Raw genomic sequence first — 180208 nt, 5'->3', positions numbered from 1 at the left:
CCGCACTGAACCATCGTCCCAGACGTATTCTGAACTATCTTCGCCCATGCGATTACTACCGATGCATGGCGTAACAGCCTAGACCACTATCAAGAATTCGTTATCATCGTTGCACTTGACTTGAAAATTGAGGCGATATTTTTTGTCTGACTGGCCTAGCTCGCATCATTAACAACCAAGGCACCAAGGTTGATCCCAATACCGGTACTGCGTCAACTGCTGCCAATGCCGTTGATCCTTATGCTTTTGGCAATAATCGCCTGATTGCCGGAGCCGAGCAATTTTACCGCTACAATTCGGGTGAAACGATTCCTTGGGTTCAAGTATCGCAAAAAGGTGATGCTACTCATCCTGCTATCGAAGCCGATGGCGTGCAGAACCTCATCGACTTCGGTGGCGCCGTCAGCATCGATGGTCGGGGCCGCTTGAATAAACCTTACGTCTCAAGTGAAATCTATGATTACTATCGCTTCCAGGAAGGCATGACCCCGGCAGAGATTGCCAAGCTATACCCGGCCATCACCACCCAGGCCACGCACCTGGATGGCACCACGTTCTACGAAGGGACAACGGCCTTGAATTACTGGGGCGCGTACAGCGACAGCAAGATTACCGAAATCGGCACCGACTACTGGCTTTCGATGCCGGCTGCCAAAGCTACCGCGACTGAAACTTTCCCAGGCACCATCAGCAAAACCAGTGATGTCAGCTTCAGTCAATTGGGGACGCCGTTAGACACAACTTTGGCGACTCGCGATAAGGATGGCATCACGGTCACCGCTGCTAAAGACCAAAGCAGCATCAAAGAAACTGCCTATGATGCGCTTTATCCTAAGGACACGACCACTAGCCGCGGTGGTTCCCAAGTTGCCTTAACTGGTTTAGTTAAACCAGCAGATGGCTATTTTGCCCTGAAGCTCAAGACCAATGGCCAGGCTAAACTCTTAATCAGCAGCAACAATAAACCAAATCTGGTTTATCAAACCATTGCCCTCCCTGATACGCATAACGAATGGATCACGATCGCCTACCCAACCAAAGGCGGTCAAGCCAATCTCGACTTCTTTGCGGTCATTAGTAAGCAAAACACCAAAGTCACGTTCAATGCTGGCTGCTACACTGACGCTACCGCTTTGCCGGTTTTCAGCGACAATGCCCAGGACGTGGCGATGTTTACTGGCAAAACGCTAACGCAAAAATTGACCGCAACCAACGCGACCAAGCTTTCATTGATTGATGCACCGAAAGGATTGACGCTCGCTGCGGATGGCACGATGACTTACCACGCAACAACGGCGGGCACTTATCCCGTGATTCTTCAAGCCACTAATCAGCAACGGACCATAACCAAAACCTTCACGATTACGGTTGAAGACAATCGCACCCAGGCCTACAACAACACCACAAAGACGTTAACCAGTGGCGTGTACACCACCGCCTCACTTACTAAGCTTAATGAAGCGGCCGATCATGTCAAAGCGTTGCTTAAGAGTGGCGATGACGCGGCGTTCCAAACCGCCTTACAAGCCTATGCCGACGCCATCAAACAAGCTGAATTACTCAATCCAACCCTGAAGGATGGCAGTCTCAACTATGCGGCTTACACCGACTTGGCCCAGGCCAATTTGTTAGATAAAACTGGCGCCATTGACAGCAAGCAGACCTTCTCCACCAGCAATTTAGTCGATGATGACCCAGCCAGTTACGGTGGCGATTGGATGACCCCTGCCGTCTTAGACTTCGGCGCCGACTATCGAGTGACCATCACTGGTGCCAGCTTCTTGGCGCGGACTGGTTTCCCTAATCGCACCCAAGGCGCCAATCTCTATGGTTCCAACGATGGCAAGACTTGGACCAAGCTAACTACCGCCACCACCAAGTTAGACAATCAGATGCAAAACGTGCCGATTGCTGAAACGCAGCAAAAAGCGGCCTATCGTTACATCAAGATTCAAGTCGACGAACCTGGTCCAGCCACTGACCCCGCCTGGCCTGGGATTGCCAGCTTCGCCGACATTCACTTGTTTGGTACGCGTAGCGAAGTCAACCAAGGCGCTGCTGGACTGACCGTACCAGCCCTTCTTGATGAGCCAGAAGCCCCTGCGACTACCGATAACAAACCGCAAACCGGCACCACCACACCAACCACCGATGACAAAACCACGACCAGCGTCGACAGTCGTTTTGATCATGGCAAGGCTACAACCACCACGACAAACAAAGGCCATGCCACCGGAGCAACCAAACCTACAGCGCAGAGCGACAAAAATACTACCTCCGCAGCCGCTAAGAGCAAGCGGAGCACCAACACGCTACCTAAAACCGGTAACCACAAAGCCGCACTATTGACTGGAGTAGGAATGCTGGTAGTAGTGCTAATGGCGGCTGGATTCAGCCTTTACCGCAAGTACGCTTAATCCGAACCTTTCTGGCCGATATTTTTAGCTTGGAGCTGATAGGCAAACGCCTACCAGCTCTTTTTGTGTCGTTTCATCGGCAGCTAGTTAAGCAGAATGAAGGGCTATCAACAAGTGGTGGCAAGGCCGTGGTTGCCGTTGTGACTGGTCGTTGTAGCTCCTGGAGTCTTTATTGACCAAGCCGATATCACTAGTCCCCTTCAACTCCGCTGTATTCGAGGCACGCGCCTCAGCCGGTCAAAGCACGCGACACGCAGGAGTTTAGTGCCAGCTCATCATATCTGTCACTGCGCGATCAAGTCAGCGCAGAGTCGCCTCGTTTGCTGGTTGACGTAGCCCCGTCCTCAAGCTCTCTCGTCAGCAGTCGAAACGCTGACGATCAGCATCCAACCGTCCTATCGAACCCAACCAGCCAAGGTTGCTTCCTGATGAAAAGACCGTATTCACTGATAGGATGGGTCTCAAACCAGCGAGCTACTCCCCTCTTAAACCGCTATTAAACGCATACGTCAGCGGATGAGGCGCAACTGGAGTTCTGCACCGAGCCACAAAAAAAACACCCAGATGACGCCATCTGGATGTCTTCATGTCTCGTTAAAAATTTGTTGCTTTGAATTGTATCACCGTGTTTAGTGCCAAAGATGGGCAATGAAATCGGTCAATGCCGGCCGCCATAGCGAGAAATCATGGAAGCCGTGTTGCCGCTGATAAGCTAGCGGTGCTGGCGCCATCGCGTCAACTGCTTGCTTAAACGCTCTAGTATGTTCGTCCAGTGGATCGGCATCCCCACAATACAAGCGAATCTGAGGAAGTGGCTGACTTGCTTCGAGCCGCTTTTGGTAGAGATAAACCGCATCGTTTTCGCTGCCTTCGAGGCCTTTGGCGAAAACATGTTTGAACACCGGATCGCCCCGATGGCGTTTGTAGAAGATGAACGCTGGGGAGAAGGCGCCAAGCGCGCTGTAGTAAGGAAACTGCAAGCCAAGTTTAACCGCGCCATACCCGCCCATGGAGTAGCCGGCCAGCGCGACGTTGAGGTAAGAGAAGTCTAGCCGAAACGTTGCTGCCATCGCGTCATAGAATTCTTGACCAATCGCGGTACCATAATCTTCACCGTCTTGATGGTCGGTGTAGAAACTATTTTCACCATTGGGACAGAAGAAAGCAATGTTGTTTTCATTAGCGAGATCTGGTAAAGGGGTATTGACCAGCCAAGCCTTTTCATTGGCGTTGACCCCATGAAGGAGGAACAAAACATGGGTATTCGGCGTCAGCGTTTTCGGCAACACTGCCACATAACTGACATGGCGAGAGAGCGATTTAGAAAAATAGGTACCTTCGATAATCATATGCCTAACCTCAGATGATAATGCCCAGGCCACCAAGAACGGCAGAAACAACAATGACACTAATCAAAACCGCCGTCGTGGAGACTTTCTTCTTCCGCAGCAACCAAATCAGGAACCAGATAACGGCCAGTGGCACAATGCCTTTCAAGATGCCGTCAAGCGTATCTTGGAGCTTGAATGGCACCCCGCCGAATTTGGTGTTAACGGTAAATTTCAGGGGCACGTTGAGGAAGCTCATCGCGCCGATCATGATCAGCCCAAGCATTGAGCAACCCTTAGTGATCGATTTGAGTAACCCACTCGATTGTGCTTCGGCGATGTAGTTCGCGCCGACTTTATAGCCCAAAACCCCGCCATAGTAACGGACTAGGTAATATGGAATATGGAAAAGCAACAGGAACAGGATTGGGCCAAGGATATTCCCCTTAGCGGCCAGCCCCAAGGCCACCCCAGTCGTGATGACCCGCCAAGTCCCAGTGAAGAAGGAGTCGCCTAACCCGGCCAAAGGACCCATCAGGCCAACTTTTAAGCCTTGGACACTTTCCTCAATATTCTCAACGGGCTTCTCGGCATTTTCCTTTTCCATTTGATACACAATGCCCTGAAGGAAAGGCAGGAAGACTGGGTTGGTATTAAAGTACTGCATGTGGCGCTTTACCGCGGCGTAATACTGATCATCATCCTTGTAGAGCTTACGCATCAGTGGCATCATCGTCCAACCGAAACCAGGGCCTTGCATCCGCACATAAGTCATTTCACCCATGACGGTGAAGCCGCGCCAGAAAATGCTATGAATATTTTTCTTATCCTCTGCGGTCAGATTTTTAGTTTGATTACTCACGATAGGAAGTCCTCCATTTCTTCGGAATTAGCGTTGCCAGACTTGCCAGCAGCTGGACCATCAGGATTCTGGTGGTTCTTGCGCTTGCTGAAATCGGTCAGAATGTAGTAAACCGCAAAGGCAGCGCCTAAAACGGCAATTGGCATGGTGCCCAGGTTCAGGTAAGCCGCCAGTACGAACCCAACGAAGAAGAATGGAATCAGCTGTTTGTCCCACATGGAGTTAACCAGGATAGCCATCCCAACGGCAGGCAAAGCTGCAGACATCGCAGTCAACGCATTGTTAACGAACGCTGGCATGTTATCCATCAGGTTCTTAACGGGTTCAACCCCAACCATCATGATGATGAAAGCGGCAATCCCGAACACCAGCGGATAAAAGATGATGGCAAAATAATGGGCCGCAGTGAAAAGCTTGTCATTGTGGTTGTTAATTGCCCGATCTTCAAAGTCAACGACGAAGTTAAAGATCACACCGGCGATTAAGTTAAACAGCAAAACGGCGAGTAAGCCGATTGGAATTGACAGGGCCACGGCTGCAGAAGTGCCTTTGTTCAGCAAGATCCCGAATGCTGTGCCAAAAACTGCGGCGGAAGAAATGTCAGAGGGAACAGAACCCCCAACACTAAAGGTGCCAAGAAAGACGGCTTCAATGGCCGCCCCCATTAAGATGCCTTCGCGCAAGTCCCCAAGTGCTAACCCAACTAATGGGCCAATCCAGATTGGGCGAATGTTAATGTTGAAAAAGCCCCAGTCAAGGAATTTAGTGAGGAACATGATAATGGCAATAAGTAAGGCTTGAATAACCATGTTTAAGCTCCTTTACGAATAAGTTTGTCAAACGGAATTAGTGGTTGGTCAGGAACAATCTGGTAATTAACGGTAATTCCACTATCTTCGATTGCTTGTAGATCCGCGACATCTTGATCGCTGAGGCGAAGATTGTCGGTATACTGCTTCTTGTCTGCCGTCCCAACTCGACCAAAGTTACCGATATTCACCCTAGGAATACCCGCCAAATGCTCAGTCACAAAGCGGGCATCTTGGGGATTATTCACCACAATCAAGACATCTAAGGCTTGGACCCGGGGATCGGCAAACATTTGCTTAGCTTTTTCCCGGGTTAACACGATGGCTTTCATCGTATCCGGCGTTGCCATTTTTAGCGATGCCGTCTGAATCGGGTCATTGGCTGCTTTGTCGTTGACCACAATAATGCGGTTAACCCCTAGATTGCGACTCCAAATCAGTGCCACTTGCCCATGAACCAACCGCTCGTCGATTCTCAACATTTTGATCAATAAACTCACCTCTTGATAATTTCTGCAGAAAAATAATTTAGGCCTTCACTAAGGCTTAAGCAAGTACGGTGCCAACTTTTGGCGAAAACGCGCTAAGCCGCACGGGACCGGCTAAAATTAATTTCTGTGATGCAGCGCTTACAAATGGTGCTTGTGAATATCTGAATAGATGCTATGATGTTTTCGACAGAATGTTAAGTAATAAAAGATGTGTCGAAGGAGGACGTCATGGGTATTTCGCAAGTCCAAGCTGAAGTGCGGCAAGCCACCCAAGCCGCATCAAGCTTGCAAGACCTCACCCAAATCACCACCGAGATGATTGCCCAAGCGGTATCACTGAGCCGCAATACCACTAGCCAATATCTCAACGAACTGTTAAAACAGCGGCAAGTCGTGCAAATCAAATCACGCCCGACTTATTTTGCTGATCGCGAAGCTTTTTCCGCGCAATTTTTTGCGCCTAAGCTCGATGTCTATGCCTCGCTTGAGGAACTGGAGCATGAGCAAGTCAGACATAACAATGTCTTCAAAGCCTTCATTGGCAGTGACCAAAGTATGAAAGAAGACATTGAGCGCATCATCACCGCGCTCGCTTATCCGCCCAACGGCTTGCCGTTCATCTTGTCAGGCAATACCGGCGTTGGGAAAAGTCATTTAGCCCGGTTATCTTATGAGTATTGCCGGCAAGAAGGCATCCTCGGCAAGAACGCGCCGTTTTTGACGTTGAATTGTGCCCAGTATTATCACAATCCAGAATTGTTATCGAGCAATTTATTCGGCTATGCCAAGGGTAGTTTTACCGGTGCCGTTACCGACATGAAAGGTCTGCTGGAAGAGGCCAATGGCGGCGTTTTGTTCCTGGATGAGTGTCACCGGCTCGACCCGGAGAGTCAAGAAAAGTTGTTCTCGTTTATGGACACCGGTACGTTCCAGCGCATGGGTGACACCGGGGTGCTACGGCACAGCAATGTGCGCCTGATTTTCGCCACTACGGAGGACCTCCAGGGTACGTTCTTACAAACCTTCATGCGGCGCATCCCCATTGCCGTTAAGATTCCTAATCTGAATGACCGCTCAAAAATCGAACTGCGCTCGCATATTTATGCTTCATTTATCGAGGAGGCCAACCGCCTCAACATGACCGTCACCGTCAGCCCGTGGATTATTAACCGCCTCTATAACCATACTTATAAGGCCAATATTGGTGAGTTGAAAACCGATATTCGCATCCTGTGCGCCCGCGTTTTCTCCAAAACTGACGACAAGCAGCACATGGTGATGACCACCGAAAATATCGGCAATGGGCTACTCACTGATCTGTTGGCCGTTAATGAGCAAGAAACCATCGTTCAAGAACCGGTGACTTTCACCCCGCAAAGTGTTTTATCTGATTACATCAAGGCTTGGCACGACGATAACGCCTTGGTAAATCTCTTAATTCAGAAATTCTTGCAAGTCGATAGCGACTTGCAGGCCCATAAGCTCACTGCGGCGATGGTGCGTAAGCAGGTTGCCCGTGAATCCGCGGCCTTAATGGATCAGATGGTGCATCAAGACAAGCGCTTTGAAAATGAATCGCTGAAATACATGACGGCTTTAATTCAGAAGCTCTTCGACTATTTGAACTCGAGTTTCTTTGTGAAAATCAAAGGCAACGCCGTCGTCGCCATTGCCAATTTCATGTACCGGAAGCACGATTTCGAAATGGCGCTGCCCCCAGCCAATGAAGCCAAGATTGAGCATCTACTCGCCGTTTTGGCCGAAAATGCCACCGTGGAAAATCAGGTGTTAAAGGCCTTCTTGGATCTGGTGCGCACCCAGTTGGATTTTCGTCTTGATGCATTCAATCGTCTGTTATTGCTAGGTTACTTGCTGTCTTTGGAACTGAACGCTGTCGAAACCGGTCAGCACGCGTTAATTCTGGCGCATGGCTTCTCCACCGCCAGCTCAATAGCGGATGTCGTTAATCAATTCCTTAACCACAAGGTGTTCGACGCCTATGACATGCCACTCACCGTTTCGGTGGACCAGGTCAAACGTTTCTTAGTGGAATACGTCAAAAAGTATGATTGCCACAAAGGCTTAATTGTCCTGGTCGACATGGGGTCTCTGATGGTTCTGCCAGAACGGCTGGGCGACTTGGTGAACGGTCCCTTGCTCTTGATTAACAACGTGTCAACGCAAGAAGCGCTACTGGTCGGAGAAATGATTCAGCAAGGTGCTGTCATTGATGAAATTGGGCGCCGCGCTCAAGATAAACTGCTCCCGCAATATAAGCTGACCTACCCCGTCATTGAGAAAACCCCAATGATTGTCACCACCTGCCACACTGGCGTCGGCTCTGCACGCCAGATTCAAACCCTCCTTGAGAACAGTATCCCGACAGATGTCGACTACAAGGTGGAAGCCGTGGATTATGCCTTCCTGCGTAAATACCGCGAAACTGCCCCAATGTTCAAGCAATATGACGTGGTGGCGATCGTTGGCACCAACAATCCACAGCTAGATTCCGTGCCATTCATCTCGCTAGAAACGCTGGTCTCGACCAAAGATTCCAAAGTCTTGCATCAGCTGTTCCCTACTATCGAAGATAAAGACGTGTTAACAAGTATTAACGAAAAACTGATCCAAAATGTCTCGATTGAACGTCTGTTGTCAGCGGTCACGATTTTGGATGTGCACAAGGTGATTGCCTCTGTCGGTGCCATGATTGAGCGCTTGGAAGAGGGGGCTAAAATCCATCTCTCAAACAACCAACGGGCAACCTTATACGTGCATATCTCGGCGTTGATTGAGCGCTTGATTCGCAATGACAAACCTTTGGATTATTCGCCTCAAAACCCGGACGAGCGGGTTCAAGGTTTGACTCAGCTACGGCGGGCCCTAGCAGATATCGAATCAACTTATGCGGTGAAGGTGCCTGATAGTGAACTGAATTATTTGTACGATATCGTGTTTGAAGCCTAACCCACCAGCTGTCAGCGCAATCCCCTGCGGGCTCGACATAAATTGGCACGTCTTTTGCTTATAGGGATTCGAACAACCAGGAGGGTAACGGTACAATGACAAGAATAATTTTGGTTTCACATAATCAACTAGCGCCAGGCATGAAGGCGGCAGTTGAGATGATTGCTGGTCCACAGGCGAATCTGGAGGCTTATGGCCTGATGCCAGGTGACCAGCCCGAGACCATCATCCATGCCATCAAGACCACCATCACCGCAGACCAAGACGTCCTAGTTTTGGCGGATATCGTTGGCGGGTCGATGTGTAACGCCGCCATGAAGTTGCTCAATCTGCCGAATGTCAGGCTGGTTGGTGGCATGAATCTGGCTTTAGTCCTTCAGATTGTTCTCGCGCCGCCAACCGATGCCGCTGCCCTGGCACATGTCATTGACCAAGCCCAGGCTAGCCTGCACCCCGTGATCATCCAACAGACCTCAGACGACGATTTCTTTCTTAGTCGCTAAGCCATCAAAAATGGCGGCCAGCCCTGCGCAGTGCGCATGTAGCTGGTCGCCATTTTAGTCTTATTAGCCTGATTGTTTCACGTGAAACCGCTTAGTTAGCTTGTAAAATCTTTTCCGTTTGTTTCTGCAACGCATCAAAGGCGGTTTTCCCTGCTGTCCCCTTCGTCACGGTGACATCCACCGTGTCCATCAGGTCATTGCGATAATCGCCGTAACCGGCAAACACGGTTGAGGCAAAGGCATCATCTGCCGCGTCCCCTGCAGCCTTGAAGGTCGGATTAGCCTTCAGATACTTTTGGTAAGTCGCAGACGCCAGCCCGCTCTTAGTGACCGGCACATAACCGGACTTAATGGCCCACTGGGCGGTGTTAGCTTTCTTCAGCAAGAACTTCTGGAAGGCCCAGGCGCCGGCTTGCTGCTGCTTGGTTGCCCCTTTGAACAGCACATTGTCATTACCGTTCAGCGGCGCGGCGGTGGAGCCGTTGGCGAAGCTTGGGATGATGGCAGTACCCCAGTGCATGGTTTTCGGGGCTTCGCTTTGCACCGATCCGATGGAACTAGAGCTGCCAATCCCAAACACGGTTTTGCCCTGAGTGAAGGCCACGTCGAAGTAGTAATCGTTGCCGGCAGTCACGAGGTAGCCCTCTTTGCGCATGTTCAAAATCGTATCCACCGCCTGCAGCGTCGTTGGCGCATTTAAGTTGGCCTTCTTCGCGGGTGTAATCAGCTGATGGCCGGCTTGCTTCGCCATCCCTTCCAGCTGCACATCGTAGGACTGATCCGTGGCGATCACGCCCAGGCCAGCCGCTTTGAGCTTCGGACCCATTGCCTGCAGATCCGCCCAGGTTTTCGGCAAGGTGAGGTTGTATTTGGTCATGAGGTCCTGATTGTAGAACAGCACCTGGGTGGAAACCGAGTATGGCAAGCCATAGTATTTGCCTTCATACTTGCCAGCGGCTAAGAAACTCGGAAAAATGTCAGCCTTGGCGCTCGCCGAAAGTTTGTTAGCCCCGTCTAACATCTGACTATCCCACGGAATCAGAAAGTCATTTTTCACATAGTCGCCGATGTTGGTGTATGGCGCTTGCGCCATCACAGGCAGCGTTTTGGACTTCGCTGCTGCCATCAGCTTTTGCTGCAAGGCGTCATAGCTGCCTTGCGAGGTGGCCACGACCTTGTAGTCTTTTTGCGATTGATTGAATTCATCAATCAGCTTTTGCTGGGCCTTGTCCCAAGAGCCGGTCATGCGATGCCAGTACGTAATTTTCACTGGTGTGTCGGCTTTCGCCTGCTGCTTACCCCCGCAGCCGGCAAGCCCCACTGTCAACAATAACCCCAAAGTGAACGCCAGCCAGCGGCTTGTGCGTTTTTTCATTCTGTTTTCCTCCCATGCTGTCTATGATGTCTTGACACCCCATCATTATGCCAACTTTTGCAGGGAAAGGAAAGTGCTAAGCCCTATTTTCTGTAATCCAGAGCTTGGGGCGAGCCAACCGAAAGCGATTTCTTTACCGGCTGGTCGGTCTTGTGCCGCCCTAACGGCTAGTGTATTCTGAAAGCGAAAGGATGGTGCTTTATGCCAGAAACTTACGGCTACATCAAGCGTATTCGCGGGCTAGTCGGGCACATGCCCTTGATTTTGAACTGCTCTGGCGGGGTGCTACTGAACGACAAGCGGGAGATTTTGCTTAATCATCGCACCGATAACGGCACCTGGAGCTTGCCCGGCGGCTACATGGAATACGGCGAAACTTTTGCCCAGACACTGATTCGCGAGTACAAAGAAGACAGCGGCCTGGACGTCAAAATCGTCAAGCCGCTGTCGGTATTCGATCAAGGGGAAACGGTGTATCCCAATGGCGACGTGTGCCAAACCATTGCGATGCTCTATCAAGTTGAACAAATCGGCGGTAGTTTTGCCGAAGCCGATGCCAATGAAACCACAGAAGTGAAATTCTGGCCACTGGACGCCTTGCCGCCGCTGCTTAATCAGCAAAATGCGGACATGATTGCTTACGCCGCCGCGCACTGCGATTAAGCAACCGCTAGCGACCAGCCCCGCATGAGCAAAACTCACGAATCAAACAAGCCGCATCAATGCAGATGCGGCTTTTGCTTGCATAAAAATTACATCAGCTGACCGATGGCGTAGTGAATGATCATGGTGATGATGCCGACAATGATATTGCGGATCATCGCGGTTTTCACCAGCCCATCTCCGAATTTGGCGGCCAGATACCCGGTTAATGACACCGACAGTAGCACGGCCACAATCGTTCCTGGCCACTGCCAGCCCACCGGGAGCACCGTCATCGCAAACAGCGGAAAAATCCCGCCACTGGCTGCCGACACCAGCGAGGAAAATGCCGCATACCACGGGTTCATGTAGTGGCCTTTTTTCAAAGCGTACTTGACCCGAATCACCGTGCCTAGCGCATCTTCTTGCAGCAGTTGATCGGCAATTTGACCCGCCGTCGCTGCCGTTACGCCCCGCGCGACATAATAGTCGATCACGGCTTGGCGCTCGCCGGCCCAGTCGGTTTTGAGCAGCTTCGATTCCTGCGCCACCACAGCCTGCTCGGTGTCTTTTTGGGAGCTCACGCTGGCATACTCGCCGCTCGCCATGGAAAACGCGCACGCCAGCAAATCCGACAAGCCCGCGATAAAAATCGTGAACTGATTGGTGGTGGCGGCCGCGACCGAGAACAGCACCCCGACCACCGTCAAAATGCCGTCGTTGGCCCCGAGCACCCCGGCGCGCAAAGTGTTGGCGCGCTCGGCCATCGTCTGCTGGGCTTTGGTTTTTGGTTTCACGATTGCTTTCATGCTCAACGCCGCCTTCTGCTAAAAAATTCCGACCAACCGCTAGCGCTTAATGCGCAAATAACGTCCCAATGCCGTAAGTCACTGCCATGGTCAACACGCCAGAGACGACATTGCGGAGCATCGCCTTCCCGCGGTTGGCATGGCCCAAAGCCGCCGCGGTGTAGCCGGTCAAGGACAAGGCAATGATGACGGCAATGACTGTCGCGATGACTTTGATCGCCGGTGGAAATACCGAGATGGCGACCAGCGGCAAAATCGAGCCGGTCGGAAAAGAAATCATGGAAGCTAGGGCCGCCGCGATGGCGCTGGCTTTTTCGTTGAGATCAAAGCCGTAGCGTTCCCGTACGGCAATGTTCAGCGCATCGCGAGTGAGCATTTCATGGGTGGCTTGCTTGGCGAGGTCGGGCGAAATCCCGGTTTGCTCATACTTGTGCTGAATAAAATCAAACTCGCCTTGGTAATCGTTATCCAGCGCGCGACTCTCCCGGGCAATCGCTTGGCGCTGGCCGTCCCGCTCACTGTTGACCGAGACATATTCCCCCATCGCCATCGACACCGTGCCGGCGAGCATGCCTGACAGCCCAGACAGCAAAATCGCATAACTGTTGCTCGTAGCGCCGGCTACCCCAATCACAATCCCGGCCACCGACAAAATGCCGTCATTGGCCCCCATCACGCTTGCCCGCATGACGTTCACTTTTTCTGCAAGTTTCATGCTTTTCCCTCGCTTTTTGGAACCACTCCAATGTAACAAAATCGATTGTAGTCCGCGTTTAGCGTCATGTAAACCACCAAGAAAAATTATTTCGCTACTCCTAACTTTTTGTGAGTTTACAAATGAACGGCATCGCCGTCAAGTAAACAACCTCGGCGCCTCGCTTTGGTCATTTTCAGCCGCCTTCACCATCCGGATTGGTATCACGGCTGAAAGTGCCTTGATGCAGGCTTTCATTTATCATTTTACCCAGCTTGCCAGCCTTTAATTTCGGGCTTTAATCACTTTTGGCGCTTTCATCATCTACCCTGGTCGCCAGCAAGGCCTCGTTATTTTTGTTAGGCACCACTAAATAAAATATTTACATCGCTTTTCAGGGGCGTATACTAAAGGTGATTTCAGAAAGGATTGATTGAGTTGAAGGAGACAAACAGCGCGCCTAAATCGCGCAAGTTGATTGCTTACGCCAACGGCCCCTCACTGGAGGAAATCAACGGGACAGTGGAGGTGCCCAAGGGCAAAGGGTTTTGGCGCACGCTACTGGCTTATTCAGGTCCCGGGGCTTTGGTCGCCGTCGGTTACATGGATCCAGGTAACTGGTCAACCAGTATCACCGGCGGACAAAACTTCGGGTACCTCCTCATTTCCATCATTTTGATTTCAAGTTTAATTGCCATGCTCCTGCAAAACATGGCGGCTAAACTTGGCATCGTAAGTCGCATGGATTTAGCGCAGGCCATTCGCGCTCGCACCAGCAAAAGCTTGGGTATCGTTCTTTGGATTATGACTGAGTTGGCCATTATGGCCACCGATATTGCCGAAGTCATCGGCGCCGCCATTGCCTTGTACTTATTATTTGGCATTCCGCTGGTGATCGACGTGTTCATCACCGTTTTTGACGTCTTGCTATTATTGCTCCTCACCCGCATCGGTTTTCGGAAAATCGAAGCGATTGTGGTGACCCTGATCATGGTGATTCTGCTGGTCTTTGTTTATCAGGTGGCCTTGAGCCGGCCTGACTGGCTCAGCGTCATCAAAGGCTTAGTGCCATCGGCTGGCGCCATTGCTTCCCATCCGGTGGTCAATGGTATGTCGCCGTTGAACGGGGCGCTAGGTATTATTGGCGCCACGGTCATGCCGCATAACCTTTATCTGCACTCGGCGATTTCCCAAACGCGGAAAATCAACCACGATGATGAGGATGAAGTCGCCACTGCGGTTCGCTTCAGCCAGTGGGATTCCAATATTCAACTGTCTGTCGCCTTTGTCGTCAACTCCCTGCTACTGATCATGGGGGTCGCGGTGTTCAAAAGCGGCGCCGTGAAGGATCCGTCCTTCTTCGGCTTGTACCAAGCCCTTTCCGATAGTTCCGTGCTCAGCAACGGCATTTTGATTGCTGTGGCTAAATCCGGCGCCTTATCGGCCTTGTTCGCTGTTGCGCTGTTGGCTTCCGGGCAAAATTCCACCATCACCGGGACCTTAACCGGTCAGGTGATCATGGAAGGCTTCATTCACATGAAGATGCCGCTGTGGGCGCGGCGTCTGGTCACCCGGCTGATTTCAGTCATTCCGGTGCTGGTCTGCGTGTGGATGACGCGCAATCTGTCAGCCGTGGATGAACACGAGGCGCTGAACACCTTGATGAATAACTCACAGGTGTTCCTAGCCTTCGCCTTGCCATTTTCCATGTTGCCACTGCTGATGATGACCGATAGTGCCGCTGAAATGGGCAGCCGCTTCAAGAACTCGCTGTGGGTCAAAATCTGCGGCTGGATTTCCGTGCTTGGCCTCACCTTCTTGAATATGCTGAACCTGCCTGACTCTTACGCCGGCTTCCTCGGCGCGCATGCCTCAGCCAGCGAAATCACCACGGCACATGTCTTAGCCTACATTTCGATTGGCTTGATCGTGCTGCTGCTCGGCTGGTGTGTCACCGACCTGTACCGCGGCAACAAGAAGCTGCTGGCCGCCGGCATGGGCCGCGATCAGCTCTTAGCCGCTGGTAAATCAGCTGACACCATGATCAACGCCGAACGGGCCAAAGAAACCGCCGAAGACAAACACACTGAAGCCTAAGGAGGAGACAGCAGATGGCACAAGATGATTTCAAGCACATTCTCGTTGGGGTGGATGATTCCCCTGACGCCTTAGCCGCCTTCCAATATGCGATTCACCGCGCCAAGGCAGATCAAGCTGAACTGATCATTGCTTCCATTCTTGAAAGCGATGAAATGAACGTTTATCAGGCCTTGTCGAAAGATTATGTGCATGGTGAGCGCGCCGATCTGGAGCAGCACCTCAGCGAATACGTCAAGCTCGCCGAAAAGGCGGGCATCGCCAAGGTCCGTGCCGTCATCGGCGAAGGCGACCCTGGAGAAACGATTGTGAAGACGCTCATTCCCAAATATCAGCCTGACCTCTTGGTGATTGGCGCTTCGGCCAAAACCGGCTTAGCCAAGCACTTTGGCAGCCAAGCCGCTTACATGGCGAAGCACGCCCCGATTTCCGTGCTGGTCGTCCGCGAGTAGCGATATTTCCCGGAAAATACTGAGCAGACAAAGAATCCCTGCAGCCGCGTGGCTACAGGGATTCTTTGCGTTCACCATCTATGTTCACTGACTCAAACTTAATGCTTAGGCCCCGGTAATGCCCAAGAAGGTCAAGGCAAAGCCCAGAACAACGACGCCGAGCAGAACCTTAACTGGGCTGACGTTCTTGCGCAGGAGCACGAAGCAGCCTACCGCCAACAGCAAAGGCAGCATGTTCGGCAAGATCTGGTCGAGGACTTTTTGCAGTTCGAACACGGTGCCATTGATCTTCGTCTTGAAGATGACCGGCACTTTGACCAAGGTGGCGATCATGCCCCCAACAACGGTGACCCCGACAATGGAAGCGGCCTTGGTGAACATTGCCATCACGCCATTTTCCACGGCCTTTTGAATGTACTTGGTCCCCAGTTTGTAGCCGAACTTCTGGCCGTAGTACCGGACCAGCAAGTTAGGAATTAGGGCAATCAGCGGCAAGGCCGCGACAATCAGGTTCCCTTGCTTGGCAAAGGAAATCGCAATCCCCATGATGATCAAAGCCCAAACACCGGAGAAGAAAGTATCACCGATCCCGGCCATTGGACCCATGAGCCCGATCTTCATCCCGGAAATCCCGGCGGTATCAAAGGTGCCTTTAGGAGCCTTCGCATTTTCTTCTTCCATGGAAAGGGCTAACCCTGACACCATGCCGTTCATGTTAGGCGTGATGTTGTAGAATTCCATGTTCCGCTTCATGGCTTCCCAGAATTGGTCGTCATCTTTGTAAATTTCGCGATAGATTGGCGCGTGAACCCAGTCCCAAGCCACCCCTTGTTGCCGGGTGTAGGACATGTTGAAGCCCAGGAACATATTGCGCCAGAACATGCGCTTCGTTAACTTTTTATCTTGCGCAGTCATTTCAATTTTAGTCATTGAAGAAGTCCTCCTCATCATTACCTGTCGATGCGGTTCCTTTCGCTTGCTTGACCTCGTTAATATGCCGGTCAATGAAGAACATCATCAGCCCAAAGACGACACCGAAAATGGAGACCGCCATGATTGGCAACTGCAGGTAGGCAGCCATGGCAAACCCAGCGATAAAGAAGGGCAAGAATTCAATGTTCCAAACGAACTTGAGCAGCATCCCCATCCCAACGGCTGGCAACATGCCAGCGGCCACTGTTAAACCAGTCAGGAATGGCTTTGGAATGGCGTTAACAAAGGCGTTAATGCCTTTGGTCCCGAGCAAAATGGCAATGAAGGCCAAGGCGAAGTATGCAAGTAGGTAAACCGCAATCTGCAACCACCAGAGGCGATTGAACTTCTTCAGGTTGCGTTGATCGATGTAGCGGTCAAAAACTTCAACGTTAGCGGTGAACCAGAACTTCAGCAGGTTCCAAACAATAACCGCCAGCATGGAGATTGGCACTGCCAGCGCGACAGCAACGGCAGGCTTTTGGTTCAAAATCAAGGCGAAGGCCACCCCGAGCACGCCCCCAACGGCGGTATCTTGTGGCAGCACCGCACCGATTTGCATGACCCCATAAAAGGCTAATTCAACGGCGGCACCTAAGATCAAGGCTTGCGAAGGGCTCTTGCCCAGCACCAGAGCCAAAACGATATAAGAGAAAAATGGCATTAACTGTAAGAATGAACCATAAGCGTTGAGCCATTTGCTGAAGGCCAGCACCAGCCCAACCACAACTGCTTGATAAAGTAACATAACTATTCTCCTTTCAGAAGACTCAAGAATGGTACTGGCGTGTCACTTGGGAGCGGCTGATATACGAAATTATTGCGTTTCTTCCCAATCGCCTTGACCGCCTCGACCTCATCATCGGTGAGATAAACCGTTTCTGAGATCTTATGTTTATCATTCAAGTTGCCGCCGCCAATCCGGCCAACATTGGCAATGTCCACCTTGGTTTCGACATCGACGTTATCCACCAGGGTCTTCAAGTTAGCCACCGTGTTGGTGAGCAAAAGCATCTTTAGCTTTGCTCCGCGCGGATCATTGGCAAGCTCAATGGCTTTGGCCACTGGGACCACCGCCACCTTGATGCCCGCTGGCGCTGCCAGGAGCAGCGCGTTTTTTTGGATATCGCTTTTGGCCGCTTGATCACTGGCCACGATAATCCGGCTCAGCTGTAGTTCCTTTGACCAGAGCAGGGCGACTTGGCCGTGAATCAAGCGATCATCACAACGCATCATACTAATCATCAAAACACCTCCATCTGCGGATGATTGCTCACCCGATTTGCTTACACCTACGTATAAGCAAATACGGTGCCAATCTTGTTAAACCACAGCTGGAGGCGTTATTTGGTGAAGCGTTTACATGAATTGATTAGTGTGCAAAACCGTTTAGGCCGGCGCCACAATCGCTTTGAACAATTCCGACAACAACGACAGCTCATAGCCATCAATCGTGATGCCGTATTTCAACTCAATCGGCTTGAAAATGCCTTGCGCCACCGTGAAGAATTCCTCTTCCCTGGCGTCTTTCGGCTGCAACGAAGCGCTGCGGCTGCCTGACACACCGGTCATGAGCCGTTCAACCATCAGCGAAATGTGCATGTACAGGTTGAGTTTCGTTTTCCCATCGATTTTGACATGGTAATAATTCTCGAATTTGAAGATGACGGTTTCCACTTCTTGAATAATGATGCTGGGGTTCAAAAAGGCCAGCCGTTCCGACACGCCTTCAATGGATAAGAAGCGCACCAGCCGGTTATAAAGGTCATCGAAAGTCTTTTGATCCACATACTGCTTGAGGATATCGTGAATCATCACCTGGCCGCTGGTATCCAGCAAATCGTAAATGTTGATATGCGGAATTTCGAAAGTCTCCGGCAGATTCGTGGTGGTGATGACCAGCAAGGTGGATTCAAAAGCCTCAATGTCATTGGCCGCCACGCTTTGCCGCAGACGGTCAAAGTCCATGGTCACCAAACTGATGCGCCGGCCCAGCACTTCTTGAAAAATATCGCGCAGTTTTTCGGAAATACCCAAGCCGGACATGCAGGAAATCACAATGTTCTGATTCTTGGCGAAGCCTTCGAAGTACTGGGCCGCAATTGTGTAGTCGGTGCTAGCATGTTCGGCAATCGCCTCAAAGGGCAGCTTTTGTTGGATTTTCAGCCCGATATCCAGCGCCGTCGCCGTAGTGAGATTGTTCACCACCAGCAAATCGCCCTGTAATTGGCTTTTGATTTGGGTGTAAAGCTGGTTCAACGAGCCCATATCAACTAGCAAGATGAAGCCGTTAGAGGTATCAAAATCCGCCACCGTTTGCTTGGCGCGTTTGGCGATTTGATTAATGGTGGTATCGATGGGCATATCCAAGGCGTCTACCAAGTAGGTGCCGCACAGGCGATTGACCACCGATTGAATACTGGTGGCCATGTGACTGCCATGCGCCACCATTAAGCAGCGCAGCGGAATCGTTTCATCCACCGTTTCGCTTAAACAACAGGTCAAAATCGCTGTCAGTACTTCATGGCTGGCCGGCGCAATCACCGGTAGCTGGGCATAAAAGGCCTGGGCCACATGCTGCGAGCGGGCAAAATGACTGGCTAACCGCTTAATGGCGGCCAAACTATCAGCGCTAAGGGTGAAGTTCTGGACGTAAAGCTGGAACAACACCGGTTCATAGTCCAAAGCCGCTTTCAGACCGAATTGATCCACCACCACCTGGCGGAATCGCTGGGCGTGCATCGCATGGAGCACGGAATCTTCGCCGGTATCGGCGCCGTTGAGCTGGTAAAGGTTCTGCAACTGGGTGCGCACCGCCCGCGCCGTCAGCTCATCGTGCGCCGCCAAGTATGCCTCAAAATGCTGGGCCGGGCTGGCAGTATTCAGTTCAAACACCGTATCGCTGGCCTGCTCCCCGACAATCAGCGGCTGAGTGATATTCAAGTTGTCGGCAGTGACCCGAGAGGCTTCACGATCAAAATCGGTGATCGCCACCACCAACTGGGGCCCGGTCTTTCTGGTACTGGCCTTGGCGCAGGCGACTTTGATCATGTTTTTCAGTCGACCGACATTCCCATCCGGTTTCAAGTTCAACAGGTAAGTTAACGCCTCGGGGGCCACCTGAATCGGGCACTTGAAATTCTTCGCTTCAGTACCGAATAACACTTTAATGAAGGCCAGGCGCTCATTGATCGGCCGATGGGCATAGGCAGTGAGGTGCACATTGACTGGCACCCGCCGGTTAAAGGTTTCCAGCATCGCCGTGTGGGGATCTTCCGTTGTGGCAAAGATGAAACGGACCGAAGCCGTGCTGTCGTGCTGGTTTTCACCAATCGGCCGAAAGCGGCCGGTATCCATAAACGTGAACAGTTTCTCCTGGTTTTCACCAGACAAGCGGTGCACTTCATCCAAAAACAGGTAACCGCCATCAGCTTCTTGCAGCAGGCCTGGCTTGTTGGCATTGGCCCCGGTAAAGGCGCCTTTGACATAGCCGAACAGGATTGAGGAGAAGAGTTCCGGGTTATTCGCATAATCTGCACAGTTGAGCACTTTGTACGGCGCCGTTTTCGCCAGCGCCCCGGTATCTTTGGCATAGCGGTAGATTTGCTGGGCCAAAAAGGTCTTACCGACCCCAGAGTGGCCAGTAATGACAATGTTCAAGCCGCCTGGGTAAGCCACCGCCGCAATACACTTGCGGATGCTTTCCCGCTGGCTGCCATTGGCGCCAATCACCGCCGCCAAGCTGTGCAGATCATCTGCATCGCTGGCCACTGGCGCCACCGTGCTCGTTAACTGCCAATAAACCGGCCGCCCGGTGCCTTTTTTGACCAAGCCCGCCTGCAACAAGTCACTGAGGTAATGACTCGTCACCGAGCGACTCACGCCCATACGCGCTGCAATATCCGCCGTTGCCACCTGCGTTTGCTCAGTCAGCAGCTGCTGCAGCGTTGCCAGGACTCGTTCTGTCGCTTTACTCATTTCAAGACCTCCCGTGAAAGCACTTTCGCCCTCAATTTAGCAGACGTTCTGTGCAAAAGCAAGGGCACTTCAACCACTAAATAGCAGGATTAGTGTGTACCAAAGTTAAACACTAATTACGTCATTGTGGCCCGCAACTTGCTTATACAATGGTGGTAATCAAGTAGTGTGCAAAAGCAAGGCAGCGAAGGGCGGCGAGTTTAGCCGAATGGGTAGCCTAGCTTAAGGCATTGCCGTTGCTCTGTGACAGCGAGGCCTTAAGCGTAGCTGGCCACTTCGGCGTTGCCGACCGTAGCGCAACTATAGGCAGCGAAGGTCGACCGCCCTTAGCCGAATGAGTAGCCTTTCTACCGCATGTCAGTCTTTCTGTGCTGTGCGCTACAGACTGATCAAATCACTTCTGCGTTGCCGACCGTTACGCAACTATAGGTAGCGAAGGACGGCCTCACTTCGCAGCCTGTTTTTGCTCAGAACCAAGGAGGAGGTTTCGAACTGCAGTCAATAATGTCGAATTAAGTGTCACAGTAAGGTACAACGAGGATGTAATAATTTAGTGGAAGGCGTCCTCATGCTTAACCAACCAGATCCCTAAACACACCAATGTCGTCACCTTTCCTTCGCTTTGCGTAATTTAAAAGCGAGGGGAACGAAATAGAGCATTTGCTCGCGGTTTGCACTCTGTATTTTATTCCTAGCTTCAGCTTGGTTGGTTAGAGTCAGTAGCCAGTAATAATATTTCTAGCTCTACCCCTTCGAAAGAACAGGAATTTCAGACGTAATCAGTGGATTCACGTTTTCCGCGGTCATCGCTACGTTGCGGCAAGCACAAACCGAGTGGGTAACGAGAAGGAAACCGAAATGGTCTTATCTCGCTACGAATGGGGGTGAAGCGAATGATTAAAACACACAAAATAAAAATCTATCCCAATGCGACGATGCGCAAAGTCTTGACTAGTCTGTTCAATTACCGGCGCTATTGCTACAACCTGGCGTTAGAAACTTGGAACGAAATGTACGATGCATCGGTCATTCTAGATGATCAGTCGTTTCGGCCGAGCGAGCGCAAGGTGCGTGATGAGTTGGTGGCGAACAAGCAAGATTGGCAATATCGCCAATCTGCTCGCGTCCTACAACTAGCAGTTAGCGATTTAGCCAAGGCTTGGCAGAACCATTTCAATCCTAAGATGCCAAACCATGCTAAGCCGCGATACAAAGCCAAGAAGCGTTCAAAGAATGTCTTTAAGACGGATAGCGCCCAAGTGGTCAACGCCCGTTTGCGGCTTGATCGGCCGTGCGGTGTTCAGGCTTGGTATGACATCAGGTTGGCTGAAAAGCCGCGTTGGCAAGGTCAACTCAAGCTGGTCACGGTGGTTGAAGAAGCGAACGGGTATTATGCCTGTTTGGCGATTGATGTTCCAACTGCTGTTGTCGAAAAACGAGGTCAACGGGTGACAGGTGTTGATGCCAATATCGCTCGGTTTGACTACAAAGCCGCCGATGGGTATCAGGTAGTCAACACCCTACCTCAAAGACTGCTGGACTTATACCAGCGCATCACCGCCTATCAAAAGCAACTAGCACGTAAGCGAATAGCGAATCCAAAGCATTTTCGGTCCAATAATTACCGTACAACGAGAACCAAGTTGAAGCGGGATTATCAGAAAGTAACGCGAATTCAAGCGGATTTGCTCAATAAGTTTACAACTAAGCTAGTTTCTGAGAATGACGTGATTGCCATCGAAGACCTGGATAATCTGCACATGAAGATGAACAAGCATCTAGCGAAGAACCTTCAGCGCTCGTTGTTTGGTCAATTCAAACAGATGATGACGTACAAGTGCGAGTGGACAGCAACAAAGCTGGTCTTGGTTGACCGCTTCTATCCCAGCACGCAGCGCTGTTCCAGGTGCGGATACATCAAGACCGGCGATGAAAAGATTGGCCTCAATGGCAATAGAAAGCATCATACCGGTCACGATGATTATGTGTGTTATCAATGCGGCGCAGTGATGCGTCGCGATGAAAATGCGATTGAGAATTTGATTCAATACGCAAGCTAATCATTCAGGGTATGGCTAGTACCTTACAGTTCAAGAGTTGGTCAATGTCGCAAAGGTTGAATCCTGAGTGGGAACACCAATGTTGACGGGACTAAGTGAAATGTCGGATGTTAATCAAGAAAGGAAATATATAAACCTTTATTGATGTCAAATAGACATTCTTCCACATTTTATATAGCAGGAAGAAAAATGTCTCATCATGGATTTTGGCGCTTCGGCGTGATCTTGGGGGCGGCGGCTGCATTGCTTATTCCCGGTCACCTCACCCATGCCGCCGATGCTGATAGCATCGATACCACCAGTGTGCAGTTGCAAATCACCAAAACGGATGGCTTCACGCACCCAGGGATCAGCATTGATCCAGCGGCTTTGACCAATACCCGAGAGCAACTGGCAAAGCATGCCGAGCCTTGGGAAAGCTACTATCAAGGGATGCTGGCCAGTCCCTATGCCAGCTTAGATTTTCAAGCGGCAAATCTGAAGGAAGGGACTCGGGACGTGCCGCTGGATAAAACCTTCACCTCGAATAAACAAGAACCGCGGCTCTCCCAAGATGGCTTTCGGGCCTACACCCAGTCCGTGCTTTACTATCTGACTGGGAACGTGAAGTACCGCTACAATGCTATTCGCCTGATTCGCATCTGGGAGAATATGTCTAAAGATGGCTACAAGTACTATGCCGACGCTCATATTCACGCCCCAGTGCCGTTTTACTACATGGTGGCGGCCGCGGAGCTGACCAAGTACACCAATCCGACGCAAGGGAGCTACAAGGATACTGAAGGCAACACCATCAACCTGCGCTGGACTGATACCGACAACCAGAAACTGATTGATAACTTTATTGATCCCCTCACCACGAACTTGCTAATCAATGTCAAAAATCAATACTTCAATCAGCACCTGTACGCCTTAACTGGCGTCATGGCAGCCAGCATTTTCAAAGACGACACCACCGCCTATCAGGATGCCGTGGAGCAGTATTTCGTCAATGCCCAATCTGAACGCCCGAATATCAACGGCGCGCTAGGCAACTTGATGCATGTGATGACAGCTGATGACCCTCGCAACCCAACCGGCCAGGATTTTGTCCAACTGCTGGAAATGGGCCGCGACGCCAACCACGCCAAGGATGATGCTTTGGATCTCGCTGGCCTGGCGCGGATGATCAATAACCAGGGCACCAAAGTCGACCCCACCACCGGCACCGTTTCCACGGCAGCCAATGCCGTTGACCCTTACAATTTTGGCAATAATCGCTTACTGGCAGGAACGCAGCAGTTTTATGCCTACAATACCGGTCGCACGATTCCTTGGATCCAAGTGTCACAACCGGGTGACGCTGCGCACCCAGCAATTGAATCCGATGGGGTCACCAATATTATCGACTTCGGCGGGCCAGTGTCACCTGACGGTCGCGGGCGTTTGAACAAGTTCTACAGCCTCAGCGAAGTCTATGATTACTATCGTTATCAAGAAGGCTTATCCGCGGCCGAAATCGCTAAAATTGCGCCAGCGGTAGCGAATGAAGCCACCCATTTAAGTAGCACGACTTATTATGAAGGCACCAAGCAAATGAACTACTGGGGGGCCTATTCCGACAACAAGATTACCGAAATCGGAGCGGAATACTGGCTCTCGATGCCGCAGGCTAAGGCGGCTGACACCACCACCTTCCCTAGCCAAACTGCGGGCACAGAAGATGTCACCTTCAGTCAATTCGGCACCGTGCTGAATAGCAAGCTCGCCAAGACCACCAAAGATGGCATTGAAGTCACCGCCGCCACCACCCAAAAGGACATTTCCGAAACCGCCTACGACGCCACTTACCCTAAGGACACCACCACCAACCGCGGCGGCGCCCAAGTAGCTTTGGCCGGTTTGGTGAAGCCTACCACTGGCACCTTCGCCGTTCGGCTGAAGACCAATGGTACCGCTCAATTGCTGGTATCTGCCAGCAACACCCCGGACGCCGCTTACCAGACCCTAACTTTGCCGGATACGAAAAATCAGTGGCAAACCGTCGCCTATCCAGTGGCTGGTGGTAATGCCAACATCGACTTCTTCACGGTTTTAGGTCAGTCCAACGTTAAAGTCACTTTTGCCGCTGGTGTCTACACTGATGATGCCGCCTTGCCAGTGATTGGCGACACTGCCCGCGATACCGCCATGTTTTTAGGCAAGACGTTGGACCTGAAGCTGACGGCAACCAATGCCACCAGCTTGACCCTAGTGAACGGACCGCAAGGCTTGACCTTGGCCGCAGATGGCACCTTGACCTTTAAGCCAACCGCAGCCGGGACTTATCCAGTGACCGTTACTGCCACCAATGGCCAACGCACCGTCACCAAGACCTTCACCATTACGGTTGAAAATGACCGCGTGGCGGCTTACAACACTGCCACTAAGCAACTCAGTGATGGCACTTACACCACAGCGTCCCTCGCGAAAGTCAACGCCGCGGCCAAAGCGGTGCAAGCGCTGATTAAAACCGGCACCGACGAAGACTTCCAAAACGCCTTGAACGCCTACACCAAGGCCATCAAAGCTGCTGAATTGATGAACCCAACCTTGGCCGATGGTAGTTTAGCCTACGCGGGAATCACCACCGCCAACTTACTGCAAAAAGATTCGCAAGCCATCGATGAAACCAAAACGGCCAACACCGCCCTGCTCACCGATGACAATCAAGCCACCCAAGGCGGGGACTGGCACACGCCGGCCGTGATCGACTTCGGCGAAAATGCCGCCGTCTCCTTAACGAAAGTGATGTTTTTGGCCCGCACCGGGTTCCCGAACCGCAGCCAAGGCACCAACCTTTATGGCTCCAATGATGGCATCAACTGGACCAAACTCACCGATGCCATGACCACCTTGAGCAACCAGCCGCAAACGATCACCGTTTCCAATCACACCCAATATCGCTACTTCAAGGTTCAAGTTGATGCGGCTGGTGAACCGACTGACCCGGCTTACCCTGGCATCGCTGATTATGGCGAGATTCACCTCTTCGGCACCCGCTACGAACTCGCGCCAACCGCAGACGGCATGACTAAGCCGCAGCTCCTGGCTGAAACAACGCCAAGCGTCACCGATAACAGCAAGCCGCAAACCGAAGTTACCACCCCTGGTCACAGTGGGCACCAAGGCCAAACTGGCAACGCCGCCAGTCAAGGCAGTAACGTTAACGCTGGGACCCAAGCCAGCAACCATGGCCAAGCCACCAGTCATCAGACCCCTAGCGCCACCAAGACCGGTCAAAAGACCAGTACCAAGGCCACGACTGGCAAACACGGCCAGCTACCAGCCACTGGTGAAGCGGCTCAGCCTTGGCTGATTGGTGCCGGCGTCCTCCTGTTAGCCGGCGCGCTCTACGGCCTGAAACGCCGCGCTTAACCGTATCAACTCGTTCTCCTCTCTGCCCCAACACCAGCTTGCTTGGTGCTGGGGCTTTTTGTCGGCACTATTTGGCATGAAACTTGCTTGTATTGAGGTGACACTGCAAAGGGAGGATTCACATGACCAAGCTGTACACTAATCCAATTCTCAGAGGCTTTAACCCTGACGCCAGCATTCTGCGGGTCGGGGATGACTATTACATTGCCACCTCGACGTTCGAATGGTGGCCAGGGGTTGAGATTTATCATTCCACTGATCTCATCAACTGGACGGTGGTGGCAGAGCCGGTCGACCGCCCCAGCCAGGCTAATTTGCTGGGGAATTACAATTCCGGTAGCTTGTGGGCGCCTGCTTTATCGTATGACCACGGTCGGTTCTATTTGATTTACACCGATGTCAAAACCACCGGGATTTTCAAAGATACCTTGAACTACCTGATTGAAGCCCCAGCCATCACTGGGCCCTGGAGCGAGCCGGTTTTTTTGAACGCCAGCGGCTTCGATCCGGCGCTATTTCACGATGACGATGGCCGCCACTACCTGATGAACATGCTGTACGATCACCGGCTTGACCACGATGGCTTTGCCGGCGTCGTGATGCAGGAATATGACCTCGCCCATCACCAACTCGTCGGCGCGCGCCAAAAGATTTTCCAAGGCACTCAGTTGGGCAATGCGGAAGGGCCGCAAATGCTCAAACGTAACGGCTGGTACTACCTGATTTGTGCCGCTGGTGGCACCGGTTACTCGCATGCCGCCACCATTGCCCGAGCGCGCAACATCTGGGGGCCCTATACCGTGGCGCCGAACACGCCGCTGATGACCACCAAGCCGCACCCTGACAGCCCCTTGCAAAAATGCGGCCATGTCAGTCTCGTGGAAATCACGCCGGATGAGTGGTATGCCACCTTCATCACTGCCCGGCCTCTGAAGCTGCAGCGCGGCAACTGCACCCTGGGCCGGGAAACCGGTCTGACGCCGATTCGCTGGCAAGATGATTGGCCCTACCTGCTCGATGGCGGCGAAGTGCCGCCGCTGCAATCGCCGCTGCCGTCGATTGCGCAGGATGTCGAGCAGCGCACCGACTTTTCTGAAACCATCGATTTCACCACCGCCAAAGCGCTGCCCATTAGCCTCAAGTCGCTACGCGGCCCGTTGGGTGACCACGCCCAGCTCACGCCTGCTGGCTTGGTCCTGCGCGGCCAGCAAAGTATCACCAGCCTGCACCGTCAAAGTTTGCTGGCGCGGCGCTGGCAGGCCTTCCATTTCACGGCAACCACCACGGTGGACTTTGCGCCGACCAATTTCCAAACACTGGCCGGACTGGTGCTGTTCTATGACACCGATAACTGGCAGTATTTAAGCATCAACTACGATGAAACCAAGCACACCCGCTACCTGCAGGTAATGGTGGATGCGGCCGGTCAGGCCCACTATGCCTCTCCGCGCATCCCCTTGCCAGCCGGGCTAGTGACGCTGCGGGCCGAAGTGGATCACGCCACCAGCCAGTTCAGCTATCAATTACCTGATAACGATTGGCAGCTGATTGGCGACGGGTTGCCGGCGGACCAGTTGTCTGATGACTACGTGAAGGCGCAAGGCAAACTGGCCTTCACCGGCGCCATGGTCGGCATCTGCGCCCAGGACCTCAATGATCACACCAGCTTTGCCACCTTCAAAACCTTCGACTATCAAGAACGCCGTTGAACGTCATATCACGCCCAGAGCAGTCCATCGTCAATTAGAGCAACCTTAAGCCGTTCCTTCACCAACTTTTCCTGTCATCTATGTCAATCTTGCCTGATCAAGATGCTTCCAGCATCGGTTGGGCTTTGATTTGATTTTCATCAGTTGACTCGTCACGCTGAAAGAATCGGCTTATTTTTTACTACCATACGGCCATGCATCACCAGTGACTTCAGTTTCAATGAACACTTCTGCTTGTCAGACGCGGCTTTTTTGTCCGCGCGTGGCGACTTTGCGTGGTCATCTTAGGCGGTGGTATGATTTGAAGGAGGGGGGGAAGACGGTGGCGTTCGTACAAATCCGGCATCTAACCAAGCGTTACGGGCAGCATCGGGCAGCGCTAGATGATTTCAGTTTAGACATCGCTGCCAACGAATTCGTCGGTATCATGGGGCCAAGTGGGGTAGGCAAGTCAACCTTGCTTAACATCATCGCAACCTTGAAAAAACCAACCTCAGGCACCGTCTTCGTCGCCGGTCAGCCAGTGACAAAGTGGCGTGACGCCAAAGCGGCCAACTTTCGCCGCACCCAATTGGGCTTGATGATTCAGGATTTCCGCTTGTTACCAAACTTGACCATTGGCGATAACATCGCGCTACCTTTGACCCTCTTGCCACCACGGCCCAAAGACTTGGCTGAACGGGTGGCTCAAGTTGCGACGCAATTTTCGTTAGATCCGCTTTTGACGCGCTACCCCCATCAACTAAGCATCGGCCAGCAGCAGCGCGTGGCCGCCGCACGTGCCATCATCACCAAACCAAGTCTAATTTTAGCTGATGAACCGACGGCGAGCCTCGATTCCCATGCCGCCACTACTTTCCTCCAGCACCTAGCCAAGTTGCATCACGAGGCCCATACAACCACTATCTTGGTCACTCACGACGCCTTCACCGCGAGTTTTTGCGACCGTATTGTATTTATCAAAGATGGGCGATTCTTCGCCGCGGTAACATCAAAAGGCAATCAACAACAATTTTTTGAGCAAATCGTTGAAACAGCGGCAATTAGCGGTGGAAGGTGGCGCGATGAGACGATTAATTAAACCCTTGAGGTCCCATGCCGCTTTAGGCCGCGTCTTGATGTTCGCTGGCGGGGCACTAGCGACAGTTTTATACGCTTTATTGTCAATTCTGGCCACCTCGGCGGTGATGCGCGGGATCACGCCCGCAATCGCAACGCTACTTAAACAGTGCTTATGGACTTTGGTTGGGGTACTCAGCGGGCTTGAAGTGCTCGTGATGGGGTATCTCTATCAACAGATGCTTTCACACTATCGCACTGAGTTTCAGCTATATCGGACGCTAGGCATGCCGCTATGGTACCTCGCTTTGCGCTTGATCGGCGAAAACGGCCTCTGGGCTATCCTGACCAGCGGAATCGGTATCGCCGCTGGTTTTATCGGTTCTAAGTTTTTTGCGATGTGGTTGTTTCGCATGATGTCACTGCCGCTGAACACTGGCCTCCTGTGGTCTGGCCGGGCGGCAAGCCAACTGCTGATTGGTTATACGATTGGCTATAGCCTATTAGCGGTGACTGGATGGTTACGTTTTTGCCGCCCTTTAGGCAGTCACAATCGCCACAACCCGACCAGCCATCATCACATTAACGACCGGTGGCAAGGGCTGATCGCGTTACTGGCACCATTGGGTTTATTTGCCGGCGACTATGGCCTAGCTCACTGGTCAACCACGCCGCCAACCATTAGCGCTTGGTTGAGCTTAAGCATGATTGGTGGCTTTGCCGTGTGTGCTTTTACCCTACCGGCAGGATTGGCGATCATTGCCCGGACGCCAAGCATCCGGCAACATGCAACGCGATTACTGAGTGTGGCAACCTGTCGCCAATTATTACAGCGCTACTGGCTGACGATCGGTTTGGCAGCAAGCTTGCTAAGTGGCGGCATTGCATTATTGTTAGGTGGCTTGATGCAATATCAAGCCCTCCATACGGCCAAAACGCCACTCATCTTTTTGGCCAACTTGGTGACCGTTGACGGCGTTGGCGTTGATGCCGCCGCCGGGATGACTTTGTTTACAACCACCATGCTTAGTTTTTCCGTGATGGTCGCCGCAGCCATTATCCTGGGGTTAGTGCAGCGCTTAAACGCATGGGTTCAAAATGACGCAACAACGTTATATCAATTGGGTATGCCCCGCGCGTTGCTTATGCGGATCAAACAGCGACAAGCTGGGTTAGTTGCCGGTTTGCCTTTATTCTTGGGAGTCCTCAATACAATGATCATCTTAGCTAGCAGAATGACCTTATTGAAGCATGAGCGCAACATCAGTTGGTTCGTGCTCGTATCGGTGCTTCTGTATCTCACTGTCGTGCAAACCGTCAGCCGCAGCAGCGCTAACGCCAGTTGAGGTGGCTTACTACGCAAAGTAATTGAGATAACCTGGGTACAGTAGCTAAAAATCGCGCCAGCAGCAGTCACCTCGACTGCCCCTGACGCGATTTTTCTCTCCTTACTTGACGCGCTTGAACACCCAGCGCTGGCTAACAAAATCCCCTTGCGGCTTGGCAATGGCGACACCCACCGCCATGAGATACTCGGCTGGATAAATTTTCCCGTCTGCCGCCTGCCACAGGCTATCCTCCGGTAAAGCCAAGGCTTTTAGCCGCTTCATCGCGGTATTCGGCTGCGCTAGGACGTTCACATGATCGATGATCAACGTTGTCGCATCCAGCTTCTGCCAGGCGTATTCATTGCGGTCATCATACACGGCTAGCCAGTCCAGCTGCCCCATTTGCAGTGTCTTCCGCAGTGGTTTATAGGCACTCACCTCAGCTTTGATCTGCGCCAAGGTCGTCTCATCGCAGGCCAATAAGTTAAGCTCGTAGCCGCAAGCGCCAAACTCTGCCACTGCCGCCCGCGTGGCCAGTGGCGTGGTGCGGCCAGTTTGCTGATTGGGCACCATCGACACATGGCAGGACAAGGCTTGCGGTGGATAAATAAAGCTCGTGCCGCGTTGAATGCCGAGCCGCGCAATCGCGTCGGTGTCATCTGAAGTCCAGATTTGCGGTGCATAAGCGAGCATCCCGGCATCAAAGCGGCCGCCACCACCGGCACAACCTTCAAACATCACCTGTGGATGCGCGCTGGTGACCGCCTGCAGCACCCGGTACAACCCCAAGAGATACCGATGCCGCAACTCCCCTTGGCGCTCGGCAGGCAAAGCCGGGGTGTAAAGATCGGTGAGATTGCGATTCATGTCCCACTTCACATAATCAATGTCGTGCTCATCCAGCAAGGCATTCAGCACTTTAATTAGGTGATCCTGCACCTCAACGCGGCCCAGATCCAGAGCATAAGTGTGCCGCGCCAGGCTCGGCGTGTGGTGCGGATCGCGAATGATCCAATCGGGATGGTCATGATACAGGTGCGAGTTGGGGGAGACCATTTCCGGCTCCACCCAAATGCCGAAATCCAAGCCCAGCTTTTTAATCTGACCAATCAAATGATCAAGGCCGCCGAGCTTGGCTTCATTCGGCCACCAATCGCCCAGTGCCGTGGTTTCATCGTCGCGCCCATCGCCAAACCAGCCGTCATCCAAGACGAAGCGTTCAAGACCCACCGCCGCCGCTTTTTTCGCTAGCGCCACTAACGTCTTTTCGTCAAAATCAAAGAACGTGGCCTCCCAGTTATTGATGACCAGCGGCCGCTCCTGCTTGGCAAAAACGGCAGGCAACAGCCGGTCGGTGTAGAGCTGCTGGAAGTGGTGGCTGACCGTGCGCAAGCCGCTGGTGCCAAGGGCAATCACGGCCTGCGGGGTGGTGAAACTGGCCTCAGGCGTTAAGGTCCAATCGAACTGCCAATCATTCAAGCCCAGCTGAACGCGGGCATTTTGGTGCATATCGACTTGCACCTGCGCGAGAAAGTCACCGCTATAAATCAAGTTGGCCGCCAGCGCTGCTCCTTGCTGCCAATCGGCATGCGGCTGGGCCAGCACCAAAGTTGGCTGCTGCCCATGACCACTGGCGCCGCGCATCGAATCCACCCCTTGCAGCCCTGGCTCTAGCGCCCGTCGCACCGGCTGGGCTTCGCGGCCCCAAGCGCCGGAAAAGGTGATGAGATCCGCCTGGTCAGACAAAAAGTCCCAGGACCAGGATAAGGCCCGCGTCACGTGCAATGAGGCGTGACCGGTGTTTTTGATCACGACATGCTGAGCAAAGGTGTCATGCGTTGCATCGGCTTCAATGAACAAGGTCACGGTCACACCCACCGCTTCATCGGCTAGGGTTAAGGCGAGTCCACTGGCTTCGGCTACCGGCATGGGGCGCAGCGCTGGCAAGGCAGCCGGCGTCGGCACTTGATCGAGCCACTGCGCACTTTGAAAGCGTAAATCCAAGACTTCTGAACCATTTTCCTGCCGGACCATCAACGCGGGCCGCCGCATGTCAGAACTGCCAAAGGTGGGATATAAAAGCGGCAATTGCTCAAGGCGAAAATCATGAATGCCTTCGGTGTCCGCCAGATAGCTGGCGCGGCCCATTTCAGTGATGATGCCACCTAGTTTGGTGCCCACCGGCAGGCGCTGGCCTAAGTACAAAGCCACGACATGCCCCGTCGCCAACACCCCGATACTCATTTGGTTGTGCTTGGTGCGTAAGTCGAATTGATGAATTAGTTGTTTGGCTTCTTGGGCCTCCATAATAATTTTCCTTTCCTTATGGCTGTTTCCGGGCATGAGCCGGCGCGATGCCAGCTTTTTGCCGATATTTGGCGACGGTACGCCGGGCGACGGCAAAATGAGCCGCGGCAAGCTGCTTGGCTAAGGCTTCATCGCTCAACGGATGCTTGGGATCTTCTGCCGCCACCAGTTGTTTGAGCGCCTTAATCAGCTGATCCGTGGAATGCGCAGCCGCGGTTGCCACCGCTGGCGCGTACCGGGAGAAGAACATTTTCAGGGGAAACACGCCAAAATCAGTTTGCAAATACTTGCCATTAATCGCCCGCGACACGGTGGATTCGGCAATCTGTAAAGTCTGGGCAATATCCCGTAGTAAAAGCGGTGCTAAAGGTTGCTGGGGATTTTCAAAATAGGCGAATTGCCGCCGCACAATTTCCCGGCCTATCGTCGTCAGCGTGTTTTCGCGCCGCTGCAAGGCGTACTCGAGTGCGCGGAACTGCTCTTTTTTGGCCTGTAAGTACTCCCGGGCCTCGGCATCCGCTGTGGCTTTCAGCTCATCATAAGTGGCCTGGGCAAAAATCAGCTCGGCCTGGCCCCGCCGATTGAGCTTCAGGCTAGCTTTGCCGTCGTGCACGGTGACCGTCAGCTCCGGCACCACAAACTCAACCGGCGTGTGGTTATACGCCAGGCCGGGGTCGGCCGATAAGGTCTGCACGTAATGCAGGCAGGCGGCAAGCCCAGCGTCATCCAGGCCTAATGCCTGTTTGATGGACTGATACCGGTGAGCCACTAAATCCTCAAAATGCTCCTGCAAAAGCGCCAGCACGCCATCTGGAATCGGATCCGGGTCTTGCTCCGCCTGCAGATACAAGCATTCCTGCAAGTTGTGGGCGCCAACGCCTGGTGGATCCAGCCGCTGCAACAAGGTTTTGGCATCGGCCAGCGTAATGGCATCGATGCCGAGTTCCTTTTGAATCTCAGCATCGCTCAGCGGCAGATACCCGCGCGGATCGAGCTGCTGCACGAGGTAAATCACCAACGTCCGCAGCGGCGTATCGCGCATCGTCAGCTGCACTTGGGTCAATAGATACTCGAACAAGGATTGATGCGTATCCGCTAACGGCTGTTCGGCGGCTGGGGCCCCTGGAGCTACAGGCGGCGCCAGGTGCGTGCGGACCTCTAGCAGCGGATTTTCCAGGCTGACGTTTTTGAGGTAGTCGATCAGATCCAAGGCGTCGAGTTGCAGCATCAAAATCGACTGCCGCATCCCTTGCGTCAACGTGAACTTCTGGACTTGAGTTTGATTTTGCACAAAATCGAACTGTTGCGTTGGTTTCACGCGAATCCTCTCCTTTCGTTAAAGTAGCGTCCTCACCACTTGGGCGACCCCATCAAACGCGCGGTTATCCACCACCTGATTCGCCGCGGCTTGGACCATCGGCAAGGCGTTGCTCATTGCCACCCCGAGTCCCGCCCCGTGCAGTAGCGCGGCGTCATTTTCATAATCACCAAACGCCACTGTGGCCGTCATGGCAATGCCGCGCAAGGCGCATAAATGTTGCAAGCCGGTTAGCTTATTGACTCCTGGCGCGGTCATTTCGAGAAAATGGGTATCGGTCCAGCTGCAAGTCACCGCAGTTTGGGCGCGCACAGCCGCCGCTGCGGCTTCCAGGGCAGGGCGTTCACCACTGAAACTTAGCTTATAAATGGTGGTGGTTTGAACGGCGGTGGTCAAAGCGGTCAAATCATGCGGGAGCACGTTCAAATACCCTGGCACCCAGGTGGCGGTCGGCGGGACATATTCAAACCCGGCCTCAAGCGCTGACAGCGACAAATTCAGCCCAAACTGTTGGCCAATCGCCATCAGCGTTGTCAGTTGCGCCGGCGTCAAGGCAGTGCCGGCAATCACCTGATTGTCGGCATCGGCAATGCAGGCACCATTGAAGAAAATCTTATCGCCGCGCACCCCCAGCGCTTGATACAGCGCCGCAATCGAGGCCAAGCGCCGCCCGGAAGCCACCACAAACGCATACCCAGCCGCTACAGCCTGGCGAATGGCGTTGGCGTTTTGAGGCGAAGGCTGGCCCTGTGCATTCAGAAACGTCCGGTCAAGGTCCGTGCAAATCAGCTTAAAAGAAGGGGTCATCTTCGGTCACTTTTTGCAGTTTGACTTCTTGAATACCTTGCTGGGCTTGCTGCATGATGTGCTGCAAGCTGTCTTGGTCGAACTGCTGGGCCAGCACCAGCTGCAGAACCAGCGCCAAGTTCATGCCACCAATCAGCTGTACATTGGCATGGACTAACAGGGCCATGCAGGCGTTACACATGGAACCTCCCACCAGGTCCGCCAAAATCAGCACCGGCTCTTCTGCCGGCAGGGTTTTGGCGATTTGAGCCACGACATCATCCGGTTTTTGCCCCGGCATCAGCCCGTAAGCACTCAGTTGTGGCTGGGTGCCGGCAATCATTTCTACGGCATGTTTCATGCCTGCTGCAAGCTGATTATGTGAAACCAGAATAATTTTAACCACGTTGACCATCTCCATGTTGACTTCTTCGTTCAAGTTTAGTGTGCAATTCGCTGCACACTAGCCATTGGCGGCAGTGTTGCGCTGCAATGGCTGATCCACCCACGGCACCACCAAATCGCGGCCGTGAATTTCAATCGGTAAAATACTGTAGCCAGAATGCTGCAAATCCTCGCGTTGCCAATGATCCAGTAGCAGATACCACTGGCCTTGGTACTTAAAGCCAAAGGTCGGCTGCCCGTCATAAGTCGTCGCCTTTTTGGGCCCCTGGCAAGGATTATCAATCAGCTTCTGATTTGCCACTAGAAAATGTGACCGGGAAAACAGCGCCGGATTGGGCCGCCAGCCGGTGGTGCCACTGGTGATGGTGAAATACCACTCACCTTCATGGAAAATCACCGGTGCCTCGCGTTCTTGATCAATGAACAGCTTGCGCACTTCGCCGGTCAACCCCAGGTAATCCGGCGTCAAATTGGCCACGTACAACGTTTTGTTCATGTTGGCGCTGTGAACCAGATAAGCCTGGCCGTTTTCTTCAAACAGCGTCATATCGCGACTATCAAAATTGTTCGGCCGCAAAATCTGCTGGACCGTGAACGGCCCAGTGGGCTGCGTGGCTGTGGCGACGAGGCAGCCGGCGAAGCCGTAATCCGGCGTGTCAAAATGACACCACATGACGAATTGCTTGGTCAAGGCATTGAACAACACCTTGGGTCGCTCCACAATCGATTCTGCCTGCACCTGCTGGCTGGGGTCATTGGCTGCCGTCAGCACGTCCCCAATCCGCTGCCAGGTCAGCAAATCCGTGGAACGATAGCAACTAATCCCCACAAACGGGACGCGACTGGTGCCTTCAACGTTCGCCACGCCTTTGTCTTCCCCGTACCAGTAATAATCGCCTGCATAATGTAAAATGCTGCCACCATGGGCCTGAATGAGGTTCCCTTGGTCATCGCGCCAAGGCTGGCCGTTCACATTAGCGCCTACCATAGCAAGAAGTCCTTTCCCAGCAAGCGCAAAATGCCTTCAACAAAATAGTAATCGCCGTAAATCAGTGGCCGTTCCAGCTCGCTTTGGGCATCATGGTACGCCGGCGTGGCGTCTTGCACAATCCCATCAGTCGTCAGATCCCAATCCGCATGGTGGTCGGCAATCGCCTTCAGCATGCGGGTGGCGGCATTCACATACAGCGGCCGCTCCAATGCCGGCACATGCTTGGCAATTTCCAACATCCCACAAGCCGCACAGGCACTGGCTGAAGTATCCAGCAACACTGGCTCGGCTGGGGCCCGGAAGTCCACCAGCGGCACATCCCCGGTGGTGGCAACGTTAGCGATAAAGTAGTTGGCGACTTTTTTGGCCGTGTTAAGATACTCAGCTTCATGAGTATGGGCATAGGCCAGTGCAAACCCGCTAATTGCCCAGGCCTGCCCGCGCGACCAACTAGACCCCACGCCGTAGCCTTGCCCGCCTAAGGTTTCGACCAGCGCGCCGGTGTTGGGGTCAAAGACCGCAATGTGAGCCACGGAACCATCTGGGCGCACGATATTTTCCATCACGGTGTGGGCATGGTCGTCAGCAATGAACTTAAACCGCGGATCCTTCAATGCGTCCGTTGCCCAGTACAGCAGCTGAATGTTGAACATCGAATCGATGATCACCCAGCCAGCGCGGTCGCGATTCCACGAACGAATGAACTTGCCGCGCGGGTTGTAGCGCCCCGCCAGCAGCTCGGCGGCATGCAAGCCGCGCTGGAGTGAACGCTCCGAGCCGGTTAAGCGATAATCCGCCACCGCGGTCGGCAGCCACATAAAGCCGACGTCATGATGCAAGCCCTTGAATTCCAGAAATGCTTGATCAAGCTTCGTCTCCAGCCCCCGCGCCGTTTCAGCCGCTGCTTCATCGCCGGTGGCGTGATTCAGCTGCCACAGCAACCCGCCCCAAAAGCCGTTGGTCCACCAGGTAATATCATTAGATTTATCGTCGTAGCGGCCATCCTTAGAGATATACGGAATGCCGGCGCCAATGCGCTCCCTTTCCGCCGCGACTTTGGCGATAATTTTTTGGTAAGTGGCTTCCAGCCACGCTTGATTAGCTGTCATGTGATCCTCCTACTGTGATTGTCTCACTGTTCACCCTGCTATAAGCAAAAAGCGTGCCAAAATGTGTGGACCAACATCAAAGTTCCACCACTGGTGGTTTTCGTCTCCAAACCAGGCTGGATTCTTGGCGCCACTAAGATTTCTTGCTACCTCGGCAAGCGAGGGCGCCTTTTGCCCGTCTTACCCCCTTTACCGGGATTTTACTTGTATAAAGTAACGGTTTTCGATACAATAGATTCGAAAGAAGTTTAGCCACGCCTAAAAATTGGAGGGGTTCCATGTTAACCATCAAGAACCTCACCGTTGCTTACGATGCCACACCAGTGTTTGCTGATGCGACCGTGAACTTTAACGCCGGCAAAATCACTGGGATCATCGGTCCCAATGGTGCAGGAAAATCAACGCTCATCAAGGCCACGTTAGGCCTGATTAAAAGCCAAAGCGGCACTGCCACATTCAACGGCCAACCGCTCAGTCAACAAAAAAAGGTCATTGCCTATGTCGAACAGCGCAAAGACCTTGATCTCAGTTTCCCCATTAATGTCTTAGATGTCGTGCTCACTGGCACCTATGCCGAGCTGGGCTTGCTCCGCAGCCCAGGCAAGACGCAGCGGCAAGCCGCCCTCGCCGCGTTAGAGCAGGTCGGCATGACCGCTTTTGCCCAACGTCAAATCGGCAACCTGTCAGGCGGCCAGCTGCAGCGGGTCTTCGTAGCGCGCGCGATTGTGCAACAGGCCGAGCTGATCATCCTCGATGAACCGTTTGTCGGCATTGATTTGCAAAGCGAAAATGCCATCATGGCAATTCTGCAGCAGTGGCGCGACGCCGGTAAAACCATCATTGTCGTTCACCATGACTTGAACAAAGTCACCCGTTACTTCGATGACCTAGTGGTGATGAACCACGGCATCGTCGACTATGGCCCGGTCAATGAGGTGTACACGGCCCGCAACATTGAACAAACCTTCTCGGCGGATCTTTCCGCGGTTTTATTTGATCAGGAGGTGCAGGCATGACCACCATTACCGAATTCTTCGCGGCCCTGAGCCGCTACGACTTTCTGCAAAGCGCCCTCTTAACTGCCATCATGGTCGGCATCATGTCCGGCATTATCGGTAGCTTCATTATCCTGCGCGGGATGTCCTTGATGGGTGACGCGATTTCCCATGCGGTGCTGCCAGGGGTGGCGGTGGCGTACATGCTGGGCATCAACGTCTTGGTTGGCGCTTCCGTGTTCGGCATTTTGGCGGCCCTGCTCATTGGCTTCGTTGCGGCCCATAGCAAGGTCAAAACCGATACCGCCATCGGGGTGGTGTTCTCGGCCTTTTACGCTTTAGGGTTCATCCTGATCTCCATGGCGGAAAGTGCGACGAACCTGCATCACATCCTGTTCGGGAATATCCTCGCGGTCAGCAACCATGACATCATGACCACTGCCGTTGTGCTGGGGATTGTGATTTTGTTCGTCACCATTTTCTACAAAGAGCTGCTCATTACCTCGTTTGATGAAACCTTCGCCGCCACTTATGGCCTGAAGGTGCAGCTCATTCACTACAGCCTGATGCTGGTGCTGACGCTGGTCACGGTGTCGGCGCTGCAAACCGTCGGCATTATCTTGGTGGTCGCCATGCTGATCACCCCGGCTGCCACCGCCTTTCTGTGGACCAATCGCCTGTCGCTGATGCTGATTTTATCTGCGGCCTTCGGGGTGGTTTCCGCCACGATTGGCTTGTATCTCAGCTACACCTTCAACTGGGCGTCAGGCCCGGCGATTGTGCTGGTGGCGGCCGCGTTCTTCGTCATCGCCTTCGTCTTCTCGCCGAAGCAAGGCTTTGTGCGGCTGAAGGCCAGCCTCGGCAAAAAAGCGCGGCCTAAGCTCAGCCAGGAGGTGCGCTGATGAAACGCATCTGGATTGCCCTCGCTGCCGTGGTGGCCATGCTTTCTGGCGTCTACTGGTTCCTCAGTGGCCGCGCCGATGCGCCACAAGCCAAAGCGCCAGGGCAAAAACTGCGCATCGTCACCACCAACTCGATTCTAGAGGACATGGTCCACAATGTCGGCCAAGACCGCATTGAACTCTACAGCATCGTGCAACGCGGCGTGGACCCGCATGAATACGAACCCAAGCCCACCGATATTGCCCAGGCCACCGAAGCCGACTTGATTTTTCATAACGGCTTAAACCTCGAAACCGGCGGCAGCGGCTGGTTTAACAAACTGGTCGAGACGGCGCATAAGCACTTCGACGAAGATGTGTTTGCCGCCAGTGATGGCGTGAAGGCGCAGCACCTCACCACCAACGTCAATGAGCAAGACCCGCATGCCTGGCTGGATTTGGCTAACGGCATGCAATACGTCAAAACCATCACCGCCAAAATGAAGGCCGCGGACCCCGCCAATGCCGAGTATTATCAGCAAAACGCGGATCGCTACCTCGCTAAGCTGGGCGCTTTGCACCAAACCGCCCAGTCGCAATTTCTCGATTTACCAGCCAGCCAGCGCGTATTGGTCACTTCCGAAGGCGCGTTCAAGTATTTCGCCGCCTCGTATCACGTCACCCCGGCGTATATCTGGGAAATCAACACCGAATCCCAAGGGACGCCGGAGCAAATGGCATCAGTGCTCGCCAAAATCAGAAGCTCTGATGTGCGCAGCTTGTTCGTGGAAACTTCAGTGTCTCCGAAAGCGATGAACAAGGTGGCCCAGGAAACCGGCCTCAAGGTGTTCTCCAAGGTCTTCACCGACTCCCTCGCCAAAGAAGGCCAGCCTGGCGATACGTACTACGCCATGATGAAGTGGAACCTCGACCACATTCATGCCGGACTGAGCGTCACCAAATAGTTATTCCTCGACCGCAGCCTCGCCGCTGCGGTTTTTTGGTGCGACCACACAAAAAAGGGCCGCTCACAGCGACCCGACATGAAACTATGCCTTCAACACAAACTTCTCGATGGCCTTGCTGATACCATCATTGTCATTGGTATCCGTGATGTAATCGGCATGCGCCTTGGCGAGTTCAGAGCCATTGCCCATGCAGACGGCCAGGCCCACGGTGCTGAACATGGCCAGGTCATTGCCTTCATCCCCAAAGCCCATCATTTCATCAGGCGTGATGCCAATGGTCTCACCCAGAGCCTTCAGCCCTTGGCCCTTGTCGACGCCTTTAGCCATCGCTTCCAGGAAGTTACGGCCAGCGCGGATCACGGAATAATCATCCCCAAAGGCCGCGCGCACGGAATCTTCCACGCCGTCAAGCAGGTCTTGAGTGCCGACGAACAGGCCCTTGGCAATCGCAAAATCGGCGGGTAATTCCTCCGGCTGGCGGATAAACAGTCCGGCTTCGTTTTCTACGGCTTGCACAGCGGTAATAAAGTCCACATCATGATTAGCGGTGTAAATCTGACTGTTTTCATCCAAGACATTGAACGGAATGGCATGAGCCGCGGCAAAAGCGGTCAAGGTCCGGTAGCCTCCGTTGTCAATGAGCTGCTTCGCCACCACTTGGCCGGTAATGGACTCAATCACGGCGCCGTTATAAGTCACCACATACTGCTCTGACCCAGCCACGCCAAGTTCGTTGAGGTACGGCTTCACCCCAGCTAACGGGCGGCCAGTGCACAGCACAATTTTAAGGTCGCGGTCCAAGCAGGCTTTGATTGCCGTCAGCGTGCTCGGCAGGATCTTGCCTTGCGAAGAGAGCAGCGTATCATCGATATCTAAAGCAATGAGTTTGATCGTCATGAGATTCCTCCTTGTGATTCGCTTTTCTTCATCGTAGCATGAAAGAAAGCGCTGACCGGCCAACTTTAAAACCAACGCTAGACAGTTTGGAGGTTTTTGCGATGCCGATTTTATTTGAACAGGTCGAACAGTGGCCTAATCTGCCCTTCAAGTTTTTTCAAAATGATCCGCGGGAAGGCATCGATTACCCGGCTCACTGGCACCCCGGCATTGAGCTGAACTTTCTGGTGGCGGGCGCGCCGCTGACCTTTACCGCCAATGGCGTGCCTTACCGCTATCACCCAGGTGATTGCTGGGCCACTGACCGGCGCGTGATTCACAGTGCCAGCGGCGACTCGCAAGCGACCTGGGACGAGTTTGGCTTCATCATCGATGAAACCTTTCTGGCGCACAAGCTCCCCAGCAGCGGCCAATGGCAGGTGCAGATGCAAGGCGACCAGCCGCGACAAGCGCACCCTGAGGCCTACCAAGCCATCTACGACCATGGCCTCGCCATCCGCGACCTGATTGCCGCTGGGGTCGACGAATATCGGCGGCTGGCGATTTTGAGCCACTTTTACGCGCTGCTGATTGAACTAGGGCAGCACTTCACCACCAGCGTCTCGCAAACTGTGACCGCCAATCCGCATCTGGTGGATCAGGTCATGGCTACCATCAATCGCGACTATGCCCAGCCCTTGCATGGCCCGGCCTTGGCAGAAGCGGCGCATGTCTCTTTGACCACCTTGAACCAGCAGTTTCAGGCCCACCTGCAACTCACCGTCGGCGGCTACTTGCGCCTGGTGCGCCTGCTTAACGCGCGGCGGCTGTTGATTGAAACCACCAGCAGCATTGATTACATCGCGGCAGTGTGCGGTTTTGGCAGCACCAAGAGCTTCCAGCGCAACTTCAAAACCTGGACTGGTCAGTCCCCGGCGCAGTTTCGGGAGCAACCGACGCAGAAACCGTAAACTACTCACGAACTGAACCTCGCAAATAGCGATTGCCGCCGCTCATGGCAATCGCTATTTGGTTACGACCAGCCGAATTAACATTTCAGCAACATCTTAGCAACATTTCACCAACGCCCTTCAACTAAGCTGGCTTTATCAAACTTAGAGGAGCAAATTGCGATGCAATCATTAACACCGTTCAAGCTGGCAACGCTCGCCGCCAGGGTCGGTAGTATCTTTTTGGCCGTTCTTTTTCCCGCCTTCAACCACTGGCCGACTGACTGATATTTTTGCGGGGAAAGGCGCGAACTAAGCTATACTCAATTTAGCCAACCGCCTGGAGGATCAATTCATGCTCAATTTCATCATTGAACGATTCCATCTGCCAATCAATCTCGACCATCGCCGGGATCGGATTGCTTTATATGCGGCATTATCCGTCCCTATCAGTTTGCTGATGGCCGCGACCAAATTGCTTCTGGGAATGGTTTTTCTCTCCAGCTGGTTGCTGATCTTCGGTGTTTACTATACCGTTCTCTTAGCCGTCAAAGTCCTGGCCTTGTGGCGCTATCATCGTATTCGCGTCAGTGATTCGCCGGTCATGGCCAAAATCCAAGCGGAACAGGCGTTTTTAACTTTAGGCGGCCTCGGGTATTGCCTGATTGGCGTCACCTTCGGCATTTTCTGCTATGTGATGTACCGGCATGGTTACAGCCAGCAGTTTAACTTAAACGCCGCGTTGGTGATTGCCATGATTGGCTTTACCAAACTGACCGCCGCCATCATCGGGCTAGTGCGTTCGCGGCATCTGCTGAGTCCCTTGATCACGCTGCTCAAAGCGTACAGCGTCGCCGATGGCATGACCGCAATGGTTCTGACACAATATGCACTGTTGACCTACCAGCATAGTGCCAGCGTCTCCACGACGACCGGACTGTTTGGCATGGCCATCAGCGTGGCGGTCATTCTGGTGGGTCTCTGGATCACGTTGTTTGCCACGCATCGGGATTTAACTCAAGAAGAAACCGAGGAAAGCTCATGCAACAAATACTAGTCGTCGAAGATGATGAAAAATTCAACGCCATTCTGACCCGGACCCTGACTCAAGCCGGCTACCAAGCCACTGGGGCCTTAAGCGCCAACGACGCGTACAACTTGATGTACGATCAAACTTTCGACTTAATTCTCTCTGATATCATGATGCCTGACATTGATGGCTATTCATTCGCCGAAACCGTCCGCCGCACTGATCCCGCCATTCCTATTCTTTTCATCACGGCTCGCGACGACATCGCCTCTAAAGAGAAAGGCTTCAACATCGGAATCGATGACTACATGATTAAGCCCATTCAGCTCGATGAGTTGAAACTGCGCGTCCACGCCTTGCTCCGCCGGGCCAACATCGGCAAAACCAGCCGGCTCGTGGTGGGTAACGTCAGCCTGGATCAGGAAGGGCGAGTCGCCTTGCTCAATGGCGAAGAAGTGGCTCTCACGGTGCGCGAGTTCAATCTGCTTACCAAATTTCTGACTTATCCCGGCCACGCTTTTTCACGTGCTGAATTAATCAACGAATTCTGGGATCTTGATAGCGAAACCTCGATGCGCGCAGTTGATGTCTACATTACCAAGCTACGCGATAAATTCGCCGCCGCTGACGGTTTCGCCATCAAAACCGTTCACGGCCTTGGCTACAAAGGAGTCCTGCTTAATGGCAAAAAATAAACTTACTTTTCGCGCCCAGGCGGCCAGCTTCTCTTGGCTCGAACTCACCATTTTGTTTCTGGGCTTTGGCCTGTTGGCGGCGGTGCCAGGGCTGATCTACAGCGGCGACTGGCAAAGTTTGCTTTCGCCTTTTGCCGGCTGGTATTTGCTCTATTGTTTGCTGGTGGCAATTGGGTTTGCCTTGCTGGCGGCCTGGCAACGCTATCGCACTTTTGCCAAGCCGCTGCGCGCCCTCAGTATCGCCGCCGAAAAAGTGGCCAGTGGTGATTACTCCGTTTACCTGCCGCCAGTTCACCGCCCGGAGCGCTACGATTACCTCGATGCCATGTTTGCCAATTTTAACACCATGGTCGCCGAACTCGGCTCGATTGAAACCCTACGCGGTGACTTCGTGGCGAATGTGTCGCATGAATTTAAGCGGCCACTCGCCGTCATCAAAAGCTATTCTGAAGCCTTGCAAAAAGACGATCTCGATTCTGAAACGCAAGCGGCCTATCTTGCGACCATCAACACCGCAGCCACTGACTTGGCAGACTTGGTATCGAACATTTTGCGCCTCAATAAGTTAGAAACCCAAATCACCCAGCCGGAGCGCACCGCTTTTGACTTGGTTGAACAGCTGACGCAGGTCATCTTCGCCAGCGACCCTAGGTTAGATGAGCACCAATTAGAGTTGACAGTCGACATGCCGGAAAAACTGGCCATGATGGGTGACCCTGATCTGTTGAAAGTCGTCTGGAACAATCTGCTGGCCAATGCCATCAAGTTTACGCCAGATCATGGCACCATTACGCTAGCAGTCAAGGCTCAGGCCCAGCATGTGGCGGTCAGTTTCACCGATACCGGCATCGGCATGGACCAGGCTACCCAGACCCATATGTTTCAGAAGTTCTTCCAAGGTGACCGGTCCCATGCTAGCCTCGGCAACGGTCTAGGCTTAGCCATGGTCGCTTCAATCCTGAAATTAGTCCACGGCCAGATCGCCGTCACCAGTGAAGTTGGCGTCGGTAGCACCTTCACCGTGACCCTTCCTCGCTAACGCTTTCGCCTACACATTGTGCGTGGGCGTATTTTTTTGGCTTTTTTTCAAATTAACATCTCAGCAACATCTCGTGAACATTTCGCCAATACTTGCGGGATAGACTGACGTTGTTAATTAGTTAAGCCAAAAGGAGCCCAATATCATGACAGAAACCAACTTTATTGCCTTCGAGTACTTCGAACAACGCATCCCCAAGACGATGCAAAATGCCTACATCGACGGCTACGCCAACTTCGGCTGGGTCGTAACCGATCAAACCCCAGACATCGGCAAAAACACGGTCACCTTAAAACTCAAGCGTGACCGCAACCTCCCCGAAAAAGCCAGCCTCAATCGCCTGCAAAAACAATTTGAACAGGAAATGGCAGCGGCAGCCGGGCTGGAGCGGAGCAAAGCTTCCTACCCCACCATTATCGCCATGACCATCGGTTTGATCGGCACCGCGTTTATGGCCGGCTCGGTGTTCGCCGTCACCAATCAACTGGTTATCCTCTGCGCCATTCTGGCCGTTCCGGCCTTTATCGGCTGGGCACTTGGCTATTTCAGCTACGGCTGGGCTAAGACCCGCCGCATCGCCAAAGTCGCCCCAATCTTGGAACAAACCTATGACGCTGCCGCAAGCTATTGCCAACAAGCTTTCCAGCTGCTGCACTGAGGCGGTGCATATGAAGCAACGCGCGCTCCTGGGGCTAATCGCGTTTTCCGGCATGCCGGCGCTAATCTACCGGCAAACAACGCACCGGCCGAACATCAAACTCCCTACTCACCATTAATCTAGAAAGAGGTCATTAAAATGTTACTATCCATCCTTACTGCTGTCGTTGTCGGTTTCGTCATGGGGGCCGTGGTTTACGCCATCGACCGAATCTGGCACGAAAAAAGTCTCCTTCTGTTGGGCTTAGACCTCGGGTTTGGCGCCTAGGTAGCTATTCTGGCACTTACCTCGTCAATTACGGCCCGCACCTGCTTGGCATCGATCTCCTCCCAACGCTGGCAGGCGGCCTAGTGCTCAGCTTCGTCGTCACCTATGCCGTCCGCAAATTCATCTTCAGAAAGTAGGTCATGCTCATGTGGATTGAAAATCAAAAACTCGCCAGCAACATTCTCGTCGGCCGCCACAACTTCTACGATGCCGCTGATGGTGCCGACTTCAACACCGAAAATATTCTATACAATCGGCCCGGTCACAATCGTTTGCTCATTGGTAGCTTCTGCAGTTTTGCCCGCAACGTGCGCTTTATTATGGGAGCGGCTAACCACCCCATGAACACGTTCTCCACCTTCATTTTCCCCGAATTAGACCGGGACTTGCTTGCGCTGCAAGGCATGACCAAAGCTGATATGCCCGTTAAACGCGACACGGTCATTGGCAATGATGTCTGGATTGGCCGCCACGCGGTCATTATGCCTGGTGTGCAGATTGGCGACGGCGCCGTCATCGGTGCTTATGCCCTGGTCACTAAAGACGTTCCAGCCTACGCCATCGTGGGCGGCAATCCCGCCAAAATCATTCGTTCTCGCTTCGACCAAGCGACGATTGACTGGCTAGAAACATTTCAATGGTGGCAGTACGATGACACCATGCTTGAACTCTTGGTGCCACAGTTGACCTCGGTGCACACCACCGAAGCGCGTCAGCGATTGGAGACCTTAGTGAGCGAGCATCGGCTTGCCTCGTAACGTCGACCGGCTTGTGGCAGATGAAACGTGCTGGTGTTAGCTACTTGGAAAGCAGTAATCTAGTCGTGATGCCGCTACGAATCAGGAGACAGACCGAAAGCCGTGTTGTTTCACGTGAAACAACACGGCTTTTGATTGGCTTTTGGCTTCCGCCGGATTTTGTCTCCCCTACTCCTTGACGTTCGGCGTCGGCGGACTCAAGGCAGCCATCAGGTATTGAAGTTTCCCTTTGGAAGTAGCAGACCGGCTGCGGTCACCCTTGAAAAAACCCATACTGATCAGGACGATTCTCACGGTGAAAAGACAAGAACGGGTATAATTGGTTTATTCTAAGCCGAAAGTGAGTCGATTCTTGATGACAATTACTGCAAAAAATGACTGCTGCACACCTTGGTGCCTATCATGATCCAAGGCAAAACTTTAGAGCGCCTCATTGCCTTCACCGATGCCATTGTCGCGGTGGCCATCACGTTATTAGTGCTGCCGCTGACCGATTTTTTTGCCACGTTAACCGCGGGCAATTTAGCAACACGGCTGCAGTCGGTGACCTTCGCCCACCTGGTGCTGGGCGTTTTGATTTCGTTTTTCACCGTATTTAGCTTCTGGAATGGGCATCGGCGCACGTTAGCGCCGGTCACAGAGCTCAGCAAAAGCGGCTACTGGGCCAATGTGTTATGGTTGCTGGCCATCGTGCTGATTCCCGCGGCCACCCGCCTCATCGTCGATAATACTGGGCGCCTCGGCCTGATGCTTTACACCGCAGTGCTCCTCTTTGGCTCCGCCGTCAGCGTCTGGTTGCGCCACGCGGTGAATCACCGCGTTCAGGCAGCCGACTTCATCACCAGTGCTTTGCTGGTGGTGATTCTCGGGTTGGCTTGGGCGTTGCCAGGGCTTGGGTCAAATCTATTTTTCGTCCTGTTTGCCGCCTTGCCGTTACATCGACTGGTGAAACGAAAATGACCACCAGCACTCGGCCGGTGGTCATTGAAGCCTGTGCCCCCACGCGTTAGCTTTGCGCCCCGATGCGCTTAGCGCGATTTAACCAAGCTTCGCGTTTCGCTGGCGTACTCTTTTTCACCATGGCGCAATTTTGCCAGGTAACGTGCTTCAGCCCCATTTTCTTCAAAGTGCCACGCACCAAAGCGCGCTGAATGGCTTGGCCGAACACGAACCGGTACAGCAGTTTAGGCGTGTTCATGGTCGTCATAACGGTTGTGCGCTGCGCTTTGATGAGCGGGGCCATCCCCCTGAGACTTTTGGAATAGGTAAAGGTTTCGCCAGGAAAAATCACCTTGTCGATGAAGCCTTTCATCATCGCTGGCATCAACTCCCACCAAATCGGGAAAATCAGCACCAGCTGGTCAGCAGCCTTCACCGTCTGGATGTAAGCTTTGGCTTGCTCATCAACGGCCTGATGCTTCAAGAAACCAATCAGATCAGCACTATGCATCACCGGATCAAACCCATCCGCTTCTAGGTCGATGACCGTCACGGTTTTACCGGCAGCTTCGGCCCCAGTTTTAACCGCCATCATCAACGCATGGCAGAAACTCCCGTCATAAGGATGACAGGTGACAATCACAATATTTTTCATTCGACTAACCTCGCTTTCATCATGAGATTAGTCGCTTATCGCCCCCGCCGCATTAACCTTTGTTAAGCTGGCGGGTCTTTTTTAGTCGCTGCCGAATGCGCGACAAAGACACCGGCGTGATGCCCAAATAAGTCGCCAGTTCATATTGCGGCACCCGCGTCAGCAAATCCGGCCGCTCGGCTTGAAGCCGCAAGTAGCGCTGCTCCGGCGTCAGCTCCAGCAAATTTAAGAAGTACTGGGTATAGGCAATAAATCGGTGGCAAATACGATCTGTGAAGGCCGCCAGCGCCTGTGGATCCTGTTGCAAAGCAGCGCGAAACGCCGCCACCGGCACCGCTACCACCTCAGTGGCTTCTAAAGCCGTAATGGCAAATAGGCTCGGTTCGCCGAGATAAAAGCTTTCAAACGAGGCCACTGCTTCACCAGCGAAGAAAAATTGCACGGTGACGTCATCGCCATCCGCATTGTGCCAAAGCCTTAAGCCGCCTTTTTCCACGAAGAAAAGCTGCGTCGCCACTTCCCCTTCGCGCAGCAAATCCTCCCCGGCGGCAAAATGGCGCCTCGTCCCTGCTTGCTTGGCCGCGGCGATTTGCTGCTGCCATTGACTTAAGTCTTCTGTCATCGCTGTCGCCAGCTCATTTTCATGTAGACATCCCCAGCGCGCAGCTCTTCCAGCATTTGATCGAGGCGTTTTTGCTGGGTCGCTTCGCGCCTTGCCTGCGTAATCCACCCGAGGTAGTCGTTGCGTTGATAAGGCGGCCTGGCTTCGTAGGCCACCATCAAATCAGCGGCGGTTAAAGCCTCACGAATCGCCGCCGGCATCGCCACTTTCGGCTTCGGGGTGCGGCGCGGTTTGGCGGCGCCGCTTTGCACCTGCGCCAGTTGCCATTGCACCATTTTGGTGATCAGATCCACTGGCAGCGGCTGGTCCAGGGGCAAATGAACGGCTCCTTTGCTGTGGCGATAGCCCGTTAGCTCAGCCGCAAACTGCACGATGGGGCCGCTGGTCGGGTAAAACCCCAGATAGCCATCTCCAGCATCAAAATAGGCAATCGCTTGCCCTTGCCAAAACGTCGGCATCTGGTAGCTGATGCGCTCTTGTGCTTCCGGCAGCGCCGCTTTCAAGATGGCGTACATCGCTTTGAGCGGCGGCTGCACGGCCGGCGGTTGGGCGGCGATAAACGCCGGGATGGTGGTGATGTTGGTGGTGTCGGTTTTTTCTCTCATGGTGTGACCTCCAGATAGCGTTATTATAACCCAGCAACATAGCCGTAAAAAGGTTCCACGTGAAACACGACTAAATCTCCCTAACCCTGTATAATAAACATTGGATGCGGTTTCACCGCATAAAAAAACCGAAAGAAGGCATGCTGAATGACTGAATTTCCAAAAGACTTTCTCTGGGGCGGCGCCACAGCGGCGAACCAACTAGAAGGCGCGTATGATGTTGACGGGCGCGGCTTGTCGATTGACGATGTAATTCCTGGCGGCAAAGACCGCATGAAAATCGTTCAAAGTCCCGACTTCGATTGGACGCCGAATGCCAAGTACACCTACCCGAACCACGAAGGTATCGATTTTTACCATCACTACCAGGAAGATATTGGCTTGTTTGCCGAAATGGGCTTCAAGACCTATCGCTTCTCCATTGCCTGGAGCCGGATTTTCCCGCAAGGCGACGAAACGCAGCCGAATGAAAAAGGTCTCGCCTTCTACGATGCTGTGATTGACGAATGCCTGAAGTATGACATCGAGCCGGTCATCACCCTCTCCCACTATGAACTGCCGCTGCACCTGGCAGAAGCTTATGGCGGCTGGAAAAACAAGGATTTGATTGGCTTCTTCAAGCACTATGCCGAAACCGTGATCGACCGCTTTGGCGATAAGGTCAAGTACTGGCTGACCTTCAACGAAATCAACTCCGCAGCTGGTTTCCCGTTCATGAGCCAAGGCATGATCAGCAAAACCGGCGCCGACGACAAAAAGAATGTCTTTCAAGCTTGGCACAACCAGTTCGTCGCCAGTGCTTATGCGGTGCAGGCGGCCCATGCCAAGAATCCGGCTTGCCAAGTCGGCAACATGATTATTTTTGCCACCAACTACGCTTTTGACTCCGATCCGAAGAACCAGCTGGCGGCCTTGAAGTTCAACCAAGGCTTCAACTTCTACTGTGCCGACGTGCAAGTCCGCGGTGAATACCCAGCTTATAGCGAATCGCTGTATGAAATGTACGGCTTCACCGGCGCCGACCTCGACCGCACGCCAGAAGAGCTCGCGTTACTCAAGCAGTATCACGTCGATTTTCTCTCGTTCTCTTATTACATGTCCGGGGTCACTGATGTCACCGGCAAAGTCGACGAGAAGACCCAGGGCAACATGCTGGGCGGCGTGAAGAATCCGTTCTTGAAGGAAAGCGAATGGGGTTGGCAAATCGACCCGACTGGCCTGCGCATTGGCCTCAACCAGTTGCATGATCGCTATCAGGTGCCGCTGTTCATCGTGGAAAATGGCCTCGGCGCCAAGGATACGGTGGAAGCTGACGGTAAAATCTACGATGACTACCGCATCGACTACCTGCGCTCGCATGTAGAAGCCATTCGCGGCGCCATCGCTGATGGCGTGCCGGTGATGGGTTACACACCATGGGGCTGCATTGACTTGGTGAGTGCCTCCACTGGCGAAATGAGCAAACGCTATGGCTTCATTTACGTCGACTTAGACGATGAAGGCCACGGCACCCTTGCCCGCAGCAAGAAGAAATCGTTTGCTTGGTACAAACAGGTCATTGCCACCAACGGCGAAGACTTGACCGCCGACCATCTCGACTATTAAGCTTGACGGGGCTGTGACAAAAGGCGGTTTTGGAGCCGACTGGTAGCCTAGCCATCCACCAAGTCCGGACTTTGGACTCGGTGGATGGCGTAGCTAGCGGCTCGGCTCCGGCCTTTTGGCACGTAACTCTGCTGAAATCTTCGAAATGAATCTGGGGGTTGTGACTTTGTCGCAACCCCTTTTGCGCAAAAAGGCTTGACCCTGACGCGGCGTCAGCCTTTACCATGGTTTTTGGAGGTGACATGCATGTATTCAACCCAGCAACTGGCCACCCTGAGCGGCGTGTCGGCCCGCACTCTACGTTATTACGACCAGATTGGTTTGCTCACGCCGCCACTGACCGCCAACGGTTACCGTCAATACGGCCCGGCGGAAGTGGATCGGCTGCAGCTGATTTTGACCTATCGCGCCTTGGGCTTTGCCTTAGCCGACATTCGAACACTACTTGACCAGCCGCCAGCCCAGCGCGTGCAAGCGCTGGCCCAGCAACGCGAAAAGCTGCTCGCCAACCGCCGCCTAGTGGATCAACAGCTGGCGCAACTTGAGGTCACCCTCACTAACCAGAAAGGAGAATCAAACATGCCTGATACTGAAAAATTCGCCGCGTTTAAGCAAGCCCAAATCAAAGCCAACGATGAAGCGTATGGCAATGAAGTCACGGCCAAGTATGGCAATGCCGCCAAGGCGGCAGCGGACGCGCGTTTTGCCGGGCTGAGCGAAGCCCAATACAATGCCATGACGGTAGCCGAAACCCAGTTAAAAACGGCCCTGCTGGCGTATCTCACCGCACCAGCATTGCCAGGCGCTGACGCCGCGGCCGCGTATCACGCCCATCGCGAGTGGCTACTGGCGACCACCCCGCAGCTGACACCAGTCATGCACCGCGGGCTAGCCGCGATGTATGTCGCCGATCCGCGTTTCACCGCTTATTACACGAAGCTCACCGGCAGTAAGCAAGCCGCGGCTGCCCTCCAAGCAATTGTCGATTATTACGCTATCGAGGAGTAGTGCGTTTTTGTCGATGTTACAGCCTGTTACAGCGGCATTTACACAAAAACACGCTGTAGCCTATCAAATCACCAAAATGCGTTTTTTAGTCGCACAAGCGCTGACGTAAAGGCATTCAGGTGATAATCACCCCTGCCGTCGTTCAAATGCGAATCAGTGGCGGCTTGCGGTCAGCGTAAATGTGTTTTTTACTTGAATTAACGCTGTGGTTAAGGCGTTTCACAAAAAGGCCCCAGGCACTGACATCATTGCCAGTGACTGGGGTCAATTTGATTCACGCTTTAATCGTCATCATCGTCATCGTCGTCTTCTTCGACGAGGCCTTCCCAGGCGGTTTTACCCAGGAAGGACTGAAGCTTGCGAATGACCTGGTTGTTGTAGCCGCGCATGTTGGTCAGGAAGCTGGCCATGGCGGGGCGGCTTTCGCGTTCAGCGAGCTTGATGGCCCGGTCGATGAACATGTTCGCCGTGGTGTAGTCATGCGCCGTAGCGTCGACCATGTCGCTGGCAGTGTGATACTTCAAGGCGCCATCTTCAGGAATCTTGGTGTACTGCGTGAACTCTGCCACCGTTGAAGGCGCGATTTGGTTTTCATCTAGCAACAGTTCGCCGAGCTCATCGATTTGTTTGCGGTTTTCTGCAATCAAATCTTGGTAGTAAGCCGTCACGGCAAAGGCACGGTCGCCTTTCACGTACCAGGCGATTTGGTGCAGCTTCACATCCAGGTACCACAAGTTGGCAAGAATGTGACCGGTCATCGCGCCGGCAGTGGGTTTGTGGTGGTCGATGTCGGCTTGCTTCAACTCGGCTTGGTACTGGTCTTCAATCGTCATGTTCATTGCCCCCTAGAGATCCTTCACGCGCACTTTTTTGACTTCGTAGCCTAATTTGGTTACCACATTGGCGAGGTTATCGGCGCTGTTTTGCGTATCATCGAAATCTGCCTTCACCTTACCGGCGTTGAACAACACCTTCACATTTTCCACGCCAGGTTCTTGTTTCACGGCCCCTTCGATCTTGGTCAAGCAAGATGGGCAGGTCAATTCATCGAGCTGTAAACTGATTTTTTTATTCATGGTGATAACTTCCTTTCGCTTGATTACAGTTATAGTTTAGTCGGTTCCGCGGCAGGCTTACTTGACCGCGGTCAAGTTCGGCACTTTTTTCACTTCTTTTTCACGGCCGCCGAAGTTGATCAGGCGCATCGCGTTGAAAATGACCACCAGGATGCTGGCTTCGTGCACGAACATGCCACTGGCCATGTAGATGAACCCAGCAATCAGGCCCAGCAGGAGGAACGCCACCACACCGATGGCGATGGCCACATTTTCCCGGGTGTTCATGACGGTCTTCTTCGCCAGCTTGTAGGCGTGGACCAAGGCGGCAAAACTCGATTGCATGAGAACGATATCTGACGTTTCAATCGCCACGTCGGTTCCTGAGCCCATCGCGATGCCGATATCCGCTGTCGCCAGGGACGGGCTGTCGTTGATACCATCGCCGACGAAGGCCACCGTGCGCCCTTCATCCTTGAAGGCCTTGACGTAGGTCACCTTTTCGTCTGGCAGCAGTTCAGCGTGGACTTCATCAATGCCGAGCTGCTCAGCCACGTAATTCGCGGTTTGGGCGTTATCCCCGGTCAGCATCACCAGGTGCTTGGCGCCAGCCTGGCGCAAGGCCGCGAGCTGATCCGCCAGTTCCGGTCGAATGGTATCAGCAATCGCGTAAATCGCAGCCACCTGGCCTGCCACTGCCACAATCACCACAGAACTCCCGGTGGCTTGCAGCGCGGCCAAATCGGCCTGTTGCTGCTCATTCAAGGTCACATGATGAGCCGCCAGCAGCTTTTGGTTACCGGCACAAATTTCTTGCCCATCAACGGTGGCGGTGATGCCTTGGCCTTTAAGCGTTTGGCTGGCGGAAATGGCCAGCTGCTTGTAGTCCAGCCCTTGCGCATCAGCAGCGTTCAAAATTGCTTTGCCCAGCGGATGATCCGACAAGGCTTCCACCGCAGCGGTTTGGGTCAGGATCTGCGCGGCGTCAGCGCCGTACACCTTAGCATCGGCCAGCGCGGTTTTGCCTTCCGTCAGCGTCCCCGTTTTATCAAAAACGAAGGTATCCACTTTGGCGAAGGTATCCATGGCCTCGCCGCCTTTGACCAAAATGCCGCGCTTAGCGCCATTGCCGATCCCAGCCACATTGGAAACCGGCGCGCCGATGACCAACGCCCCAGGGCACCCCAGCACCAGCACGGTAATCGCCAGTTTAAAATCGCGGCTAACCAGAAACACGGCCAGAGCAATGATCAAAACGGCCGGTGTGTAATACTGGGCAAAGCGGTCGATGAATTTCTCGGCGTGGGACTTGGTATCCTGCGCATCTTCGACCAGTTCGATGATTTTCCCAAAGGTGGTGTCTTCCCCGACCTTGGTGGCCTTGATCTTAACGTAGCCATCGCTGAGCAGCGTGCCAGAGAAGACTCTGTCGCCAGTGTTTTTGGTGACAGCGCGAGATTCGCCGGTCACTGCCGCTTCATCGGTGTAACCTTGCCCTTCAATGACCGTGCCATCAACGGGAATGGCGCCACCGGTTTTCACCAGCACCACGTCGCCTTCTTCAACCTCGTCAACGTCGACAGTTTCAATGCTGCCGTCATCACTGACTAGCTCGGCAGTGGTTGGCGCCATCGCCGTGAGCGACTTGATGGAAGCCCGGGTTTTCGCCAGCGTCTTTTGTTCCAGGAAGTTCCCGAACAAAAACAGGAAGGTGACCACGGCGCTTTCGTTGTACTCGCCAATCACGAACGCCCCAATCACGGCGATGGTGACGAGCAGTTCGATGCTGATGACCTTCACCCGGAGCGCCGAGAGGGCGTGCAAGGCGATGGGCACCACCGCAATGATAGAAGCCACCGCAAGTAAAATCGCGTAGGCCACCGGCAGTTGGAGCAGATATTTACTGGCATACCCAGCCGCAATCAACACTGCGGTGATTGCCGTGATCTGGGTGGTATGCTTTTCGATCCATAATTGAAATTTCATTTTGTTCACCCCTTATTTGACAAGTACAGCTTAGCGCCGGGGGGGATAAAACGAATTGACCGCCGTCAAGTTGGGCAAAAAAATATTTCGTTTTCGTTGACAAAAACTAACAAAGTGAGTAAACTTCATTTCGTTAGTTAGTCTATATGTAACGCTAACTAAATAATATAAGGCAGGTGTTTTTATATGACCCAAGACAATCAAGAGTTACTGCGTTTGTTTGGTCGGCTCTTCCGCCAGCGTGGCTTCGTGCAAAGCGCCGTCTGGAATTTACGCACCGCTAATCAAGATAATGAGGAGCGCGGGCAGTTGCGCCTGCTCCGGCTCATCGCCGAACGTCAGCCATTGACCAATTCCGAAATCGTTGAGGCGCTGGATATTCGCCCCAGCTCCGCCAGCGCCTTGGTCGCCAAACTCGAAGCGAGCGGCCTCGTCAAACGCGAGCCATCCACTGATGACGGCCGTGTCATGCTGATCAGTCTGACTGACGATGGGCAAGCCTTTATCGCCTCCGCCCGAGGAGAAAAAGACAAATTGGCCGATACGCTATTCGCCGACTTATCAGCCGATGAACAGGCCCAGTTAACCACACTGCTGCGCAAACTCGTCACCAGCCTGGAAGCCAATGATGCTGATGGCGCCGCAGACGACTATTTCAAACAGCTCGGCCCCTTTGGCCCTCATCGCGGTGGTCGCGGCCATCGCTTCCATCACGGTTGGGGCGACCCGCGGTTTAACCGGCCCTTCCCTGGGTCTGATGATGAAGACCGCTAATGCTCTTGGCGCAGTCCGCTGACGATAAGCCGTGAGCACTGCTGCTCAACCAATCTCACCAACCAAAATAGGCTCACCCGACCGCTGTCAGGTGAGCCTTTTTTAATACCCAGTAAGACACCACTCGGGTTCTTGGTCATCAATGCTAGTTCCCAATCACCGGATCCCCAAAATCATCCAGCGTGGTGGCGAACAAGCGCAGCCGCTGGGCGTAACTTGGGTGGTTGCTTTGCTCGGCAATCACTTGCTTGAGCTCACTCAGATTATCGGTGATGATGCCGTCGACATCCTCAAACAACATCTGCGCCATGGTATCAGGATCATTGACCGTCCAGGCCCAAACGCTTTGATGCTGGGCATGCACCGTTTCGACCAGCTCTGAATCCAGCGTGGTCTCCTCAACGGTGTAGCCAGACAGCTGGGTCTGCGGCGCCACCAGACTAAATGGCATGATGAAGCCCGCATAAAGCTTAGGTACGCGCTGGTGAAGCTGCGTCATCAGTTTGTAGCTCAACGAATGCACCCGGTCATGATCAGCCACCAGTCGTTTAGCATAGCGACTGATAAAATGATTCAGCATCTGCGGACTGTCACTAGGTGTCGGTTTCAACTCAACAATCAGCTTCTGATTCATCGCCTCGGCCGCGGCCAAGTAGTCGTCAAAGCTGGCCAGTTTGGCCTGGTGCCCGTTTTCGCGGACCGTGATTTGCTGGAGCTGAGCCAGCGTCAGCTGATACGGCGTGCGGTTGACGCCAGTTAGCGTCTTCAAATTTTCATCATGCAGCACAATGAACTGGCCGTCTTTGGTTTCATGCAGATCCATTTCAACAAAATCAGGCTTCTCCGCCGCGGTTTTGCGTAGCGCTGGAATGGTGTTTTGCACGCCATTGCCAGCATCAACCCCACGGTGGGAAATGGTCAGCGGGTGCTCGGCCAAGGCCCCAGTCATGTAAAAGGCCCCGAACGCCGCCATAATCACCACCACAGCCCCGCCAGACACCAACACGATGATGCGCCGCAACCAGTGGTGCTTATTCGGAATCGGGCGGATGGCGGGCCTCAGCTCATCAGGCGCCACGAGAAACAGCAAGTATAAGACACTGGTAGCTCCGCCGAGCAGTGTTTGCCCCGCCAGCAGTAGCGTCAGCAGCACCACCGCCGCGGGAAAGGCGATGGTTGTCCGATCAAGCAGCGTCTGCAGACCAATCAGGCCGCTAGACCATACCCAACCCACCAGCGTCGTTCCTACCGTCAGCAGCAACAGCCGCCAGGAGTAACGCCAAAATTTACCACGGGTCTGCTGCCAAGATTGCCTGGCGGCGGTGAGGAGCGGCTGGTCCCGCAAAATCGTGTTCGGCAGCACTCGCACCCACCGCAGGCCTAGGTAAGCCGCCGCGCCGTAAAATACCGCCACCAGCACCGCAAAGACCGGTTTGGTGCTTAGCCAATCCAGCACAAAAGCGGGGATTTTGACCTTATTCAGCAAGGCTGACTGCACCACGACACCGGCAAACGGCACGATCAGGAGCAGATACACCACGAAAAAGCCGAAACTCGACGGCCGCAAGTGGCGCAAATCCGCCAGTCCTTCACGGACAATGCCCCGCACCCCCAGGCCTTCGCGCTGCTGGATGCTGGCAATGCCGCCCAGCAGTACCGCAAACTGCAGATACACCAAGACTAACAGCAGCACCAGCAACGCCAAAAGCAGCGCGGTGGCCCCTGAATGATGCAGCAAAACAAACGTGAAATTGTCTACGCCCAGATAAGGAATCCCTGCTTGGCGCAGAATCCCTGCTGTCGCCCACCGCATCAGCGGCACGGCCACCCCGGCGGTAGCGGCGGCCACCAGTTCGACCAGCAGGAGATAGCTGCCCCAGCGGGAGAAAGATTCTCGTATTAGTGAATTTATGTACCGTAATGATTTCATTGAATGTCCTCCATCGCCTTAAGTATAACGCGCGGCGGGTTTTCGCGCCTCCTGTTGCAGGCGGACCAAGCCTGGTAGGATAACAAAATGGTGGCATTAAGCCGCCAAAGCGCGCATACTAGGCGCAAAATCAGAGGAGGTCGGCACCATGCAAACCAAACTATTTCCTTATATCGCTTATCCCAGCGCCAAAGAAGCCATCGCTTACTATGAAGAAGCGTTCGGCGCCACGAATACCTATCGTTTGAGCCCGACGACAGAGCAAGCCAGTCAGTTCGGCATCCCGGCTGGGGCCGATCTGGATGCGCTGACCATGCACGGCGGCTTCACCATCCTGGGGGCCGAGATTCAATGTGCCGATGCCTTTAATGGCGCCAGCGCCCCGGCTCAGCAGCAAATCGTCCTAGAGCTCGACATTAACTCAGAGGACCCTGCCAGTGCGGCCGCCGCCGATGCGCTGTGGGCCCGGCTCGAGGCGAACCAAGCCGTGACGGTGACCATGCCATATGCCGAGCAATTCTGGGGCGGCAAAATGGGGCAATTCACCGACCGCTATGGCGTGACCTGGATGTTGCATGCCCAGCCTTGGTCACAAAAGGTGGAAAATCAGCTCCGCTAGCCGGGTATTTCCCGGGAACAATCGCGCATTTCGCGCCCGTCCCGTGGTATCAACGTTTCTAGCACCACCGATTTTACGGTGGCACAGTTTTGACCCTTTTCAAATTATTTTGGCTCATCGGGCACCTCTTTGGAGAATATCCCGTTGAGCTTTTTTGCGACTTCAAAGTTACTGTTTGGGTAGAGATGACCGTAAGTACCGAGTGTCGTTTCGATATCCTCATGCCCCAGACGCTCTTTAATCTGGAGTGGATTTTCACCAAGGCTGATCAACAGCGACACATGCGAGTGGCGGAGGCCGTGCACGGTAATCCGCTGAACCTTGGCCGCATCGCTGTAAGTGTCCACAATGGCGATAAATTGCTGGTCGGAGCACGGAATTCCATTAAGTGAGAATACCCACTCGGAATTCACCATTACCGCTTGTGCGTCCTGCCACGCGCCTAAGCACGTAACGGTATCGTCATCAAGCGCCACGGTGCGGCGGCTAGCGGCAGTCTTTGGCGCGGGCGTTTCAAACCAGTTGCGGTTGTGATAGTCCATCGTCTTATTGACGTTCACGGTCTTAGCTTCGAGATCAACGTCTGTCCACTTTAATGCCCGTGCTTCACCGCTTCGCAAGCCTGACATAAACATGAACCACAACATCGTGTGATCAAAGCGCCCTGTATACGTATCGGTATTCGTTTTGGCGAGTACCTTTTGGAAGTCAGCTTGCGTCCAGAACTTGATTTTTGCTTTCTTCTTTTTGATGAGGCCAACGACCCGCACGGGATTTTCAGTGATGATACCAAGCGCCTTAGCACGTTCAAGCACTTGGCCTAACATAATGTTGATGGTACGCGCATAGGATTGCTTACAGTCTTTGAGTACGCTGACTTGCCAATGTTGCACATCAATCGGCCGAATTTGGTCAATGATAATGTCGTTGAACCTAGTCAGATAATCGGTGTTCATCAAAACTAACCGTTGGCGGTAGGTGCGTGGTTTCACTTGGGTTTTGTACCAAGGTTTGAACACGTCCTCCATAAACTCGCCAAACTTCGTCTTCTTGATGTCCTCATCATCGTCGACCCCAGCTGCCAACATTGCAACTCTTGCTTTTTTCGCCTCCGTTTTCGTTTTGAAGCCGCTGGCGCGTTTTTGAATTCGCTTGCCAGTCCGTTTGTCAGTTCCTAAGCTCACGCGGAAGCTAAAAGTGCCGTCCGCTTGTTTTGTAATATGGTCTTTCGTAGTCAAGATAGTTCCTCCTTAACTGCGGAAAGGCCACTTGGTGCACCCTCAAGTTGGCTTAGTTTCAAGCCTAATACTGCGTCTACTGCTTCCACTGGAACACGGTCTACGCCTTTCTTACCGTACCATCCAAGGCCACGTTTGAGCAACAACTCTTTTGCCATTTTGATGATACGGCTTGCTTGCGATTGACTGTATCCCAGGTTAATAAGATCAGCTCTAGTCATCGTCAGGAAAACTGGCTGTGCTGGTACGTTAATATTCAATCAAATCACTTCCTAAAGTTTGGCGGGAGTGAGATAATCAAACCAGATAGAACCCATATTTTATCTGTGAAGGGTGACTACTTGCTTTGGTCGGCGTAGTCGCTCTTTTTTGATTCCTCACTTGGGATAATCATTTCTTCGGTTGATGCGAGCATTGCTTGTAGAACACTCATCTCCTTTTGCGTGATAGTAGCGTTGGCAATCATCGTCATCAAAATTTCTTGGGCGGTAGCTGAATCGTAGGCGAGTAACATCTTCAAGGTCGGCGCAACTTGCTTCTCAATCCACTTGTAGGTGCGTTTGATAGAGAATGGCTCTGGTTGGGTTGTTAGCCGAAGCTTCTCACCGTATTTGCCGATAAAATTCGCCCAGAGGTCGTCCAGCGGCCAACTTGCTCTAGCCTTGCCGTTGGGCTTTAAAAAACGTATATAGCGATTGATGATACCAAATATCACCTTGGCAGGGTCACGCTCGTTTAACAACGCCTCAATCGCTTTTGTTGCCCGTTCATCAGCTAAGCGTAGCTCAAAGCGGTTTTTGATTGGTGTCTGATCTAGCGGCGTGCCATATTTGAAAAACTGTTCGGCGTCTTTCTGGTATAGGCACATGTAGAATTGGCTTTTTCTCGAACCAATATACAGCGTGCGGCCAATGACGCCGTGTTCTTTATTAGCGTCTTTATGAATGCGTCGAAAAATTGAGGTAAATTCGTCGCGATCACACTTATCAATAAAGTATTGCACCGGTAGCATGTCCACATAATCATTGATGGCAAGGTCGATCCGGTTATAGTGACCACCAAGTTCATTTGCCTTTTCAAAGAAGTCATACCAGCTTCGGTGTTGGGCGAGTAGCAGACACTCGAATTCGCGACAGCCTTCACCTTTCAGTTCCAGTAACGTACCACGATCGTCATCTTCTGGTGAAGTGAAGATTTGCATTGCGCCGTGTTCAAACTTACCAGTGTAGCCGTAGAAGCCCCAGTTGTCCGGCGCGAAGAATATTGGCTTGATTTGCAATAACTCAGTCATGATGGGGATAGCATCGTGGGTGGGGAAGCGAATGCGGATATAGTCGATCCACATGGTCAGTGCTTCGTCGCCGGATAGCTCACGATAAGCACACATCAGCTGGCGTCGCATATTGTCGTTTAGCGTTTTTTTGCCGCCGAGTAGCTGATTCAGGTAACCACGGGTGATCCCGACCTTATCGGCCACTTGTTGTTGCGTCAACTTCTGCTCGGTCATCAAGTCCCAGAACTTACCTAACCAATCAGTGACCACGATTCCCGCAGTCAAATCATTTTGCATTAGCGTCTCTCCTTTGTTTTCTGGTGTTTACAGCTTTTTTAGCCTGTTGACACTCTGCCTCCACGGGGAATGCCTTACCTACGGCAATTCTACCCTGTGTTTTGTTAATACGTTCCTATCTCTGCCCCCCTATTAGACACTGGGGGCTACAGCGGCCGGCTAACGCCGACCGCCGCCGCTCGCGCTAGCGGCTTTCGCGCTGCACGCCGCGCACGGCGGCGAGGGTTCCTCCTTTCATCACTAATCGTATTGACAAGCTATACGTTAACGCAATGATATCAAGACTTTCAACAGATTTCCTTAGCTTTTTCATAGCTACATAACTTTCAAATATAGTTGTGCAACTTGGTATAGGTATTGCTGTTTGGTAATCTGATAACGAGGTGATTAATATGACAAAAGTGCACTATTTTGGCCCAAATCTAAAACGGCTCCGTATTCAAAGCGGGTTATCCCAAGCAGAACTTGGAGCTGCTTTGGATACTCCGGTTAACGGACAAGCTATTTCTAACTGGGAACGTGAGAATAACCACCCAACCTACGAGAACTTGATAGGCATTGCTAAATTTTTCAATGTTATGCCTTCAGAACTTTTGAGAACAGAAAAAGAGACCGCAGTTGGAGAAACTACGGCCATTCTTGATCGAATTGACGAATATATGCCAAAGGTGACGGAAATACGTCGGGTTATGCATATGATGAAGGATTTCTCACCGCGACAATTAGATGGATTATCGGAACAGCTTGATCAAATCATGCAATACTTTCGCCCGTACACACCTGTTGATGAAGACGGTGAACCGGAAACGGATCAGAATGGTCGAAAAATCACGAAACAATCCAAGTATCGAGATATACCTATTAAGGAAATTCATCAAGTTTACCAGGAGCTTAAGGCCATACAATCATACCGGGATGATCAGCAGAAACGGGATTGACTGATAACAATAAGGGACTAGATACAATTCGATTTTTCCAAGCAAAGTAACAACTGGACTATCACCGCCGGCATCTAAAAAAGCCTGGCATACATGCCCACTGCAATCCACGGGTATGTATGCCAGGCCTTTATGCTTTCCAGAAACCCAACAGAATTCTATTGCCAATTTCTATTTTTTGTTTGAGATACTCTCTCGATATTCCAACGGAGTACAACCAAAAAGTCTTCCTCGGTTTAAAATCGAAGTGCAACACCTGATAAAGCAGACCAATTTGCAAAAAAAGGCCATGAAGACCTATTCTTGTTAGCGACCAAACAGACAAGAAAGCAGGAATCTTCATGACCCACTCTCAGAGTACCACCAAACGCTCTTATCACCAACTAACTCCCGATGAAAGAGGCAAAATTGAAGTACTACGCACGCAGGGCAAAACTCTGAGCGACATTGCGGGTGCTTTGCACCGCAGTACAAGCACGATTAGTCGTGAGCTAAAACGCGGCTCTGTTGATCAGATGGACTCAAACCGCCAAATCCATTCTGTCTATTTTGCCGACGCTGCTCAACGTAAACATGTTGAAGCCCGGCTTAATAGTCATGCAGAAGGCTTGTTAGGGCGCTGCGACTACTTCTTCAAGGAGCTAATCAAAGTACTTAAGCAACGCCCTCGTATCCATAGCGTGGATAGCTTTGTCCACGACTTTCAGATGCGTTTTCCCCGCCTGAGATGTCCATCAACGCCAACAGTCTATCGGTACATTGACGCAGGGCTACTCCCAATTACCAACCTTGACTTACCCGCCAAACTGCGACGTCGTGTCAAACGGCCAGGATTACGCCACGCTCGGATTAACAAGCAAAAACTGGGCGAATCTATTGAAAAGCGGCCAAAGGCCGTTGACGGTCGACTAGGAGTCGGTCACTGGGAAGGTGATCTGGTCAAGGGGAAGCGAGTTGAAAGTGAACCAGCATTAATGACACTAACAGAGCGGTACTCCCGAACCGAGATCATCGTGAAGCTTCCTGACTATCACGCAGATACTTGCCGCCGCGCCCTTCAGGCAACGATAGATGAATATGGGGCTAAGGAGTTCGACTCCATCACGTTCGACAATGGTTCAGAGTTCTCATCTATAGCTAGCGTGACCGGGACGAAGATTTATTTTGCGCATCCATACTCACCCTGGGAGCGTGGATCAAATGAGAATGCTAATGGCCTTCTACGTGAGTATTTCCCAAAAGGCAAGTCATTCAAGAACGTAACCCTTGATGAGATCCAGGCAGCACAGTCGGCATTGAATCATCGCCCAAGGCGCTCACTGGGCTGGTTGCGTCCTTGCGACTATTACCCCAATATGGCATAAGCTATACCACTAACAAGAATTGGTTATAAAGTGTTGCACTTGATTTGACAATTGAGGGAGTATTTTTATTCAGAAATTAAAGCTGTAGAAGATTTTGAAAACCTTGGGAAAAACGTATGGATTGGCGCCAACGTATCCATTCTTCCAGGCGTAACCATTGGAGATAACACAGTTATTGGGGCCGGAAGTGTCGTCACTAATGATATTCCGGCAAACGTTGTGGCTTTTGGTGCTCCATGTAAGGTAAAGCGTGAAATAAGCGATCACGACAGACAGTTTTATTTCAAACAGCGCCGTCTCGATGTAACCGACTAGTTGAGTTACTAAGCAAGCTTTCAGAGAGCATCGAGCCATTTTGAAAATTCATTGCAAGCATTGTTAAAAAAGCCACCGGCCAAGCCGGCTATACTCCTTCATGGGTAAACAAGCAAATAATTAAAGCTTGTCTTCCTAGGAAGGAGTTTTTGTATGGGCCGGAAAGGTTCACGTTATACAATCGAAGAGAAGCTGTTCTACATTGGTCTGATTCTGGACGAAGGATTTAGCCCACGTGCAGTTCAGCGAGATCATGGTGTCCACCACGATCAGATAAGTAGGTGGCTGGAATATTTTGAAGCTAAAGGCATACAGGGGCTTAAAGCAAGGCGAACCCAACGGAGGTACTCCTCAGAGTTTAAGCTGGAAGTTGTTCATAAGTATCTTGCAGGACACACATCGTACCCTGAGCTTGCCCGAGAATATCGTATTCCCAATCTATCAGTCATCCATCAATGGGTTTCCCGTTATACTAGTGGTAAATCACTACAGACTACTAGGAGGGCCAAACCAATGAAGGATGGACGCCAGACCACGCAGCTCGAACGTGTCGAGATTGCACAATGGACCATCGCCAATGATTACAACTATATCGAAGCAACAGAGCACTTCAATGTTTCATATGGTCAAGTTTATTCGTGGGTCAAGAAGTTTGAGCAAGGCGGCGAAGCCGCCCTATCAGATCGCCGTGGCAAAGCCAAAGAAGACAACGGTCACCTTAACGAAGTAGACCGTCTGAAGCTCGAGAACAAACGGCTACAGGCGCGGTTGACCCGTGTATCTACGGAAGCTGCGCTGCTAAAAAAACTCCAAGAGCTGGAAAGAAGGAATGCCGATCAGACGAACAATATCAGGCCATTCAACAACTCTCACAAGAAGTAAATCTCGACTCCGGGCATCCTTATGGTATAAGCGAGGCATGCCGTTACTTGGGTATATCTCGTGCAGCGTACTACAAGTGGATACATCGTAAGGTGTCAGTTCATGAACGGGAGAATCAGGCTATTCTGGCCTACATCGTTGACCTAGAGGAGAAGAATCATTATATCTTTGGAGTCAAGCGACTCACGACGTATATCAATGCGGAGACACCATATCATGTGAGCCATGGCCGTGTTCGTAGAATTATGCTTCGGAATCATATTCAAGCCTCTATCCGTGTGGCAAAGCACGATCGTAAGGTTGAGAAGAAGGAATTTCTACTCGCCAACAAGCTATACACCGTTAATGTAGGCCACGCTTTCCACCCAAGCGCATCCAATAAGGTCTGGGTGACTGACTGTACTGAGATCCGTTACGGTCAAGACGGAAGGCAAAAATTGCGTCTGAGTGCCGTGAAGGACCTTTACGATCACAGTGTGATCGCTTGGTGTGTCGCATCTACCGAAACGGCGGCGCTCACCACCAAAACGATGAAGATGGCTATCGAAAACAACGGTGGAATCAAGCCTGAAACTACTCATAGTGACCAAGGCTCCGCGTACACCGGTAGAACATACAACACCTTGTTAGCAGGTGAAGGCATTATTCACAGCATGTCGAGGCCCGGTACACCTGGCGACAATAGTCCGATGGAGAGTTTGTGGAGCCATCTCAAAGTCGAGTGGTTCGCATTTGAGTATTGCCTATCCGAGCTTGAAATGATGAAGAGCATTGAGGCGGCCATTCACTGGTATAACTACGAACGCCGCCAAGAAACACTAAACGGCATGACCCCAATGGAATATCGGGATCATGCCGTTAAGAAAACTGCATAGGCACTTTAATTATTTGACCTGTCTACTTGACGAGGAACAGCTCCGCCAGTGGCTTTTTATCCCCGCTCTAGATTAAAAATACTTATTTGGCGCAAATAATGTCCGTGCCATCTCTATGCCCGCTGCGGCATCAATACAGACCAACCTTGAGTATGAAACGCGAAGCACAATGGACGCCAAGCGTTTTTCGTCAGTTTCACCGGTTTGCCGCCAGCGATACGCACCATTTGCATTTCGTAGTAGCTCAAACCAATATAAGCACCAGCTTTGCGATCTAGACATGGCAGTCCAGTCGAAAGCCGCTCTAAGTTGATTTCAGTGAAGGCGCCTTTTTTGACCTGGTTGGGTAAGTCTGGAATTAAGGCGGTCGCACGTGCTAAGCCAACCATTTCGGTCTCATGATTGGTGACTGCGGTTTCCATTCCGTGTAATGTTCTGAAGCCTCCGGTGACGGCGATTGGGGTATCGATTCCCGCCTTGGCCTTAGCAGCGTAGTCAATGAAGAAGGCGCCCTTACGATTGTCCCCTTGAATCACTGTGTTTTCATAATTACCGCCAGAGATTTCAATCAGGTCTACCCCTAAATGAGCCATCCGGTGGATCACCTGAATTGATTCCGCTTCGCTAAAACCACCAGCACGAAAATCAGAGGAGTTAATCTTCAAGCCGACTGGAAAAGCTGCACCGACTTGTTCACGAATGGCCAAATACACTTCCTCAATGATCCGCATCCGATTCTCAAGTGAACCACCGTAGTCATCAGTGCGGCGGTTCGATAATGGTGACAAGAACTGATTGAGCAAATAGCCATGCGCGGCGTGAATCTGCACACCGCCAAACCCAGCCATTTTAACAATCGCCGCCGAGCGAGCAAATTTGGCCACGATTTCATGAATTTCTTCAAGGGGAATTTCTTCAATAGTCAACGCCCGTGGTGGATTGAACGCAAAAGCATTTGGCCCTTCCAGTGGCACAGCGCTTGGTGCGACGGGATGTAAGGCGACGTGTTTGGCAGCTTGATGACCGGGATGATTCAGCTGGACCCAAGTTTGCGCACCGTTCACGCTACCGGCCTTGGCCCACTCTTGCAACAGCGGCAAGTCGCGATCGTCTTCAATCACCACATTACCTTTTTCACTAATTGCTTGAGCATCGATCATGACGTTACCAGTGATCAACAAGCCTGTGCCGCCATTGGCCCAGGCTCGATAAAGTGCGATCAAGCGCGCTGTGGGCCGAAAACGCGCATCACCCATAACTTCGCTCATTGCCGGTTTCATGAACCGATTCTTAATTTTAGTGCCGTTAGCCAACATCAGCGGCTGAAACATGATAGATTGATTCATATGGTTTTCTCCTATTTTTTAACGTTTAGACATTTAAACGTATAGGCCTTAAAAATGGTCGTCCAAAACGACTATTTTTTGCCTGCGACATCTGCCTCAAGCGCGGTGACCAGTTGTTTGAGTAGTCCGAGTGCGTCTGCCATGTTGGTGCGGTAGTAGCGCTCTGTTCCGACTTGGTTGACCGCTAATATTCCAGCATCACGCATCAACTTGAGATGATGCGAGACTGCTGGGCGTGACAGCGATAATCGATCTGTGATTTCACTGACGGTAAGTTGATCGGTTTGGCAAAGCATCAGCAAAATCCGCTGTCGGTTCTCATCGAGTAAGATAGATAATACCGGAGCGCTTTTTTGAAAAATCGCCAGCGTTTCCTCTGAATTATGTTTAGTCATCGATATCTCCCGTATAATAGTTCTAACGTTTAACATCTTAAACACTAAAACTTATTCTGTAGTCTTTGTCAAGTACAATTTAGAGGACATAAACATAGAGAATCAGCTTTTTTTCAAGAACCGTAACCCAGGCTCGATGTGTGCTTCGCTTGAAAATGACGGCACGGTTTGCTAAAATTTAAAAGATGTTATTAAAACTTAAATAGATCAATCGGTTGACGTAAGCTCAAGGTTTTCTCTTTCAGGGGTGTGAAAGAGGTACTTGGCTTACGTTTTTTGTATGAGGAGGTTTTGGTTTGGAATTTTTAGGCGCACTTGTCATCATTTTGATTGCTACCAGTTTAATCGGCCACTTGGCAGCGCGGATTGGTATTCCGGCAGTGATCGGTCAGTTGCTCGTTGGTATCGTGCTTGGCCCAGCATTGTTGAATTGGGTGCATCCCAATGAGTTTATCCATATTTTTTCAGAAATCGGGGTCATTATCTTGATGTTCATTGCCGGATTAGAGAGTGACCTTACGTTGTTGAAAAAATACTTACGTCCTAGTGTGATTGTTGCATTGTTGGGCGTCTTGGTCCCGATGGCGCTGATTTATCCAGTCGGGCTTTGGTTCGGACTGACCCAGTTTGAAAGCCTATTTTTAAGTGTCATCTTTGCCGCCACATCTGTTTCAATTTCGGTGGCCGTGATGAAGGAGTTGAACTTACTTGATAGCAAAAGTGGTTCGACGGTTCTTGGCGCGGCGGTGGTCGATGATGTGTTGGCGGTCGTTTTACTCAGCATTATGGTCAGTGTAATGGGTACGACGACGGGTTCGACCACGCAAATCCCACTGGCCCTGACTTTTTTGGAGCAGTTGATCTACTTTGTCGCGATTTATTTCGTCGTGCGCTTCATCGCCCCGATTCTCGCCAAGCTCGGGACCAAATTACTGATTCCAGTCGGACCGACGTTGATGGCTATGATCTTATGTTTTGGCATGGCGTATATCGCGGATCTGATCGGGCTGAGTGCAGTTATCGGGGCCTTCTTTGCCGGGATTGCGATTGCCCAGACGCATGTCGCTCATGAAGTCGATCAAAGTATTGAACCGATCGGCTACGCGATTTTCATTCCCGTGTTCTTCGTTTCGATTGGGCTGAACATGTCGTTAGCCGGAATCGAACACGACTTATTATTGATCGTCGTCTTGACCGTTGTCGCTACGCTGACTAAGCTTTTGGGTGCAGGTAGCGGCGCCAAATTTTCCGGGTTTGCTTTAGATGAATCATACTTAGTCGGTGCAGGTATGGTTTCACGCGGAGAAATGGCCTTGATTATTGCGCAGATCGGCTATCAAGCCAAGCTGATCAGCGGGGATTACTATTCAGCAATCATCACCGCAGTCATCTTAACAACGTTATTGGCACCGTTTCTGCTCAAACATGCTGCGCGTCGCATTAACGCCTAGATACAAAGATACGGTCAATCCTTAAATCACGGATTAGCGGTATTTGTTTGCCTACCCTTGCGGATCAGTCACGCGGTATTGTAGCCACAGCGTATCTTCGTCTAATACCGTGGCGGTTTGTAACCTGAAACCGATTTGACGCGTATGCTAATCGTGATTGCGCCAGAACTAAGCCATCGCAACGATCAGAGGCAACGTCGCATTGATCCGCTCCAATCCATTATGAGATCGCCAGCTGGGATTGGTGAGGAATTTACTGATTTCTATGTTCAATGACACGGCGGCCACCACAATACGTTGGCTCAGCACGGCTCATCCAGCAACTCGGCGATCATAAATTTCGCGCTTTCATTTGAGCGTATTCTTAGGAAAGACCTTAGTTTGGACCTATAATGCAAGGAAGAAGTGTTTGTAGCACTTAATCTCAACAAAAAGAGCCTACTGAAAATCAGTAGACTCTATACTTGAGATGGCACATTAGTGGCACATTCCAATAGCGTTTTAAATAATGTTGGGACAACAATACGCTCTAAAAAGCGTGTTATACTGCGATTATTAGATTTAAGCATTCGAGAATATTATTTCCCGGGCAATATCACGCCACACAAAAATCACCCAAGCCAACGTTGGCCTGGGCGATTTTGCGTTCATGTAGCTGTTTAGTATGCCCCTTTGATGACAAAGTAGCTGCCGCGAATGGTGCCGGCGAGCTTCGACTTTTGCCGAGCAAACTTGAACTTGTCGGCCAGCTCTGCCGGCACAGCCATGCCGTCTGAGAGTTTGAAGCCCACAGCGCGCTTACCACCATCAGCTAGCGTGTAGAGGACGTTGATGGCCAGGCCGTCTTCGTAAAAGACATAAGTCCAGCGCACCCCTTCAACTTCCAACTGAGCCACTTCAAGCGGCTTAGCGGCAATCACAACGTCTTTTTCTTTCAAAATTGTCGCCACATACGCCACTAATTCCGGCCGTTCTGCCGCTGGCTCAGTGGTAAAAGGCACCTTGTATTTGTTCCAGAAGTAGCGCGCCTCGTTTGCGCGCAAGCCAGCCAGGGCCGGTGCCACCGGCGAGCTGGTCAAGCCTGCGTCGCTGACGGTTTTAAAATCCACAGTATATGCCATCGGGTTATCCTCGGTTTCGTTAGGTTGGGGCTACATCTTCATGCCCATTTTCATATAAGAATCCATCCCTGCCATCCACATTGTCTTGGGATCGACGCCGCGTTCTTCGGCAAAGGCCTTGGTCAAGGTACCCATATCCATCAACTTGTACTTAGGCATTGGCCGATTCGGGTCATAAGACTGAATCTGGGCCATCATGCCGCCATCTTCGTGTTCGATGATGTGGCAATGATACATGTAGACGCCAGGCAGGTCAAACCGCACCAGAATGCGCACCGTTTCGCCGGGGTTAACGCCGACCGTATCTTTGTAGCCATGTTCATTCGGGTAAGGCGCGCCACCATTGCGGGAAATCACCAGGAACTGGGTGCCATGCACATGGAACGGGTGCACCATGCCGCCATGCATCGTGTTGGTATTGGAAACATCCCAGTACTGTGCCAACCCGATCGGCTGGGTCGCATCAATGCGCTGCATATTGAACTTCTTACCATCCAGCGCCACGGCTTCATCCATGCCGCTCATCACAACTTTGCGCACCGGCGTGGTCGGTAAGACCTTCGGCGCGTGAATCTCCAGCAAGTGGTCAGGTAAAACGCGATCATCGGCGGCAAATTCATGAATCTTAAAGGTCACAATCGGCACATCATCCGAATACAGGGTGACGGTATCGCCTGGTTTGTAACCTTTGAAGTCGACGATAATTTCCGCGCGCTCCGCACAGGTCAGCATTAAATGGGTCAGCTGCACGGGTTCTGGCAGCAAGCTGGAGTCGCTTGCGATTTGCGTGAACTCAAGGTCATCGGAAAAATGCAGCCGCCACTCACGGCGGTTAGCGCCATCGAGAATGCGGAAGCGGATTTTTTGCCGGGTGACATCGAAGTATGGGTTAATGGTCCCGTTGATCATTGCAGTGGGCCCTTGCACGCCGTCTGGATCATAATCCGCGTGATAATCCCATTGATTATCTTCGTGGAAGCGGCGATCCTGCAGCACCAGCGGAATATCGTCGACGCCATAGTCATGCGGAATCGGCAGGTTCAGCTCATGGTCATCATGCACAATCACCATTGCGGCCAGGCCGTGCCAAACCTGCTCCGCCGTGGAAGGACAAGGATGCGCGTGCAGCCAAGTCGTTGCCGCCGGCTGATCCAAGGTGAAATCGATTTGTTTGCTTTCGCCTGGATAAACCGGGGCGTGGCAGCCCCCATCCACGTAAGGACCGGAAACTGCAAGCCCATGCCAGTGGAACGTCGTGAGCTCATCGAGTTCGTTTTTCAAAGTGATGTGGATATGCTTGCCTACTTTGAACGCAAAGGTCGTGCCCAACAGCGGGGCGTTATAGCCCCAAGTCTTGGTCTTTGCCCCTGGCAGGAGCTGGGTTTCCCCTTTCTGCGCTGTCAACGTATAGTAAGCATCCGTGTCGGTTTCGGAATCCGGCTGCACCAGCGCCGGAATGGCGAGTGGCTGCGCCGGCGCATCAGCCACCTCAAGCGGGATATAGCCGCCATCATGCGTGTTGTATGCTGGTTCGTCGAAAAAGTAGTCCTGATAGACCGTTGCCATTCAAATCTCCCCTTTCATACGCCTTGATTTTAACACCTACACCGGCTGTCTTGAAAGGTGTAAGATAGAATCGTTCTAAACAAGAAGGAGACGATACAATGTCAAAACTCAAAGCTTGGATCATGGTCATCCTCAATCTACTGTTAATTTACCTGGTTGCCACCAATAGTATGTGGGCCATGTGGTTAATGGCAATCATTATGCTTTTAGACGCGCTGATGGGATTGTGGATGGCGTATCAGAAAAAATGAATCATTAGTCAGGCGAAAACCAGCCTCGCCCCGCTGCCTTTTTAGTTGCGCTACACGAGGCTAACGCCTGAGCGACTAGCTACGGCTCGAACACCGAAGCCAAAGCGCGGCTTCAGTGCCCGAACCTAGGCTACTCGTCAGGCTAAAACCAGCCTCGCTCCGCTGTCTTTCTAGCTGCGCTACACGACACCAACGCCGGCGTCGCTCCGTTGCCTTTCACTTTATGGCATAATAACAGCGAGGTGATTTTATGCAGTCGATGCTAGATTTCGCGCAAACGCATGCCGAAGTTTCGTTTAACGAGCTCCCCCTAACGCCAGTGGACGGCGTGATTTTGGCGCAGCTCGCGTATTTTGCCTTCGATCAGTTGCCGACTGCTAGTGGCATGCTCGGCGGATTGACTAGGCCCAAGCAGGTGACGCTCCTGACTCAGGACACCTGGCGGCCCGAAGCCAATGCGCAGCTGCTCCACACCCTGGCCAAAGCGCCGCGATATCAGCACATCATTTGGCATGATCAGGTCCAGCAGCTGGATCTCGATGCCCAAAAGCAATTCTCCGCCATTACCTTCAGCCTGCCCAACCAGCAGCAGTATCTTGCTTTTCGCGGCACGCGGGCGGCGTTTGTCGATTGGAAGGAAGATTTCAACATGGCCTACATGCAGACCATCCCTTCCCAAAAGGCGGCTTTAGCCTATCTCAAAACCATTGCGGCCGCTTACCCTGGCCCGCTCATTCTGGGCGGGCATTCCAAAGGCGGGACGCTCGCGACCTACGCTTTCGTCAAGGCGCCCAAGCACCTGCAAGCGCGCATTAGCGCAACTTATAACGCCGATGGCCCCGGCCTGGGTGAAGCCTTGCCAGAGGCGCTCATGAGCCGCCTGCACAAACTGGTGCCGCAAACCAGCTTGATTGGCACCTTGTTTGACCCCACCGCTGGGTTTTCAGTGGTCAAAAGTGATGCGCATGGCTTCGGGCAGCATGACCCGTTCAGCTGGGAAGTAGCGAATGAGGACTTCGTATCCCTGCCCAAAACCGACCAGCTCTCCCAGCTCGCGCAAACCACGATTGCCACCTGGACCGCCAGTTTGGATGAGGCCACCAAAGAAGCCTGCCTCAACGCCGCCTATGCTTTAATTACGCAAACCGACGCCACTTCCTTTGCCGAACTGAAAGCCGACTGGCCCCACAATGCCCAAGCCATTTTTAGTGGCCTCCGTCATGGTGATCCCATGGCCCGCCAGCAGTGGCTGTTTGCCATTGGCCAGCTGATTGTGGCCTTGCGTGGGGCGATTTTACCCACCCTATCCAAACCGCAACGGCCGCATTTCGACTGGCCTTGGGCTAACGCGAAGCACGAAAAAACCGATCAGTAAGCGCTGATCGGTTTTTTGTCGGTAGGTGGCAAGATATCAGCGGTTCCACGTGAAACAAAAACTATTCGAGCCACGTTGGGTCAGCCAATAATGCCTGCAAGGCATTGAGATAAGCACTGGCATGGTACCCATCAGCCACCGCGTGATTAACGGTCAAGGACACCGGCATGAGCCATCGGCCTTCAACTTGCGTATATCGGCCGGCCTGAAGCACCGGGAATAGACTCGGCAAACCATCCACGGGCTGTGGCGTGTAACTGTCAAACGCCAGCCACGGCAGCATGCCACATGCGAAACTATTGGCCGGCGCATCAGGTTTGCCCACTGGCCCATGGGCGTGGCGTGCCTGCTGCATATCAGCTTGCACTTGCGCATAAAAAACGGCTAGCTCCGGATCAAAGGTCGTCCAACAACTGGAGATACTGTGATCATCGTGGATCACCGAATAACTAGGCGTCAGCTGGTTATAATAGCCGAGTTGACCGTCGTTATCTGCCATTCGCAACTCCTGCGGCAAGGCTTTGGTGGCAGCGTAGAGGTACAGCGGAAAGAAGTGGCGGTCGCCTTTTTTGCGGTAAGTATTGGTGATATCAAGCTTGAGCGAAATGGTAAAGCTCATTGGTTGCATTTTCGTGAAATAGTAATAATACGGCAGCCGCGGCCAGGTCGCGCGATCAATTTCGGTAAACGGCATAATAACTCCTTTAGTATTCTGGGTGGATGCGATCGGTCCATTCAGCCAGCAGGTCTTTGAGCGTCGCACGCATGTTCACGACTTTGGCAGCATCCTTTTTGAATAGCACGCTATATGCAAACGCCTCAGCGCCATCTGCATCCCAAGCACGCTGCAGCGGCTGATCGTGATAAGCGCCGCGATTCAAGTTGAGCTGGTAGTACACCCAGCGATTTTTGATGTTCGGCACCGCCGCAATGAAGCGCTGATGGGTGCGAGTGTTTTCAATTTGAATCAACCGTATTCGGTAACCTGCTGCTTGTAGGCCAAGCGCGCCGCCTTTTTCGTTTCTGGGTTCAAAATATCCTCCAATAATCGCGGCCGTCTGGCGTCCGCGCCAAGAAGCCGTAATCGATCAAGTAACGCGTTAACGTGGCATCATCAGGCGACCAGCGCCGTAATTTCGCCTGCACGGCCAGGCGTGAGTAGTGTACATCCGGCTCGAACCCCTGCACCATGCGCGCAATCAGACAGACCCGGCGCTTTTCCTGCCGCGGCCAATGTGCCAAAGTTGGCGCCGCGGTATAGTCGACGTCGCGCTTTAATTCTTTTTCATAGTCGGCATTAGTGATGCCCAGGGACTGGGCCGCAAGCGGTAGCGCTAATCGTTGAGCGCCCTCCCCAAACGCGGCATGATACTGGGCCAGGTACAACTCAGCCTGGGCCGCTTTTTGGCGAAACGTATAGCGCTGATGGCGCACCGTGCTGGGCGTAACCGCGGTGGCGGCGGCGATTTGAGCATCACTGTCACCGCGGGCAAAGGCTGCCAGCAATGCTTGCTGCGTCGCGGTCAGCGTGTTGTGTTTGCTGGAATCAAATAGCTAGTCGTGTAAGTCGGTCATCTGCTGCCCTCCGAGCCAAAATATTACCTTTGTTGACGAATACTGTCAACAAAAAATTGTAAATTAAGCTTGTGCGCTTTTTTCCGCCCGCACAATCAGCATCATCGGGGCGCGGGTCCAGTCCGCCTTGGCCTCAATGTCCGCCTTGGCCTCAATGTCCGCCTTACTACCGCGCGGTTCCGCCACAGCAGTCAGTTGCAAGCCACTGCCCAGCACACTGTTAACAATCGTGCTTAAGGTGTGATGATACTTGGTGACCGTTTGCCCCAGAAATTGCGTGGCCCGCGCGCCTTCATCGAAGTAGTGATCCACCGGCCACACCCGCTGCCCGGCCGCGGTGGTCACCCACTGCTCGCTGCCTTCTGCAGTGAACAATGGGTGTTCAATCGTGAACAGCAGCACCCCGCCTGGCGCCAGCATTGTCGCGACATGGTGCATCACGGCTGAGAAGTCCGCCACGTAATGCAGGGCCAGTGAACTGAGCACCACGTCAAAGCTGCCTGGCGCGGCGGTAAAGGTGGCGAGGTCTCCTTGCTGATAAGTGATGGCAGGATGGCGGTGGTGCGCCTCGGCCTCGGCGAGCATACGCGTTGAGCTATCAATGCCCAGCACCGCCTTGGCCCCATGCTCGGCGGCATACTCACAATGCCAGCCGTACCCGCAGCCCAGATCCAGCACGTGTTTGCCTTTGAGGTCCGGGAGCAGCGCCTGAAAATCGGGCCACTCGCCGGCGGCATCAAGGCCATGCTGGCTGCGCGGCATTTTGGCATAGGCTTCAAAGAATTTGGCGTCGTCATATGTATTCGTCATCGCTAATCCTCCTAAGTGGTTTTGCTTCATTTTAGCCCATTGCTCATCGGCCGGCGATAGGTTGCAAGTAGCGGTGAAACTGAAATACGCTTTTTAATCATCGCCAGCGCTATCTCAATGGGTCCACCACATGCAGGCATTGTACTTTTCTATTATTCAAAAATAACAAATTGAATATAAAATAACTGATGTTGCTTTTTATCCGCACACCAGCCTACAATGGTTGCTAGGGGGAACTTTCGCGGATTGGAGGACACTATGGACAAGTCAATTAAAATACGTTTCAAAATGTACAAGGCCGGACGGCGCTGGCTAGTTGCAGCAGCGGCGGTTGCGGCTTTTAGTGTCGGTACCGCTCTAGCCACTGGTCAAGGCGTCAACGCCGCCACCACGGATAGCACCAGTGGCACCACCACAGCGGCCACTGCGCCGGCGGCCACGGCAGATGCGACGGCATCGACCGCAGCGCAGGCGACCACCGCAGCTACCCCTGAAGCGACTGCAACTCCTACCGCGACGACTCAGACCCCTGAATCCACCCCAACTACCGATAACACAACGGCATCCACGCCGACAACCGCGACTGCCCCAACCACAGCGACAACGACCGCTACCCCAACCAAGACAACAACAGCCGCTGCGCCTACTGCCACTGCCATCGCAGTGACCCCTCAGGCCACGGCTAAGGCGGCAGCAGCAACCACGACGGAACCGGCAATTCAGCAAACCAATACCGCCGGTGACGTCCAGCCAGCGGTTGATCCAAGCAATGGCGCCATCACCTCTGATACTGGTGTGACCCTCAACGCCTGGCTCTCAGCCGAAAACGCTGACGGCACCACCTCGACCACCGGTTACAACGCCAGCCAAGGACTCAATCAAATCGCCAGCACGGCGAAGAACGTGCAGCTGCATTATGAAATCAGCAATACCACTGGCAGCGATATTGCGAATGTGTCGGCTCAACTCTACTTGCCGCCAACCGGGCAAAATAACGTTAACGGCACGGCTAACGGGCCAACCTTCACGATTACTTCCACCATTTATGATATCGAAAATCAAATCCACCAGGCTGGTTACACCAGCAACTACAGTGAACAAGGGAACGTCATTTGGCCTGGGCACTGGTATGATGCCAGTCACTTCGTTGCCAACTTCGATCTTCAGCAATTGAGCCGTATCTGGTACTCAATCGGGACCTTGGAAGCTGGGGCTAAGCTCGATGTTGTGATTGATCTGACCTTGAATGACACCCCCACTGCCAACACCGGGGTTTCAAATGTCAGCCAGTTTGCCATTCAAGATAGCACCACCCCTGGCTCAATCCCAACCGCCTATTACAGCCTGACCACGCCAACCCCTGCGCCTGTCACCATCGGCAGAGGCAGTGTTTCAACCAGCATCGGCGCGACTGGCAATCAAGCCACCAGTCAGTTTACAACTGAAGATGCCACCGATAATGTCGCCGAGGCGCAAACCCAGGTCAACTATGCAGACGTTAACGACTTGAGTGCTAGCTTCACTATTGGCAATCCAACCAGCGCTGCCCTCAACATTCGCCCCGTTATTTTGCTGCCGATTTACAATGACAACAATAGCAAATGGGTACTGGATGCCAGCAAGGTGACCGAAGCAACCTTTGAAGACGCCTTACCTGGCCTCACCGTCAAGTATTCCAAAGATGGCGACGATGGCAACTATATGACTTACGCGGAACTCATGGCCGCCTATCCAGACTTTACCTGGGATCAACTACAGTCCATCTGGATTGATGGCCCTGTGGCCGCTAACACTAATTACACCGTCAACCTGCCGATGATTTACACTGGCACGAAAGCAGGCCTTGCGACGGCCGGGGTTGGTCAAATCGGGGTGTTGGACTACGACATGACGGACTGGTCTGACGAGGACATTTTCAGTACCGCTTCGCTCGTGACCTACTCCTATGGTAGTGCCACTTCAACGCGCACCATCAATTTCGTTAACGCCGATGGCACGACTGCCAAGGATCCGGTCGTTCAAACCATTAACTACAAGACGGTCACCAACGATCAAACTGGCGAAACAATTTACACTCCACAAGGTGCCTACTATCAATACGACGTGCCAGAACAGGCTGGCTACACCGCTGATCAGACCACGATTGCTCAACAAGCCGTGGACGCGACCAACGTGGCTCCAGAAAACACTGCAGTCACCGTCACCTACACCCCAAAGATGACTTACGGCACGGCCACCAGCACCCGGACGATTCATTTCGTTGATGCTGAAGGTAACGTGCTCCGTGATCCAGTGGAACAGACCATTGCCTACAAGACGGCCACCAATGCGGTCACCGGTGACACGATTTACACCCCGCAAAATGCTTACTATCAATACGATGTGCCAGCCATTGCTGGGTACAATGTTGATACCAACCAGATTGCGCAGGAAACCGTTAAGCCTGGCACCGCGGTCGCCGATAATACCGACGTCACCGTCACTTATACCCCAAAGATGACTTATGGCACGGCCACCAGCACCCGAACGATTCATTTCGTCGACGCGTCTGGTAAAGAATTACGCGACCCAGTTGTGCAAACCATCACCTACAAGACCGTGACGAATGCAGTCACTGGCGAAACGGTTTACACCCCTCAAGGTGCCTACTATGCCTACCAGGTACCGACGATTGCGGGTTACCACACTGACGCCACCGTCATTGCTCAGTTGGCAGTGGGTGCTAGCGCCACCGCGCCTGAAGCTATCGACGTTGCCGTGACCTACACCAAAGACGCGGCGGTTGTGACCCCAGCGCAGCCAAGCACCAAGCCGAGTGTTGCCACCACGACGAAACCAGCTACTGGCAGCAAGACCACGACCAAAGTGGCTGCTCAGGCAGCCGCCAAGAAGTTACCTAAGACGGGCGACGAAGCAAACGCCTCAATCGCATTGTTAGGTAGTGCCCTCATCGCCTTGGTTGGGGTTGCTGGCTACCGCAAGCGCGTTTAAACCAAGATGAACGGCAAAAACGACAGTCTCCGGACTGCCGTTTTTTTGTTGCCCCGCAGATGCGCTGCCCGCGCCAAAGTGTGCTTCTTGGTATAATGATGGCGAGATGGGAGGAGATATTTTGGCGATCAAATTAGTATTAAGTGATATCGATGGCACCTTAATCAACGACGAAGGCGCCATTCCTGCGGCCAACCGTACCGCAATTCGCGCTTTTGTGGCAGGTGGCGGGCAGTTCTGTCTCGCCTCCGCCCGGCCGCCGCGAGCGATGACAGCACTTGCCCAATCGCTTGGCCTGACGGTGCCGCTGGTCAGTCTGAATGGAGCGTTGATTACGACGGTTACGCCTCAAGGCACCTTCACCATCTTGCACGACCAGCCGCTACCAGCCGGCGCGGCCGCTCAGATTACCGGCTTGGTCACCAGCAAGCACCTGCCTATCAGCGTCAACTACATGGCGGGCCTTGATTGGATCGTCGCCGAGAACGACGCTTGGGTGCGCCAAGAAGTCGCCATCACCGGCTTTGCGCCGACCAGCTTTAACGCCGCTAGCTTATTACTCACGAAAAAGCCCGTGCATAAGCTGCTATGCATGGGCGCACCGGCGGCAATTAATCAACTTGAGGCGGCCATCACTGCGTCGGGTCTATCGGTGGCAGTGAGCCGCTCCAAGCCCACCTACCTGGAAATCACGCATCCCCAGGTGTCAAAAGCGGCTGCCTTGGCTTTTTTAACCGCCCATTTTGGCTTAGATCAAGCCGCCACCATGGCCATCGGTGACGGCGATAATGACCAGCCCATGCTTAAAGCCGCTGGGGTGGGCATCGCCATGGGCAATGGCCTGCCAGGCGCCTTAGCCGCGGCGGATCATGTCGTGGCGGATAATAATCACGCCGGCGTGGCCGAAGCGCTGACCCGCTTTGCTTAACCCGCTCACTTGAGCGGGTTTTTTGCCGTCAATTCGCCTAGTATGGCGGCTTTTTGCATCGGTGTTTGCACAATCCTCAACTTCGCCGGCGGCACCGCCGCGAGCAGTGGCAGAAGCGTGGCCTTGGCGCGAGCGTCATAGCCCCAGACATACGCTAAAAAGGCTAAATATTCGCGGTCAAGATGTTCTTCAAAGCCTGGCGCCATGTCGGGGCGCGTCCGCGGATCACGCCGAAACGCCAGTGAGCGCCGCAGCACCCGCGCCATCGCCACCACCCGCGGCGTACGAAGCCAAATGATGAAATCCGCTTGCGCGATGCGCGCCGGCAGGGTGCCGGTGTAGTTACCATCAATCACCCAATCGGCATGCGTGGCCATGAAAGCGGTCTGAGCGGCCTGAAATCGAATTTTAGCGGCTTCGCTGTAATCCGTGGCGTGCCACAACCGGTCCAGCGCCAATAGCGGCCAGCCAGTCGTCGCGTGTATTTGGCGGGCTAAAGTTGATTTACCCGTGCCACTATTGCCAATCAAAACCACTTTCATCTTTTCCTCCCAATAAAAAAACTACTGGTCATCATGCTACCAGTAGTGTCAAACTCAACTCAATGCCCTCACTGTCTTCACCAGGCCGGCCGAGACGGCTTGGCGCTGTTCTGCCGGCATCGCCTTGAGCAGATTGATCAAGGCCAAGGTATCGATATCGGCGAAGTCCTCAGCCACGAAGAAGTCCGAAACTTTTAAGCCCAAGGCTTCGCCGATGGCTGCTAACTTTTTGATACTGATGTTGGTGACATCCCCCCGCTCGACGCGAGACAATAAGCTCACTGACACCCCAGCTTCTTCGGAAAGCTGTTCGATGGTGAGACCTAATCGTTTTCGCCGCGAGCGAATAAGTTTACTGATATTCTCTATCATCGCTGCGCCCCTATTCTCCATGTATACGCTATCACCTTAATGTAAACGCTATCATAGTTGAAGGGCTTATACACTATATAAATCAATCAATAACGCTTTATACGGCAGTTTAAACCAACTCATCCCGCCGGTTTCGGCGCAGCTTAATCGTCACGAAGACGTTAAAAAACAGGGCGAACCGCATTATTTTATTCAATTCGACCCATCACGGTTAGATTTTAGTCAAGCTATCCAGCGTTTGCCCCTGGTCATCGATTAACTCCAGCCAGCCGTTAGTATCGCCATAATACAAAAACAACCCCACTTCATTCACACTACGCAGCTCGATGTCGGCAGTGGTGACCCCGCCTTTGATGGCCGCCGCGTGATCCGCGCGCAGCTTGTCGCCATACTTGGTGCCATAACGTTCGGAGCCGTCTTTGTTCATCACAGGATCAAGCTTCAGCTTAGCCCCTTGTTTGATGGTCATGACTTTCGGCGCCGTCCAGTAAACCGTCGCTTCGCTACCAGCATGTTTCACGTGGAACGGCCGCTCACGCAGCGTTTTGTCAAACCGATGCCGCGCCTTCGCCGGCTTTTTCGGTGCCGCCGCGACCACATTCTCATGGAAATCAAAACGCACCAGCAAGCCTTGCACCAGGTTCAGGTAAGGGGCCACTGCGGGATCAGTCGGCACCTTTGAGCTACCATCAAGCAGGTTTTGAAAATACCGCGCCACCTTAGCACTGTCGATTTGCCAGGTCGGGCTTAAGATAATCAAACCGTCAGCATCAATGGGCACCGTATCAACCCCCACCAGCGCCATCGCTTGGGTGGCTAACGTGACGCCATTCGGTGGCGCCAGGGTCTCGGTATCATCCGTGATCATCACCTGACCCTGATCATCGGGCAGCGTGATTTTAAAGGTTTCTGGCGTGTATTCAACATCTAATTTGATGGGTTTCATAACGGTCCTCCGCACTGTGGGCACAACTGATTGTCCCTTGATTGTACTGATTTTACTGAAGGGATTCAACGCATAAAAAAACGGTCAAATGACCGTTTTTGCTTAATTAGACGCGACGGTTAAGTGCTGCCGATAATGCTTCAGCACTTTGATGGCCCAAGCATCATGGCTCGGCCCCACCATCGCGGCATATTCGCCGAGACTCAGCGCCCCGGTCCAATCGTAAAACCCTTTAAGGAACAGTTCCTCATTGGTCCTGGCCTCAAACTGAGCCATGAGCGCCTCATGCAGACTCACGAGCGCTTTGTGGGCCTCGGCATAGGTGGTGGCTTTGGTTTTGCTGCCAAATGCGTTGACTCAACTTGCCGCTTGTTTGCCAGGTGTAAGGCTTGGGCATGAAGCGCTTGGCCTCCCCGGCTAAGTTAGCGGTGCTCCAATCAAGGTACATCTTCTGCCAAGCTGCGACCTGCACCAGCACATCCCGCACATTGCGGTCGCGCCCCTTAAACGGAAATTCCCGCTTGCGGTCGGCAGCCGACAATGACGTCAAAATATGCTCGAGTTGCTCAAAGTTCTCATGCGTTGCCAAGATCAAGGATTGTCTTGAGTGTGGTTTTGCCAATAAAATCGCCTCCTAAGGAATTGACATAAAAGCGCACCAGTTCATCTCTCCACCCTTCATCATCGTCCTAATGTTCGGAATTTGCAAGTGAGGCAGCGGAGTGAGGCAGCTTTTAGCCGGATGGGTAGCCTAGATTGAGGCTTTGCCGCCGGGCTTTGGCGGCGAGGCCTCAATCGTAGCTAGCCACTCCGGCGTTGGCCTCACGCAGCGCAACTGCAGGCTGCGAAGGGTGGCAATCTAGCCTGATTGATTTTTTCCACGCAAAAAAAATCCCGTCCTTCAGCAAATGCCGAGGGGCGGGAAGAAAACCAGATTAGTCTTCAGCAACGAATGGCAAAAGACCCATGATCCGGGACCGCTTGATTGCGATCGTCAGCTTACGCTGGTTCTTAGCGCTGGTGCCGGTTACCCGACGTGGCAAAATCTTACCACGTTCAGAGATGAACCGTTCCAACAAGTTCGTGTCTTTGTAGTCGATATATTCGATATGGTTAGCGGCGATGAAGTCGACTTTACGACGACGACGGCCACCACGACGTTGTTGTGCCATGGAAATCACTCCTTTTCTCATTGATCAGCCAAAAACGGCTGTATTCCTAGAACGGCAAATCATCATCGGAAATGTCGATGGTTTTACCATTATTGGCAAACGGATCGGCACTATTATCTGGTTGCGCAGGCTGGTTGCCTTGGCTTGCAGGTTGCGATGGTGCGGGGTTCTGGCCAAAGTTAGGCGTCCGCTGAGTTGGCTGGCTATTGCCACCGAACTGCGGCTGACTGCCATACGATGCACCATTGCCGCCTTGCGGGTTTGCTGGTTCGGACGGCCGCGCTTGCGTGGTCGCCTTACTTTCGAGCAACGCAAAATTCTCAACGACAACTTCGGTCACGTAAACCCGTTGGCCGGCGTTGTTGTCGTAATTCCGCGTTTGGATGTGGCCTTCAACGCCAACCATGGAACCTTTCCGGGTAAAGTTGCTGAAATTTTCAGCGCTTTTACGCCAGATCACACAGTTGATGAAGTCGGTCTCTCGCTGCCCTTGAGCATTCGTGAATTGCCGATCAACGGCAAGGGTGAATGTCCCAACAGCGGTCCCACTTTGGGTGTAACGTAAATCAACATCCCGCGTTAAGCGGCCGGTTAATGAAACGTTATTGATCATCCCGATGCGCCCCCTTTTTTACGAAAACTAGTCTTCGCGAACGACGATCATTTGACGAAGGATATCGCCAGAGATCTTGGCAAGACGATCGAATTCGTCGATCGCCTTGGAATCGTTAGCGGTCAGGTTAACGATGTGGTAAGTGCCTTCCGAGTACTTCTTGATCTCGTAAGCAAACTTACGCTTTTGCCAATCCTTGGAATCAATGATGTTGGCACCATTTTCCTTCAGAATATTGTCAAAACGTTCAACCAGTTGAGCCTTTGCTTCTTCGTCGATATCAGGACGAATAATGTAAGTTACTTCATACTTAGTTTCAGCCATTTGACAGTTCACCTCCTTATGGACTTTTGGCCCCATTCCCTGGGGCAAGGAGTCAGCACGCGCCAAAGGGCACATGCTCACAAGCTAGTAGTTTATCATACAACGCGGTTCGGCTCAAGCTAATTCGCTGGCTGGGTTTTGTGTTAGGCCGGTTCGTGCTTCTTCCGCAGCAAAGGGCTGGAACGTGGTGGCCAGCGCTCTGAGCCCTTTGCTGCTCCAGTCGTGCGACTCTACTCCCTGAAACCTCGCTAATGTCCCATTAACCGTCAGATGCTGAAAGCTATCGCTTCTGCTACCCTCCTAGCCAATAAATACGCTAAAACTGGCTCTCCTCCCCTCATTTTGCTGATGAGACCAAAAAAAGCCAAGACCGTTTCGGCCTTGGCTTCCGTCATTCAGTTGCTTAGTCCTGATTCTCGTCGTCATCTGTCGCCTGATCATCCTGATCGGCCTCAGCGCGGCGCAGGAGCTCGTTGACCTGGGCATCAGCATCTCCTGCTGGGGCCTCGGTGTTCGCGCCGTCTGCGGCTGTTTCTGCGCCTTCAGCTGGCTTGGCATCGGCAGCTTCAGTTGGCGTATCAGGTTCGTTTGGTTCTGGATCCAATTTCGCCATGGTGGCAACCTTGGCGCCTTCATCCACCCGGATCAGCCGTACGCCGAGCGTGCTGCGACCGGTTTGGGAAACGGTTTGACTGCTGAAGCGAATCATGACCCCGGCATCGGTGATGACCATGATATCTTCCTCACCGGTAACGGTGGTGACGCCCGCCAGCGGACCGTTCTTGCTGGTGATATTCGCCGTCTTAATCCCCTTACCGCCGCGACCCTTGATTGGGTATTCGCTGGCGGCAGTGCGTTTGCCGTAACCCTTTTCGGAAATGACAAAGACTTCGGAATCTGGCTTCAAGATATCGGAGCCAACGACATAATCGCCTTCACGCAGGCGCACACCGCGGACCCCAGTGGCGCTGCGGCCCATGCTGCGGACGTCTTCAGCCTTGAAGGTGACCGAGTAGCCGAGGTGCGTGCCGATAAACATGATGTCATCGGCATGCGTGGCAATGACGTTGCTCAGTTCATCCCCATCCTTCATGTTCAAGGCAATCAGGCCGTTTTTGCGAATGTTGTAGAAGTCGCTGACCGGCGTGCGCTTGACGATCCCGTTGCGGGTAACGAAGAAGAGGTAATCGTTGCTGGTATCCTCGTCGCTTTCTGGATCATGCGGCTTGATGTTGATGACCGTTTGCACCTTTTCGTTATTGTCGATGCCCAGCAAGTTGATGATTGGAATGCCCTTCGCGGTGCGGCTGTATTCCGGAATTTCGTAACCTTTGCTACGGTAGACTTTCCCGGTGTTGGTGAAGAACAGTAGCAGGTCATGAGTCGAGGTGGTGACCAGATGTTCCACGAAGTCATCATCATGCACACCCATGCCTTGAACACCGCGACCGCCGCGGTTTTGGCTCTTGAATTCATCGGCTGGCAAGCGCTTGACGTAACCATTATGGGTCAACGTGATGACCACGTTTTCCTCTTCGATGAGGTCTTCATCTTCAATGGTCAGATCTTCACCGACCAGCAGTTCCGTCCGGCGCTTGTCACCGAACTTCTTTTGGATTTCCAGCAGTTCGTCGTAAATGATTTGGTGAATGCGTTCCGGCTTCGCCAAGATGTCTTTGTAGTCGGCAATGGCGGCCAAGACATCGTTGTATTCATTTTCGACCTTCTCGCGTTCCAAACCAGTCAGGCGCACCAGCCGCATATCCAAAATGGCTTGGCTTTGCTTGTCGGATAACGAGAACTTATCCATCAAGATGACCTTCGCCTTATCGCCAGTTTCACTGCCGCGGATAATGCTGATGATTTCGTCGATGTGGTCCAGCGCAATCTTCAAGCCTTCCAAAATGTGGGCCCGGGCTTCGGCTTTCTTCAAGTCGAATTCGGTCCGCCGGCGAATGACGATTTCCTGATGCTGCAGGTAGTAGGTCAGGATTTCCTTCAGGCTAAGGGTCTTAGGCGCACCGTTGACAATGGCCACCATGTTGAAGGAGAACCCAGTTTGCATCGGGGTCAGCTTGAACAGGTTATTCAAAACCACGCTGGCGCTCATGTCGCGGCGCACGTCGATGGTAATCCGCATCCCATCACGGTCAGATTCATCGTTCAGGTCGGTGATGCCATCGATTTTCTTTTCCCGCGCCAGTTCCGCAATGCGTTCAACCAGCTTGGCTTTGTTAACCATGTAGGGAATTTCGGTGACAATGATGCGTTCTTTGCCACTCTTTTCCGTCTGAATCTCGGTTTTGGCCCGCACGATAATGGTGCCTTTCCCGGTTTCATAGGCGTGGCGAATGCCGGACTTGCCGATCACCAGCGCCCCGGTAGGAAAGTCCGGTCCTGGCAAGGCCGTCATCAAATCGGCGGTGGTGGCATCCGGATTATCCATCAAAATGTGCAGGGCCGAAATGACTTCGGCCAGGTTATGCGGCGGAATATTAGTGGTCATCCCCACCGCAATCCCGGTTGCGCCGTTGACCAGCAAATTCGGGAAGCGTGCTGGCAAAACGACCGGTTCTTTTTCGGAACCATCATAGTTGTCTTGGTAATCGATGGTGTCTTTGTTGATGTCGCGCAGCATTTCCAGGGTGATTTTACTCATCCGGGCTTCAGTGTAACGCATCGCCGCGGCGCCATCCCCATCGACAGAGCCAAAGTTCCCGTGGCCATCAACCAGCATATAGCGATACGAGAAGTCCTGCGCCATGCGCACCATGCCTTCGTAAATCGAGGAATCGCCATGCGGGTGATATTTCCCCATGACATCCCCGACAATCCGGGCCGACTTCTTATAAGGCTTATCTGGCGTCACGCCGAGTTCATTCATGCCGTACAAAATCCGGCGTTGCACCGGCTTGAGCCCATCGCGCACGTCAGGCAAAGCCCGCGCCACAATAACACTCATCGCGTACTCCAAGAATGAGGTTTTCATCGTTTTAGCTAGATTAACATTAGTAATCCGGCTTTCTTGACGATCATCCATAAAGCAAAAGGTCTCCTCTCTATATCAGGCTGCGAAGCGGGGCGCATGTAGCTCGACGAGTAGCCTAGCCTGAAGTCTTGCCGCCGCTTTTTGGCGGTGAGGCTTCTGGCGTAGCTAATCGCTCGAGCGTTGCCCCGCTGAGCGCAACTACAGGCTGCGGAGGGTGGCCGCACTTAGCCAGACAGATAGCCTAGCCAGAAGTCTTGCCGCCGCTTTTGGCGGTGAGGCTTCTGGCGTAGCTAGCTGCTCGGGCGTTGGCCACCCGGAGCGCAACTATTCAGGCTGCGAAGCGGGGCGCATTTAGCTCGACGCCTCCCGCACCCCCAACCGTTCCTGCTTAATCAGGCATCGATATTCTTGGTGTCGACGTAAACGGCATTTTCTTCAATGAACTCGCGGCGAGGACCAACTTGATCGCCCATCAGCATCTCAAAAATGCCATCCGCATTTTCCGCGTCTTCTGGTGACACGCGCAGCAAGCGGCGCTTGTCTGGGTCCATGGTCGTCTCCCATAGCTGGTTGGCATCCATTTCCCCGAGCCCTTTATACCGCTGAATTTCCGGTTTCGGTGATGGCGGCAATTGCCCCATCACATTCGCCAGTTCTTCATCCGAGTCGATGTACTGCATCATTTTGCCTTGGCGCACGCGATACAGCGGCGGCTGGGCAATGTAGACATAACCAGCTTCGAGCAACGGGCGCATGTAGCGATAAATCAGCGTCAACAGCAGCGTGCGAATATGGGCGCCATCGACATCGGCATCGGTCATGATGATCAGCTTGTGATACCGGGCCTTGCTGACATCGAATTCATCGCCAAAGCCCGTGCCCATGGCGGTGAACAGCGTCCGAATTTCTTCGTTGGCCAAAATGCGTTCCATGCTGGCCTTTTCCACGTTCAAAATCTTCCCGCGAATCGGCAAAATGGCTTGAGTCAAGCGACTGCGACCGGACTTAGCGGAACCGCCGGCGGAGTCCCCTTCGACGATGAACAATTCGGAGATTTCCGGATCTTTACTGGAGTTATCCGCCAGTTTCCCTGGTAGGTTGGAGATTTCCAGGCCACTCTTTTTGCGGGTGACTTCCCGGGCACGCTTAGCTGCGGCCCGTGCCTTGCTGGCCAGCATGGCTTTATCCACCAGCTGCTTGGCCTGCGTTGGGTGCTCCATTAAGTACTTCGAGAAATGCTCGGAGAACATGCGATCCACCGCGGTGCGGGCATCGGCGTTGCCAAGCTTGGTTTTGGTCTGACCTTCAAACTGCGGATCTGGGTGCTTCACGGACACCACCGCGGTCATGCCTTCCCGCACGTCTTCCCCAGACAGCGAGTCATCGTTGTCCTTCAAGGCGCCGGACTTGCGCGCGTAGTCGTTGATGACCCGCGTTAACGCCGCCTTAAAGCCGGTTTCGTGGGTCCCGCCTTCGATGGTATGAATGTTGTTGGCAAACGTCAGCAGCGTGGAAGCATAGCCATTGGTGGCATATTGCAAGGCAACTTCGACATTGATGTCGTTTTGCTTACCTTCCACGTAAATCGGTTCGTCGAGCAGGTTGTCTTTGCCTTTATCTAGGTATTCGACGTATTCCTTGATGCCGCCTTCTGCGTGGAACACCAGCGTTTCCGCCGTTTCCGCGCGCTTATCGGTGAAGGTCAGCTTCAGACCTTTGTTCAAGAAGGCCAATTCGCGAATGCGCTGGGTCAGAATTTTATCGTCATAAACCGTGGTTTCGGTAAAAATGTCCGGATCTGGCACAAAGTGAACCTTGGTGCCGTGTTCGTGCTCCGGCGCATCGCCGATGATCTTCATCGGAGTCTTCACCTTGCCGCGGTTGAAGTCGATGTAGTAGCGTTTGCCGCCACGCGTGACGACCACATCTAGCTCAGTGGACAAGGCGTTGACGACTGAAGCGCCGACCCCATGCAGCCCGCCAGACACTTTGTACCCGCCGCCGCCAAACTTACCACCGGCATGCAAAATCGTGTAAACAGTTTCCAGCGCTGGGCGTCCGGTTTTCTTCTGGATATCAACCGGAATCCCGCGTCCATCATCGGTGACGGTGATGGAGTTATCGGGTTCCACGATCACGTTGATGCGGGTGGCAAAACCGGCCAACGCCTCATCAATCCCGTTATCGATAATTTCCCAAACCAAATGGTGCAGCCCTTGGCTTGAGGTGGTCCCGATATACATCCCTGGCCGCTTGCGGACCGCTTCCAGACCTTCAAGGACTTGGATTTGGCTCGCGTCATATTCAGCGGCGAGTTCTTCTTTCTTCTCTTCTTGCTCTTCTTGCGTTTCTTGATCTTCAGCCACGCTTGTGTTCCTCCTTACGGGCGGCGCCTAATCGGCCGCTAGCACCCCGTTATTCACGTGAAAGACCGCAGGGGTCTCGATTATTTCCTGGGCAATACCATCCAAACTGGTGGTGGTTAAAAACGTTTGGACTTTGTTTTGAATGGCCTTCAGCAGATGGGTCTGGCGCATATCATCCAGCTCAGAAAGCACATCATCCAGCAGTAGCACCGGATACTCACCGGTTTGCGCCTTCATCAAGTCGATTTCTGCGAGCTTGACGGCCAAGGCCGTGGTGCGCTGCTGGCCTTGGCTACCAAAATTCGCCACGTTTTTATCGTTAACGATAAACGCCACATCATCGCGGTGCGGTCCCACCAAAGTGGTGCCTTGCTCGACTTCGCGGCGGCGATGCTCGCCAAACAGCTGCTCAAAGGCGTGATACGCCTCCTCGACGCTACCACGGGCTTTTTCCGGCACCTGGGTTTGATACGCAAAGGTCAAGGTTTCCTTGCCCTTGGTAATGTCTTGATGAATGGTCGCGGCAAAGCCGGCCATTTGCTGAAGCAGCGTTTCCCGCGCCGCCACGATTTCGGCACCATAGGCCGCCAGCTGATCGGATAAGACATCGAGGTAAACCATGTCTTTCGCCTGATGAAACTTCAACTGCTTGAGGTAGGCATTACGCTGCTTCAGCATCACCCGATACTGGGTCAAGTTGTACAGGTATTTCCCGCTCATCTGGCCGAACTCCATGTCGATGAAGCGCCGCCGGTTCGCCGGGCTGCCTTTGACAATCGCCAGATCCTCTGGCGCAAACAGCACCACGTTGAACTGACCTAAGTATTGCGATAGTTTCGGCTGCTCGATGCGGTTGACCCGGGCGCGTTTGCCTTGCGTCGAAATGATCAGTTCCAGTTGGGTCAAGCCGCGGCTGCGACTGACACTACCAGACACCTTGGCAAATTGCTCACCGAAGCGAATCAGTTCCTTGTCATTGCTGGTGCGATGGCTTCGTGCTAACGCCAACACATACACCGCCTCCAGCAAATTGGTTTTGCCTTGCGCGTTTTCGCCGATCAAGACATTGATCTGCGGGGAAAAGTCGGTGTCGACTTGCGCGTAATTCCGATAATTGCGAAGGGTTAGATGCTCAAGCTTCACGCCCGTTCAACAGTCAACGTTGTGCCATCTTCGAGCTGCACCACATCTCCTGCTTCTAGCTTACGACCACGCCGGTCCTCCGGCGTTTGATTCACTAACACTCGATTTTCTCTGAGAAAATGTTTCGCTGCCCCACCGCTATCGATCACCCCGGCATCTTTCAATAGTTGCCCTAAAGTGATGAACGCGGTCGTAATTGGAACCGTCGTCATCGTAGCCCCTCCTTTGGCGCTAAAAATATCGCAAAAGCGCGATTCATTACTTATATATTATACCGTTTTTAAGGCGTGCCTTCAATCCAATTTCGCGTTTAAAGGCGTTATCAGCCAATTAAATCGGAGGCTAGGCTGGGATACGTGTCCCCCTCCTTTTTGGCCCAAAACGCAAAAAAAGGCCATTCTCGCGTTTTAGGCAAGAATCGCCGCCGCAAAATGGCCAAATTAGAGGTTTACTGAAAAGAGGACGGTCCGCGCACTAATAAAAAATGAATCGTGACCGCATAGCGCCCGGCCAAGAGCCTGGTCGTCGGTAAAATCACCAAGGCGGCTTCGCTCAAGGCAAGCATCTGATTGTCCCGGCCGGCCAGCTGTGCGGCGGTGCTTGACGTCACCTGCTGGTTAGCGAGCGCCGGCCCCAGATTGAGATAATACGGCACTGGCAAATCGCTGCTTACCGTGAGGGTCAATTGCCAGCTGCCCGTCGCCTGAATCGGTAACGCGGGCCATAGGGCAGGCAAGCGCACCGCTTGGGTGGCCAAGGTCTGGAGCGACACGCTGCCGCCAAATAACGGCGTGGCGGCTAGCGGTATGATGGGCTGAAGCGGACTGGCGGGATAAGTGAATTTGCTACCCCTGAATTCAAAAGACAGCACCACCGTTTGGCTCTGCAACACTTGTTCCGCCGTAAAAGTGATCGGCGCATTAAGCGCCAGACTCTGAGTAAAGAAAGCCACCGTTTGCGCAACCGGTTTCTGCAACGTCCAGGTCACATGGCCATCCTCCTGCGGCTGACTCAAAGTAACTGGCATCGTCAGTGTCAGCCCCTGCCCTGGTACATAGCTGATCGGGGGCGGTTGATGCACGATGGTGAATGAGCCGCTGTTTTGGTTGTGCTCGCCCCAGGCTAAGGTCATGGTTTCATTTGCCAGCTTCGAATTGGTTTGCCAAGTGGGGACCAGCACCGTGGGCTGTAACAAGACATTCTTGGCGGTGGTGCGAGTGAGCTTGGCGAGATATTTGCGGCCTTGGCTGTCGACCAGAAAAGCTTGCAGCGGCAAATAATCGAGCAAGGACTGCCCCGCCAGATTCAGCTTCAAATCTGCCGGCAACTTATCAATCACGTGCACGGTCAGCGGAAATTCATAGACCGCGTCCGCAACGGTGACCTGCACCCGGTAATGTTGATCGCCGCTGGTCTTTGCCTGTGCACGAAAGAGTTGCACATTACCTGAATTGTTGACCTTGACGAGTTCAAGCTCGCCTGCTTCGTCGCGGCTAATCGTGATGTTACCGAGTACGGCAAAGGCCAACTTGGGCGTCAAGCTAGAGGCATAGCCAAGCGCAAAGTCACCGCCTTGCCCTTGTTCTGCCCACACTTCCCTCGGTGGCGCGAAGGCAAACCCTGCCGTGGTGGGACCCCAAGTGACGTTTTCAAATAACAAATCATCGGCCGCTTGCACCGGCCGGCCGCGTAGCCCAAACCACGCCAGCACTAATAACAGCCACACACTTTTTCTCATGCTAAATCTCCTTTTGAACTGAACCGCTACTAAAAAGAGATTTCGCGGGGCAAGAAAAAGTGCCGAAGACAGATTAGAAGTAGTGAGGCGCACATAACTATTCCAGAACAGTACGAGCCAAAATGCGATTTTAGCCTCAACAAAAAAGACCACTCACAAGGAGTGGCCAAGTTAAGGCTGATTGCTTTTAGCTGAAGGTCCTCACTGGCGTGATCAACTGGATGAAATGGGTCTTATCCTCTGAAGGCACCAAGGTAAATGGCCGCAGCGGCGCGGTGAAGGCCAACTCGATGGTGGTTTGGCCAACGCCTTGCAGCGCGTCCTTCATGTAGTCAGGGTTGAAGGAGATTTCCAGGTTGTCACCGGTCAGGTTGGTGAACTGCAGCGCTTCTTCCACATTCCCGACATCTGGCGAATTGCCGTAAATGGTGGCGGTTTGCTGATCGGCGTTCAAGTTCAACCGCACCACGTTATTGGCGCTTTCGTGACTCAGCAGGCTTGCCCGGCCAATCGCAGACAGCAAGGTTGGCGCATCGAATTCGATGGTCGTCGTGCTGCTGGTTGGAATCAGGCGGCTGGTGTCAGGGTAGTTGCCTTCAAGTAGCCGGGAATAAAATAACGTATTGCCAGCAATAAACAACACTTGATTATCCGCGAAGCGAATTTCCACGGTTTCGATCTCATCGGTCAAGGTCCGGCCCAGTTCAATCAAGCTCTTCCCTGGGATGATGACATCATAATCAGCGCCAGCAGCGGCAGGCAATTCCAGCACGCGCTGGGCGAGGCGATGAGAGTCTGTGGCAACTGCGATCAGTTGGCCATTTTGAATCTGAATGTGGACCCCAGTCAAAATCGGCCGCGTTTCTTGGGTCGAAACGGCAATGACGGTTTGGGCAATCAGCTGCCGCAGGACGTCTGCTGGCACGGTCAACGGATTTTCCGCTGCGATTTCTGGCAGGCGTGGGTAGTTGTTGGCGTCCAAGCCATTGATCTTAAATTCAGATTGGCCACTGGTGATGACGGTTTGGAAGTTGTCCTGAACGTCCACGGTCATGGTCTTTTCTGGCATGCGCTTGACGATTTCGCTAAAGAATCGCGCAGGCAAGGTGATGCTGCCGGTTGATTGCACCTGCAGATCATTGGTTTCGCTGGTGGCATCGATTTTAGATTCAATCGAGATGTCGGCATCGCTCCCGGTCAAAATCAAAGCGGTGTCGGTCAGGTCCAATTTCAGGTTGGTCAGAATCGGAATGGTGGTTTTCGTTGAAATGGCCCGAGAAACATCATTCAGTGACTTGATAAAAGTAGCACGCGTGATCGTGAATTTCATTTTGGTTTCGTCCTCCCAAGCGTTAAGCGTTATCTATATCATACGCTTTTTAAGTAATAGTAGTAGGGTCTGTGGGTCATGTGGATAACTTAGTGAAACGCGAGAATCTGTGGTTGTTCACATGTGGATAAGTCAGCGGACAAGTGGCCAAGTTTTGAAGCAGTTGTCCACATGGCGATTTAGCCGCGATTGTGCAACCGGTTCTTGAGTTCGATGACTTGGGCCTTGAGATTATCATCCAGCGTCATCGCTTCGGTGATTTTCTCGTGGGCGTGAATGACCGTGGTGTGATCCTTGCCGCCGAATTCTTGCCCAATCTTCGGCAGGCTGCTTTCCGTCATTTCCCGCGCGAGATACATGGCGATTTGCCGCGGCATCACAATTTGTTTGACGCGCTTTTTCCCTTTCAAATCGCTGACCGAAATCTGGTAATACTTTGCCACGATTTCTTGAATGTGGCTGATTGACAGTTCATTATCCTTGCTCGACAGCTTCAGGCTCTTCAAGGCTTCCGCGGCCATGCTGGTGGTAATATCGGCGTGCTCCATGGTGGCGTATGCCTGCACGCGCACCAGCGCCCCTTCCAGCTCGCGGACGTTGGAGTCGATTTGCCCGGCGATGTAAGACAAGGTGTCATCTGGAATCACCAGGTGTTCAGCGTTGGCTTTGTTGCGTAAAATCGCAATCCGCGTTTCCAAGTCTGGTGGCGTCACGTCAACGGATAAGCCCCATTTGAACCGGGACACCAAGCGCTCTTGCAGCTTAGGAATCTCATTCGGCAAGCGATCGGAAGTGAGCACGATTTGTTTTTTGTTTTCATATAAGGCGTTGAAGGTATGGAAGAATTCTTCCTGGGTCGCCTCTTTGTCGCCGAAGAACTGAATATCGTCGACCAGCAGCAGATCAACGTTCCGATACTCTTGGCGGAACTGTTCCTGCTTTTTGGTTTGCAGCGAATTGATGAAATCGTTGGCAAAGGCTTCAGAAGTCACGTACTTCACGTTGGCTTGCGGGTTGTATTCCAGCAGCTGATGGCCGATGGCTTGCATTAAATGCGTCTTGCCGAGGCCTACCCCGCCATACAAAAATAGCGGATTGTACAGCACCCCAGGTTCCTCCGAAACCACCAGCGCCGCGGCATGGGCCATTTGGTTGCCTTTGCCAGTGACGAAGGTTTCGAAGGTGTATTTACTATTAAGGTGCGTTTTCTCTTTAAAGGTCGGGACGACGCCGGGATCTGGTTCCTCGGCTTTTTTGGCCACTGGCTGGGCCGGTGCCTCTTCCCCGACGATTTTGATCACCGGCGAGATTTCGAGATTGCCAAACTCGTAGCACCATTCCACGACTTTGGTGACCAGATTTTGTTCCCAATAGGTTTTGTGCAACTGGGATGGTACGCCCAGCGTGATGGTGGTTTGGGTCAACGTGAGCGGTTTAACCGCCCCCACCCAGGTGGTAAAGCTGACCGGGGTCATTTCTGCCCGGAATTTTTCTTCTAGATAAGCCCATAATTCATCGATATTTGGCACCCGAAGCCCCTCCGCAACGTGTTAAAAATTCAAGGGTAAGCCGCCTAAGCGGTAGCCCATGATCGCTTTTTCAGTTTAGCATTTCACCTCAGAGTTTTCCACAGCTTCAGGAGTTTTCCACATGTTTCACGGCCAAATCAAAAGCGGCTTCCACAGCTTGCGGACAACTTGTCCTCAAGGGTGGGGAAAGACCACGTCAAACCACGGATTTAAGCAGTTATCCACATTTGGCTGTGAAACGTGAGGCCTACTGTAGTGCGTGTTTCACACGTTTTACACAGGCAAAATATTGCTTGTGGATAACTAGACTGACAGGGTGTGAATTAGCGGATAAGTCAGGGGAAAACCCGTGAATTGGCCAAAATGGCCAGATTGGCGTGCACAAGTTGTCCACAATGTTCACCACCATTTTGGCCAATTTTGTGGACAATTTTGGCCAGTGTTTCCCAGGGCGATCTGCACTTTTCACGTATCTTTTTTGCGGTAATCCTTGACGAGACAAGGCGTCATCCGTATAATGAAAAGTTGTCTGAATAAGCACTCGTTATTTGGCGTGAAACCGTCATTTTAAAATAGCAATCTAAATAGGAGGTGTTCCTATGACCACCAAACGGACTTTCCAACCTAAAAAGCGGCACCGCGAACGCGTTCATGGCTTCATGAAGCGCATGAGCACCAAGAACGGCCGTAAAGTTTTAGCTCGTCGTCGCGCTAAGGGACGTAAAGTATTATCTGCCTAAACAGCCACTGACCGCGTCAGTGGTTTTTTTTTGCTCAATAAAACCGTGCGCTGTCAGGGCTTGTCTTGTATACTAGAAAGCAGATTGTGAGGGAGTATCATTGCGAAAGTCTTACCGCATTAAAAAAGAAGATGAGTTCCAAGACGTGTTCGAAAACGGCGAGTCCGTGGCGAACCGTAATTTTGTCATCTATCACCTGCAGCGCGATCAGAAACACTTTCGCGTGGGGATTTCGGTCGGCAAAAAAGTCGCCCATACCGCGGTGATGCGTAACCAAATCAAACGCTACATCCGGCAATCGCTGCTCGAGCTCAAACCTGACCTCGACCCGCAAGCCGACTTTCTCGTGATCGCTCGTCGCCACGCCACCCAGCTAGATATGGCTGAAACCAAGCGCAACTTGGTGCATGTCCTCAAACTGGCCGGCGTTTTGGCTTCACAAGATGTTACTACTATATAGATAGGGATGGCAGGGAGCTGTCATCTAGGAGGACTTATTCGTGAAGAAATCAACTAAGCGACTGCTGCTGACCCTCGGGTTGGTGGCTTTGGTCGTCATCTTAACTGCCTGCGGGACCTCAACCGTCACCAAGGCCAGCACGAACCCTTGGGATCGCTACGTCATTTATAACGCGGCGCAGTTTGTCCTGTGGCTGGCCAAAATCTCAGGCGGTAACGCCGGGGTCGGGATCATTCTCTTTACTTTGATCATCCGGATCCTGATTTTCCCGTTGAGCTACCTGCAGATCAAGAGTATGGCCAAGCAGCAGGCGGTCGCGCCTGAAATCAAGGCCCTGCAAAAGCAGTACAGCGCCAAAGACCGCGCCACGCAGCAAAAACTGCGGGACGAAACCCAGCGCGTTTACGCCGAAGCCGGTGTCAACCCAGTGATGGGCTGCTTGCCAATCGTCGTGCAGATGCCCTTCCTGATTGCCTTGTACCAGGCAATCTGGCGCACCCCAGCCCTGAAAGTCGGGGACTTCCTGTGGGTCCACCTGGGCTCACCTGACCCATACTTCATCATGCCTATTCTGGCGGCCTTGTTCACCTTGGCGACCAGTGTGGTTTCAACGATGGCCCAGCCGGTTCGCACCTCAAGCAACTGGATCATGGCGGCCGTATCGCCACTGATGATCTTATTCTTCGCGATTAACTTACCAAGTGCCCTGGCCGTTTACTGGGTCGTCACCAACGCCTTCTCACTCGGCCAGACCTTCTTCCTGCAAAACCCATTCAAACTCCGCCGCGAACGCCAAGAAAAAGCCCAAGCCGAAAAAGACCACAAAAAGGCCGTGCGGAAAGCTTATAAGCGAGCGTTAAAGAAATAAGGCTGCGGAGTGAGGCCGGTTTTAGCCTGACAGGTAGCCTAGCACTAGTCATTACCGCCGCTTTTTGGCGGTGAGGGCTAGTGCGTAGCTAGCTGCTCAGGCGTTGGCCTCACGGAGCGCAACTAGAAATAGGCTGTGGAGGTCGGCGGGCTTAGTCCGACGAGTAGCCTTTCTACCGCATGTCAGCCTGTACGCGCTATGCGCTACGGGCTGATCAAGCTCAAGGCATTGAAGCCGTTCTTTGGCTTCGAGGCCTTGGGCGTAGCTAATCGCTCGGACGTTGCCGACCGGAGCGCAACTCCGCCGCACATCGTTTCACCAAGCACAACTAGGAGGGAATCTTATGCCCACTTTCCAGGGTGCTACGATTCAAAAAGCAATCGCCACTGGACTGGAAGCCATGCAAGCTGGTCGGGATCAGATCAGCGTGGAAGTGGTTCAAGAAGGGAAAAAAGGCGTGCTCGGCCTCGGCCGCAAGCCAGCGATTGTCAACTTGCAACTGAATGAACCAAGCAATGTCGCCACGGCAGTCGCGGAAGCTGAAGCCGTGCCCGCGCCAAAGCCAGAAAAACCGAAGCGCCGCCCGCCTTTACCACCGCTGCCAGAAGCGTTGCGCCGTGATGGCACCAAACGCGACGATCAAACCGCGATTGCCTTGGTGCAAAGTTATTTGGAAGATATCACCAATCAGCTGGGCTTAGCCGCCACCATCGATAACGAACGGCGCGGCGATCAGGTGTGGTTCGATTTGACCACCGCCAAAGACGCCTTGCTGATCGGCAAGCACGGTAAAATCATCAACGCCATTCAGTTTTTGGCCCAAACCGAGTTCAATCACTACGGTAAAAGCAAATGGACCATCATGCTGAACGTTGGGGATTACCGCGAACGCCGTGATACAGCGGTGCGGCGCCTGGCCGAAAAAACGGCACGCGAAGTCGTGGCCCGCGGCACGGCGGTGTACCTCGACCCAATGCCGTCGTTTGAACGCAAGGCCATTCACCAGGCCCTGGCAGATAATGCCTATGTCGAAACCCATTCGGAAGGCACGGACCCGCGGCGCTATGTCGTGATCACACCGCGCTCCCACCGCAGTTTTTGACATTTGCCGTCAGGTTTTGTATGATACAGGCACAATTTAACAGGTGATAAAGTAGTCAAAGTGCTTTGTCCACGATCGACCAGCCTCAGGGCGTGGTTTGTCGTGGCGATGCGCTTTTTTTGTTGGAAAGGGTAGGTTATTTTGGGAACAACCATCACTGCTTACGATACGATTGCCGCGATTTCAACGCCACCTGGTGAAGGGGCGATTTCAATCGTCCGCTTATCCGGCGAGGCGGCGCTACAAACCGCGGCCAAGGTGTACCACGGCAAAAATCTGCTGAAGGTACCGACCAATACGATTAATTATGGGCACATCATCGACCCAGATAGCGGCGAAACCGTCGACGAGGTGATGGTGTCGGTACTGCGCGGGCCGAAGACTTACACCCGCGAAGACATGGTGGAAATCAACTGCCACGGCGGCATTGTCTCCACCAACCGGGTGCTGCAGTTGCTGCTCGGCGCCGGCGCCCGCATGGCGGAACCAGGTGAATTCACCAAACGCGCCTTTTTGAACGGCCGCATTGACCTCACTGAGGCGGAATCGGTGATGGATTTGATTCGCGCCAAAACCGATCGCGCCATGCAAGTCGCGGTCGATCAGCTGGACGGCGATTTACGGCGACTGATCACCAACTTGCGCCAAGAGATTCTGGAAGTGCTGGCGCAGGTGGAAGTCAACATCGACTACCCAGAATACGACACCGACCAAATGACCACCAAAATGCTCCAGGAAAAAGCGCAACTGGTGCTGAGCCGCGTGGATGAGCTGCTGCAAACCGCTAGTCAAGGCAAAGTGCTACGCGAAGGGCTTGCCACGGCGATTGTCGGCCGGCCGAATGTTGGCAAATCCTCACTGCTCAATCACATGATGCACGAGGACAAGGCGATTGTCACCGATGTACCAGGCACCACCCGCGATGTGCTGGAAGAGTATGTCAACGTCCGCGGCGTGCCGCTGAAGCTGGTGGATACCGCCGGGATTCGCGACACCGACGATAAAGTCGAGAAAATCGGTGTCGAACGCTCGCGGCAAGCCATCACCAAAGCGGATTTGATTATTTTGGTGCTGGATGCCAGCCAGCCGCTCACTGCCGAAGATGAAGCTCTGATCAAAGCCACCGCCGCTAAAAAGCGGATTGTGGTGCTGAATAAGCAAGACTTGCCAGCTCAGCTGGATCAAACCCAGCTAGCCGCCTTGGTGCCTGCCGAACAGCTGATTCGCACCAGCATTTTGAAGGCAGAAGGCGTGGCAGCGCTGGATCAGCAAATCGCCAGCTTGTTCTTTGGCGGTATTGAAAACAGCCAAACCACCGTTATGGTCACCAACTCCCGCCAAATCGGCCTGCTGCGGCAAGCCAAAGCCAGCCTGCAAAGTGTGCTGGCCGGCATTGAAGCGGGGATGCCGATTGACCTGGTGCAAATCGACATGACCGCAGCGTGGGATAAACTCGGTGAAATCACCGGGGATGCCGCGCCGGATGAGCTGATCACGCAGCTGTTTTCACAATTTTGTCTGGGAAAATAAAGGAGATAAACATGCCACAAGTACGTGAATATGAAGCCGCCGCCTACGATGTGGTGGTGGTCGGCGCTGGCCATGCCGGCTGTGAAGCCGCCCTCGCCGCGGCGCGCATGGGGCAAAAGACCCTGCTGATCACCATCAGCCTAGAAATGCTGGCCTTTATGCCTTGCAACCCGTCTTTGGGCGGGCCAGCCAAAGGCATCGTGGTGCGCGAAATTGATGCCCTTGGCGGCGAAATGGGCCGCAACATCGACAAAACTTACATCCAGATGCGGATGCTGAACACCGGCAAAGGCCCCGCGGTGCGCGCGCTGCGCGCCCAGGCAGACAAAGCCGCGTACCACCGCTCAATGAAGGCGACCATTGAAGCTGAACCTAACTTGGATTTACGCCAAGGGTTGGTAGAGCGTCTGCTGGTCGAAGATGGCGTGTGCGTAGGCGTCGTGGCAGCCACTGGGGCTCGGTATCGGGCCAAGAGTGTGGTGCTGACAGCTGGCACCTCTTCTCGCGGGAAAATCATCATCGGGGAGCTGATGTACAGCAGCGGCCCGAACAACTCGCTGCCTTCCATCAAGCTGTCGGAAGACCTTGAACACCTCGGCTTCAAGCTGCGCCGCTTCAAAACCGGCACCCCGCCGCGGGTGGTGGGCCATTCCATCGATTTTGATCAAACCGAAGAGCAGCCTGGCGATGTTGCGCCGCATGCGTTCTCCTATGAAACGCCAGATTCCGCTTATTTGAAAGATCAAATGTCTTGCTGGATGACCTACACCAATGAGCAGACGCACCAAATCATCCGCGAAAACCTCGACCGCGCGCCGATGTTCTCCGGCGTGATCAAAGGCGTGGGTCCGCGGTATTGCCCGTCGATTGAAGATAAAGTCGTGCGTTTTGCCGACAAGCCGCGCCACCAGCTATTTTTGGAGCCAGAAGGCCGCGACACGGAGGAATACTATGTGGGCGACTTCTCGACGTCAATGCCAGAAGAAGTGCAGCTGAAGATGCTTCACAGCGTCGCCGGCTTGCAGCATGCCGAGTTGATGCGTCCCGGTTACGCCATCGAGTATGACATCATCGAGCCATGGCAGCTGACCGCCACGTTGGAAACTAAAGTGGTGAAAAACCTTTTCACCGCCGGGCAAATGAACGGCACCAGCGGCTACGAAGAAGCCGCCGGTCAAGGGATCATGGCCGGCATCAACGCGGCTCTGCGCGCCCAAAACAAGCCTAGCTTCACGCTCAGCCGCTCTGACGCCTACATTGGGGTCTTGATCGACGACTTGGTCACCAAGGGCACCAACGAGCCGTATCGGCTGCTGACGAGCCGGGCAGAATATCGCCTGCTGCTGCGGCATGATAATGCCGACTTGCGGCTGACGGAAAAAGGCCATGCCCTCGGCCTGATCTCAGATGAGCGCTTTGCCCAGTTTGAGGCCAAAAAAGCCGCCATTGCGGCCGAAATTCAGCGTTTGCAAACGACACGGCTGAAGCCAGGCCAGGTTAACGAATGGCTGGCCTCAATCAACGCGGCGCCACTGAAGGACGGCGTGCTGGCCAGCGATTTCCTCAAGCGGCCAGAAGTCAGCTATCAGGACCTGATGCAATTCATCCCGCTGGCGACGCCGCTGGATCATACCATTACCGAAGAAGTCGAAATTTCCCTGAAGTACGCCGGCTACATCGCTAAGGAGCAGCAAAGTATTGCCCGCCTGCAGCGCATGGAAGCCAAGAAGATTCCGGATCGCATCGATTACGCAGCGATTAACGGCCTCGCCACCGAAGCGCGCCAGAAGCTGACCAAAATCCAGCCGCAAACGCTGGCTCAAGCCACCCGCATTAGCGGGGTGAACCCTGCTGATATCGCGATTTTGTCTGTGTATATTGAACAAGGCAAGATTGCCAAAGTTGGCGCGTAACGCCCAACCAAACCGGCCCCAGCATCGCACTAAACCACGATGCTGGGGCCGATTTTTCGAAGTCAGAGGATTAAGATAGACTGGTCGAGAGGATGCCATAGCGCAGTAAAGGGAGGCGTTGATAGGATGGATAACGAAGTGACATACAGTATTGGCGAAGTTGCTGAGCGCTTAGGTTTAACGGTTCAAGCGATTCGCTACTATGACGCGGAAGGATTATTACCTTTGTTAAAGCGCGATGCAGGCGGGCGGCGAGTTTTTTACGAGGATGATGTTAGAACGTTGCAAATGATTTTGGATTTACGTGACGCTGGCGTTTCCATTAAGGATAGTGCCACCTTTGAAGGTTGGCGCCTTGAGGGTGATCAAACCCTGCAAGCCCGAGCTGATTTCCTGAACACGCATGAGCGGGAGTTGCAGGATCGCATTGACAGCCTGAAAGTCTCAATGGCGCATCTCCATTTTAAGCAGTGGTATTATCAAACCGCTTTGGCAGCCGGCACCGAGCGAATTCACCTCGTTGGGGACAGCATGGAAATTTCCCAGCAGACCTTCGAACAATATGAGCGCCTGCAACGGGACTGAATCACTTGACCTCTAGTCGACTTTAGGATGTATCCTACAAGGCGGAGGTCATATCATGAAAATAATGATTATTGGTGTATTCGGCCGGGCTGGCAGCAAAATCTATCAAGAAGCGCTGCGGCGTGGTCACCAGGTGGTTGGCGTTGCCCATCGCCTGCATAAGCGACCGCAAGTGACTCACCTCTTAGTCAAAGATATCCGCGATCTCGCGAAAAATGACATGAGCGGCTTAGACGCCGTAATTGATGCCGTCGGGGCCTGGTCGCCAGAGGGAGAGGCTGTCCACACAGATGGCTTGATGCATGTGATTTCATTGTTGAAGGGGACCAAGACGCGATACTTCAAAGTAGGCGCCGCCAGTACGCTTTATACGGATCAAAACCATCGCCATCAACTGCAAGAGAACCCGCGTTATTATCCCAAGTACATGCAAGATCTTTGTCTCGCCCATGGCCTTGGCTTGCAGCTGCTTAAGGATAGTCAAGCAGTTGACTGGACTTATGTGACCCCACCGTATAATTTTGATCCAGCAGGTAAAGTTAGTGGCCATTATGAGGTCACTGGCGATGAGTATCTACCCGCCGCTGATCCTAGCGAGGGGGTGGATGACTATATTAGTTACGCCGATTACGCCAAGGGCATGCTCGATATCGTTGAAAATCATCAGTTTTTAGGGCAACAGATTACGCTTTATTCAGGTAATAATCCAAGGCCAATGCAACGCTATTAGACCCGCCCGACTCTCACTGGTAAAAGGTGGGAGTTTTTTGATGTTTGACTTGACCTATAGTGGACTATAGGTAGTAGAGTACTAAAGTCGCGATCCGAGTAGCGCAAAATATTGGCGGCATAGCGTGGTCATTTTAGCATGGCTACCAGCGCTACCAGTGCTCATGGGTGATTGGGGTTAGTCATGCTCGTCAGCGGCGTATTCATCACGATTGAAGTGAGTGTGGTTAGCATTCATTTTGCATAAGGAGGACAAGCAAATGGTAAAGAACGCGTTGATTCTCGGCGCGAACGGTTCAATTGCAAAAATCGTCGTTAAACAATTGTTGCCTCAAATCGGTGGCCAGATCACCAATCTGACGCTGTTAGTGCGTCACCCAGAGCGGCTTGCCGATCTTGATTTATCGAATCCTAACGTCCATGTTGTTCAAGCTGATGTCACTGACACTAAGCAATTGGCCAGGATTATGACGGGTCAGTCGCTAGTTTATGCGAATCTTTATGGCGCGAATCTAGGGGCCCAGGCTCAATCCGTCGTGGCGGCAATGTGCCAAAGTCACGTGACGCGTTTGGTCTGGATTTCTGCCAATGGCGTTTATGGTGAGATCCCGGGGGCATATGGGCGCTGGAATCAAGCCATGCTTGGGGACACCTTAACGGCGTACGCTGATGCCACCAAGGTGGTTGAAGCAAGTCAGCTGGATTACACGCTGATCCGGCCAGCTTGGTTTCAGGACGAAGACGAAATTGATTACGAGTTGACGGTTAAAGGCCAACCGTTCAAAGGAACCGAGGTCTCGCGCAAAAGCGTCGCCGCTTTGGTCGTGAAGCTGATCGACCAGCCAGATCAGATGATCGGTGATTCGGTTGGCATTAGCAAACCTAACACTGATGGGCCGGCTCCTCGGTGGTATCGTTAATCAAGCTATCAGTGGCAGGTAGTTCCAACTAAGATGAGCCAGGGTGGCCGCTTTTTTCTTGGCTGCGTTCATGGCTAATTCTCGGGCACAAGCGATACAGCAAACGAAACAAGGGACATGCCTAACTGGCATGCCCCTTGTTTACGTCATTCTCTGATTTTATTGTTCTCTGCCGAGGTCAGATTAATCTGCAAAAAACAGTTGCGGGTGCATCTGGATTTTCAATTGAGTCCTTGGCAAGTATTATTTCCCGGGCAATTAAGCCGTGATTTGCCGGGCCGTTTGAATCTCGGCGTACCGCGCTGGGGCGAGTTTGCCCAGTTCGACCAGCTTACTTTCAATCTGATCCAGCACGATGTTGCGATGTTCTGGATTATTCACGAAATCCAGGTGGTCACGGTCAATCGTCAGCATGGTGGCGCGGGTGTAGCCCTTAGACCAGTCGCGGTAGGCTTGGTTGACGCGGTTGTAGTAGGCCACCAGTTCTGGCTTTTGACGAATGTCTTCCATTTCGCGGCCGCGGCTTTGAATTTCATCGATTTCGTGGTCGGGGTCGATTTTAAGGTAAATCGCCAGGTCTGGCAGGCCGTTCCACGGGCTACCGTTGACGTTGGACTGCATTTCCTGCGACAAGGTCACATAGATGTTGTAGTCAATGTCATCGATTTCGCCATTGTTATGCAGCTGAGTCGCCATGACGAAATCGGATTCCAGTGAGGAGTCCATGATGGCATTTTCTTGCATAATGGCTTTCTTGAGCTGCTGATAACGGTAGGTCAAAAAGGCAATCTGCAAAATGGTCCCGGTGGTTTTCCGGCTGTCTTCACCGGCGGAATAGAATTTCTGCAGCATTTTGGCAATCATCCCATTGCCTTCGACGTCTTCATAATAAGCCGGTGCGTTGAGGTCAGCTGAAAGAATTTTGGTCAACGAGGTCTTGCCTGCGCCGATACTCCCGAGGATATAAATCATAAGTTTACTTCTCTCCTAATCGTGTTGCTCACAGCGTCTTCAGGCCGAGTTTCCGCCGCCCGCGGTTGAACCAAGGGCTGATGGTGAAAGCCAAAAGATCGTTGATCACATAGATACTAGCGTTGATCGCCATGCCGAGGCTGGCATCACCTTGCGCGAAGGTGATCGCCCACAAAATCAGCTGGGCGATACCGGAGAACAACCACCAGAAATACTGACTATTATACCGCAAGAAACAGATGATGCCGCCGGTTAATGAAATTGAAAACGCCATCCCATCATAAATCGGCCGCGGGTCGTTGGTGAAGCGGCCAATCAACACCGCCGACAGCGCCCACACCACCAGCGTGGCGGCGATCGCAATGACCCATTCCTTTAAGCGGAAGGCCTTGAGATGATTTTTGGTGTCGTCGTTCCAGGACCGCACCGAAATCAATACCGGCAGATCCAAGGTCAGGACATAAGCAATCTGTTCAAAAATCGACAGGTAGTTTTTGGCGGTGAAGCCCACGAAAATGAAGCAGGCAGCCGACACCAGCCCCAGCCAGCCGTTCACGGCTTTGGTGGCATTAATGGCGAGGACGCAAAGCACGCCTAGCGTGGTGCCGATAAAAGTAATCACCGCGACTGGGGTGATCGGCGCATTGACCAAGGTCATCAACTGACAGCCCAGTGCGAACCAGAACAGGTAATAATTCTGCTGCGGCCAGCCTTTGAGTTGATGGATTAACCAATGACCATAATTTTCTGAAACATGCATGCGACAATTCCCCCTCAATGAATATCCAAAAAACGAACGAGTTCCATTATGCCGCAGGTAAAATTGCATGTACAGTCTTGAATATACTGGATATTGGTGTTATGTCGGTTTATCAATCTATATCTAGTAGTGCAGCCAAAATCCTCGCATAGAAAAACCGCTACCGACAAGCGACGGCAGCGGTGATGAAAATGCGGGTTTTAACGGACAGTGAGCAGGCTGATGAGCACGCCAGCCACCACCACGGCGACGGCGCCTTTCAGGCCTGTGCTGGCCCAAGACAGGCGCCTTTCGCGCCACTCCGCCCCGATCAGGAGCAGCGTGACCAGCAGCGCGGCCACGCACATCACCATTAATTTTGCGACAACGGACATGGCGCACCTCCCAGGGTTAGACTTCTAAGTCAAAATACGGATTGATCTGTTTTTGCAAATCGTGAATTTGCACCAAGTTAACCGATGGCATTAGCCGGTAAATAAAGCCGGCGAAGGTGTCCCGGTGGAACTTGTAGTCCATGCGGCCCATGCGGTGGGCGCGGCCTTCGATTTTTTCCCATACTTCGAGATTGTATTCGGCGTCAGGGATAAGGGTAATGTACTTATGGTCGTCTAAAGCGACGACGGGTTTAACAACAGATTGATCCAGCATGACAATTCCTCCAAGCTACTTATCCATGACGATGGCCTGCCTTCCGGAATGTGCTAACAGGTGATCGCTGTGAAATTAATTATAGCAGATTGGCCGGGGATGTCAGGTCTAATTCAACTGGTCAAAGTTTGTGAAACTCAATTCACAAGCGGCCAAACCCGCGTCGCTGTAAGCCAGACCCTGTCAAGCCCCATCTTGGCTGAAAGCCCAGTGAAACAACGATGAAAGCGTGAAGGGGTCGCGTGCAGGCGGCCAAATAAAAATATTTTTTGGTGGACAGGCGCTTGGATTTTTTCACAAATTAATGAGAAAGTTGGCCTTTTCCGAACAAACGTTCCCAACTGAATTTTATCGTTCAGTGTGGCAGAATCCAAATCAGGGAAGGGAGGGCATTGATGGTGAAATGCAGGGCGAAAGCATAACGTAAATCGCGTTTTTGCCGGTACAAAAATGCCATGCCGAGGCCCATGGTCGTGTACGTGACCAAAAACCAGGACAACCTTGGTTCGTGAGTCAGGCCAAACACCAGCGCCGAGGTGATCACTGCCCAGCAGTTATTACGGCGATCATCTTGGCGCCAAAAATAGGTCATGAACAATCCGCGAAAGACGAGTTCTTCAATGGTTGGCGCAAACAGTACGCTCATGAAGAAGGTCATTAGCGGCCAGCTGGTGCGGGTTTGGTTAATGGCGACTTGGTTTTCGGGCAGGCCAAACTGCGAAATCACGATTTCGACGGCCAAAATCAGGGCATAGAGGCCCAAGATTTCACCCCAGTCGCGGCCATGGAAGGGGCGACGCTGGATGTGCAAGGGGTTATTTTGACGCAGGCGGCGCCGGTAAAGGCGACTGAGTGCGTAGATTTCAACCGCCCCAGTGATCACCATCAGCGCCAGCATCACCCAGTCGCTAGCGGTTTGATGATGATGTTTCAGGACCCCGGCATAGACCAGCGAAGGCAGTTGGTAGCCATAGACGGCGAGCATCAGGCCCGCAAAGGCCAGCACGGCCCCAGATTGCTGCTTGATCCAAGGCCAAAATGATGAGTGCATAAGCGGTCTCCTCGTTTAAAAAAGGCCCTGGGACAAGCCCAGAGCCAAACGGTCGGATTAGTCGACGAAACGCACCGCGGTGCCGTAAGCGACCACGGATTGCATGTCGGTAGCAATGGAGCCGGAGTCAAAGCGCATCATGACGATCGCATCGGCGTTTTTCGCCAAGGCTTCGTCTTTCATGCGTTCAATGGCGTTTTCACGGGAAACCTGGAGCATTTTGGTGTAGCCTTTGATTTCGCCGCCTACCAGGCTTTTAAGCCCGGCGCCAAGATCGGAAATCATGTTGCGGGACTGGGTGGTGACGCCGAAGACTTCACCAATCACTTCATAATTGTGGCCAGGGACATGTTCAGTGGTGGTAACCAAAAATTCTGCCATAAACAATCACTCCTTTGTGATTAGACACTGCGTTTGCGGAAACTGAGATAAGCAATCAAGGTAAAGACCACGGTGTAAAGCAAGGTGCCGCCGATCATCATCGGCGTGCTGAACAAGGTCAGCCTGGAGAAGCTTGGCGCTTGAATCTGCGTGTTCGTGAGCAGGAAGGTAAACGGCAGAAACTTGGTCCAATGCTGCCAAGCAATCATGGCAATCATCAAGGTTGAAGCTAGCTGCGCCATGAAGTAGCCGACTAAGCCAGTAGCAATCGCGGCGGCATTAGATTTGAAGACGGTCGAGAGCAGAATGACGACCGACAACAGAAGTAATCCTACCAGCAAGTCAGACCCTAGGCTGCGCAGGTAAACCAAGCCGCGGGTCAAGCCATCTACGTGAGTCGCCCAGTGGTAACTAGGAAACAAAATCAAGGATAAGCCGACCGTCATCAACCCTGCCACCACTTGGAGAAAGACCAGCTGGGTTAAGGCGGTCAGGATTTTGCTGATAAAGACCTGACTCCGGTAATACTGGCGGTACAGCAGCTGCTTCATCGTGCCGTACTGAAATTCCATGGCAATGATGCTGGCGGTGGAGGCGATAGCAATCAGCATCACCAGCCCGCCGCCGACGTAGCTATTACCAACCAAATCACTAGGGGCAAACATGCTGGGGTTGCGCTTGCCGACGATGCCGAAGGTGATCTGCACGAGGATCATGAAGCCCAAGGCAATCCACCACCCGATTTTATGAATCTGTTTATAAACTTCTTGTTTGTAAAGGGTGAGCATCGTTAGGCCTCCTCTTTCTGATCGTCGTGGACCATGGCTAAGAAGGCCCCTTCAAGGTCATGCGCCTGCTGGGCAACGGTGTTAATTGCCACGCCGGCATTCACCAAAGCATACAAGGCGGCATTCAATTCGCCTGGGGCGGTGTCGAGCAAGGTGATGGCATCATCGACCACCGAGAACTTGCTCTTAGCCATCGTCAGCGCCGCTTTGGCCTGATCCAGGTTATCTACGGCAATCTTGTAAGTAATGCCGCCAGCGGCTTCTAAGGCCTTCATGGTGGCATGCTTAACGATTTGGCCGTGATTGAGAATCAGCACGTCATCGGCCAGCTTTTCCAGTTCCGACAAAATATGGCTGGAAATCAGGAAGCTGGTGCCATGGCTGGCTAAATTCCGCAGCAGGTCCCGTAAGTCTTTGACCGCTTGCGGATCGAGGCCGTTCATCGGTTCGTCAAGAATCACCAGTTGCGGGTTGTTCACCAGCGCCTGCGCGATGCCGAGCTTTTGTTTCATGCCCAGGCTATAGCTCTTGGCCGGCCGGTCGATGTATTTGCCCATGCCCATCGCTTTGATGATGGTATCGACATTGGTCTGCTTGTTATGTTGGTTGGCAAACAGCTGCAACTGCTGACGGCCAGACAAGAACGGATAAATGCCTGGATATTCAATCAAAGCGCCGACGTTCCGCAGTGCCTGGTGTGAGGTGATCGACACGGGCTGGCCTTTGATATCAATCCCGCCGCCGTCGACTGGAATCAGCCCCAAGATAGCCTTCATAATGGTACTTTTCCCGGCGCCGTTGGGACCCACCAAGGCAACGATGTGGCCTTCTTCAACGAAGAAATCAACGCCATGCAACACTTGCTTAGCGCCAAAGGATTTGTCGAGGTGATCGACTGTCAAAATTGTTCCCATACACTACTCCTCTCACGCGTTGTCGCGCTAGGCATAGAATACCACTGGCGGCAGGCAAAGGGGAGTAAAGACAGATAACAGTTTTGTTAGATGGACGGGCGACTGGTATTATTTCCCGGGAACAATCGCGCATTTCGCGCCCGTCCCGTGGCATCAACGTTTCAAGCACCACCGATTTTACGGTGGCACAGTTTTGACCCTTTTCAAATTATTTTGGCTCATCGGGCACCTCCTTGGAGAATATCCCGTTAAACAACTTGTTTCTGAGCTGGACAATGTTCAGAAAGGATCCTCTCGGGGCAATTGAATCTTGGTACACTTCAAGAAAAGTACATAATCTTCAATTATGATCAATATTAGGAGTCCTTACCACAAATGATGCGGTTAATTGGCCTTCTAATACGTTAGCAATCCCGCTGAATCAGTAGCGGGATTTTTTGTTAGATACGTTAAGTTGACAAACTTTGAATGCGATGGTTTAATTGTTTAAAATAACGAACGGAGGATGGGCATGGCAGATTTTAATGCATTGAAAGAGGAGTTTGCAGCCTGCAGTGATTTTCTCGTTGCACTGGGTGACTCGAAGCGGCAGGCAATCATTATCAAGCTACTGGAGGCCGAGCATGTTTGTGATGGTTTACAGGTGCCGGATTTGACCGAGGCAACTGGACTTTCCCGACCAGCGGTTTCCCACCATCTAAAAGTCTTGCGTGATGTTAACCTTATCGACTATCGAAGCGAAGGAACGAAGAACTATTATTTCTTGGCACATGATACGCGAGCCGTCAGCCAGCTACAGCACCTGTTAGATGACGTAACAACCGTTATGGAGGGGCATAAAAATGAAGAAAGTATTGATTGTCGAGACTAACATCACAAGATATCAAAATACCAAGGAACCAACCGGTTTGTGGTTAGGTGAGGCGGCGGAGTTTGTCGACGAGATGAATAAAGCTGGGATCGAGGTCGATTTTGTCAGTCCTAAGGGTGGCTTTGTCCCATTAGATCCTCGTAGTATGAAGTACACTGACGAGTCGATCATGTCTATTTATGAAACGCCTGACTTTGTTCAGCGCGCGTTGGTCAATACGCTACGACCAGATCAGGTTAATCCTGAAGACTACGCTGCGATTTACTACACGGGTGGTCATGGCGTCATGTGGGACTTCCCGGACAATCCTGAGTTGCAGAAGCTCGCGTTGGCAATCTATGACCAAGGTGGCTATATCACCTCTGTTTGCCATGGGATTGCCGGCCTGCTAAACATCAAAGATCATCAGGGCAATTATCTGATCAACGGTAAAACCATCACCGGCTTCACGCGTAGCGAAGAGATTTTGGCTGGTAAGCTGTCCATCGTGCCCTTCCTTAACCAGAAGGTTGCAGAAGCACAGGGCGCTAAGTTTAGTAAAAAGCGTTTCTACAAGGAATACGCAGTGAAGGATGGCCATCTGCTGACTGGGCAAAATCCATTCTCCGTTCGAGCAGTGGCAAAGTTGTTGCTCAATGAATTGAAGTAAGAAAGCACAGCGCTGAGAAGCGCTGTTTTTATTTGAGGTAAATATTATACGTGTATTGGTTGACATTTTTAAACCAAAGTTTTAACGTTAATTGGTATAATGGTTCTAGAAATTAAACCAATAAACGAAACGGAGATTATTGATATGATCAAAACAATGAAAGCCGCAGTTATCGATGCTTATAAACAACCAATGCCTGTCTTAAAACAAGTTGAAATACCAACAATGCGTTCCAATGACGTGTTGGTCCAGATTGTAGCTGCTAGTATCAACCCGATCGATATCAAAACCAAAGATGGTGGGTTACGGATGCTATTGAAATATGAAATGCCGATGATTATGGGCAGTGATTTTTCCGGCGTGGTGACCGCTGTTGGTGATTCGGTGACGTCGTATCAGGTCGGTGATGCGATCTATGGTCGTGTGCAAAAAAATCGGATTGGCACATTTGCTGAGTTTATTGCTGTCGATCAAGCTGATGTTGCCTTGAAGCCGACTAATATGACGTTCGAAGAAGCAGCATCAATTCCGTTGGTTGGCTTAACCAGCTACCAAGCAATACACGATATTATGAAAGTTCGTCCAGGAGATAAAGTAATGATTCAAGGCGGATCAGGAGGCATCGGGGTTCTTGCGATTCAGATTGCTAAGAACCTTGGCGCATATGTGGCAACAACGACATCAGCCGATAATTTTGCGTTAGTGCAGTCATTGGGCGCAGATGAAGTAATCGACTTCCGGACAACGGATTTCTCAGAAGTACTCTCGGGTTATGATTTTATCTTGGATACACGCGGTGGAAAGACCTTGGAAGATGCATTTAAGATTGTCCGCCCAGGAGGCAAAGTTGTTAACATTGCGGGGCTACCGAATGCACGTTTCGGGCGCGAATATGGTGTTCCGTTGTGGAAAAGAATGGCATTTGGTTTTGCAACACGGAACCTAACTAAGTTGGAGAAAAAAACCGATGTGACATATACGTTTCTGTTCATGAAGCCTAGCGGAGCTGAACTAGAGATACTTCGACAGCTTATCGAGCGCGACGTGATTCATGCGGTTATTGATCGCGTAATTCCCTTCGATCAAATCGATTCGGCCTTAACTTACTCCCGCTCGGGCAAGGCAACCGGGAAAATCATTCTGAAAATGACTAATCAGTATAATCAGGAGGCGGCGGTATGATTGCGATGGTTATTGCCTTGGTGGGTTTAATGGGCATAACAATCTTGATGAGAAAGATTGTCAATCGGCGAATCGAATTGCCTGCTCTTGTAGGAGAGCTAGTTGCCACCACTGGAGTTGGCTACGTTGCTGGACTGATCCTATGGGTTCGAACACAGCATGGAGCAAAAAGTAATGTTGTAGTACTTTTTGGTTGGACGATGTTTTTTATCATCGGGGTTTTGTGTATCCGTGTGGTTGGTAGTAGGCTAAGTCGGTTAGCAGGAAAGCGTGATAACAACTTTGAGACGACCAAGTTTGTTAAACCGCTGGCTTATCATGCTTCGGTGTTGTGGAAACTATTATTGATTATTATCGTTTTCGGAGAGTCTTCGACGCAAGTGGTAGTGAGTTGGCCGATCATGGCTTTGGCAGGTTATCTGATTACTGCAGGAGCAATCATAGATAGCGCTGTGAGACTCTATTACCTGACGTGTGAGACGCCGATAAGATTTAAAGAGTAGTTCAGATAGGACCCTTAAAAAAGGAGAAGGCCTCTGTGTTAGGCTTTCTCCTCTTTGGTTTGGGGGTGGCACGCGTGTGGCACATTCCATCAGCAAATTATTTGATATTGAAGCCTTTAGGTGTCTTAAAAGGGGCATTACGCCGCAGTTTTTTATCTTAGTCGTCCAACTAGTTTATTTCCCGGGAAAAGTGGACGATAAGAGGTTCAGAAAGCGCTTGCAATCGCAACTCAAAAGACTACTCTATATGTATATACATGAGGGGGTTTGGTTGATGACAAAAGTGAATATTTTACTCGCCTGTGCCGGCGGGATGTCGAGTAGTTTGCTGATGACCAAGATGCAGCAAGCGGCCAAGGCGCAAGGGATTGAGGCTCAGATTGATGCGATTGGCGTTAATGGCGTCGAAGCCCAAATGGACAAGTACCAACCAGATGTGATTTTAATCGGCCCACAGGTCAGTTACGTGGCGACTAAGCTGCAAAAGGAGCTGCCGGTGCCGGTGTCCGTCATCAACATGCGCGACTATGGCACGATGAATGGGGAAAAAGTCCTCGCTACCGCCATGGCGGAAATCCAGAAAGCGCAGGCTTAAGCCATGACGGTAACGGACATGTACCCAGATTATCGCGGTTCAGGCCACCGTCCCGCGGATTTTGATGCTTTTTGGCAGCAGGCCCTGGCTGAAATGCGGGCCGTCAAGCCGGACGTTGAGCAAAAACCGGTAGCAATTCGCAGCTCAGTTGCTCAGGCTTATGATTATTGGTTCACTGGCGTCGGCCAGGCGCGTATTCATGCCCAGCTGATCATGCCCAAGGCTTATGATCCCAAGCAGCCGCACAAAGGACTCCTGATGTTTCACGGCTATCACTGCGATGCCGGTGATTTCACCCAGAAATTCAACTGGGCGGCTGAAGGTTTTGTCGTGCTGGCGATTGATGTGCGCGGCCAAGGCGGCCCCAGTGTCGACACCACCCAAACCATCGGCGGTACGCTTAAGGGTCTGATTATTCGCGGCGTGGAAGATGGGCCGCAGCATTTGTATTATCGCAGTGTGTTCTTGGATTGCGCTGAAGCCGCTGACCTGTTGGCGGCGATGCCAGGCGTAGTTCCTGACCGAATCTACGCGATGGGCGGTTCGCAAGGTGGCGGGCTGACCTTGGCTACCCTTGGGCTGGTGCCCACCATTCACCGGGCTTACGTGAATTACCCGTACCTGTGCGATTATCGCAAAGCTTATGCGCTCGGCGCCGAAAATAACGGCTATGACCAGCTCGCTTACTGGTTCCGGTATCGCGATCCGCTGCATGAGCGGGAGGACGCGTTCTTCGATACGCTCGAATATATCGACGTTCAGCACTTTGCGGCGCAAATCAAAACGCCACTCATCTGGGGGCTGGGCTTGCAAGACCAAGTGGTGCCACCGGTAACCCAGTTTGGCGCGTATCACCAGTTGACCGGTGAAAAGCAGCTTTATATCCTGCCGGAATACGGCCACGAGTTCCTGCCCAAAGTCGGCGACCACGCCTATAATTTCTTCATGGATTAGCGCCAAAGAAATAGCGTCTGGTTCAAACCCTGAGTTCGAGGGTTGAACCAGACGCTTTTCTAGTTACGCTCCGCGGGGCAACGCCCGAGCAAATAGCTACGCTTAAGGCCTCACCGGCAAAGAACGCCGGCAATGCCTTAAGCTTGATCAGCCCGTAGCGCACAACGCGTACAGGCTGACATGCGGTAGAAAGGCTATTTGTCGGGCTAAAATCGCCCCGCTCCGCAGCCTGTCATGTTATTGATTACCACGCAGGAGCCGAATCAGTTCATTCCCATAAGCTAGCGCAAACCAGCTCAGCAAGAACAGCAGCGGCAAGGCGTGCACCAGGTACCACAGGCCGCGCACCCACCAGTTTTGGTTGTTGAAAGGCAGCCGCCACAGGACTTTACTGGCGACTTGCGCCGTGGCAATCGGGCCAAACCAGCGGGAATCGGCTGAGCGCGGCCGGTTATCGCCCAAGACGAAATACTGGTGGGCTTTCACCAACGTCGTGCGCTGAAAGCTGGCGTCAGCGAACAAGGCGCCGCCATTCGGTTGACCGTCATAATTATAGTGCTGGTTAGCCATCGGGTATTTGACGTAAGGCTCCTTCAGCGCCTGGCCGTTGCGGTACACCGTGGTGCGGTTGATGCCGATTAAATCGCCAGGCATCCCGATGACGCGTTTGACCAACAGCCGCTGGGCGGGAATTTGCTTGACCAAGCCGTCATTGCGGAAGGTGATCAAATCACCGCGGCGCACTGGTTGCTTGATGGCACTGGCGAGCTTGGTGTTCATCACCACGAGCCACTGCCCGGATTGTAACGTGGGGGCCATGGAATGACCGCGCACATACTCGAGGGGCATAAACAGGCTCATTAAGCTGCTGATGATCATCAAAGCAAATAGTGTGCCAGTCAGCCAACGCTTTTTCATGGTGCCACCCCCTCGTCAACAATTTTCAGCGTACCATGTTGAAGGCAAGAACGGACGGTTCAGGCCGCGTTTAAGGCTTTCTTAACGGGCGGCGGCACCAGTGGTTAAAATTCCGCTTTTTTCTTGCGATTCAGCAGCTGTTGCACGGCTTCCTTGGGGTCGAGGCCGTGATTGATGACTTGGTCAACGGTTTCGACAATTGGCATGCTGACGTTGGCTTTAGCGGCCAACTCTAAGGCGCCAGGAATGGCGTTGATGCCTTCAACGACCATGCCGATTTGCTTTTTGGCGGCGGCGGGACTCATGCCTTGGCCAATCAAGAGGCCGCAGTTGTGATTGCGACTGTGGGTGCTGGTGCCGGTGACAATCAAATCGCCGATGCCCGCCAGCCCGTCGAAGGTGGCGGCATGCGCGCCGAGCTTGGTGCCGAGCCGCTTGATTTCGGTCATGCCGCGGGTAATCAGCGCGGCCTTGGCGTTATCGCCATAGCCTAAGCCATCCGAAATGCCGGCGGCCAAGGCGATGATATTTTTCAAGGCGCCGCAAAGTTCCACGCCGTAGCGGTCCGGGTTGGTGTAAACCCGCATGAAGCTGGAGGTGAAAATGTCTTGCGCCTGCTTGGCCGCTTCCTCGTCATCGGCTGCGGCCACAATCGTCGTGGGCAAATCTAGCGCTACTTCCTCGGCGTGGGTCGGGCCGGACAGCGCCACGAGTCGCATTTTTGGTGCGTGCAGCTGGCTGAGTTCATCGGCAATCACCTGGGTCATGGTCAGCATCGTGTCGGGTTCAAGCCCTTTGGCGACATCGACAATCAGCTGACCGGCAGGGATGAAGGGCGCGGCTTGTTTGACGGTTGACCGGACATAAACCGATGGTACCGCCAGCAAAAGCAAAGCCTGGTCCGTGCAAGCGGCCGGCAAATCGCTGGTGAAGGTGATGCTGGCCGGAATTGTCATGCCAGGCAGGTTCTTTTGTTGCCGCGTTTGATCCAACTGCTTCACTTCATCAGGTAGCGCGGACCACACCGTCACGGTATGCCCTGTGTTGGCTAACATGCGGGATAATGCGATGCCCCAAGTACCGGCACCAAGAATGCCTACTTTACTCAATAATCTCACTCCAGTTTTAAATTGTTGTCCCCTAAGTGTACCGCATTTTCACTTAGAAACCGGCAAAAGCCGCCTGAACCTGGTGAAAATCATCTTGACAGGTAGCGGCCATGGTTATAATATGAAGCCAGCTTCACGTGAAGTGGGCTTCACTTTTGGAGGTTAGGATGAAAACCAAGGTTAAAGCATACCGCAAAGCCGCTGGCCTGACGCAGGCCGAGCTGGCGGCTCAGGTCCATGTTTCGGCGCGGACCATTATTTCAATCGAAAAAGAGCAGTACAATCCTAGCCTGATGCTGGCCTATCGCTTAGCCGAAGTCTTTGGCGTCAGTGTGGAAACGTTGTGCTGCTTAGCCGAGAACAAACAATCGGAGGATGATGAAATTGAAAATCTATAATCAAAAGGGCCTGCTAGCAGGCCTCGGGTTAGTGGTCTTGGGCAGCGCCAATCTGTATTTTCAGCTCACCGGTCCGGCTCTGCACGGCTGGGACTTGGCCCAGAGCTGGTTGATCATCCTGGGCTGCTGGTTGGCAGGGGCCGTGGCCATTCGCCGCGCAATTTCGAAGCAGGCGACGCGTGAAGACCGCCTCGATGAACGCGATGAGCGGCAGCAGCTCATCAGACTCAAGGCCAATGACCGGACGTTGAAACTGCTGTTGGGCGTCGTCATCGCCGGTGTGGTGGTGGTGCTTGCCGTGCGCGGCGGCCAGCTCGACGCCACCCTGAAAGCCATGCTCAGCGGGATTGGGTTGATGATTGGGTTGACGTTTTGGCTGTGGGTTGGCAGCATGCTGTATTATGAGCACAAGCTATAAGTGAAAACGAGCGCAAAAAAGGCGGCAGGCTCTAGCAAATAGCTAGCGACCGGCCGCCTTTTTGAATGGGTGCAAATTGATGGCGAGAGGTTTAGTGACGTCTAGGAATTAATTGATAAAGATCGCCGTGCGCTGCCAATCATCCTGCCCGTCGTGGGTCAGAATAAAGTGGAATAACTCGTTGAGATCGCGGTCCTCGTCAGCCAGTCGTAGAAACTTGGTGACGGTGAGTGCGTGCTCGCAGTCCTCGGTCCCCGCGCCGGTGCGCAGTCGATACCAACCGCGGTCGAACAGAAAATTGATGTTGTTGGTGGCGTTGGTACTACTTTCGAGCCGCTTTTCATATATCGACAGGCAGCTCTTGGCCGCTGGATAATCGCACCAGGCCATGCAGAGGCTAAACTGATTTTCAAGCACCCGAAAGATTAGCTCGCGGGTTGAGCGAAAATCTTGGTACTTAACCGCCCGAGTCATGGCCAATTGAAACAGCTGTTTTTCGATTCGTGGTTCAAATCCCGGCATGAACCCCGTGAACATGTAGATATCGAATTCGCTCCAGTCGTTCAAGGCCATGAGATAGTGCTGGATGCCCGTGGTATATTCCGGATGAGGCTGGGGAAAGTGGTGCGTAACGTCACCGGTGGCCACCATCTCTTCTCTCATAAGCTCCCACAGCGGCCGGACGAAGCGCTTGATTGGATCATGGCTCGCGGCAATTTGCGTATCCAAGGTGGGCAGCGCGGCGTTGAATTTGGCCCGGATGACTTCCGCAGTTTGATGGTCGGAGTTGCCCGTGAACAGTGCGCCTTGAGGAAACCAGCGCATTAGCATGTCGCTCATGCTGAGATAACCGTTCAGGTCGAAGCTGGTTTTGCCCTTCAGATATCGAAACACGAACTCCTCGGGTGTCGTCCACAGTCGTTCGAGTAAATGCGCAAACTTGGTCACTGTCAGATCAGCTTGGCCGGTTTCAAAGCGCGACAGGGCACTGGCCGACAGCTGCTCATCTGCCACGTTTTGCAGTGTCAGGTTTTTGCTTTGCCGAATCGCTTTGGCGGTACTGCCGAATTCCTGGATCATGAAGTCATCTCCTTTTGCGTATCCGCAATTTTCACTGCTTTTGATTTTAGGCGTGCGAGACTGAAAGCACAAGCAGAGGAGGCATGCATCATGATTATTTGGCGATACGGCCGCAAACGGCAGGTGGCGCTATTGGTAGGATTAGATCTCTTTGTCGCGGCGAAAATGGTGTTTCTGGCAGTCATGCTCAGTGGTTTTATCGCTGCGGCTACTGCCGGATCGATGAGCCGGTTCTTGCGCTTAGCCATCATTGCGGTGGGCGGCTTTGCAGCCCTTAGTTTGCTCGGTCAGTGGCACGTATGGGTCAAAAACCGCCTCATTCAGACAGTGAACTTGCGCATCAAAACGTTGATGGCAAAGCACCTGATTGATGACGGACCGCTGCCGGAGGATGCCAGTAAGCCTTTGTCCTTTATGACCAATGATCTGAAGCAGTTGGAAACCAACGGCATCGCGTCAGAGCTGACCATTTTGGAACAGTTGCTGACCTTGGTGTTCGCGATTGCTGGCGCTATCTACTTCGACTGGCTGACGACGCTGGTGTTCGTAGTGGGGGCCTTATTACCCATGGCGGTGTCGGGGCTGACGCAAAAGCCAATCGACCGGCGCGCCAAGGCCTGGTCCACTGCCAATGGGCAATACACAGGCAGCCTGAAGGACCTACTCACCGGTCTGGATACCATTCGTAGCTACCACGCGAATGCGGTCGCCAAGGCGCGCCTGAATCAAAGCAGCACCGCCATGGAATTCGGGTTACGCAAAATGAACGACATGATCGGCACGGCCGACGTTTGGATGTCGTTCATCGCCTTGACCCTCGGCCTGCTGGTACCGTTTGGTTTCGGTATCGTGCGCATCATTAGCGGCGTGGTTACCATCGCGAGCTTCATTGGCATCGTCCAGCTCTCTAACTCGATTACCAATACGCTGCTCACGATTATGGATGGGGTGAACAAGTGGAACACCACGCGGCAGATTCAAGTCAAGCTGCGTGCAGCCGCGCACTCAACGCCCGATGCCCGATCTGAGCAGCCACTGGGGGCGCTTCAGACCATTACTCTGAGCGAGGTCACCCTCAGCCGCGGCGACAAGCGTCTGTTGAAGAATTTCAACCTGACACTTAAGGCTGGGGACAAAATTCTGCTCAAGGCGCCCTCTGGTTTTGGTAAGACGACCTTGCTCTACGCCTTGGCCGGTCAGTTGCCGTTGCAAGGAAAATATACCATCAATTGCGTTGCTGCCAATCAGCTGCCGGCGCGCCAGCAGCTTGACCTGTTCAGCCTCATTAAGCAGCAACCCTTCCTGTTCAACGATACATTGGGCTTTAACTTGACGTTAGGTGGGAATTACTCGCAGTCCGAGATAGTTGAGGCCGCGCGGCGGGCCCACCTTGATACACTCGTCGCCGAGAAGGGCTGGGACTATCAGTGTGGGGAAAACGGCGCGAACCTCTCTGGTGGCCAAATTCAACGTGTCGAAATTGCCCGAGCGTTTTTGGTGAAACGCCCAGTGATACTGGCCGATGAGGCGACCTCAGCTCTGGATGACAAGCTGAGCGACGCCATCCACAATGAGCTCTTTGCCGCGGGGCAAACGGTGATTGAAGTTGCCCATCACATCAGTCCCGCGTGGGAGGCTAAATTCGACCAAGTGATTGACTTGACCCAACCTGACTAAGCAGGACCCTGGCTGCGCTGCTGCGAAGTGAACCTAGGTGATTAGGCGGGTGATTTCGCAACAGTAAGCCATGCCTAGCGGTATCGGCTTGATGATTGAGCTGACAGTTTTGGCTGTGGGTTGGTATAGTACGTTGTATGATGAAGACACACTAAAGGCGAGGCTAGGTAGAGAGGGACTCGGTTTAGCAAAAAGGCTTCACTTGAAGTCGAAATTGTTATATAATAGAGTCATCAAGAAAGGGGCATCAAATATGGCAGAAACAACCGTTACCTCTTTGCGCTTCAAGAAAGACCAATACGATCAGTTGAAGCATTTGGCTGATTTTGAAGGAGTTTCCGTGACCACCTATATGCGCCGCGCGGTACTTGAGCGTATGGAAGATGAAGCGGACTACAAGGACGCGCAAGCCAACCGTGCCGAAAGTAAGGGCGCGACAATGAGTCGGATTGAGATTATGAAGCAACTTGGTATGAAACCATGACAGACAGCTATCACTGGAGTTTTGATCGGACCGCTGGGAAACAATTTACCAAGCTCGATCAACAAGTGCAACGCCGCATCGTTCGTTGGCTCGATAGTCATATTGAGGGCTATGATAATCCCCGTGCCTGGGGTAAAGCCCTTGAAGGTGAATTAGGAACCTTATGGCGCTACCGAGTAGGCAGCTATCGAATCATTGCTGATATTAATGATGGTCGCTTTGAAGTGCTGGTCGTTAAGACGGCTAAACGCAATGACGTTTACAAAAACAAATAGTTTAAGCGATGACGAAAAGACTGAGACCCTCAGTGAGATTAAGCGCAAAAAAGGCGGCCGGCGCTAGCAAATGCTAGTGACCGGCCGCTTTTTTGATAAGTGGAAAAAGGATGGTGAGAGCTTAGTGACGCCTCGCGACATCGGTGTGCATGGCATTGGGCTCAATCACCACAGAGCGTTCGAAGACGCGGCCGATGTCCAGATAGTTGGTGGAGATGGTTTTCATCGCTGCCACGGGTTTATCGGCGGGGAAGTCCATGAGCTGTTTTTCTTCCTCGCTCATCAGGATGCTTTGGTAGTCACGCCGCGCGTACTTGATCCGCAGTTTTTTAGTGACTTCGACATAATGGAAAATCGAACCTTCGATATCGGCCTTAGTTAGCGTCGGAAACAGAAAGAAAGGGAGGTAAGAATCTTCCAATTGTAGCGGCACGCCACTTTTATACCGCAGGCGGCGGAAGTAGATGACCCGGTTATTCAAGGGGATGTCGAACAGCTGGGAGAGCTCATGATCGGCATGCACTTTCTCGAACTTGAGCACTTTGTTGGTGATGGTTTGGCTATACGGGGTTTCGCTTAACCCGCGAAGCGCAATCGAGCTAACAATTTGCTCGTCTTGGGTGTAGTAGCCCGAACCTTGCCGAGAGTAGATGAGCCCCTCGATTTCTAATTCTTTGAGCACGTTGCGCACGGTGTTGCGGCTGGCGGCATAGTAACTGATGAGCTCCTGCTCGGTTGGCAGCTTGCTGTCGCCTTTATACACGCCGTCCATTATTTTCTCTTTGAGATCATCTAAGATGTCGCTCGTCTTTGTTGACACGGTTAGCGCCCCCATTCGGCATATTCGCTAGTGTGATTGTATCACTAAATAATAGTACCAACAAATAAATCTAAATTAGTGCCAACAAATCATTGACAGCGTTCTCAAATCAGCCTATTATTCAAGGCGAAAAGGAGGTTTCAACTATGAGCGCAATTGATTTCATCTCAGATAAGCTGTATCCAGTTGCCCAGAAATTGGCGACACAACGCCATTTGTTAGCAATTCGTGATGCGTTTATCTCGACCATGGCGCTAACCATGGCCGCATCATTTGGTATTTTGCTCAATGCTCTTATTTTTAGTAACGCTGCTGTGAATAAAGTGATCGACCTCTCCAGCTTTGCCAGTCTGGTGACCTATATCAACGATGCCACCTTCGGCATTTTGTCGATTGTGGTGTGCTACAACGTGGGTTCCAACCTGTGCAAATGGTACATTGATAACTCTGATATGAACGGGAGTACGATTACCCCAGCGCATGCCGGGATGATGGCGGTGGCCAGCCTGTTTGCGTTGATGCCACTGACTTCCACTGTCACGTTGGCGAACGGTAAAACGGCTTCCGGGATTGCTTCAATCATCCCACAAACATACACTTCTTCTGATGGCCTGTTCGTCGCGATGTTCGCGGCGCTGATTTCCACGGAAATTCTGGTGCGGTTGGCGCGCAGTCGTCACATGCGCATTAGCATGCCTGATGGGGTACCGCCGGCAATTGCGACGACCTTTAACTCGATGATTCCAGAAATTCTGGTCATTATGATTTTCGCGATTTTTGCCTTTGCGTTGGATCAGATTTTCCACATGAGCTTCACTGAAATCATCGGTGTGGCTATTCAGACCCCACTGAAAGGCTTCGTGCTTTCTGCTGGTGGGCTGTTCTTCCTGCAGTTCATTTCTGATTTCCTGTGGGCCTTTGGGTTGCACGGCGCCAGCATCTTGTCGCCAATCAAGAGTGCCCCATTGCTGCAGGCAATTCAGGAGAACGTGACCGCGTTCCAAAACCACGCTCACATTCCGAATATCATCACCCAACCCTTCATCGATTCCAACACCTTGTCGACTGATTTCGTCGCGATCGTCATTGCCATCTTCCTATTCTCGAAGCGGCAGGATCAGCGCCAAGTCGGTAAACTGGCTTCCATTCCTGCGTTCTTCAACATTTCTGAACCTTTAATGTTTGGTTTGCCTATTGTTTTGAACCCAGCTTACATGATTCCGATTATCTTGGTGCCACAAGTTAACCTGGGGATTGCTTACTTTGCTACCAGCGTCGGCTTGATTGGTAAAACTGTCGCCATGGCGCCTTGGATTACCCCACCAATTTTGCAAAACTACTTAGTCACCGGGGGTAATATCCCGGCGGCCATCTTAGGCGGTTTGTTAATTGTGCTCGATGTTGTGATCTGGATGCCATTTGTCATGATCAGTAATCGCACCGGTCATACTGAGCCGGATGCTCAGCCGGAGAAGTGAGGCTGCAGTGAGCAAAGTTAAAGAAAAATTCCGCGATCGTGCCTTGCCGATTCGCACCCGCGTCAACGATCTCCTCAGTCGGATGACGCTTGAGGAGAAAGTGGCCCAGTTGCGCCAGGACCTATACGGCTGGAAATGCTACCAGCGCGATGGTGATGAGGTGGCGCTAACGCCGTATCTCACTGATTACTTAGCCAAGACGCCAGGCATCGGCTGCCTGTACGGAGTCTTTCGAGCCGATCCGTGGTCGCAGGTGACTGATGAAACTGGCATTCCCAGTGCCTTGAGCCGCGACACCGCGTTCCGCATTCAAAAACAAGTTATGGCGGCGAACCGCTTTGGCATTCCGGCCTTGTTTGTGGAAGAAGCACCGCATGGCCATCAGGCACTGGGCAGTGTGTCTTATCCCATTAACATCGGGAAGGGCAATAGCTATGACCCCGCCTTGATGGAACAAATGGCGACGCAAATTCGCCACGAAATGGCGGCTAAAGGCGTGCATATTGCGCTGGTTTCCACGATGGACCTGGCGCGTGATCCGCGCTGGGGCCGCACCGAAGAATGCCTTAGTGAAGATGGTGTAATTGCGGCGAAATACACCGAAGCCATCGTCAAAGGCTTTCAAGGCGATTTGATCTACGCTGGTGAAGATTTCCTCGATCAACCAGTGGCTACGCATACCACGGCGCAAATGGGTGTCGTGTTGAAGCATGTGATTGGTCAAGGCGACACCTTGGGCGGGCACAACTCTGGCTCCAGCATCATTGGCCGGCGTGAGTTGCTCGACATCTATGGTCCGTTGCTTCACGCCGCGCGTAATGCAGTGGGTGTGATGGCCGCGTATAACGATATTGATGGGGTGCCATGCCATGGCAATCCTTGGTTACTAACAGATTTGCTGCGCAAGCAAAATGGCTTCCAAGGGCTGATCATGGCCGATGGCAGCGCCTTGGATCGCCTAGCCACCAATTACACTCAGCCCGGCTTGGCCGCACGTCAGGCCTTAACTGCCGGCGTTGAGGAAAGCCTGTGGGATGAACTATATCCACATCTGGTTGAGTACGTGACGGCGGGACTGGTGCCAGAAGCCCTAGTCGATCAAGCAGCCTTCAAAATTTTAGCCATTAAGTTCTTGCTAGGCGTCTTTGATGATCCGTTCAAGACTCCGGCGGCGTTCGATGAAACTCACGCCCAAAGCGTGAATCTCGAACTCGCCGAGGAAAGCATCACTATGGTCAAAAACACCGGCATTTTGCCGCTTAAAACCGCCGCTAAAATCGCAGTAATCGGGCCCAGTGCCGACAACCGCTATGATTTGCTCGGCGACTATACTGCACCGCAAACTGCCGGTCAGCATTCGACGATTTATCAGGCTATCAAGGCCCAATACCCCGCTAGTGACGTGCGCTATGCAAAGGGTTGCGCTATTCGCGATCATGAGCACCAGCCGCAGTTACTGAATGAAGCGGTGGCCTTGGCGCAGGCCAGTGATGTGGTGATTTTGACCTTGGGCGGCTCCAGCACCCGTAACTTCGGCATGCGGTTTGGTAAAAACGGTGCTGTCAGTTCCAAAGGGATCAACATGGATAGTGGCGAAAACGTCGACCTGGCTTCCTTAGCGTTGGGCGGCGAGCAACCGGCCTTGCTTGAAGCACTGGCTAAAACCGGCAAACCAATGATCACCATCATGGTGGAAGGCCGGCCGCACGAGCTAGAGCAAGTGCTGGCAAAGAGTGCGGCGGTCCTGTTAGCTTGGTATCCCGGCCAACGCGGCGGGGATGCCCTGGCAGCGTTGATCAGCGGGCAAGTGGCCCCGTCCGGTCACCTGAATATCAGCTATCCGCGGTCGGCGGGGCAGCTGCCGGTGTATCACAATCAGCGCCGTAATCCGGCCCCTGACTATTATGATGAGGCGAAGTCACCACTGTTAACCCTGGGCACAGGGCTTAGCTATGGTGAAACACCAGTGGTTGAGCGGATTCAGCTCGATCAAACCACCGTCAGCAAGGTGACGCTACAAGACGGGGCCAAGCTTCAAGCGATGGCACTGGTGCATAACCCGAATGACACCGCCGCCACCGCCGTGCTGTTGGTGGCGACTAACGGCCTCACGAATAACGTGGTGCCTCGCGCCAGTCACGTGGTGGATTTCAAACGGGTCACCCTAGCTGCCCATGAACAGCGGCAGGTGACATTTACGCTTGAGGCAACCGCTTTTCAGCAGACTGATTTTAATTATCAGCCCCGACTGTTTGAAGGACCGGTGACCGTATCGGTTAACGGACAATCGGCAGTATTCACAATTCAATAAACACAAGGTATAGCAAAAGCGCTCACCATCAATGATGGCGGGCGCTATTTGGATGGATAGGCGACCTTACTGCAGCGGAATGGCCGCCCCGTGCTGGAGGCCTTGCTTCACGGTTTGGTAGTCGTGATAGCTTGTAAATGCCGACACCAGCTGCCGCACGTTCATCACGCTGTCGCGGATTTCCACGTTCTTCGGTTTCACGGTATTGCCGCTGACGGTGATGCCGTACTGCTGCGCCAGTGACGTGATGGCGGTTTTAGATTCATACATGTTGTACAGGCGACTTTCTTCGCCATTCAACCAACCATAAAACATGTAGGTTTGGGTCTTTTCACCGTTGATCGTGTAGGTTTGCGAGAACACGATCAGCTTGCCATTCGCGCCAGTGACGGTGTGGTAGGCGTAAGAAACGTTTTTGTCCTGGGTATACTTGGCGATGGTGGCGGTGTCTAAGCCATTGAGAGTCCAATATTCCATGTACAACAAGGCGGCGTGGTCGGCCTCGGTCAGGCCTGTTAACGCACTAGCGGGGGCGAGCGCAGCTTTTTTCATCACATCGATCGGATACTCGGCGGTGGTGCTTTGGCCCGCCACGCTACTGGAGCTGCTGGTGGCTTCGCTGCTCGTGGTGCTGCTGTCTGTGCTGCTACTTTCGGCCGGGATAATGGTGCGTTTAATGGTGGTGCTTTCCTTGACCTTGGCGAGATTGCCAGCCGGTGTAGGAATCCAGTCAGCCACGCCACTGACCAGCAGAAATACGCTCAACGCGGCGAGCAGGCCGAGCAGAATCTGTTTCAGTTGATACTGGCGTTTCAGCAGGGCAGGCGGCGTCCAGTACAAATCCTGCGGGCCGCCCTGGCTTTTATCGTCGGCGGTTTTCAGCGCGCGGTACTGCCAGTGCGCTAGATAAAACCCCAAGCCAATGGCAACCAGCGCCAGCACCATTGCCGGCACGAGAAAAAGGTTTTGCACGCCAGCGATGAACCAGGCCATCAGTTGGGTCAGGGCATCGAGGCCGGTCATGGGCAGCGCTGCTTGGTAGTGGATGCTCAAGGCGATGAACAAGCCAATGGCCGCCAGCACGCTTAAAACAATGGCGACGACGCGCCAGGCTCGCACGCCGCGCGCTTGGCGCTGCAGGCCGCGGACATAGGTTTTGCGGGCGCTGCGGATTTGACTTGGGAACATCATCTTGTGCGTTTCGAGCTGCTTGTTCACAATCTGGCGATTGAGGCGCCATTGCAAGCTGAGCACTGCCGCTAAGGCAATGAGCAAAATGACGGTAACGAGATAAAAAACCAAGTGGTTCACCTCCTGAGGAATATTGCCTCATGATACGTTTGCGTTGGTAAAACGCGGTTATGCGGTGACGACCTGCTGCTGAAGCACGGTGCAGTCGGTGAGATAAGTCAGGCAAGCCGTTTTGACCATGCTTTGTACCTTGGCCGCATCATAGGTGCCGAATGCGTATACCACCACTAAAGCATGTGTGGTGGCAGGCGTAATCATCGCCCGAGTGGAATCTGCGGTGGGACTGCCAAAGAAGCCAGTTTGATCCGCTAAAACCAGGCTGTTGGTCAGGTCAATGGCCGCTTTGCCGATGCCAGGGTAGGTTGCTCCGGCTGGCGCTACCGTGTAGCTTAACGGCGGCTCTAGCTGGTCGAGATCGTAGCTGCCCAGCGGAAAATGCAGGCGCAGCGACAGGTCATTATTGAGGTCAACCAGGTTATTGACCTGATACAGGCCTTTACCTTTAATCACGCGGCGCCACAAGCTGTCGCTGGCTGGGCGGTAGCGGCTCGGGTCTTTACCGACATGTTTGTAGCCGGCTTTGGTGGCTTGAATGGCCGGGTTGGCATTTAAATTGGCTAACGTGTCGGTAGTGGCGATGTGTTCAATGAGTGGGTTGAGCCGTTCAGCCCAAAGCTGGTCGCTGTGCGCGGCATTTTTGAACGTGATTTCTGTGACGACGAGACTGCCGTCAATCAATGGATTGACGGAAAACTCCAAGACGTGACCTCCAAGAAGACGAATTTGTGGTTTCTATTATACCGCAAGCATCGCCATGTGGTTGTTTCACGTGGAACCAAAGTGGCGGGGCAAAAAGCAAAAGCCACGACTTCGCAGATGAAGGCGTGGCTTTTTGGCTGGTAGTGGTATGAAAATGGCAGCATGGCTTGTGCATTTTGAACAAGCCATCCGATAAGTGCGCTGCTGCACTTGATGGTAGTCAATAGTTAGACACAATCGGGGTTGTTCAGAATATTAAACACCCGTTTGAATTCATCGAACTGATTCTCAATCAAACGCTCGTCATAATCAGGGCCTTCATCGGCCACCACCATGAGAAAACTATAAATAAACGCCGCAAAGTGATGGGCAATCGGCCCAGGGTAACGCAGGGAAACATTGCGCGCCTTCAGTTCGGCTTGCAATTGAGCGGCCAGTTGCTCAAGGGTGCTGGCTTTAAAGCTCACTTCAGGGGTATTGATTTTTCTCAGTAGCGCCAGTTCGGCAATCAGTCCCCGATCGACTTCAGGTTGATGTTGAATCGCCTTGGGTAAGCCTTGGCTGGCCAGTCGATGAATCAGAAGTGGATTGAGGCGCGCCAGCCAGTCATCAATGGCGGCTTGGGCGAGGTCGTATTTATCCTGGTAATGACGGTAGAACGTGGTGGGGCCGATTTCGGCAAGAGCGACTAAATCGAGTACAGAAATTGTCTCAAATGATTTTTTACTAAGTAGGGAGAATAGCGCTTGAATGATGGCGCGTCGCGTTTTGCGCACGCGCAGGTCCGGTTTATCACGGTTTGTACTGGTCATCGTAAACGCCTCCTTTTTATCCCCACCATTACGGGGAAAATACATAAAAAACTGATAATCAATTAAAATAAATATTTATGGGTTAATTTTACATCAATTGACCCATATGTAACAACCACCGATTAATGACCCTCAATTTTTGGTTAATTGATTATAGAATGATAACAAGTTAAGCATGTGACGTTTTATTCAAACTCACCGGACTCTTGGGGGAGTGAGCAACTGACGGTGATGAAAATCACATGCCTTCGTGTAGGTTACTTGTGAGCATTAGCCTGATCTCCGAATCTCATTTTGGAGGACTAATGATGAACAAGAGCAAACAAGGTAAATTAATTCGCATGATTGGGGTCTGCGGACTGGCGCTGGGCGCCTTGACCGCTTCTGGCACCGTTGCTAGCATCGTTCAACTGGGGGATGCGCAATCACGCGTGGCAGTCGTAAAGGCAGAAAACGTGACCAGTGCCACAGATGACACCAGCGATCGGGTTTTGAAGCTGCACAAGTTTAAGGCCAAGGATAACTCAATGGCCAACGGGACAGATGCTACAGGTACTACCGATGACGCTGCCGGTACGGCTGATCTCACTCCGATGGCCGGGGTGAAGTTTGAAGTATACAGCCTGGATAACGCTCAGGCTAAGGCTTTTGCGGCTCTGGATGATACAGCTAAAGCTGGCTACGATGAGGGTACGCTGAAAGCAACGGTTATCACTGATGCCAGTGGGAACGCCGAATTCAATGCTGGGACCGGTCAGGCCGCAGATGGTTATTACCTCGTTAAAGAATTGGATAACCCAGCCGTTCAGAAGAAAGCTACGCCATTTATCGTGCACCTACCGATGACTGACGGCCAATTTGTCGGCGGCGACAGCGTTAAGTACACCGTTGACGTTTATCCAAAGAACGAAATCAACGAAGTAGCTCTGAAGACAAACCCGAATAAGACATTTGAGAATGGTGAAAAAGATACCTCTGTCATGGCTGGACAAAGCGTCAAATGGGATTTGACAGCACAACGGCCAGCTGATGCCAAAATCGATGCCATCATGGACGAAGATGGCAAGGAAATTACGCCTGCCAAGTATGCGACCCAGTTCGTATTCTCTGATCCAATTGATACCAAGTCGCTCACGCTCAACAAAGACAACATCACGATGAGCATTGTCACCGACAATGGTGATGGGACAACGACACCACTGGCACTTGAAGCAGGCGTTGATTTCACTGTCAATACGGACACGCAAAGAGGCGATTATCAGATTTTGGTGTTGACGTTAACCGAAGCTGGACTCGAAAAATTAGGTGACGCTGATGCTAAATCGACAGTGGTGGCAACGATTGAAACCACTGTTAAAGACACCAAAGACGCTAATATTTTGAACACCTTTGATACGTACTACACTGGGACGACCACTGGTAAACCAGATCATGAAACGACTGTGCCGACCGATCCAAAAGAACCAACGGATCCAACCGACCCAACCACGCCGACAGACCCAGATAAACCAGATCCAAACCAACCAATGGTTTACATGGGTAATGTGACCCTCGCCAAGATTAAAGAAAAGGCGGACGAAAACGCCAAGGATGAGCCACTGGCCAACGCCACCTTTAAGCTGGCAGCTAGTGAAGCAGACGCCAAAGCAGGCAAATGGGTGAATGGCGCTGACGGTGATGCAGTTACTGTTACCACCGACGCCGCTGGGAAGGCCGAATTCACCGGCTTGTTAGTGGATAAAGTCGAACACGATGACGGCACCTTCACGTATGAGAAGAAATACTACCTCGTTGAAACCGATGCCCCGGTTGGATTCGATGTCGATGGGAAAATTCATGAAGTTACAGCGACCCAAGATGATGCCGTTGACGCTACCGTCGTGGACCCTGACAACTTTGTACCAAACCTGCCGCTGACCGGTGCGCTAGGTCGCATCCTGATTTTGGCTGTTGCTTCGGTGACGCTGCTGGGTAGTGGCTCCTACATGATCCTGCGCAAGCGGCGTGAAGCGAACGACTAATGGTTCACCATCAGCGGAAAGGTGGTGTTCTCATGATCCAGCACAAACGAAAAAGCGCGTTGCTTAGCGTTGCCGGTGGATTGTTACTGTTTTTGACCATCATCCTTGGCGGCTGGTTTAGAGCAACGCCGGTACTCGCCGCCAGTGGTCCGCAGCTGGTCATTGATAAGCGCGTCAGCGTGCCATCAACCAGCAGCACGCAGCAAACCGCACCGCTTGCCGGCGCCCATTATTGGGTGACGCGCATCGTCGCCAGTGGCCAAGGTGCCATTGATCCGAGCGATGCCAAAACGTATCGGGCAGCGACCGGCTTAGCGACTTTTAGCGCTGAGTTGGTCACCGATAACGCCGGCCGCGCGACTGCCACGTTGGTGGTCGGGGCGAGTTACCTTGTCGTCGAACAGGCCAGTGCCGTGATTAAGCATCCTGCCAATCCGGTGGCCTTCACCGTGCAGCGCAGTGATCAAGTGATCACAGTGGCCCCGAAATCGAATCTGGATTTCAGCGGCCCCAAAAAGCCTGCTAGGACGCTAGGCAACACTCTAACCACGGCGGGCACGCCGGTGGGCAAGAAAATCGCCCACACCGGCGGCGTTATGCATGTGCAAGTGCCTGTGCTGCTACTCGTGGTATTACTTCTGGCAAGTGGGAGTTACCTGCTGATCATTAGCCGGCTCGCTCGCGCTCGGCGCGGCTAGCATGCCGAATCGCAGTAGCTCTCACCTAGCGTGAGGGCTATTGTGCTACACAAGCATTGGCTGCGGCTGATGTGGTCGAATGGAGAGTAGGCAAAATGAAGCAACTAAAATTAATGAAAAAAAGGCGCAAACGGCCGTGGTTAGCAGCGGCGATTCTGGCGCTGTGCGTGGCCCTGGTTGGCTCGCCGCTGGCCACAGTCATCGCCGCCGGCGCGAACGGCGCTGGCTCGCCGCCAACCAAAGCCGGCATCACTGATATCGAAGAGCTGACGGATGATGAAATTGCGGCAGTGGCGGATTTGAATCTCCTCTTTGCGTCGTCGCCGTGGCAAAGCGTGAACCTGCGATCTGGGAATGCGTTGGATCCGGCAGCGTATACCACCGCGATTACTGGGGCGAATACGTCACTCACAGGGATGTCTAATCGTGCCAGCTGGGCAGGGGGTAAGTTCACCCAGACGGACCAGCTTTCTTTACTCTATGCGCCGTTGGTTAACGGGACGGTCCAAATTAGCGGGAAAGAATACGCCTATGCAAGTGGTACTGGGGTGGATTCCAACTTTATCATGATGGACGAGGCTGCCGCCCAATCGGTGATAACCCGGGATCAAGGTACCAGCATCGCTTCAGCTCCTTATACAAGATTGGAACCCACCATGGCAAATGGGGCTACATTCAATGACTTGGTCGATAAAGTAAAAGTTTACCAAGACCAATCCGGCCATCGACTCGCGAAGGTCATCACAGTCGCTGATTGGCAAGCGGCTGACGTTGCCACAATTGATCCGGTAACGGGGTCCATCAGTCATAGCGTCTTCTACAAAAACCTTGGCGCGACTCGCACCAATATCCGCGTAGGTACTGTGATGAATATCGCAGTCTTCAACGCGGCCCAATATGGTACGGGGACGATGCCAAGTTTGGATCGATTGCAGGTCACTGCGGATGGGTATGATGGCGCGTATATTACTGGACTGCTTGCCGATACAAGAGCTAATCAGCGTCTAGATGAAAGCCAAGCACTTACGCTTCAACCAGACGGCTTAATTATGTACAGCGACCCCGTTGACCCTACCAAGACCGAGGTGTACGCAACTAAAACACCACGCTCCGGGTATATCGGGGCCAATACAGGGTTAGTTCAGACCGCTGGCCAGACCAAGGGCAAAGCATTGGTTGGGGAAGGGCTTAAGACCAATTTAGACCTATACGATTCCAGTATGGTCTACATGTCAAAGCCAGTTACCAGCCTGCCCACTGGCGGCATTGTTCATCTCGAGTACGTCGAGCGCTTATCCGACAAAATGACCGCGACGGTCCGCTATCGAGACGTTGACACTAAGACTGTTCTTGCCACGCAAGACATCGTCGGTAATGTGGATGACCCGCTGAACTTCATCGACACCGCGACTTTCATGGCCCAAAACGCCAGCAAATTTACCGGTTACGAGGTGGTTTCAGACAATACCGCAGATGCTAGCAACTACACCTTCCAAAGCAGCCCCGGCACCTGGATTGTCGAGTTGAAAAAAGTACCGATTTACACCCCAGATGACAATCCGGATGGCCTCCCTTTAACGGCGACGGCCACCGAGGCGGTGAACTACCTCAAAGATGGCGCGGCATTCCAACAGACGCCAGCACTAGCGACGATTAAGCTCTATCGATACGTGACCGCCCACCTCGACGGCACTTACGAGTATTCCGATTGGACCACGAGTGAAGCCGAGGCGAATGCCCACAAAACCATCACTAAAGCTAATCCAACGGTGGCGGCGCTGACGCAAGACCAGATTAATGCCTACTTGCCTGATCAGTACCGCGGTGAGGTGACGAAGCTCAAGGTCGGCGAAACGCCGGAAACAGCGGTGGAGCCTAACCAGGTGCTGACCGCGGATAACCAGCTGGCTGACTGGTTGAGTCAGGGCGGCGATTTGGCGATTACTCGCACGGTGAACTACACGCCGGCGCAGGTTGGCCCCATCGTTCCTGGCGACCCCAATGATCCGTATTATGCCATGACGCACAAGACTTTAACGGTGAAGGTGGCAGTCGATGATGCGGCGCTGGCCGCGGCAGATCAAGCCGCCGTTGCGCTTGGCGCTGAAGCGACCCAGACCATTGCCTTCACCCGGCCGGTCACGTATAGTGGCGATGAGGTCATTGCGCTAGGCGAGTGGAGCACCACCGACACCATCCAGGACGTGACTGCCAAAGCCGTCGCTGGTTATGTCATCAGTCCTGGTGCTAAGGTGACTGCGGCTAACCTCACCAGCGCGGTGGGCGGCACGGTGGCCCAGGCGCAAGTCGGCCAGTCGCTGAAAACCGTGCTGACCAACTTCCAAGCCGACGACAACGGCGGGGTGGCTGGGGCGACCCACACCAACGGCGCGCTGGATGGCACCGCCACCACTGAAATTAGTTACAGCATGAAAATCACTTACCCGCAAGCTGGCGCCCGCGCCAACTTGTGGACCGGCCTGCTCGCCGCCGCGCTTTTGGCGCTAGGCGCGGTGGGGCTATTATGCCGACAGAAACTGCATCATTAAGCACAAGCGTGAATGACCTTTACTCCGGTAAGGGTCATTTCGTTGTCGAAAGGAGGGCTGCAGATGGCTAAACACTGGCGATTATTCGCGCCAAAAACCTGGTCACGCTTTTGGTTCAACCTCGTGTTTGGGCTGATCTTTATCGTTGGGTTAGTGCTGCTGCTCGGCCCTTCACTCTACACCAGTTACATTCAGCGCCAAGCCACGCTGCAGGCGGGGCAGTTTGACCGCGCCGTGGTCAAAACGCCGACGTCGGCGCTGGTACGCCGGGTGCAAGGCTACAACGCCAATCTCTACGCCCGGCAGACGGAGCAGCCGCTACCCTCACCGATTCGCACCTACGCTCAGGTGAAGGCGCCAGCCGTGATTGGTTACGTCAGTGTGCCTAGTGTCGGCATCAAAAACACCATCATTCGCTACGGCGACAGCGAGGAAGTGTTAGCGCAAGGCGCTGGCACCATGCCTGGCACTAGCCTTCCTTTTGGTGGGGCGAACACGCTGGCTGTGGTCACCGGGCACTCCGGGTTAGCCAACCGGGTGATTTTTGATAATATTCGCTACCTGAAAAAAGGCGACGTGTATTACCTCACCACCTTCGATGGCTCCCGCAAAGCCTACCGCGTCACGGCCAAAAAAGTGGTCGATCCGCAGGCTAAAAATGCGCTGAACGCCGTGAAAATCCAGCCCGGCCGCGATGTGTCAGTGCTGTTAACCTGCACCCCGCTGTTCATCAACTCGCACCGCTTGTTGGTGTATGGCCGGCGCGTTTCGCTGCATGAAGCGCAAAAAGCGCCAGTGATGAAGCGCGATACCTTCAGTTTGTATCACGTGTGGCTATATGTGATGTCGCTGCTGGTAGTGTTGTTCCTGATTTATTACACGTGGCTGGTGCACAAGCGCCGCCAATACGCCCGGCAAAAGGAGGCCCGCCATGCCAGCAGCAACGAAACCTAAACGCCCGTCGCGGCTGGTCAGCATTTTGCTCCTGGTGGGGATTGCGCTGTCCGTGATTCTGTTTTTCACGCCTTTCGTTTACGACTGGATTGCGTCGAATCAACGCCTCGAAATCGCGCAGGATTACCGCAAGCGCGCTTATCCCGCCGATAAACGCCGCGACGCTCTGATCAAGCAGTACAACGCGAACATCTTGGCGCATCAAAAAGGCCAGGTGCGGCCGTTTCCCGGTGTCACCTACCAGCAGATTGAAAGCGACGCTGAGGCGGCGTTTGGCTATGTGCGGATTCCTAGCATTCACCTGAAATCAACCCCGGTGTTCTACGGGACCTCTGATGCCGTGTTGGCCAAAGGCGTGGGCTCTTTAACCTACACTTCACTGCCGGCGCCAGGCAAAAATGTCACCGCGTCGCTGACCGCGCACACCGGGTTGGCCAATCGCATCTTTTTTGACAACATTCGCTATCTGAAAAAAGGGGATGTCGTCTACGTGGATGCGTTTGCGCATGAGTATGCTTATGCCGTCGACCGCCAGCAAGTGATCGACCCCAAGCAGCCTGATGCCTACAAAGCCTTTAACATCAAAGATGCACAAAACAAAATCATCTTGATGACCTGCACACCGCAGGGCATCAATGACCATCGCCTGCTGGTGTTTGCGCACAAAATTCCCTTGGCCACGGCGAAGCACACGCCAGTCAAGGCGCGCGATCGCTGGTCGCTGATGAATATCTGGAAGTATTGCTTCTTGCTTCTGCTGCTCGCGCTGGTGCTGGCCTACTGGTACTATGCGCGCAAACAGCAGCGAAAACAGGAGGCTGCCTATGCGTAAACGATGGCTGTGGTTCCTCCCAGCGGCGCTGATGTTGGTGGCGATTCTAACGGCTGGCGGCTTGGTGTGGCGTAATCTGGCAACGCCGCCTGCGCTGGATGTGCAGGCAATGCAAGCCAAAGCGCAAGCGCCCAAAGCACCCAATGGTCCAGCCAAAATCAGTGAGGTCAGCGCCATAACTTATGTGCAGGCGCAGACTCAGGCCGCGCGCCTGCAACAGCAAAGTGGCTATGCGGCGCTGCTCATTCCTAGCGTGGCCATCAAGCTGCCGGTGTTTGCCCAAATGACGAATCTAACTTTGGCGGCGGGTGTGGCGCGCTACTTCCCAGACCGGCCGCTGGGGGTAGGCAACAACGTCTTTGCGGCGCACAATTTTCACGGCGGTGGGGAAGTCCTGCTGACGGCGTTGAACCGAGTGAAAATTGGGGCAGCGGTTTACCTGACGGATAGCCGTCAGGTCTACACTTATCGCGTGATCGATAATCGAGTGGTGAAGGAAACGGAAATTCAGGTGCTGGCCGAGACCAAAGAGGATCGCGTGACCCTAATTCGCTGCGAAGGTCCGATTGGCACCGCGTACCGCCGGGTAGTGGTAGCGCGACGCGTGGCGACGACGAAGGTTGCTGCCACTAAGGTGCATCAGCAAGTGAGCGCCCCGAGCAAGCTGTCGCAGTGGCTGGTCCGGCAACCTTGGTACAGCGCGTTTGCGCTCCTGTTTTTAAACGGGCGCATCACCGGGTGGCTCTGGGGGTTGCTGTTGGCCTTCGTGTCGCTCATGCTGCTGGGTGGCGTCGGGTTTGTGCGGCAGGGGACGGCCGCTGATTAGAGTGAATACTAGCGTCGGTAGCGTCCCAGCTTGGGTGGCGACCGACGTTTTTGCTTGCGACAGCTGGTATCGGCTACAATAGCCTTAATCAAATCCGGGAGAAACGAGGAAGAACGATGAAAGGCAACATTCACGAACTGGATCCAGAGCACCACGGCCAGCACCTGCAGTTAGATGATCAAACCGCGCCGGCCATTCAGGCGATGATCCAAACCTTGGTGGCGGACCGCGATGAGCGCGGCTGGCGCCATGATTTGAAAGACCTGGCCATGGGCTTGAATGTCGAAGCCGCCGAGGTCCTCGATATCTACACCTGGAAAGATACCGGTGAAGCGCCAACCGCTGCGGAGGTGGCCCACACGGCGGAAGAGCTGGCGGATGTGCTGATTTATGCTTTCGACATGTGTGCCAAGCTGAATTTGGATCCATTGAAGTTGATGCAAGCGAAGCAGAAAATTAATGACAGCCGCCATCGCGGCCAAAAGTCTTAGCGGTTAGTCGAATTGGTATACGCCAAATCCAGAGAGATTTGGCGCTTTTTTGATGTCGAGATCACGCTTACAAAAATATTTTTTTATCTTTTAAATAATCGAGTACAAACCGGCAAAACGTTTGAAAAAATAATAAACGGCGTGTACACTCATGAACGTACCACAAGCGCTTTCATATACGGAGGAGGAAGCAACATGGAGAAAAAGCACTACAAAATGTTTAAGGCCGGTAAACGCTGGCTCGTAATGGGTATAGTTTCTGGCGCGATGGGGATCGCCGCCATTTCCACGACTACGGTGCATGCAGATGTGGCGGCGGGTACGCCACAAACCGCGCAAGTTGACGCCACCGGTGCGACAACAGGGGAAACACCAACCGCTGACACCGCGACTGCCCAGGAGACAGCTCCTGCAGCCACCGCGACCGCGAACACCGCGGCCAGCACACCAGCAGCGACAGCTGAGCCGGCCGCGACGCCAGCGCCAGCAGCCAAGACTGCCACTGCGGCGCCAGCTACTACCGCAACACCGGCTACTGCGCCAACAGTAGTACCAAGCGGACTAGCATATCAAACGCTGACGACTGCTGATATGAGTGCCTACCTGTCGACGACGTTCCCAGCCGTTTACGGCTATACGTTCAAAGACGGCAAGACCATGAAGGCAACGCAAACTGCTTTGACGCAGATTACGCTGGACGGGGTGGCTTACACGCCAACCGTCACCTTCACTCAGCTCAGTGCCACCCAAGCCAGCTACACCATGACCGTAACGGACAAGCTGAGCTTCACCGTGACGGCAACAGTGAGTGGCAAAACGGTGAACTTCGCCGTCAGCAACATTCAAGAACTGAACGGTACTATCATTCACAAGCTCGCTTTCCCGAATGACCAATTGGCTAGCGTGGCGGTGACTGACAAGGATGCCAGCTTCGCTGGGGTAAGAATGGATACCGCCACTAGCGCTTCAACCAATGGGGCGACTGGCGATACGTTCAAAACCTTGGCCGGTCAGGCAGAAGGTACCGAAAATTATCGGTACGCCTTCGTCAACAATGACACAGTGGCCGCTGGCGTCTGGTCCAATGCGGCCCAAGATGGCGCCGACAAGTCCGAAGACAACCGACTGATTTTAACCACCCAAACTGTGGCGGGTGAAAAACTGGCCGGCTTGAGTAGCAACTACTTCACGCTACGCGCAGCGGAAGACAACACTTCGCTGCTGACAGACAGCCTCACCGCCTTGCCGCAATGGTCCGCGGCGTTTGCTGAAGACGAAAATGGCGACGGCATTGTCGACTGGCAGGATGCGGCGATTGTCACCCGCGACATCATCAATGATCCGCTGGGCTGGCAAGATACCCGGCGCGTGGTCGCACAACGTATTCCGATGAACTTCGCGTCGGAAGCCACCAATCCATTTTCGACCACCCTTGATGAAACCAAGCGAGTCTATGCCATTACTGACGGCTTAGGCCAAACGGTGCTGCTCAAAGGGTACCAGAGCGAAGGCCACGACTCGGCTCACCCTGATTACGATGCGGTTGGCGAACGCCAAGGCGGCGCTGAGGATTTCAACGCCTTAATTGAAGCTGGCCATGATTACAATGCCAGTTTTGGGGTCCACATCAACGACACTGAATCCTACCCAGAGGCCAAGGCCTTCGATGATCAGCTCGTTGATCCGACCAAAAAGGGCTGGGACTGGCTGGATCCTTCCTACATGATCAACCAGCGCTATGATGCCTTAAGCGGTGACCGTCTGGCTCGCCTCAAGGCTTTGAAAGCGCTCAGTCCTGACCTCGATTTCATCTACGTCGATGTTTGGGGCAACCAAGGTGAAGCCGGCTGGGAATCCCGTGAATTAGGCGCTGAAATTGCCAGCCTCGGCTGGGAACTACACAACGAATTCCCGAATGCCCTAGAATATGACACCTTGTGGAACCACTGGTCCGCTGAAAAAGCCTATGGCGGCAGTGCCACCAAAGGCGTTAACAGCAACATCGAACGCTTCATGCGCAACAATCAAAAAGACACCTGGACCATCGGCGATAATTCGCTGCTCGGTGGGGCCGAATTCGAAGCCTTCGAAGGCTGGGTCGCCAAAGTTGATTTTGACAGCTTTGTGGATGTGACCTACCGCACGGATTTGCCAACCAAATTCTTGCAGCACTTCAACATCACCAACTGGAATGCCACTTGGGATAACACCAAGAAGGATTACATCGGCTCCATTAGCTTCGATAACGGGGTGAAAGTCGATAATTCCACCGGCACCAAGCTGATCACCATGAACGGCGTCGAGGTTCTGCGCGACCAGTTGACCTATGGCGGCACCGAAACCGGTCACTCCGTTTCCATGCTTCTGCCATGGGACTCCACGGATACTGTGGGCAATGGCATCAAGGCTGGCACGACTGACACTACCGGGCTCAATTTTGACAAGCTCTACTACTGGAGCGACACGAAAGGCGCGACCACCTGGCAGCTCACCGACCGCTTCAAGGATGCTAAGCAGCTGTACCTGTACAAGCTGACTGACCAGGGCCGCGTGGCGCTGGGCGCAGTTGACGTGGTTAATGGTGCGGTGACCTTGAATTTGGATGCCGCCACGCCTTACGTTTTGACGCTGACGGAGGAAGGCACTGAGGACCTGAACTTCGGTGAAGGCACCGTGCTCAAAGACCCTGGCTTCAACGCGGCTAACACGTTGGCGGATAACTGGCAAGTGACCGGCGATCCCCAGGTGGTCCGCAATGATAACGGCGACTACTTGCTGCAAGCCGGCAAGCAGGCGATGAGCGTGACCCAGCAGCTCGCACCACTGGCCGCTGGTGATTACAGCCTGTATGTGAACACCGAAACCCACAACCGGCCGGTAACCATTACCGTGACGGTGAACGGCCAGCCGCAGACGCTGACCTTTAGCAATTCTATCGACCAGAACTACATTCAGGCCGATACGAATCACACGACTAACGACGCGAAATCTTATATGCAAAAGGCGCGCGTGGACTTCACCGTCCCAGCCGACGCTATCGTGACAATCACCTTGGCGGCCCATGCAGGGGATACGTTGGCCCAATTCGATGACCTGCGGGTTATTTCCCGGGAAACGAATCTGCAAAGTGGGACGACGGATGCTGATGGCAACAAAGTGCTCATTGACCAAGACTTTGAAGATACTAAGGCCATTGGGTTGTATCCATTCTTCAACGGTGCTGCCGATGGGGTATCTGATCCTCGTGATCACTTATCCGAACGGCATGATGTCTACACGCAGTACGGCTGGAATGGCAACAAGATTGATGATGTGCTCGGCGGCGACTGGTCCTTGAAGTCCCACAAGCAAGGCAGCGGGCTTTTGTACACGACGCTGCCACAGTCGGTTCAATTCGAAGCTGGGAAATACTACAAAGTTGAATTCGATTACCAAACTGATGGCAATGGGGCCTTCCAGCCTGTCACTGTCGATGGCGAAAACTATTACCAGTCCTTCAATGCGCTTCCTGCCACCAACGGCGACCAATCTGCCGCTGATTTGACCGCCAACCACACGCAGCACGTGAGCCTAGTCGTGGCTGGCGCGCCTGATGGTAGTCTGGGCTTTGGGATTAGAAGTCTCGCTGGGGGCCAGTACGACTTCATTTTGGATAACTTCAAAGTGACCGAACTCACCGATGCAAACCTAGCATCCGCTTATCTGGAACAAATTCGCGGCGACTTGGCCCGCCTGATTGATGCGGCGAAGAAGGAAGATATGAGCCTTTACACGCCAGCCAGTGTGGATAGCTTCAATGCCGCAGTGGCCAGTGCCCAGGCGGTCTTGGATAACCCTGATGCTTCAATCGATGACGTCACCGGTGCCTCGAAAGCCCTCCAAAACGCAGCCAATGGCATGATTAGCATTGCTGCCACCAAGCAGCTGCCAGATCAACACATCACCCCAAGCACGGGCTCGTTCCAGCCTGGTGAAGAAATTGAAAATGCCTTCGATGGCGATCCAAGCACCGACTGGCACACCAACTGGAATGATGTCACTACCGTGGAACAGCGGACGGTCACCATGCAGCTGGATGGCACCTATCCAATCAACGGCTTGGTTTACCAGCCACGAGCTTCAGGTAAAAACGGCATCATCACCCAGTACGAACTCTGGGGTTACGCTAGCCCTGACGATACGCAAGGCACGCTACTGGCTTCCGGCAATTGGGCTGGCGACAACACGACCAAGACGCTGAACTTTGACACGGTTAATGTCGACAAACTGGTGCTGATTCCGGTTCACACCATCGGCGATACGCCAGACACCTTCGCCTCGGCGGTTGACATTACGCTGCTGGTTGACCGCACCACGCCAACGCTGACGGTGGCACCAACCGAAATGCAGAAAGGGCAAGACCTGAGCGCCTTTGATTGGCTGCCAAGTTTGACCTATGCAGACACGATTGATGGCAGCGAGATTCAGCGGCTGACTGTTGATGATTCGCAAATCGATCCGCAGACGCCAGGCACTTACACCGTTTCCGTCACCGCCATGAACTCCGCTGGCCTGACGACGACTGCCACCGGTACCGTCACTGTGGTGGACCCGCAGCCGAAGATTGATGCGCAAGCGGCGTTGACTGACGCCTTGGCGACAGCAGCGACTAAGCATGAGGCTGACTACAAGCCAGCGACCTGGACCGCCTTGCAAAAAGCGGTGGCGGCTGGCCAAGCCGCTTTGGCTGATGAAACCAGTACCGTGGATGCGCTAAATCAGGCGGCAGATGCGGTTAAGGCCGCGGTGGCGGCGCTTGCCGCCAAGCCGGCTTGGAACCATGATTTGACTGTCAGCGCCTTGACGCCATCTGGGTTCACCGTAGCTGACTGGCCAACCATTACTGGCATGACCAACCCGAGCTATCGCTTCCAAGTCGTGCCGGCAGGCGAACCTTTGCCTACGACCCCAGGGGATGATGCCCAGGTCCCGGCCGATCAAACTGACCTGACGGGTTATGAGCCAGGCGAGTACACGCTGGTGCTCTGGGCCGTTGATGAAAATGGTGAAGTCTCCACACCATTGACGACGACCTTTACCCTGCCAGAAAAACAGGTCACCAATCCTACCGATAATGGCAAACCTGGCAAGGGCAATGAGGGTAACAAAGACAACAAAGGTAACAAAGGTAACGAGGACAACAAGGGCAACAAGGGCAATAATGGCAAGCACAAAGGCCAAATTGCTAAAGTTAACCACCAGTCACCGTCGAAGGCAGACAAGGCCATGAAAGCGGCCAAGAAGAACCTGCCGAAGACTGGCGACACCGCTGACACCGGCACGACCTTGCTCGGGCTGTCTGTGTTGAGCGCGCTAGGGATGCTCGCTGGGTTCCGTAAGCGCAAAGAAGACTAAACTCCCCGCACTGTTGAACCACCTTCCTCAGTTTCCGTAGCAATGAAAGAGGTGCCACTTGATCGAGCCGATCAGGTGGCACTTTTTTGGTGGCGAAAAGCGGTCGTGGCTAGTCCTAGCCTTGATGCTGTTTCACGTGAAACAAAGGGGATGGTAGACGCAAAAATGCACCCAACCATCGCGGTCAGGTGCATCAAGTAATTAGTTGAATTTAGTTAGGCTTGTTGTTTCCGGTGAAGTCCGAACAGCAACCCGCCAAGGAGTAAGAGGCCGAAGAGGACTAAGCCCGCCCCGGTCAGAGCTTCACCGGTTTGTGGCAGGGCTTTTTTGCCTTTCTGCGTTGTCCCAGTCGACACAGTTTGCTTGCCACTCGTTGGCTTTGTGCCGGTGTCAGTGCTTGGCTTTTGGCTAGGTTTCTTGCCAGGCTGGCGGTCGGAGCCTTGACCAGGCTTCTTGCCAGGCTCTTTACCAGGCTTTTTACCTGGTTCTTTACCTGGTTCTTTGCCTGGCGTGGTGCCGCCGCCATCAGTGGTGGAATCTGGAGTGACGACCACCAGATCATTGATGGCGCCTTTCAAATTAGCAATCGCCTCGTCAATTTCCGCCTGCGTCGCTCCGTCGTCCGCAGCAACCGCCTGCGCTTGCTTCAACGCGGCGGTCAAAGCCTGCCAACTCTCAGTGGTGAAATCAGCGGCAGGGAATTCCTGCGTTTGGGCGATTAGGCGTTCCAGAGAATCAGTTGATGGTGCGACTGGCGTTGCGGTGGCGACAATGGTGACGGTGGCGGTGAGGCTAGGAACCTGGGTGCTGGTGGCAGTTAACTTGTAATTGCCAGGCGTCACGGTGTCTGGTACGGAGACCACGCCGTCAGCGGAAACACTCAGCGGTGAGGTTGAAGTCAGCTTGTAGCTAGTAGCCGTACTCCAAGCATCGGTAATCGGCTGACCATCCTTGTCGGTAAAAAGTAGCAGTGGTTGGATCGTCTTCCCAACTTGCACGTCTACCGTTGGTTCAGCAAACGCCATTGCGGTTGGCACCGCGTGGGTGTGCACTTCTTGGGTGGGCTTTTCACCGTTAGGATTGTTAATTCCAGGAATCGTCTCGACGCTGGCTGGGAACCGGTACGTGCCGGCGGGGGAAGCTTCAGTGTAGTTGCTTGGATCGTCATCCCAGCTCAAAATCTTGTAGGTGACTTCGCTGCCGTCGTTGAGGGTGGCGACAGCGGTGGTTGGCAGGTCGAGGTCATTGCGAGCGTGACCGACGAAGCGGTCCACGACTGGCAGGGTTTTAAAACTAGTGATGGTGCGCGCTTCGCCGACCGTCACGTTAGCGACGATTGGCAGGGCCACGCCTGCTGCTTGGCCGACGACTGCAAATTTGCCGCCACCAGCGTACAAGGCTGGATCAATGTCATTCCAAGTAACCGGCGCTTTTTTGCTGGTGCCGTCGGAATAGTTAACGGTGACTTGTTCTGGCAGAGTCGGCGCAACGCCGGCATCGGTGGTGACGTCAATTGGCTCATAGCCGGATTCGTACAAGTTGCTGGCGACAATCAATTGCGGGGCCAAGGCCGTCGGTGACATGGTCAGGCCCTCTGGCACAGTCAACTTGCCTGCTTGATAGTCAGCATAAGCCTGTGCGGCACCACCAACGCTGAAGGCATCAAAGCCACTGTTGTCAGGGTTGTAGTTAGGCAGCGTTGATGGGGCAATCGCCAACATGAAGCTCACTTTGTCTGGCAAAGTTCCTTGCGCCGCGAGTTGCTTGAGGTAACTTGACACATCAATCTTCAGTTGGTTCTTGTTGGCGATGATGTCCTTGTTGGTGACATCGATGCTGACAATCGGCGTCGCCGTGGTGTCGTTGCCAGGAGCGTTATTCCAAGCGATGGTTTTGCTACTCCAATCGGCGGCAGTCGCATAGACATTTAGATGGAACTGCGTGTTAGCCATTTTGTCTTGCGCCGTCGCGCCTGTCGCTGAGTTCCAGGCATCATAGCGCATGATGCTCAGCTGCAACGCGGCCGAGGAAAAACCGCTGGCCAGCTGATCGGTTGGTACCGACACGTAAATTCGGCGGTTGTACGGATCAGTGCTGGCGTTTTTCATTTTGACTAAGGCACTGCCGGTGTAGTTTACGCCGAACACGAACTTATACGCGTCTGCGGCAGGTACGGTGCCAGAGCCAACTGCACCGGCAGAGTAGGCGACGTTACCGTCGCTCTTTTGCACAAAGGCCGCTTGATCCGCTACCAGCGAAATTTGGCTGGTGCCGGTACCTAGCTCGCCAGTGAAGGTGACAGTGGCTTGGATGTTCACGGCGGCACCAGCGAGGTCGGTGGCGCGGCCTTTGACGGTCACGGTGCCTGGTTTGAGCACATCCGCAAGCGGAATTACGTCCCACTGGATGGCGCTGGTTTTCTCGCCAGAGCTGATCACGTCGCCGTTCACCAGATCATCAAAGGTCAGGTTCAAGCTGGCTGGCAGCTGCGGGTAGAAACCGGTTTGCGCGGCAATCTTCAAGTCGACATCGCGGAAGTGCGTGGTTTTGGTGACGTCAGAAACTTGGGCAAAGCCGGCATCAAGCACCTTATCAGTTAAGCTGGTGCCGAAGAAGTCCTGCGTCACATCTTGAGCTAAGCCTAGCTGAGCAGCGGGGCTGGTCGCCGGGACTTTGAACATCTCAGTACGCTGCTTAAGTTTGTCCACGCTGGTGAAGGCGGTAATATCGTCAGCGGTCGGGTCAAACTCGGTGTCAGATTGCGCCTTGAGGTCAGCTTGTAACGCAGCGCTAGTGCTGACCGGCATTTGCGGGTCAACCAATTTGTTGCCGCCAGCGGCTAACACCGTTGGGGTCGCGCCGCTCCGGGTGGTCGCAATGCTGGCCGGGAAAATAACGTTGCGTTGGAAGTTCTTGGTCAAATCACCGCCGAGCGTGTTTTCCTTGGCAGGGCTCCCGTCAATCGGGTAGTTGGCCAAGAACACCACGGTGCCGGCGCCTTGCTTGTTAAGAATGTTATTTTCAAAATGGGCCGTGACACCAGAGTTATCGGTGCTATTACCTTCACCGAATACGGCGGTGGAAATGCCGTCGCCGATATAAAAACTATTGTTATAGTAACGTGGCATCGTGGCATTATCGACTTTTTGCCAGTAGTGCATCAGACTTTGCTGGCTATAAGTGTAGGCCGTGCCAGTGCCGGTTGGATTATCGGCATTTGTGCCTTTGTTGCCGAAGCCATCGTTGGCGGAGACATTGTAGCGGATGATGGAGTTTTGCTGATCGCCCATCGTCAGCATGAAGCCGCCGGCGTTGTCGTGAGAGTAATTATACTGATAAATCACGCCATCGCAGGCCATGTCGATGTCAAACGCTTCCGCATCGTTGTAGCCATAGCGAATGCCGTAAACTTCGTTGTACTGGAAAACGGCGTTATCCGTTGACATGGCCCATAAACCGGCATAGTTCTGGGTGCCGTAATCGGCGTTACATGGCCGAACCACCACGTTGCCTTCGACCAAGCCACCTTTTGCGACTTCAGACAGCACGATGCCGTCGCCGGCGATGTCTTGCAGGTAGTTGTTTTTGATTTTAACGTTGGTAAAGGTCTTGAAGAAACTGTTACCGCGCGAAGTATCAGCATCGGCTTTGGTGCGAATGCCTTCAAGGCCGGTGCGAATCACCGCGTTATGCTCAATCAAGACATTGTTAAAGCCAGTGGTGCTCCGATGCTCGTCGGCAGGGATAACTTCCTTACCGTCTTGATCGAACCAAGCACCGTAGACAATAATCCCGCCAACGCTCTTTGAGCGCATACTAGTGCGGTCACCGGAATAGTTCAGGTAGTATTCACTTTGGACATCGTGAACGTAATTATTGCGAATACGAATATTGTTAAAGGTGTGATCTTGTGTGTCACCGTAGACTAAGATCCCAGCACGTTGGGTGGTGCCAGGTTTCTTATAGGCGTCTTGATCTTTGAGGTCTTCACTGTTGGTGACTTCGAGATTAGAAATATCCCAATTCTCTTGGTTGCGCAGCTGAACGGCGCCGGAAACGGCGCGCTTGTATGACCCTACGCTTTCGGTCCCATTGCCATTGATGACCGGCCGGCGTGCGGCGGTGTAGCTGACCTTGCCCGCGGCATCAACTTGGTACAAGTCGATGACAATGGGGGCACTGGCTGACCCATCACCTTTAGGCCAAAGGTATTGATTATTCCAGGTGCTGGCCGCATTCAGCAGAATATGATCGCCAGGCTTAAAATTGACTCGATTAACGCGAGTCAGTGATTGCCAGGCGGTGGCAGCGCTGGTGCCGTTGGCGTCATCGTTGCCGTTTTGGCTGTCCACATAATAAGTCGTGCCACTGGTGGCCGGACCAGCTGAAGTGAAAAGCGCATCGCCGGCAGCTGCTTTTGGCTATGCGATGTTTGGTGAAATCAGGTTGAGGCCCAAGGCTAATAAGCCGATGCCTAACAGGCCGACCCCGATTTTTTTAACCCAGTTCATTCTCATTTTTCCTTGCTCCTTTTTTACCCATTTTGGCGTGCCTGTAGTAGAATGCCCCAAATCACCCCTTTCGTTGGTTCACGTTTCATATGCTTGAATACGTTTACCGAATTATTTTGGGAGTATTCTACCTTGCTCGAACAATAATGTGCAACCATCTTGTTTTTATTCAGGCGCCTCGCATTCGAATTTGACGATCAACAAATCATCAATGGACGCCTAAATATCAGCGTTCTACGTTCAGCATGGCAACCGACATTTTTTCTCGGCTTGAGGATTTGGATGAGCTAAATGGGCTGAAGGGGGTAGTGATTATTGCAAATCAGTGGCAGAATGATAATAAGGCGGAGGCAAAGTTAGGGTTGAGGAGGGGTTAAATGACTGGCGACCAAGAAAAATTATTAATTATAGCCGCATTAATTGGTTTGTCCCATAGCTTTGCCACCGGATCACCGCAGGCGCAAACGTTCGCTACGCGGAGCAAGGCACTGATTACGACCATCGCGGATGCCAAATACCAAGGGGTGAAGCTCTACACGGCGGTGTTGCCGCTAAGGCGCGCAATTGCTGATGCCATCAGCATGGAGCACTTGGCGTTAACGGCACCCCAGCAGCAGGACTGGGAAGATTTTAAACACGCGACGCAGCAGGCCTATGATGATTACTGGAAGAGCATCTCCACTTTGCAGACGTTGGCGTTTTAGCTGAGCATCATTTTGGCTTCGCATGCGGTGGGTGCGGTATGCTAGGTGGAGAAGGAACGCTTCAGCCACAGGAAGGAAGCGAGACAGATGGAATTCAAAGTAACGCTGATGGTCAGCAAGAATCCGGTCACGCTCTGGTGGGATGACGGCCTTAAAACCGACACCCCGGCGGCGCTGGAATATCTGCGAGAAGTTGCACCGCTCACTACCGTCAAAGTGCCAACGCCGAATACCGCCAAGCAGGGATTTGACTTGAATGACTGCGAGGAAACATTCAATGGCCTGGTATCAATGGGCGCCAACGTTGAGGTGGCCCCGCAGACTCAAGCGTAAGCGGAAAAATCGCCCTTGTCGGCGATTTTTTTGATTCCAGCGCCAGCGAGCAAAAGTTAAGTGACGGTTTTTAAAAATTGGTATGCACAAGTATATATAAAAAGTGCAAAGATATATCAAAAAAAATAAACGGTTTGCCACTGAAATAAGGCTCCGTGGTGTGCTGACCGCCTTAACTGGTATAGCAAAAATTTAAGCCCAACCTTACCAAATTTGTACCTAAATTCCCTTTTTCCGGTATTTTTTGGGGGTATACCAACAAGCCATCACAGGTGTCATTGATTGCGCTTTCAGACATCTCTTGTTAAGCTCACGCTGGTTAAAATTTTACACGCCCGAATGACCCGATTGGCCGGTGGGGACTGGCGAATCGCGCGGCGTTGATTCAACCGCACGCTAGGAGGAGCAAAGATGAAAAAGCGACATTTGATCAGTGCCGGGGTGTTGACGCTGGTGCTGTTGGCGACTGGGGCGGCCCATGTCCAGGCCGATGATAACCTCAACTTGGCCTTGAACCAGCCGGTGCAATTTTCCGGCGTGGAAGGCGATAAAAAGGCCGATGGGTCATGGGTATATCCACAATTTACCGGCGACAAGGCGGTCGACGGTGATGAAAGTACGCGTTGGTCAGCGGCCAAGCAAGACGACCAGTGGTTGACCGTCGATTTAGGCGCCACCAAAACCGTTAGCGAAATCGACCTGGATTTCCATGCGGAATCACCTGAATATGAGGTGCTGGTGGCCAAAGACGACCAGAACTATCAGCCGGTGTACACGGTCAAAAACGGGACGCAAGGCACTGTCATCAACCGCAAAATTACGTTGACGCAGCAGCAGGTCCGTTACATCAAGTACCACCAGCAAAAGCAGTTTCTCAACAGCCAGAATCAGCAATACTACGGCTCCAGCATCAATGAGCTCAAGGTTTTTGCCGATGAACAGCGGCTGACGAGTTTGAGCCTGGATGCTGCCAGCAAAACAGTGAGTGTGGGCAATTCCACCAGCTTCACCTACACTGGCAAGCCGACCGACTTCACGCCAGCCGCCTCAGCTGTCACTTGGAGCAGCTCTGATCCAAGTGTCGCGACCGTCGATGCAAAAGGGCAAGTGACCGGGGTGAAGGCAGGCAAAGCCACCATCACCGCGGCTGTGGCCAACAGTAACGTCACAGCCACCGCAGAAGTGACCGTGGCCGCAGAACGCGAAGAATACGTGCAAATGCGGCAGCGTTGGCGTGACCGGTTAATTGCGACTAATCCAGACCTCAGCGATCCTAACGTCAAGGCCTATTTAACGGATTTAGCGGCGCAAAGCCAGACCGTCTGGGACACGATGGATCGTAGCGCCACCCGCTCCCGGCTCTGGCCAGCGGTTGCAGGCGAAAGCGCCTCAGCGGATATCACGACGGTATTCACCAAAATCAAAACGCTGACGCTGGGTTATTACAATCCACTGAGCAAGCAGTATCATGATCAGGCGGTCTACGATGCCATTATCAGTGCCATCAATTTCATGATTACGGACCAAAAGTACAACGGCACGTACTGGTCAGATAACTGGTGGGACTGGCAAATCGGCGCGGCCCAGCAGCTGGACGACACGCTGATGTTGCTGTATAACGATTTGAATCAAAAAGACCACGCCACGCTGGTGAAATTCGTTCAGCCGCTGCTCGGGTACGACAAGGATCCCAACGTTCGGTGGCCAAACTACGTGGCGACTGGCGCGAACTTGACCGATGTTTCGATTACGGTGTTAGCCACTGGCCTGCTGCTCGAAGATGATAGCCGCGTTGCCTTAGTGCAGGAGAATCTGCCGAAAGCGATGGGCCTCGTGACGGTGAGTGATGGCATCTATGCTGATGGTTCGTTTGTGCAACACACCAACATTCCGTACACCGGGAGCTACGGGAACGAAATGATTAAAGGCATTGCCCGGGTTTCGTCGGTGCTGGTGGGTACGCCTTGGGCCATTGGCGAAGATCAGTTCTCCAGTATCTACACCCTGCTCGATAAAGGCTTTTTGCAGGGGATGGTCAATGGGCGAATGCCATCGATGCTTTCCGGCCGTAGTATTTCCCGGACGCCTGGCACGAACTCAGAAACCACAGAGCTGGAAACCGGGAAAGAAACCATTGCTAACTTGAGTTTGATCGCCGATGCTACGCCGGCGCCGCTCAAAGGCAAGATTTACCAAGCTATTGCCACCTGGGTTGCCCAAGTTGGTAGCCGCTACAACTTCTACAGCAACCCCCGAGATTACGCTGCTTTGACCGGGCTGAAGACGGTTTTAGACAGTACTACCGCCCAGGCCAATGATGTCGATTCGTTGAATATCTACGGCTCTATGGATCGCGTGCTACAAAAGACTGCTGATTACTCAGTTGGGATTGCCATGTACTCCAAACGCATCGCGAATTATGAGGCTATCAACGATGAAAACGTGCGAGGCTGGCATACTGCCGATGGGATGCTGTATCTCTACAACAATGATTACGACCAGTTCGGCACGGGTTATTGGCCGACTGTAGACCCGTATCGCTTGCCAGGTACAACGGTTGATACGGCCCCGCTAGCTGACGGCGCTGGCGCCTCGACCCTTAGCCCGCAAGCTTGGGTAGGTGGTGCTAGCGATAACAAGATTGCCACGGTGGGGATGGCCTTGAACAAGGTCAACCAAGGCCAAAACCTTAAGGCGATGAAGTCTTGGTTCCTGCTTGACGGTCAAATCGTCAACCTAGGGGCGAATATCAATGGCAGCACTACTGCCGACATCGAAACGATTGTCGACCAGCGACAAATTGATCCGGCAACCGCCAAAGTCACGGTGGATGGTCAGCCTTTTGCCAATCAGAAAACCGTCAGCCAATGGGCAAATCTCAATGCCGCCGATCCGAAGAACAATGTTGGCTACATCATTGCGCCAAATAATGATCCGGTTGACATCAGTCAGGCGACACGTAAAGGGTCATACTCGGATATCAACAAGACCTTCCCGAACGATACCATTTACACCAAGACTTACCTCACCCTCGCCGCGATGCACGGTAAAACCGTGACCAATGGCACTTATGAATATGTCACGGTGCCTGGCGCCACCGATGCCCAAGTGGCAGCTTTGGCGAAAAACCCGAGTTATGAAGTGCTGTCGAACACCGATCAGCTGCAGGCCATTCAAACCAAGAATGAAATCTTGGCCAATGTTTGGACCCGCGCTAATCAGCTGGGCGACTTGGTTTCGATCGATAACACCGCTGCCGTACTGATCAAGGACCTCGGCAACAACCGTTATCAAATCACCGCCTCCGAACCGCGGCAAACTGGCGCCACGGTCAACTTCACTTTCAACTATCCGGTTAGTCTGGTTGACAAGGCCGATACAACCTTCACCGCTGAGGATAATCAGCTGCATTTCGCCACCGCCGGCCTAGCAGGAGCGAGTCAGACGGTCACAGTTCAGCTGGCGGTGCCGACAGATAAAACGGCCCTGACCAAGACGATTGCCAAAGCGCAAAGCCTAAGCGCTGACACCTATACGCCAAGCAGTTTTGCTAAAGTTCAAGCCGCTTTGACCGCGGCCCAAACCGTCGCTGGCAACGAGGAGGCCTCCCAAGCTGACATTGATGCTGCGGACGCCGCTTTGACGGCGGCAGTCGCTGACCTCGTTGAAGTTGCAGAAAAGGAATCGCTGACCAATGCGATTGCGGCGGCCGATAAACTGAAAGCCAGCAACTACACCCCAAGCAGCTGGCAGGCGATGCAAAAAGTTTTGGCCGCGGCCAAACAAGTCGCTGGCGATCTTGATGCGACCCAAGATGCAGTCAATGATGCTACTGCTCAAGTGACAGCCAGCGTAAAAGCGTTGAATAAAGTGGCCGATACAATTGCCTTGCAAGCGGCCATCACTGTGGCCAATAAGTACGCGGCTAAGAATTATACGGACGCAACGTGGCAGGCACTGCAAGCCGCCATCAAGGCCGGGCAAGCCTTGACTGGAGAAGCCACCCAGACGGAAGTTGATGCCGCGACCGCTAAAATTAATGCCGCCATCAAGGGTTTGGTTAAGGTCACGGCGACTGTCGATCAGGAAACTGATCAGAAGCCAATTAAAAAGCCAAATCCGCAACCGACTGGCCAAACAGACCAACCATCAGGCAAACAGCCAAATCCAGCCCAGAAGCCGCAAACGCCGGCGAAGGCTAGCCAGCCCGCAGCGGCCAAGGCGAAAGCTACAAAGCGCAGCTTACCAAGCACCGGTGAAGTCACCTTTGCAGCGTTAAGCGTGCTGGGGATGAGTTTGCTAGCAGGCGTGGCGCTAATTTGGCGGAAGCATCGCGCATAATTTGAATCGTAAATCAGCATGAGACAAAAAACGCACCGCATGACTCACATGGTGAGCTGTGCGGTGCGTTTTTGTCTGCCCTTAATGTTTCGCTTTCCGGCTGAGGTGCTTTGTCAGCCGGTTTGATTGGTAAATGGACCAAACGCTGAATCCGAAGTAAAGGAGCAAAAGTGGTACGCCGATTCCGACGACCCACCAGGCCAGCGTCAGCGATAACGTCTGACCGTTATCTGCGAGATACTGTTGAACCAAGGCGGCTCCGGCCCAGAGCAAGAGCATCAGCACGATAGGGATGGCCGAGGTGCCTAATCGGAAAAGCCGGTTTAAACGCCACCCAATGACGAAACTTAGCCCAAAAGTGAGCGCAATCACCGCTAAATCAAGCGGGGCGGGAATAATCAACGCTGATCCCGGCTGACGCACTAGCAGCCAAACGGTACCGATCAGCCAGAACAGCATCACCATCCCGCTGCCATGCCATAACCACTTTTCCTGTTTCACCGTGGCGTAGGGTAGGGCAGACAGTAGCTTAATGATGGCATAACCACCAACGAGGGTGAGGGCCAAGAGCAACCCCATCGTCAAGCCTTTAATCGGTAGACCCGGTTGGCGTCCTGCTGCCAATAGTAAGGCGGCGAACCAGCTAAACCAAACCAGACTACCGCCGATGCGGAGCCAAGTCAGCACCGGTAATAGTGGTAGTTCGCGCAAAATGGCCTTGGCCATGGCTTTAGGTTCCTGACCGAAGAATGATTCTGCACTGGCACCATCGCGCTGCGCATCGAGTAAATCTTGCATCATCGCTAAAAGCTGACTTGCCACGGCGCTGCGGTCACGCGCCCAGCCTTCCAGCCACATGAACAGTCGCAGCCGACTGAACCAGGCACGATTAGCGCTGGTGAGTTGACGCTGCAAAGTATCGAGCTTAGTTTCATCTTCTGGATTTTTCATCATCGATAGCCTCCATGACGGCAGCGACTTGCGCGCCAAACGCTGCCCATTGCGTTTGAAAAGCGGTGAGATTTTCAAAACCTTGCGTGGTGAGCGAAAAGTACTTCCGCGTTGGTCCCTCGGGTGAGGCGACACTGCGACTGCTGAGGGCCCCTTGATGTTCTAACTTGGCGAGTAGCGGATAAAGGGTGCCACCTGCAATCGAGGTGAAGCCATAGCCGTGTAAGGCCTGCATTAATTCATAACCGTAGATCGGACCCTTGGCAATAATAGCCAAGACGCAGCCTTCCAAAACGCCGCGCAATAATTGAGTTTGTTTCATGGCGCCTCCTAGTTAGTCTCCCTGACTAGCTGAGTATAACATGCCTGACTAGTTAGCCAAACTAAATAGTATCATGATGCGCTGTTTCGTGTTTATAATCCGCAATCAGCTGTTCGCCAAACTGGGCGCTTAATGCTTTTTATAAATTGGTATGTACAAAAATATTTCCCATTTAAATTAGAATATCGCTAATAACTAGCGGTTACCGCTCGTAAAAACGCGATTGTGATTTAGCGAGCATTTATTGGTATGGAAAATTTAAGCCCAATCCGGGCATTTTTATTTTCCAGCCCAGAACGCCGCCTGCTGGTGGTGTATACCACTGGCAAATGTGGAATATGAATGATTGCGCTTCCAGCCGCACCTTGGTACGCTCACGCTGGTCAAAATTTTAAGTAAGGCAGCTGGACGGCGGTCGGTGGGCGACGGCAAGCCACTCAGTATTGACTAAAAGGTGAACCTGAGGAGGAGCAAAATGAAGAAGCGACATTTGATTAGTGCCAGCGTCTTAGCATTAGCGCTGGTGACCACAGGCGCGATGCATGTGCAGGCGGATGACAACTTGAACCTCGCCCTAAACCGGCCAGTGACTTTTTCTGGCGTCGAAGGAGATAAGAATGAAAAAGGTAGCTGGGTTTATCCCCAGTTCAGCGGGGAAAAAGCGGTCGATGGGGATGAAAGCACCCGCTGGTCTGCGGGTAAAACTGATGATCAGTGGTTGACCGTCGACATAGGGGCAGCCAAGCCGGTCAGTGAAATCGATCTGGACTTTTCTGCGGAAGCCCCGGCTTATGAAGTGTTGATCGCCAAGGACGACCAGCAGTTCAAATCAGTTTATACCGTCAACAAGAATCTGCCGGCTAGCACCGGCGTCAAGGCGGATCGCAAAATCACCTTGACGCAGCAGCAGGTCCGATACATCAAATTCCATCAGGAAAAACAGTGGCTTCACACCAACGGGCGAACGTATGGGACTAGCTTGAATGAAATCAAGGCCTTTGCCAAAGCGCAAACGCTGACCGGCCTCACTTTAGACGCGACGACCAAAACCGTGAGTGTCGGCAACACGACGCAGTTCAAATACACCGCGACCCCGAGCGATATGACGCCGAAAGCTGATGCCATCACCTGGACCAGCAGTGATCCAAGTGTGGCTAAGGTTGATGCGAAGGGACAGGTGACGGGACTTAAAGCCGGTAAAGCCACCATCACCGCTGCGGTGGCCAACACCAATGTGAGCGCCAAAGCCGAAGTCACCGTTGCCGCGGCCCGCGCCGAGTACGTGCAAATGCGGCAGCGTTGGCGCGACCGCTTGATCGCCGATAATCCGGATTTAAGTGATGCGAATGTGAAGGCTTATCTCACCAGTCTGGCGAGCCAAAGTCAAACCTTGTGGGACACGATGAATCGCAGCGCTGACCGCGACCGCCTGTGGGCCTTGAAGCCAGCGGATACCATTTCGGCGGACTACACCACCACCTTTACCAACATCAAGCTGCTGACGCTGGGTTATTACAACCCCCTCAGCAAGCAATACCATGATCAGGCAGTGTATGACGCCATTATTGCCGCCATCAACTTTATGATTACGGAGAAGCAATATAACGGTACTTATTCCAAGGGCAACTGGTGGGATTGGCAAATCGGCTCTGCGCAGCAACTCGATGACACCCTGATGCTGCTATACAACGACCTGAACGCAAAAGATCATGCAACCCTGGTGAAATTCGTGCAGCCGCTCTTGGGTTACTGCAAGGATCCTAACATTCAGTGGCCAAGCTACACTGCCACCGGCGCCAACCTGACCGATATTTCGATTTCCGTATTGGCTAGCGGTTTGCTGCTGGAAGATGACAGCCGCGTGGCGCTGGTCCAACAAAACTTGCCTAAAGCCATGGGGCTGGTGACCGCGAAAGATGGGATTTACGCCGATGGTTCCTTCGTGCAGCACACCTTCTTCCCGTACAATGGCTCCTACGGTAACGAAATGATCAAAGGCATCGCGCGGGTATCGTCGATTTTGGTCGGCACGCCTTGGACGATTGCCGAAAATCAATTCACCAATGTCTTCAACCTGCTGGATAAAGGCTATTTGCAGCTGATGGTCAACGGGCGGATGCCTTCAATGGTATCCGGGCGGAGTATTTCCCGAGCGCCTGGCACCAACCCCGAAACCACCGAGCTGGAAACCGGGAAGGAAACCCTGGCGAACCTGACCTTAATTGCCGACGCGACGCCGGCCCCATTGAAGGCCAAAATCTATCAGGCCGTGGCGACTTGGGTGGCGCAAGTGGGCAATCGCTACAACTACTTCAACAACCCTCGCGACTATGCTGCCATCACTGGCCTGAAAACCGCACTGGCTAACGCCACCGCGCAGCCAGCCGATGTGGATTCACTGAACGTCTACGGCTCGATGGACCGCGTTTTGCAAAAAACGGCTGACTATGCCGTTGGGATTGCCATGTACTCCAAGCGCATCGCCAACTTCGAATATGGCAACACCGAAAATGGTAAAGCTTGGCACAGCGCCGATGGCATGGTCTATCTCTACAACAACGACCTGGATCAATTTGGCGAAGGTTACTGGCCAACCGTCGATCCGTATCGCTTGCCTGGGACCACCGTGGATACCGCTGAACTGGCGGTCGGGGAAAAGTCCTCATCGCGTAGTCCCCAAGCTTGGGTCGGTGGGGCCACGGATCACCACACTGCCAGCATCGGCATGGCGCTGAACAAAGTGAACGAAGGCCAAAACCTCAAGGCGATGAAGTCTTGGTTCCTGCTCGACGGGCAAATCGTCAACCTCGGTGCCAACATCACTGGTAGCACGAAGGCTGATATCGAAACTATCGTCGACCAGCGGCAATTCGACCCTGCCACCACAAAAATCACCGTTGATGGCCAGCCTTTTGCCAGTCAAAAGACCGTGAGCCAGTGGGCCAACCTCAATGCGGCCGACCCGAAAAACAACGTCGGTTACATCATTGCCCCGCACAATGACCAGGTCGCCATCAGCCAAGCCACCCGCGAAGGCTCGTATAAAGACATCAACGGGTACTTCCCATCTGATACGGTTTACGCTAAAACCTATCTGACCTTGGCTGCGATGCACGGCCAAAACGTTGACAATGGTAGTTACGAATACGTGACCGTGCCTGGCGCTACCGATGCCAAAATCGCCGCGCTGGCGAAAACGCCAAGCTACAAGGTCCTGGCCAACACCAATCAGCTGCAGGCCATTCAAACCAAGGATGAAATCCTGGCGAATGTTTGGACTAAGGCCGATCAGCTGGCGGATCTCGTGTCAATTGATAACACCGCCTCCGTTGTCATCAAGTCCCTGGGCCATAACCGTTACCAATTAACCGCCGCCGAACCGCGGCAAACCGGCGCCACAGTGAACTTCACCTTTAATCATCCAGTGTCAATCACGACCAAGGCTACCGGCGCCTTCACGGCAGCCGGCAACCAGTTGCATTTTGACACCACTGGCCTGGCTGGCGCTAGTCAAACCGTAACCGTGCAGCTCGCCGTCCCAGTCGACAAAACCGAGTTGCAAAAAGTGGTGGCGCAGGCCAAAGCGCTGGTCGCTGCTGATTACACCCCTACCAGCTTTGCCAAAGTGCAAACGGCTCTTGAACAAGCAGAAGCGCTGGTGGATGACCAGTATGCCGCGCAGTCCGATGTCGATGCTGCAGTACAGAACCTGACCACCGCCATCAAGGATCTGGTCAAAGTGGCAGATAAAGAAGCCTTGACCAATGCCCTGGCAGCGGCCGACAAGCTCAAGGAAGCCGACTACACGCCAAGCACCTGGCAAGCTTTGAAGAAAGTGCGGGTCTCTGCCCAAGCCGTTGCGGCTGATCCAGAAGCCACTCAGGCTGCAGTGGATGCCGCCACCAAGGCGCTGAATGAGGCCATCAAAGGTTTGGCCAAAGTTGCTGATACTTCTGCGCTGGAAGCAGCGCTGGCGGCAGCAGGTAAGTATGACGAAAAAGCCTACACCAAGGCCAGTTGGGCAGCGTTGCAGGCTGCCATCACTGAGGCCAAAGCCTTGACTAACGAAGCCACGCAAGCGGCAGTGGATGCCGCCGCGGCTAAAGTGAACGCTGCGATGAAGGCCCTGGTCGCCGTAACGCCAGATCCGGCGCCGGAACCAGAACCGGCACCAAATCCGGCCCCGAATCCGACCCCTGCGCCCAAACCAACGCCTAACACCAAGCCGAACCACAGTGCGAAGCCGCAAACCGGCAAGCACCAAAGCCTGCCAACCACCGGCGAAGTGACCTTTGCCGCGTTAAGCGTGCTCGGAGTGGCGCTGTTAGCTGGCGTCGCGCTGATCTGGCGTAAGCACCGCGCATAGAACCACAGTGAGTTAAACCGGCACCGTTCCCTGTGAATCGCAGGTGAACGGTGCTTTTTGGTGCCTGCAAACCGGTAGGCGCTTTGCAAGTTAGGCATCGTTCACTATTGGTATGTACAAAAGTGGTTAGGGGTTGGAAATGGCAAATGCCGGTTTAATAGGCCTGAATTCGGGCTTAAAAACCCAATTCGTGAAAATTGACGAAAACTATTAGACCATCACAACGAAGGTGAAAGTCCTCATTTTTAGAAGTGTACAGCAGCGCTGTTGACGTGGTTAAAAAGGTGAAAATAATGAGCATCGTGGCTCGATTTAAAAAAGATTTCCGGGTTAATCGTACCTACCAATCAGGCATTTTCCGCCCTAAAAGACCGGTTGATGCAAGGAAATTCGGTCAAATATTCAAAAAGCGAAAAAATCGTTCCAAGAAATAAAATATTTATTGCCCGGCGCAAGTGAGGGGGACAAATTTTTACCTTGAGTGAACCACGCTAGCACCAACGGGATCCGCTTGCGGCGCGACTTGAAACCGGATACACTCACGGTGGTTGGTACCACTGCTGGGGAGTGGGGGTATCAATGTCTGAGCTAACCGGCTCACGGGCGAATTTCGAGCCGGGCACCAAAAAGGAGGAAACTGAGTATGGCACATGGGAAGTCCACCACTTTCAAGTTCAAAGGCCTGCTTTACAGTACGGCAGTCCTTTCGTTCTTAACAGTCTCAGGACTAAGTGGGTATCATGTTCACGCGGCAACGCAGCAACCAGCAGCGAAGGAGGAAGCTGCAGTTCAAGACACGCAGGCGCAAGCTGACCAGCCGCAAACTGATCAAACCGCCGATGCCACCACCGATGCCACAACTGCTACGGGTAAGCAGGTTGAAGCACCAGCGGCACAGCAAGCAACACCAGAAGCAGCACCGGCTGGGGAGTCGGCGGCTGCTGCAGACGTTAAAGCGGATCCGGCCCCTGGGGTAGAGCAAGAGGCAAAGCCGGCTGCTGATGCCGCCACTGATCAAACGGCAGACCAAAGCGCAGATCAAGCGGCCAAACAAGCCGCCGGTCAACCCGCGGCAGATGATCAAAGTGCAGACGATGCAGTCAGCGATGATACGGTGGCTAATCCGATCACCAATGTCGAGAAGCAAACCAACGTCTACGAAGTCACCTATCAAAACGGGCAAAAGGCGCATGTCAGCGTGCTCACCGATAAGATGTTCCGCTATTATGTTGATCCAAGCGGTGAGTACGGCGACCCGGCACAGTCCAAGGAAGGGCTCAACGCCAAGATTTTCCCGCAGGCCTTAGATGACTATGACAAGGCGGCGTTCAATGCCTCGACCTTGACCACCACTGACGCGGGCTGGACCATCGGCACTGATGCGATTCAAATTCAGTTCGCCAAGGCCACCGGGTTGATGTCAGTGCTGCACAACAACAAGATTGTGCTGGCGGAAAGCAAGCCTTTGGAAGTGACGGCCGGGGGGTCGACGCAATATCTGAAGGACGCTGCTGGCAGTCAGTACTTCGGCGGTGGCACCCAAAACGGTGAATTCACCATGAAGGGTAAGGAAATCAAGATTCTCAAGACCAATGACTGGGTTGATGGCGGGGTAGCGTCACCGAATCCGTTCTACTGGTCCACTGCGGGTTACGGCGTGGTGCGCAACACCTTCAAGCCGGGGACCTACAATTTTGACACCGCGAATAATGGCGAAATTACGGCTAACCACGAGGAAGATCGCTTCGATGCGGTTTACTTCTTCGATGACACGGCTTACGCCTTGATTCACGATTACCAAGAACTCACCGGCCTGCCGGCTTTGATGCCGCATTATGCTTTCTATGAAGCCCACTTGAACGCTTATAACCGCGATATCTGGGTCGAAGTTCCAGAAGGCACGTACGGCGGCATCAAGTTCCCAGATGGCAAGACTTACAAGGAATACGAACCGGATAAGGTCCCGGCTGGCCAAACCGGCACGCTGGAATCCTTGAACGGGGAAAAGGATAACTATCAATTCTCCGCCCGCGAAGTCATCGATGAATACATCGCGCATGACATGCCACTGGGCTGGTTCCTGCCAAACGACGGCTATGGCGCTGGCTACGGCCAAACGGATAGCTTGGCTGGCAACATCGAAAACTTGAAGGGATTTATCCAGTACGCCAATGAGCGCGGCATTCAAGTCGGCTTGTGGACTCAGCAAAACCTGAAGCCCGTGGACCCTGATAACCCGACCAACAAGGACCGCGATTTCGCCGCTGAAGTCGCCGCCGGGGTCGTGGCGCTGAAGACCGATGTGGCTTGGGTGGGCCCTGGGTACTCCTTCGGGCTTGATGGCATCGAAACTGCCACTGATATGATGGAACAAGTGAACGGCGACAGTATTCGGCCCTTCATCATCACCTTGAACGGCTGGGCTGGCACCCAGCACTATGCGGGTGTTTGGGATGGCGACCAAACCGGCGGCGAATGGGAATACATCCGCTTCCACATTCCAACGTACATCGGCGAAGGCTTATCCGGCCAGCCGAATGTCGGCTCTGACTTGGATGGGATTTTCGGCGGCAAGAACCCGATTATCAACATTCGCGACTTCCAGTGGAAGACCTTCACGCCAATCGAACTCAACATGGATGGTTGGGGCAGCAATCCAAAGAATCCATTTGTCTTTGATGAGGCGACCACCAACATCAACCGCGCTTACCTGAAGCAAAAGTCGATGCTGATGCCGTATATTTATACCGCGGCGGCGCAATCCACCTTCGACGGCAAGCCAATGGTGCGGGCGCTCTTCCTCGACTATTCAAATCTGCCAGAAACCTACACGGATCTGGTGAAATACGAATACATGTGGGGCGACGACTTCCTGGTGGCACCAGTTTACCAGGACACCAACGCCGACGCGCAAGGCAATGACGTGCGCAATGGCATTTACCTGCCAGATGCCAACCAAGTCTGGATTGACTACTACACCGGCAAGGAATACCAAGGCGGTCAGGTCATCAATAACTTTGATGCCCCGATTTGGAAGCTGCCAATTTTCGTCAAAGCCGGCTCAATTATTGCCACCACGCCTGCGCATAATACGCCAGACAAAATGGATCTCAGCCAGCGGCAGTTCCAGATTTACGCTAACGGCAAGACCACCACGACGAACTACGAAGATGATGGGATTTCCAAGGAATACCTGAATGGTCAGTCCAGCAAGACCACTATCACCTCTGACCTGCAAGGTACTAAGCTCACCGTCACCGTTGATCCGATGACCGGCAGCTACGCCAACATGGTCACTGATCGCACCACCGAATTTGATATTCGCAGCAAGACGGCGCCAGCTAGCGTCACCGCCACGGTTGGCGGCAAAACCGTCACCCTCACTGCAGTGGATAGCTTAGAAGCCTTCAACGCTGGCACGAATGTCTACTTCTATGACCAGGCTTACCTGATCAATGACTACCTGAAGGGCATTGGCACCGGCATCGAGCAAGCCTTCCTGCGCGTGAAATTAGGCGCCACCGATGTCACTCAAAATGGCATTGTCTTGACCGTTGACGGCGTTGATACCACCGCGGCCCCAGTCAATGCACTGCCAGCGCAAAATGATGCTGTGCCTGCCGTCACCAACCTGACCCAGCAAGCTGACACCACCGATGCCCGGCAAATCGGCATGACTTGGGATGCTGTTGAAGGCGCCACCGGCTATAACCTAAAGCTCGACGGGGTGCTCCACGCCAATGTGCAAGGCACCAGCTTTATCCTAGATGGCTTGCTGGTGAAGAGCGACCATACCGTGCAAATTCAGGCGATTACCGCTGATGGCGCCGGGGCGTGGACGGATGTGCAGAACATGAGCACCGATGATGATCCGCTGCAGGATGCCATCAAGGGCATTGTGGTTCGGAGCACTGACTCCAACATCACTGGCACCGACATCTGGCAGGAGGATATGGGTCCAGAACTGCTCTTCGATCTTGACTTGAACTCGACGGCGCATACCAATTGGTTCACCGGCCCGGATGCCAAGCAAGATGCCACGCCGCTGTCCATGCTGGTTGAACTGCGCAATGTGTACGAATTGGACCACTTCACCTACGTGCCGCGCGTGGATGGCGGTAACGGGACCATCACCGGCCTGGATATCTCGGTTTCCATCGACGGGGTGCACTGGAGCGATCCGATTCAGACGCGCGGTTGGGCCGCCAACGGTCAGGAAAAGACCGTTGACCTCAGCGGCTTGAAAGCTTACTTTGTGCGCTTCACCGTGCCAAAAGGGATGTCAGTTGGCCAATTCGTTTCGGGTCAAGAATTCCTGCTGTTCAAGAAGGAAGGCACCAAGCCGCACTGGCCTGGCGATTTGACCAACGACGGCACCTGGACCGATGACGACGAAACCTCCCTGCGGAACTACGCTGGCTTGACTCATGGTAAGGACTCCGACTTTGATGGTTATGTTGAAAATGGTGACATGAACCAAAACGGCACCATCGATGCCTATGACATTAACTATGTCGAAACGCACCTCGGCACCGCCGTCACGACTTGGGATGAGGCTGTACCAACTGGCACTTTGACTCTCAAGACGGACAAGACCAGTTACCAGCCAGGCGACACCATCACCGTGACCTTGCAAGGCCATGATCTGACCGGCGTGAACGCCCTGTCCGTGCACATTCCGTATACCAGCAAGGAACTGACCTTTGGTAACGTCCAGGCCACCGACGCGACGAAGAACATGATCAACTTCTCCAAGAGCCGGTTGCACTCTGATGGCAGCGAAGATCTGTATCTGATCTTCTCAAACAAGGGTGAAGCTGACCGCTTAAGCGGCGACTTGGACCTGGCGACCTTCACGTTAACCGCGAAGAAGCCACTGTCCGGGGATGCGCTGAAGTTGGCGTTGACGGATCCAATGCTGGTTAACCAAATCAGCAAGGAAGCCTTCCTAGAAGCACCAGCCGCCGTTGAGTTAACCTATCTGGATCCCGCCAAGGCTGGCTTGCGGCAAAGCATCGCTACCGCCAAGGCCCTGAATCCAGAGCATTACACCGCTGATAGCTGGCAAGCCGTTGCCGATGCGCTGACACAAGGCCAAACCGTCGCTGATGACAGTGCGGCTGACCAAGTGGCCATCGATACGGCGCAACAAAGCCTGATTGATGCCGTCAAAGGCCTCACCCCGGCCACGCACCTCGACAAAGCCGTTTTGGCTGAGTCATTGAAGCTTGCGCAAGGGGTCGACGCCAGCGGCTACACCGTAGACTCTCAGCAAGCCCTTGCCGACGCGATCAGCAACGCGGCTGCAGTGGTGGGCGATGATGCCGCCACGCAGGACACCATTGATGATGCGGCGATTCAGCTGACCGCGGCGCTGGCCGGCCTCAAGGCTAAGCCAGTGGTGGTGGATAAGACCGCCTTCCAAGCGGCGATTGCTAAGGCCGAAAAAGCGGCTAAGGATGCGGCTCACTACACCGCCCAAAGCTATGTCGGCGTGGCTGATGCCTTAGCTGCTGCCCAAGCGGTAGCGGCTAATCCAAATGCCACCGCGGCGCAAGTCGAAGCGGCCACCACCGCTTTGCAAGAGGCTTTGGCCATCCTCAAGCCGGTGGCTCAGGGTGAGCAAACCGGCAAGCATGATCAAGGCACCAAACCTGCGCCAGCTGACAACCAAGTTGCTAAGTTGAAGCAGGATAAAAAAGCAACGCAGCAACAAAAAGTGGCGGCGATCACCAAAGCCGCCGGCAAGAAGACGCTACCGAAGACCGGCGAGTCGACCACCCCGCTGGCAGCCCTTGGCGTTGCACTACTCAGCTTACTCGGGGGTCTTGGGTTCTCCCGGCGCAAGCAAAACTAACTGACCGTAATCAACAACCGGTAAATATGGGAGAAGCGACCGTCTGGGGGAGACGGCCGCTTTTTTGCGGGCTCATTGCCCGGGAAATAAATAACAATCGCTTCGCGCAGTCCGAGGAAATCGTCGTGTTTCTTGGTATAATGACAACGGAGGATTCGTCATGAAAAAGTTGTTGCACCGTTATTTTCACAGCCGCTTTTATGAAATCCTAACTGCGACTTTTCAGCCCTTACTGCCGCTCGTGCTTCTTGGGACTTACGCACAGGCCCTGTTGGTTGCGGCTTTTTCCCGGAACGGGTTTTTCACGGAGGTCTTTGGCATTAAAAGTTGGCTACCGGGCTACGCTTTAATTCGCCAAGGCCTGTCGATGCTGACAGCCTATACCCTTGGGCTGCTTGGCCTCTTGACGGCGATTTTCGCCGCCCGCGCCGTGGCACGCCGCAATCCTACGTTGGCCATGTTAGTGGCAGGGGTCGGGTTTCTGGTACTCAACACCACGCGGCTAGCGATGTTAGGGCCAGGCTTAGGGCTAGGTGGCCTGCTAATGGGCCTAGTATTTGGTCTGCTCGTCGGGTGGCTGCTTAATCTGGCGCGGCCGCGGCTCACGGCCAGCCTCATCATCATTTTTGCGGTGGCTATCCGCCTGGGCCTCAACGCGCTTGCCGTGGGCGAAATCAGCCCGAGTTTTACCGGCATTCCCCACGGCGGCGTCGGCGTCTTGCTCGCCGTGATTGCTAACAGCGTGCTGGCTTGGTTTGGCCTGACGCCACTTATTGACCCACTTTCGCCGTTGTTGACCGGGCCAACCGCCACGGCGAATCTGACCGCCGTCCTTGCCCATAAAACCGTCCCCTACCTGACCACGATCGGCACGTTGTATCGACCGTTCGCGCTGTTTGGCGGGGTCGGCGGCACGCTTGGGCTCATCATTGCGATTTTGCTGGCAGATCGGCGGCGCACCCAGCGTCAGCTGGCCAAATGGAGCTTGGTCCCTGGGTTGGTTAATCTCAATTTGCCACTGCTGGTGGGCTATCCGCTGCTGCTCAATCCGTTAATGCTGATTCCATTCACATTGGCCCCACTGGCCGCGACGGCGCTGGCTTGGGTCGCGCTGCACCTGCACCTCATGACCGCTGCGGTCTACCATGTCCCGGCCACGACGCCCGGGCCGATGTTGGCTTGGCTGGCCACCAATGGTAACTGGCCGGCGCTGATTGTGGCTGTGATTGGTCTAGCGGCTTCGGTGGCGATCTACTGGCCATTTGTCAAAATGCTGGAGGAGGTGGCGCCGGATGTCTAAAACTGGACGCACGATTTTGCTCAGCCTCCTCGGTCTCGCCGTTGCGCTTGGCTTGTTCATCCCAGCGACCATTTGGATGCGCGGCCAGGTGAAGCAGACCCAGGTCATTCACGACTCCCGCATGGCGCCGGTGATTCTGGTGCCTGGTAGCTCAGCCACCCAGAACCGGTTTAACGGCTTGATCACCACGCTTAATCAACGCACCAGCGGCCACAGTTTGCTTAAGGTGACGGTGAAAACCGACGGCAGCATGACTTCCACTGGGAGTATCGCCGCCCGCGATAACGAACCGTACATCGTGGTGGCTTTTGAGAACAACAAGGATGGCTACAACAACATCAAAAAGCAGGCCCGCTGGTTTAACATTGCCTTGAAGAAGCTGATGGCGACCTACCATTTCAATCGATTCAAAGGAATCGGCCACAGTAACGGCGGCCTGATCTGGACTTTGTTCTTGGAAAAGTATTACGCCAGCGCTTCAATGACGATTAGCGACCTGATGACCATTGGCACACCGTACAATTTGGAAGAAAGTAACGCCAGCAACCGCACGCAAATGTTGGTGGACCTGATTAAAGCCAAAAAGAATCTGCCGACCAGTCTCACCGTGTACTCCTTGGCGGGGACGGCGACGTATAGTGGCGACGGCACCGTGCCGCTTTCCAGTGTGGAGAGTGGCAAGTATATCTTCCAAAACCAGGTGAAGCACTACACGCAGATCACCGTGTCTGGCGATGATGCCAGCCACTCCGATTTGCCGCAAAACCGGCAGATTGAAAGCTACATTCAACAGTACATCCTGACCAATCCGAACCAGCAAGGGGTGCACGTGCCGGCCAGCGGGCAAGCCCGGCCAGGGGTGGGCAGTGCGCCAGATGAATAAGCCAAATTCACGCGCGGGCGGTTGCGTTTTGAATGACCGACCAGTATCGTACCGTAACGGAGGCGAGAACATGGATCCTAATCCAGACAATCCAATGTGCCATCAAGGCATGACCTGCCACGACGGCTGCCGCTGCGCCGGCTCCCATGGCCGCTGTCAGTGCAAAATGGTCACGCCCGAGCAGTGTCAGTGCGGCTCGCTGTGCAAAGCCGCGCCGGCGAAGTAAGCAAAGACCGCGCTTCAGCATTTTTCGCTGAAGCGCGGTCTTTATTTACACAAGTATGAGGCGGAAATTAAGCGCGGCGTTTGCGCTGCAGTGCTGTACCACCCAACAAGCTCAGAAGGCTCAGGCCCAGCAAGGCCAAAACACTTTGGTGGGCATCGCCGGTACTTGGCAAAGCCGAAGCGGCAACTGGTTTAACTTTAGCTAAGTTGACCTGCTTCAGGGCCGTGGCAGGCTTGGCGGTGGCGTGTTTCTGATGTAGCGCTAACCAGTGTTGCACCGTTGCCAGGTGGGCCTGTGCGGCTTTCAGCGCGCTGGCAGCGGCTGCGGCAGGAGCGAGCGTGGCCTCGTAGGCTGCTTGGGCATCGGTCAAGGCCGCCTGGGCTGCCTCATCAGCCGCCTGAGCTATGGCGAGGTTAGCATCAGCTTGTTGCAAAGCCTCTAAATGATCAGCCGCCGCGGTTTCAGCTGCCTGCGCGGCAGTCAGGGCTTCATGGGCTTCGGCTGCTGCGGTTTGGGCATCGGTGAGCGCGGCCTGCGCGGCGGTGAGGGCGTCGTGAGTGGCGGTTGCGGTTGCCGCGGCAGCGGTGGCTTGCGCTTCTGCCGCTTCGAGGTTAGCGGTTAAGGTCGCCTGATTAGCCGCGGCATTGGCTGCGGCAGTTTGTTGATCGGCGGCGAGTTTGGCCTGCGCCGCTTGCAGGGCCGTGTCAGCCGCGGTCTTGGTCGCTTGCGCCGTCGTTAGTGCCGTCGTCGCATCAGCCAATGCCTGTTGCGCTTTGGCTAAGGCGGTGGTGTCCTTGGTGTGCGCAATCGGCGCCGGCGTGGTGGTGTCGTTAAAGAAAGGATAGCTGTGGTCGACGCCGGTGACGTTTGTGAAAGTGAAATAAAGACTGCCTTTGTCGTCAATTTCCACGCCCAAATAGTCGTAGTTTTTGGATCCACCCTGGTCGAGGATGAAATCTGTGAGCCAATCTATCTGGCCACCTAGATCGCCGGTGACTGAGGACCCATCGGCATAAATACTAGTTGCATCGGTGGAGTAGCTAGTTCTGCTCATCAGACTAGCGATTGCGGCAAGAATACCACGTTTGAGATTAGACATTGGGGATGATTTATCGCCGAGATTAAAGGTGAAATTCATCACGGCATTGCCAATGGTACCAGCACCCAAAGCTTCGAGCGGTCCTTCGTTCCCTCTGTCATCATATTGGGTACCATAAGGAAGGCCTAAGGTTTGCGCGGCAGCGACTGAAGTTTCCGAGTCAATATCATACCACGAGTTGTCGCCGTAGTTACCACGGTACATATTGCCCCCGAGATTGAGCAGTGCAGCCTGAACCGAGCCATCGGAGACATGAATCGGGGTGATGCCGAACTGGGCCCGGATATCGTTAATGACTGAGGCAGCAAACTCAGACAGCTCGCGCGCTTCTGCATTCGTTAATTGCGTCATATCGGGAACAATTTCGGCGTCGTCTGCCGCTGTTGGCTGGTAGTCGATGAGCTGCGTGGCATCCCGAGCTTGGGCTAGCACGTTATTGGTCCAATCTTCGTCCGGGCCACCATAACCGTCACCGTTGATTTCATGATAGACTTCCAGAAAATCAGGCGTCAGCACCACGCCCCCAACTTCGGCATCAGCGTTAGTCGCGTCATCCACCGCCTGCTGGGCCTGAGTTTGCGCTGCCGTGGCGTTATCAACGGCCGTCCCGGCCTGGTCGGCGGCGGTTTGTGCTTCGTCAACGGCTTGTTGGCTGGCCGTTACCGTTGGGTCGTCTTCGCCAGTCAGTGCGGCTTGCGCAGCGGTTACGGCATCATCGGCGGCGGTTTTAGCTGATTGTGCCGCTTCGTCTGTCGCTGTTTTCGTATCGACATCAGCTTGCGCATCAGAGACAGTTTGGTCCGCGGCGTCGCTGGCAGCTTGGGCGTCAGCGGTGTTTGCCGCTGCGGCGTCGGCATCTGCCTGGGCCTGAGCAATCGCTTCTGGCGTTGCTTCCGCCTTGGTGGCTTCTGCGGCCGCCTTGTCCGCAGCGGTTTGATCTGCCGTGGTTTGCGCGGCGCTCAGATCAGCTTCGGCATCAGCCTTGGCCGCGGCCGTGGTAGTCGCCGCTTGTTGGGCTTGGTCAACGGCAGTTTGCGCCGCCGCTGCATCATCATCGGTGGTTTGCACCGTGCTGGTGGCTGGCTTGGTCGCAGCGTGGGTGCTTTGCGGGTTCGCTAGCGCCAAGCCGGCAATGGTAGCGGCAGCAGTCAATGTGAACAACGGGGTTTTCTTCATAATCTCTCCTCCAAATAAAGAAATTTCTTCCCCAGTGTACTAATTGACCGCGTCATAATATGACATAAAAATAACAATTGAGCTGGTCACTGAATTATTTTATTGATATTTAGCCTGCATCGCCGTCAGCATGGTTTTGATACGTTTGACCAACAGCGGCGGATCAAGGACCTTGACCCGCGGGCCTTGGCCGAGCAGCCACAGTAGGGCCCCTTCGATACGGGCGTAGGCTTCAATGACGACGCTGCCGTCCGCGTTGGTGGCAACGACTTTGGAAGTGGGAAAAGCGTCTAGCGCCGTGGTAACAAAACCTTCGTACTCAAAGTGGATGACGGTCGGTTCGCCAAAGTCGATGAAGTAAGTCTGCCGCCAATGGTCTTGCAATGAAAACCTGGTGGCGTAATCAAGTTTTTCGCCCTTGGTCTCATCTAAAATCTCGTCGATGCGATCAAGGCGATAGAGCCAGTAACCATGATGCTCGTCGGCAAACATCGCCACGTAAAAGTAAAAGCGCTCAAAGAACACGGCCACAGGCTGGGCGTGGTGAATTTCGCTGGTTTGTTTCAAATTCGAACGGCTACTGTGGTAGCTGAACGTCAGCTTAAGGCGCTGATCGATGGCGGTATTGACTGTCTGCAACAAGCCCAACAGCGGTTTGGCGCCAGTGAGCGGCGAAAAACCATGCCGGGCCAAGCGCAAATCCGCGTGCAGAGCAGCGCGACTGGTCGGTGAGAGGGGCTGTTCAATGTAGGCCAAAGCTTCTGCAAGTTCGCCTTGATCAAAAGCGCGACTGCCGGTGACGATGTGACTGACCGCCAAGGCGATGCTATCTTGCCGGTTATCGGTCATTAAGCACCAGTGCCGCGGTGGTCCTTCCTGGAGCACTGGCGGCTGGGCACACGCGTCAGCCAAGGCGGCCCGAATGTCCGCCAAATCGCGCTGCAGGGTGCGCAGGCTGATGCTATATTCGGTTGTCAGGGTCTCAGCATCGATGGTTTGGCCTTGCATTAAGGCCGCAAAAATATGCGCGACGCGGGCGTTGCTTTCCATGGGAGCCACCACCTTTGGGTTATCTATCACATATCTTACCAGATGAAGCCGGAAAAAGTTGGTGAAAACCCTCGGCCGATTTTGGCCGTGATGACAATTTAATGATGGATTCAATAACGATTGCATAATAGATGGCGGCGAGCAAAAAATCCCATCACCGCGCTCGGATGAAACGTCTGCGACGATGATGGGATGGCTTTTATTCAATTAGCGTCCCGGCGCACTTAAGCGACCGCTGCCGATTTGAAAATCATCGGTTTCAACCGCGACCAAATGGCATTAATGCCGAACGCGGAAGCGAAGGAAATGCACCAGGTCAGCACGTACAACACCAAAATCCCGACCCAGGTGTTGGCGGTGGTTAAGGTCTTGCCGAACAACAGCCACAGACATTGTGACCAAAAGACATTCGACAGGTATGCTTTGTAGGCGAAGTTGGCAAACTTGTGCACGAACTTCGTAAACGGCCGGCCGGCTTTGACCTGATACAGGCACAGCGCTGAGAACAGGCCAATAGCGGCTAGATCATACAAGGTCATCGAAGGCTTGTAGTAAGGCGCGTTGCCGAGGTTGATCGGGAAGCCGTAGCTGAACAGTTCGTGGTTGGTCCACCAGAATGTGGCTAAAAAGACCACGGCGATGGCTGGCCACCATTTCATGATGGCGCGGTCGAAGTGTTCGCGGTACTGCCAAGCCAGCGTCCCAAAGACACCGTAGATGAAGAAGCTGATGAACAGCCGATCAAACAGATACCAATCCTGGGCATGCGGACCGTTAAAAATCTGGGTGTCATAGAACCACAGCCACAGCGCTGCAATCACGACCGCAGCGCAAGCGGCGATAATGCCGCGTTTAGTGTTTTGTCCACACCAGCGGCCAATCGCCCAAAAGACCGGCATCAAAATGATGAACTGTAGCATCATGGTGTTATACCACAAATGCGGCGCGGCGTTCCCGTTGACGAAATGCCAGAGAAACGAGCCTAAGTCGTGATACTGGTTGACTTGCTGCATTTGCGGCATAACCAACAGATAAATAAACGTCCACCAAATCGTGGGGATGAACAAGGCGTGCCACATGTTTTTGAGGTAGTGGCCGTAAGTCAATTCCCGATGGTTGATGGTCGTGCGGGTGGTGGTGTAAAGAATGCCAAAAATAAAGGCTGGTGCGGTGTACTTGACCAGGTTATACATAATCCCGATCCAAGTTTGCGCGCCGATGCTAGGGCTGGTCGTCAACGCGTAGCTCATAATGGGCTGCGACATCACGGCAGTGCAGGCGCCTAGCTTTAAGTAGTCGCCGATATCGGCGACTGGTGCGAGCGTCTTCTCACTCATTTGGTTGTCCCACCTTAGTTCGGATTTGTGAGAGGCGATCGGTGGGAGTTGTCGAAGTCAGTGTAACGAGTTGCCGACGCAGTTGCAAGTTTTAAATTTTTCCTCAGCGGCGCCGTTAGACCTTCAGGGCCTGGGCGCGAGCGGCGACAAATAGCCCCACTAACGCGTTTGCCACTTTGCGGGTGCGCACGTCTTCTTTGGGCTGGCCTTCTGTCAAATAGATCGTGCGAAAAGGCGGATCTGGGGTGATGCGGGCCAGATGCAGCTGCTTGCCAGTTTCGGCCCAGGTGACCGAGGGGATGAAGCCGACGCCGATTCCTGAGGCCAGCATCGCGCGGATACTGGCCGGGTCGTCGGATTCGTACTGGAAATTCAGGCGCAAGTTGCGTTGGTCAAAATACTGATCCAAGGTATCGCGCAGCGGCGTGTGATAGCCAAGCGAGACAATCGGCTGGCCCACCAGCGCACTCGGCGTGATAAAAGCGGAAGCGGTCAGATCAGGATTGGCACTGCCAATCAAGATTTCCTCGTTCAGCAGTGGCACTGAACGCCGGTCGCGGCGGGGCTGACGGGTGGAAATGGTGAAGTCGAACTCGCGGGTTTCGTTGACGGCGGTGATGCGCTGGGTCAGCTGAATCGGGGCGTTGGGGTAAATCGCGTGAATGGTTTTGATGATATCTGGAATCAGCGCCGACGCCACTTCCACCAACAGGCGAATTGGGGGCTGATGCGTGGAGGGTTTGGCGACGGCTTCAATGCCTTCCTCGATTTGATCGAGGCCGGATTCCACGTAGTTGAGAAATAAGCGACCGGCATCGTTGATTTGAATGCCGCGGCCCACCCGGTCGAACAACGCCACGCCGAGTTCTTTTTCCAGTTCTTGAATCATTTTGGTCATCGCTGGTTGACTGATAAAAGCCTGGCGCGCGCCTTGGGTGATACTGCCGGTTTGCGCCGTGTAAACGAAGCCTTGAAGTTGAGCGAGGTTCATGACGTACCTCCTATTCATAACTGATAGTTATACATATAAGATAAAATCATTATACAACGCTATCTGATCGGCATAAAGTGGCAATGTGAGAGCGATCGGATCAGATAGAGAGAAGGTCAATCGTGAATTCTTTGTGGATTTTCCCCGGTCAAGGGGGCCAAACCGCCGGCATGCTCCAAAACGTGGATAAGGCTTTGCGCAGCCACGTCGAGGAGTTGCTGGGGTTGAAGTTGTTGGATACCGATGAAGCGTACCAAGACTCGGTGCAGCTGCAAGTCGGCATCGAATTGTTGCAAGTGGCGCAAGTCAACGCCATGCAAGCTGCCGGTTTGAAGCCGCATTTGGTGGCGGGGCATAGTCTCGGCGTGTTCGCCGCGGCCTATGCCATCGGCAGTTTAGCACAGGATGATTTGTTCCGCGTGGTCAAACGCCGCGCGGAGCTGATGCAAGGCGCCTATCCCCAAGGTTATGGGATGGGCGTGGTGGTTGGCTTGAGCCGGCCTGAGGTGGAAGCCTTGGTCGCCCAAGTTAACAGTTCAGAGCACCCGGTTTATGCTTCCAACCAAAACGCCGAAGACCAAACCGCGTTGTCCGGCGAGCTGGCTGCGATCGATCAGGTCGTGACCCTCGCCAAGGCGAGCGGCGCAGTCCTGGCGCGGCGGCTGAAGGTGCCGGTACCATCGCATTCACCGTTGATGGCAAAAGTTGGCACCCAGCTGGCCGCCGCCATGGCGGATGTGACGCTGCAAAAACCGGCGGGCATTTACCTGACGAATTACTCCGGCCGCGCCGTGCGCCAAGTGGCACCGGTGCGTGAGGATCTCAGCAACAACTTGGCTCATCCCGTTTATTTTGAAGCGATGATGGGCGTGGCACACGATTATGAACCCGATAGCATCGTGAACTTTTCTCCCGGCCGTCCGTTCCGGAAGGTACTGGGGCAGAAGTTCGGCGATCTGCATCAAGTCAATCTTGATCAGATGAGCGTATCGGATGCCGCATTTTTGTTAACCAAATGGGAAAGAGGGACTTATTAATGAGCGAAGAACGTGATTGGGCAACGCATCGCGAAGCCAAAGCGAACAAGCTCTCAGCAATGAGCAGTATGATCGATGGCAAGTTCGCCAAAACCAGCGATGCCAAAGCCATTCTGGAAGGATTAATCGCACCAGGGGACAAAGTGGTCCTCGAAGGCGATAACCAAAAGCAAGCGACCTTCTTGTCGAAGACATTGGCTTCAGTTGATCCAGCCAAGGTTCACGACTTGCACATGATTATGAGTAGTATTTCACGGCCAGAACACCTGGACATTTTTGAAGACGGGATTGCCTCCAAAATGGACTTCTCCTTTGCTGGCCCGCAAAGTACCCGGGTATCACAGATGATCGCTGATGGCACCTTGAAGGTTGGCGATATTCACACCTACCTGGAATTGTATGCTCGCCTGTACATCGACTTAATTCCTAACGTCGTGTTGGTCGCTGCCGATAAGGTCGACCGCGATGGGAACCTGTACACCGGCTACAACACCGAAGAAACGCCAGTGATTGTTGAATCTGCGGCCTTCCATGATGGCATTGTCATTGTGCAGGCCAATGAAGTCGTCGACAAACTACCGCGCGTGGATATCCCCGCTGACTGGGTCGATGTCATTATTCCAGCGGACGAGCCTTATCAGCTTGAACCGCTGTTTACCCGCGACCCGCAGAACATCACCGAGCTGCAGATTTTGATGGCGATGATGGCCATTCGCGGCATTTATGAGAAGCACAACGTTCAGTCCGTGAACCATGGGGTCGGCTTCAACACCGCCGCCATCGAACTGCTGCTGCCAACTTACGGCGAGCAACTAGGCCTGAAAGGCAAGATTGTGCCAAACTGGGAAGTTAACCCTACGCCAACTCTGATTCCCGCGATTGAATCCGGCTGGGTCCAGTCGATTCATTCCTTCGGTGGTGAAGTCGGGATGGAAAAGTACATCGCCGCGCGCCCAGACGTCTTCTTCGTCGGCAAGGACGGCACGATGCGCAGTAACCGGGCCTTTGGTCAAATGGCAGGTCAGTATGCGCTGGACATGTTCGTCGGCTCGACTCTGCAAATCGACCAATATGGCAACTCCTCAACCGTCACCAACGGCCGGCTCTCCGGTTTCGGCGGCGCGCCAAACATGGGCTCCAACCCAACCGGCCGGCGCCACTCCACCCCAGCATGGCAGAGCTTGCGGCCTGATAACGATCCGCTGGGCAAAGGCCAGAAGTTGGTTGTGCAAATGGTTGAAACCTTTGGCTCCAACAAGCGCCCAGTGTTCGTGGACTCGCTAGATGCCGTTGAAGTGCGCAAGGAAGCCAAGCTGCAAAACGTGCCGATCATGATTTACTCCGAAGACACGACCCATATCGTGACTGAAGAAGGGATTGCCTACCTGTACAAGACCTCTTCCATGGCCGAACGCCAAGCCGCAATCGAAGCCATTGCTGGGGTCACCCCAGTCGGCTTGCGCTCTGATCCTGCGGTGGTCAAAGACTTGCGGGCCCGCGGCATCGTGGCCTTCCCAGAAGACCTCGGCGTCAACCGCAACCAGGCGACTCGGTCCTTGCTGGCCGCGCAGAACATGGAAGATTTGGTCAAGTGGTCGAAAGGCTTGTACAACCCGCCGGCTAAGTTCCGCAGCTGGAGCTAAGGTCACCTCTGAAAGGAGCACGCAACATTATGGAAAAATTGCACTTTAATTATGCGGCAACCCAGCCAATCGAACACCCGATTCACATTGGCGTCGTTGCTTCCGGCGACCTTGAAGTGATCATGAAGCCGACGGACAAAAAAGAATCTGAATTAAACATTGTCACTGGTAGTGATGGGTTCAAAGAAGTTTGGCAAAACGTGCTGAACCGGTTCTTCGACCGCTACCCACTGCTGGCCGATTTTGAGATCAATGATTTCGGCGCCACGCCTGGCGTGGTTAACCTGCGACTCACTCAAGCAATGGAGGCGTTGAAAGATGAGCAATAGTTTTGTTGAATTGCACGCTCGCCAGCGCGCAGAAGCCTTACTTGATGCGGGCAGCACCCGTGAACTGATTGGGCCCTTTGATAACATGATTTCCCCGCACCTCGAGCCCCAAAACATCGTGCCTGAAGCCGATGATGGCATTGTGGTGATGAAAGGGCAATTAAACCAAAAAGACACGGTCATCATTGCCATCGAAGGCGCCTTCCAAGGCGGCGGGATTGGTGAAGTGTCCGGCGCGAAGATTGTCTCCGCCTTGGAGCATGTGTTAGCCGATAACAAAGCCGGCCACAAGGAATATCCGATCATCATCTTGGATACCGGTGGCGTGCGCCTGCAGGAAGCCAACTACGGCCTCTTGTCGATTTCCGAAATTCACAACATGGTCATTGCCTTGAAGCAGTACGTGCCAGTCATTGGCCTTGTGCCAGGGCGCGTCGGCTCTTTTGGCGGGATGTCCATCACCAACGCCTTGCTGTCTTATGTCATCGGCACCGACAAAGCCCGCATCGGCTTGAATGGGCCTGAAGTCATCGAGCAGGAAGCCGGCGTTAAGGAATGGGATTCTTCCGATAAGAACCTGATCTGGAACACGCTGGGCACTAAGCAGCGCCAGGCCACCGGCATCATCGATGAAGTCGTTGATGATGACGTGAACGCCTTCCGCACGGCCATCACGGCAGCGATTGATGAAAACAAGGATTCGCACCGTGATCAGCGCGGCGATTTCTACCTGAGTTTGCTGGATCAACTCGATCCCAGCCAGCCGCTGGATATCGCCGGCTATGATCAGCTGTTCAAGCAAGTCGTTGCCAAGCCGCATCACCTAGCCCCAGCCACCAGCGGCAGCCAGCCTGGCACCAAGTCCCGTGGCCGTAACTGGTTTGAACTTCTGACCGGCATCAAAAACGCGCAAAGCGATGTGCCAACGGTCTTGCATGCTCAAGCCGATGGCCGCGAATATGTTGCCATTGTGCCAGCTGAAGACAACCGCTTCCCGCGGGTGCGCCATGGTGAAGTGGGTCTGCAAGAAGGCTACACGGTTGCCAGTGTCATCAACGACTTGATTGCCGCTGATGCGGACAAGCCAGCTGCTGAGAAGACGCCGATCGTGATCGTCGTCGATGTGCCTAGTCAGGCGTATGGCTACAAGGAAGAATTGATTGGGATTCACATGTCCCTGGCTTCCGCTGCCAGTGCCTATGCGCGGGCGCGCCAGGCCGGTCACAAGGTGGTTTCCTTCATTCCTGGGGATGCCGTTTCTGGGGGCTTCTTGGCCCAAGGTTTGCAATCCAACCGGTTGGTCGCCTTGGATGACCTCGACATCACCATTCAGGCGATGAGCAAGGCCTCCAGTGCCCGCATTACCCAGCGGACGATTGCAGAATTGGAAGAAGCCACCAAGCATGTCCCAGCGATGGCTTACGACATTGAAAACTATCAAAAGCTTGGCTCTTTGTACAACCTGATCAAAGGCGTCAAAGGTTACGACTCCGATGACCAAGCCGTCGCTACCGTGAAGGCCGCCTTGGACGATGCGTTCAAGAGCCTGGAAGACGCGCCTGCTGACCTGTCCTTCCGTTACACCAACGACATTGCCGTGAACGGCGAAGGCGGCGGCCGCAAAGCCACCAACAAAGTTCGCGCCTTGATGGATCAGCAATGGTAAGTTTCACTCCGCATACGCTCGTGCGGCTCAAAGCAGCTGATGCTTTGACGGCAGCGAGCCCACTGCCAGATTGGGCAGTGGCCATATTAACCGAATCGCCATACGTGATCGTACGGCGGGGCCCCCAGGCCGACCGGATTCCGGTCGGCCTTCGTGGCTATCAAAAGGCGCAGCGCTTTGCGGCGTTCGTAGTGTCTGCTCAAGTGGCGGCGACGGTGACCCCGCAGCAGGCCTTGGCCTTGCTGCCGCAGTTGGACCCAATGCGGGCGCAATTGCCGGCGTTCCAGAAGCTCAAAGCCTTGCAACCTTTGCTGCAAGGCTTCGATTGGGGTGTGGGCGGCAGCCTGCAATTCGAGCTGGTCACCGGCCTGAAAATGGCGCGACCAGTCTCGGATGTTGACGTCATCATGACCAGGCCAGCTCAGGCCTTGCCAGTGGCGGCAGCGCAAACGCTGATTCAGCGGCTGCAAGCCATTGCCGGTGCGCATGCCGACATCCAAGTGGTGCATGGTCAGGCCGGCTTTTCCCTAGAAGAGTACGCCCAGCACCGCGCTGCCCAGGTGATGATGAAAACCGCCACCGGTCCGCAGTTAACCGCGGATCCGTGGCATTTTGAAGGTGAATCCTAATGCAAATTGCGGTTCCTGACGCCCAGTTAGCCGTGGCTGTTGAAGGTAGCGGCCGGCCCATTGTGTTTGTCAACGGTTTTGGCAGCTACAAAGAAATCTGGACTGCCCAAGTGGCAGCGTTTAGTCGCTGCGCCCAAACCGTGTGCTTTGATTACCGCGGGCAGGGCGAGTCGACCGGGGCGGTGGCGACATCGCTAGCGGCATTGGCCAATGACCTGGCGGCGGTGCTCTCGCAACTGCAGCTGAAGCGGCCGCTGCTGGTGGGCCATTCGATGGGCGCCAGCGTTATCTGGGCCTTTCGGCAGCGGCATCCTGACGTGCCAGTCAGCGGCGTGCTGGTGGTGGATCAGTCGCCGAAAATGCTCAACGACCACCAGTGGCAATTCGGCTTTCGCGGTTTAACGGCCCGCACCGCGCCGGTGCAATTGCACCGGCCGCGCCAAGGCCACGAAACCTTGCACGGTATGGTGCCAGCAGTGATGGATGCGTTCATTCGCGCCGAAAGCCGCCGGCCCTTCGATCGTGAGCAAGGCGTGGCGCTACTGGCGGATCATTTCCAAGCGGACTGGCGCGCGCAGATCAGCAACGAAACGGCCCCGGTGCTGTTCGCTACGGCGGCGCAAACGCCGTATTTCAACAATGGCTACGGCCAGTGGCTGATGCGGCGCAATGCCCAGGTGCGCGAAGTGATGATTCAAAACTGCGGCCATGATGTGATGGCTGAAGTTCCAGAAGCATTCAATCAAACGCTGCGGCACTTCATGTTGCAAAACAAGTGAAAGGACACTTTATGACGGCATTTACGGCAGAACAACTGGCCAATCTGGCCACGCGGGCCTTGCTCTATGAGGTCAGCGTCAATCCCAAACCCGGCCTGGTGGATCCCGTCAGCAGCGGGCCCCATCCTGATATGACCGTGTTCACGTTTATCAATTCTAGTTTGAGCCTGCAACCGTATTTACTGTTTTGTGCCCAAACTGGGTTGGATTGGCCGGGCGACTTGCCGGCGCTGTTTCAGGCGCTGCGACCAGCAGGGATGGCGGCGGAGCAGGCGATGTTCGCCGCGACGGATGGCGTGAACACGCACAAAGGCGCTATCTTTTCACTGGGCATCCTGACCGCAGCTGTGGCCTATGAACAGTCTCGCGACTTGACCGTGCGTCAGGTGGTTCAGCAGATGCTGGTGGGCTTGACCGCTGGCGACTTTGCCGCCACCGCGGCGAAAACCGATGCAGAGCTGACGGCAGGCGAGCGGCTGTACCTTGAGCACGGCTTAACCGGGGTGCGCGGGGAAGCCGAAGCCGGCTACCCCAGCGTGTTCGACCACGGCTTGCCCATGCTGCGGCAGGCGACTGGGACGCTGAATCAAAGGCTGCTCGATAGCTTGCTGGCGATTTTGAGCCATTTCACCGATACCAACCTGATTCATCGCGCTGGCACCACCGCTATTTTGCCGGTGGCGCAGCAGCAGGCTCAGGCGATTTTGGCCACTGGCGGCACGCACACCCAAGCGGGGATGCGGCTGCTCGAGCAGATGAATGCTGACTTTCTGAAGCAGAACCTGAGTCTGGGCGGATCGGCGGATATGCTGATTTTGACCATTTTTACGGGCCTTGTGGAAGGCGTCATTTGAAGCTGTATGACAAAAAGAGCCGTCTCGCATTTTATGCGAGGCGGTTCTTTGATTCTCTGACTGCTATGTTTCACGTGAAACAAGCACAGCTCGTTGCCGAAAAAGTAGCGGCTCAAACGGCGGCTGGTGGGCGGTGCTGGTTAGATCTCTGGCGCTGGCGTAACGGCGGCTTCCATCAGCCAGTCGTGCTGCGGATCATCACCGACCACGAAGGCATGCTCGCCGACTTTTTTGAACCCGCGCTTTGTATAGAAGGCTTTTGCCGGTTCATTGTGTTCCCACACCCCCAGGGCGATGGTGTCCTTACCTTGAGCTTGCGCTAATTTTAACGCCTGGTTGTAGAGCAGGCTGCCCAAACCGTGATGCTTATAGGTGGGCAGGATGTAGATGCGTTCCAACTCGAGGGCGTTGGTCGCTTTGACGTCCGCGGTGACGGCGGCGTCCACGTTGAATTTGGCATAGCCGGCCGGGGTGCCATCAACCAGCGCGAACCAAAAGGTGGTGCCAGGGGTGTTTAATTCTGTCGTGAGCTTGCTTGGCGCATAAGCCGTGGCCAAGAATTCGGCCATGTCAGCGGGGGCTGTATTCGCGTCGAAGGTATCCGCAAAGGTGACGCGGGCCATGTGCACGAGGGTGGGGATGTCTTGCTCAGTGATTTGACGAATAGTGTTCATTGATTGTCCTTTCATGATTAAAACTCAGTAGTGGCGCTTGCCGCCGCTTTTGACCAGCTGCCAGTCTTCATCGATGTTCTGCGTCATCTGGTTGAGCAAGCGCGTGAGGGTGGCGACTTCATCTTCGGTCATGCCATCAAGGGCCCGCTTGAGTGAATACTGATTCTCCCGGTGAATCGGGGCATAGGCCTTTTTGCCGGCGGCAGTGGGGAAAAGCAAGCTAGCTTTCGCGTTATTGGGGTCAGGTTGCTTAACGACCAGACCTTGCTGGCAGAGCTTGGCAACGCTACGCGCCACTGTGGCCCGGTCTACTTTGAGCTGGTTCACCAGCTGTTCCTGGATGATGCCAGGTTGTTCGACAATGCGCACGAGGTAGAGGTATTGGCCGCGAGTGAGATCTAAATCACGGAACTCAATGTTGGAGATGCTGTCCAGTGCGCGTGCAACAACACCGATGGCGCGGAGTGCATCCATAAAAAGGTCACCTGCTTTCTGGGATTAGTATACGCGATTGTATTGCAAATGCAATATAGCGGAATAGGAAAACCAATTTTCTAAGTCCACCACCGCTATTGCCCTTGGAAGCTCATGATAATGACAATGCGATTTGGTAACCTATAGCTGTTTAAAACAGAATCTGAGCCTTGGCAATAAATGGATATGCTGGTTTTGATTTCTTCTTAGGGCTGGTGGAAGGCGAAATATGGAGCTTAAAGAGTAAAGAGGTCGTTTCACAACAAAGCGAGACGACCTCTTTTGTCATTCAAATGCAAGAACAGTCGGTAAATATTTCCCGTGAAAACCAATCCTCAAATCGATTGAGGTAAGAATAGCAATCTAACTGTGTTTCTGCAGAACTAAAAACGTTGGAAAACGATGAACAAAACGCTGAGATGTGCCATCTCTGTGCCACAAGGAAATCAGTTATCGTCGTGCGCAATCATCTGCTAATAGTGATTGCCTTTTGAGCCTTGAACAATGGGTGTAGAGAATCTGGCAAGAAGAGCGAATACAGATACTTGCAGACAAGGTACAATGTTCACAGTAGATCTTTTGCTGGCAATCATAAACAGGGGGGAGAGCACTAATGAGTTGGAATGAGGTTAAGATTCGTACACCACATCTACAGGAAAATGAAGTAGACTTGAAATTTTATACGGTAGTGAAGGACAAAAAAACGCAAGAGCAACGTATACGGGACGAACGAATAATTTCAATTTTCGGAAGAAACGGATCTGGAAAAACAACTATCTCTAACGCGGTGTTTCACGATAGTGCAGATAATACCGTAACAGATGAAGTACCAAGCTCTTCTTTTTGGAATGCTAGCATCGAACAAAACAAAAAAATTACCGAAGTTGCCAAGTTGAATGATTTAGAAAAGGCACAAGCATACGTTTATAACGAGCAATTTGTGGATAAGTATGTCCGAGTTAAAGATAATGAAAATCTAGAAGCGATTGTTATGCTATCTGACAATCCGGATTTAACAGATTCACTTAAGGCTCTTGAAACGAAAGAGACAGGCATAATGCAAAACATTGAGTCCGCTGAGCAAGCTCTAAGCAATTTTGAAAATTATACAAATGGCCAGAATGAGAATAATATCCAAAAAAAGATTGACAAGCAGTTAAAGGCAGACGGCGCGTGGGCATCAATTGGGAAAAGTATTCACTCGCTCGAAGTCAAACAACAAGTGAACACTACAACATTCAAGTCAATTCGTGACGTTGATGTTACTGGAGGGACACCAGCGATTGCTAAAAAAATTATGGAGCTCCTAGAAGATGACCTCAAAGATCTCGAACAGATTCGGGAAAAAACAGAATTGCCTCCATTTGAAATGTCGACGGATAAAAATGATTTTACTAAGGTCAAACAGCTCCTTTCGACCATTATTACCATGCCAACTCTCAATGGAATTCAAAAACGAGTTATGAAATCTATATCAATCAGCGGACAAAATTCCATTAGCCGAATTAAAGATACATTTTCACTGCCAGAGACTGAGTATTGCCCTACCTGTTTTCGTTCACTTACATCCAGCGAAAAGGAAGGTTTAGTTCAGACGATTGACCAGGTCTTAAAAATGTCAAAACTAAATGCAGAAAAAGAATTTACGAATAAATTGAAATCGCTGAAACTGGATAATCAGACTGTTGTCGAACAAAATACAGATATGGCATCGCTATTTCCAAAAGAGGTATCAGCGTACAATAACGCAGTAGAAAAATATAATGAGATGGTCAAAAAATACCTAGAAGCTATCGCGGAAAAAATTAATAACCCTTACTCAAATCCGGAGGACGTTGCGTACGATGATATAAGCCTATATAAGGAAATTATTTCCGCTGGAACAGCAATACAGAGGAAAGTCGAAGAGTATAATGGCGTTTTTAAAGAGGAGAAGTTCCTTATACGCGAAGCAGACTTACTAAACTTAAATATTGCGAAATATAACAACAGTGAGCTGTTCGAGCAATTTGAAGCAGCTAGTTTTAAACACCAGAGTCTAAAAGACAATCTTATTGAAGCTAAGTTGCCTCTAGAAAGCGTCCAAAAAAATATTGCTCCCCAGTTTACAATTCAAGTGCAACACCCTGACGACTAGACCAAAAAGGCCATGAAGACCTATTCTTGTTAGTA

155 protein-coding genes and 1 pseudogene are annotated in these 180208 nt (G+C 53.2%); 81 read left to right on the top strand and 75 right to left on the bottom strand.

What is annotated here, in order from left to right:
• Positions 1 to 371: 371 nt before the first annotated feature.
• On the top strand, positions 372 to 2417 hold the full coding sequence (locus JUF11_RS03330) for an LPXTG cell wall anchor domain-containing protein (protein ID WP_204118307.1): 2046 nt from the start codon (positions 372 to 374) through the stop codon (positions 2415 to 2417).
• A gap of 629 nt (positions 2418 to 3046) precedes the next feature.
• Here JUF11_RS03330 and JUF11_RS03325 read toward each other — a convergent pair.
• The 4 genes from JUF11_RS03325 to JUF11_RS03310 are packed head-to-tail and all read right to left on the bottom strand — an operon-like array spanning position 3047 to position 5898.
• Positions 3047 to 3766, bottom strand: coding sequence for an alpha/beta hydrolase (locus JUF11_RS03325; RefSeq protein ID WP_204118306.1), 720 nt, complete (start codon positions 3764 to 3766; stop codon positions 3047 to 3049).
• 10 nt (positions 3767 to 3776) lie between these two features.
• On the bottom strand, positions 3777 to 4607 hold the full coding sequence (locus JUF11_RS03320) for a PTS system mannose/fructose/sorbose family transporter subunit IID (protein WP_204118305.1): 831 nt from the start codon (positions 4605 to 4607) through the stop codon (positions 3777 to 3779).
• Positions 4604 to 5416 carry a PTS mannose/fructose/sorbose/N-acetylgalactosamine transporter subunit IIC gene (locus tag JUF11_RS03315; RefSeq protein ID WP_204118304.1) on the bottom strand — a complete coding sequence of 271 codons (813 nt, stop codon included), beginning with the start codon at positions 5414 to 5416 and terminating at the stop codon, positions 4604 to 4606. The genes JUF11_RS03320 and JUF11_RS03315 overlap by 4 nt, the downstream gene beginning before the upstream one ends.
• 2 nt (positions 5417 to 5418) lie before the next feature.
• Complete coding sequence (locus JUF11_RS03310; RefSeq protein WP_236000397.1) at positions 5419 to 5898, bottom strand: PTS sugar transporter subunit IIB; 480 nt, start codon at positions 5896 to 5898, stop codon at positions 5419 to 5421.
• A gap of 237 nt (positions 5899 to 6135) precedes the next feature.
• On the opposite strand from JUF11_RS03310, the gene JUF11_RS03305 reads away from it, so the two are divergent.
• A complete protein-coding gene (locus JUF11_RS03305) occupies positions 6136 to 8874 on the top strand; it encodes a sigma 54-interacting transcriptional regulator (protein ID WP_204118302.1) in 2739 nt (912 codons plus the stop codon).
• Between the two features lie 95 nt (positions 8875 to 8969).
• Positions 8970 to 9377 carry a PTS sugar transporter subunit IIA gene (locus JUF11_RS03300; RefSeq protein ID WP_204118301.1) on the top strand — a complete coding sequence of 136 codons (408 nt, stop codon included), beginning with the start codon at positions 8970 to 8972 and terminating at the stop codon, positions 9375 to 9377.
• 91 nt (positions 9378 to 9468) lie between these two features.
• On the opposite strand, the gene JUF11_RS03295 is transcribed toward JUF11_RS03300, so the two are convergent.
• Positions 9469 to 10752, bottom strand: coding sequence for an extracellular solute-binding protein (locus tag JUF11_RS03295; protein ID WP_204118300.1), 1284 nt, complete (start codon positions 10750 to 10752; stop codon positions 9469 to 9471).
• Positions 10753 to 10953: 201 nt separating this feature from the next.
• Between JUF11_RS03295 and JUF11_RS03290 the strand changes: the two genes are divergently transcribed.
• Positions 10954 to 11415, top strand: coding sequence for an NUDIX hydrolase (locus JUF11_RS03290; protein ID WP_204118299.1), 462 nt, complete (start codon positions 10954 to 10956; stop codon positions 11413 to 11415).
• Between the two features lie 89 nt (positions 11416 to 11504).
• Here JUF11_RS03290 and JUF11_RS03285 read toward each other — a convergent pair whose 3' ends face one another.
• Both JUF11_RS03285 and JUF11_RS03280 read right to left on the bottom strand, forming a co-directional pair.
• Positions 11505 to 12203 (bottom strand): VIT1/CCC1 transporter family protein, encoded by a 699-nt coding sequence (locus JUF11_RS03285; protein WP_236000392.1) that lies wholly within the window; start codon positions 12201 to 12203, stop codon positions 11505 to 11507.
• A 46-nt stretch (positions 12204 to 12249) separates the two neighbouring features.
• Entirely contained in the window at positions 12250 to 12918 is a 669-nt protein-coding gene (locus JUF11_RS03280) for a VIT1/CCC1 transporter family protein (protein ID WP_204118298.1), read from the bottom strand.
• Between the two features lie 417 nt (positions 12919 to 13335).
• Between JUF11_RS03280 and JUF11_RS03275 the strand changes: the two genes are divergently transcribed.
• The gene (locus JUF11_RS03275; RefSeq protein WP_204118297.1) at positions 13336 to 14994 is read left to right on the top strand and encodes an Nramp family divalent metal transporter; all 1659 of its coding nucleotides are present in this window, start codon (positions 13336 to 13338) and stop codon (positions 14992 to 14994) included.
• 14 nt (positions 14995 to 15008) lie between these two features.
• Entirely contained in the window at positions 15009 to 15446 is a 438-nt protein-coding gene (locus JUF11_RS03270; protein ID WP_125580275.1) for a universal stress protein, read from the top strand.
• 105 nt (positions 15447 to 15551) lie between these two features.
• Here the strand turns inward: JUF11_RS03270 and JUF11_RS03265 are convergent, their stop codons facing one another.
• The 4 genes from JUF11_RS03265 to JUF11_RS03250 form a co-directional block, all read right to left on the bottom strand.
• Positions 15552 to 16376, bottom strand: a complete 825-nt coding sequence (locus tag JUF11_RS03265) for a PTS system mannose/fructose/sorbose family transporter subunit IID (protein ID WP_164507858.1) — start codon at positions 16374 to 16376, stop codon at positions 15552 to 15554.
• A complete protein-coding gene (locus JUF11_RS03260; protein WP_204118296.1) occupies positions 16369 to 17166 on the bottom strand; it encodes a PTS mannose/fructose/sorbose/N-acetylgalactosamine transporter subunit IIC in 798 nt (265 codons plus the stop codon). Before JUF11_RS03260 ends, JUF11_RS03265 begins: the two co-directional genes overlap by 8 nt.
• Positions 17167 to 17168: 2 nt before the next feature.
• Positions 17169 to 17663 carry a PTS sugar transporter subunit IIB gene (locus tag JUF11_RS03255; protein ID WP_204118295.1) on the bottom strand — a complete coding sequence of 165 codons (495 nt, stop codon included), beginning with the start codon at positions 17661 to 17663 and terminating at the stop codon, positions 17169 to 17171.
• A gap of 144 nt (positions 17664 to 17807) precedes the next feature.
• Complete coding sequence (locus JUF11_RS03250; RefSeq protein ID WP_204118294.1) at positions 17808 to 20396, bottom strand: sigma 54-interacting transcriptional regulator; 2589 nt, start codon at positions 20394 to 20396, stop codon at positions 17808 to 17810.
• Positions 20397 to 21289: 893 nt separating this feature from the next.
• Here JUF11_RS03250 and JUF11_RS03245 point away from each other — a divergent pair.
• The 5 genes from JUF11_RS03245 (at position 21290) to JUF11_RS03225 (ending at position 29966) form a co-directional block, all read left to right on the top strand.
• Complete coding sequence (locus tag JUF11_RS03245) at positions 21290 to 22456, top strand: RNA-guided endonuclease InsQ/TnpB family protein (protein ID WP_204118315.1); 1167 nt, start codon at positions 21290 to 21292, stop codon at positions 22454 to 22456.
• 189 nt (positions 22457 to 22645) lie between these two features.
• Positions 22646 to 25852, top strand: a complete 3207-nt coding sequence (locus JUF11_RS03240) for a discoidin domain-containing protein (RefSeq protein WP_204118293.1) — start codon at positions 22646 to 22648, stop codon at positions 25850 to 25852.
• Between the two features lie 122 nt (positions 25853 to 25974).
• Positions 25975 to 27561, top strand: coding sequence for a glycoside hydrolase family 43 protein (locus tag JUF11_RS03235; RefSeq protein WP_204118292.1), 1587 nt, complete (start codon positions 25975 to 25977; stop codon positions 27559 to 27561).
• Between the two features lie 322 nt (positions 27562 to 27883).
• Complete coding sequence (locus tag JUF11_RS03230) at positions 27884 to 28642, top strand: ABC transporter ATP-binding protein (protein WP_204118291.1); 759 nt, start codon at positions 27884 to 27886, stop codon at positions 28640 to 28642.
• The gene (locus JUF11_RS03225) at positions 28626 to 29966 is read left to right on the top strand and encodes a hypothetical protein (protein ID WP_204118290.1); all 1341 of its coding nucleotides are present in this window, start codon (positions 28626 to 28628) and stop codon (positions 29964 to 29966) included. Before JUF11_RS03230 ends, JUF11_RS03225 begins: the two co-directional genes overlap by 17 nt.
• A 102-nt stretch (positions 29967 to 30068) precedes the next feature.
• On the opposite strand, the gene JUF11_RS03220 is transcribed toward JUF11_RS03225, so the two are convergent.
• Genes JUF11_RS03220 through JUF11_RS03195 form a run of 6 tightly spaced genes read right to left on the bottom strand, consistent with a single transcriptional unit; the run spans position 30069 to position 36864 of the window.
• The gene (locus tag JUF11_RS03220; RefSeq protein WP_204118289.1) at positions 30069 to 32255 is read right to left on the bottom strand and encodes an alpha-galactosidase; all 2187 of its coding nucleotides are present in this window, start codon (positions 32253 to 32255) and stop codon (positions 30069 to 30071) included.
• 16 nt (positions 32256 to 32271) lie between these two features.
• Positions 32272 to 33573: an RNA polymerase factor sigma-54 gene (gene rpoN / locus JUF11_RS03215; protein ID WP_204118288.1), complete on the bottom strand. Its 1302-nt coding sequence runs from the start codon at positions 33571 to 33573 to the stop codon at positions 32272 to 32274.
• Positions 33574 to 33591: 18 nt separating this feature from the next.
• Entirely contained in the window at positions 33592 to 34380 is a 789-nt protein-coding gene (locus tag JUF11_RS03210; RefSeq protein ID WP_204118287.1) for an HAD family hydrolase, read from the bottom strand.
• Positions 34364 to 34765, bottom strand: a complete 402-nt coding sequence (locus tag JUF11_RS03205) for a PTS sugar transporter subunit IIA (RefSeq protein WP_204118286.1) — start codon at positions 34763 to 34765, stop codon at positions 34364 to 34366. The genes JUF11_RS03210 and JUF11_RS03205 overlap by 17 nt, the downstream gene beginning before the upstream one ends.
• Before the next feature lie 57 nt (positions 34766 to 34822).
• Complete coding sequence (locus JUF11_RS03200) at positions 34823 to 35752, bottom strand: glycoside hydrolase family 43 protein (RefSeq protein WP_204118285.1); 930 nt, start codon at positions 35750 to 35752, stop codon at positions 34823 to 34825.
• Complete coding sequence (locus JUF11_RS03195; protein WP_204118284.1) at positions 35746 to 36864, bottom strand: D-glucuronyl C5-epimerase family protein; 1119 nt, start codon at positions 36862 to 36864, stop codon at positions 35746 to 35748. The genes JUF11_RS03200 and JUF11_RS03195 overlap by 7 nt, the downstream gene beginning before the upstream one ends.
• 278 nt (positions 36865 to 37142) lie before the next feature.
• On the opposite strand from JUF11_RS03195, the gene JUF11_RS03190 reads away from it, so the two are divergent.
• From JUF11_RS03190 to JUF11_RS03180, 3 genes are read left to right on the top strand one after another with little or no spacing between them, the layout of a single operon-like run.
• Positions 37143 to 37880 carry a metal ABC transporter ATP-binding protein gene (locus tag JUF11_RS03190; RefSeq protein ID WP_204118283.1) on the top strand — a complete coding sequence of 246 codons (738 nt, stop codon included), beginning with the start codon at positions 37143 to 37145 and terminating at the stop codon, positions 37878 to 37880.
• Positions 37877 to 38761, top strand: coding sequence for a metal ABC transporter permease (locus tag JUF11_RS03185; protein ID WP_204118282.1), 885 nt, complete (start codon positions 37877 to 37879; stop codon positions 38759 to 38761). Before JUF11_RS03190 ends, JUF11_RS03185 begins: the two co-directional genes overlap by 4 nt.
• The gene (locus JUF11_RS03180) at positions 38761 to 39705 is read left to right on the top strand and encodes a metal ABC transporter solute-binding protein, Zn/Mn family (RefSeq protein WP_204118281.1); all 945 of its coding nucleotides are present in this window, start codon (positions 38761 to 38763) and stop codon (positions 39703 to 39705) included. Before JUF11_RS03185 ends, JUF11_RS03180 begins: the two co-directional genes overlap by 1 nt.
• An 84-nt stretch (positions 39706 to 39789) precedes the next feature.
• On the opposite strand, the gene JUF11_RS03175 is transcribed toward JUF11_RS03180, so the two are convergent.
• Positions 39790 to 40605, bottom strand: a complete 816-nt coding sequence (locus tag JUF11_RS03175; protein ID WP_204118280.1) for a Cof-type HAD-IIB family hydrolase — start codon at positions 40603 to 40605, stop codon at positions 39790 to 39792.
• A gap of 101 nt (positions 40606 to 40706) precedes the next feature.
• Between JUF11_RS03175 and JUF11_RS03170 the strand changes: the two genes are divergently transcribed.
• The 8 genes from JUF11_RS03170 (at position 40707) to JUF11_RS03140 (ending at position 46941) form a co-directional block, all read left to right on the top strand.
• Positions 40707 to 41555: an AraC family transcriptional regulator gene (locus JUF11_RS03170; protein WP_204118279.1), complete on the top strand. Its 849-nt coding sequence runs from the start codon at positions 40707 to 40709 to the stop codon at positions 41553 to 41555.
• A gap of 334 nt (positions 41556 to 41889) precedes the next feature.
• On the top strand, positions 41890 to 42591 hold the full coding sequence (locus tag JUF11_RS03165; RefSeq protein WP_204118278.1) for a hypothetical protein: 702 nt from the start codon (positions 41890 to 41892) through the stop codon (positions 42589 to 42591).
• Positions 42576 to 43259 (top strand): response regulator transcription factor, encoded by a 684-nt coding sequence (locus tag JUF11_RS03160; protein WP_204118277.1) that lies wholly within the window; start codon positions 42576 to 42578, stop codon positions 43257 to 43259. Before JUF11_RS03165 ends, JUF11_RS03160 begins: the two co-directional genes overlap by 16 nt.
• On the top strand, positions 43246 to 44298 hold the full coding sequence (locus tag JUF11_RS03155) for a HAMP domain-containing sensor histidine kinase (RefSeq protein ID WP_204118276.1): 1053 nt from the start codon (positions 43246 to 43248) through the stop codon (positions 44296 to 44298). The genes JUF11_RS03160 and JUF11_RS03155 overlap by 14 nt, the downstream gene beginning before the upstream one ends.
• Positions 44299 to 44443: 145 nt before the next feature.
• Positions 44444 to 44956 (top strand): hypothetical protein, encoded by a 513-nt coding sequence (locus JUF11_RS03150; RefSeq protein WP_204118275.1) that lies wholly within the window; start codon positions 44444 to 44446, stop codon positions 44954 to 44956.
• A gap of 138 nt (positions 44957 to 45094) precedes the next feature.
• A complete protein-coding gene (locus JUF11_RS13290) occupies positions 45095 to 45223 on the top strand; it encodes a hypothetical protein (protein WP_268886760.1) in 129 nt (42 codons plus the stop codon).
• A 140-nt stretch (positions 45224 to 45363) separates the two neighbouring features.
• Positions 45364 to 45981, top strand: a complete 618-nt coding sequence (locus JUF11_RS13345; protein WP_204118274.1) for a CatB-related O-acetyltransferase — start codon at positions 45364 to 45366, stop codon at positions 45979 to 45981.
• A gap of 402 nt (positions 45982 to 46383) precedes the next feature.
• Positions 46384 to 46941 (top strand): TMEM175 family protein, encoded by a 558-nt coding sequence (locus JUF11_RS03140; protein WP_204118273.1) that lies wholly within the window; start codon positions 46384 to 46386, stop codon positions 46939 to 46941.
• Positions 46942 to 46987: 46 nt separating this feature from the next.
• Here the strand turns inward: JUF11_RS03140 and JUF11_RS03135 are convergent, their stop codons facing one another.
• The 3 genes from JUF11_RS03135 to JUF11_RS03125 are packed head-to-tail and all read right to left on the bottom strand — an operon-like array spanning position 46988 to position 48802.
• Positions 46988 to 47575 carry an NAD(P)H-dependent oxidoreductase gene (locus tag JUF11_RS03135; protein ID WP_204118272.1) on the bottom strand — a complete coding sequence of 196 codons (588 nt, stop codon included), beginning with the start codon at positions 47573 to 47575 and terminating at the stop codon, positions 46988 to 46990.
• A 52-nt stretch (positions 47576 to 47627) separates the two neighbouring features.
• The gene (locus tag JUF11_RS03130) at positions 47628 to 48197 is read right to left on the bottom strand and encodes a Crp/Fnr family transcriptional regulator (protein ID WP_204118271.1); all 570 of its coding nucleotides are present in this window, start codon (positions 48195 to 48197) and stop codon (positions 47628 to 47630) included.
• Complete coding sequence (locus JUF11_RS03125) at positions 48194 to 48802, bottom strand: YdeI/OmpD-associated family protein (protein WP_204118270.1); 609 nt, start codon at positions 48800 to 48802, stop codon at positions 48194 to 48196. Before JUF11_RS03125 ends, JUF11_RS03130 begins: the two co-directional genes overlap by 4 nt.
• Before the next feature lie 147 nt (positions 48803 to 48949).
• Here JUF11_RS03125 and JUF11_RS03120 point away from each other — a divergent pair, with 147 nt between their 5' ends.
• Together JUF11_RS03120 and JUF11_RS03115 are read left to right on the top strand one after the other, a co-directional pair.
• Entirely contained in the window at positions 48950 to 50407 is a 1458-nt protein-coding gene (locus tag JUF11_RS03120) for a glycoside hydrolase family 1 protein (RefSeq protein WP_204118269.1), read from the top strand.
• 246 nt (positions 50408 to 50653) lie between these two features.
• A complete protein-coding gene (locus JUF11_RS03115; protein WP_204118268.1) occupies positions 50654 to 51415 on the top strand; it encodes a MerR family transcriptional regulator in 762 nt (253 codons plus the stop codon).
• 281 nt (positions 51416 to 51696) lie between these two features.
• On the opposite strand, the gene JUF11_RS03110 is transcribed toward JUF11_RS03115, so the two are convergent.
• From JUF11_RS03110 to JUF11_RS03100, 3 genes are read right to left on the bottom strand one after another with little or no spacing between them, the layout of a single operon-like run.
• On the bottom strand, positions 51697 to 52254 hold the full coding sequence (locus JUF11_RS03110) for a Dps family protein (protein ID WP_373305851.1): 558 nt from the start codon (positions 52252 to 52254) through the stop codon (positions 51697 to 51699).
• A 6-nt stretch (positions 52255 to 52260) separates the two neighbouring features.
• On the bottom strand, positions 52261 to 52491 hold the full coding sequence (locus tag JUF11_RS03105) for a heavy-metal-associated domain-containing protein (RefSeq protein WP_125580353.1): 231 nt from the start codon (positions 52489 to 52491) through the stop codon (positions 52261 to 52263).
• A gap of 57 nt (positions 52492 to 52548) precedes the next feature.
• Complete coding sequence (locus JUF11_RS03100) at positions 52549 to 54456, bottom strand: heavy metal translocating P-type ATPase (protein WP_204118266.1); 1908 nt, start codon at positions 54454 to 54456, stop codon at positions 52549 to 52551.
• A gap of 186 nt (positions 54457 to 54642) precedes the next feature.
• On the opposite strand from JUF11_RS03100, the gene JUF11_RS03095 reads away from it, so the two are divergent.
• The gene (locus JUF11_RS03095) at positions 54643 to 55230 is read left to right on the top strand and encodes a MarR family winged helix-turn-helix transcriptional regulator (RefSeq protein WP_204118265.1); all 588 of its coding nucleotides are present in this window, start codon (positions 54643 to 54645) and stop codon (positions 55228 to 55230) included.
• Positions 55231 to 55375: 145 nt separating this feature from the next.
• Here the strand turns inward: JUF11_RS03095 and JUF11_RS03090 are convergent, their stop codons facing one another.
• Complete coding sequence (locus JUF11_RS03090; protein ID WP_204118264.1) at positions 55376 to 57160, bottom strand: glycerophosphoryl diester phosphodiesterase membrane domain-containing protein; 1785 nt, start codon at positions 57158 to 57160, stop codon at positions 55376 to 55378.
• 148 nt (positions 57161 to 57308) lie between these two features.
• Here JUF11_RS03090 and JUF11_RS03085 point away from each other — a divergent pair, with 148 nt between their 5' ends.
• Positions 57309 to 57779 carry a VOC family protein gene (locus JUF11_RS03085; protein ID WP_204118263.1) on the top strand — a complete coding sequence of 157 codons (471 nt, stop codon included), beginning with the start codon at positions 57309 to 57311 and terminating at the stop codon, positions 57777 to 57779.
• A gap of 104 nt (positions 57780 to 57883) precedes the next feature.
• Here JUF11_RS03085 and JUF11_RS03080 read toward each other — a convergent pair whose 3' ends face one another.
• The 3 genes from JUF11_RS03080 to JUF11_RS03070 form a co-directional block, all read right to left on the bottom strand.
• Positions 57884 to 59017 (bottom strand): site-specific integrase, encoded by a 1134-nt coding sequence (locus tag JUF11_RS03080; RefSeq protein WP_125572565.1) that lies wholly within the window; start codon positions 59015 to 59017, stop codon positions 57884 to 57886.
• The gene (locus JUF11_RS03075; protein WP_225048761.1) at positions 59014 to 59277 is read right to left on the bottom strand and encodes a DUF3173 family protein; all 264 of its coding nucleotides are present in this window, start codon (positions 59275 to 59277) and stop codon (positions 59014 to 59016) included. Before JUF11_RS03075 ends, JUF11_RS03080 begins: the two co-directional genes overlap by 4 nt.
• Positions 59278 to 59354: 77 nt before the next feature.
• Complete coding sequence (locus JUF11_RS03070; protein WP_204118262.1) at positions 59355 to 60587, bottom strand: replication initiation factor domain-containing protein; 1233 nt, start codon at positions 60585 to 60587, stop codon at positions 59355 to 59357.
• 392 nt (positions 60588 to 60979) lie between these two features.
• On the opposite strand from JUF11_RS03070, the gene JUF11_RS03065 reads away from it, so the two are divergent.
• The 5 genes and pseudogenes from JUF11_RS03065 (at position 60980) to JUF11_RS03045 (ending at position 64961) form a co-directional block, all read left to right on the top strand.
• Positions 60980 to 61525 (top strand): helix-turn-helix domain-containing protein, encoded by a 546-nt coding sequence (locus tag JUF11_RS03065; RefSeq protein WP_125572179.1) that lies wholly within the window; start codon positions 60980 to 60982, stop codon positions 61523 to 61525.
• Between the two features lie 341 nt (positions 61526 to 61866).
• A complete protein-coding gene (locus JUF11_RS03060; protein ID WP_125697777.1) occupies positions 61867 to 62889 on the top strand; it encodes an IS30 family transposase in 1023 nt (340 codons plus the stop codon).
• A 102-nt stretch (positions 62890 to 62991) separates the two neighbouring features.
• Positions 62992 to 63204 (top strand): annotated as a pseudogene (locus tag JUF11_RS03055) (DapH/DapD/GlmU-related protein); the annotation flags it as partial.
• Between the two features lie 153 nt (positions 63205 to 63357).
• Entirely contained in the window at positions 63358 to 64086 is a 729-nt protein-coding gene (locus tag JUF11_RS03050; RefSeq protein ID WP_204118260.1) for a helix-turn-helix domain-containing protein, read from the top strand.
• Positions 64062 to 64961, top strand: coding sequence for an IS3 family transposase (locus JUF11_RS03045; protein WP_236000395.1), 900 nt, complete (start codon positions 64062 to 64064; stop codon positions 64959 to 64961). Before JUF11_RS03050 ends, JUF11_RS03045 begins: the two co-directional genes overlap by 25 nt.
• Before the next feature lie 113 nt (positions 64962 to 65074).
• Here the strand turns inward: JUF11_RS03045 and JUF11_RS03040 are convergent, their stop codons facing one another.
• Positions 65075 to 66307 carry an NADH:flavin oxidoreductase/NADH oxidase family protein gene (locus JUF11_RS03040; RefSeq protein ID WP_204118259.1) on the bottom strand — a complete coding sequence of 411 codons (1233 nt, stop codon included), beginning with the start codon at positions 66305 to 66307 and terminating at the stop codon, positions 65075 to 65077.
• A gap of 71 nt (positions 66308 to 66378) precedes the next feature.
• The gene (locus JUF11_RS03035; protein WP_125572183.1) at positions 66379 to 66702 is read right to left on the bottom strand and encodes an ArsR/SmtB family transcription factor; all 324 of its coding nucleotides are present in this window, start codon (positions 66700 to 66702) and stop codon (positions 66379 to 66381) included.
• A gap of 296 nt (positions 66703 to 66998) precedes the next feature.
• On the opposite strand from JUF11_RS03035, the gene JUF11_RS03030 reads away from it, so the two are divergent.
• Entirely contained in the window at positions 66999 to 68153 is a 1155-nt protein-coding gene (locus tag JUF11_RS03030; protein WP_125604775.1) for a cation:proton antiporter, read from the top strand.
• A gap of 659 nt (positions 68154 to 68812) precedes the next feature.
• On the opposite strand, the gene JUF11_RS03025 is transcribed toward JUF11_RS03030, so the two are convergent.
• Together JUF11_RS03025 and JUF11_RS03020 are read right to left on the bottom strand one after the other, a co-directional pair.
• Positions 68813 to 69274: a DUF8821 family protein gene (locus JUF11_RS03025; protein ID WP_204118258.1), complete on the bottom strand. Its 462-nt coding sequence runs from the start codon at positions 69272 to 69274 to the stop codon at positions 68813 to 68815.
• 30 nt (positions 69275 to 69304) lie between these two features.
• On the bottom strand, positions 69305 to 70840 hold the full coding sequence (locus JUF11_RS03020) for a multicopper oxidase family protein (protein ID WP_204118257.1): 1536 nt from the start codon (positions 70838 to 70840) through the stop codon (positions 69305 to 69307).
• A gap of 98 nt (positions 70841 to 70938) precedes the next feature.
• Here JUF11_RS03020 and JUF11_RS03015 point away from each other — a divergent pair, with 98 nt between their 5' ends.
• Both JUF11_RS03015 and JUF11_RS03010 read left to right on the top strand, forming a co-directional pair.
• Positions 70939 to 71091: a hypothetical protein gene (locus JUF11_RS03015; RefSeq protein ID WP_204118256.1), complete on the top strand. Its 153-nt coding sequence runs from the start codon at positions 70939 to 70941 to the stop codon at positions 71089 to 71091.
• A gap of 250 nt (positions 71092 to 71341) precedes the next feature.
• Positions 71342 to 72466, top strand: coding sequence for an Mbeg1-like protein (locus tag JUF11_RS03010; protein ID WP_204118255.1), 1125 nt, complete (start codon positions 71342 to 71344; stop codon positions 72464 to 72466).
• Between the two features lie 61 nt (positions 72467 to 72527).
• On the opposite strand, the gene JUF11_RS03005 is transcribed toward JUF11_RS03010, so the two are convergent.
• The 4 genes from JUF11_RS03005 to JUF11_RS02990 all read right to left on the bottom strand — a co-directional run bounded on the left by JUF11_RS03005 (position 72528) and on the right by JUF11_RS02990 (position 74851).
• Complete coding sequence (locus tag JUF11_RS03005; protein ID WP_204118254.1) at positions 72528 to 73160, bottom strand: CatA-like O-acetyltransferase; 633 nt, start codon at positions 73158 to 73160, stop codon at positions 72528 to 72530.
• A gap of 10 nt (positions 73161 to 73170) precedes the next feature.
• A complete protein-coding gene (locus JUF11_RS03000) occupies positions 73171 to 73437 on the bottom strand; it encodes a GIY-YIG nuclease family protein (RefSeq protein WP_236000391.1) in 267 nt (88 codons plus the stop codon).
• A gap of 58 nt (positions 73438 to 73495) precedes the next feature.
• Positions 73496 to 73972, bottom strand: coding sequence for a DUF2087 domain-containing protein (locus tag JUF11_RS02995; RefSeq protein ID WP_204118253.1), 477 nt, complete (start codon positions 73970 to 73972; stop codon positions 73496 to 73498).
• A gap of 132 nt (positions 73973 to 74104) precedes the next feature.
• Entirely contained in the window at positions 74105 to 74851 is a 747-nt protein-coding gene (locus tag JUF11_RS02990) for a class I SAM-dependent methyltransferase (RefSeq protein ID WP_204118252.1), read from the bottom strand.
• Between the two features lie 258 nt (positions 74852 to 75109).
• On the opposite strand from JUF11_RS02990, the gene JUF11_RS02985 reads away from it, so the two are divergent.
• Together JUF11_RS02985 and JUF11_RS02980 are read left to right on the top strand one after the other, a co-directional pair.
• Positions 75110 to 77842, top strand: coding sequence for a mucin-binding protein (locus tag JUF11_RS02985; RefSeq protein ID WP_204118251.1), 2733 nt, complete (start codon positions 75110 to 75112; stop codon positions 77840 to 77842).
• 121 nt (positions 77843 to 77963) lie between these two features.
• A complete protein-coding gene (locus JUF11_RS02980; RefSeq protein ID WP_204118250.1) occupies positions 77964 to 78770 on the top strand; it encodes a Cof-type HAD-IIB family hydrolase in 807 nt (268 codons plus the stop codon).
• Positions 78771 to 78775: 5 nt separating this feature from the next.
• Here JUF11_RS02980 and JUF11_RS02975 read toward each other — a convergent pair whose 3' ends face one another.
• The 15 genes from JUF11_RS02975 to dnaA form a co-directional block, all read right to left on the bottom strand.
• Complete coding sequence (locus JUF11_RS02975; protein ID WP_204118249.1) at positions 78776 to 79312, bottom strand: P-loop NTPase family protein; 537 nt, start codon at positions 79310 to 79312, stop codon at positions 78776 to 78778.
• A gap of 54 nt (positions 79313 to 79366) precedes the next feature.
• Positions 79367 to 79684 (bottom strand): helix-turn-helix domain-containing protein, encoded by a 318-nt coding sequence (locus tag JUF11_RS02970; RefSeq protein WP_204118248.1) that lies wholly within the window; start codon positions 79682 to 79684, stop codon positions 79367 to 79369.
• A gap of 211 nt (positions 79685 to 79895) precedes the next feature.
• A complete protein-coding gene (locus JUF11_RS02965) occupies positions 79896 to 80630 on the bottom strand; it encodes a hypothetical protein (protein ID WP_204118247.1) in 735 nt (244 codons plus the stop codon).
• Between the two features lie 102 nt (positions 80631 to 80732).
• Positions 80733 to 80927, bottom strand: a complete 195-nt coding sequence (locus tag JUF11_RS13285; RefSeq protein ID WP_268886759.1) for a ClbS/DfsB family four-helix bundle protein — start codon at positions 80925 to 80927, stop codon at positions 80733 to 80735.
• Positions 80914 to 81252, bottom strand: coding sequence for a ClbS/DfsB family four-helix bundle protein (locus tag JUF11_RS13280; RefSeq protein WP_204118246.1), 339 nt, complete (start codon positions 81250 to 81252; stop codon positions 80914 to 80916). The genes JUF11_RS13285 and JUF11_RS13280 overlap by 14 nt, the downstream gene beginning before the upstream one ends.
• A gap of 313 nt (positions 81253 to 81565) precedes the next feature.
• Complete coding sequence (rpsR, locus tag JUF11_RS02950) at positions 81566 to 81802, bottom strand: 30S ribosomal protein S18 (RefSeq protein ID WP_125580753.1); 237 nt, start codon at positions 81800 to 81802, stop codon at positions 81566 to 81568.
• Between the two features lie 46 nt (positions 81803 to 81848).
• A complete protein-coding gene (gene ssb, locus JUF11_RS02945) occupies positions 81849 to 82415 on the bottom strand; it encodes a single-stranded DNA-binding protein (protein ID WP_204118245.1) in 567 nt (188 codons plus the stop codon).
• Positions 82416 to 82442: 27 nt separating this feature from the next.
• On the bottom strand, positions 82443 to 82739 hold the full coding sequence (gene rpsF / locus JUF11_RS02940; RefSeq protein ID WP_125580750.1) for a 30S ribosomal protein S6: 297 nt from the start codon (positions 82737 to 82739) through the stop codon (positions 82443 to 82445).
• Between the two features lie 403 nt (positions 82740 to 83142).
• Complete coding sequence (gene gyrA, locus JUF11_RS02935; RefSeq protein WP_204118244.1) at positions 83143 to 85779, bottom strand: DNA gyrase subunit A; 2637 nt, start codon at positions 85777 to 85779, stop codon at positions 83143 to 83145.
• 341 nt (positions 85780 to 86120) lie between these two features.
• Entirely contained in the window at positions 86121 to 88094 is a 1974-nt protein-coding gene (gene gyrB / locus JUF11_RS02930; RefSeq protein ID WP_125580746.1) for a DNA topoisomerase (ATP-hydrolyzing) subunit B, read from the bottom strand.
• Positions 88095 to 88121: 27 nt separating this feature from the next.
• On the bottom strand, positions 88122 to 89237 hold the full coding sequence (gene recF, locus JUF11_RS02925; RefSeq protein WP_204118243.1) for a DNA replication/repair protein RecF: 1116 nt from the start codon (positions 89235 to 89237) through the stop codon (positions 88122 to 88124).
• On the bottom strand, positions 89234 to 89449 hold the full coding sequence (yaaA, locus tag JUF11_RS02920; RefSeq protein ID WP_125580742.1) for a S4 domain-containing protein YaaA: 216 nt from the start codon (positions 89447 to 89449) through the stop codon (positions 89234 to 89236). The genes recF and yaaA overlap by 4 nt, the downstream gene beginning before the upstream one ends.
• A gap of 236 nt (positions 89450 to 89685) precedes the next feature.
• Positions 89686 to 90975, bottom strand: a complete 1290-nt coding sequence (locus JUF11_RS02915; protein WP_204118242.1) for a hypothetical protein — start codon at positions 90973 to 90975, stop codon at positions 89686 to 89688.
• A 187-nt stretch (positions 90976 to 91162) separates the two neighbouring features.
• Positions 91163 to 92305 (bottom strand): DNA polymerase III subunit beta, encoded by a 1143-nt coding sequence (gene dnaN / locus JUF11_RS02910; RefSeq protein ID WP_204118241.1) that lies wholly within the window; start codon positions 92303 to 92305, stop codon positions 91163 to 91165.
• A gap of 179 nt (positions 92306 to 92484) precedes the next feature.
• A complete protein-coding gene (gene dnaA, locus JUF11_RS02905) occupies positions 92485 to 93834 on the bottom strand; it encodes a chromosomal replication initiator protein DnaA (protein ID WP_204118240.1) in 1350 nt (449 codons plus the stop codon).
• Between the two features lie 599 nt (positions 93835 to 94433).
• Here dnaA and rpmH point away from each other — a divergent pair.
• The 9 genes from rpmH to JUF11_RS02860 all read left to right on the top strand — a co-directional run bounded on the left by rpmH (position 94434) and on the right by JUF11_RS02860 (position 102681).
• Positions 94434 to 94574 carry a 50S ribosomal protein L34 gene (gene rpmH, locus JUF11_RS02900; RefSeq protein WP_003568442.1) on the top strand — a complete coding sequence of 47 codons (141 nt, stop codon included), beginning with the start codon at positions 94434 to 94436 and terminating at the stop codon, positions 94572 to 94574.
• Between the two features lie 100 nt (positions 94575 to 94674).
• Entirely contained in the window at positions 94675 to 95034 is a 360-nt protein-coding gene (gene rnpA / locus JUF11_RS02895; protein ID WP_125580734.1) for a ribonuclease P protein component, read from the top strand.
• A gap of 40 nt (positions 95035 to 95074) precedes the next feature.
• Positions 95075 to 95902 carry a YidC/Oxa1 family membrane protein insertase gene (locus JUF11_RS02890; RefSeq protein ID WP_204118239.1) on the top strand — a complete coding sequence of 276 codons (828 nt, stop codon included), beginning with the start codon at positions 95075 to 95077 and terminating at the stop codon, positions 95900 to 95902.
• Positions 95903 to 96245: 343 nt separating this feature from the next.
• Positions 96246 to 97004 (top strand): RNA-binding cell elongation regulator Jag/EloR, encoded by a 759-nt coding sequence (jag, locus tag JUF11_RS02885; protein ID WP_204118238.1) that lies wholly within the window; start codon positions 96246 to 96248, stop codon positions 97002 to 97004.
• A gap of 141 nt (positions 97005 to 97145) precedes the next feature.
• Positions 97146 to 98534: a tRNA uridine-5-carboxymethylaminomethyl(34) synthesis GTPase MnmE gene (mnmE, locus tag JUF11_RS02880; RefSeq protein WP_204118237.1), complete on the top strand. Its 1389-nt coding sequence runs from the start codon at positions 97146 to 97148 to the stop codon at positions 98532 to 98534.
• An 11-nt stretch (positions 98535 to 98545) separates the two neighbouring features.
• Entirely contained in the window at positions 98546 to 100447 is a 1902-nt protein-coding gene (gene mnmG, locus JUF11_RS02875) for a tRNA uridine-5-carboxymethylaminomethyl(34) synthesis enzyme MnmG (RefSeq protein WP_204118236.1), read from the top strand.
• Between the two features lie 126 nt (positions 100448 to 100573).
• Positions 100574 to 101032: a MerR family transcriptional regulator gene (locus JUF11_RS02870; RefSeq protein WP_204118235.1), complete on the top strand. Its 459-nt coding sequence runs from the start codon at positions 100574 to 100576 to the stop codon at positions 101030 to 101032.
• Positions 101033 to 101087: 55 nt separating this feature from the next.
• Entirely contained in the window at positions 101088 to 101762 is a 675-nt protein-coding gene (locus JUF11_RS02865; protein WP_204118234.1) for an NAD(P)-dependent oxidoreductase, read from the top strand.
• Positions 101763 to 102021: 259 nt separating this feature from the next.
• Complete coding sequence (locus JUF11_RS02860) at positions 102022 to 102681, top strand: NAD(P)H-binding protein (protein WP_204118233.1); 660 nt, start codon at positions 102022 to 102024, stop codon at positions 102679 to 102681.
• Positions 102682 to 102939: 258 nt separating this feature from the next.
• Here the strand turns inward: JUF11_RS02860 and JUF11_RS02855 are convergent, their stop codons facing one another.
• The 8 genes from JUF11_RS02855 to JUF11_RS02820 form a co-directional block, all read right to left on the bottom strand.
• On the bottom strand, positions 102940 to 103653 hold the full coding sequence (locus JUF11_RS02855; protein ID WP_204118232.1) for a deoxynucleoside kinase: 714 nt from the start codon (positions 103651 to 103653) through the stop codon (positions 102940 to 102942).
• A 28-nt stretch (positions 103654 to 103681) separates the two neighbouring features.
• Complete coding sequence (gene pnuC / locus JUF11_RS02850) at positions 103682 to 104413, bottom strand: nicotinamide riboside transporter PnuC (protein ID WP_204118231.1); 732 nt, start codon at positions 104411 to 104413, stop codon at positions 103682 to 103684.
• Positions 104414 to 104613: 200 nt separating this feature from the next.
• Positions 104614 to 104787 (bottom strand): hypothetical protein, encoded by a 174-nt coding sequence (locus JUF11_RS02845; protein WP_204118230.1) that lies wholly within the window; start codon positions 104785 to 104787, stop codon positions 104614 to 104616.
• Positions 104788 to 104803: 16 nt separating this feature from the next.
• Complete coding sequence (locus JUF11_RS02840; RefSeq protein WP_125580714.1) at positions 104804 to 105061, bottom strand: hypothetical protein; 258 nt, start codon at positions 105059 to 105061, stop codon at positions 104804 to 104806.
• Positions 105062 to 105416: 355 nt separating this feature from the next.
• A complete protein-coding gene (locus JUF11_RS02835) occupies positions 105417 to 106112 on the bottom strand; it encodes a CPBP family intramembrane glutamic endopeptidase (RefSeq protein ID WP_204118229.1) in 696 nt (231 codons plus the stop codon).
• 57 nt (positions 106113 to 106169) lie between these two features.
• A complete protein-coding gene (locus JUF11_RS02830; protein ID WP_204118228.1) occupies positions 106170 to 106493 on the bottom strand; it encodes a heavy metal-binding domain-containing protein in 324 nt (107 codons plus the stop codon).
• Between the two features lie 20 nt (positions 106494 to 106513).
• Positions 106514 to 107281 carry an ABC transporter permease gene (locus JUF11_RS02825; RefSeq protein ID WP_204118227.1) on the bottom strand — a complete coding sequence of 256 codons (768 nt, stop codon included), beginning with the start codon at positions 107279 to 107281 and terminating at the stop codon, positions 106514 to 106516.
• 2 nt (positions 107282 to 107283) lie between these two features.
• A complete protein-coding gene (locus JUF11_RS02820; protein WP_204118226.1) occupies positions 107284 to 108195 on the bottom strand; it encodes an ABC transporter ATP-binding protein in 912 nt (303 codons plus the stop codon).
• 511 nt (positions 108196 to 108706) lie between these two features.
• Between JUF11_RS02820 and JUF11_RS02815 the strand changes: the two genes are divergently transcribed.
• The 6 genes from JUF11_RS02815 to JUF11_RS02790 all read left to right on the top strand — a co-directional run bounded on the left by JUF11_RS02815 (position 108707) and on the right by JUF11_RS02790 (position 112949).
• Positions 108707 to 109066, top strand: coding sequence for an ArsR/SmtB family transcription factor (locus JUF11_RS02815; protein ID WP_204118225.1), 360 nt, complete (start codon positions 108707 to 108709; stop codon positions 109064 to 109066).
• Positions 109038 to 109715, top strand: coding sequence for a type 1 glutamine amidotransferase domain-containing protein (locus JUF11_RS02810; protein ID WP_204118224.1), 678 nt, complete (start codon positions 109038 to 109040; stop codon positions 109713 to 109715). Before JUF11_RS02815 ends, JUF11_RS02810 begins: the two co-directional genes overlap by 29 nt.
• Positions 109716 to 109871: 156 nt before the next feature.
• Entirely contained in the window at positions 109872 to 110897 is a 1026-nt protein-coding gene (locus JUF11_RS02805; RefSeq protein WP_204118312.1) for an NADP-dependent oxidoreductase, read from the top strand.
• Positions 110894 to 111400, top strand: coding sequence for a hypothetical protein (locus tag JUF11_RS02800; RefSeq protein ID WP_204118223.1), 507 nt, complete (start codon positions 110894 to 110896; stop codon positions 111398 to 111400). Before JUF11_RS02805 ends, JUF11_RS02800 begins: the two co-directional genes overlap by 4 nt.
• A 274-nt stretch (positions 111401 to 111674) precedes the next feature.
• The gene (locus JUF11_RS02795) at positions 111675 to 111995 is read left to right on the top strand and encodes a PTS sugar transporter subunit IIB (RefSeq protein ID WP_204118222.1); all 321 of its coding nucleotides are present in this window, start codon (positions 111675 to 111677) and stop codon (positions 111993 to 111995) included.
• A gap of 3 nt (positions 111996 to 111998) precedes the next feature.
• Positions 111999 to 112949 (top strand): acetylxylan esterase, encoded by a 951-nt coding sequence (locus JUF11_RS02790; protein ID WP_204118221.1) that lies wholly within the window; start codon positions 111999 to 112001, stop codon positions 112947 to 112949.
• 237 nt (positions 112950 to 113186) lie between these two features.
• Here the strand turns inward: JUF11_RS02790 and lepB are convergent, their stop codons facing one another.
• Entirely contained in the window at positions 113187 to 113867 is a 681-nt protein-coding gene (lepB, locus tag JUF11_RS02785) for a signal peptidase I (RefSeq protein WP_204118220.1), read from the bottom strand.
• Positions 113868 to 113971: 104 nt separating this feature from the next.
• The gene (locus tag JUF11_RS02780; RefSeq protein ID WP_204118219.1) at positions 113972 to 114976 is read right to left on the bottom strand and encodes an NAD(P)H-dependent glycerol-3-phosphate dehydrogenase; all 1005 of its coding nucleotides are present in this window, start codon (positions 114974 to 114976) and stop codon (positions 113972 to 113974) included.
• 167 nt (positions 114977 to 115143) lie between these two features.
• On the opposite strand from JUF11_RS02780, the gene JUF11_RS02775 reads away from it, so the two are divergent.
• Entirely contained in the window at positions 115144 to 115374 is a 231-nt protein-coding gene (locus JUF11_RS02775) for a helix-turn-helix transcriptional regulator (RefSeq protein WP_204118218.1), read from the top strand.
• On the top strand, positions 115361 to 115792 hold the full coding sequence (locus JUF11_RS02770) for a DUF2178 domain-containing protein (RefSeq protein WP_204118217.1): 432 nt from the start codon (positions 115361 to 115363) through the stop codon (positions 115790 to 115792). The genes JUF11_RS02775 and JUF11_RS02770 overlap by 14 nt, the downstream gene beginning before the upstream one ends.
• A 108-nt stretch (positions 115793 to 115900) precedes the next feature.
• Here JUF11_RS02770 and JUF11_RS02765 read toward each other — a convergent pair whose 3' ends face one another.
• Complete coding sequence (locus JUF11_RS02765) at positions 115901 to 116872, bottom strand: helix-turn-helix domain-containing protein (protein WP_204118216.1); 972 nt, start codon at positions 116870 to 116872, stop codon at positions 115901 to 115903.
• 90 nt (positions 116873 to 116962) lie between these two features.
• Here JUF11_RS02765 and JUF11_RS02760 point away from each other — a divergent pair, with 90 nt between their 5' ends.
• The 3 genes from JUF11_RS02760 to JUF11_RS02750 all read left to right on the top strand — a co-directional run bounded on the left by JUF11_RS02760 (position 116963) and on the right by JUF11_RS02750 (position 119308).
• Positions 116963 to 118549, top strand: coding sequence for an ATP-binding cassette domain-containing protein (locus tag JUF11_RS02760; RefSeq protein WP_204118215.1), 1587 nt, complete (start codon positions 116963 to 116965; stop codon positions 118547 to 118549).
• Positions 118550 to 118802: 253 nt separating this feature from the next.
• Positions 118803 to 119033, top strand: coding sequence for a type II toxin-antitoxin system RelB family antitoxin (relB, locus tag JUF11_RS02755; protein WP_204118214.1), 231 nt, complete (start codon positions 118803 to 118805; stop codon positions 119031 to 119033).
• Entirely contained in the window at positions 119030 to 119308 is a 279-nt protein-coding gene (locus JUF11_RS02750) for a type II toxin-antitoxin system RelE family toxin (protein WP_204118213.1), read from the top strand. Before relB ends, JUF11_RS02750 begins: the two co-directional genes overlap by 4 nt.
• A 121-nt stretch (positions 119309 to 119429) precedes the next feature.
• Here JUF11_RS02750 and JUF11_RS02745 read toward each other — a convergent pair whose 3' ends face one another.
• Entirely contained in the window at positions 119430 to 120128 is a 699-nt protein-coding gene (locus tag JUF11_RS02745) for a GntR family transcriptional regulator (protein WP_204118212.1), read from the bottom strand.
• A 146-nt stretch (positions 120129 to 120274) separates the two neighbouring features.
• On the opposite strand from JUF11_RS02745, the gene JUF11_RS02740 reads away from it, so the two are divergent.
• Positions 120275 to 121606 carry a PTS sugar transporter subunit IIC gene (locus JUF11_RS02740; protein ID WP_204118211.1) on the top strand — a complete coding sequence of 444 codons (1332 nt, stop codon included), beginning with the start codon at positions 120275 to 120277 and terminating at the stop codon, positions 121604 to 121606.
• Between the two features lie 7 nt (positions 121607 to 121613).
• On the top strand, positions 121614 to 123917 hold the full coding sequence (locus tag JUF11_RS02735; RefSeq protein ID WP_204118210.1) for a glycoside hydrolase family 3 N-terminal domain-containing protein: 2304 nt from the start codon (positions 121614 to 121616) through the stop codon (positions 123915 to 123917).
• 66 nt (positions 123918 to 123983) lie between these two features.
• Here JUF11_RS02735 and JUF11_RS02730 read toward each other — a convergent pair whose 3' ends face one another.
• From JUF11_RS02730 to JUF11_RS02720, 3 genes are all read right to left on the bottom strand, one after another.
• Positions 123984 to 125219 (bottom strand): hypothetical protein, encoded by a 1236-nt coding sequence (locus JUF11_RS02730; RefSeq protein WP_204118209.1) that lies wholly within the window; start codon positions 125217 to 125219, stop codon positions 123984 to 123986.
• A gap of 57 nt (positions 125220 to 125276) precedes the next feature.
• Complete coding sequence (locus tag JUF11_RS02725) at positions 125277 to 125927, bottom strand: B3/B4 domain-containing protein (RefSeq protein WP_204118208.1); 651 nt, start codon at positions 125925 to 125927, stop codon at positions 125277 to 125279.
• Between the two features lie 227 nt (positions 125928 to 126154).
• Positions 126155 to 126739 carry a TetR/AcrR family transcriptional regulator gene (locus JUF11_RS02720; protein WP_204118207.1) on the bottom strand — a complete coding sequence of 195 codons (585 nt, stop codon included), beginning with the start codon at positions 126737 to 126739 and terminating at the stop codon, positions 126155 to 126157.
• 308 nt (positions 126740 to 127047) lie between these two features.
• Here JUF11_RS02720 and JUF11_RS02715 point away from each other — a divergent pair, with 308 nt between their 5' ends.
• From JUF11_RS02715 to JUF11_RS02680, 8 genes are all read left to right on the top strand, one after another.
• On the top strand, positions 127048 to 128760 hold the full coding sequence (locus JUF11_RS02715; protein WP_204118206.1) for a SpaH/EbpB family LPXTG-anchored major pilin: 1713 nt from the start codon (positions 127048 to 127050) through the stop codon (positions 128758 to 128760).
• A 32-nt stretch (positions 128761 to 128792) separates the two neighbouring features.
• Positions 128793 to 129458: a hypothetical protein gene (locus JUF11_RS02710; protein WP_204118205.1), complete on the top strand. Its 666-nt coding sequence runs from the start codon at positions 128793 to 128795 to the stop codon at positions 129456 to 129458.
• Between the two features lie 95 nt (positions 129459 to 129553).
• Entirely contained in the window at positions 129554 to 132007 is a 2454-nt protein-coding gene (locus JUF11_RS02705) for a mucin-binding protein (RefSeq protein WP_204118204.1), read from the top strand.
• A 63-nt stretch (positions 132008 to 132070) separates the two neighbouring features.
• A complete protein-coding gene (locus tag JUF11_RS02700; RefSeq protein ID WP_204118203.1) occupies positions 132071 to 132961 on the top strand; it encodes a class C sortase in 891 nt (296 codons plus the stop codon).
• On the top strand, positions 132939 to 133793 hold the full coding sequence (locus JUF11_RS02695; RefSeq protein WP_204118202.1) for a class C sortase: 855 nt from the start codon (positions 132939 to 132941) through the stop codon (positions 133791 to 133793). Before JUF11_RS02700 ends, JUF11_RS02695 begins: the two co-directional genes overlap by 23 nt.
• On the top strand, positions 133786 to 134619 hold the full coding sequence (locus JUF11_RS02690) for a class A sortase (protein WP_204118201.1): 834 nt from the start codon (positions 133786 to 133788) through the stop codon (positions 134617 to 134619). Before JUF11_RS02695 ends, JUF11_RS02690 begins: the two co-directional genes overlap by 8 nt.
• A 116-nt stretch (positions 134620 to 134735) precedes the next feature.
• On the top strand, positions 134736 to 135110 hold the full coding sequence (locus tag JUF11_RS02685; RefSeq protein ID WP_236000389.1) for a nucleoside triphosphate pyrophosphohydrolase family protein: 375 nt from the start codon (positions 134736 to 134738) through the stop codon (positions 135108 to 135110).
• A 195-nt stretch (positions 135111 to 135305) separates the two neighbouring features.
• Complete coding sequence (locus tag JUF11_RS02680) at positions 135306 to 140504, top strand: endo-alpha-N-acetylgalactosaminidase family protein (RefSeq protein WP_204118200.1); 5199 nt, start codon at positions 135306 to 135308, stop codon at positions 140502 to 140504.
• A gap of 215 nt (positions 140505 to 140719) precedes the next feature.
• Here the strand turns inward: JUF11_RS02680 and JUF11_RS02675 are convergent, their stop codons facing one another.
• A complete protein-coding gene (locus JUF11_RS02675) occupies positions 140720 to 144856 on the bottom strand; it encodes an Ig-like domain-containing protein (RefSeq protein ID WP_204118199.1) in 4137 nt (1378 codons plus the stop codon).
• A gap of 536 nt (positions 144857 to 145392) precedes the next feature.
• Here JUF11_RS02675 and JUF11_RS02670 point away from each other — a divergent pair.
• From JUF11_RS02670 to JUF11_RS02660, 3 genes are all read left to right on the top strand, one after another.
• Positions 145393 to 145719, top strand: a complete 327-nt coding sequence (locus JUF11_RS02670) for a hypothetical protein (RefSeq protein ID WP_204118198.1) — start codon at positions 145393 to 145395, stop codon at positions 145717 to 145719.
• A gap of 87 nt (positions 145720 to 145806) precedes the next feature.
• Positions 145807 to 146052, top strand: a complete 246-nt coding sequence (locus JUF11_RS02665) for a hypothetical protein (RefSeq protein ID WP_204118197.1) — start codon at positions 145807 to 145809, stop codon at positions 146050 to 146052.
• Positions 146053 to 146463: 411 nt separating this feature from the next.
• Entirely contained in the window at positions 146464 to 150393 is a 3930-nt protein-coding gene (locus JUF11_RS02660) for a polysaccharide lyase family 8 super-sandwich domain-containing protein (protein WP_204118196.1), read from the top strand.
• An 81-nt stretch (positions 150394 to 150474) separates the two neighbouring features.
• On the opposite strand, the gene JUF11_RS02655 is transcribed toward JUF11_RS02660, so the two are convergent.
• Together JUF11_RS02655 and JUF11_RS02650 are read right to left on the bottom strand one after the other, a co-directional pair.
• On the bottom strand, positions 150475 to 151347 hold the full coding sequence (locus JUF11_RS02655) for a DUF1129 domain-containing protein (RefSeq protein WP_204118195.1): 873 nt from the start codon (positions 151345 to 151347) through the stop codon (positions 150475 to 150477).
• Complete coding sequence (locus JUF11_RS02650; protein ID WP_204118194.1) at positions 151325 to 151666, bottom strand: PadR family transcriptional regulator; 342 nt, start codon at positions 151664 to 151666, stop codon at positions 151325 to 151327. The genes JUF11_RS02655 and JUF11_RS02650 overlap by 23 nt, the downstream gene beginning before the upstream one ends.
• 475 nt (positions 151667 to 152141) lie before the next feature.
• Here JUF11_RS02650 and JUF11_RS02645 point away from each other — a divergent pair, with 475 nt between their 5' ends.
• From JUF11_RS02645 to JUF11_RS02630, 4 genes are all read left to right on the top strand, one after another.
• Entirely contained in the window at positions 152142 to 156032 is a 3891-nt protein-coding gene (locus tag JUF11_RS02645; protein WP_204118193.1) for a polysaccharide lyase family 8 super-sandwich domain-containing protein, read from the top strand.
• 643 nt (positions 156033 to 156675) lie between these two features.
• Entirely contained in the window at positions 156676 to 161889 is a 5214-nt protein-coding gene (locus JUF11_RS02640; RefSeq protein WP_204118192.1) for a TIM-barrel domain-containing protein, read from the top strand.
• Between the two features lie 160 nt (positions 161890 to 162049).
• Positions 162050 to 163189 (top strand): PTS transporter subunit EIIC, encoded by a 1140-nt coding sequence (locus JUF11_RS02635; RefSeq protein WP_204118191.1) that lies wholly within the window; start codon positions 162050 to 162052, stop codon positions 163187 to 163189.
• The gene (locus tag JUF11_RS02630; RefSeq protein WP_373305850.1) at positions 163152 to 164072 is read left to right on the top strand and encodes an alpha/beta hydrolase; all 921 of its coding nucleotides are present in this window, start codon (positions 163152 to 163154) and stop codon (positions 164070 to 164072) included. The genes JUF11_RS02635 and JUF11_RS02630 overlap by 38 nt, the downstream gene beginning before the upstream one ends.
• 293 nt (positions 164073 to 164365) lie before the next feature.
• On the opposite strand, the gene JUF11_RS02625 is transcribed toward JUF11_RS02630, so the two are convergent.
• The 4 genes from JUF11_RS02625 to JUF11_RS02610 all read right to left on the bottom strand — a co-directional run bounded on the left by JUF11_RS02625 (position 164366) and on the right by JUF11_RS02610 (position 169951).
• A complete protein-coding gene (locus tag JUF11_RS02625; protein WP_204118310.1) occupies positions 164366 to 166573 on the bottom strand; it encodes an SEC10/PgrA surface exclusion domain-containing protein in 2208 nt (735 codons plus the stop codon).
• Between the two features lie 99 nt (positions 166574 to 166672).
• The gene (locus JUF11_RS02620) at positions 166673 to 167623 is read right to left on the bottom strand and encodes a helix-turn-helix transcriptional regulator (protein WP_236000387.1); all 951 of its coding nucleotides are present in this window, start codon (positions 167621 to 167623) and stop codon (positions 166673 to 166675) included.
• A gap of 224 nt (positions 167624 to 167847) precedes the next feature.
• Complete coding sequence (locus JUF11_RS02615; RefSeq protein ID WP_204118189.1) at positions 167848 to 168960, bottom strand: acyltransferase family protein; 1113 nt, start codon at positions 168958 to 168960, stop codon at positions 167848 to 167850.
• A gap of 115 nt (positions 168961 to 169075) precedes the next feature.
• Positions 169076 to 169951, bottom strand: coding sequence for a LysR family transcriptional regulator (locus JUF11_RS02610; protein ID WP_204118188.1), 876 nt, complete (start codon positions 169949 to 169951; stop codon positions 169076 to 169078).
• Positions 169952 to 170073: 122 nt separating this feature from the next.
• Between JUF11_RS02610 and JUF11_RS02605 the strand changes: the two genes are divergently transcribed.
• From JUF11_RS02605 to JUF11_RS02575, 7 genes are read left to right on the top strand one after another with little or no spacing between them, the layout of a single operon-like run.
• A complete protein-coding gene (locus JUF11_RS02605) occupies positions 170074 to 170988 on the top strand; it encodes an ACP S-malonyltransferase (RefSeq protein WP_204118187.1) in 915 nt (304 codons plus the stop codon).
• Positions 170988 to 172631 carry a malonate decarboxylase subunit alpha gene (gene mdcA, locus JUF11_RS02600; protein ID WP_204118186.1) on the top strand — a complete coding sequence of 548 codons (1644 nt, stop codon included), beginning with the start codon at positions 170988 to 170990 and terminating at the stop codon, positions 172629 to 172631. Before JUF11_RS02605 ends, mdcA begins: the two co-directional genes overlap by 1 nt.
• A gap of 29 nt (positions 172632 to 172660) precedes the next feature.
• On the top strand, positions 172661 to 172960 hold the full coding sequence (locus JUF11_RS02595) for a malonate decarboxylase subunit delta (protein WP_204118185.1): 300 nt from the start codon (positions 172661 to 172663) through the stop codon (positions 172958 to 172960).
• A complete protein-coding gene (mdcD, locus tag JUF11_RS02590; protein ID WP_204118184.1) occupies positions 172950 to 174626 on the top strand; it encodes a biotin-independent malonate decarboxylase subunit beta in 1677 nt (558 codons plus the stop codon). Before JUF11_RS02595 ends, mdcD begins: the two co-directional genes overlap by 11 nt.
• Complete coding sequence (locus tag JUF11_RS02585) at positions 174620 to 175255, top strand: malonate decarboxylase holo-ACP synthase (protein ID WP_204118183.1); 636 nt, start codon at positions 174620 to 174622, stop codon at positions 175253 to 175255. The genes mdcD and JUF11_RS02585 overlap by 7 nt, the downstream gene beginning before the upstream one ends.
• Positions 175255 to 176034 carry an alpha/beta fold hydrolase gene (locus JUF11_RS02580; protein WP_204118182.1) on the top strand — a complete coding sequence of 260 codons (780 nt, stop codon included), beginning with the start codon at positions 175255 to 175257 and terminating at the stop codon, positions 176032 to 176034. Before JUF11_RS02585 ends, JUF11_RS02580 begins: the two co-directional genes overlap by 1 nt.
• Before the next feature lie 11 nt (positions 176035 to 176045).
• Positions 176046 to 176888 (top strand): triphosphoribosyl-dephospho-CoA synthase, encoded by an 843-nt coding sequence (locus JUF11_RS02575; protein WP_204118181.1) that lies wholly within the window; start codon positions 176046 to 176048, stop codon positions 176886 to 176888.
• Positions 176889 to 177028: 140 nt separating this feature from the next.
• On the opposite strand, the gene JUF11_RS02570 is transcribed toward JUF11_RS02575, so the two are convergent.
• Together JUF11_RS02570 and JUF11_RS02565 are read right to left on the bottom strand one after the other, a co-directional pair.
• The gene (locus JUF11_RS02570) at positions 177029 to 177577 is read right to left on the bottom strand and encodes a GNAT family N-acetyltransferase (protein ID WP_236000386.1); all 549 of its coding nucleotides are present in this window, start codon (positions 177575 to 177577) and stop codon (positions 177029 to 177031) included.
• Positions 177578 to 177586: 9 nt separating this feature from the next.
• Positions 177587 to 178036: a MarR family winged helix-turn-helix transcriptional regulator gene (locus tag JUF11_RS02565; protein ID WP_204118180.1), complete on the bottom strand. Its 450-nt coding sequence runs from the start codon at positions 178034 to 178036 to the stop codon at positions 177587 to 177589.
• Positions 178037 to 178649: 613 nt separating this feature from the next.
• Between JUF11_RS02565 and JUF11_RS02560 the strand changes: the two genes are divergently transcribed.
• Positions 178650 to 180173, top strand: coding sequence for an AAA family ATPase (locus JUF11_RS02560; protein ID WP_204118179.1), 1524 nt, complete (start codon positions 178650 to 178652; stop codon positions 180171 to 180173).
• The last annotated feature ends 35 nt before the right edge of the window (positions 180174 to 180208 follow it).

It is taken from the genome of Lacticaseibacillus suilingensis (assembly GCF_016861845.1).
GTDB classification, from domain to species: domain Bacteria; phylum Bacillota; class Bacilli; order Lactobacillales; family Lactobacillaceae; genus Lacticaseibacillus; species Lacticaseibacillus suilingensis.
This window is presented reverse-complemented; position numbering and strand designations above follow the sequence as displayed.

Coding starts and splice junctions, on each gene's coding strand:
- JUF11_RS03325 (WP_204118306.1), bottom strand. CDS start 3,766: ATGATTATCGAAGGTACCTATTTTTCTAAATCGCTCTCTCGCCATGTC.
- JUF11_RS03315 (WP_204118304.1), bottom strand. CDS start 5,416: ATGGTTATTCAAGCCTTACTTATTGCCATTATCATGTTCCTCACTAAA.
- JUF11_RS03310 (WP_236000397.1), bottom strand. CDS start 5,898: ATGTTGAGAATCGACGAGCGGTTGGTTCATGGGCAAGTGGCACTGATT.
- JUF11_RS03305 (WP_204118302.1), top strand. CDS start 6,136: ATGGGTATTTCGCAAGTCCAAGCTGAAGTGCGGCAAGCCACCCAAGCC.
- JUF11_RS03300 (WP_204118301.1), top strand. CDS start 8,970: ATGACAAGAATAATTTTGGTTTCACATAATCAACTAGCGCCAGGCATG.
- JUF11_RS03295 (WP_204118300.1), bottom strand. CDS start 10,752: ATGAAAAAACGCACAAGCCGCTGGCTGGCGTTCACTTTGGGGTTATTG.
- JUF11_RS03290 (WP_204118299.1), top strand. CDS start 10,954: ATGCCAGAAACTTACGGCTACATCAAGCGTATTCGCGGGCTAGTCGGG.
- JUF11_RS03285 (WP_236000392.1), bottom strand. CDS start 12,203: ATGAAAGCAATCGTGAAACCAAAAACCAAAGCCCAGCAGACGATGGCC.
- JUF11_RS03280 (WP_204118298.1), bottom strand. CDS start 12,918: ATGAAACTTGCAGAAAAAGTGAACGTCATGCGGGCAAGCGTGATGGGG.
- JUF11_RS03270 (WP_125580275.1), top strand. CDS start 15,009: ATGGCACAAGATGATTTCAAGCACATTCTCGTTGGGGTGGATGATTCC.
- JUF11_RS03265 (WP_164507858.1), bottom strand. CDS start 16,376: ATGACTAAAATTGAAATGACTGCGCAAGATAAAAAGTTAACGAAGCGC.
- JUF11_RS03260 (WP_204118296.1), bottom strand. CDS start 17,166: ATGTTACTTTATCAAGCAGTTGTGGTTGGGCTGGTGCTGGCCTTCAGC.
- JUF11_RS03255 (WP_204118295.1), bottom strand. CDS start 17,663: ATGATTAGTATGATGCGTTGTGATGATCGCTTGATTCACGGCCAAGTC.
- JUF11_RS03250 (WP_204118294.1), bottom strand. CDS start 20,396: ATGAGTAAAGCGACAGAACGAGTCCTGGCAACGCTGCAGCAGCTGCTG.
- JUF11_RS03245 (WP_204118315.1), top strand. CDS start 21,290: ATGATTAAAACACACAAAATAAAAATCTATCCCAATGCGACGATGCGC.
- JUF11_RS03240 (WP_204118293.1), top strand. CDS start 22,646: ATGTCTCATCATGGATTTTGGCGCTTCGGCGTGATCTTGGGGGCGGCG.
- JUF11_RS03235 (WP_204118292.1), top strand. CDS start 25,975: ATGACCAAGCTGTACACTAATCCAATTCTCAGAGGCTTTAACCCTGAC.
- JUF11_RS03225 (WP_204118290.1), top strand. CDS start 28,626: ATGAGACGATTAATTAAACCCTTGAGGTCCCATGCCGCTTTAGGCCGC.
- JUF11_RS03220 (WP_204118289.1), bottom strand. CDS start 32,255: ATGGAGGCCCAAGAAGCCAAACAACTAATTCATCAATTCGACTTACGC.
- JUF11_RS03210 (WP_204118287.1), bottom strand. CDS start 34,380: ATGACCCCTTCTTTTAAGCTGATTTGCACGGACCTTGACCGGACGTTT.
- JUF11_RS03200 (WP_204118285.1), bottom strand. CDS start 35,752: ATGGTAGGCGCTAATGTGAACGGCCAGCCTTGGCGCGATGACCAAGGG.
- JUF11_RS03195 (WP_204118284.1), bottom strand. CDS start 36,864: ATGACAGCTAATCAAGCGTGGCTGGAAGCCACTTACCAAAAAATTATC.
- JUF11_RS03190 (WP_204118283.1), top strand. CDS start 37,143: ATGTTAACCATCAAGAACCTCACCGTTGCTTACGATGCCACACCAGTG.
- JUF11_RS03185 (WP_204118282.1), top strand. CDS start 37,877: ATGACCACCATTACCGAATTCTTCGCGGCCCTGAGCCGCTACGACTTT.
- JUF11_RS03180 (WP_204118281.1), top strand. CDS start 38,761: ATGAAACGCATCTGGATTGCCCTCGCTGCCGTGGTGGCCATGCTTTCT.
- JUF11_RS03175 (WP_204118280.1), bottom strand. CDS start 40,605: ATGACGATCAAACTCATTGCTTTAGATATCGATGATACGCTGCTCTCT.
- JUF11_RS03170 (WP_204118279.1), top strand. CDS start 40,707: ATGCCGATTTTATTTGAACAGGTCGAACAGTGGCCTAATCTGCCCTTC.
- JUF11_RS03165 (WP_204118278.1), top strand. CDS start 41,890: ATGCTCAATTTCATCATTGAACGATTCCATCTGCCAATCAATCTCGAC.
- JUF11_RS03160 (WP_204118277.1), top strand. CDS start 42,576: ATGCAACAAATACTAGTCGTCGAAGATGATGAAAAATTCAACGCCATT.
- JUF11_RS03155 (WP_204118276.1), top strand. CDS start 43,246: ATGGCAAAAAATAAACTTACTTTTCGCGCCCAGGCGGCCAGCTTCTCT.
- JUF11_RS03150 (WP_204118275.1), top strand. CDS start 44,444: ATGACAGAAACCAACTTTATTGCCTTCGAGTACTTCGAACAACGCATC.
- JUF11_RS13290 (WP_268886760.1), top strand. CDS start 45,095: ATGTTACTATCCATCCTTACTGCTGTCGTTGTCGGTTTCGTCATGGGG.
- JUF11_RS13345 (WP_204118274.1), top strand. CDS start 45,364: ATGCTCATGTGGATTGAAAATCAAAAACTCGCCAGCAACATTCTCGTC.
- JUF11_RS03140 (WP_204118273.1), top strand. CDS start 46,384: ATGATCCAAGGCAAAACTTTAGAGCGCCTCATTGCCTTCACCGATGCC.
- JUF11_RS03135 (WP_204118272.1), bottom strand. CDS start 47,575: ATGAAAAATATTGTGATTGTCACCTGTCATCCTTATGACGGGAGTTTC.
- JUF11_RS03130 (WP_204118271.1), bottom strand. CDS start 48,197: ATGACAGAAGACTTAAGTCAATGGCAGCAGCAAATCGCCGCGGCCAAG.
- JUF11_RS03125 (WP_204118270.1), bottom strand. CDS start 48,802: ATGAGAGAAAAAACCGACACCACCAACATCACCACCATCCCGGCGTTT.
- JUF11_RS03120 (WP_204118269.1), top strand. CDS start 48,950: ATGACTGAATTTCCAAAAGACTTTCTCTGGGGCGGCGCCACAGCGGCG.
- JUF11_RS03115 (WP_204118268.1), top strand. CDS start 50,654: ATGTATTCAACCCAGCAACTGGCCACCCTGAGCGGCGTGTCGGCCCGC.
- JUF11_RS03110 (WP_373305851.1), bottom strand. CDS start 52,254: ATGAACATGACGATTGAAGACCAGTACCAAGCCGAGTTGAAGCAAGCC.
- JUF11_RS03105 (WP_125580353.1), bottom strand. CDS start 52,491: ATGAATAAAAAAATCAGTTTACAGCTCGATGAATTGACCTGCCCATCT.
- JUF11_RS03100 (WP_204118266.1), bottom strand. CDS start 54,456: ATGAAATTTCAATTATGGATCGAAAAGCATACCACCCAGATCACGGCA.
- JUF11_RS03095 (WP_204118265.1), top strand. CDS start 54,643: ATGACCCAAGACAATCAAGAGTTACTGCGTTTGTTTGGTCGGCTCTTC.
- JUF11_RS03090 (WP_204118264.1), bottom strand. CDS start 57,160: ATGAAATCATTACGGTACATAAATTCACTAATACGAGAATCTTTCTCC.
- JUF11_RS03085 (WP_204118263.1), top strand. CDS start 57,309: ATGCAAACCAAACTATTTCCTTATATCGCTTATCCCAGCGCCAAAGAA.
- JUF11_RS03070 (WP_204118262.1), bottom strand. CDS start 60,587: ATGCAAAATGATTTGACTGCGGGAATCGTGGTCACTGATTGGTTAGGT.
- JUF11_RS03065 (WP_125572179.1), top strand. CDS start 60,980: ATGACAAAAGTGCACTATTTTGGCCCAAATCTAAAACGGCTCCGTATT.
- JUF11_RS03060 (WP_125697777.1), top strand. CDS start 61,867: ATGACCCACTCTCAGAGTACCACCAAACGCTCTTATCACCAACTAACT.
- JUF11_RS03050 (WP_204118260.1), top strand. CDS start 63,358: ATGGGCCGGAAAGGTTCACGTTATACAATCGAAGAGAAGCTGTTCTAC.
- JUF11_RS03040 (WP_204118259.1), bottom strand. CDS start 66,307: ATGAATCAATCTATCATGTTTCAGCCGCTGATGTTGGCTAACGGCACT.
- JUF11_RS03035 (WP_125572183.1), bottom strand. CDS start 66,702: ATGACTAAACATAATTCAGAGGAAACGCTGGCGATTTTTCAAAAAAGC.
- JUF11_RS03025 (WP_204118258.1), bottom strand. CDS start 69,274: ATGGCATATACTGTGGATTTTAAAACCGTCAGCGACGCAGGCTTGACC.
- JUF11_RS03020 (WP_204118257.1), bottom strand. CDS start 70,840: ATGGCAACGGTCTATCAGGACTACTTTTTCGACGAACCAGCATACAAC.
- JUF11_RS03015 (WP_204118256.1), top strand. CDS start 70,939: ATGTCAAAACTCAAAGCTTGGATCATGGTCATCCTCAATCTACTGTTA.
- JUF11_RS03010 (WP_204118255.1), top strand. CDS start 71,342: ATGCAGTCGATGCTAGATTTCGCGCAAACGCATGCCGAAGTTTCGTTT.
- JUF11_RS03005 (WP_204118254.1), bottom strand. CDS start 73,160: ATGCCGTTTACCGAAATTGATCGCGCGACCTGGCCGCGGCTGCCGTAT.
- JUF11_RS02990 (WP_204118252.1), bottom strand. CDS start 74,851: ATGACGAATACATATGACGACGCCAAATTCTTTGAAGCCTATGCCAAA.
- JUF11_RS02985 (WP_204118251.1), top strand. CDS start 75,110: ATGGACAAGTCAATTAAAATACGTTTCAAAATGTACAAGGCCGGACGG.
- JUF11_RS02975 (WP_204118249.1), bottom strand. CDS start 79,312: ATGAAAGTGGTTTTGATTGGCAATAGTGGCACGGGTAAATCAACTTTA.
- JUF11_RS02970 (WP_204118248.1), bottom strand. CDS start 79,684: ATGATAGAGAATATCAGTAAACTTATTCGCTCGCGGCGAAAACGATTA.
- JUF11_RS02965 (WP_204118247.1), bottom strand. CDS start 80,630: ATGAAACCCATCAAATTAGATGTTGAATACACGCCAGAAACCTTTAAA.
- rpsR (WP_125580753.1), bottom strand. CDS start 81,802: ATGGCACAACAACGTCGTGGTGGCCGTCGTCGTCGTAAAGTCGACTTC.
- ssb (WP_204118245.1), bottom strand. CDS start 82,415: ATGATCAATAACGTTTCATTAACCGGCCGCTTAACGCGGGATGTTGAT.
- rpsF (WP_125580750.1), bottom strand. CDS start 82,739: ATGGCTGAAACTAAGTATGAAGTAACTTACATTATTCGTCCTGATATC.
- gyrA (WP_204118244.1), bottom strand. CDS start 85,779: ATGGATGATCGTCAAGAAAGCCGGATTACTAATGTTAATCTAGCTAAA.
- yaaA (WP_125580742.1), bottom strand. CDS start 89,449: ATGACGACGGTTCCAATTACGACCGCGTTCATCACTTTAGGGCAACTA.
- JUF11_RS02915 (WP_204118242.1), bottom strand. CDS start 90,975: ATGAGAAAAAGTGTGTGGCTGTTATTAGTGCTGGCGTGGTTTGGGCTA.
- dnaN (WP_204118241.1), bottom strand. CDS start 92,305: ATGAAATTCACGATCACGCGTGCTACTTTTATCAAGTCACTGAATGAT.
- rpmH (WP_003568442.1), top strand. CDS start 94,434: ATGACCACCAAACGGACTTTCCAACCTAAAAAGCGGCACCGCGAACGC.
- jag (WP_204118238.1), top strand. CDS start 96,246: ATGCCCACTTTCCAGGGTGCTACGATTCAAAAAGCAATCGCCACTGGA.
- mnmG (WP_204118236.1), top strand. CDS start 98,546: ATGCCACAAGTACGTGAATATGAAGCCGCCGCCTACGATGTGGTGGTG.
- JUF11_RS02870 (WP_204118235.1), top strand. CDS start 100,574: ATGGATAACGAAGTGACATACAGTATTGGCGAAGTTGCTGAGCGCTTA.
- JUF11_RS02865 (WP_204118234.1), top strand. CDS start 101,088: ATGAAAATAATGATTATTGGTGTATTCGGCCGGGCTGGCAGCAAAATC.
- JUF11_RS02860 (WP_204118233.1), top strand. CDS start 102,022: ATGGTAAAGAACGCGTTGATTCTCGGCGCGAACGGTTCAATTGCAAAA.
- JUF11_RS02855 (WP_204118232.1), bottom strand. CDS start 103,653: ATGATTTATATCCTCGGGAGTATCGGCGCAGGCAAGACCTCGTTGACC.
- pnuC (WP_204118231.1), bottom strand. CDS start 104,413: ATGCATGTTTCAGAAAATTATGGTCATTGGTTAATCCATCAACTCAAA.
- JUF11_RS02845 (WP_204118230.1), bottom strand. CDS start 104,787: ATGTCCGTTGTCGCAAAATTAATGGTGATGTGCGTGGCCGCGCTGCTG.
- JUF11_RS02840 (WP_125580714.1), bottom strand. CDS start 105,061: ATGCTGGATCAATCTGTTGTTAAACCCGTCGTCGCTTTAGACGACCAT.
- JUF11_RS02835 (WP_204118229.1), bottom strand. CDS start 106,112: ATGCACTCATCATTTTGGCCTTGGATCAAGCAGCAATCTGGGGCCGTG.
- JUF11_RS02830 (WP_204118228.1), bottom strand. CDS start 106,493: ATGGCAGAATTTTTGGTTACCACCACTGAACATGTCCCTGGCCACAAT.
- JUF11_RS02825 (WP_204118227.1), bottom strand. CDS start 107,281: ATGCTCACCCTTTACAAACAAGAAGTTTATAAACAGATTCATAAAATC.
- JUF11_RS02820 (WP_204118226.1), bottom strand. CDS start 108,195: ATGGGAACAATTTTGACAGTCGATCACCTCGACAAATCCTTTGGCGCT.
- JUF11_RS02815 (WP_204118225.1), top strand. CDS start 108,707: ATGGCAGATTTTAATGCATTGAAAGAGGAGTTTGCAGCCTGCAGTGAT.
- JUF11_RS02810 (WP_204118224.1), top strand. CDS start 109,038: ATGAAGAAAGTATTGATTGTCGAGACTAACATCACAAGATATCAAAAT.
- JUF11_RS02805 (WP_204118312.1), top strand. CDS start 109,872: ATGAAAGCCGCAGTTATCGATGCTTATAAACAACCAATGCCTGTCTTA.
- JUF11_RS02800 (WP_204118223.1), top strand. CDS start 110,894: ATGATTGCGATGGTTATTGCCTTGGTGGGTTTAATGGGCATAACAATC.
- JUF11_RS02795 (WP_204118222.1), top strand. CDS start 111,675: ATGACAAAAGTGAATATTTTACTCGCCTGTGCCGGCGGGATGTCGAGT.
- JUF11_RS02790 (WP_204118221.1), top strand. CDS start 111,999: ATGACGGTAACGGACATGTACCCAGATTATCGCGGTTCAGGCCACCGT.
- lepB (WP_204118220.1), bottom strand. CDS start 113,867: ATGAAAAAGCGTTGGCTGACTGGCACACTATTTGCTTTGATGATCATC.
- JUF11_RS02775 (WP_204118218.1), top strand. CDS start 115,144: ATGAAAACCAAGGTTAAAGCATACCGCAAAGCCGCTGGCCTGACGCAG.
- JUF11_RS02765 (WP_204118216.1), bottom strand. CDS start 116,872: ATGATCCAGGAATTCGGCAGTACCGCCAAAGCGATTCGGCAAAGCAAA.
- JUF11_RS02760 (WP_204118215.1), top strand. CDS start 116,963: ATGATTATTTGGCGATACGGCCGCAAACGGCAGGTGGCGCTATTGGTA.
- relB (WP_204118214.1), top strand. CDS start 118,803: ATGGCAGAAACAACCGTTACCTCTTTGCGCTTCAAGAAAGACCAATAC.
- JUF11_RS02750 (WP_204118213.1), top strand. CDS start 119,030: ATGACAGACAGCTATCACTGGAGTTTTGATCGGACCGCTGGGAAACAA.
- JUF11_RS02740 (WP_204118211.1), top strand. CDS start 120,275: ATGAGCGCAATTGATTTCATCTCAGATAAGCTGTATCCAGTTGCCCAG.
- JUF11_RS02720 (WP_204118207.1), bottom strand. CDS start 126,739: ATGACCAGTACAAACCGTGATAAACCGGACCTGCGCGTGCGCAAAACG.
- JUF11_RS02715 (WP_204118206.1), top strand. CDS start 127,048: ATGAACAAGAGCAAACAAGGTAAATTAATTCGCATGATTGGGGTCTGC.
- JUF11_RS02710 (WP_204118205.1), top strand. CDS start 128,793: ATGATCCAGCACAAACGAAAAAGCGCGTTGCTTAGCGTTGCCGGTGGA.
- JUF11_RS02705 (WP_204118204.1), top strand. CDS start 129,554: ATGAAGCAACTAAAATTAATGAAAAAAAGGCGCAAACGGCCGTGGTTA.
- JUF11_RS02700 (WP_204118203.1), top strand. CDS start 132,071: ATGGCTAAACACTGGCGATTATTCGCGCCAAAAACCTGGTCACGCTTT.
- JUF11_RS02695 (WP_204118202.1), top strand. CDS start 132,939: ATGCCAGCAGCAACGAAACCTAAACGCCCGTCGCGGCTGGTCAGCATT.
- JUF11_RS02690 (WP_204118201.1), top strand. CDS start 133,786: ATGCGTAAACGATGGCTGTGGTTCCTCCCAGCGGCGCTGATGTTGGTG.
- JUF11_RS02685 (WP_236000389.1), top strand. CDS start 134,736: ATGAAAGGCAACATTCACGAACTGGATCCAGAGCACCACGGCCAGCAC.
- JUF11_RS02680 (WP_204118200.1), top strand. CDS start 135,306: ATGGAGAAAAAGCACTACAAAATGTTTAAGGCCGGTAAACGCTGGCTC.
- JUF11_RS02670 (WP_204118198.1), top strand. CDS start 145,393: ATGACTGGCGACCAAGAAAAATTATTAATTATAGCCGCATTAATTGGT.
- JUF11_RS02665 (WP_204118197.1), top strand. CDS start 145,807: ATGGAATTCAAAGTAACGCTGATGGTCAGCAAGAATCCGGTCACGCTC.
- JUF11_RS02660 (WP_204118196.1), top strand. CDS start 146,464: ATGAAAAAGCGACATTTGATCAGTGCCGGGGTGTTGACGCTGGTGCTG.
- JUF11_RS02655 (WP_204118195.1), bottom strand. CDS start 151,347: ATGATGAAAAATCCAGAAGATGAAACTAAGCTCGATACTTTGCAGCGT.
- JUF11_RS02650 (WP_204118194.1), bottom strand. CDS start 151,666: ATGAAACAAACTCAATTATTGCGCGGCGTTTTGGAAGGCTGCGTCTTG.
- JUF11_RS02645 (WP_204118193.1), top strand. CDS start 152,142: ATGAAGAAGCGACATTTGATTAGTGCCAGCGTCTTAGCATTAGCGCTG.
- JUF11_RS02640 (WP_204118192.1), top strand. CDS start 156,676: ATGGCACATGGGAAGTCCACCACTTTCAAGTTCAAAGGCCTGCTTTAC.
- JUF11_RS02635 (WP_204118191.1), top strand. CDS start 162,050: ATGAAAAAGTTGTTGCACCGTTATTTTCACAGCCGCTTTTATGAAATC.
- JUF11_RS02625 (WP_204118310.1), bottom strand. CDS start 166,573: ATGAAGAAAACCCCGTTGTTCACATTGACTGCTGCCGCTACCATTGCC.
- JUF11_RS02620 (WP_236000387.1), bottom strand. CDS start 167,623: ATGGAAAGCAACGCCCGCGTCGCGCATATTTTTGCGGCCTTAATGCAA.
- JUF11_RS02615 (WP_204118189.1), bottom strand. CDS start 168,960: ATGAGTGAGAAGACGCTCGCACCAGTCGCCGATATCGGCGACTACTTA.
- JUF11_RS02610 (WP_204118188.1), bottom strand. CDS start 169,951: ATGAACCTCGCTCAACTTCAAGGCTTCGTTTACACGGCGCAAACCGGC.
- mdcA (WP_204118186.1), top strand. CDS start 170,988: ATGAGCGAAGAACGTGATTGGGCAACGCATCGCGAAGCCAAAGCGAAC.
- JUF11_RS02595 (WP_204118185.1), top strand. CDS start 172,661: ATGGAAAAATTGCACTTTAATTATGCGGCAACCCAGCCAATCGAACAC.
- mdcD (WP_204118184.1), top strand. CDS start 172,950: ATGAGCAATAGTTTTGTTGAATTGCACGCTCGCCAGCGCGCAGAAGCC.
- JUF11_RS02585 (WP_204118183.1), top strand. CDS start 174,620: ATGGTAAGTTTCACTCCGCATACGCTCGTGCGGCTCAAAGCAGCTGAT.
- JUF11_RS02580 (WP_204118182.1), top strand. CDS start 175,255: ATGCAAATTGCGGTTCCTGACGCCCAGTTAGCCGTGGCTGTTGAAGGT.
- JUF11_RS02575 (WP_204118181.1), top strand. CDS start 176,046: ATGACGGCATTTACGGCAGAACAACTGGCCAATCTGGCCACGCGGGCC.
- JUF11_RS02570 (WP_236000386.1), bottom strand. CDS start 177,577: ATGAAAGGACAATCAATGAACACTATTCGTCAAATCACTGAGCAAGAC.
- JUF11_RS02565 (WP_204118180.1), bottom strand. CDS start 178,036: ATGGATGCACTCCGCGCCATCGGTGTTGTTGCACGCGCACTGGACAGC.
- JUF11_RS02560 (WP_204118179.1), top strand. CDS start 178,650: ATGAGTTGGAATGAGGTTAAGATTCGTACACCACATCTACAGGAAAAT.